Source organism: Mucilaginibacter dorajii, assembly GCF_024808255.1.
In the GTDB taxonomy this organism is placed as follows: domain Bacteria; phylum Bacteroidota; class Bacteroidia; order Sphingobacteriales; family Sphingobacteriaceae; genus Mucilaginibacter; species Mucilaginibacter dorajii.
Genome location: NZ_JANTYS010000001.1, coordinates 288,358 through 519,043 on the forward strand (window position 1 = coordinate 288,358; position 230,686 = coordinate 519,043).

A 230,686-nucleotide genomic window follows, 5' to 3' on the forward strand; every position below is an offset into this window, starting at 1 on the left:
GGGGTTGCACATTTAACGAATGGATTGGTTTCGACCAACGGTTTGAATATGCTGGATGAGATAAGAAGAGAAAGGACAGTAGAGTTATTTCATGAAGGTTTTCGCTATGATGACCTGAAGCGCTGGGGTATTGCTGAAACGGCTCTAAATGGATCAACTTGTGGAGAAGTTGTCGGTGACGCTTCCTACACAACGGCCTTCAGAAATTCCGCAGGAGCAAATACATCCTTCTATGCACCTTCATCCTATGTATGGGGAGAGGAAGCGGTTTCAACGGCGGCAGGAACACTGAAATGCGTAGTCATCGACAGTAAGAGTAACCATAATTTTTCAAAGAAAAATTATTTGTGGCCGATACCTCAGGTTGAAATAAATCTCAATTCAAAATTGAGGCAAAATCCAGGGTATTAAAATGTCTGTAATGGGTGGTCTTACTGATCGGCCCGTTCTTGTCAATGTAAAATCAATTCATTTTAATCTTTTAATTATGAAACAAATATTAAAACAAAACGCCATCGTTATATTAATGGTAAGTTTTGTGATGCTGTTTATTGGTTGTGAGAAAGGACCAAATTTTGAAATGGTGACCTATCCCGCTCCTCAACCTACAGATTTCAATGCAAAATCTGGGTATCCCGGGTCTTATGTTACTATAACCGGTAAAGATTTTGGAACCCTGGCAGGTGCAGTCACCATATTATTCAACGGTATTCCATCAGATTCCATCAAATCTATCGAAGATGGGAAAATTGTGGTGAAAACGCCGGCCAATGGAACTACAGGAAAAATTACCTTAAAAATATGGAAAAACACTGTTGTATTAAACGGGGTTTTTACCTTTCTCCCGGCTCCAACTATTAAATCGGTCACATCTCTGGGCCCGCTTGGTACAGGCATAGCGGCAACGGGCGACCTGGTTGTCATCAAAGGAACTGGATTTGGGACCGATCCGTCGAAAGTTTCAGTAAGTTTTAACGGAACAACGGCTACATCGATCACAGCAGTTGCAGATACATCTATACAAGTAATAACGCCGGGAGGATACTCATCCGGAAATCTTACAGTAAAGATAAACGGATTCCCGATAACAGGACCACCTCTGCTTAATCCCGATGTGAAGGGCGATATATCAATGTTTTATTTAAAAAATTATAAACAACCGTTTAGCACCATTGTCGCCAACGATGCTTCGCGTTGGAGAACCCCTTCTGACTGGACGGTAACCACGCCAATAATGAATCATACTGGTGCCAATAATGCACCTGCCGGAGGCCTGGACAATAATCATCCGCCACTTGTAATAGCATTTGAATCAGGTTGGGGCGGTGCATCATACATTGTAAATGGTAAAATGTACCAAACTGTAACGCTACCTGCTGGAAATTATACTTATTCGGTTGGAATGTCAAATAATGATTGGCCTGGAAGTGACCCAATTTATATTGCCGCATCGGCAGGCACTACCTTACCGGATGCAGCCAATATTAGTACAGCCTTGGGATATTTTAAAATGATCCCGGATGGTCAATATTATAGCGGAGGTTTAGGGAAAACTTATAGTTGCAATTTTAGTTTAACGCAGCCTACAAAGGTATCTCTGGGCTTTGTAGTTAATATGACCGGAAACTCATACTTGAATTTGATATGGGTGAAATTGGTTCTGAATTAAATGATAAACGGGAGTTGGTTTTGAGGACTGACTCCCATTTATTGTTTAGTTGTAGTTTAATTTAGGTTTTGGGAATTGAGCAGAAGCATCTGTTTAAAAACAACATTAAATGTTTTATGCTGGTGTCGTTTTAAATTGGAATAACCTAGTTGCGATTCTTTTAACTAAAAAATTAGTGCAATAGCTCATTTGTTTGAAGTTAATTAAAATGTTCTTATAAAGAAAATATCATGAAATATCTGAATTTTGGACTTGTTTCCACAGTTTTGTGCGGTTTGGTACTGGTATCCTGTTCAAAAAAAAGCAATAGTCCGGTAACAAAAGTTGATACAACAGTATCTACAACAATAAAATATATCGATACCCTTTCTGACAATGTTCCTATGGTACATCCCGGAGGATTACATACAGCTGCAGATTTTTCCCGAATTAAAGCGATGGTGACGTCGGGAACCGAGCCCTGGAATTCCGGCTGGAATAAATTAATTGCAAATTCACATGCCCAATTAAATTACCAGCCTAGCCCAACAGTAAAATTGATTCGGGGGGGCAACACAGTCTGGGAATCTGATCCGGACAATTATTCTCATGCTTATAACGATGTTGCTGCAGCTTACCAGACCGCCATCCGGTGGAAGGTAAGCGGCGACACGGCTTATGCTAATAAATCAATACAAATATTAAACGCCTGGGCCGCCACTTGTATCAGTATAAATGGCGATCCTAACGCCGCATTGGCTGCTGGAATTTATGGATTCCAATTTGCAGTCGCTGGTGAATTGATGCGCGATTATAAAGGCTGGAAGCCTGGCGATTTTACAACATATCAGCAATGGATGCTTAGAGTCTTTTATTCGCAAAACCACGATTTTTTAATAAGGCATCAAAGCAGTTGTCCTGAACATTACTGGTCCAACTGGGATTTGTGTAATCTTGCCTCAGCCATGGCTATAGGTATTTTGGCGGATAAACGTTCGGCATATAATTATGCCATGAACTATATTATGCATAGCCCGAATGGTAATGGGAATATTCAAAAAGCCATCAACTATGTATTTACAGGGAGCGACGCAGGGTTGGCACAATTACAGGAAAGCGGCCGCGACCAGGGGCATGCTACGCTTGTAATCGCTTTACTCGGTCCAATATGTCAGATGGCATGGAATCAGGGGGATGATCTGTATGGATTTAACGACAATATGTTTTTGAAAGCCTGTGAGTATACAGCCAAATACAACGTCGCAAACCTCAATGTCCCGTTTCACAGTTATACTTATTATGATTGCAATACAACTACAACGCTAACTCAAATAAGTTCAGACTCAAGGGGGGCATCACGGCCGATGTGGGCATTGGTTTACAACCATTACGCGAAACTCAAAGGTTTGTCGGCTACCTATTCTAAATTAGGTGTTCAGGTAACTCAACCGGAAGGGGGAGGTGGAGATTACGGACCTGATAGCGGCGGATTTGACCAATTGGGTTTTGGTACATTGATGTATACATTACCATAAGAATTAGACCTGTTTTGTCTTGAAAGTGACTGATTATCAGCGGCGGAAATATTCGTGTCTTTTTTAAAAAGAAGTTTTGTGTATGTTGTTTATAAATGATATTTTGAACGATAATTGTTAAATTTGATCATCATATAAACCAATTAACTGGCTTCATAGTTTTTGATTTCACTTAAGCATAACCGGTAAAATGTCAAGAGACGCGACCCGGCTATTATGACGTGTCGTGATTAGTCTGGAGTCTTGTCACATTTATATATTACTTAAAATGAGAAGTCGTAAATTTCGAATCTTGTTGCTTGTTGTTTTTGCTCTTATAAATGGGGGAAATGTTTTAGCTCAGAATTTTTCCTATCTGGGTATTGAACAGGGTTTGTCAAATAACACGGTAACTACAATTTATAAAGATAGACTGGGCTTTATGTGGTTCGGAACTCTCGACGGTTTAAACCGTTTTGACGGATACAATTTTAAAGTTTTCAGAAATAAATTTAATGACTTCCATTCGCTGCCCAATGATATAATAAACTGTATTAACGAAGATAATAACGGGAATTTATGGGTGGGGACCCCAAAAGGAGTAGGGAAATTAGATAGCAGGACACAGGAGTTTTTAAGGCTTAACTATAAGGATAACTTAAATAGAAGTAAATCTTTTGATAATTGGATTTATGATATTAAAGCGGATGGTCGGGGAAATATGTATATAGGTGCTGCTGATCTTGGATTGTCAGTTTATTCAATACAAACAGGGAGGTTAAACCGGATTCCGATAGTTGACGGTCATGGCAACATCATTCATAAATATACGGCCAATGCGGTAGCTATTTTGAATGCTGCTGAGGTTTTATTCACAGTAGAGGATTTTGGATTGTTTGTTTATAATTCAAATTCCCAAAGAGCTACCGTTTTAGCTGGCAGTCTTCCGGTAGCAAGTGCTATCCGTATCGATAACAGAAAAGGTAAAGCCTGGATAGGTACCAGAAATGGACTTTTTATTTATAGCCTGGGGGCACATGTTATACAAAAAAGAAGATTTGATGACAAGGGCTTGAATAATAGCTGGGTCACAGATCTTTTAATCGACAAAAACGATGTCATCTGGGCAACTACAGATGGACGGGGAATTGTTAAAATTAAAGAAAATCAAGCTGATGTTTTAATTAAACAGGAAAATCCCGGCACACTCTCAAGTAATGCTGTTTATGCAATTTATGAAGATGAACTATCTAAGTTGTGGATCGGAACGCTACGCGGTGGAATAGACGTTATTGATGCAAAGAAAAATCAATTCAAAACCTATGTACATAAGCCGTATACTAACAATAGCCTGGTAAATGATTTTACGTTTTCTTTTTGTGAGGACAAAGATAAAAGGGTGTGGATAGGAACTGACGGAGGAGGAATTAGTTTATGGGACAGAACCTCTAACTCGTTTGAAAATAATCCATACAAAATTTCTGATGGAGGGCAAACTTCAAATTTTCATGTAGCTTCCATTATAAAAGATGCGCAACAGAGCATCTGGATCGCTGCTTTTGCCGGTGGAGTTTATAGATTTAACTCGTCCAATAAGCAATTTGACCCTATTGCAACAAAAAATAATCAAGCGTTAAACGCGGTATGGAAACTTTATTGTGACCGGGATCAGGATATATGGGCGACCTGTTTATTAGGACTAACTAATTCTGATAAAAATAGTAGGATATTCAAATTTGATCATAAACTAAACAAGTTTATATCTGCTTCTTTTCCTATAGCTGAAGATATTCTTTCAATTGTTGATGATGGAGGAAATGGTTTATGGATGGGCAGTTTTACTAATCTGATACACGTAAACAAAAAAAATGGAGTAGATGAAAAATTCAATTTAAGAACGGCTGTACGTGCATTATTTAAAAGCCGGTCGGGCAAATTATGGATCGGGACATATGGACGGGGCCTGATGAGTTTTGACCAGAGGTCTGGTAAGTTTGTTAGTTATACCGAAGAAAATGGATTGTGCAATAACAAGGTGCTTAATATAGAAGAGGATGGTAGAAATGATATATGGGTAAGCACCTATAATGGTATAGCGAAGCTGGTTCCCTCGACTGGTCATATTGAGAATTTTTACGTGGCGGACGGGCTTCAGTCTAATCAGTTTTACTATAATGCTTCTGCTAAACTAACTGATGGCGAGATCCTTTTTGGAGGCATAAAAGGCTATAATAGTTTTAACCCGGATAGCATTAAACAATTTCATGACTTTCCGAAACTATTGATTACTGGTTTACGTGTTGACAACGCTTTGGTGAATGGTAACAATAGCTTTGTTAAGGACAATAAAAATACACTTGAAACAGAGCATATAGAGTTACCTTATGATAAAGCCGTATTATCTATAGATTATGCGGCCTTGGAATATTCCAAGCCTGAGAAAATACAATATGCGTATATAATTGAGGGTAGGGATAAAAAGTGGAATTTTGTTAATAATACCCGTACTATCAACTATTCGCGGCTGAATGAGGGGAGTTATCTGTTGAAGATTAAATCAACCAACGCTTCCGGGATATGGAACACCAATGAGAGAGTAATTCATATTATTGTTTTGCCTCCCTGGTATCGTACATGGTGGGCTTATTGTTTTTACTTAGGACTGATTTCACTGTCTATCTGCGGGTTCCTTTTCTATCAGCGTAAGCAAACACGATTAGAATATGAGATGAAATTGACCAAAGAACTTAACGAAAAGAAAATCTCATTTTTTACCAATATTTCGCATGAACTCAGAACCCCTTTAACGTTGATCGTTAATCCGATAAAAGATCTTCTCCAAAGTAACGGGTCTAACACTGATCTTATTGATATTAGTTCCGTTTACAGGAATTCAAGGCGTTTGTTAAGTTTGGTTGATCAGTTGTTATTGTTCCGTACTTCTGAAAATGAAATAGCCGATTTACAACAACAATGGATCAATCTGAAAGATGTGTGCTACGAAGTTTTTCTATGTTTTAATAACCAGGTCACAGCTAAAAAACTTGACTATCATTTTGAGTGTAACGATCACGAAATTAAAGTATTTGCGGATCGTGAAAAGTTAGAGATAGTGCTTTTTAATTTGTTATCGAATGCTATAAAATATACTCCTGAGCAAGGCCGTGTAGTTTTGGAACTAAACAAAGATGAGCGTTTCGTTACAGTCTTTGTAAAAGATACCGGACAGGGTATCCCCGAGGGTACCGGCGAAAAATTATTTGAGAAATTTTACCGCATCCCATTTGAAAACCAGACAACAGAACAAGGTGGATTTGGGATTGGGTTATTTCTTGCTAAAAGGTACATGGAAATACAACATGGCAGTTTGACCTATTCGAGTGTTTTTGGTAAGGGAACAACATTTCAATTACAACTGCCCGTCTTTAGCGACAATGAAGTGGGTCATAAACAAGAAGCCAGAAATGGTTCTTCTTTTCCCCTTTTGCAAGAACTTATCGCTGATACATCCGAAATTGAACGTACTGCCAAACCCAGCTCCAGTTGTAACGATTATGTTGAAGAAATTTTAGGAGATATTGTTAATGAAAGACCTGTTATTTTATTAATTGATGATGATAGGGCGATCAGAAATTATATAAAACAATTATTAGTCAATAACTATACGGTTTATGAGGCTGATAATACTGAAAATGGATTTGAAATCGTATTAGAGAACGAACCGGACATCATTGTTTGTGATGTGATCATGAACGGAACAACAGGTGTGGAGTTTTGTGCAAAGATGAAAGAGTCTCCTTCATTTAGTCATATCCCCATTATATTATTAACCGGTACTTCTTCTCCGGAGGTAAAACTCAAGGGGATTGAGTGCGGTGCCGATGACTATATTACCAAACCCTTTGAAAGCGACCTACTAGTGGCGCGGATAAAAAGTTTGCTCAAAGGAAGAGATACGCTTAAGGATTATTTTTTTAATGAGATAACCCTTAAAAACAATAGCCTTAAAATACCAGTTGAATACAGTGATTTTCTGTCAACGTGTATCAGGATAGTTGAAAGTCACTTGGATGATGATGATTTTTCTATCAAGGTGCTTAGCGAAGAAGTTGGTATGAGCAGATCGACACTTTTTAGAAAAATAAAATCAATTTCGGGGCTGTCAAATATGGAATTTATCAGGTACATCAGGATGAGAAAGGCCGCTGAACTGATGATCCAGACGGATTTACAGATAAAAGAAATTGCTTTTCAAATTGGATTCCAGGACATCAGGTACTTTCGCGAACAGTTTCATAAGTTGTTTGAAATGAATCCATCAGATTTCGTTCGGAAATACAGAAAAAACTTTAATGTAAACCGGAGTCTCAATAATAGCTTTGTCAACCAGAAAAAAGAAAAATAAGCATTAGTTTTCGGATACCGCAATAAGTAAATCTTAGTATTGTTTGTCAAGAATAGTTGAATTCACAATTCTTGATCAGGTAGATCTATGCATGTCATTTTTGTTGAATTTGATTGGTCAGGCACAATAATCCCCCCTTTGTTTGACCAGCTACCCCCCTTAGCAAGCAGTTTTTTCATTCGATTTTTATAATATCTTCTCAAGCAATCATTATAAACCAGATTCCTGAATCAGCCTAACAGAGTGGAGCTGAAGGAAAATCAATGTAAAAGAGGCTGGGATCGAAGATCTGTGCTGATGTCAGTAATACTCAGCAAATCTTAACATTTATTTATTTTTCATGAAAAAAAGGATCATTAAGCTATTTTTATTATTTCTGTGTTTCAGCACTGGTGTAAATGCGCAACTCGTTACCTGGGATGCCCCGGTTGGAGCAGCATTAAATACCGATTTTAGAGTAAAAGTGAGGCAGAAGGGCGGGGACTGGAAAAACTTGCCAACATATAAGGCTACCATTACCAACGTAGTAAATACCAAAAGTCAGTATCAATCTACCTCTTTCGCCTACTTTGATTTTTCGGGTGTTGTTGAAGTTACTGTTACCTATAATCTGGGACCAGTCGAACGCGCAAAAATCAGACCCCTAAGCTTTGGCATAATTCCCAATGTTCAGTCCAATACGGTCTCATTTTTTTTGGATAAACCCAGAAAACTATCGATTGAGATCAATGGAGATATTTTCCACAATCTTCAATTATTTGCAAACCCAATGGAAACTTTCCGTCCATCTCCTGCAGATACTAATGTAACTTATTTCGGCCCGGGTATCCATCAGATAGATGTCCTGAGAGCTCATTCCAATCAGGTTATTTATTTGGCCGGGGGCGCTGTGGTTCAAGGTCAGATACTCATAGATAAGGCGGAGAACGTGCGCGTACTTGGACGTGGAATTTTAACACAATTGCCTGTTTTGAATGAAGGGAATATTAAAAGCCCCGGACCAGCTTCTCTGAATTCCCGCAACGATCAGTTAACCATCGCTTATTCAAAAAAAATTGAAGTCGAAGGAATCATTGTTCTACCCCATAAATATAGCGTGCTAATTGGTCAGTCTGAAGATGTCAGGATCAGTAATTTTAAATCCTTTAGTTTTGAGGGTAACGCTGATGGCATAGATGTATTCTGCAGTTCTGATATTGCCATTAATGATATTTTTATGCGAAACTCGGATGATTGTATCGCTATTTATGGCCACCGGTGGAATTATTATGGGAATACAAAAAAGATATCCGTATCCAATGCCATTCTTTGGGCAGATGTAGCTCATCCTGTTCTCATTGGCACCCATGGCGATACAGACAGACCGGATACCCTTGGACATATTACTTTTAAAAACCTTGATATTTTGGAGCAGCATGAGCATCAAATAGATTATCAGGGCTGTATCGCCCTCAACGCCGGTGATAATAATTTATTGGACCAACTTCGTTTTGAAGACATACACGTTGAAGACTTTAGGGAAGGACAACTTTTTAACATCAGGGTGATGTTTAATCACCTTTACAATACATCTGCGGGAAGAGGAATACAAAATGTTTATTTTAAAAATGTAGACTTCAATGGCCGACGTTCCAATATTTCCATCATTACGGGTTATGATAATGAACGTAACATAAAAAATATCGTATTCGAAAACTTAAAAATCAATGGTGTAAATATAGCAGATAACATGCCCGGTAAGCCGAGCTATTACAAAACAGGAGATATGGCGAATATTTCGGTTGGCGAGCATGTTAACGGAATTAGTTTTATTTCCTCAAAGGATTAAATAGGAACTACGGTTAATGATTTAATGTGTTGTGCATCAATGTATTAAATTGGGGTTCTGAAATGCTGTTTTAAACTTTTACCCCCTGTGATTGCCCAGCAAACCCCCTCGGGTTTGATTTTATCAAGACGATATTTGGCTATTGATTTGTAAATCAGTAGCCAATAAATCTTACAGGCCACCGTCAGCAGGTAGCACTGGATTGTGGACAAACAATAATTATAGCTTGAAAAGCAAGGCTGGGACAACTATCAAAGTTGTGTTTGATTCGCCCTGGCAAGCGATGGCTGACTTTGTTGCAAAAGCATATAAGAATTGAGGTTATTGGCCTTCATTTTTTAAAATCTATAAGACAAACCCAAATAACCTGAAATGATATGAAAAGACACCTTACCTTTTTTTTACTGATAGTGGCAATCCTATTTTTAACCTCGGTCATGGGAGGACGAGTCAACGCTCAGCCTTTTATCCATCCCGGTGGTTTACATACGAAAGCGGATCTTGACCGTATGAAAGCAAAAGTAGCTGCTGGTGAACATCCATGGATTGATGGTTGGAATACTTTGATCGCTGACTCGAAAGCGCAAAATACCTACACTGCTGGCCCATATACTAATATTGGGGGCTCTGGAAATCGCCAGCGGGCATCACTGGATGCTCATGCGGCTTATCTCAATACGCTACGATGGTATATCTCCGGGGATACGACCTACGCCGAATGTGCTGTCAGGATTTGCAACGCCTGGTCAAATACTGTCAATGAAGTTGCGAGTGGCGAACTGTTTCAACTTCCCATTAACAATTTTATGCAGGTCGCGGAACTTTTGCGAACCTATCCAGGTTGGAAGGCTGCCGATATCGCAAAATTTAAAAACATGGCCCTTACCTATTTTTACCCCGGTTGCCATGATTTTCTTGGTTCCTGCTCCAGGCCGTCCAGTTGGGATGCCCCTGCTGCAGCATCTATTATGGGTATTGGGGTGTTTTGCGATGATACGGCCAAATATAATGAAGCTGTAAACTATTTTAAAACCGGCATTGGTAACGGGAGCCTGTTAAATACATTCTGGCAACCAACAGGACAAATAGCAGAGATGGGGCGTGACCAACCACATGCTAGTTTGGGCCCGGCTGCGCTGGCAGAGATGTGCCAGACAGCCTGGAACCAGGGGCTAGACCTTTATAGCTATTCCGACAATCGTTTGATGACGGGTTTTGAGTATTACTGTAAATACAATCTTAATCACTCGGTTCCATGGGTACCCTGGAATAATTGCATAAATGACAATTTGCTCTACGTTGCCCCAAGCGGTGCAAATCGTATCCGACAATCTCCGGTCTATGAAATGCTATACAATCATTATTATGTTTTGCAAGGCCTCAATACACCATATATCAAAGCTATGGCTAACCTGGCCCGGCCGGAGCAGGCCGGTGATGCTGATTTTTTTGGCTGTGGTACCCTGGCTTATACACTTAATGCTGCGGCGTCTCCTTTCCCTGCTTATCCAATTCCCGTGGTGCCGACAGGTTTAACAGCGACGGCCGGGGTCTCACAGGTGACACTGAATTGGACGGGGCCGGCGGGGGATGTAGCTCAGGGCTATAATATATTGCGCTCTACAAGCAGTGGCGGCAGCTACATCACAATTGCTTCCTGGAGTGACAATACGAGTACAACATATACCGATTGGACCGCGGTTAACGGTACAACTTACTATTATGTAGTATCGGCTATTAATCAATCAGGTACAAGCGGCAATTCAACTGAGGTCAGTGCCAAACCAATCAGCGCAGGATCAGTTTTACCCAACGGTTGGGCAAGAAAAGATATTGGAAATGTCGGCGTTGCAGGCAACGCCGCTTATGCTAATGTGAGCAATAATACTTACATAGTCAGCGGTTCGGGAGCTGATATTGGGGGTAATACCGACTCTTTCAGTTACGCATATAGTATTGTCAGCGGAGATTTTACAATAACTGCAAGATTATTGACGGTCAATTGGAATGCGGTAACAGGAGGCGAAAAAGTGGGCATCGTGATGCGGGAGACGCTCGACCCGAACGCCAAGATGCTTACAGCTAGTCTTGGCGAGTTGGGTAATAGGTATGCCCGTCTCGGTACAAGATCTTCTACCGGCGGATCCACCAGCTGGATTGAAGGAAATCATTTCAGTGCAGCTCCAGTTTGGTTCAGGATGCAGCGATCCGGTAATACGTTTACGATGTCAGAGTCGGGCGATGGTTTGACTTGGTCTGTTGTCGGGTCAAGCACCGTAACTATGGCCAGTACCTATTATGTAGGGTTGTCCGCTTGTGCGGGAACGACGGGAACACTTGTTACAACTGCTACTTTTGACAATGTAACTACCGTTGGCGGGGGAAATATTCCCGCTGCTCCAACAAGCCTGACGGCTACAGCCCTAACTGGCAGCAAGATCAAATTGGTATGGACTTCTTCGTCAGGCGCATCGGCTTATAACATAAAGCACTCTCTGAGCAGTGGCGGTCCATATAGTACGATCGCTATAGGAGTGACCGACACGACTTTTATAGACTCGGGCCTGGTTGCTGCTACTAATTATTATTATTCTGTTAAAGCAGCTAATGGCAAAGGTGAGAGTGCTGATTCTGTGAAGGCCAATGCGCAAACAATGGCACTTAGTTTACCGCCAGCACCTACCGGACTTAATGCAATAGCTGGCAATTCTAGTGTCGCATTAACCTGGAATACAACTGAAGGTGCACCTTCCAGCTATAAAGTTAAACGTTCCATTAGCTTGGGTGGGCCGTATACCCTTGTTAAGTCTTCCGCGACAACAGCATGCATTGATTCTACCGCTGTTAATGGCTCAATGTACTTTTATACTATAAGCGCTGTTAACTCTCTTGGGGAAGGGCCTGCCTCTGTCCCCGATAGTGTTTTTCTTGGAATGAAACTCAAGGGTACATTAATAGGTACGCCTGGTTCCTGGAACAATGATCCCACAACAACTATCGCTGCGGCAGTAGATAGCAATTTAACTACCTATTTCGATGCCAATCAATTGGATGGAGCATGGGTGGGTTACGATTTTGGTCTTGGCAAAAGTGCTTTAGTAACACGGATTAGCTTTGCACCACGAAGTAGTACTCCAGGCCGTATGGTTGGAGGAATTTTTCAGGGAGCCAACGCTTCTGATTTTAGCGATGCTGTCGCCCTTTTTACTGTTTCTACTCAACCGCCAGTTGGGGTATATACAGAGCAACTCATTTCTAATCAGGGGACATATCGTTACCTTCGTTATCTATCGCCCGCGGGCGGCAATGGTAATATTGCCGATGTCCAGTTTTGGGGTAAGCTACAAACTGCGGTTGTAACCACTGTTCCAGGGGCGACAACCGGACTCACAACAACTCCAGGCGATGCGCAAGCCACGTTGAGTTGGAATTCTGCGGTCGGAGCTTCCAGCTATAAGATTAAACGAGCTACGGCCAAAAGCGGCCCCTTCGCCAACATTGCAACAGTTGGGGCGACAACTTTTACAGATACACAGTTGACCAATGGTTTAACTTATTACTATACTGTTACAGGGATAAATACTATAGGAGAAGGCCCCGAATCTGCTCCGGACAGTGTTTACCTTACTCCCAAAATAACTGGTACCATCATCGGTACATCCGGCTCATGGAATAATAATGCGTCTGTGACTAAAAAGGCAGCGATGGATGGTAATTTGAATACATATTTTGATGCGAGTCAAACAGATGGTGATTGGGTAGGATTGGATCTGGGGTCAGACAGCAGTGCTATGGTTACAAAGCTGAGTTTCGCACCGCGGAGCACTTTTCCGCAGCGCATGATTGGGGGGATTTTCCAGGGCGCCAATACGCCCGATTTTAGTGATGCGGTTACGCTCTACACGGTTACAGCTTCACCGGCTGTAGGCGTACTTACATTTCAAAACATTTCGAACGGTACTTATTTCAGATACCTCCGTTATCTGTCCCCCAATGGCGGAAGTGGCAATGTTGCAGAAGTTAACTTTTATGGCAATATACAGATAGGCCGCAGCATTCCGGCTGCCCCCACAGGGCTTTCGGCTCTTCAGGGTGATGCAAAGGTTACATTGAATTGGACACCTACTCCTGATGCGGTAAGCTACAATGTCAGACGGGCTGTGATAAGCGGCGGCCCATATACCACAATTGCTTCGAACGATACCTTTACATCTTATGTTGATGCTACTGTGAATACCGGTTCGACATATTTCTATATAGTTACCGCAATCAATAGGAAAGGAGAAGGTCCCGCATCCTCGCCCGTGAATATTTTTGTCGGGAAAAAACTCACTGGTACAATTACCGGTACATCCGGCTCATGGAACAATGATCCATCCACTACCAAAACAGCCGCAATGGATGGTAATTTGAATACTTATTTTGATGCTAACCAGACAGATGGTGCATGGACAGGACTCGACCTCGGCCCGGACAACATCGCAAAAGTAACGCAGGTGAGTTTCGCACCAAGAAGTACTTTTCCACAACGCATGATCGGAGGTGTTTTTCAGGGAGCTAATAAGCCGGATTTTACTGATGCAATTGCGCTTTATACGGTTGCCAGTCAACCGCCTGTAGGTCTATATACATCGCAGGCAATTTCGAACACCACATATTTCAGGTATATGCGTTACTTGTCACCTAACGGAGGAAGTGGCAATATCGCTGAAGTTAATTTTTACGGGCAAACAAAACGAACTCAAATTGTAACTTTTAGTCCTATTGGTAAAAAATGGATCGGTGACGCTGATATGGTTCTTACGGCAACCGCAAGTTCTGGCTTGCCCGTAAACTTTACAAGTTCGGATACTACGGTAGCGACAGTGGTAAATGGAAAAATCCATATCAAGGGAACAGGTACAAGCATCATTACCTCGTCGCAGGTGGGCGATGACAGCTATGCTGCTGCCGCGGCGGTTAGCCAAATATTGACGGTTATTCCGCTTAATCTCCAAGTACAATACCAGGATGGCGATACTGGACAGTTAACCAATAATATTGCCCGCCCTTACCTGAAAGTGGTGAATGCCGATTCGGTTGGCGTAGCCTACAGCGAATTAACCATGCGTTACTGGTTCACTGCCGAAAATTATGCAGGCATCAATACCTGGATAGACTATGCCCAATTGGGGAACAGCAATGTGAAAATGAAATATGTTGCCCTGGATCAGCCGCGGAACGGCGCCCTGGGTTACATCGAATATAGTTTTGCCGTAACAGGTAATCTTGGCGCTAACAGTAGTACAGGGCAAATCCAATCGCGGTTGGCCAACCAGGACTGGGGATTGCTGAACGAGGCGGATGATTACTCGTACCAAAGTAATACCGGCAGCTATGCCAATAACAACCACATTACGCTTTACCGTAACGGGATGCTGATATGGGGAACCGAACCGGCCGCCGTTATCCCGCTTACCAGCCTCAACGTGTTTTACCAGAACCAAAACACCGGAACAAGCGGCAATGCCATCAGCACTTACCTGTCTGTTAATAATACCGGCAACGTACCGGTGTCCTTTGGAGATATCACAGCCCGTTACTGGTTTACCAAAGACGGTACCCAGAACCTGAACTATTGGATAGATTACGCTAAAAAAGGCAGTGGTAACATCAGCGGTAATTTTGTACCGTTAACTACCGCGCTTACCGGAGCTGATACTTATTTGGAGCTCGCGGTAAACTCCTCAGCTGGCACTCTTTATCCTTTAAGTTCATCGGGCAATATCCAGTACCGTATTACAAAAGCAGACTGGTCGAACTTTAATGAGCAAAATGATTATTCGTACATGGCCAAAGACGTCATGAAAGAGAATAACCACATTACCGTTTACTATAAAGGACAGCTCATTTACGGAACAGAACCTCCGTCAGGCTCGATGTCATTTAAGAGTGCACCTGTGGCAGTAGCTCCGCCGCAGCGCGACATCAGCAATGAAGGAATTGTAGTACACCAGGGGCTTTCTCCAAACGGGGATGGTATTAATGATGTGCTGATCATAGATGGCTTAACAGCTTACCCCGATAATAAATTAACGATCATGAACCGCAGCGGTGTGAAAATATTTGAAGCAAAAGGCTATGATAACAGCTCCAATGTGTTTGACGGGCACTCCAGCATCAGCGGTACCATGCAGCAACCCGGCACGTATTTTTACACGCTGGAGTACAAGAAAGGCGAAGAAAATAAACATAAAACCGGTTTCATTATCATTAAGTACTAATAGCACGTCAAAATCCCCTGGTATGAATATAATTTATAATAGCAAGAAATCCCTTCTTGTTACATTAAACCTGTGCCTGTTACTCATAGTAACAGGCAACAGAGTTGTTGCGCAGCAACAAGCGTTCAATTATACACAGTACATGAATAACCTAACTCCTTTTAACCCAGCCTATTCGGTATTGGATAAAGCTGGATCGATCAATACCTTAGCACGAAGGCAGTGGGTAGGAGTAGACGGGGCACCAGTGACTTATTTGATCAATGGCAATCTGCCTATCGAATCGATTGGGGGTGCGGCAGGCCTGATCATATTTAATGACCAGGTTGCTATAGAACGGCAAACCGAAGTTAATGCCTATTTCGCAAAAGGTATTCAGTTAAATTCAGAGAGTTATTTAGCAGTGTCGCTCAATGCGGGTGTACGGAGTTATACTGCCAATTATTCTACATTGGATTCCAACGACCCAATCTTCAGGAATGATGTAAGAGGAACCAAGCCCAATATCGGATTTGGGGTAATCTATTATACCGGCTGGTATTACGTGGGGATATCGGCCCCCGAGCTTACTATAACTAGTTTGGGAACTGCTTCTATACAAAACAATTCCAATTTCAGGAGCCATTATTACTTTTCGGGAGCATTGCTGACCGATATCAACGAGGATATTAAATTTAAACCAGCAACATTGGTTGCCTACGCCAAAGGAACACCCCTTGTTGCGGACGTATCTGGTACCATGTGTATAAAAGAAACATTGGGGCTTGGAATCAACTATCGTACGGATAAGACAATGGCGGGGATATTTACTTTAAATATTAATGTATTTCATGTAGGCTACAGCTACCAGTTTGGCACTTCATCAGCCAATTTAGGGGGCTTTAATAACGCCACACATGAAATAACCCTCAGCTATCGGTTTGGTAGTAGTGCAGTTAGTCCAAGGCTGTTGTAGGATTAAGTTACATTTATCACAATCTGTTTAATTAATTCGATATGCGTTGAATAATTTACATTGATTAAATTCTTTGCCGCTTTATTTTGCTACGGAGCATTTCGTCTCCTTTGACGGTAGAGATACCCTCGAGAAAAAGAAGGAAAAATTCTTTTTGAACATCTTGCTGATTAAATTTATTTACCGGAAATATAACGGGGTCAAAAGCAAACCGCAATGTCTCCAGCAGAAACCTGACACGAATGGATATATTTACATCGGCCTTGTATACGCCTTCTTTGATTCCCCTTTCAATATTGTGCTTAATCAGTTGATAGAGAAAGTCATTTTTAAACACAATTAACCGCTCAAAAACCTGATTATAATATATTTTTAGGTCATGAAATACCCCTGGTTTTAATATCCAGCTTATTTCAGCCAGTTGGTTTCCGATTAAGAATAATTCGACTACTGCATTCTCATATGCCTGATTGGCTTTACGGTCATCAATAGTTTTTTGGGTTGTCGCAATATCAATAACAGCTTCGATCAGGGCACCTTTATCAGCAAAAAAACGGTAAATTGTTTTTTTGCTGATCCCGCCATGGCTTGCTATGTCGTCCATGGTTATACTACGGATACCATAGCTCAAAAAAAGCCCTCGGGCCACAGCTACAATCCTGTTTTTAGTTTCTAATGTCATATAATCGCATCCAGTGATCAATTTTAAAAAATGATTGGAGAAACAACCATTTTTTAAAATCTACTTCGAAATATTCTCCTATAAATTTCATGCTACCTTTCAGCTTTTATTTATTAATCCCCTGACCTAATGCTCTTTTTAAATTGGCCTCGTTAATTTTATACTCCACTTTAGCATCTATCAAGTCACTGTAAGCCTGTTGCCATATGGTTTGTGCTTCCAGCACATCCTTACCTATAATAGTTCCTGCTTTAAAACGGTCATTACTCAATCTCAGGTTTTCTTCTGCCTGTTGCAAGGATATACCAGAAAGCCCGATCCGTTTTACACTTTGGTTTAATTGCAAGTAAGCCTGTTGTACTTCCAAGGAAACCTGTTCCGTTCTTTCCTTTAACTGATATCCCTTGGCGGCAGTTTTATATCGCTGCTCTTTTACCGTTTGCCGCTTTCTGCCCCAATCAAAAATGGGGATGTTCACGTTAAGCATACTATAGTAAGTAGCCATAAAATTATTGTTGTTGGTTGGGTTAATGCCTTTTTTACCAAATGCCGTTACTCCGTTCACCCCCAAGCTCACAACTGGTTTTAAATCGGCTATTAAAAGCTTCTCCTGCATCTTGTCAGATAGTATGGATTTTTGCAGTATCTTTATTTCTGAGCGATTAATAAGAGCCTTTTCCAGCTCTGCATTGTTTTGTGTAGCATTGAATGAGCCCCTTACTGAGTCGGTTATTATAAAATTGGTACTATCGCCCAATCCGGTTATTTGGGCAAGGTTTAGTTTGGCCAACGTTAAATTGTCATGTGCCCTGGTGAGGTTCAATTCATTTTCATTCTGTTGAACTTTGGCTCGCAGCACATCGTTTTTATAGGTGGTGCCGGCGGTATACTGGTTATTCAGATCGGTGTATAAAGCAGCTAACTGCTTTTTACTTTGCTCGGCCAATTTGATCTGTTCAGTAGCTGAAACCACTTGCCAATAAGCCCTTTCGGTATTATACAACACATCTGATGTAGCTAACACCTTCTGTTCTTCCTGTATTTCCACACCATTAGCCGCGATCGCTTTGTTCAGCTTTACCTTACCGCCCGAATAAATGGGTTGTGTGATCCCCAGGCCCGGACTTATGCCATATTGAGGCAAAACAGAACTGAGAGGTTTTCCAAAATAAAAACCGGTTACTGTCCCATCAACCGTGGGTTTACCTCCGGCATCCTGCTGCGCTTTTTGTGCTTTGGCAGCATTAATGTTTTCCTGTGCTTCTTTTAAGTTATTATTCCGCTCCAAGGCAAGCTGTCGGCATTGTTCTAATGTTAATGTTTGCTGTGCCGATGCTGTTTTATGGACCAGAGTACCTGCAATAAGCAGCATGAGAGAGAGCAATATCTTTTTGATAATACGAGTCATTTTTTAATTTTTTAATTTTTCATGTGAAGGCTTGTACTGAATGTGCTCATCCATATCCGGTTGTGCTAACCCTTCTTTTGCTGCATGAGGTTTGATAAATTTGTAATACAGTACGGGGACAACAAATAAGGTCATCACCATAGATACAATTAGCCCAACAGCTAGTACGCTACCCAGTGGGGCCCATAAAGGTGATTTGCCCAATATCATGGGTACCACACCAATAGCGGCGGCGGCGGATGTCAGGAAAATAGGGCGCATCCTCCGTTTAGCGGAAGCCAGTGCGGCGGCCTTTATGGTATAACCATGCTCAAGGATCAGTTCGTCGGCATAATCTACCAGGATAATACCATTGCGCACTACAATCCCCATTAAACTGATGATGCCCATGAAAGCGGTAAAACCGAAGGGATTACCGGTAATGATCAACCCCAGCATAGCCCCCAGTAAGCTTAGCGGGAAAGTGGAAAGCACGATCAGTACTTTACCGATATTTTTAAACTGGAATAAAAGGGTAAGGAAGATAAGGACAATACTGATCAGTAACGATTTGGCCATATTAGGTCCGGTTTCGTTGGTGGCTTCTTCCTCGCCGCCGTAACTTATGGAAATACCTGGTGGCAGTTGCAGCTTAGCTATTTGCGGTTTTATAGCTGCCATAATAGCCGCGGCCTTTACGTCCATTTGAGCCTCTGATTGAACAGTCAATGTGCGAAGCCCGTTACGGTGTGCAATAACCCCCGTGTGCCAGGAAGGCTGAAAGTTTACCACTTCTTTTAGCGGTACTTTGGTATTGTACTGCGTTGTTACATAAATATTTTGCAGTTCATTAAAGTCTGACCGGTTCTTTACATCCAAACGAAGCAGAATATCAACAGGTTTATCACCCTCCCATAAGGTAGAAACGGAGTAACCTTTTATTTCGCCGCCCAGGGTTTGGGTAATGATGGAATTGGTTACGCCCAGCCGGGTAGCCACATCCTCTTTTGTGACCGCTTTGATGCCAAAATAATCATCCTGGTAATCGGTCCGTACCCAGTTGGTGCCTTTGGTTTTTTCCAATATGGCCGCCACCTTTGCAGCTACTCTTTTTTGATCGTTCAGGTCATCACCGGTTATTCTTATTTCTACCGGCGCGGGCGATTGCTTTAGTGACAGTTGACGTACCCTCACGTAGCCATTGGGTAAAAAGTCCCGGAATTTGGCCAGATATTCTTCGGCCAATTCAGTAGTGGCTTCATTGCTGGTAGTGTTAATAAAGATCTGGGCAAAGTTTTCTCTTGGCGTTTCAGGCGCATAGGTCGAATGGAAACGCGGCGAACTGGTACCAATAAAACTTGCAGTAGTTACAATACGCTTATCACCTTTTATAGCGTCCTCTACTTTTTTTACAGCCTTTGCGGTTTCATGTATATCTGTACCGTTCTGCATCCATAACTCAATATTAAACTGGCTGCGCTCTGCAATGGGAAATAACTCCTGATCGGCTTTTGTACCCAGGAACATCGCGAGTACTATAGATAGTACCCCTGCTGTTAATGTTGACTTTGGCCAGCGGAAACAAAACTCTACCGCTTTGTTATAACCGTCTTGTAAATAGTCTAACATTTTTTTCTTTGGTGGGCGATCACTGATTTGGTGCTTCAATCCTTTTTTCAAAAAGATGAAACATAGATAGGGGGTAAGCAGCAGCGCTACCAAAAAAGAAGCGAACAGGGCTACAGATACAGCAACCGGTAGTGCCTGTATAAACTCTTTAGTCAAACCATTGAGTACAAATGCCAGGGGCACAAACGCAAAGATAATGGCTGCTGTAGCTGTAAAAACGGGCACCATGAGCTGGGTGGCACTTTGCCAGGCTGCTGTCCAGTTAGGTATTCCTTCGTCAAGTTTTTCAATATAATTATCTACAATCACAATGGCATCATCTACCACCATCCCCAATACGATGATCATGGCAGCAAGGGTAACCTGATGAATTTCAATTCCTATCATGTTCAACACCCCAAAAGCAACCGCGATAGATACCGGCGCAGCGATAGCAGATATGGAAGCTATACGTAATGGAAGCAGGAGCATCACCACAATGATTACTGATGCAATAGCAATAGCAAACTCCACCATGAAATGGCTCACTCGTTCCTTCACCACTTCAGGCTGATCAACAATAACGTTTACACTTACATCAGACGGCAAACCGCGTTTTACTTCCTTAATTTTTTTAGCCAGATCCTTGCCCAGGTTTACAATATTGTTACCGGGCTGCATCTGCACGGTAAGCATCATAACATTGCTGTTGCCTACTTTTATATAGCTGTTTAACTCTTCATAGCGGCGTTCTATACGTGCCACATCTTTTAAGCGCACTACCTTACCGGCTGGCGCACTGTAAATGATCTGGTTGCCGATGGAAGCTTCATCCTGGTAACGGCTTTTGGCAAAAATGGGGATGTTACTTGCTGCCATAGTAATATCTCCGGTAGCATTGGTTACGTTCTGTGCTTGCAATACGACAGCTAAGGCCGAAAAATCAAAACCATACTGTCGCAGTTTTTCATCTTGCACCGTTACATAGATTTGTTGTCTTTGCCCGCCATAACGGTTTATCTTGGAAACTTCGGGAATAGTTTTAATCCCGTCTTCCAGCTTGTCTACATATTTTTCTATTTCGGCATAACTGCGGCCAGAGGCACTTACGGTTATCATTTGTGCTACTACATCGCCAAAATCGCTGTTCACGATCGGGCCTTGCACACCTTGTGGCAAATTGGAGCGCAAAACCGTATTAAGACCATGCTGTAAAGTGCTCCAGAATTTTTTGGGGTCCTTTACGTCCTCATTTAATTCGGCGGTAATTACGGTAAGCCCTTCTTTTGTTTCCGATTTTGTTTTTGCCTTTCTTATTTCTTCAAAACTAAACAGGTATTGCTCTATTTTATTCGTCACCTGCTTTTCCATCTGTAACTCGTCTGCACCGGGATATTGGGCAATAACAAGCCCCTGCCTTACTGTAATGCGGGGATCTTCACTACGTGGCATGGTAAGCAAGGCAATAATACCCACCACTACCAGGATCACGGTAATAACAATCGTGATCTGGTGATACTTCATGGATGCCTCTACTATATTTATTCTTCGTTTTTTCATTACTGCGATTGAGTGATTTGAGTGTTTTTGTTGCGTTGCTGCATTATTTAAGATCAGAGCGAAACAGCTTGCCCGTCTTTCAATTTATTTTGCCCGGCTATAATTACTTTATCACCTGCTTGCAACCCGTTTGTGATAACCACCTCATTGATAAGTAAGCCACCAGTGGCCACTCTTTTGCGGATAGCTTTATGGTCATCATTAACAACAAATACATAGGTTATATCATCGGCGTCCCGCACTACTGCTTCGGCAGGTATGGCAATGGCATCCACTGTTTTCCCCGTTGATATTTTAATATCGCTCATCATGCCAGGCAATAATTTACCACTGGCATTCCCTATCCTTATTTTAACATTGAAGGTTTTGCTGGCAGCATCAGCCTGCGGATTAATAATGGTTATTTTACCCTCCAGGCTTTCGCTTAAAACAGGGATGGATATGATAGCATTTTTGCCGATGGTCAATTTGCTTATCTCGCTTTCCGCAACAGAAGCCTGTGCATATACTTGATTGGTTTTTAACAAGGTAAAAGCTGATACACCTGGGGCAGCAGTAGCGCCCTTTTCAACTGATTTGGCCGAAACAATACCTGCAAAGGGAGCGTACAACCTGGTATCGCTCAATCTTTTTAATGCAGTGCTTTTATTTACCTCGGCCTGCGTAAGTGAAACTTTGGTCGTTATAAAATCCCTTTCTGGCAGGCTGCCTTTAGTATGTAGTTCATTTAATCTTTTAAAATTATCGGCTGCCTGATCCAGACCGGCCTGTGCAAGCCGCACCGCATTTTGGTATTCAATCGTTTCAATAGTGGCCAGTAACTGCCCGGCGTTTACATGCTGTCCTTCCTGCACATTTACGGAAGTAACCCTGCCGGAAACAGAGAATCCCAGTGATACCGTATTATCAGCCTCAATAGTACCACTGTAAGAAAATACTTCGGGCTGCCCGGTGGGAATTATTTGTTTGGTAATAACTTTTATTGGAGCCTCAGCCTGTTTTGACTGCTCTTCCCCACTACCGCAACCGGCTATGACCGTTACCAGTATAGAAAAAAATGCAACTGTTTTAAGTGTTTCTTTCATTGTCCTATTTTGTTTTTATGATGTTATGCTGATATAATTTGGAATGTGTTTTCAGGATGCTTTACTTCGTTCTTATAAAGTTGGATGATATACCGGGCAACATGATGACCGTCCTCCTGAGCGGGATCAGTGAAAACATGATAATACTTTATGCCATAGAGTTTTACCTCTGCCGCAAATAGTTTTGAAAGTTCTGCCTGCATACAGCCGGCGATAGCGGCTAACGACGAAAGGTTGCCATGGGCCGGCGAGGGCGTATTACTTATGGTAATGTACATGCCATGTGTTTGGCGCTTCATTGACTGGAGTATTATTTTTCCGGCTATGAAACAAGCGGATATACTGTCATGCACCATTCTCTCCCATTCGGTATAGGAAACTTCCGTGAGCGGGTTATCTGGACAGTCATTGTCAAATACCAGCACAATCAAATCTATATTTCCGAAACAAGCTTTAATATCTTCCAGAAAGCCTGCTGCTTTATTATAGTCTGATAGATCGGTTAGCAGGGTAACCAATTCTCCTGTTGTAACAGGGGCGGTGACCTCTTTAAGCAATTGCAATTCATCGTAACTTTTTACAGGAACAATAACAGTGGCATTGTTACTTAACAGGCCGCTTATGATTTTTAACCAAGCATCCCCGGCACCTGCTACAATGGAAATAAACTCTCTGGAAAAACTGCCCATACCTTGATATCTGATGGCGGATTTGCCGAAACAAATCCACGGCACAAAGGTGAATCTTATCGGGACGGGGTAGAATGTGCAAAAGGCGGTAGCAGATGTGTAAAAGGCGGTAAATGTACTTTATACTTGGTTCCTATAATCGGATGGTGACACACCTGTACGTTTTTTGAAGTACTGGCTGAAGAAGAATTGATCATTAAAGTGAAGAGAGTCCGCGACCTGAACAATACTGAGTTGGGAGTTTTTGAGCAATACTTTTGCTTCCAATACCACCATATCCTCAATTAATTCACCAGCTGTTTTTCCTGAAATTTCTTTAATGGTTTCCGATAAATACTTAGCGGTTACATGCAACTGATCTGCATAAAAGCTAACGCTCCGCTGTTCTCTGAAGTGCAGCGCAAGCATGTAATGAAAGCGCTGATTTAATTCGTCTTTTCTCGAAAATTTCCCTTGAATTAAAGCGGCCTCTGGTTGGTAAATCGCATCTACTTCGTATAAGAATGATTCGATCTGATTACGGATGATCTTTTTCCGGTGCGGATGTTCTTTCTTCTCAGCTAATTGTTCAATGATCGAAAAATAATGCAGCAAATTATCTATCTGATTGCTTGCGATGGCTACTTTAGGCAAAGCATTGGCATCAAGAAAACGGAACTTTTGTAAAAACTGGCTGTCGGCAAGGCTTTCGGTAAGGAACTCTTTACGAAACAAGAGACCGCTGATATTAAAATCGTCGCTTTGTGTTGTCATACCGCTAGATAACATGGTAGGGGTGAGTATCACCAGTGTGTTTTTTACAGCTTCATATTCCTGTAAATTCACGGAAAAATACATCGAACCTTCAGTTATAATGGCAATCGCATAATCGTTAAACCGAAAGGGGTACTGAATGAGGTAACGTGGCGGTAATTGATCATGCAGTACAAAAAAATCATCTTCGTCCCAGCCCGAAATACCCATTTCAGAAAGAAATTGGGCAGACGTTAATTGTGGGATGATTCTGGACATATTAATGCAAATAATGATTTACTGCTTGTACTGGCCAAAACTAAATAAAACGGCCTGATTATTGATGCCTTATTTCAGATTTTGGTCATCAACAATGGTACTGTTAAAAAGACCCTGTCAAAAAGAGAATTTGGGCGTCCATTGCCTCCTCAATTTGGGTGAAACAAAATATAAAATAGGCGGCAAAACAATTTCTTCCAAAGGGAAGGGTAGTATAGTTGCAATTTTTACAATACTGGACCAGGCAAGCTTCTATTCAAATGATTGTGGATTTTTGCAATAAATTACCAATATTAAACTGATCCACTAGAGCTGCTAAAGTCAATATTGATATAATCTGAAGAGTTAAATATACGTCCGCTCTCGCCTATTATGCTTCGTCAAATTCTAAAAACGTTAAACAAATTCAATCGTGTAGACGATTTTGAATAATATTGAGCATTATTCCCCCCTGTGTTTGATTTAATTACCCCTCACGCCTGATCAGCGGGAAGTCTATCTTCGACTTTATTTTATAAACCATTATAACGCCAGAATCGTCTCTGACTACCATCTTTGAATTGATTATAGAACGCGTGACTGGCTTAAGGTCATGGCTTTCTGTAGTGATGTTTCGCAATCCTGAAAGGGGCGCGCTGCATAACTACCTAGGCAGCCTGTTTACTTGTGAGGGATGCCGCGCGAAAGGTGGTATATGCAGTCTGAATTCTGGTTGACCATTAAACTTAAGCATATGAAATAGCAATTTCAGGTCATTTAAGGAATAATCAGGTCAGAAGCTGATCAACTATGGTGATTGGCCTAAACTGCAAACAGCAATACCCGTAACGCAATCTTTTTTTATAGAAAAATAACTTCGATGCTTAAAATATTAACTATGGTTGTGCTTTTATTAATTAACTCCATATGTATCACTTAAATCAAATGTTAATGAAATAAAATAAAAATCACTTAAAACCAATAATTGATTCGGGGATGGATCAATTATATCCCGTGTGGTATAAAAAGCTCTCATTATACCCGGAAAATTGATTGCCAATTATCAGTTAAAATCAATGTTTTTATAAAAATGTTTTACGGTGCTGAATCATCGCGACAGGTATTCTATTGCCTGAAGTGAAGGAAATGCTATCGGAAAATTGGCACTTCTTAAACCATACTAAATTATAATTCATCAATTAAATTTTACAAATTATGAGAAAAGCTTTGTTTTATGCGAGTATTATTATGCTTGCGGTATCTACCGGTTGCTCTAAGGAAAAAAAAGGTCCGATAGTGGCAAAAGTCCCCGGCGAATCTGAAAATCGCAATGTGAAAACTTCGGCGATTGATTTTATACACCCCGGAACGGTATTGACCAAGCCGCAAATGCAGTATGCCTACGCCCAGGCAATAGCTAATGTGGAGCCCTACAAAACAACCTTTGCTAATTTTCAAAGCAATTATGCTACATTTTTATCCAGCAGCTATGCGCCTCATGCGCATACCCAGGTGGGTAGGAATTTATATAAGAGCGATTACGAAAATGATGCGATGGCCATGTTTGTGAACGGTGTAATGTGGAATATGACCGGGCAAACAAGATATGCCGACAAGGTTATTCAATTGCTTGATGCGTGGGCTTCAACCTGCACATCTATTCAATATCCTGATAACGACTGGCAGTTGTGTAATGGCTACGGATTACACTTTATGATTTATGGGGCAGATATGGTTTACAACTATTCCGGCCTTACTTCAACAAAGAAGACCAACTATAAAAACCTGTTCAAAATATTTTATAACTATTATGCAGCCTATGCCGCCACTTATAGCAAAACAGCCCCCTTTGTGGTTGATGGCTGGCCATCGTGGGGCTCAAGTGCCGGTAAGTTTATAATGGCATATGGTATATTCTGCGAAAGCCAGACGGCCTATAATTTATCGCTGGAATATTTTAACAGAACTGCGGCAAATGGAGCCGACAACGGTACGAACGTAACCGCATTTTTGTCTACTGGACAGCCGATTGAAGGGGGCCGTGACCAATACTATACCCAACTTTGTTTAGCCAGCTTCCTGGAATGGGCCCAGATGGCATACAACCAGGGCAACAAATCGCTTTATGATGCGCGCAGCGGGGTGATCGGCAAGGCTATGGAATATACGGCTAAATATAACCTTGGAAATAACGTGACGTGGGATCCTGTTACCCCTGCTACGTCAATTTGGCAGGTAACTCCTCCAATTGCTGCTATCTCATCGTCTAACCGTGGTAATTACCGCCCAATCTGGTATATGGCTTACAACTATTATCACCGTTATCGTGGTTTAAGTATGCCTTATACCGAACAGGTTGTGGCAAGTCACGTAAATGAAGGTGCGACAGCCACAATCACCGATGAAGTTGGATGGGGGAGTTTATTCTATTGTAATACTTCACAGGCGGTCGTTTCCCCGTCGTACACATGGTCAGGAATCTATTAATGTTTCATTATACAGAGGCCGCATCATATTAGAGTTGGTGCGGCTTTTATATTGATCACTATGTTGATAGGGGATTTAAGGTGTTTATAGTCACATTATGTTTTGACTTTGTGCGATTGGTCTAAAACTTCAATTCGAGTTTCCAATTATCAGCGAGGTGTTGGGCCTCTTTTCGGGTAACTTGTATAACGGCGCCATGTTTCGGAGACGAAAAATTTGTAGATTTCATTACACCTTCATTAAAATGTCCGAGGTCTTTAAAACTCTTAAAATCAGTGGTCTCACTGAACCCGAAATTATGTGGATTTATTCCGAAAATGTCGTAAACAAGAATCCATTTATTTTGACCTATCAGCTTGTAAACCGTGGGAGCTTCACAAGCGCCTGGCTCCGGATCATACCATTTATCGTCATAACGGTAACCCGTATTTATAGTATTTGAAACCGCCTGCTTAATTCCCGAACCACCGTCATGAGATACGTAAAACAAATGGTACTTGCCATTTACTTTGGTGATATCCCCATCAATGAAAGATACATCTTTTGGGTACTGAAATAATAATTGAGGCTTTGTTTCCATACCTGTGAAATCTTTGTTCATGTAGGCATAATAAAGTTTATTGTTCCCGTTCCCAAAACGCATCGTAAAGTAGATCATCATTTTCTGTAACTTTTCATCGTATATCAACTCAGGTGCCCAAGCGCAACCAATGTCAATAAGTTCAGGGAATGCCTGATCAATGCGCAGTACTTGGTGAGTCCAATGTATGAGATCCCTTGATTTCATCAGTACCAGGCCCCGGTTATTACCCCATCCGTATTGCTTGCCGTCACGTTCCCATTCTGTATTACGGTATCCTGCTTTCATGCCATAAATGTGTAAGTCAGTTAGGGCGAGATAAAACAGACCATCGGGGCCACGGGTAATATAGGGATCTCTTATTCCCTTTTGTTCGGCAATGGTGTCTCCGGCAATAATTGGATTTTCATTGTTGACGTCAGTAAAACAATGGCCATCCTTACTTAAGGCCATATATAAACCATGCGTATTATCCTTAAAATAAACCATTAGATATGCTGTCATATCTTTTTCTTTTGGGATTTTTAATTGCTGGGCTGATCCAATAGCGGCAAAAAAAAGGAAGAAACAAAATAAAGCGGTACGGTAGCGTTGAAACATGTCCTGTTGTAATTGGTTGATCAAAAGTAACAATAATTGTTGTTTATACAATTATTGTTATGATTAATTAATATTAGCTTTTTGTAATCGGAATCCGATACAAGCAGGATGTCTTAATCCTTTACCAATCTGATTGATATTTATTCTGAGCTTAATGGCACCGATTCCGGTTTAAATACTTTACTTAGGGGCATAGCATAGACTATTTTTTTAATTCTTATTATGTTCCGAAATGTTATTAACGATATGTTGTATGTTGAAATGTTAGTTTTTAATTCGTCCTTCGAGACATGCATTTGCCGTCTTTTTGCAAAACCATTTTTATTTCTTGTATATTTGGTGTGTAAATAACAATTATAAATGACATGTCTTTATTTTTCAATTGATGCAGCTGAATGTTGTTAGTGGGCATTTTTGATGATAAGGCTGTTGCCGGAAAAGTCGTTAACTAGCAGGGGGGATTGCGGGGAATTATTTGTTAAACCTTCGCTACAATTTGTAAACGTTACACCATCAAACATACATGAAACAAGTACTTAGGTTATCTTTTATGGGATTATTCCTGTTGGCAAGTCAAATCGTATTTTGTCAGACTAAACAGCCAGGTTTCCCTGCTAGGAATAAAAAAACAGATCGCGCAAAAGTCGCTGAGGATGCAGGTGCACTGAGGATACCGAATGGCTATGCCGATAATTTACATTGGGATATCCCATTGGATACTCTGGGACAAAATGGATCTATTATTCACTGGAAATCGGGAGATGAGAGCTATGTCACCAGTCTTGGAAAATTACTCAAGCGATCTCCACGAAACGGAAAAAAAGTCAGCGTTACTATGAAAGCTATTATTTCCTTAGGAAATGCGGTACGAACCAAGAGCTTTAATATTTACATTGCCTATGAAGAGTTACCCTATAGCGGCTATTTATTTGCTTATTTCGAAGGTTCGGGCGAAGCGGCTCAGCAGGAGCAGCTTCGGTTCGGCGTTAGCGCGGACGCTTTTAACTGGAACGCGCTAAACGGAAACCGTCCGGTATTGTCATCAACAGAGATTTCACAAACCGGGGGGATCCGAGATCCCCACATCCTGCGCGGCGAGGAGGAAAATAGTTTCTATATGGTAGCCACCGATATGTCTGCCATTAAAAATGGTTGGGGACATAACCCCGGTATCGACATGCTCAAATCCGGCAACCTCATTGACTGGAGCCATAGCATCATTGACCTGGCAAAGACATACCCCGAAAATTTTTCAGATGTGAAATGGGTCTGGGCACCCCAAACGATCTATGATCCGGCTGCCGGGAAGTATCTCGTTTATTTCACCGTTCGTTTCCAAAACGATCCCAGACTCGATTTTTATTCAGCTTATGCTAATAAGGATTTTACGGGTTTTGAACATGAACCGGCATTGATGTTCAGAGCGAAATATGGTGCAATAGACGGCGACATTATTTATAAAGATGGCGTTTATCATTTTTTCTTTAAGGGAAACACCAAGGATGAGAATGGGAAGGAAGTTCAGAATGGTATCCAACAGGCCATAGGACATAGCTTACAAGGTCCCTGGGCGGAGAATTTTAAATACCTGGATGCCTATTCGACCAAACACATTGTTGTAGAAGGGTCGGGTATATTCAAACTCAATAATTCAGAAACCTACGTTTTGATGTATGACCTTTACACCAGACTGAGGTACGAGTATCAGAAAAGCTCAGATCTGTATCATTTTACAGAAAATCCCGAATCATTTACCAAAAATTTCAATCCGCGACATGGCACGGTTATCAGCATAACCAGAGAAGAAGCCAAACGGCTAAACGAAAGATGGGGCGGAGTTCCTCCTGAATTATTGAAATAAAACATTTAGGGAAGATAATTGGGGAATCTCAAAGGAAAATAAAGATTAGTATTATTAAATAATGCATCATCGGATGATAAAACCGTACATTATAACAGTTACTTTCTTTCTTGCGCTTACTTACGAGGTAAGGGCGCAAGTCGACAGTCTTTACCATTTCGAAAGCACAGGAAATCCTGTCATAACACATAAATTCACCGCGGATCCTTCTGCTTTTGTCGAGAGAGATACCCTTTGGTTATTTACGGGCCATGATTTTGCAGGCAATCAAAAAGGATATCAAATGAAAGACTGGTGTGTATTTTCTACAACTGACCTTATCCATTGGACAGAATATCCTACACCTTTGAAAATAACTGACTTTGCCTGGGATCGGACAGGTGCAGCGTATGCTGCCCAGACGATCAAGCGGAACGGGAAGTATTATTGGTATATGAGTACAAACGGTTCCGGTATTGGTGTAGCTGTCGCTGACCGGCCCGAGGGCCCATACAAAGATGCACTCGGGAAGCCACTTTTAACGAATGCCGATTGTTTTGCTTCCAAGCATTACTGGACTTGCATCGACCCGACGGTGATCATAGACAACGGACAAGCATGGTTGTTTTGGGGAAACGGGGTTTGTTACTATGCCAAATTGAAAGCGAATATGATCGAAATCGACGGCGAAATCAAGAAAATAGATTTCGATCACCTGAAATTTACCGAGGCGCCCTGGATCCACAAACGAAAAGGAAAATACTATCTTTCCTATGCTACAGGTTTCCCTGAAAAAATTGCTTACGCGATGGCAAATCACATTCAGGGACCCTATCATTATAAAGGTATACTAAATGAAATTGCAGGGAACAGTAATACCAATCACCAGGCAATAATTGAATTCAAGGGGCAATCGTATTTCATTTACCACAATGGAGCTGTTCAGCCCAACGGGGGCAGTTATAGCCGGTCGGTCTGTATAGATAAAATTTATTATAATAAGGATGGATCAATGAAACGAGTATCTATGACCACTGAAGGGGTACAATCAGGGACGGGCCGAAAATGAACGAGCCTCTGTGCCAGGCTGCCTGTGTTGTAACTGTTTCAAAAAATGAATAAAAGACGTCTTTGTATCTTTAAAATCTCGTTTTGTCCTGTTATTCAATAGTGCATGGATTATAGCCACTACTTTTTAATGTATCCAGCTTAAGATATTATGATAGGGGAGAAGGGTTTCTTGAATGATTAGATATTTATGATTTAATAAATTGCGAGCCAGAGGAGGAGGTCAGGTTCAATCCTACCTTGTGATCCATGATTTATATCATTGTTGTCAAACAGTGCGTGCCTGAAATGAAATATAACAATTTGAAGGAATATCGAATAAAATACGGACATTCGGTAGCCAATTAATTTGAACAGTGCTTTTTCAATAGAGCAGAACTAATGAAAGAAAATTCTCCGCTTTCAGATGATGAACTTATAAGTTTGATGCACAGCGACCAGCTTACTGCGTTTAAAGCAATCTATGACAGATATTGGTATAAATTATATGTTTTTACCAATAAAAGGCTGCGAGACAGGGAATCGTCTGAAGAAATAGTACAGATTTTTTTTACCAGGTTCTGGGAAAAGATAGAGACCATTCAGATCAACCAATCTTTAAAATCTTATCTTTTTTCTTCGGTTAGCTATCTAACGATCAGTCATCTTAGAAAGGAGGCACAAAAAAATCAATATCTCTTTTTACCCTATGCCATAGTTGAAGAAGAATTGGATTATTCAATTGAAGATACGATTCATTTAAAGGACCTGCAGTTGATCATTGATAACGAACTGGCGAAACTTCCCCCACGGTGTCGCTCTGTTTTTGAACTTAGCCGAAAAAGCAATAAATCTAACAAGGAAATCGCCCGTATCTTGGATATTTCTGAAAAAACTGTGGAAAATCATATCACTAATGCCACCCGCTTTCTCCGCACACATTTGAAAGATTGGTTAATGCTTGCCATTTTTATATACAAAGGCTATTTATAAACATTGGTCGGTATCTTTTATATTCCTGAAAATCTCATTACTAAATTACGACCCAATAATTTGCTTTGTTGTTTCATAAAGCAGTCCTTATCGCAGGGTGGTTCTATGGCAGATTGACCATGGTGGCTTACTTTTAGTATGATAAACAGTTTGTTTTGAAATTCTAAGCTGTTTTAAAAAAGACCGGAAACGTCAAAAATTCAACTAAATGACTTTTTTTTAAATTTATTTGGGGGGTAGGGTGATTTTTTTCGACTTCACTTATATAAACCAATAGTAATTCTTATTTAAATTCTTTTAATGAAACAAAACATTTCAGCGGAGGTGATTGACAGGTATTTGGCTGGCGATTGTACGGCGGACGAAATTGCCGAAGTACACCAATGGTTCAGCTCATTTGATCACATTCCAGAACATCTCGTCGGCCTTCCGGAAGATGAGCAGGATTTATTAAAGGAAAAGCTATTGGGGCAGATCATAGGCGAAAAACATCAAATCAAACAAATATTCAATAGCTCCGACAGCGTGAAACCACAAGATCTTGAAATAAGAGAGAATTCACAACAAGGAGAAACTAGAATTTTCCGTCTGTGGCCAAAGATCGCTGTAGCAGTATCTATGAGCCTGATTATTGGTGTTTTATTTTACTCAGTCCGCAATAGCCATAAAAAAGCTGTGAATCAAAATGCCGAAATCCAGCAAAAAGATATTAGCCCGGGAGGGAATAATGCGGTGCTGACACTTGCTGACGGTTCTGAAATTGTTCTAAATCAAGCTAAAAAAGGATTATTGACCAAGCAAGGCAACGTAAAAATATCTAAAACGAGCGAAGGGAAGTTGGTTTACAATACCAGCAACTCCGGTACTGAAGCCTCGAACGCCGTCTCCTTTAATATGGTAAGGACTCCTAAGGGCGGGCAGTATGAAGTTGTATTACCGGACGGGACCAAAGTATGGCTGAATGCCTTATCCTACTTGAAGTTTCCGACTGCCTTCAATGGTAAAACAAGACTAGTGGAAGTCAGTGGAGAGGCTTATTTCGAAGTAACCAAAAACATGGTCAAACCATTTGTCGTCAAATCAGCCCGGGCTGAGGTAACCGTCCTGGGGACCCATTTCAATGTAAATGATTACGCTGATGAAACTTCCTCCAGGACAACTTTACTCGAAGGATCAGTAAGCATAAAAGGCAGGAACACAAAAGCTATGCTAAGACCTGGTGATCAGGCTGTATTAAATGAAAACGATGTCATGAAAATTGCTGAGCATGTAGATACAGAGGAAGCGGTGGCGTGGAAAAATGGAATTTTTGAATTTAACGGAACTGATATTACAACCATTATGAGGCAGGTCGCCCGGTGGTATGACATCAATGTTACTTACACTGGAAACCCCGACCATGGCTTATATAACGGTACGATATCGCGCAATGTCAACCTATCTGAAATGCTGACCATGATCAGGTATATGGGAGTTAATTATACGCTCGATGGGAAAAACCTGATTATAAAAAACTGACCTGCGGTACGCATATGTTATGCAGACTTAAACCAATAGACCAATACAAATTAATAACAACCAAATGTTTAACCTAAAATGAGAATGATATGAGAAAAGAAATACAAACGTAGTCCAGGCCTTCAAAGGTTCGCATCCAATACATCAATTATTGATCTATAAAAAAGCCGAAAAGTGTTAGTGGCACTTTCCGGCAGCATTCGGGTGCCCCAACAAATTCACATTATTGCTTACCCAAACATTACAAAAATATGAAATTAAATCATAAGGCAATGCCTGTGGCATGGCCTGATTGTACCTCAATAATATTAACAATGAAACTCACCGCTGTTTTCATGATTACCGCATTTTTACAGGTGAGTGCCAGGAGCTTCAGCCAGCAAGTTACTGTCCATGAAAAGAATATTTCCATAGAGAAAGTTCTGAAACTGATTAAAAAACAAAGTAGTTATCATTTCCTTTATAAAATTGATGAATTGTCTTCCGCCAATAATGTAGACCTTGATTTTACGAATGCCTCTATCGAATCGGTACTGGATAAGTGTTTTAAAAACACGCCTTTCACTTACAAGATTGTTAACCGGACAATTTTGGTTAAAAAGAACCCCGATGCGACTGCTTCTATAAGTACTAGTACTATCGTATTGCAAAAGGTCGAAGGTGTTGTCACGGATGAAAAGGGTATTCCTCTTCCCGGCGTAACGGTCAAGCTCAAAGGTACGGGCTCGGGAGCAGTCACCGACCTTAACGGTAAGTTCACGATAGATGTTCCCAATGCCAACGGAATATTAATTTTTAGTATGATCGGTTTTACCACTCAGGAGGTGACCGTTAGTGCCAAGCAAATGCTTAATATCCGCTTGAAAGAAGCGCCTAAGGACCTGAGTGAGGTTGTTGTTGTGGGTTATGGCACTCAAAAAAAGGTAAACCTTACCGGAGCCGTTGGAAACGTTCGAATGGACGATATGGAGACTCGACCCATAACGAGTGCTTCTTTGGCATTACAGGGTACAGTTGCCGGTGTATTTGCCCTGCAAAATTCAGGTAAGCCGGGAGGTGATGACGCGACTATCAATATCAGGGGAGTAGGTACATTAAATAACAGTAATCCCCTGGTACTCATCGACGGCTTTCCTGGAAATATGTCTGATGTCAGCGCGAATGATATTCAATCAATATCCGTGTTGAAAGATGCGGCCTCTGCTGCCATCTATGGTAACCGGGCCGCCAACGGCGTAATTCTGATTACCACAAAAAGAGGAACGACTGGCAAAATGACTGTTACTTACAATGGCTACGGCGGCGTTCAGAGTGCAACTTCATTACCCAAGATGCTCAATTCAACTGAATGGGTGACACTATATAACGAAGCGCTGGCAAATCAGGGTTCCGCCCCCAAGTACACCCCGCAGGATATTCAAAAATACGCTGCACATAACGACCCGATGTACCCGGATGTGGATTACTTCGGGGTTTACTACGGGAAAGCACAAATTCAAAACCATCGTATAAATATTTTAGGGGGGACGGAGAATTTAAAATACGCCTTCATGCTGGGACATCTTAACCAGGATGGCATCCTAATCAATACGAACTACAAAAAGACCGACTTCAGATCTAACATAGATGCATTTTTCCTGAAAGACAAAAAGCTGCGGTTTTCAGCCCGGATTTCGGGAAACGCGGGCAAAATGAATGAACCAACCGACCTGTTCTATGTCGAGCGTTCTTCAACTATAGCACCGATCTGGCCTTTAAAAAATGCAGCAGGTCAATGGGTTGCTGTAATAGGTGAAACTAATTATTACGGACAAACAAAAGAGGGCAGCACCAGAGTAAATAACCGCTATACGGCTAATACGCAATTTGAAGCCGAATATCAGTTCTTAAATGGTTTTAGCGCACAGCTAACTTATGGCTATAATGTCGCTACGCAAGATGTCAACGCTTTTCACGCCAACGTTACATTGGCGAATACAGATGGCAGTACCCGGAATCTGACTTCCGACTTGACAGAAACAAATAACCTTGATACGCAAACACTGCTGACATCCTTACTTAAATATCAAAAGAAACTCGGTAAAAGTGAATTTAACTTATTGGGAGGATATTCTGAGGAAAGCTTCAACTGGAAATGGAACAGTGGCTTCCGTTCAAAATTTATCAATAATACTCAACGGATCTTAAATCTTGGTGATCCCTCTACACAACAAAATAATGCCGCGAATTATGCGCTTGGATTGCGCTCGCTTTTCGGGCGTATAAATTACATTTATGGAAGTAAATACCTTTTCGAGGCAAATATTCGCCGCGATGGGTCATCGCGTTTTGCCAATGACCAACGATGGGGGACTTTTCCGTCGTTATCTGCAGGTTGGATCATTTCGGAAGAAAGCTTTATGAAGAACGTAAGTTGGTTGAATATGCTCAAACTCCGTGGCTCCTGGGGACGCTTAGGTAACCAAAATATCAACTCTTACTACGCAGCGAGCGATTTTTTAACCGTAGGCGAAAATTATTCTTTAGGCGGAAGTCTTTATCCCGGAGTAGCCACAACCAGCCTGTCCAACAAAAAGACAACATGGGAGACCTCTGAGCAAACGGATATCGGTATCGATATGAGTATTGCAAATTCTATTGATTTGACTTTCGATTATTTCAATAAAAAGACCAGTAATATTTTAATGCAGATTCCTGTTCCCGTTACCCTGGGCAATTTAGTTGCCCCCTACCAGAACGTTGGTGCGGTGAATAACAAGGGGTTGGAGATGACTGCGACCTATCGGAAAACATTTTCCAACGGCTTGAAATTCAGCAGTACGATCAGCCTGTCGCACATTGTTAATAAGATCACCGATTTGCATGGAAGAAGCCCTATCATAAATGGGTCAACAGCATTGGTGGAAGGTTCTGCCATTAATTCGTTTTACGGCTATAAAACAGATGGTATTTACCAGGTTAACGACTTCACCTGGCAAAACAACAGCGATCCCTCAATCCCGCAAGCCAGCCGCACATATGTTTTAAAACCAGGCGTTGTTTCCGTAAGTAACTTTAATGCAACCCCAGGCGACATCAAATACAAGGATCTTAACGGAGATGGCCTAGTTACGATGGATAAAGATAGAACGGTTATCGGGAAACAATATCCGGATTTATCGTATTCGCTGCAGCTTCATGCGGACTGGAAGCAATTTGATCTGGGTGTGTTCTTCCAGGGAGTTCAGGGTATCCAGGGCTATACGGGATGGAATATTTCCACCGCCACCAACATTCCTAATTGGTGGCTCGGTCGATGGACGCCCGAAAGCCCTTCAAATACTCTCCCTAAAATGTCCCTGGATGCAGGCAGGACTGGTGTGTCATCTGAATTTTATATGGGAAATGCTTCTTATCTGCGCTTGAAGAATGTCGAACTCGGGTATACCTTCAATAAAGGAAAACTACTCGGCATCAGTTCAGTGAGGATTTACGGCAACGTCCAGAACGCTTTCACAATTACCAAATTTAAAGGACTTGACCCTGAACAGATCGTCGGCCAGACCGGTGTGGAGGCCTATCCGCAGGTTCGCATACTCACAGCAGGATTAATCGCTAATTTTTAAAGAAAACATGATGAAAAAGATATATAGAATTGTAAATGCAATCATTTTTGCTTGCCTTATGATGGGTTGTACCAAGAACTTGTTGGATAAGACACCTTTAGACAGCTTGTCTCCAGAGACGTTCTACAGCAACGAAACACAAGCCAAAGCCGGGTTAATGGGCGTTTATAACGATCTTATACCCTCACAGCCAATCCAATGGTATCAATTCGATTTTATGTCGGATAACAATTACTGTCAGGATGCCTGGCAGGGCTCAAACGAGTTCGGTGCCTGGCTGCAAAACTCAAGCAGCGGGACTGCGCAAACCAAATGGGCGAAAGATTATAGCCTCATCGTTCGGGCAAATTCTTTTCTTGCAAATGTTGACAGGGCAGTTATGGCAGACGCAGTGAAAACACAAATGAAAGCGGAGGCAACCTTTCTCAGGGCTTATAGCTATGCTGATCTGATCAGTTATTTCGGTGATGTCCCGCTGATCCTTAAAGTGCAAACATTAGCCGAGGCAAAGGTTTCAAGAACACCGAAAAGTGAAGTCCTGGCCGCAATTATAACCGATTTGGATAATGCGGCTGCAAACCTCCCGGTCAGTTATGCGGGTACGGATGTAGGCCGCGCTACAAAGGGGGCAGCCCTGGCATTTAAGGCGAAAATATTGCTGTATAATGAAAAGTGGCCTGAGGCTGCAGCAGCAGCAAAGTCGGTAATTGATCTGCAGACCTATGGGTTATTCAGTGATTATGCGAATCTATTCTCGGAGGACTTTGAGAACAACAAGGAAGTGATTTTTGACATTCAGTATATCAAGAATCTGCTACCTCAGCCATGGCCGAGTTCCGCATTGTCATTTGCAGAGTGGCCAACTCCGAGTGTGACTACTGACCTCATAAATGCATACTACATGACAAACGGGCTACCCATTTCTGATCCGGCTTCGGGTTACAAAGATCAGGATCCTTATAAGAACCGTGATCCCAGACTGGCGGCATCCGTTGTTTTACCTGGATCCCTGAAGGGACAAACTATTTTCATACCTAAAAATGATGATGTGGTTTGTGGGGCAAGGCCGAGAAAATACGCTGACCTTAACAATCCGGACCGAAATAACTGTTCCATTAACACGATTCTGATGCGGTACGCAGATATTTTGTTAATGCGTGCCGAAGCGCTGATAGAATCAGGGAATACCAGTCAGGAGATTTACGACCTGATCGATCAGGTCCGGGCAAGGGTAAATATGCCCAAGATAGAAAACGTAGAAGGGGCAGGGTTAAGTCAGGAACAACTCCGGCAGATTTTAAGGCATGAGCGGCGTGTTGAGTTTTTTGTTGAAGGCACCCGTTATGCAGATATGCTGAGGTGGAAGGATAAATCGCTGGTGCACAATGTTTATGGTTACGACAGGTTGACACTGTCGGACCCATCAAGCCCGTCAACCTGGAAATTTAATCAGATTTATAAAGCCGCCAGAGTATTCGATCCGGCCAAAGGATGGCTATGGCCGATTCCGCAGGTGGACTTGCAAAACAATTCAAACCTTAAACAAAACCCGGGATATTAGGGCCGCTGAAGGTCCCGAACTACGGGCAGGGTTCAGCAGTTTTACGGCCTTCGCGGGTAAGTGTTAAGCAACGATTTTAATACCCCAAACTAAGCACGATTGTTTGCTTGCCTTTTGTTTGTATTCAGATTGCAGCAAAGGGGGGCAAACAATCAATGTGCACTTGATCGAAGCAGGAATGTTAAATAATAAAACTTGCAACAATCCTGCCAATGATAAAATCAAAGGATAACGACAATTAATAATTAGGGCGTATGAAACGGCTTAAGCATTTTGAATGAGATGATCACAACCATATCATATGGCCTGAATTGATTCAAAAAGCTGCTTTAAAGACAGGTGAATTGTCGCTATGTTATGCATTGATTCAATTATAGATATTGTTAACGTGGACGATTCCCAGTTTCAGGTCGCTGTTTTAAAGATAATTTTAATTGAACTTTAATAAATTGGAATTATTGTTACCTGTAATAAATAAATATGTAGACATGCCGAAAATTCTTAGTAAGTTTAGCTTTGGGATAAATTATCATGTCTGCGTACAGCATATATACAGATCAGGAACTGATTACCTTTTTAGCGCAAGGAGACGACTCTGCATATACGGAAATATATAATCGTCACTGGAAGTTTCTTTTTCAGGCAGCCTATAGGGCCAATCGTAACAAGGAGGACAGCTATGATATTTGCCAGGGTGTATTTCTTTGGATTTGGGAAAACAGAGCCCAAATCAGGCCGGCAACTAATCTGAAAGGTTATCTATATACAGCCGCTAAATATAAGATCGCAAACATGATTAGGAATGGAAAATATAGAGAGAGCCTGTTTGAGGATCTTGAAATATTCGACAAACGCAGCTATGAGGTTAATGAATTGGAGATAAAGGAACTTAAAAATTTTATCGCACAGTTAATTGATGAATTGCCTGATAAATGCAGAGAGGTATTTTTACTTAGCAGAAAAGAGCATCTTAGCCATAAACAAATAGCCGAACGGTTAGATATCGGCGAAAAAACTGTTGATTCGCACATTGCCCGGGCTCTTCAAAAATTAAGAGCACCGTTGAATAGGCTGGCTTCTATTTTTTTGATGATCTGATGCTATGCTAAATAAGATCCGGTCATTCCACATGAATTTAGGGTTGGTCAATTTACAGACATGACAAGGCAATAATCTTGTCATTTAAACCTGTTTTTAATGTGACCTATTGTTTTTAAACGAAGCCATTATTTTCTTAAAATATTCGGATGATCCTGTTTTCGTTTATTCGTTATTGTTCGCAAATCCTTTTTGTTTTTTAAGGAGTCTTAATTATATATTCAAAAGATTAGCTGGCGAAACATTCGCTTAACGCAAAGCATTTCTTGTCTTTTGTCTCGTTGCACTCGCAAAGCCGGCTCTCGGTCAACTTATTTTAGGACGAGTCACGGTTGTTGAGATGACGATTGTCTTGGGTCATGGTGTCAAGGATTTCAGGAAGCTTTAATTTTCTTCTTTGTAAAAAAAAATTAATTTACTGATTTACAAATACTTAAATATTTTTTAACAAAATAATAACATTTAATGTAGGTGTACCAGCCTTTTTATGTGCTATACATTATATAAGGCACAGAAAGATGAATCAGGAGGAACTGAACAATTTAATTGACAAAGTAAACGAAGGCGCCGCTTCTGAAGATGAGCTTTACTTGTATACTACTTATCTCAATCAAATTACTTCGGGTGAGGAAGCATGGAAAGTAGAGGAGCTGGGTACCGAAGAGAGTGTTAAAATTGAACTGGAAAACCGCATTGAGGGCATTAGAAAGCCTAATGAGGTTAAAAAAATTAGATTGTGGCCACGTGTAGCGGTAGCCGCCGCTGTTGTAGCAGCAATCGGGTTTGGAGTTTGGTTCTATACAAATGAGATTGCTTCGTCGCAAAATACTTCTCACAATGATGTATTAGTGAATGACATTGAGCCAGGAAAAAATACGGCGACACTTACACTGGCAGATGGAACTGCAATTCCATTGAGCGATACAAAGACAGGTGTTGTCGTGGGTGCTAAATTGAAATATAGTGACGGTACTAGTATCAACTCCCCTTCTGCGGGTAAAGCCAGTTATTTCGGTAGTGGCAAAAACGGTAAAAAAACCGATAAACTCGCTGAAGGAGACGGTTCTCCCCAGGGGGGCAGGAGGAGCACGATGCTCATTGCTAGTACACCAAAAGGTGGTACCTACCAGGTTATTCTTCCTGATGGTACTCATGTTTGGTTGAATGCTGATTCAAAAATTTCGTTTCCGGTGGAATTCTCCGGAGGTATTCGCAAAATCATGTTGAGTGGGGAGGCCTATTTCGAGGTGGAGAAGGATAGAAAACATCCGTTTGTAGTGCAAACAGATAAACAAGAGGTAACGGTTTTGGGTACGCATTTTAATATTAATGCCTATAAGGATGAAAGCAGTACCAAAACTACACTTTTAGAGGGTTCTGTGCGTGTCGTCGCTCTTGCCGCACCGGGAAGAGAGCTGGCTTTACGACAGAGAGATGTAAATGAGGTAATCCTTAAACCTCAACAGCAATCTATAATTGATGTAAACAAAATGGAAGTTATTCAAGCGAATATCGAAGAGGTGATTTCATGGAAAAAGAATTATTTCCGTTTTAATGACGAAAAGTTATATAGCGTTATGAGGAAGCTTGCACGCTGGTATAACGTGGAAGTTGGCTACGAAGATAATGTAACCAATGATGGCTTTACCGGAACAATAGCCCGGGATAAGAATATAAGTCAGGTATTAAGTATGCTGGAAAAAACCAAGGGGATACATTTTAAAATAGAAGGAAAAAAAATAACGGTAATGAAATAAATGAATCATCAATGTCGGGGCCAAAACGGTTCTGTAACCAACTTAAGTATCCGCTAATCTAACAGGCGAAGCCAGCCAGAGGACAAAAGCTCAATAAAGTTAACAGAAAAAACACCTTAGAAAATGAAAGTATGCTACAGTAATGACCCCTAACGTGAAAAGCTTTAACATAAGCCGATAGCGCTTAAACACTACCGGCTTTATTAAGCTTATTCATTAAAACCCTAATGGGTATCGTAAATAATTGATTAATGAACAATTGTGAAATGCTTTATACTTTCGACGGCTTAAACACTTCACATGCTAACAACTCAAATGTATGAATTTTTACAATGTGACACGACATCTTCTAAAAGATCTCGGAAAGAAGGCTTTTAAAGTGACGAAGGAGGGCCCCCCGCGTGCATTAACAGATAATGCGCGTAACCCACTTACCGGTGTTATATCCCGAAAGGCTATAGTGCAGCACCAGTAAGAAAAGACGGAAAAAATATCCGTCAGGTAAGTAACAGGGAGCTGTACCAAAGTGGACGCTATACTGGAGTATCGATAACTTAACGACTCTATCAGAACCAATAGATTGTAAGGATCTGGGATGAGTACAGGAAAAATAAACTGATATGGTATTGGTATGCATTGATAGTCGATACAAAAAGACTGAAACCTGTTACGGGCGCTTTTAAAAAACGTGTGAACTCAATGACAAGACCGCTAAGGAGGTAAGTACAGGCTGTAAAAAGCTGAACAAATACCAGGTTAGCACATTGGGGGCGGATCAGATCGTTGTTGTGTTGGAATTGACGTAGTGGTAATGAAACGAGGGGTTCAAACAAGTTAGTGGATTATAATCTAACAACTGTAAAATGGAAGAATGATTACTATGAAACAAAGGCGCATCCAATCACAAAGAAAATTGTATTGTTAGTGTGCTAACAGATTAGGATGAATGTCAAGACAAATCGAATAGATGCGATTAGTTTTTTTAGGACTACGACGCTAAGCAACAGGGAAATCGTTATAAACTTTGGACTCGCCTCATGTAAGGGAACTGCTTTCTCCGGGAGAAGAACATACCCAAAAATGGTTGACCAACCAGAAGTATAAGGGTTGCCAAAATAGAAGACAGACCTGTTTTACAAGTGGTCAGGGCTTATAGATAACTGCATTTCATGATAACAATTACCTATAAAGGCGAGGCAAATATGCGCTCAGGCCTGTTAGAGTAACAATTCCGAAGGCTTTGTCAATAACCGTGTAATCAATTTAGGCAAGGCATCAAAGAATAAGTGTGAGAAACAAGCTAAGTACCTGAAAAGCCCACGTCGGCAAATGGATCCGGTACTCCAAACGTTACCGAGTGAGACGAAGATCGGTATAGGTCATTGTAAAACACAGGAGAACAGGGAGGATGTAAACGATCCGCATGGGAGATCCGGCTTTTTAGGTTTACCCGGAAGCCAGAATTGGTTACGGACAAGAGCAAAAGATTGCTCTTGTTGGCCCTGCCGTGTGGGTGTAAAGCCCAAGAATAATGTAGCCGTGGACATCAGAAGCCGGAAGGTTTACCGTAAAGATGAAAGTTTGCCGCAATATTGAAGTTCGCCATTGAAAAGGCCAGGAGATGGATATTGCGATCATTTTAAAGCTCAGACAACGCGTAGTCTATGATTAATGATCAACTGCTGAGTACTGAAATAGGTCAGCATGGAACGCCGTTGGCATCATCGAAGTGCTATAAGATGGCTGAAGACGAGGTGCCAAGGGCAACCTAATCTGTTTGCACATAGGGTGATAGCCCACCATAGAGATAATTAACTGAATTGTGATTGGTTACTAAATCAGAAAACAAATTATGAAAACCTTAAGAACAAATAATAATGTTTACAATGTTTACAAAACTTGTTGCTTATCTGATAAGCGACCCAATCTATACGAGCATAGACAATGCGAGCCAGTTGCCTCCGGTTCTTAGAGAATCCGGCGGTGCAACCCCTCCCTTGCCTGCTCGACTTAAACGCCTATGCCCGCCACGAAGGGCGATGGGTAAAATATTGCTGCTGATGAAGTTAATAACAGTATTGCTAACGACTGCAATCTTACAAGTAAGTGCAAGCTCTTTTGCGCAGAAAATTACTTTGTCTGAAAAAAACAAGCCTTTGGCTGAAGTGCTTGAACAGATCAGAACACAGACAGGGTATGATTTCCTTTTTAAAACAGAAAGCCTTAAACAAGTAAAGAATGTCACGATCTCTGTTAAGAACGCGGAGTTAAGAGATGTATTGGATCAATTGCTTAATGATCAACATCTTGAATATGTAATTGATGACAAATCCGTTATTATTTCAAGGAAAACGCCTTCTTTTCTGGAGCGCCTGGTTGATCGCATTGTCGCATTTGATATCAGGGGTAGGGTCATGGATTCGGAAGGAAATCCATTGTCGGGCGCAACTGTAAGAGTGAAAAACACCAGCCAGGTCGCAACTACGGATGTAAAGGGCGATTTTTATTTAAAGGGCGTTACAAAAGATGATATTCTGGTGATCTCTTTTGTGGGTTTTAGCCAGAAAGAAGTGAAAGTAACTACCAATCAAAATTTAATAAAATTGGATGTCGCTACTTCTAAGCTGGACGAGGTACAAGTATTGGCTTACGGCGGTGCCACCAGCCGGAGGCTTAGCACCGGCTCTGTTTCAAGAATAACGTCGGAGGATATCGCAAAGAATCCTGTGACTAACGTATTACAGGCGCTTGCTGGCAGAACGACAGGTATGAGCATCAGTCAGGCCAATGGCTTGGCAGGTGGGGATGTTTTCTTCCAGGTGCGGGGACAAAACTCCATCAACGCCAGCGATTATACCAGTGCACCACTTGTGGTCATTGATGGGGTTCCTTATCCAAGTGCACCCGTTAACCTTCCCGATAACACGGGCGGGGACAATAGTATAATTGCCCCTTTTGGTTATGGAAGCTCGCTGTACAACCTCAACCCGGGGGATATTGAAAGTATTGACATATTAAAAGATGCAGATGCCACTGCCATTTATGGTTCCCGAGCAGCCAACGGTGTAATGCTCATTACCACCAAAAAAGGAAAGGTGGGTAAAACCAAAATAGACGTAAATATATATACCGGCATTGCTATGGATACAAGGAAAGTTGGCTTGTTAAGTACACCCGAATACCTGGCTTTGCGCAGGGAAGCTTTTAAAAACGACGGCACAACGCCTACAGCGACCAGTGCACCAGATTTGTTTACATGGGATAGTAACAGGAATACCGACTGGCAGAAAGAATTATTAGGCAATACTGCCCGGGCCACTGATGCAAATGTTACTATGTCTGGCGGCGCAGGCAGTACTTCATTCCTGATTTCCGGAAACTATCATCAGGAAAATACGATATATCCCGACAGGCGTGGTTCAAACAAAGGAGGTGCCCATTTTTCTTTGAATCATTTATCCAATTCCGGTAAGCTTAATATTATGTTATCCGGTATTGTTAACACAACTAGTACAAAATTACCAGACGGTCCTTATGGTAATTTTGCATATATCCTGCCTCCCAACTTTCAGCCTTATGATTCTGCGGGAAATTTAAAATGGGACTGGCCAACCGGTAATCCGTACGGAACCATGAAAACATCCTCTTTCAATAAATCATTTAGTCTCACCTCCAACCTGCTGCTTGGTTATAAACTATTGCAAGGTTTGGATGCCAAAATTTCTATTGGATATACGCGGGTGGAGGGCGAACAGCAGTTGATTTACCCGAAATCATCCGTTGATCCGGCAAATAATTTGTTCCAGTCTTCCAACAGTTTCAACACTACCCGCAACCAAACACAGAATGTTGAGCCGCAATTGCAATATACGGGCAATATTGCAAAGGGTAAATTGAGTGTGATGGCGGGTGGTACGATCATGAAAACCATTGGAGAGATGCCCTACTATGTCAATGCTTCCGGCTTTTCTTCCGATGCCTATATCAACAACATAGCGCTGGCCAGTACTATTACGACTAGTACTGGATACAGTGCATATCAGTATGCCTCTTTGTTTGGCCGTGCCAATTATAATTGGGATAACAAATACATTATCAATGGTTCCTTTCGTCGAGATGGATCTTCCCGTTTTGGGCCAGATCGCCGCTTTGGGAATTTTGGAGCCATTGGTGCAGCTTGGTTATTTTCCAATGAACTGTTCGCTAAAAATCTTTCTTTCTTAAGCTTTGGTAAATTAAGGGGGAGTATGGGATGGGTCGGCTCAGATAATGTCCCCAATTATAGGTACATCTCCACCTATAATGCCACTGCCTATCCGTATGGAGCTTCGCCTGGATTAGTGCCTGCCCAGTTAGAAAACCCAGATTTTGGATGGGAAACAACCAGCAAGCTGGAAGGTGCTATGGAATTGGGCTTTTTAAAAGACAGGGTACTGCTTTCTGCGTCCTGGTATCGTAACCGTACCGGCAATCAGTTGGTAAACTATCCTGTGAGTACACAATCCGGTTTTCCAGCTTACACAACCAATCTCAACAGCGCCGTGGTTCAAAACACGGGATTGGAATTTGAGCTTAACACCATCAACGTTCAAAATCAAAACTTTAAGTGGACTACTGCTTTCAATATGACTGTTCCCCGAAACAAGTTGTTGAAATTCGATGGCATTGAAAAGACAGGCTATGCCGGAAGTATGGTGGTTGGTAAACCCCTTACCGCGATTTATGCGGTCCATTTTACCGGAGTTGATCCGACAGGTAAGCCAACCTATGAAGACCTGAACAAGAATGGCATAATCGATTATTTTGGCGGATTGGCGGCTTATGGTAAAGGCGACCGGGGATATGTTGGAAATGCTCAGGCGAATGCCTTTGGTGGATTAAGCAACAGTATATCCTATAAAAGCTTTCAACTCGATTTCATGTTTCAATATACGCTTGGTTTAAAGAAGCAAAGTTTCCTGGCTAGCGCTTCTCAGCCGGGAAATTTTGGTAATCTTCCCCGTAAGGTACTGGAGGAATATCGTAACAGTGGACTGGATAAAACCTTTATAAGCCAATCCTTTTCATCCGACTGGTTTTATTATACATATACCAGCGATGCCGTTTACATGAATGCATCCTTCATTAGACTCAACAATGTAGCCCTGTCATATAGCCTGACGGCTGATGTCCTAAGGAAATTGAACCTGGCTGGCGCGAGATTGTACCTGCAAGCCCAGAACGTTTTTGTTATCAGTAACTATGATGGTTTTGATCCCGAATCGGGAGCGACGGCTGTTCCGCCATTGTTCAGAATTGTATTAGGTGTCCAATGTTCATTCTAAATACTAAAATTATGCAAACAAAATATTGTAAACGAACCATAATATATGGCTGCCTCATATTAGCCACGATGGCTTTGAGCACCGGGTGTAAAAAATTTCTGGAGCCAGACTATAAGACTAATGTAACTGCCGAAGTGGTATTCAGTAGTGACGACAATGCACAGGCTGCTATCAACGGATTGTATTCCACGCTGTTTGTCAACTCCTCCTCTAATGGTGAAATAACCCGCTCCATAGGTATGGCTGCAGATGAATTGACTTATTATACATCCAACGTTACCTATGACCAGTTTCAAAAAAACCAGGTATTGCCTAATAACGCCAACATAACTTCGTTCTGGACTACCTATTACAATGTCATTTACCAATGCAATGCCATTATTGAAAATGCAACAGCTTCTACCGGTATGTCTCAGGCGTATAAAATACAGATCATAGGCGAAGCAAAATTTTTTAGGGCATTCTGTCATTTTTATTTAGTGAATCTTTTTGGGCCTGTGCCTTTAATGACTACTACTGCCAAGGAAAAAACAATATTCGCGCCACGCAGCAGTGTGCAGGATGTGTATACACAAATAAAAACTGACTTAACCGAAGCAATGAATACTTTGCCTGCCGACTATTCGGTCTCTGACGGTAGGCGTATTCGCGCCAACAAATGGGCCGCTGCTGCGCTGCTGGCAAGAGTGTTTCTGTATACTAAAGACTGGGCTAATGCTGAAGCCATAGCAAATACTGTTTTAGCTAATACGAGTTTATATGCATTACAAACTTCCGCCAACATCAATAGCGCTTTTGTTAATAATAATAGTGAATCCATTTTAGAGCTCGACCGGTCTGCCTCGGATAATTACACCAACGAAGGATACTCATTTCTGGGCTATCTGAATTTCTCTACACTGCTGCGATTCCCGTTGCCTGCCGATCTTTTAAACAGCTTTGAAACTGGTGATCTAAGAAAAATAAACTGGATAATAACGGTAGCCGGTGTAAGTACTCCTTATAAGTATAAATTGTATTCAATACCCACCAATGCTGCCACTTTTGAGAATTATCTGTTGCTTAGGCTAGCTGAGCAATACCTTATTCGTGCCGAAGCCAGGGCGCAGCAAAATAATATCAGCGGAGCACAATCAGATATCAATGTGATCCGTAATCGTGCAGGGCTCCCCAATAATGTTACTATGGTAGATAAAGAAACAGCGATGGCAGCAATTGAAAATGAAAGAAGGCATGAGCTGTTTTGTGAGTGGGGACATCGCTGGTTCGATTTGAAAAGATGGGACAGCCTTATATTACCGGCTACCAAAACAAGGTCAGATGATGTACTAGGTGCTTCGAAAACAACTTGGAAATCCACTTCTATATTATTCCCTTTACCGCAATCGGCAAGAGATAACAACCCCAATCTTACACAGAATGAGGGATACTAATCAAAAAAACAAATCGTAATAACAGAACATGAAAAGACTAATGATGGCTGCAGCATTGCTGTTGGCTATGGAGGGTTATGCCCAGAAGAAAACAACCAAACTGGACGGCCCTACTGCAATTGTAAAGGCAGATACCGCAAAATCAGTTCCCGTCAAGCCATACAACCAGGTGATTACAGCAAAAGCGGTAACCATGCAGGGGATGATCACTGTACACAGACTCGAAAGTAAGTTTTATTTGGAAATACCCGATAGTTTGCTTGGCAGGGAACTATTGTTAGTTGACCGTATTGCGAAATCGCCCGTTGACGGACCAATTAATCCAGATGGCTATTATGCCGGGGATCAAATTGGAGAAAGGGTCATCATTTTTGAGAAAAGTGCCGGTGATAAAATATTTGTCCGGGGAGTTTCTTATATGATGCATGCTGCTGATTCGACCGGCAACGGTATGTACCGGTCCGTACTGAACTCCAATTTACAACCGATATTGGCCACTTTTCCTGTAAAGGCCTATCATAGCCCGCAGGGCTCCTCTGTGATTGATGTCACCGACGCCGTTGGTGAGGACAACGGAATTTTTTCTTTTCCGGCGGGTCGAAAAGCGGCCTTCCTGATAGGTGCCCAATTACGGGACCGTTCCTATACAAAGTATATTAAAGCTTTTTCGGGCAATGTGGAAATAAGAACAGTGAAAACATTTTCTTCTTCACAGCCCGGGGGGGATCCGCTGACTTTCGAATTGAATAATTCACTGGTACTGTTACCCAAAATACCCATGCTGGCGCGTATTGCAGATCAAAGGGTGGGCTACTTTTCAACCGGCTATGTGGACTTCGACGCTGACCCCCAGGGGGTGACTAGGACGGAAATGATTACCCGCTGGCGCCTGGAACCAAAGGACCAGGACAGGGAAAAATACTTTCGTGGTGAGCAGGTTGAACCTAAGAAGCCAATTATATTCTATATTGATCCTGCTACACCCAAAAAATGGGTGCCTTATCTTATTCAGGGTGTGAATGACTGGCAGGTGGCGTTTGAACAGGCTGGCTTCAAAAACGCTATCTATGCCAGGGAAGCGCCGGTTAACGACAGTACCTGGAGCATTGAAGATGCCTCACACTCGGCTATTGTGTACAAGCCATCCACAATAGCTAATGCAATGGGGCCACACATCCATGATCCCCGTAGTGGCGAGATACTCGAAGCGCATGTCAGTTGGTACCATAATGTTATGAGTTTGCTACACGACTGGTATATGATTCAGGCAGGTGCGATCGATAAGAGGGCACGTAAAATGGAATTCGACGAAGAGCTGATGGGACAGTTGATACGCTTTGTGTCCTCTCACGAGATAGGGCATACGCTGGGATTAATGCACAATATGGGTGCTTCTTCTACAGTTCCGGTTGATAGTCTGCGTAATAAAACATGGGTGGAAAAACATGGGCATACACCTTCGATAATGGACTACGCCCGTTTTAATTATGTGGCTCAGCCTGAGGATAGTATCGGGGTAAAAGGAATTTATCCACGCATAAATGATTATGATAAATGGGCTGTTGAATGGGGCTACAAGCGATTTCCAGGCATCCAGTTGCCGAAAGATGAAAAGACTCTGCTGAATAAATGGATCATTGACAGCCTTAGTGGGAACCATCGCTTGTGGTATGGTCCCCAGCAATTATTCCTTTCAACTGATCCCAGAAGTACAAATGAAGATCTTGGCGATGATGCCATGAAGGCAGGCAGCTATGGAATTAAAAACCTGAAACGCATTTTGCCAAAGCTACCCGAGTGGACGCATCGGCCAGACGAAGGATACGATGATCTGACAAAAATGTACCAGGAATTATTGAGCCAATATACAAGGTACGCAGGGCATGTGATCAATAATGTTGGCGGAATCTACCTCGAATATAAAAGCGTAGAAGAAAAGGGCGATTTGTATACCCCCGTACCTCCTGAAAAACAAAAACGTGCGGTAGCCTGGTTAAATCAGGAAGTTTTTAAAACGCCTGAGTGGTTGTTATATACACCGGTGACAGAAAAAACTGAAAGTTATTATGGTGCCTCTTATGTAACTAAGGCTGGGACAAAATTGCTTGGTGAACTTTTAAACGGAAGCCGTTTGGCATCGCTTATAAATGTTGCTGAACGCTATCGCTGTAAAAATACCTACAGCTGCAATGCCTTCCTTAATGACCTGGATAATGGGCTATGGTCTGAATTGCATACCCATGCCCGCATTCGTCCTTATCGCAGAGCTTTACAGAATAATTATATCGAATTGCTTGGCAGAATAATATTACCTCCAGTCCAGGTCGGTACCAGCGTTGCAGCCGGGCCGCCACAATCCACGGAACTGCTGATCGTTTTAAAGCCTCATTTAAGACTATTACAAAAAGCCATTTTGGCTGCTATCCCTGCTTCGACTGATGCAGCAAGTAAAGCACATTTACAGTTATGCAGTGAAAAGATAGAAAATGTATTACATCCCAAAAAATAGGAAGTAGTCGAACCTGAAAAAAAATGGGGACTTTGGAGACTATAGTCATTCAGCGACCTGCCGACACCTATCCTTGGACGGGCAAGGAAGATTGGATAGCTAATGACTGGACAGAAATTTTGTGCCTATTCAAACTTTGGGTATAAGGTAAAGTATAGTTTTCCAAATGTCCCCAAATAAACAGCTGTAAAGTGGACGCCGTAAAGTAGATACTATGTACACATATTAAAATGGTTGCTTATTTATATTTAGACATAATTGTATTCGTTTGCAGTGTTATATCGTCGATTAGTGCAGCCATAATGGTACTCAATTGTTCCTACCGCATCATCTTCATAGCGGTTAATAATGAAGATCAGTAATAGTAAGCACCTCCCAGTGAGTGGTAGGGAGGTGCATTTTTAGGCACTTCTTTTGACCCATAGCCTCATGCCTCGGGCAGTTTACCTTGGAACCCAACTATAGAATTAAAATACGGAGCTAAATACAAAACGGACCTAATATTTCCCGCTGGAGACCTCCTGAAAGCAGGTGGGCACAGCTGCCTAATTTCATACCTGGGCGAGGAATGGGTTTCGTTTGCCTTCCCTCTCATAATTCCAAGGAGCAGGCAAATAAGCAGGGCACCAATGCCCACTTAATGGCACCAAAGTTGGGCTCGCTTTGAAATCGTGATTAAAGGCACAGCGTCATTTTAATTTGGTCGCAAGGTCGCCTGTCTTCATCGCTGTTGAAATACACTCTCCACCTCTGAAATGGGCTGCTCCGGCCATATTATTGGTATTCCAACCCGAGCTGGGTTTGCTTTCATCATAACTATGATTCAAACGCATGGTTGGGCCACCTGCCTTTTCGGGATTTAGATTTTCCCAGGTTGAGGTTTTCTCCCATTTTTTACATCCCCCAAGGCCAATACCTGGAAAAACCATTTTGATTGCCCCCTCTTCGCCAATTTCGTCCGCATTCCTAACTACTTGGTTACTTTGATATCAAGTGGTCAAAGTTAAATAGGCCGAGCGGGGGCAATAGGTTATGGTTTATCCAAGCATGCCGATACTGCGCATACCGGGCATCGAGATCGAGGCCGTTGCCAAAGCAATGAACCCTGTCCTGCAAGGTTGGATCAACTATTACGGAAATTCTACAAGACTAAACTGAAAGAGTTTATGTTCAGAATTAACGCGAAGCTGGTTAACTGGGCAACACGAAAATACAAAGGGCTAAGAACCAGTTTGACCAGAGCGATGAAATGGGTAAGTAGCCTTTGCAGGCATAAACCTGACTTGTTCGCTCATTGGACATTTGGTGCAAAGCCTAATGGCTTACAGATAATGGGAGCCGTATGCGCTGAGAGGTGCACGTACGGTTCTGAGAGAATCTCAGGCTGAAATGCTTGGGTTTACTTACTAGGGATGCTGAGGGATCCGAACTACGAGCAGGGTTCAGCAGTTTTACGGTCTTCGCGGGTAAGTGTTAAGCAACGATTTTAATACCCCAGACTAAGCACGATTGTTTGCTCGCCTTTTGTTTGTATTCAGATTACAGTAAAGGGGGTGTAACAATCAATGTGCATTTGATCGAAGCAGGAATGTTAAATGATAAACACACATTCCTGCTTTGCAACAATCCTACCAATGATAAAATCTAAGGATAACGGCAATTTAATAATTAGGGCATATAAAACGGGTTATGCTTCCGCCGTTTGGGAAAACAGGGTCCAAATCAGGCGGTAATCAATCTGAAAGGTTATCTGTATATTATAGGTTTAATCAAAAGTAAATAGGATGCGCTTTATTTACTACACATAAAATTGTCGTCTCTCAAATATTGGCAAAATGTAAAAGTCAGATATGAGCCATTTTGCATTAATGTAAATCATATGTGAAAATTTGTTTATCATTCTGATAAATAAAAACCTCTTCTTCAGTTCCTCTTGTTTCATCATGAAGCCAGAGTAGTGCGTTGTTGGGAACTTTGTTAAATATAAGATATCCGGAGGTGCTTTCCTGGCGTCCTATTAATTTCCATCCCTTATTAGTCTGATAGAATAGACTATATGTTTCCCCCCTTCTAACGAAGTTATCATCGTTCCTTGGTGAAAATGTTATAGTTTTTGTTATGTTTCCAATTCCAATATCAAAAAGTAGTTTCTCACCTTTATTGGAAGACATGTAAAAACTAACAGGATCATTGTCATTTATCAAGCTAAGTATTGATTGATGGAGTGAATCAATTGAATTTAAAGGGGAGATTTTTGTGGGAATTTCTTTATTCTGACTTGTATCCTTATAAAAATGTAATTCTGCCAGTTGTATTGATTGATTTAAAGGAGCTGTGTACCTAAAATATCTATAACGTTCCCCCTTTGGCAAATTAATGACGAATTTATTTATTGATGGTGTGTCTGCGACAATAAAGATTTGTTGCGGATGTCTAAATTTTATATCTCTAGAAGCGTCTATTTTTACCCCAACTGATGTGCCCAAATTTTGTTTAAGTGTAGTCATAAAAGGATATTTTCGACTAACGTGAATTTTCTGAAATGAAGTTGTGTCGGGCACTAAATAATGAGGCGCTCCGGCCTTTAGTATAAATGGAAAATTGATAGGCGTGTTTTTAGCCTCATCAGCTATCACCTGATAAATTATATTTTCCTCCAGGTTTTTAAATGTCACCCTTTCTTCCTGTACTTCTCCTATATCAATAGCTTTCCAGTTCAGTCCGTCAAAAACGCCCAAATAGACATATTTTTCTTTACTACCGTTGACAGGTATGGTAACTTCATTTTTAAAATACTGTTCAGAAACATCTTTCAAATAGGGATCCCTGAAAACGACAGGTATATTTTTATCATTATATATACCTTTATATCGTTCTTCATTAGAACCAAAGGTTTCACGATAAATCTTGCCTTTCTTTCTCTGATCGAATTTATTTCGAACGATTTCGTCCTCATTGTATAAAAAAGGAACAGCCTTTTTAGTAGTGTCAACAATAACGTTCCAGAAATGTTGACTTTTGTAAGCGGGAGAAAGGAGGTATTTATCTACAGCCACAGGAATGCCTAATGATCTCATTACATATAAGCTAATGTCACAGGTTTCCCTGCATCTACCGGACCTGGTTTTATATAAAAATATGGCTCCCAGATTAGGGTAATCCATATCTTGGGTTTTTGTGAAACCTTCTTTTTTTAATTGTTTGGCCACGATCCTTGCGGCCTCGATCACATCATTCCCTTTGTAAGCTGAGTCCAATATCTTGCTATATTTATTAAAATAAAGGGCTCTCCAATTTTCCAGAGGCTCATTACCAACTCTATAAGGGAGTATATATTCACAAAAATCATTAAAAGAATAATTTTTAGACCACTTTCTGGAGCGCCATACTTTGAAAGAAAAATCGATATTTTCAATTAAATATTGAGCTTTTATTACTTTAGCATCATATATAAGAGGCATCCTATCTTTAAGGGACTCGTTCCAGGCGGCGACTGTGCTGTCAGTGAATCGTCCACCAATCGGCAAGGCCGCAGCTGTTTTTCTGATGGTGTCAATCAATGGACTATTAACACTGTAATAATGGGGCATATTAATAATCAGATATTTTGCAGCTTGTAGCTTTTGTTCGTCTTTATCCTCATTTTCATAATGTTTGATCATTTTCACCAGTTCTTCCCGGTTTTCTGCTGCAAAACTAAACGCTTGATCTAAATCATTATTTGTTTTGCAACACGGGATACTAATTACAAAGAGACCGATTCCTATAAATGAGAAAATGTTTTTTATTTTCATTTTGACTTTAATTTATAGTGTAGAGACGTTCAGAGCTAACGAATCGTTTTCTATACACGGCCTTGAAAATTGCGGAGATGATCTTTTTAATTTGTACATAGGTATATTTAATCATGAGGGCTCGTCTAATTATTTAACGAGGTTTATTTAGGGATTTGTTGGAAGCCAAAAGTTGTAAAATTCAATGTAGAATCACTATTAGTTCTATTCTGAATATTTAAACCCTCCTTTGATACAAATGCATTAGAAGACCAATACCTGTTTTTTTCCAATAGCTTTTCTCCTAAGTATTTAAAATCCTTATCAAATACGATCAATGAAATATTTTTAGTTGGCGGATTTTTTTGTTCGTAATTGACATTTCGTTCTTTAACCGGCAATAGCGCCAGTCTATAATACACGTCTCTATATTTATCATAAAATATTGAGCCATATGTCGGCGTTGTCATGAAATATTCACCAACTGGCTCTGAAACCGCATCTTTATATTGGTCTTCATCATATAAAGTAAAATCATTGATAAACTGACTTTCCGCTAAGACATTGACAATATTATTTTTGAACAAGTTGCTTAAGATTACTTTTTTGTGCGCAGGGAAACTATACACTGCAATATTAAATTTAGGATTATAGCAAACGGAATAAATATCATAATGTAATCCGCCGTAATTTTTGTTCTGGTACGCATCCGGAAAACAAACTTTGCCAATGCTATCTCTTCCTGTCTTCAAATCTAAAATCATCTGAACCTTTCTGGATTCTCCGGATTTTACATCGCCAACAACGATTGAGTTAATAAATAGCCGGTTTTCGAATAGATAAGGCTGGATGCTCGTGGAAACATAAAACCCTCTAAAGAACAGTTTATTTCCTTCGCCTTTTTCTTTGGGTAAACTATATATCCGAAGAATCTTACCTCGATCATTGATCATAGTAACTTTGGGCGTGTATGAGAATAAAAATATGGTATCCTTGTTATGGTAATACAACCCTTGAAAAGCCTTTTTATACTTTTTTAAATCTGCACCCTGTATTTGAATCTTTTTTATGATTTTTTTTGTTTGAAAATCATTCAGATATATAGACCCTGTTTCATCATTCAGATAGGCAAAAAATCTTTGATCTCCTTGCTGAACTTCCTGCATGGAAAAGACTACTGGAGAAGTTACCGAATCCAGTTCGAATTTTATTGAATCTTTTTTTATAAAGGAAATTTTTTGAGCCCAATGCCGGTTTATAAAAACATAGGGATTTTTGCTGCTATGGTTTTTACATGATATAAATATCGCTATAAAAAATACAGGCGTCAGATAGTGAAAGAAAATCTTCATTTTAATTTATCTTTTTAGGTAACTATATACTTCTGTTTTCATTTCTATTGTTGCAGCCGACTCTATTTTGATCGGCATAGTCAATATTTCTCTGGCCAGTAGCTTACTTTTAATAGCTTGTTGGCTTTTGAGGTACATTTTGAACAATAGATATTTGGGATACATCCTGTTAGGCATCAAATCGATTGAGTTCTTAAATGCCTTTTCGCCCTCACTGTAGTTATCTAAATTAGCGTAGGCTTCGCCTAAATTACTTGACAAAAAAGGATCGGATATATATTGTTGAGCTTGCGTTAGTATCTGGATACTTTCATTGTAATTACCTTTTAAAAGATAGCTTTTACCAAGTTCCAATAATATGACTTTTTCGTAAGGAGCATATTGTTGAGCCTTCTTATAATTATAAATAGCATCATCATAGTCTTCGTTTGCGAAAGAATCTCTTGCAGACATTATTGAATTCTTGGCGTTCATGATATTTCGTTGCATTAAAATGGAGTAAACGCAGATAATGATCCCTACTAACCCCAAAAAAGCGCTCGACACACTATTTACTTTCAGGCAAACTTTTTGTTGACTGTGAACAGAGAGAATCAAAATGAAAAACATAAATAAGTTCCAGATCGAAACGATCTCAAAAGGGTAAGAAGAACACGCGGTAAATAAAATAAATAGTATGCTGAAAAATGACGCTTTTATATAAGCGTTTTTTTCAGTGTGAGTAGTGTAGGATTTAATGATAACAAATAAGAGTGCCGAAAATAATGCTAATCCAATTAATCCACCCTCAGCTGTAATTTGCAAATAGTCATTTAAAACGTAATCATTTTTATCTGAAAACCTCTCCGCATCAAGTGGATTTGATTTGAAGTATTTTGCTTGATAATCTGGGAATTTATTTTGAAACTTATTAAAACCAACACCCGATAATAAATTAGATTTTACAACCAGTAACGTTGATTTCCAGATAACCATCCGGCCATCTGCCGAGTTTTTTTTATATCTGTATGAAAATAGCAACAGCACCGGAATTAATATAAAAGCGAGAACAATTGGAATGAGCTTCTTATATTTAAAAATTGTTTTTACGAAATGGTACTTATCCTCAATGATTAATAAGCTAACGAACGCGATTGCAATAAGAGAAGTCCTGGATTGGGTAGAGGGCAATAAAACGACCACCAAAAGCAGATAAAATATTATTAGGTTTCTGATTATCTTATCCCACAATGTTTCGGTTTTATAAGAACAATACCAATGGAAGAAATAGACGAAACAACTGCCCAAATAAATAGACAATACACCTGGATTATTAAATGATCCTGTTAATGTTTGAATACTTTTATTGAACATCATATCATAAAATTGAATGAATACCACTATGATTTCTACAATTGATGTCAATAGCAGCATAAGCGACAGGGAAAAAAGTATACCTGCCTTATTTTGCTGACAAATAATTAATTGCCTGGCAACCAGATAAAGTAAAGCCGAGAGGATAATTGAGGTTTGATAATTATTGTATAATCGACTGTGCCACAATTCATTGATGGATAGGTAGCCAACGAAAACAAGAACAAGGATATCAATAAGGTTCAAAATTATTTGTTTGTTCAATAATAATCTGATAAAAAGGACTATGCATAGGATACTACTGGATAAATTAAAGTAAATAACTTTATCATCCAGCTCGTTGTAACCAACAACATAATTATTGAAAAACACCGTACAAAAAACAACGCCAAACCCTAAAACACAAATTGTCGTCCAAAATTTGCTCATCAATTTAAAAGCTTAATAAATATTATATGTTAATTAGCTGTGTGTAAATCTGAATTCTGAATACTTTTTTCCTTGTTAAAGGTTCGATTTCCATTGTTCCTGCCTTTTAGAGAAATCCTGAAATTGATTATTGCGATGCTGTTTGTCCTTAAACCGTCTTTCCTGTAAATTAATTCGGGACTGTTGATTATATAATAAGATCTATAACCATTTATCAAATTGGGGTTAGTTAAGGTAAGGCTGAGGGAGGCTGGTAATCTTTTACTGATGTCAAAATAATAACCATAATTAATATCCGCCTTGATGTAACCTAAACTTTGTTCTTTTCCCTGTGGTAGCAAATTGGGAGAATATTTAGTTAAGTTAATACCCACCATGCTTTTTTTATTTATTTGATAATAAAGTCTTTCGGATAGATATCCGCTCCATTGATTTATTGAATTTAAACCTGTTTTTTCGTATAAATAGCTTAGACTACTGTTATGCGAAACCCTGATTTTTTTAAAAAGTTGAAAATCAGCACTTATACCCAATGTGTATCCATGATAAGTGTCCACATTAATTGGCGTGGATTGGACTACGTTATTTGAATCTACTGAAGATATTTCACGCAGTAATCCTGTTATATCCACATATCGAAAGTTGATACCAATCCTTGCGAAATGATAGTTGCCATAATAGGCGAGTCCCCAATTATTGGTTAATTCGTTTTTAAGATTTTGATTTCCTGAAACAACTTCATATGAATCGGTAGCTGCGCCAACCGGGGTGTATTGATATAACCCTGGCCTCGTCAATGTTCTGCCGTAAGTAAGAAGAAATACATTGCTTCGATTTAAATTATAGGTTAAGGAGATATTGGGTATGAAGCTTAAAAAATCCTGAATTATCGCGTTAGGCAAGATGAAATTGTTGTGATTGTAGTCTAGCTTTATGGCAGTATGAATAACAAATGTCTTAATTATCAAATCCGCATCGACATACGTCGTATTGACGATCTGGGTCATCTTAAAGGGAGTAAAAGTGTTAGTGCTGTCTGTTTTTAAGGTGATTTCATTACTGTTGTTCCGTGCTATTAATTTACTGCCAAGCGTATATTTGAATTTTTTATCTGCATTTTGCTGAAGAATAGCTTCAACGGTTTCTTCACTAATCTGACCAGAATTGGCATAATGCTGATTACTTAAACCAATAATGTCACCTTGGGTAGTTAGAAAATAGGATTGCTTGGGATTGGAGTGGACGAAATTTGTTAATAAATAAAACACATTTCCGTCTTTGACTGACTTTTTAGTGTAGTTCAAACTTACATTTACTGCGTAATTTGAATTGTCTTGACTAAAACTACTCTTACCTGAAAGATAGGTGTCTTTAACCCTAACCAGATTAGAAGCTATTTGATCTGTATTGATCTTTGAGGGGGACAAGCTTAATTGCAAATCAAAACTGTTTAGGTTATTTAAGTTATAGAATGCAGATAAGTAGATATCGCCGTTATATTTCGTTGACTCTGATTTGGACTTTGATTGCAGTTCGCTGCTATCCTGCAAATTATTTATTGATGCAGTACTTGTATTCTTACCAATGCTCTGATTATAGTTTATGGAAGCATCAAATCCATATTTTTTATGCCAATAGGTCATACTTGCTCTGGATGATGCACTCAAGGCACTCGCGTTTGCTTCTACACTTCCGTTAAACCCAAGAAAATAATCCCTTTTCAATATGATATTTAATATTTTTCCCCCGTTACCCCTCGCTGTTGGTACAAGTGTTAATTCTACTTTGGCTATCGCCTGCGGAGGGAGGGTTTTCAAACCATTAAGTGTGCTATATATAGCATTAGTCCGCCCATCGATGAGTATTGATATAGGCTCATTCATCATCTTAAGCTGGTTATCATCAACCTGTAAAAAGGGTAAATGGTCAAGAATTTCAACCGTGTTCAGATAGTCTGCATTAGGTATCTGTGAAATGTCATACTCCATTTTATTGCCAATAATTTTAAACGGGCTATAATTTGATTTAATCGTAACGGTTTTCAATTGTTGAACAGCCTGCTTTAATAAAATTGGGTTACCAAGTGAGTTTAACGGAAAAATTTGCTTAATAAACCCAATAGCAGATACGGATACAAAATTGCCAGTGTCTTTAGGTGTTTGAATTGAAAATTTCCCCTTAGTATTTGTTGAACCTTGTTGTAAAATACGATTGGATTTATTATTGATAACAACGATGGTAGCACCAGCTACCGGTGAATGCGCTATTGATTCCAGCACGGTAATTTCTTGTGAATAGCCATTCAGGCAAAAGAACAAAACGATGAGAAATGTGAAACTCCAGTTTTTCATTTCTTCCTTTGCTCATACTCCATAATATCTCCTATGCCATTTTCAGATGGAGAGCATTGACTAACTTTATAGAGCTTTTGTTCAGTATTAAAAAAATATATCGTTGGGTAAATTGATTTAAGGCTATTGTTGCCCGCAAAAACACTGTTTTTATCAATGATTAACATATTGCTCTTGTAATATTCTCCATATCGGGCTCTTAAAAGTTTTTCAGAATCGAAGTTTGTAAGAATAAATCTTATAAAATTATACTTCTTAGGCTGTTGGAGACATTGGATCATATAAACCTCTGCCGTGGAAATACATCCACCACAACCGGCTCTTGGTATAACCATGTATAAAGTGGCTTGTAGTTGTTTTGACTTTGTGACACTCTCCAAACTATTTTTAAATTGTTTGTCTAAAGTGTTATAAACGGAATTTTTATTACTGCACCCCAAGGTAATAATGGACAAAAAAGTGATTGCAATAAATAGAGAGTTCAGGTTTTTCATAAAAAGTTGACACTATCCCATTATTCAAAAAATGGGGGATATCATATTGGTTAATTCCAATAAAAGAAGCTATATGACAATTAATGGCAAGTTTCAGCTTCCGCCATTACCCGCCATTAATTATCTTAATAATCAGTTTGTTAATGTAGCACGCAATTATGTGTATTACTGACTACATTTAAACACTCCGCATTAGGTCTGTCCATAGCTGCTGTGCAGACGCCTGCATTAAATTCACCTGCAAACATCGCTTCGTTGCAGTATGCAGTTGAAGTGGTGCCGAGCATCAGCTTTGAAACTGTTATTTTAACCCCGGCTACCTTATGGGTATTACTGGTGTAAGAAAAACCCAGGTAAGACATGCTAAATATGCTGGCAATAGCCATTGCTTTAAAGATTTTCATTTTTTTCATGATAGATAGAAAGTTTGTCCAAACAAATGTTTATTAAGGTTGTGATGATCTTATCATTTATTATTCAATGATACAAGCCGTTCCTGACGCTGAAGCGGTGCATCTGGATTCTGGGAAGGATGCAGTGCCACTACATTTGCCATTGTTTGATTCATTTTTATACCGTGCTTCGTTACAATAGGCCTGGGCTTGATTTCCTACCGTTAATAAGGATACTGATATTCTTTCATTTGCAACTTTTTGGGTTTTATTAACGACTGTTACGCCTAAATAAGAAACGGTGAAAACTAACGCAACCAATAACAATTTTAGATTTTTCTTTAGTTTCATAACTTTTAATGTTTAATAGAAAATTAAATGAGTACACTTCGTTGGCAAGGATAACAGTTGCTATGGCTTGACATGAGCACCTGTGCAATTTTCACCGCTGGTTGCAATAAAGCATCGCGATTCAGCCTCAAACGATTGTCCTGAACACTTGCCATTGTTGACCTCGCCAGGGTACATCGCTTCATTGCAATACGCCTGGGCCTGATTCCCAAGAGAAATTGTACTGATCGTGATTTTTTTACCTGCCAATTTCATTTCCTTGCTGGAATAATTAATTCCTAAAAACGAGATAGTAAATGCCGCTACTATCAAACCGGTTCTGAATAACGCTGTTGCTTTCATATAAGACAGTTTTCAATGATTATAATTTACATTCTGATTTGCTAGGATCAAGCGGTTCAAGGCATCTTGTAGTAGGGTCTTCAAAATGCCCGGTGCAAAGGCCATTATTGTGATCACCCTTTCCAGCTTCATTACAATAGGCTTGAGCGGTAGAACTTAAGGAGATTAAAGAAACATTCACTTTTTCACCGGCAACTTTTTGAACTTGATTTGTAATCGTAAAGCCGAAATAGGAAACTCCGAAGACTGTAGCTACTAAGGCAGTTTTAAATAGTTGTTGAATTTTCATAAATGGTATGGTTAAAATATTTAATAGTATAGTAATTAGGTATTCTGCGATTAACAAAGCAAATCATGCTTAAAATATTTCAATGTCTATATATTTCCTTATTAATGGCCTACAGGCAGATTAAAGTATAAGCAGTTTATATCGTTTGTATACGACCTCTAAAATCAATTAAAATTAAGGAAGCCAGAGGGGGTAGGCAGGTCAATTTGGGGGGTGAAGCTGACCAAAATATAAATATTATAAGCTTGTTTTTCATAATAATAACATATTGTGCAATGAATACTAAAAAGATGTTATTTCTTTTTGATTATTAATAGAGAGGCCTGTAACGGTAGCATGGGATTCCTTCTTTCGTGATAGTTTTTTTGAGGGGGGCATTTTTCCTTGTAATAATGAAAAGAAATTTTTTGCTGCTTTTGTAACCTTTGGCAGAATTAGAGATATTACTTATAAAATCGCTGAGAATGACGGATGAGTCTTTAATGGTACTTGTTAAAAATGATGATTTGGAAAAAGCATCGATCTTATACCAACGATACAAAAAGAAGCTTTACCATTTCTATTTATTTAGAAACTGTAATGACCAGGAAGCGTCTGAAGATTGTGTTCAGCAGGTATTTTATAGAATGATCAAGTATCGTAAATCATATATTGAAGGCAACAATTTCGGTATATGGATATACAAAATAGCTCAAAATGTGCTCTATCAGGATTTGAAAAATCAGGCTAAGATGAATAGTATACAAAATGGATTTAGAATTAATGAAATGTATACCGCTGAGCCCGACGAATATTCAACTATCAGACAGGCAATACAATTATTACCTGAACCTTATCGTGAGGTACTCATAATGAGCAAATTTATGGAGTTAAAGTATGAAGAAATCGCTCAAATCAGCAATTGCTCAGTTGGAGTTATAAAAACGAGGGTATTCAGGGCAATCAGTCAATTAAAGGAAAAATATAATAGCATAGCTTAGTATGAAAAGTGAAAAGATTGAACATCTTCTTATACAATATATCAATGGCGAAATATCATCTGCGGATAAAGCTATGCTTGAAAATCTATTTGAGCAGGACTCGATGCTTAAAGAGAAAGCAGCTGAGTTAGCTACGCTATGGCTATCGCTTGATGAAGTGAAGACTAAATCAGAGCCCAGCCCGGCAATGGACGCGGATTTTTATGATATGCTTCAAAATGTTGAAGTAAATCAAAAGCATAAAAATTCTCTTTTATTGCACAATAATCTGAAATCATGGTTGAAAATTGCCGCGACTGTTATTATGTGTTTAACAGCGTTTACTGTCGGGCGTTATACCGCTTCAAACAACCCCGTCTACAAATACAAAACGGTTTTTATAAAGCAACCGATACCAGATTCATCCTTTAATCCTCACGGAGATTCTAAAAGGAGGCAGGAAGCTTTAGCTTCGGCCAAGCCAGCACCGCATCGTATTTCAAAAAATAAGCTTAGTAACAGACACCCGAAGTTGTTTCAACAATTACGGTCGCTGTATGCTTCTGATCGCATAATGACCATACTGAAACTTAAGGAGAAAACGCACCTGAACACGGGTGAACTACGAGCTTTGGAACTTGTGCTTAACGAGGATCCCAATGAAGGCATACGTTTAACAGCACTGTACACCCTAAAGCCTATGGTCAGTCAGCCTGAAGTTCAACAAATTCTTATTGCTGCTTTGGGGCATCAGGATGATGAAGCCATTCAAACATCGATAGTCGACCTGCTTATCGCGGCTAAATCAAAGCAGGCTATACCAACAATGCTTGCTATGCTGGATAAAAAAAGCGTCAATACCATAACCCAGGAAAAAATTAAAACCAGCATAGAGGCTTTTTTAAACTAAATAATCAACAAAACAACTATGAAAAAAATAATCACACTATTTGCATTATTGAGTTTCAATATATGCATTGCGCATGGGCAGGACCAGCCAAAAAAGTTAAAAATAAATATTGATAAGCAGAAAAACCTGGTAGTTTTTACGGGGGATGTATCTGTCGATTTTGAAGAATATGCAGGAGATGACCTGCTGGTCGAACCTGTAAAAGACATTTCCATAAAAGATGGTCATGCCGAAGGGCTAACCCCGATAAAACTAAATAATCAGCCAGGTGACAGCTTAAATTATAAACTGTCTTATGGCAACAATAATGACCTCCGGATAAGAATTACCGGTAATTGTAAACACCTGCATATAAAAGTGCCTAATAATTTGTTTTTGCTTACAATTGAGGCAACTAGTTTTTTACCTAACTCTGAATTGTCAGTCCAAAATATTAAAAGCCAATTTATTATTCATGCTTTGATGAAAGTGATTCGCGTTAGTCATGTATCGGGGCCATTTTCAATTCATTCAGATTCCGGCAAGATCATATTGAATGATATCTTATGGGGAGCGAATGTTAGCTGGAACCTGCATCCGACACCACCCCAGCTTGACTATCCTTATATGATCAGTTCCAATAAGTCAGATGTAGACATTTCTTTTCCTAAAAATCAAGAACTCAACATTGTGTCCAAAGCTGCAAATGGCAAGGTTTATTCCGATTTAGACCCCAAAAATACCAAACAAACCGAAGGTAAGCCGGAGGTATACTTATCAAGTGATTTTGGGAATATTTATTTAAGGCAACAACGTTAATAAAGTCATTCAAGCAAGGTTTTGATCATCCTTTTGAAATAAGCACCTATGAAAATCGCCATTATCAGTTTATTTGCATTTTTTTGCTTTCAAATATGCCTGGGGCAATCATCTTCAGACAGGATCGATATTTCTTTAAAGAACAAGAAGAGCAAATTCGTTAAAATTTCTATCCAGGATGCCCAATCTCTTGACGTAGAAGGCTACGATGGAGAAGCGTTGATTATACGGCCGGTAAATACCCCAGCAGAGCCGACTGATTCAGCCGCAACGGGGCTGAAAGAAATCATGCCATCAATCCCATCGCCCCAATCAAAGCTTATCGCGCCCCAAATCCTGGAGAACAGCCAGACAATTGATATTAAATGCTGGTATGTCCCCAATGAAAAGCGACATCTATTGATTAGGGTGCCGCGAAATACGCACCTTGCATTAGCGCTAAATACTTTTTTAGGAAATTCGAAAATGTCCGTTAAAAACTTTGATGGGGAACTGGAAATTAGGGGCTCAGCGTCCAATTTTGAAATTAATAATATAACAGGGCCTTTGGTTTTAAACTTAACCGATATGACTACCGATCCGGGCAAAGTATCTATCTCACATATCAACTGGCAAAAAATATATGCCCAAAAAAAGAAATTGCCTTTTTATATTTTATCCAACTATCACGATGTGAATTTCTCATTTCCTGAAAATATAAAAGTCAATGTAAACGTCACCTGTGTCAGGGGGAAACTATTTTCCAATTTAAACATAATTAACTCGCAAACGGATTCAAATACGAAAGACTCCTTTTCAGGGAGACTTAACGGTGGAGGTATTCCGATTTATATTCACAATGAGAACGGTAATGTTTATTTACGAAAGGAAAATTAAATGTAACGGAAAGCGACTCTCATCGTACCCGGAACGGCATCTGCCCGTTCATCTCTATTTACGTCTCTGAGCCCAATGCGCTGTAAAGTGTCTTTTACCAGCTTTATAGTGCCCATCTTAGAGCATCGATAATGACTTTTGTTGTAATTTGGGTAGGATAACGATAGCAATCTCCGTAAAACACGCGGTTACACTTGCTTAATTCCAAACCAGGGCGAAGAGTGGGTTCCGTTTTGCTTCCTCCTCATAATCCAACTATACCATAAAGCAGTTAACATTCATATTCTCCGAGTAAACAAATGTCGGATTGCGTATTCTTACATCCCCTTCAAATGTTTGATGAAATTGTGCAATGATATATTAAATATAATATTTAATGTTAAAACTTATTTTAGTTCAACAGTTCCCATTATACCTATCCGGTCTCCTGCTTTACCTTCAAACAAGACCGAAATTTGTTTGACAAGTTGGGCTTGTTCAATCTCAATACTGATGTCGGCAGGCTCCTGATCGATTTTTTGATAGGCTAAATGGCCATCAATATACACTTTAGCCTTACCTGCAGCTTTTTTTAACAATAAATGCGCCTTTTCGACATTTGCTAAAGGTTTGCTAAGACTGCTACGGAATATCACATATTGGGCAGTTAAAGTGGTGAGTTTACCTGTAGAAGTGGGTTGCCAGCTGTTCATATCATTTTCGGCAATTACCTGATCGGGGTCTGGTTTCTGATCGGTCATTGGCGACATAAGCCATTTGTCAATTAAAAGAGTAGATGAAATAACGGGAGCATACAACAATGGTCTGCCTGCTTTTACCGGAATTTTCAATACGAATGGCTTTAAGCCTTTGGCTATCGCATGAAGTGTTACTTGGGTATCCTTATTAACCTCATTACTCTGAATTATTACCTGGGCCAATCCATTAAAAAGGCTCCGCTGATCACCTTTTTCCGGTTCATGAGAATTAGGGTCTCCGTTACCCAATCCAATGATCCGTGCAGGACCTGTAAGTGTGAATTTGATGTGATCGCTTGCATTTGGCACATGTCGTCCTTTGGTATCCAGCGCTTCAACTGTTATAGGCAAAGCATCTAAGCCGTCTCCGTTAATAAAGAGCCGATCAGTCGAGATTCTCACACTTACAGCATCTCCCGTAGTCGCAACCAGATCAGTGGCTATTTGTTTGTTTTTTGCGAACCCTACCGCTTTTAGCGTACCGGGTTGATAAGGAATCATCCACGTGTTCATTTCATACGGATCAACTTTTTGCTCACCGAGTAATTGCCCGTTCAGATACAGCTTGACACTTTCAACATTACTTAATACCATTACTTTTATTTTTTTACCAATGCTGTCCGCGGGCCAGTTCCAATGGGGAATGAGATGCAATACAGGTTTATCTTTGATCCACTGTGCCTGATGTAGATAATAAGCCATTTTAGGAAATCCGCAAAGGTCCATAAGACCAAAGAATGAACTTGCCGAAGGCCAGCCGAATGGTGATGGTTCGCCGTGATAATCAAAACCGGACCATATAAAATTACCGGCAATGAACGGACGTTCCGCTATCAATTTCCACCCTTTGCGCTGTGAAGTTCCCCACATGGCATATTGGGTATCATAGCTATCAAGAATATGTTTTGCTTTGTTCGTTGTAAATGCACCACGGGTCATAAAGCCAGATACATCTTCTGAACTGGTCAGGGCCGTTGTAGGATTTTCTTTATGAAAGCGATCATAGGCATAACTTTGGTAATTAAAGCCGACCACATCGACTGCCTGCGATACATTGACCGGGTCAAAAAGCCCGCCATTCATAGCTGCTGTTACCGGTCGTGTCGTATCCAGTTCCTTTACGGTATGACTCATCCGTCTTACCATCTGGTAACCGATCTCGGATCCTTGCATAGGCTCCTCATTAAATACAGACCATAAAATAACCGAGGGATGATTGCGGTCACGTCTTACCATCCATTGTAGTTGTCTCACATATTCAGGGGAGGAATTGAAATTTCGGTTCTCATCCATGACCATAATACCCATTTCGTCGCACAGATTCAGAAATTGGACTGAAGGCGGATTATGAGCGCAACGATAAGCATTTACACCCATTTCTTTCAGCTTTCGTAATCTAAAGGCAACGATGCTGTCAGGAACGGCTACTCCGACGCCAGCATGATCCTGGTGGTTGCAAACGCCCTGCAATTTAAGCCGCTGATTGTTAAGGTAAAAGCCAGAATCCGCATCAAACTTTATAGTTCGGAACCCACATTTTGTTATTAATGAGTCTACTATTTGGCTATCAATCTTGATTATTGTCTTGACGTAATAAAGTGTCGGTATACTTACAGACCATAACCGCGGATCGGAGTAATTTAATGTGATGTTTGAAGCTTTTTTGCACAGCGGCTTAATATCGATCGACGAATGTCCGGTGGTAAGCAGCTTGAGATCGGGTGTATACAAACTCATCTCTAAATCTACCTGTCTTGTGTCATTACCTGAGTTTTCAATAGTTATCTCACCTGGAATAGTCCAGGTCGTGGCTCCGGTTTTTACTGGATTGGCATATACCCCATCTGTAATGATGTGCACCGACTCACGTTTTATTAACCATGTATTTCGATAAATACCTGCCCCCTCATACCACCAACCTTCCTGCGCATTGGCATCTACCCGTATTGCAATGGTATTAACCTGATCACCATATTTGGCAAAAGGCGTAATATCTATGTAAGATGAAGTGTAGCCGCACCAGTTTCTATGAACTAACAATCCGTTCACCCAAATAGTGGCATAAGTAGCAATACCCTCAAATTGTAATTCAAGGTACTTACCGCGGTCAGTGCTATCAAGCTTGAATTGTCGCCGGTACCAGCCAAAACCTCTGTTCCGGTAACCCTGGGATAGATTGGCAGTAGAATCAAAAGGCTGTTCCGATGCCCAATCGTGCGGTAGTGTTAGTGTTCGCCAGTTATGATCATCATAGTCCGGCGCCGCAGCGCCCCATGCGGTGCCGGCTTTTGCATTTGCATAACTCATATAATGGCCTCTTACAACAGGAAACTCCACATCGCCCAGGTGGAATTTCCAACCTTTATTGAGCGAAAACTTTTTTGGTAATGCAGTATTGCTACTCGTCTGCGCCTTAATGGAGAATGGCTTTAACAAAAAGAGAATAGCAAACATGGTTAGTATATACTGGAGAAGGGATTTCTTAAACATCTATTATTGAATTATAACGGAATTTTTAAAAGGGTGTATTACATTCTAATTCGAAGCAGTTTGATCAAACACAGTTGACAGGGATGCTATCTTGAATTATATTGAGTTGATTATCAGTGCTTATTCTTGGCGATAATCTATAGTTAATTTTCTTTAAGGATTATTATTATTTGATTATGCATTATTAATTTATACGTTTTTAAATTATAAGATCTCGAAGAAATAATATCAGAGTTCCTCTTAATGCGGTTCAAGCTTGTTATCCCTATGTAAGCAGATGACTTGATAACAGAAATTATAGTTAATGTTATAGCTTTAAGAATCCCTCCGTATCCCCCAAATTGGTACTAATCTTTGCCTAATTCCAAACCTGTGCGAAGAATGCGTTTCGCTTGGCTTCCTCCTCATAATTCCACGGCGCCGGCAAGCAATCCGGGCACCAATGCCCACCCAGTAAAACCAGAGTCGGGCTTGCTTCGAAATCATGATTAAAGGCACAGCGCCATTTTAATTTAGTCGCAAGATCACCTGTCTTCATCGTCGTTGAAATACACTCGCCGCCTCTGAAATGAGCTGCGCCGGTCATATCATTGATATTCCAATCCGAGCTGGGTTTGTTTTCATCATAGCCATGATTCAAACGCATTGCTGGGCCGTTTATCTTTTCGGGATTTAGATTTTCCCAGGCCGGGATTTTCTCCCATTTTTCCATAGATCCAAAAAAGGCCGATATCCTGTCCTTTATGTTGTTTATTATCCAGTACATGGTGCCGTGTTCTGAATAGGCGATAGGCTTCATCACATATTTTTTAATAAAAGAAGCTGGTATATATTTGCTTAACCGCAATTTTAAGGGCAAATTCAACTTAAACTCGTTCAAAAAATCAATTACCGATCCGCTTCTGTAGTGCAGGTAATTTTCAAGTATGTCCGAATCCTCATACCACTGCCCATGGAAATTCCTTGTAGCGAACCAATTTGCTTCTGTAACTTTTCGAATATCGGTTACACCTAAAACCTCAAAAGTCATATCCATAAATTCAAGGTTCGTGGTCCTGTATTTCTCACCGCCACCGATATTATAAATTCTTCTCCAAAACTCCTCCGGAACATCTTCCTCACATGCATTGGCCAGCAGCCTTCCCGAATCTTTTGCAGTTACCCATTCAAATACGCCATTTAACGGTTCATGGAACATGATTGGGTCCAGCATATTGAATATACCGTGGTAAAGTATACCGGTCTGCCGCAATGACACCCAGTATTTTAACCCTGACTCAATCACTTCACGTTCGGCGATGGTCTTGGTAATAGCGTAGTTGTCGTAAACGCTTATTTTTATCGGGTCGCCCGTCCGGCCCCAGTGAATAGGAGGGTTTCTGTCGCCTGTTTGCGCTACTGTACCGATATAGATCAGTTTCACAGCATCGGGGTCAGGTTGCGCCCGAATGGCGGCAATGATATTTCTGATAGAACCGAGGTTGACTTTGGTGGTCAATTCAGGATGGTAATCTGCCATTGGTGAAACCATCCCGCCGACGTGCAATACATAGTCCGAACCAATTACGCAGGTCAGAACATCCGCATAATTGGTAAGGTCACCCCAAACGATTTTTACGCCAGGCAGATGTTCAAAAGCTGATATGATCTTTTTATCTTTCTTTGTTGGTAATACCAGGGCTGTTATGTCAAATCTATCCTGTCTGTCAAGAAATTGTTTGAACACTTCAAGCCCCATATTGCCGGATGCCCCGGTTAAAAAGATCGTTTTTTTATTTTTCAAGTTGATGATTCCTCTCTCTTATTTTAATTGTTAGTTCCGGTTATCTTGAATTCAGCAATTTTATGGTCACCGGCCCGACCAATCCGGCAGGCATCAATGTTTTCTCCTGCCCTTTATACTGAGCATATTTTGAATTTCCTTTCATGGCTTCCCCGATAAATTCGTTGCGGCTGGTTGGTGTAATGCGCACTTCTATTTTGTTGTTCCCGGTTTTTAGGAACGATGTAATGTCAAGCTGGTAAGGTGCCCACAAACGTTTTCCTGCCGGTTTTCCGTTGATCATAATCTCTGCAGTGAAACAAACTGCGCCCAGGTCAAGGACATATTTTTTTCCTGTTTTTAGCGGCAGTTTAAATGTGGAAGTATAAATGCCTGCACCTGACCGGTATTGGAGTGCCCGGTTATTTTTCCAGTCAAACAGGCCCGAATGATATAAAACGGTATCCCCAATTTTAATATCCCAGGTATCCAGTTTCAATAAATCAGTTGCATGTTGAAATGATGGGGGTTCAGATGAAAGCATGTTTTCCGGTATGGAACTTTGTGTCGTATAAAGGAAGATAGAACCGTATGGCGGTAGAAGATAACTGATGGAATTGCCGTTATTTTTTGTGATTGTGCCGTTTTCAGCATTTATCCAATAGGGTTTTTCGTAACCTGCACCGGCCATCAGTGATATTGTTTGCCAATGGTCGCTTTCATTCCAAATAAACTTAATGCGGCTGCCATCATTCATTAAGCGCTCTGTCGCTCTGGTAAAATCGGCAGGCTTACTGAATCTTAGCACAGCCGGCAATTGGGCGATCCAGCCATCCAGGCTTTCTTCATTCTTAATCTGTTTTGTATTGGGCTGACTTAACGCGACTTGAATGAACTGTGCCGTCTTTGCATCATTCTCCTTAAAGTTTAAGTAGGACGGTTGCTTTGTGGGGGCGTTTCCAAAAATTAACAGGCGGGCTTTCCCTTTTGATAATCGGTTCACATTTTCAGCAGTTAACATCTGCATATAAGGCAAATTGCTTAAGACCAGTGAACTATATTTGTTGTTATTGATGACTATTTCACCTTGTTGTAAAGTAGCTTTCTGAAGGGCGTCGTCGTTTACAAAGTCCCAGGTAATGCCTGCTGCTTCCAGCTTGTTGATAAGCGGCCACAAATCAGTAAACCATTGTTTTGTTTGATCGATCTTTCCTGATTCTTTTGCAGAAGGAAACCCTGGTGAACCTTCCGGCTCAACGCCCTTGAAGCGACCGCTTACCAAAATCTCTTTTGGGTTAGCGCTGACTTGTTCGGGATAAAAATCGATGAACGGAAAATAGATCAGCACATCGGCATGTGGCCTTCCGGCTTGTAAAAGATATTGCGAACGGGTAATATACTTGTTAATGGTTTTAATGTCTTTCCAAAAAGGTGAACTTTCATTGAAATTGGAAGAGAAGTTATTGCCAGGCTTGAATGGACTGGAGAAAGTATTCCAGCCTTCTTTACCAAATTCGCCGGTTTGGTATTTGTAGGGGCTCCCATGATAAATAATTTGGTTTACCCCGGCAGCAAATGATTTATCGGCCAGCAGTTTTATTTTCTGCAGTGTTGTCATTTCGGCCAATCCCCTAAATACAAAAGACTCTTGCGTGATAATGGGTTTGTTGTTTAAATGGGCGCCGGAAGCAATAAGTTTTAGAAAACCTTCTGAATTGTTTCCCGCTAATTGCTCGGTTTCCGGAATATCTGCTTCCCCGCTGTTTCCGATAACATCCATCCGCGCACCGTAAGCCTGGGTGCGATGTAATAGCCCTTTTTGATGCAGCCATTGATTACTGAATTGAATGAACTGCGTTTTAAGCAATTCACTTACTGTTAGATCATAATCGTATCGGAGCCGCCAGTCGTCATCGCCATAAACAAATGGAAAGGGCAGGTCGGCCGTATATGGCAGAATATAGGCGTTGTTATAAAACTTCCTGATGTTGGGCGCAAAAAACGGCACCATGTCATATCCCCGCTGCTGTTTGAAAAAGCTTAGGAAACTATCTGCGTAATGTCTGTCGGTCATAAATTCATAGCTGTCGTTAAATATGGCGCGTAAAGGGTTTCCATAGTAAGTTTCTAAACCGTTGGCTGGCCCGAAAAGGTGATTGTAACGGACACGGAGCTTTTCAGCATTAAAAAAATCAGCCACAAAACCCATTGGACGGGAAGCAATGGCTTTGGGGAGTTCGCCATCAGGCATAGACCAAAAAGAAATCACCTTCCAGTTTCCTTCAGGCACCTGCCAGGAAAGCTGGTTGTTTGTAACTTTTGATGTAAGGTTTTTTACAGTATTAGGATCAAGGAAGGTTTGCCCGTTTTCCTGTTTTACCACTTTAGCAACAACCAGTCCCTGTAATTTGGCGTAGTCGACAGAAACCGTTTGATAAAATTGAAGTGGACTTTTGGAGTTAATGGTGAAGCCTGCCTGTTTTAAACGGGGAATTTGAATCGAAATTTGTCGTGCTCCGGTCACAAGCGTGTCCGCGTAAGTGAGTGTCATTATACTGGAATCAGGTGTTACTTGCGGACCACCAATTGGCCATCCGCTTCCCGCATTCATATCAACAATCATCCCCGCTTTTCTGGCTGCCTGCATCACAACGCGTATATGTTCATAAAAAGAGGGTGTGTCCCAGCTTAACTGCTTTTGCAGTCGATCTGTATTTCCCTTTTCATTCAATCCTTCGAACAATGGCTGCACTTCGACACCCGCAAAACCATTTTCAGCGAACATATTGATCTCCCGTTTCAGTTCCGAATCAGTCACATCGTTTCCCGGCCACCACCACCTGGTTAACGGACCAAAAGCACGAGGTGCTTTACGGAAAGTCGCCGGATTAAAGTCATAATAACTGAAAAATTCCTTTTTCTGATTTTTAACCAGGGCAGGATGGGTATACAAAGTAAATCCACATATACATGCCGTTCCTGTTATGCCAGCTGACAGTGCCAATAAATATTTTCTGATCTTCATGGGTTCTGTAATTTTAAAAGCAAATGATACAGCTGATTACAGCTGTATCATTCCGGAACGGCCAGTGCTAAAATTTATAGGCTAATGTTAAAAAATAAGCCCTTGGTGGAATTGCAATAGTTGAATAAGGAGTGTTGTTTTTTACATCAGCTTCATATTGGGCTTTGGTATAACCCTGCCTGTCCAGTGCGGTTAAGAATGTTCCGGGTCTGGACCAGCTCATTACACCGTATTTGTTCAGAATATTATTAATGTTAAAGCTCAGCTGTAATGCCTTGGTCACATGATACCCGGATCCGAAATTGAACTGACTGAAACCAGGCAGCTCAAAAGCGTTTGCCGCATTCGCCTGCCGCGCGCCGAGGTAAGACCAGGTAATGAATGAATAAAATTTGCCGATGTCATAAGTAGGCGTGATGTTCAGGATGAGGTTGGCGCTATTATCCGTTTTATTTCCTGAATAATCCATAATAGCGTCGTCAGCCGGTCCGTTGTTGTTAGCGATCCACACTTTATAATCAACCGCCTTGGAGCTTTGAAGCGTACCTGTACCACGAACACTCCAGTTGGGACTTAAATAGACATTCGCTTCCAGCTCGACGCCAATTGTACGTATCTTTTCATACAGGACAGGAGGTGAGTAGGAAGTAAGACCATCGGCCAGTGTAAATGTCTGAACATTGGGTACATGACTCAGGACGCTGTAGAATGGCGTTACAAATAACGTAAGATTTTTGTCGCGAAATTTAAAGCCCATTTCTGCCTGGTCAACTTTCTGCGCCTGGGGATTAAGCATGCTGTTGGCAAACGCGGTGTTGGCGGCAAAATAAGTGCTTAGATCCGGGGCCTTGTTGCCTTCAGAAAAACGCCCGTAAACGGAAGTTTTCTCATCGATTTTATAATTAAGTCCTGCTGAGTAGGAAAAGGTTCTTACGGTTTTATTAAATGGGAGTGGGGCTCCTGCGGTTCCGCCTGCGTTGTCGTAAACGGTTAAAGGATTTCCGTCCGCTCCGCCATAGGTAGGGTCTGAACTTTTGGGATTTGCCTGGTTGGGCCTTACGGAACCTTTAATGTTCATCGATTCATACCTGATCCCATAATCCAGGTTCAGGCGGCGATTGATCTGCCAGTTATGACCAAAAAAGAACGCAAGCTGATTCTGGGTGGCCTGGCTGATCGTTAATCCAGACCCTCCGATTCCCCCTAATCCATTTGCATTGGTCATCTGGTAAACTTTACCGGTAGGATCGGTCAGCGTTACGTTTACTAAATCCGGGTGGTTCTGAATGGTGCCCACACCGATAGCGGCCGCTCCCGTTGATTGATTGACATTGCTGTATCCATAAAAACCACCCAGAGTAAAGCTCATATCTTTCAACCTCTTGGAAAAAGAAAACTGATCGATCAGTTCTTTTACTTTATTATCGGTAAATAGGAGAGGTTCAAAAAAAACGGAGGTCGGAGCAATCGCTGTTCCAGGGAGATTATTGCTGGTCACCGTGTAATCATAGCCGCTTTGGGAAAAGATTGTGGCCAGTGGGGCACCTGTTCTGGCGTTGGTCAAATGGGTTGTTCCCGGTCTGCCGATGTACCCTAAAATAGATGCGGTAACAAAATCATTTAAGGCGAGCGGATAAACTACACCTGTGGCGTTCCACTTGCCTTCCTTGCTGGAATATCTGACCGCATTATTAAAGGTTAACGAGGTGTCAATGCGTTGGGTCCAGTTAGCGCCAATGGCACGATCCGTTGAATGCACCAGGCTCTTGGTATTGAATGTGTCAAAACCATTGTCGTTTAACGGAAACACCTGTGATACACCAGGCACGAGTACGGAGGATGTAGGGGAGAAGCCCGCGGCAGGCTTGGGGTTGGTAAAACTAACCGTTGGTGTAAATTCGAACCAACCGTTATGATCGTTCAGATACTTTCCATAGATCTTAATGGAGCCGGTCCTGTATTTCTTGACCACATTACCTTTCACCTGGCCGCCTTTATTGAGGGCGTATCCGGGATCTTTAGCACCGGTACTGTACCTGTAAAATCCACCAATATTGTAAGTTAAGCTCCCATCTTTGCTCAATGGTCCGCCAAAATCCAGGTCGCCCCGGTAGTAAGGATTGGAGCCATTGCCTTCAAGACCTAATTTCACCCGTGCTTCTCCTTCAAATTTTTCCCCGCCCTGTTTTGAAATATAGTTAAATATACCGCCGGGCGCATTATTGCCCAGGATAGAAGCTGTACCTCCGCGTACGGCTTCCAGTTTATCCAGTGTCGCGTCGGGCCTGTAAAAATAATCGGGACCATAATTATTAAATGTAGCATTGGTAACCGGCAAACCGTCTTCCTGCATGGAAACATAATAATATCCGGAAGCGCCGTCGTTTGAACCAACCGAAACACCGCGTGAATAAACCGTATTTCTAATCTCACCGAGCGAAGAGTTGACATAAACACCAGGTATACTCTTCAGCAGGTCGGCCGCACTTACCGGGGCCTGTTTTGATATCTGGACAGCACTCAGCGACGAAATAGCGATTGATGCATTTATGGCCTTTCGTTTATCAAAAACACCGGTTACCACAACTTCACTTAGGTTGCTTGATTCGGGTTGTAAGGAGATCGTCAAATTATTTCTGCCATTTATAGCGACCTCTTTATTGGTGAATCCGACAAAACGGAAAAGTAGTGTACCGTTTAAAGGCGCGGAAATGATGAATTTCCCTCCCTGATCTGTGCTCACAGCAGTAGATGTGCCTTTAAGCAAAACGGTTACCCCGGGAAGGGTTCCGCCTTTTTCATCCTTTACTATGCCGGAAATCCTGGCCGACTGTGCAAATGAATGTAAAGTGATGAATGAAACCAGTATGACCAGCATGACAGGTACCCGGTTTCGAAAAATAAGTTTGTAAATTTTTCTCATAATAAAAGCGTTTTAAATAATTAAGCAAATTTTTAATGCTCTGTAATGGGTTGATATTGGGTTAATTGGTTATGTCCGGAGCTATTGTGATTATGCTCAACGTTAGACCGAATGTAGCTATGTCAGGTGGAATAACCTGCCTCAACCTGCCCCTTCCTGCCTCAACCTACATGGCTTTGAAAAAAAGATATGTTGTTATTTAATGTTCTTATATTAAGTGCGTTATGAGAATTTGAATAGGTCGCATAGTATCGGTAATTTATTCCTGTCAGACATGGGAAGGGTAAGATTCCCTTCATTAATAAAAGTATCGGGCTTTTATAATGAATTTCGCATGGTCACACCAAATGGGATCGCAATGTGTTGTGTTGAATTAGTTAATACCATCTCGGCGGCTTTTTCTCCCATCATTTTGAAATCTGTAGAAATTGTTGTTATACCGTTTAGCAGTATCTTTTTTAAAGGCGTTTCATTATAGGAAATTACGCCTACGTCGGTGCCTACACTCAATCCGTCTAACATTATTTTTTCCAGTAATTCGACGAGATGGTCTTCCATCAGGTTGATATAAACCGTACCGGGTTTGATGGTTTCATTCACGAGCGAAGGCAGGACTTCGTAATCAAAGGTGTACTGTGAGCAAAAGTTAAGAAAGCCGGTTAAGATGCCCTTCGAATAGTAAGATTGTTCCGGGAACAGTATTTTAATGGTTTGGTACTTGCTTAATTTATCAAGCAATTGTTTCAGGGCGCCGTAAATATCATTTTCAAAATCTTCGTAAACAGCCCCGAAATCACCTGTTACACCGGAGTCAATTTTATCCATCAGAATTAATTTCTCTTTTGGAATTGTATTGATCACGGTATAATCTGAATCCGGATAATCGATAAAATGAGGTATCACAACAAACTTTGAATAGCTGTCTATTTTTTCAAGAACAAGCTTTTTGAAAAAGCCAAAATCATTGTTATAGATATAAAAATCGATTGCGGCATTGTTCCCTAAAGTGGCTGCAAAAGCATCATATATGATCTTCTTATGGCTGCTTAATTTGTTAAAGAGCAGCAAGACTTTAATGGGTTGATTGAAATTGGTATCCGAGATAAAATAGCCTTTTCCTGTGACCGAGTTAACCACATTTAGCTTCTTCAGCTCTTTATATGCGCGTTCAATGGTGTTCCGTGATGTTTCCAGGGCAATGCTGAAATCATAAACCGAAGGTAATATGTCATTTTTTACGATTTTTCCACTTTCAACTCCTCTTAAAATTGAATTGATAACCTGTACATATTTAGGTGTAATGGAATTCTCATTTATTTCGACAAGCTTTAAATAGTTTTTCATCTCAAAAAATATAAACGAGGTTATCAATCATTAAATTCAGGAATGATCTGTTAAAGGGACCTCTCCATCAATGGGTATTATTATTTTTTATTTCTGATATGGAAATTTGAGGAGCTAACACCTTGGCTGTTCTGGTTACAGTGATATCCCTGGGTAAAGTAAATGCAGCTACCTGCCGGTGATCAATACTCGACGCGCCAATTTTTACCTGATACCGGCCGGCGTCAGCTATCCAGGATGAACTGTTACTATTGAAAGAACATAGCTGGCCCGCATCAATGGTAAATGAAATGATCTGTGTTTCTCCCGGTTGAAGCAACCTGGTTTTGGCAAAACCTTTAAGTTCCTGTTTGGGTTTGTCCAGTTGATTAACCGGGGCACTGATATACATTTGCACGATTTCCTTGCCGGCGACTTTTCCGGTGTTCGTAATGGGTAGCCTGACTGTGATACGATGCTGAAACGTAGAAGAGCTTAGCTTAACTGCACCGTACCTGAAAGACGTATAGGATAACCCGTAACCAAATTCATAGGCGGTTTTAACATTAAACGTATCGAAATAACGATAACCGACATAAATACCTTCTTCATAGGTTACGTTCAATGGTTTTTCCACTGGGGTACCGGGGAAGTTTTTTGATGAGGGTTCATCATTATAGGTTAAGGGGAATGTCGTGGCAAGTTTACCAGAAGGGTTTACCTGTCCGCTGACAATATTGGCAATAGCATGACCGCCTTCCATACCCGGCTGCCAGGCAAGCAAAATAGCGTCTGTATACCGCTGCCAGCTTGTTGTTTCAATGACGTTATCAATATTAAGGACCACGACCACTTTTTTACCTTTTGCATGAAATGCCGATGAGACTCTTTTCAACAGATCCATTTCCACGTCCTGTAGCTTAAAGTCTTCGTCGAGTTTTCTGTCTCTGCCTTCTCCCGCATTCCTTCCGATAGTGATTGCCGCTATATCCTCCCTGGCCGCCAGATCCTGAATTGCATCATCGGTTAAGCCGATTTCATCAATTGGCTTAATTTGTGCCAGAACGTTTTTGGATACCGGGTGGTTAACCTGATAATCAGCCATATGTTTGGTGTACAGGTCGGATAGTGTTTTATTCATAATAAAGCCTGCATCACGAAGTCCCTTTTCTATAGATACGATGTATGGTTTATTGACAGCACCACTCCCCGTGCCGCCCGCGATCAGCGAATAGGAATTACTGCCGAAAAGGGCCACCGAAGTACCGGACTTTAATGGCAGTGTTTGAGTATCATTTTTGAGCAAAACCATACTTTCTTCAGCTGCCTGGCGGGATATAAGCGCATGCATTTTCAGGTCCGGCGTATTCGAGAAGTTATAATGTTTGAACGCCGGGGTTTTCAGGATGATGCTTAGTATGTTTTTTACATTTTTATCCAGGATCGCCATTTTAAGCGAGCCGTTGTTAACTGCATCTGTAATAGCAGTCACCTGGCGCGGTGTTCCGGGCATTAGCAAATCATTTCCGGCGTTCATTTGCGCGATCGGATCTTTCCCTCCGAACCAATCGGTCATTACATAACCCTGATAATGCCACTCATTTCTAAGAATTGTAGTTAACAGGTCGTGACTTTCGGATGTATAGGTTCCGTTAATCTTATTGTAAGAGCTCATCACAGTCCATGGATGGGCATCCTGGATAGCAATTTCAAAACCCCTGAGGTAAATTTCTCTTAATGCTCTTTCACTTAGGATCGCGTTGATATTGTTCCTGTTGACCTCCTGGTTATTGGCGGCGAAATGTTTGATGGAGGTGCCTACACCATTGGATTGAATCCCCTTGATCATTGCTGCTGCCATACGTCCTGCAACCACAGGATCTTCCGAGTAATATTCGAAATTTCTGCCGCCAAGCGGGTTGCGATGGATATTAAGAGCGGGGGCAAGGATGATGTCAATACCATATTCCCGCACTTCGTTACCAAAAGCAACGCCAACCTTTCTGACCAATGCCGTATCCCAGGATGACGCTAACAACGTTGCTACCGGAAAAGCCGTTGCATAATAGGTTTTGGAACTGTCCTTGTATCTGATAGGATCTATCCTGACACCGGCAGGGCCATCAGCTAAAATAGTTGTCGGGATATTTAACCGGGGAATACCAAAGGTAGCCCCGGCTGCGCCAATGACTTTAACTTCAGTCCGTCCGGCTACAGGCTCATGGTTAAAGGTAGAATTAAATCCAAGCCCGGTTACCAGCCTGGCTTTTTCTTCCAGCGTCATGGCATCAATAACCTTTTCCAGCGGGGCTTTTCCTAATTGTGGAAGTTTGCTTGCGTCCCTGACCTGTGCGCTTAAAAGGTTTGATAAAAACAGGAAAAAACAAAGTGGAAGATACTTCATAATTGGCGGGGTTATTTTATACGGGAACCTGTAACATCAAACTGTTCCATCATGGAGCCCTTAAAATTGTCATCATCCTGTTTTTTCAAAGAAAGGCTAACTTCAAAGCCCTGGGCCGTAAACGTGGTGGTTAATACGCCATCTTTTACGGTAACTGTATCAAATTTTGTAGTCTTGTTTTCTTTAGGATCAATCATAGAACCTGTTAGTTTTCCATCAATTTTTTCAAATACAAAGGTCGTTTCCGTATCGCCCTGTGGAATTCCTTTTATCATGCTTTTCCATTTGCCGACGAAAAAATCGGGTGTCGCATGGGTTGTTGCAGGCGCTGCGGTTGCAGGTGTTGGTGCCGGTGTGCTGGTTTGTGCGTTAACATTGCCGGCGAAAACAAACATTGCAAATGCAACAGACAGGATCATACTTAGCTTTTTCATGATTTTTAATTTAAATTGTTTTATTGTTTGAATTGATTTTTATTTATGGTTGAGAACACTGTAAATGGTAACCGGACCGGCTAAGCCGGCTGACATCAGGCGATTTTCCTGTCCTTTAAATTGCTTGTAGAATTTATCACCACTGGTGGCTAATCCTATGAAATGGTTCAATTGAGTAGTGGTAACCGTGATTACGATATGGTTTTCACCCTGAACGATAAATGACGTGATATCCATCCGGTAGGGCGCATATAATAATGATCCTGCAGCTTTCCCATTTATCCTCATATCTGCGGTAAAATAGACCTTGCCCAGGTCGATATAATATTTTGTCCCGTTTTGTTTATTTAATTTGAAACTGCTGGTATAAACTCCTTTGGTCCCCTGGAACTTAAATTGGGAGTTGTCTTTCCAGTCAAACAGTTCACTATGACTTACAGTCACCGAATCTGCATTGATATTCCAATTGTTTACTGTTAAAATGGGACTGGTGCTTACCTCCATTGTTTTCGGGGTCGAGAGGAGGCCTTTTGATATCACCTTTTTCGTATTGGCGTATAATAGCCTTGAACAATAGGGGGGCAGCATGTATGAAATTTGACGCGAGTGATTTTGTGTGATACTCCCGTCCTCGGCATTTAACCAATAGCTGTCTGTAAAAGACGGATCAAGATCAATAGAAATTTTTTGCCAGCGGTCGCTTTTGTTCCAGATAAACTGGATCCGGCTTCCGTCAGTCATGTCGCGCTGATGAGTGCGGACAAAATCGTAAGGTCTGGCATATTTTACCTTCATTGATAATCCAGAAATTGCCTTGTTAAATCCGTCCGAAGAATCGACATGCAGGCTATTTTTAGTATTGGCTGCTTCGGCGATTAAAACTTTTGTGGTCTTGTCGTTTTCCCGGAAATTTAGGAAGCCGGGCTGCTTTTCAGGCAAGGTCCCAACAGTAAGCAATTTCATGCCTTTTTTACTCAATGCATTAATCTGTGCTGCACTTTTAAGCTGAATAAAAGGGGCGTCAGCAAGTAAAAGGGTTTGGTAAACATTGCCTCTGATCTCAATTTGCTTGTTGGCGTTCAATTCAGCCTCCTGAATGGAAGCATCGTTGACCCATTCCCACGATACACCGGATGCTTCCAGTTTGTTGGTGAGCTTGCTCACTTTTTCGTACCAGATCTGCTGCGGTGTACGTTTGTTGATCTTTGTAGGGGCTACCGGCAGTGTTGGCTCAATCCCTTTTAGATACCCTTCTGTTAAAATCTCTTCGGGATTGACAGCACCATCATCAAAATTCAGAAAAGGATAATAGATCAGTACATCAGCGTGCGGCTTCCCGGTTCTGAGTGCGTATTGCGTCCGGGCTATATATTGGTTGATGTCGGTTTGATATTTCCAGAACGGATCACTTTCGCTGATGTTTGAAGAAAAGTTGATACCGGTTATCACGTTGTTGGTCCAGGGATACCAGCCTTCCTTAACATAACCTTCAGGGTGATAGGTATAGCTGGTTCCGTGAAAGATCATTTGGTTAACGCCCACTGCGAATAATTTGTCGGCAACCATGCGTAATTTTTGCGGCGTGGTCATAAAGGCCCGATTGATGAATACAGCGCTTTCAGCAGACGTAACCGGTTTATTATACAGGTGTGCACCCGAGGTGATTAATTTCATCGCCCCTTCGGAACCTGAACCCTCCATCATGGTTTCTGTTTCCGGTATAGAAGCAAGGCCTGCCGATGCGATCATGTCCATATTAAACCCGTAGGTTTGCGTCCGGTGCAGTAACCCCCTGCTTTCTGTCCAGTGCCTGCTGGCATCTAAGAAATTTTTTCCCAGCAGTTCACTCAGCGTAAGGTCATAGTCATACCGGAGCCGCCAGTCTTCATCCGAAAAAACGATGTCAAACGGTGCGTCTGGCGCACTCATCCGGGCATACATATTATTATAGCCCAGCTGCATATTGGCACCCAGCCATTTCCGGGCATCGTATCCCCGTTTTTCCTTAAAGTAATTCAGGAAGTCCCATGAATAATTACGGTTGGCCCTGAATTCATAGCTGTCGTCAAATATGGCCCGGAGCGGACGCCCGAAATAAGATGCCAGTCCTGTCCGGTCGCCAAACAGGTAATCGTAGTTTTTAAGTACTTTGGTTGAGTCCCAATGGTTCATCACATATCCTGCATCTTTTTTTGCAATGATGCTTGGCTTTTCTCCGTCCGGAATCCCCCAAAAAGCAACAACTTTCCAGTTTCCGGCCGGGGCATCCCAGTTTAATTTATTGTCCTGAACAAAAGCGGTAAGATCAATCGCTGATAAAGAATCGAGGTAGAGGCTTTCTTTGGGTTGGTCCGCATTGTCTTTTAATGTCTTCGCAGCCATAACGACCTGTAATCTTGCTGTCGGCCTATCTCCTCTCACCGGACGTGGAATAGCTACACTGACAGCTTTGCCCCCCGTTAAATTTGCGGTTCCAAATTCCAGGGTAAGGTTATTGTCTTCTTCCGTCAGATGCGGGCCGCCTGCAGGCCAGCCGCTGCCATCGGTAAGATCTACCGTAAGTCCTTTTTTAATGGCTTCGTCTAATACGGTTCTCAGGTTATCATAATATTCGGGGCTATCATAGCCGGTAATACGATCCTGCTGTGCTTTGCCACCTTTAACCGGGATTATAAGCGCAAAAGGCTGAATTTCTACCCCTCCAAAATGATGATCTGCCAATAAATCAACTTCTCTTGTTAATTCTTCTTTGGTAACGTCATTCCCGGGCCACCACCACCTGGTAAAAGGAGCATATTTAAGAGGCGGGTGTTTAAATAATGAAGGATCAAAGTCTCCCGATTTTAATGCGGTAGCCTTAGCGATTTTAAAAGGTACCTGAAAAGCAGCGGATAATAAAAAAATACATACGGTAATGCCAAAAAGTATGACATACACAATGGAACCATTTAGTCTTTTCATCTCGTTAATACCAGGTGTATCCTGTTGGGTTAATTGATAATCGGTTATAGAAGATAGTTACGGTAAATTAGCTTTACGTAAATCTTACGCAAAGCTAATTATATTTTTAACATTACGTATATTTTACGCAAAGTTTTTTTTCTTTTGTATTATGGATAAAAAGGAAAATAGCGAAACGATTAACCCCCTAATCGATGGGCATTTACATTACCTGCATAATGTGTCCGTTGATAACGTGATTTTCGGATATCATGAGAAAGAATTGAAAGTTTTACTCCAGCGTCCTCAGGGTATGGCCAAATGGCAGTTACCGGGAGGGTATATCAAAAGAACAGAAACCATCGGTGAAGCTGCCCGAAGAATAGCCGAAGCCAGGACAGGCCTGACTGAACTATATCTCGAGCAGTTCAGGTCCTTTGGTACGCCGCGGAGAACGGAGGACGAAGACTTTACACCGGAGCTGCTTTCCAAAGTAAGCGGGTTTAAAGTTCCGGCTGACTTTTGGATGTTTGACTATTTCGTTTCTGTGGGTTTTTATACTTTAACCGAATTTTCAAGGGTTAAACCCAATGGCGATTTCTACATGGAGGAATGTGAATGGTGGCCGGTGTCCGAATTACCCGAAATGGTTTTTGATCATTTGGAAATGATTAAGGAAGCCCTGAAAACGTTAAGGGTGCATATTTATCATCATCCGATCGGCTATGAATTACTGCCCGAGAAATTTACCTTACAGGATATACATGCATTGTATGAGACCATTTTAGATAGAAAACTGGACAGCCGGAATTTCACTAAGAAGCTGCTCACTACAGGGATCATTATAAAACTTGGGGAACAAAAAAAGATGAAAGGACATCGTTACCCGTTTCTTTATATGTTTGATAAGGACAAATATGAAAACGCATTGAAGGAAATGATGGTGTTGGTGGTTTAAAGGTTTTTATCATGCTGCAATTTCTTATGACATGCCAGCTGAATTTTGTTTGTCAATTTATATGATAATGGGTTGTTGAAGACACTTACCATATATTTCGGTTTATGTAAATCTTAAGTAAAGCGATTATATTTTTACCTTTACGTAAAATTTACAAAAAGGTTTTTCTGTATTAACGGTTGGATCGGCCGGATGATTTGCTGACTTAATGATTGGAGTAGAGGGGAGACAGAATACAGCGTGGCGTTGAGGCCATAAGTCAAATAGGAATTAAAACGGTCCAAATCGATTTTTTTGCAATTACCGGAACACGGGCCAATAATTTTTATAAATATTTTGGAGAAATAAATGCTTTTTTAAGGTCAGATTGAACCACAATTTCCTCAAAAGTCACTTGAGTGTTTAAATGGCTGCACTTTTTCGTGATTCGGAATAAACGGTCAAATAGCGGAGCGAGGGAATGAAAAATAAAGACGACAGCAAACAAAAAATCATTAATGCGGTAGGTAAAATTTTCAGAACTGAAGGACCGGCTGGCCTGTATTACACCCGTATTGCCCGGGAAGCTGGTGTAGATAGGGCACTGGTATCAGTATTTTGGCAGAAATAAAAAGAAGTTGATTGAAGAGTATATTGTGCAAACAGATTATTGGCTAACTTTTTTTGAAAAAATTAACCAAGAAGTTGGCAAGAATAAGCACGATACCAGCAAGGAACTTATTATCGATGTTTTACAAAAACAGTGGGAATACCTCTTATCAGAAACAGAGATGCAACATCTGATCTTATGGGAGCTCTCCGGTGATAGTGAGTTAATGAAGAGTATTCATCATACCAGGGAAATGTTGGCTGATATTAGCTGAGCAGCAATTCAAGGGGACTATAGTAAAAATCACGCCCATTATTGTTTTATTATTAAGCGGTATATATTATGCTAATATTCATACCGTTCACAATGGCAGCATTATCTGCGGAATAGATGTCAGATCAGTTGAAGGGCAGGTCGCATTATTAAAAGCTATTCAACAAATTATTGAATGGGCGTACGAACATACTGAATAAACAGGTATAAACCATTGGGAGCAGCTATTACAAAAGCAATTTTTATAGTTTGCTTACTTTACCCGCGAACAACAAGCCAAACCGGCTGCTCTAGTCCTTGATGCTGTGGCAGGAGCCCATTTCCGAACATCAGCCACCTCATGGTGAGGAGCTGCTGATGAGTGTTTTAATGCTGTTTATGACCAGCAGATTTTTTTTGAAAGTTTATTTATTTTCAATAAATTCGATTAACCTAAAACGAAACACTAAATGCCTGAACTTTCAAAACTTAACTACATTAATGTCGGCCCCGGAGGGACCTTCAAGCCATCCGGTATTGCCGCTTACGATACGACTCCGCAGGATGTGGACGCCATCTTCAGCCAGCTTGGCGACAATCAAAAACATATTTTGCTGTATTTTCATGGCGGCCTGGTCAACGAGCAAAGCGGTATGAACACCGCGGAAACCGTTACCCCTTTACTGGTAGCCGCTAGGGTGCACCCGGTTTCCTTCATATGGGAAACGGGTTTTTTCGAAACGATTGAACAGAACCTGGGATCGATTTGGGGAACAACCTTCTTCAAAAAAATACTGGAAAAGGTGATCAAGGTTGCCGGCAGCAAACTCGGTATCGAGTTGCCCTCAATTGCCGGCTCCCGCGGCGTGGGCACGCTCAGCTATGATGATATTCAGCGTGAATTGCAAAACGAGGCGCCTTTTCAGGATTATGTTGTTCAAACGGGTAGCCGCTCTGTAAACGTCATCAGCGGAAACGATCGCCTGTTGAGCGATGAGATCGAGGTTGACGTGGAACAGGAACTGCTTGCCGATCCTTATTTTCAGAGCAACCCTCTTGATCAGCTCGATGACCACTCGCTTGCCATGATCAAAAAGGATCACCTCATCAATGTCCCTGATGCGGGAAGCCGTGGCATTCTCTCTATCGCGGGCCTGATCAAAGCTGCAGTGACCATCATTTTCAAGGTTGTTAAGCGATTTATCGCTAAACGTGACCATGATTTCTATCCGACCATCGTAGAGGAGATTCTGCGGGAAGTATATCTTGCTGATTTTGGCACATGGCTCTGGAGCGATATGAAAAATAAAGCGGAAGCGATGTGGGAAACGGATAATACCGTTACCGATCCGCTTGCACAGCATGCGGGCGGCTATTTTTTAAAACAGCTGAAAATCTTTGCCGCCACACACGAAAAGGTCACGATCGATCTGGTTGGCCATTCAGCCGGTGCTATCGTCATCTGTCATTTTATAGAGGCATTTAACCGGTTAGGTATCCGGGCAGAGATCCGGAATACGGTCTTTTTGGCCCCGGCCTGCCGTTCCGATCTTTTTTATGAGAAGGTGATCAAAAGCGGTGCGAACATAGGCCGTTTTCGCATGTTCACTATGAACGATCATTATGAGTGCCTGGATTACTGTGTGAAATATGTTTACACGCATTCATTGCTGTATCTTATTTCCGGTATCCTCGAACCGAATGAATATGATGCCTATATCTTGGGCATGCAGCGCTATCTCAGCGGAACAACGCCTTATGATCAGGATGATACGCTCAAGGCTGTCCTGGAATATATGGCTGGTGGCACCGACCGTACCGTCTTTGCGAAGACAATGGGCGGAGCGGCTGCCGGCTTGCAGTGTATTGCGGAGCATCATGGTGGATTCGCAGATCCCGCCGTGCTGGCTATTGGTAGTATTGCTTATTTATTAGAGAACTAACGGAAATGCCCAATACCGGTGATTTTGCAATAATTATAGGGGTTGACGAATACCTTAACCTCCCTGCCTTACAGGGACCAATCAATGATGCGGATGAGTTTCACAACTGGCTGCTGGATACCCGGGGCGGAGATGTGCCTGCAGGTAACTGCTACCTGATTCCCAATACCCGTGATCCGGCACGTCCTTTACAGGATGACATCGATGATGCGCTCGTACTGATCGTCGCAAGGCAGGATGTCGTTTTCCGGCGCTTTTATTTCTTTTTTGCAGGGCATGGCATGGGCGTCACCTGGGATATGAACGGATTGTGTTTACCCAAATGGAGCCCTATACAACGCAATTATGCGCTATCCTCTAAAGGATACCTGAATTACCTGGTCGAATCTTCCCTGTTCCCGGAGGTTTATTTCTTTATGGACTGCTGCCGCTCACGGGAGATCAATGTGGTGCCGTCCAACACCCGGCTCAACGCTATACGGCCCCGTGGTGGCGAAGTGGCCAGTGTCGTGGTTTATGCGACGCCCTTTGAGAATACGGCGGGTGAAGCGCCGGTAGGCGGGGCCGATAATTCGCTGGTGCGCGGTTTTTTTTCCCGCTCGTTGGTAGAAGCACTTGGGGGAGCAGCAGCTGATTACAACAATACTGTCACGGCGAAAAGTCTGATCGATTATTGCCGGAGGCGCACCGAGGAACTGGCGCGCGAAAATAACCGGGTCCAGATCATTCAGACAGTGATCAATGATGGCGGCAGGCCTTTGGAGGAACTGGTGATCTGCGGTGCACAGCCGAAAGCTGGTGTGCCTGTGACGGTCAGTTTTGCGACGGCGGGGGATTTTCGCCTGCTGGGGCCGGACCTTTACCAAATCGCTGCCTGGACAGTCGCAGCAGGAGCAGAAGAAGGGCCAATACCGCTGCTACCCGGCATTTACTGTATAGTGAATACACAAACCAATGTTAAACAATTTTTTGTGATCGATGGCAACGCAAACCCTTTCCGTTTCAGCGCCAACTGAGCGCTATACGCTTTCCGCTTACGCTAGCGGCCCTATGGCGGAATTTGCGCGCCTGACACTTTATGATGGACGTATGCAGGTTCTGGCGGATAGCTACGTCACAATTTATTGTCAGGCCCCTAAAGGCTTGTATAAATTAACGCTCAAACTGAACGAAGCCTATACGGAGCAATACATCGTACTGGACCAGGACCGCCATGAAAACATTCGCACGCCCGAGACGGCATCGGCGGCCCTGGCTACGGGATTTAATACGATGCATGAATATTACAGTAATGATGCTGAAGCTATTAGCCGCGAGCCTACGACGGTCTTGCCTGTAGGGCAGGGCAACGGTGCCTTGTTCCTTTTTTTTCGATACCCGGATGAACCGACATTCGGTAATTTTCACATACCAGGACAGAGGCTGACCGATCACTTTAAATTGCTGGACGCTGATCGCCGCATCATTTGTGATTTTACAGAAAATGATGTCCGGGAAGAGCTGGTCAGGTGGGGATGGACCGGTTTCCATGCCAGCCTGCGCCCAGGTGTTTACTATTTATACTACGGAGGCCGTAAAGCTGAAAAGCTATGGAAGGAAAAACAGGGGCAGCACGCGAGGGAAATGCCCATCTATGTTTTCGAGGGATGGCAGACGCAAGGCTTTATGACTTTTCGCAACGGGCCGGTATTTACTTCGCTGATCTTCTCATTGGCTAAACTGGACCATAGGGAGCGTTTAGGTCTCCGGATACAGGACGAACTGACCTTGCTGGAGGGGGTATTGCGCAAATTCGCAAACGGCATTTACTACCTGCCCCAGGGTATGCTGGCTAACCTGGCTGACGGAAAATTTGAAAATCCCTTTCTCGGGCTGGTTGCCGCCTATTCTTATTTCAAAAGTCAGGGAAGCGGGCAGGAGCAATTCTTTCAGACGGTTGTTCGTAACCTGAGTCAGCTCCTCGGCGCGGAAACTCCGGATATCACGGCGCTTAATGCACTGGCTGCTGAGCATTTCAATACTCCTGTAGGAATACCCGGCACATTGCGTATTCCCGCTATGTTTGCGCCTGGGTTTTCCTTACTGCTTCGTCAGCAGAGCAGTAGTTTTTACCCTAGCGTACTGCCAGGCAGTATAGCCGAAAAGTGTATTGCGAATTTGTTCCACGACCTGGTATGGACGTCATACAAACCGTTGGGTAAGCCTAAAGAGCTATATGAACGGGAAACGGTTCGCATCCGCAGGTCAGACCAATTGTTGGAAAGTGCCCGCAATTTAGATCCGGACTACGAGATACGTTCCGGCGATCCGGCCCCGGCGAAAAGTGTTGCGCCGTGGAAACCCCGTAAACCGGCCATTTTAAATTCATGGGTCGCCAACAGCCTCGTTTATGCTTTACAAAATAACGAAGGGTTACAAATGGTCAATCTGCCACAGCTGGCTGCGCAGCTCCAGGTCACCCCAAACATGCTGATGGACACGGCCCAAAAGCTTTCGCGTGAAAGCGGCAAGATCAGGGCTTATCTGTCCGTGCAACAGGAATCGGAGCTGTCCCAGACCTTCAGCGGGGAGAACCTCGATAAAGTCGCGCAGTTGGCGGGAACTTACCTTCCGCCGACCGCCGGCTGATCAGGCGATTGGCGCATGGTCAGGACCATCCCAAGAGGTCAATATAGGCTTGAACATCCTTTAATACGCTTACATCTGAAACATCAAGGCCGCCGCTATTTTCCTTTTCGGTCAATAGGATGTTGAAACATTGCAGCTTCAGATATCCCTGGCTTTCCAAATGGAAATCCGCCAGTAGCTTCTTGTTGTCAATTGTTGACAGATATGATGATGATCGCCAATGGTGTAGCGTATTGCCGCTTTCACCCTTACTTCAATAGGATATCTATCGTCTTTTAAATAGACTATCGATCAAATTTGCCAGTTTCTAAATAAGTTCGGCCGTTGAATGATATAGAATTTAATCAGCTATGTGGGGCGGTAAACTCGCCTGTTTTTGATAATGTAAGATGATCCGGTGTACGATCGCGATCAACCATATCAAAATGCACCAGATCACAAGAATGAATTTGGCGCCTGCAAACCAGCGGGAAGGAAAATAACAGTCAGGGGTGCTATAGTGCTCGACATTATAAAGGATAATGAAGTTTTCTGTAATATCCAGCAGCCCGGCGATGACCGCAAGGAACAGGTTCATCCTGAGTAGCTCATTGAGTGAGTAATAAGGCTCAAATTGTCTGAAGGAGGTCGACTCTATAATGATCAGGCCGATATAAATAACAATGAACAGGAAATCCCAACACGTATCCTTACGGGCCAGGTCCAGCACGGTCCCACATTTATATTTAATGTCCGACCACGTTTTAATGATCTTTATACCATCATCTTTTCCCGCCAGTTCAATTTTAATAATGGAATTATCGGAACCCGCAAGACAGGTTATCCGCGATGAGATCCTGCCGATGAATACTACCGCCAGGATAAAGGCTATCCACAATAATGCTCTCATGGGAATATTGATTTAACTACATACACATTGCCGTATGTCACCGCCTCACCATTAATACATTTAACAAAACAATGTCCCGTATTCATAAAGTGGTTCGGTTTTGGGTGCAATTCATCTGTCCATCCGTCTTTTCCGAGTGAATCTCTCGAATCGATATGGAATACCCTCCCTTTGATCTTGTCATCCTCCTCGAAAATCGTCCCCATCTCGATCATCATTTCGTTAAAAAGATAGATCATGGCGTAAACCACGTTTTCCTGAGTCTCGGGTTTATTAATTCCCCGGATCTGCAAGGGAGTTTTAAGCCAGGTGCCATGACCGGCAAAACTCCGGATCAGGGGCACATACCAAAGCCAGGGCTTGATGCCCCAACGCTTGTCATAGGATGGAATTGCAAAGTCATATCCCTGTGTGATGATGCGGATACCGGGAAATTTTGGTTCTCCATCCTTTACACCGCCGGTCAATATGCCCCTGATCAGGAAATAATACTGAAGGTGAAAGAACATCAGCAATGCAAAGAAATCCCTGGAAAGGTATTTTAAGCCGTCTCTGAATTTTTCAGGATCTAATGGCACTATATTTTTCTCTGCTTTGGTGATCAGTTTTTGGGCCCATAAGTTATTTTGATAGGCAATTGATGCTCCGGTTGGGTCAACAATAGCTGCAAGCCTTCTTGAACCGACCAAGTCATTTCCGCCGGCGCTGATCAGGAAAACATCAGGGCGGATCACCGACAACTGTTCCACATAATTCCTGGCATTCAGCATATTCAGCAGCCAGTCCCCTCCGGATGCCAGGCTGTAAACAGCCATGTTCTTCTCCATACATATCCTGTCGATCACATCCGTCAGTATAACCGGATAATTGAACCAGGAATCGCCTTCCGCTAAAATTACCATGTTTTTGCCGTTTCGGAATCCACCCTCCATCTTTTTCGTGAAACGGGCGTTCCTTCGCGCATTTTTCAGGTCATCTAATTTTTTTAGAAAACCATCCAGTAAGGCGACCTTGAATATCTCTGTTTCATTCAGATCATAGATTCTGGTGATGATTACGGAAAGATCGGCAGCGTTCACAGTCTGCCGGAGGTCCCGGAGATTGGGAATTGAAATGTTGTTTGCCAGCAGCCTATTTATAAGGCCGACTTTCCGCTCCGGTGAAATTTCGGTTTTATTGACCATAGCGATAAGAGATAAAGGTTCATAAATATAAGCATATGTTTTCTAAAACAACAAAATACTACGCTGGTTATTAGTGATTTATATGGGGAATATATCGCTTTTAATGTTTTTTGAGACCTTGAAATAATATAGCCCTATTTGTTACCCGCATTCGTAAAAGATTCCTTTGATTTTACCTGCTAGAACTCCTCTGTGACAAGCCGGATCAGGCTCCTTTTCATTTGTCCGCAGGAACAGGTATCGCCTCCGGCTCCAATGGCATTTTTTTATTTAATCCATTTTATTTTTAGTCGAAACGGGTAAAAAGCGCAGCTAAAATCAAGCCCGGTGCTGTCGTTGGGTTTGCAAAAGACTACGGCATAAACGGCTGCCTCCCCAGAGGGTCCCCTCCAATTATTCCGTTTCCTTTTGCCCGCTGCCGGGCTTTACGATTTGCTTTCTTTTTTCCCTTTTTCTTTTAAAAATAATCCACCAGGACGGGGCGACAAGAGAAGAACAGTAAACAAATTAATTCACATTAACAGTTAAACGTATGTTATTCACAGGAAGACTAACCGGGGACGCAGCAGTAAAAACAGTCAACGGCGACAAACAACTCATCAACTTCACCGTGGCCATCAACCAAAGATGGAAAGACAAAGCGGGCGAAAAAAAGGAAAAAGCTGCCTTTATTGATTGCACCTACTGGCGGCATACCGGGCTTGCCGAATACCTCAGCAAAGGCGCAGTAGTGGAGATTTTAGGATGGGTGGAAGCGGAGGCTTATCAAAGTACGACACGGGGGTTGCAGTCAAGACTGACCTGCACCTGCGACACCATTAAGCTGTTCACCATGACAGCCAAATCAAACGACCCTGCAAACAGCACAGAAAAAACAGCCGTCACCGCAGGCGCAAAGGCAGCGGGCGACGACGACCTGCCATTCTAAATCCATTCAGCTATTCATTTAAAAAAATCAAAAACATTAAAAATTACCATCATGGCGCACAATATCAATTTCAACGAGCAAACAGGACAACACAGTTTCTTTAGCGTAAAGCAAAAGGCATGGCACGGATTAGGGCAGATTGTCGAAGATTATCCAACCAGTAAGGAAGCATTGCAATTCGCAGGACTTGATTACGAGGTGGTCAAATCACCCCTGTTTACCCAAAGTCATGGGATAACCACAGGCAGCGAAGGCGAGCTGATAGCAGGTATGGACATTGCCGTTCCTAATTACTACGCCACCATGCGAACCGATAACAATTCCATATTGGGGGTAGTGGGCAGGGACTACAGCATCGTACAGAACCGGGACGCATTCAGCTTTTTTGATGCCATTGTAGGCGGGGACGGGATGCAGTATGAAACCGCAGGGGCTTTAGGTAACGGTGAACGCATTTTTATTACCGCCAAACTCCCCGGCTATATTAAAGTTGGACACGACGATTACATTGAAAAATACCTTTTCCTGACCACTTCGCACGATGGCTCGGGCAGTATCACCGCAGCATTTACCCCCGTGAGGATCGTCTGCCAGAATACTTTAGGCGCAGCACTCCGTAACAGCTCCAATACGATTAAGATACGCCATACCGCCAACGCAGAGGACAGGCTGAAGGAAGCACACAAGGTCATGGGCATTTCTAATAAAATGGCCGATGAACTGGACGGCATCTTCAACCAGTGGACAAAGGTGCGCATCACCGATAAGGACGTTATGAAACTCATTCAGCAGGCAATGGCGCCAAGCAAGGAGGTATTGAAAAGCCTGAAAACAGGGGAGGAATTGTCCACCGTCTTTAAAAACATCTGTGACAATGCCTTTATGTACGCCATGGCAAGCCCGACCCAACAGACCGAAACCACCAAAGGTACTTTGTTCGGGGCTTTCAACGCCATCACCGGTTATTTCCAAAATGTGAAGGAATACAAAGACGACGAGGCCAAAGTAAAATCCATTATCGGCGGTACAGGGCAGTTACGCACACAGGCTGCATTTGACCTGTGTCTTGGCTATGCCCAAAACGGTGCGGAAATTTTAAGCTTCAATTAATCATCACCGGGGGAGCAATCCCCCGCATTTTAAAAACATAGCAGATGGAAACCAACAGCAATCTACCCAAATGGGTAATCAGGGAAGCTGTAACAGACTGTATGGACGTGTACGAGTTTGCTCATAAATACCGCAAGCCCGACAGGTTTACCGGACGGGGAAAGGAACACGAGCAGGCATTGATGCAAAGCCATATAGACGACATCGCAAGGCGCGGCTATACGACCATTTCACACCATGATAACATCACGGGCAGAATAGTAGCATTTATACCCGAAACGACATAGAATGAACCTGCGGGGCAGCCCCGCTTTTAATCATCAAAAAATAAACATCATGCAAGCATTACACACATTCAATAACGTGCAGAAAGCAAAGCTTTTACATGCGCTCTTTATACACGAGATACCAGGCTTTTTAATCTATGCCCAACAACTGTCAGCCTACATCAGGGATAATCCTGATGAGGTGCGCAAGGTTTGGAAAAACCAACTGTTCGGGGTGGATTTTTGGTTTCAGTTGTCCGAAGCAGCCGACCGCAAAATCAAACAATACGGCAGGCTACTCGAAAAAAGCAGCAACGTGTTTGCCGACCAGTTATTTGACGGTTACAGCGCATTATACCTGCATCATTGCCTGACCACCTATACCGATAAAGGCAGGCACAAAGACCCCAAATTCAAATTAGCTGTTGAACTGATTTTTAATCCCTGATTATGAAAACAATAGAACTCCATATTTACCTCTTCCCTGAACTGAGCGAAGAAGCACAGGAAAGGGCGTTGGACGACCAGCGTTTCACCAACGTGGACAGCTTTTGGTGGGATAACATTTATGAAGATGCACGGCAAATCGGGCTGAAAATAAAAGGCTTCGAACTGGAAAACGGGTATTACTGCAATGGGGAATTTACAGAAAATGCCTGTTTTTGCGCCGGGAAAATACTGGACAGTCATGGCGAAAGCACCGAAACCTACCAAATCGCCCTGTCTTTTCGGACAGAACGGGACAGGATTATAGCCGACTGGCCGAAAGATGAACATGGTGAATTAGCATCTACCGGGGACTTGGATAGCGAACTCGACAGGGTGGAGGATGATTTTCTGACAGCCATCCGGTGGGCATACCACAGCCTGCTCATACAGGAGTATAATTTCCTGACAGGTGACAAAGCCATTACCGAAACCTTTGAAGCACAGGACTGCCATTTTACGGCAGATGGCAGGATAGCCACACGCCTTGAAAAATTAGCCAATGTACCAGCGCAAAATCAGGAACAGCCATGAGCAACTTATCAAATAAAACGGAAAGAAAGGCACTCAAAGCCCTTTCCAAAACCCTGCGCTTTTTCGATGAACTGCGGGATTTGGATATGACCGCCTGTGATGATTATGATGCCAGTTCGGCGCAAATCCTGATACATGGCATACTTCAGGCAAACGGCTATATGGCTGTCCATGAGCCGGGCAAAGGGACACGCCTGATGAAACAGGCCGATTACGATAGATGGTTAAACACAAAAAAACAACAACATGAAAACGAACTTCTTTGAAAATATAACTGCCCTAAACGTTCCCGGTAAATGGAACTTAGCTATTCACACAGATGAACAGGGACAGTTTACCGTGTCGGCATTATTCACCGCCCTGCACAATGCGGACAATGCCACCAAAGGCATACCGCCCCTGCTCCTGAAAGGGACAGCGCCCGAACTGGACGAGGGCTTTTTTGAAACCATTACACAGCCAGTACAGCAAACCGCAGGGCTGTATAACAACCTTAATGCCTATTACAAGGAACTGGAAAAGGCACGTTTGGCCTCCAAAATTGAACAGGATAAGAAGCATAAGAACAACCCTAAACCGAAACCCGCCACAGGCGCAGCGGGGGACAGCGACATCGAAATAGGAGAACCACAGCCCAACAAGGAGGAAAAACGCAAGGCCTATGTTCAGGCCATGATCAAAATCAATGAACTGAATGCAGCCTGTAAGTACGAGGAAGCATTAGCTCTGCTGCCATCAGCCACAGATTACCCCGAAAAGGAAGCCGAACTGAAAATCAAATTGGCCGACCTGACCCGCAAACGGGATCAGATGGCACAGGCACTATCATTATTTAATTCTTAAACCGGAGAAAGCCATGCTAGCGACAACCACATTACAGCGAGTGTTTTTACACAAAGAAAATAATATAGAAATCGTATTGACAGACCCCGGTGAGGCTTTTGCGCCCGAAGCGGTGATGACCTTTTATTCGGCAACTTATCCCATTCTGACCAACGCCAAAATTGTCGGCCCCGAAATCAAAAACGATCAGATACAGTACCGCTTTGAAAGTACGATGGGGACGAAAGGATAAAGACGATGAAAGAACAGCAAATTAAACGGAGGATACCCATCAATAAAGAAAACGACCAATGGCAACTGCATCAGCGATTCAGAAATTTCACGCAGCAACTCGACAAACTGCCGGACGCAGGAGAAGTACGGCGCAACCCGCAAAGGAGCGCACCGCAGGGCATCGTATCCATGGTTTTCTGAAATCCCGTTTTCTGCCCTTTTGGGCGATACAGGCAAGAAACTACAGGCAGGTGGAAGCGGAGTTTTTCCGCTCCCTTGCCAACCTGTGTACGGTCTATGATTTGCCTGTGCCGGATGTTTCGGACATCGCTTTTCCGCAGAATGTGACCATAGCCTATATGCAGGTAAAGGAAGCCCTGAAGCTAAAGGATAAAAGTGCGGATTGCATCATCATCAAAGACAGTGCCCACAGCGCAACACTGGCGGTACTCAAAAGCTTTGATACCGGGCATTGCCTGTATTATATCCCGGTCAGGCCATTGTGGAACTTGGTGCGAACCGCACGGCAGCAGCCTTTGGCGGAAATGCTCCTGTCCGTTTATGCTTACCTGTACCAAATCGCCAGGCTGCCATACTATACCGAAAGTGACAGCTATCTGTCCGGTGAGTATGCCATGTTACAGCAATGGATAGATGAGGCCGATGACGAAGGTGACGAAGAACAGCAGTACCGGGAGGAACAAACCGAAGCGATGGATTTGCTCAACTATGCGGGTGACCGCCTCGTAACCCTTATCCGGGATAATAACTACCTGCTCAAATGGGAAGCGAACATTCAGGCCTACAGGCAGAGCGGGGATTGGGACTTGGAAACCGAAAGTCTGGCAGACCAGTTCCTGACCCTGTTTAAGGAATATCCCCACCGTACCCTTTTTGATAATATACATGATGAACTGATAGCACCCGAAGAAACCGAAAGGGTCAGGATGGAGCAATATGTCAGTTTTTACTGGAGCAGCAACGACTGCTTTTATGATATGCTTTTCGATACGATCAATAATGAGTTTCAGGAATGCGGGGTAACGGATGAGCCAACAGCCGTACAGCTACTTGATACGCCACAGCCAAGGATATTGAATAGCCTCGATTTTGAAAAGCGGCTTTTTGACCTGATTGACAAACTATGCGGAATACTAAATCAATACGACCATGAATAACGTAACCAACGAGTTTAACGATAAATATATACCCTATAAAGCCTTGTTGATTTACAATTGCGAAAGGGAAAATGACAGCAATATCAACACTGATGAAGCCAATTCCGTTTATGTGGAAAGCTATGATATTGGTTTATTGGGCAACCCCATCAACGCCCATCCCTTATCCCTGAAGGAAAGCATCGCCTTAGCGGAATTACTGCAAAGCGGTGCCGATATGCAGAACGGGTATCTGAAACCAAAGGGCGTGCTGCCGAATAACCTGCTTTACTTGAAATCAGACAGCTCGGGCTATGCCGTATGGTACACCCCACCACAGCAAAGGAATTTGTTTTTTGTGGGAAGTCTGGGCATCCCCTGCGGTAAGGCCTATGTTCCGGCAATGGTATGGAAAGCCACAAGGGACGGTCTTTCGGTTTTTGCCGTCAAAGGCAAGTCCAAGCCGACAGCCAAAACAGCTTTGCATTATGCGCCCTATTTTAATATCTATTCCGATGGACGGGTTTGTATGGGTGATGTGAACATCAGCATTGACAGGGGTACATACCTTGAAAACTTTATGATGCAGTGGGAAGCCTATTTTTTTGGCAGCTATTTCAGTCATACCATTAGCGGGGGAAGCCGGATAAACGGCAACATTGTTCAATTATGGCAGCAACAGGTAAGCACCGGAAACAGGTTTAACGAACTGCTATTGGTCAAAAATGGTTTAACCCTTAACCAGCTTATCCGATGAAAAAACTCAAAATAAAACAGCCCCTTACTGCCGTTCATATCGTGGAAAAAGAATGGCTCAATCCCTATAACCCGATTGTGGTTAACCTGATCGGGGCGGGTGGTACAGGCAGCCAGGTGCTTACCGCTTTGGCGAGGATGAACCATGCGCTCATTGAATTGAACCATCCCGGCCTGTTTGTGCGCCTGTTTGATGATGATAAAGTGGAACGTGCCAACTTGGGCAGGCAGCTATTCGCCACCGCCGAACTCAAACAATATAAGGCGGTCGCCCTCATTAACCGGGTGAACCTGTTTTTTGGAACAAACTGGAAAGCGTTAACCACCCGGTACGATAAAGCGGGTTTGAAAGCGCAGAACGAACTGGCACAGGCCGGGCTGACTATATCCTGCGTGGACACCGTACAGGCACGGTTGGAAATTGCGGATATTTTGAAAGCCGTGTATAAACGTACTAATGGTTATGGCCGGAACAAGCCTGTTTACTATATGGACTTTGGCAACAGCCGTTTTAGCGGGCAGGTGATACTTTCCACTATTGGCAAAGTACCGCAGCCGGAAATGAAAAAGTACCAAACTGTGGAAACTCTGCCGATGGTGACCGATGAGTTTAAAGATTTGCTGATGGCCTCGGAAAGTGCCGATAAAACCCCAAGCTGTTCTTTAGCCGAAGCCCTTACCAAGCAGGACTTATTTATCAACTCGGCTTTAGCTAATGTAGGCGCATCCCTGTTATGGCAGCTGTTCCGGGAGGGGGTGTTATTCAACCGGGGCTTTTTCCTCAACCTTAAAGAGTTCAGGATGCAGCCTTTGAAGGTCAGCGCTCCGGTTGCGAAAATCGTACCGATGAAGCCCAAAAGAACTAAACGGAAGGTTGCATAAAAAATGAATACCATGAAAATTATTGATTTAGACGGCAAAGAAATGACCGTCACCGATTTGGAGCTGGCCATTATGCAGGCCGATGATTACCGCCATTACAGGCATACCGACCCTTCATTCAAATTACTGGATGAGGGCTTGCAGGCATATTGGGAAGATGTATACCAAAAGCTGCTGATGCTGAAAAACGAATAAATCGCGCGCCATCCTGCCACTTGCCGCTTTCATCCGCAACAGGCAGTCTGGCGTGTTGGGTCGCCTGAGTTTCAAAAAATCAAAGCCCGCCTCCCGGCCACCATTGCTTTTTTGAAACACAGGCATATTTCAATTATCAAAGATATGGTAAAGATCAAAGAGGGGTATATGATGTCTGCCTCTGAAAAGGCGGAATATGAGCGGGTTAATGCTTTACCCCGCAAGTTATCGGGACGGGTGGATTTCTATTACAAACCCCAAACCAAATACCCACCCCGCATTTATATGTATATGCACGCTGAAATATGGTGCGACCGCAACCGGAGGCCGATGGGCTTGTTTTATGCGGTGCCGTTTTTGTCGAGGCCGATGAACAGGGAGGAAATAGAATACCATCATTTTGATAACCGTTTGTGTTATCACCAGTACGAGGATTGGGATAAACTGATCTATGCCGAAGAACAGGAAGCAGATCAGTTGGATCAGGAAATCCCCGGTTCCGGTGCTGCGTTCCTGGAGAAACTCAAAGGTTTCCGGGAAATGTATGCTATCGGAGGGCAACCCCCAAAGAAAGTTGCCGGCGTAAACCAACAACCCGAAAGTGAAGTAACCCCGCTTTTGCAGGAGCTGATCGCTAACGGGCATCAATATACGGTTCAACAAATAGGGGACTTGCTGGATCAGGAGCAGCGGGGTGAAAAGCGGTTGGCCGTCCTGATCCTTTTGAGGGAACTCTATAAAAGTATGGCTACAGGTGTGGGTAGTGATCTGAATATTACCCCGGAGATCATAGAACGTAAAGCCTTTCTTTCGCAGGAACGAACCCGGCGGAATTTTGTGAGGCGGGTTTACCAAAAGAACCCATTGTTTGCACTGGAAGAAATCCGTATCAGGTTTCCCGGATATACGGAAGTCATGTTAATGACCGACCTTGCTGTTAAAAAGCAAAAAAAGCGAAAGAAAAAACACAAACCTGTTTTAGACCTCCGCCGCTGCCAGCTCGAAAAATTGGCACACAGGCTGCAATCAGAGAACCTGATAGAAAAAGATTACCAAAGTACCTGCTGCCGGATGGTTATGCTTCAGAATGCCCACGATCATCGTTTGCCCATCCCTTTAATGGTGACTTTGAACAAGGAAACCCTTGTTTACTCTTTTCACTGGCGTACCAGGGAAAAAGTGGTGAAGTCGTTTGTGGAATTGGCCAATATCAAAGGGACTACCCATCAGGAACTCGGGCAGCGGTATAAAGACATAAAAGGCAGCAGCTATAGCTATTGAAAATGCCCGGCAGCTCCGGCATAGCCGGAGCGGTTGCCAATTGTTCTATTTGCCCGTTAGGGTTTCCGCTATGGTAAAGCCTGGATAATCAGGTCAAGCGTTGCTTCAATTTTTTTTTGTTCGGCTTCCGAATCCGGCAGGGCGGCTGCCCTGAACGGAAGGGCGGCATAGTCCTTTCCCCTTGCTTTATTCAGGGTGTTGTTTACCCGGAATGCCCAGCGGCTTAGGGTTTCCCGGATCAGGTCTTCTTTAGTTAATATATAGCTGCGGCGAACCCCGTTTGTCGTGGTATTATAAATCTCATCAATAGCCAGTGCCAGGCATTCATCATTGAACTGGTCAAGAACGAGTGTTTTCAGCGTTTCCTGGTTCTTCAGGTATTATAGGAAGACGTTTTTGTTTTTGAGGATAGTAGCGCGGCCAGCCAGGCGCAACGGAAGATTGGGCAGGGCGATCCAATGGCTTATTTCCGGAAAAGTTTTGTTTTTGCTGTCAAAGTAACTGCTGTTGATGCCCTTATATGTGATCTCACCCGTTGCAGTGTCGGCTAAAAGAAAATGGTTATAGGCTGGTTTAACCGGGCCGTTTCCTGTGTTCCACTCCTGGTCAATAATCGCTGGTTCCAGAGCAATAGGATCACCCGGCAAAAAAGCCCAGGCATCAATGGCATCAAAAGCTTCTCCCGATTCCTGGTCGTACCATTTATCATCGCTGCCATGCTTACCTGTATGATAGCCGGTGCTGTCACAGAATACCATTGGCAGAGGTTCCTGACTTTGATAATTAGCAGGCTTATTTGCAGGTAAGTGCCATTCCATAGGTGTTCTATTTATACCGTAAAGATAACCAGGAGCGGAAATAAAACACTTGCCTTTATCAACTAAATTTAAATAGGGATCTTATATGGCAAAGATTTTTAATACCAGCGCATGAAAACCACTCACAAGGAACGTATTGCTTTTGGACACAACTACTGGCAATACATGCATAAATTGGAACTGATCAATAACGATGATTTTATGATTGACTATGTTTGTTAGGTTTGATTTATAGACAAGAGTTTACTATGATTCAAATTTTCTTTATGCACAAAAACAGCAGGTCGGATTCCTTCATGGAATCATCGTGTTCGATAAGTCGCTCTATCCTAAAACCGGTATTTTTCAAAAGTTGATAATACGTTTCCAGGGTGCGGTGGTAATAGGAGATTTTCGACATATGAGGGTGACCATTTCTGATCTTGAAACTGACCTTATATAATTTTTCAGGTCTGTTATTCGGATTTTTGTAGGAAATAAAGTTAAAGCGCCGGTACCAGAAACAGGGGTGAGGAATGCAAATGATGCTCTGACCATTAGGCACCAGCAAACGGTTGATATAACGAAACTGCTTATCCAGGTTAAAACTATTGTGCAGGAACATGATCGCCAGACAAAGCCTGTAGGAGTTTTTATGGCTGGCACTATAGCTCTTCAGGTCGGTACTGATAAAGCTGACATCCTGAAATTTAGCACTGGCATAAGCTACAGAGCGTGAAGAGATGTCTATGCCTTTAATATCGTAACCTGTCTTTTTGATTTCATGGGTCAAATAACCCAGCCCACAGCCGATGTCAAGGGTCTTCCCATCCTTAATTGGAATATTGCTGATCAACTCAAGAGTTTTCGGAATGATCTGCTGAAAGTAACTCGTATCTCTTTTTGTTTCCAACTCAGCCGCACGTTCGTGGACGTTAATGTCCCATTCGCTGGCAATCCGTTTCAAAAAGAGTTTTGTCATGTCAATTTTTAATACAGTAATCTAATAAATCTTTAGCCAAAGTGATTACATGCGGATCCTTATCGGAATTTGTCTCGATAAATTTAATACCTTGTTTCTTGCTTTTGTCACGCGTACGGATGATGATTTTTTCTTTACCTTGGTACTCCATAATTGAAAACCTAAATTTACAATTGACATCCTTATTTACAGCAAATATTTTCACTTTCCTATCCATCAATTCCTGTACATACGGGCTATTCATATCTTTTAAATAAACAGCGGCTTTACGTCCTTTTGTTTTAAGTGCAGTAGCGATTCTTTGAGATTTCTCATCCTCCATCCATGCCAAATCGCTGCAAAATATGGAAAGTCTTCCTGGCTGCTGGTACCAGGTATAAAAGAAGTCATAAAAATCATCCTTCCCTTCTATGAAATGATGTTGTTCTTCGCGTTCTATCCATCTTAATAAAAATAAAATGCCGACCAGGCTCAATATCAGCAACAAAGCCTTGATGATCCAGGGAAGGTCGATGCCCAGCGAGCCGAGCAGGTTGTGAAAATTTACAACAAAAGCTACGTAAATGCCAATGATCCAGGCTCTGGTATTAAAAATATATTTCATAAACTATTAATGGTTGCTAAAGGGATCGGTTGCGTAGGACGCAGCCGCCTCTTTGCTCAAATCAGGATAAAGGTGTTCAAAATAAGGGATATCTCTTTTCTTTTGGTTCAACAGGTATATTCCGCCAACATTATCCACACCGGTTACTAACTGAATATAATGACGATTAAAAACCTTCCCTATCGATTTGGCAAAATCAAACCTGTAGCTGACTCTATTTGTGATAAAATCATAGATTATCACAGCTGTATTATTAGTGTCCAGATTGTCAACATAAGCCAGCGAGTTTCCATCTTCACTAAATCGGATCAAGTCATCCAGGTTATAAATACTGGCATAATTGGAATTTAGGTTGGTGATCAGTTGAGGAGCGGGCTGTGCAAAAATACGGTTGTGGTCCACATCGACTACCACCAGCTTTCCGGAAGTATTGATATACGCGCACTTACGGCCGTCAGGTGACAGCACATAGTCGTGGCCGTCGGTCGTAAAAAAAGAATTGAGATTACGGCTATAGGTAAATAAGAAATAAGATTGTCCTTGATCAGCTACGGCTATTTGGTAAACAATGCCTTTGTCGTTTCTAAAAGAAAAACGGTCTCCGGCAAGATTCCACCGAACAATACTGGCAAATTTGGGGATGTTGTTGCCAAGGATGAACCGCTGTTTATTCTTCTTTTTCTGTCTTGCCGGGGGAGTTTTACTTTTATAGTGGGCCGTCAGTTTTTTTAGAATGGCGTCACCGTTCACACGGGCATTCACGCTGCGTTTAATAAAGTCATAAACAACCAGGCTGCTATTGTTCACCAATAAGAGCGCTTTGGAGCGGTCTGGTGAAAGCAAGAGGTCATTTACCCCTGATTTGATGAGCCTTGAGCCGGCTATAGCCCTTTCAGAAAAAGGTGCGATGAACAAATCATTGTTCTTTGCTTTACAGATCAAAGAATCACCGTTACTCGACGAAAATACCTGGTCAATGTGGTTAAAGGTCAACACATGTCTTGACCTTTCATGATCACCGATATCCCAGATACTCAGGGAATCTGCCCCGGGAATGCGCACCATCATATAACGCTGGTTGGTTGATATGAGGAACATGTTCCTGATATCGCCGTTCTGGTAATGCAGTCGGTGGTTGGAGAGTGGTAATTTGACTTGTTGCCTGGTCGCCAGGTTATACAAAACTATATTGCCTGACGTAGCGATAAAGGCTATAAAATTGTTGTTTTTCAAAAACTCCATTTTGTAGTCATCGATGTTGGCATCCCGGAACGGCTTTCGTCCTGAAGTAATATTTAGTCTGGACTCTTCGATCATTAGTGGTTTTCCTGCCTGATCATCATATACATGAATCTTACTGTCGCTGGTACTACGGTAAGCGATATAGCGGCGGTTATCGGACACCAGCATATTGATGGCCGATTTTAATTCGTGCCTGTTATTGTCCAATAAGGGCAAGTAATTAAGTCGCTGGTAATTATCGTCTGCCCACCAGATGGCAATAGCATTATCCTTATAATGCACAACGAACCTATTATGATTGAGTTGTTTTATGTTATCCCCGCCGGCAATATCAAAAAACATTTTCGATTGTAAAATCGCCTTGATACTGTCTTTTTTCCCAGCAAAAAATACCTTATTCTGATAGGTGTTCCAAAGATGAAAGGCTAGAAAATGGTTGTTTTGGTTATAGGCTAAGTCCGCCTGGTAGTATAAATTATTGTTTTTGGCGGTACTGGTGGTAAAATACAGATAATAGAAAAATAAGGCCAGCACTCCGCACAGGACTAAAAAAGTAAGGTAGCCTCGTTTCCAGAATTCTGCTTTTTTCTGGGCTTTGACAGCAATTTCACGATTGATGTCTGCGTGGCGATTTGCAAGTTCGGCCTTTTCGCGTTCGCGCTGGGCTTCTTTCCTGAGTGCGGATTCTCGTTCCAACTCCCTTTTTTGTTGAGCTATCTTTTCCGCCTGTTTTCTTGCCTCCTCTACAAGTGCTGCCCGTTGCTTTTGGGCCTCTTTTTCAATAAATTCTCTTTGCTGGCGGAGTTTCCGGGACTTTTCAACAGGTATGATCAGCTTATCATGACTGAGCTCATAAGTAGGTCCCCTTGGCGTCTCTTCGATCCTGATGATCCTGTATTTTAATAAAAGGCTGATCAGTTCATCATCATTTTTAAGCCGGCGCTTAAGTTGATTGGGCAAAAAGCTGGCACGTACGCCGTCACTTACGAGGTGTTCCTCTATCACTTTTTTGGCCAGTTCCCTTGAAGCTACATCCGTTATCTTCTTCATCTGGTCATCATAGAATTTATCAAGAATAGTTGCGATACTTATTTCCTTATAATCTTCTATTTTAAAAGCTACCGGATCAATAATATTTAGTTTTTGTTTTTTTACAATAGCTTTTATCCTGACTTCAATGTAAAAACAAACGATTTGTAAAAATGAACCTTCAATTTGTCCCAGAGGGTTACTCAGTTCGTCCAGCATCTTCGTGACAACTGCTGGCTCGATTGCAATAGGTGGTGTACTAAAAAAAAGGTTTTTGTTATCCAATTCAGCGGGACGCTCAATTGCCAGGCGGGCGTTCCCGCGGTTAAACAGTTTGAGTTCAAGCCTGTTTTGTAGTAGTTTAGGGATATAGCTGACCAGGTCGTTCAGTAAGGCAAGCTTATCGGAGCGGATGGAGAAAATAACGCGGACTTTGGGTTGCTTATACCAGTTCATTATTTCGTCGCTGCGGGCATTGTCATCCAGCTGATTGATCCAGTTCAGGATGCGAATGGGGGGCGCTTCGTGACAGATTTCAGCTAATTGCTGGCAAAAGTCCTCCCGATATGGATCGAAATTGAAAAAAAATTCCTCAAACTGATCAAAAATGAGTGTCAATGTCTGAGGAGAAGGCTGTTCACGTAGTGTTGTTTCGGCATATTTAACGTACTCCCATAATTTGGGGGCAACGCTATCAAATAACAGTTCCGGCTCTTCCCTGATGTCGAGTTTTTCAAAAATGCGATTTCTTACGATCTGTAATAAAGGTGATACCTCCGTATTTAAATTCTCATCGAGTTGGCTTTGGGTAATCCTGATTTTTACCGGCAGGTAAGCGCTCAGTTTATCACCTTTATTAAAGGCGACATTCAATAGTGAACTTTTTCCAACCCCGGAAGAGCCAAAAATAATATTGACCCTATTATTGCCTAACTGGCTGGCCAACTGTTGAAGCTCATTCTCGCGCCCAAAAAACACCTGCGCGTCACCTTCTTCAAATGAACGCAGACCCGGATATCGGTCTTTCGTAAGGACAGGTGGGTTTTCTTCCTTAATCATATCGCTAAGATTTCTTCCAGCATCGCCTCGACATCATTTTTGATGAAGCTCATGTGATAGTGCCGCTCATAATATTCGATTTGTTGCTCTTTTACTTGAGTATTTATATCGTAAAAAGCGAAATTTTGTGGTTGTTTTTGCAAATCGAGCACGTCAAATAGTATTTTGAAATGCCAGTCGTTGAAATTAAAGCCGATGAAAATGCAATAACTTGACCGCACTAAATCTTTGATCTGAAAAGGGATCGAGGTCTCAGGATCGTAAACGTTGCGTGTAAATTCTACCGCTTTTTTTTCAGTAAACAAGATTGAAGGTGGATTTTGGAACGATCCAAAAATATTGTACACTAACGTCTTTTGTTCGTTTAGACCAGGAAACGGTGTGGGGGCAATATTGGTAATATCATAAGTTGCCAGTTCGCACTGATCCGGATATTCATCCGATAATACAGTGTCTGGATTGGTATTGATGATCAGTGGCAACTTGAACCCAGGTAAGTGTCTATAGTAATCACGGATCATGCCGGGACTTTTATAAATCGTATGGGCCAGTTGCTCCGTATCACCGGCGACAAATTTTCTTTTGGTCTCAAAGCGGTGGATCATGTAACTCAGGTCGTCCTTGTGGATTTCTTCATAATCAATATCCAAATCCTTTAATTTTTGCATCAATTTTAAATTGAAGTATCGGTTGAACGAATAGATTTCTCTTTGGACACGCCAGTTCAAAAATTCCGGGCCGAGAAACAAGACGCAGTCAGCCCTTTCTCGCAGGATAGATTTCAACAAAGGGAACATTTTGTCAATAGAGGCTCGTTCGATTTCTTCTCTTAGTTTGACCAGGTCTTCAACACCATCGTTAACTTCGATGAATACATTCAGGAACTGTTCCACGAGCTCGTGTGCGTACAAATATTCTACCGTGTTCAACCAGGCTTCGTCCTGGGACACATTGTCCAGGGTGATTGGTCCATAAGGAATACCGGCATCAGTTAACATGGTTCTAATATTGCCAATATTCAATATTAAAGGCTTTCCTAAATTATAAAGTCTGGTCTTGTGTTTTCGCGCAATACTCATCAGCTGATTCCTTCGATAATGCGGTTTATAGAAATACCTTCATTGCGCAGCATTTTCCGTTTCAGGCCGGGTTCCAGTAACATGCCTCCCGTATGGTGCAGAGCCACAACTTCCCAATTGGAATTAAAAACAGGAGATCCGGACGAACCTGGTTCAGTGTCCGTCAGATACTGGACAATATCATCATTAGCGAAAGTTACAACATTGTGGTAAAGGCCTATTTGCTTAAATCGACCACCGGGATGTTGTATGATATTGACGAAATCCCCTGACTTTACCTGGGTTCGTTTTAAGGACAAACTGCCAAACTTCGCATTGGCGTCTCCCGCAATTTTAACGGCAGTAAAGTCATCGGGCCCGCTTGTTTTAAAATAGGCACTGGGGTCCAACCGGAATGGGGTCGGCAGTACGGGAAGACCGCTGACCGACTCCTCATAATTAAATTCTATCGTTGCTTTTGCAGCAACGGCCGGATCAGATAGCACATGATTATTGGTGATAAAAAGATTATGTTCTGTTAAAAATCCCGAGCCGACCTCGATGAAGCCCTCACCCGGTATAGTTACTCTTGCAACGGATTTAGCGGCGGTCAGGCCGAGTGCAAGGAAGCGTATGGGCAATAGCGTGCTGGCCATCCCGGTTATCTTTTCCTGAGTTCGGACATCGACATCATCATTCCACGCTATTTTTTTGATATCCGGTCCCAAATTATAGTCCTGAAGTACCTCCTCCTTGTATGCCATTAAATAAGGATTATCCGGATGTTGAACCAGGATCGCGTCTACCAGCTGGTCTGTTTTTTGATTATTCATCACATACCGCAGGATATTGGTCCACATCGTTAGCGGCCCCCCCTCGAAGTTGATCATCCCATACTTTATACCGGCATCCTGGAGGAACATCAAGGCGGTATTTGGAAATGGTATCAGCAGCGCCAGGGCGTCCCGGAGTTGCATTATTTTTTTATCCCATTGCATATTTGGTCGTTTGATGGTGTCTAAAATCATACGAAATCAAAAAGGATTAGATTAATTTGTTATGTGAAGTCGGCTCTTATTTTCAAAGTAAAAAAGGGGCAAAAGTTGTGCTACTGCAGGCGTTCGGCCGACGGGTCTTCGGAGCGCAGCCAGATTCAGGGGGTGACGGTGATATTTCAAGACATTACGGTTTAGTTGGAACAATATAATCATATTATTTTAACCATAATTAAATTTTAGAAAATTAAATGATAAATGGAATTGGAAAGATGAGATAAGCTAAATTCCTTCCTATATTAACGACCAGGCATAAAAATTGAGCTTGTTTTTATTAATAATATGCAGATATTAACAAGTAATTATTGTGTTTAAACAGGATGCTTTACTGTGTAAACGACTGCAAATATTTGAGGTAATCCATTATATGGATATTCCAGGAGGTTTGGCCTGTTTATTTCATGCCCTTTAAAGTAATGAAGCTTGTGAGTAATTAAGAAATGAAAGTAATCTGCGAATTAATATGAGCAGATTATTTCAGAACCAGGCAGTCAGTGACCCAGAAATGGCCGGTTTAAAAGTCCCGTAAAAAGATTTTTGCTTTGAATTTAGATTGTGATTTTAAAACGCTAATTTGATGCATTCATAACTTAACTTTGTGATACTTATGGTAGAGGAAGCAAATCTGATGTGCTCATTTTCGAGGCTGGGAGCAGATAAGTTATTTATCCAGCAGGCCGCCTGTTTAGGGTTATATAACCTTAATGATATTATGAACGTGAAACTTTCAAAGCTAAAAAAGCACAAGGATTTTACGTTCACATGGTACGCTTCCATGTTGAACTTGCTAAAGGAGCAGGGTTTGCTCAGACGGTTCCAGGAGAATCAGTTATAATTCGATAGATTGTAATTGGTGTTTAACCAGTTCAGCATCCCTATTACGTGACCTTTCATTTTTTTGGCCGTTGAAAATTCTACATCGGTAGATTTCTTCTGTAAGCTTTCTGCAGAGATATATGGTGTATTGGCGGTATAGAAGTAAGTTGCGAAGAAGGAGAATATTTCGCCAATATTCTCTTTGGCCAGGATGCCCTTTTCGATCTGCATCCGTATAAATAAACCAAATTGAGGCACGGGTAAATTGATCAGGAAACGATTTCCAGCTTTGGCTTTTTCCATATCCCGAGTCGCCTCACGGCGCAACTTTACCAGTTGGGTTACAAAATTATACTTTTCATTTAAAAAGTCGTTGAGATCATGGTACAATACCCCATGTCTGGAAGTTGCGTCTTTTTTACTTTTCAAAAGCATATCGAATAACTTGTGCTTTTCCTTTAGTAGCATTTCCCTTTGTTCGTGCAGGCCAGGGATATCTGCGAGGTAGTTTTCCCATCGGTTCACACAGTAAAGGAAAAACTCCGGTTGGTTAAAATCGTTGATGATCATGAGGTTCAGAAGGGTTTCCGTTTCGATCCCTGTCGCATTCATCACCAGGTTGGTGAAATCAATAACATATTGTTCCACAGCTCTGGTTAGATTCTTTTTGTTAATGAGTTGGGTAATGCCGTTCAGCAGCAAATCGCTAAGTTCATGATCGACTGTGCCGCGCTGAATAATATAGTTGCTCAATGCTGCCTGTTTCTGTTTCAACTCCATTTTTACCTGCGCAAGGCCAAAATGTGTGATCCTGGCTTTCTTAGATTCTGCCGGGAAATAACGCTTTAAAGTCGATAGTAGTTCCTCAAAAAGACTGCAAGTAAACAAATAATGCACCCTGATCTGCTGTGCCTGCGGATGACAGTTCCAAACAGGAGAATTTTTAACAATATATTTCTCAACGGTATTGCTCAATGTAATTACCTGCGAAATCAGGCCGGTAATTACATTGCTTCTTTTGTCTTGGTGCGTAAACGAATAGTTTTGGACCAGGAGCCTGATCGTGGCTTCCTCCGCGAGCAGGAATGACTTCCACTTGGCAAATTCCTCCGCTGATATTTTTTGACCAACTAATTTCAGCGGGTTAATCGAATCCCTCACGAAAAGCGGAAGTTGTATTGATATAAAATTCATAGACGCCTCCAGATTTCTTCCTGTTATTTATGATATATTGATTGTTCATATATGTTTTTTGGATATATGTAACTGTTTGTCCACTTCCTCAAACGAATTGAGCACTTTATCGAGGTGTTCCCGCGTGTGGGTTGCCATGACGTTCATCCTGATCCGTGCGTTTTTCCTGGATACCGCCGGATACATAATTGGATTCGTATAAACCCCGAATTTTAACAGCAGCCTTCCCGCTTCAAGTGTTTTGAAGATATCACCGACCTTTACCGGGATGACTGCTGATGCCGATGTCCCAATGTCAAATCCTAGTGCAATCAGCCCATTTTTGAGGTAATTGATATTATTCCATAGTTCTGCTCTCCGTTCAGGTTCTTCATCGATAAGGTCGATAGCTTTTAGAATACCCATGATGGCCGGTGTGGCTGTAGTGGAAAAAAGGTGCTGCTTTGATTGATATTTTAAATAGGTGATGATTTCGGGTCTGGCGATGACATAGCCACCAATATTGCCGAGTGCCTTGCTGAACGTTCCTGTAATGATATCCACATGGTCAAATGCGTCATATAATTCTATAACACCTCTGCCGGTTTTGCCAACTACGCCAATTCCGTGTGCATCATCCACCACCAGATAAGCCCCGTATTGATGGGTTAAATCAGCGATTTTGTCCAGATAAGCCATGTCGCCGTCCTGGCTGTACACCCCGTCAATAATTACCATCCGGGTGCGATATTTATCCTGTGCATTTCTCAAGACCGTTTCCAGCATTTCCAGGTTATTATGGAGAAAGGTTTTAATATTGGTGGTCAGGCAGCCTTCATAAACGCTGGCATGTACAGCCATATCCAATATGGCCAGATCTTCCTTATGCAGCAGGCACTGGAGTGTGGCACTATTTGCGGTGTAGCCGGTCGTATATAAGATCGCATCTTTCTTTTTATAGAATTGTGCGATTTTTTTTTCCAATTCCCTGTGATACACAAAATGTCCGCCGATCGCAGGAGATGCCCCCGACCCGGTGCCAAATTGCTGAATGCCACGGATCACCGCTTCTTTGATCTTAGGGTGCTGGCTAAAGCCGAGGTAATCATTGGATACCAGGCAGACTGACCAGGTGGGGCGATCATAGGCGGGCAGCATAAGGTTCATTTCCGGCCCGACCGGACTTAGCGATTCAATGCGGTAATTAAGGTGGCCATTGGCCTTCAGGAAGTTTAGATATTCATCAAATTGTGATGCAGTTGTAAAGGCATCCTGCCCTGCAATATTTTCAAAATCTTTGAAACTTGCTTTTTCGAAATGTATCGGCATAGTATAAGATTAAAGTTCAATCCCTAAAATACCGCACAAAAACATTCAAAAACGTGAGTTGTGAATTTTGAGTTAATTTTTTATTAATTAAAACGCAAATAATAGAGCAACTCACGTTTTCGCATTAAAATGTAGGCTTATTTTGCAGATTAAACTTGGTGGAGTGGGAATCTGCACCAATAATTGAATTGTACATAGACCTATCACATTGTGGTATCAACTGGACACACCTAAACCTTATAATGGACCGGGTTATCAGTGTAAGTGTATTTCAGCTCGACGATTTGTGAGGGTGGAAATATTAGTATTATGGATAATTCGAATTCAGACGGACTGCTTAAACTTTGAATAGAAAATTCGCTAATATTCATCGGAATCTCCAGTGAAGAATTGTATTGATTTTTTTAGGGTATTGTCCATTTCATCCGTTTCGATCCAAGTGACTCCTGTGTCAATTTCGAACCGGAAATGATAATCTTCAGAAACTCTTTCCGAAACTGACCATTTGGATTGCTGTCTGAAAATACGGAGCCTTATGGCTTTAAACAGGTAGTTTTTAACAGAAGTGGTATCATTGATCCGGATACGCCTTTTCCACAGTTCCATAAAACATCCTGCAAAAAATCTTTAATTAAGTCTTTATCCGGGACGATTCGGTAACCATAGTCAAACAGCACCCCTGAATACGCATCCACCAGTTTTGTATATGCCAAAGAATCGCCTTCTCTGAAAAGCTTCCAAAGTTCCGAATCATTTGCTGCATTCTTCATACGTCCGGAGGACGTTTTAAATTGGTTTTATTAAGACAGAATAAGGACAATCAGCGAATTAATAATCTTTAAATAAATAGTTAACTAATGCCTCTATTCAACGATAAAGATGATTTGCAAGGCCGACCTTGGCTTAGCCTATTAATCGACGTCGTGCGTGGATCCTTTATCCCTTATAAATCGTTAATATTTCTAGTTTTTTTACTACTTAAAGTAATCATCTAGCTACGATGGCTTTCATTGCTTTTATCCGTTTTCGTAAACAACCAATATGATAGCTTTATTCCCTAAAGCTTAAAATTTACATAATCTTAATTTTTGAAGCATATTTTTTCAGGGATTCATGATCTGGTTCCAAATCAGTTACCATATATTTAATATCACTTAAACCGCACACTTTCATTTTCTGAAATGAATCAAGTTTCTCGGCAATACTTAAAATAACTGTTTCAGTTGCCGATTTTATCATCGCTTTTTTAACCTGGACCACCTCCCAGTCAGAATCAGTAATGCCATTTTTAACGGAAACACTGTTAGTGCCTAAAAAACATAGGTCAACATGAATTTCCGCAAGTTGATGAATAACCTGTGACCCAACTAGGATTTGTGAATTAGAGGAAAGCTTGCCTGCAACCATGTGTACTTCAAGATTGGGATTTTCGGCGAGTTCCAGTGCCACTAAGGGGCTTATCGTAAAGAAAGTGCAATGTAACTTCTCCGGGATTAACCTGGCTAACTCAATCATGGTAGTACCACCACCAACCAATATGATCATACCATCTTCTATTAATTCGATAGCCTTTCTTGCTATTTCTTTTTTTTCATCCTTTTTATAAATACCTTTTTCTGAAAAAGGGTAGTGGAATGATTTGGAGATAGCCCCACCATGTACTTTTATAATTTGACCACTTTCTGCAAGCTCCGCCAGGTCCCTTCTAACCGTATCTTCAGAAACACTCAGTTGCGTACTTAAATCAGCTGATAATACTTTGTTATGAATATTGACTTGATTGATAATGTGGTTCAGGCGTTCTTCTTTAAGCATAAACGATTTATATTTTAAAAATTGCTGGTACAAATTAACTTATTATTGCATTCTAAAACTCAAACAAATTTTATGTAACGCTATAACATTTATTGTTGAAAATACGTAATCAGAGATTCCGTCTCGATGGGCCGCTTGGGAATAATTTGACAACTTTCTATACAAGTTTTGGCTCATTAATCTTAACATTACTTTTCATCAATATAAAGGTAATTTTAATTAAAAGATACAAACTAACTATAGTTTGCCTTCAACTGTCGAACGTGGATTCGTTACTTTTCTCCGAATTTAAATCTTTCATTTATTAAACATTTTCTTTACACGATATAAACCATCCGTTGCGTGCAAAAATTTATCCCTTAGTTCAGAATTATATTTGGACCGGTTTCAAAATTACTCACTCCCACATACGCTTCTTTGGCTCCACAAATTTTGAGCACTGCTGTCGTACGTCCACTGATGGAAAATATCCTTTTTCCGGCGGTCGTATATATGTCAGCATAACAGAAGGAATAGAAAATGACGTTATTCATATAGCCAGACCGCATCTAAATCATCAAAAGAGATATCCGGCATCAAACCGATAATTAACCGGGATGATTGTATAAGGAATAATAAAAAGCACTCTCTATCTCATACTAAAAAACATTCTAAATATAGAAACAAAAAATAAAAAACGCACAAAAACGCAATGTATTATTACTAATATTGTACAATGGCGCAAATTAAGAACTAAGAAAGTTTTACCTTTTTTAACAACGGGCTTTAAAATACAACCTTAAATAATCATAAAGTCCTATTAAGCAGTAACTTAAATTTAAAACGCCTCGAAAATCAGCAAACTAACGTCCAAGCATTAATTTAATCCGTCTTTTAAATCCGGCAAATAAACGCATAAAAGCGCAAGTAGAAATTCACATGAACACATCCAACTCCACGTTACCCTTTTTCATTTTTGCAACTCTTTGGATCTTGACGACTCAGAATGTATCAGGCCAAAGAAGAACTTTTATTTCGCAAATTGACAAACCTAATGCCTGGGTCGATTCGCTTATGACCAAAATGACGATAAAAGAAAAAATAGGACAAGTTTTTATGATCCGTGTCTATACCGACAGGGATTCTGTATATCAGGATTCTGTCACTAAAATCATCACTGATGAAAACATAGGGGGGATCGTTTATTTTCATGGTAGTCCGACCAAACAGGCACTGCTTACCAATCAGTTGCAGCGTGCATCCAAAACCCCGTTGCTTGTTGCCATGGATGGGGAATGGGGTTTAGGAATGCGGCTGGATTCCGTTAATCCCTATCCTTTTCAGCTGACATTAGGGGCTATTCAGGATAACCGGCTTATTTATGCAATGGGAAAAGCTGTTGCCGTTGATTTCCTTAGAACAGGCATGCAAATGAATTTTGCGCCAGATATAGACATTAATAATAATCCTAACAACCCAGTGATCAATTACCGATCTTTTGGCGATAACAGGCGAAATGTAACTTTAAAAGGTATCGCCTATATGAAGGGCATGCAGGATGCAGGACTACTGACAACAATAAAACATTTTCCGGGGCATGGAGACACCGATGTGGATTCACATCTGAATCTGCCCAGCTTGAATTTCGATAAGGCAAGGCTAGATTCACTGGAGGAATTTCCTTTTAAGAAAGCTATAAAAGCGGGCGCAGGCGGCGTTTTAATTGCCCATCTGAATGTTCCGGCGCTGGACACTACAACAAATTTGCCTTCTACATTGTCCAGGCCAATTATCACCTCCCTCTTGAAGGAGCAATTAGGGTTTAAAGGACTAATCGTATCTGACGCGATGAATATGAAAGGGGTTGTTAAGTTTTTCCCAGACGGCGAAGCCGACTTGAAAGCTTTTATAGCTGGTAATGATATCCTGGAATTATCGGAAAATTCCAATCGTGCGGCTAATATGATTTTAGCAGCGATTCAACAGGGTAAGATCCCGCAAACAGAACTGGATTCGAAAGTGCGAAAAATACTCATGGCTAAATACTTTACTGGTCTTGATCATTTGACAGCGGTTCAAATAGCAAACTTAACAGCTGACTTAAACAATTCTTACAACCAAAGATTGAAGCAGATACTCAGTGATAAAAGTTTAACTGTACTTAAGGGTAAAGCGGTGCTCAAATCTTTAAATCCGGACTTAAAAACATTGATTATCCATATAGGCACTAAAGCTGCAACCGTTTTTGACCACGACTTAAGGGCCTGTTTTCATAACTGTAGCAGTATTTACCTTGACAATACCTCCACAGAAACGGAAATTGATATGCTACTAAAGAACCTGCGTAATTTTCGACAGGTTATTGCAGGCATTTATGATCCTCGCGCCCGTCCCAAAAGCACGCTGGAACTAAATCTGTCGCTTTATAATTTAATTTCGAAACTGGCATATGGTAACAAAACTATCATCAATGTTTTTGCTAATCCTTACACCCTGGCGACATTTAAAGATATAGAAAAAAGCAAGGCATTACTGGCCTGCTACCAGATGAGCAATGAAACCCAGCATGCCGCAGCTCGGGTTTTGGAAGGAAAACTTAAAGCTTCTGGTAGATTACCGATAAAAATCAATAGCTACTTTCCTTACGGCTCGGGCCAATAGGGGATATTCCGAAAAGTTTGATCATACCATTCCGTGCTATAAAGTCCGTTCAGTTGGGTTTAACACCCTGATTTTACTTTGTAAAAGCTGTATCGGGACAGATGTCTGGCTTTGATTTAAAGAAATTATGCGTTTTTTCTTGTATTTATATTTTATAACCGCATAAAAACGCATATTTGATTAAAATTTTAGTAATTTGGCCTAATTCATTAATCAAACATATTATGCCTCCACTTGTACTCTTATCGTTCATCATTGGTTATTTCGCCTTGCTTATAGGCATCTCCTACCTTACCTCCAAAGGAACTTCCGATAATTCTACTTTTTTTATTGCTAATAGAAATTCAACATGGTATTTAGTGGCTTTTGGAATGATTGGAACAGCACTCAGCGGGGTAACTTTTATTTCTGTTCCTGGTAAAGTGGGAGCTCCTACTGGTGATGCCTTTTCCTATTTTCAATTTGTGCTCGGTAACGCCGCTGGTTTTGTAATTATCGCTACGGTCCTGCTCCCCCTCTATTACCGTTTAAAATTAACTTCAATTTACAGCTATATCGAAGAAGCTTTAGGGGTATGGAGCTATAAAACGGCTGCCGCTATTTTTTTAATTAGCCGCACCATTGGCTCAGCTTTCAGGTTGTATTTAGTGGTCATCGTTTTGCAAAAGTTCATTTTTGACTTTTATCATATACCGTTTGGCATTACTGTATTTATATGCCTATTACTGATATGGGCCTATACCCATAAAGGCGGATTAAAAACCATTATTATAACGGATAGCTTACAAACCTTGTTCCTGGTATCATCAGTATTTTTGTCTATATTTTTCATCTGCCGCAGCCTGCATTTCGATATTTTTCAAGCTGCAGATGCTATAAAACAAAGCAGTTATTCTCAAATCTTTTTCTTTAATAACTTTATAGGCAACCGGTTTCATTTTGGCAAACAGTTTCTTGGTGGCTTATTTATTACTATAGCCATGGTAGGGCTGGATCAGGACCTGATGCAGAAAAATCTCAGCTGCAAAAACATTAGGGAAGCTCAAAAAAACATGTTTAGTTTCATATCGGTATTTGTGGTCATCAATATCTTTTTTTTAAGCGTTGGTGCACTCTTATATATATATGCCTCCCGTAATGGTATAGTTGTAGCCAAAACTGACTATTTATACCCAACCATTGCTTTAAATTATTTAGGGCTTGTGCCTGCAGTAGTATTTATGCTAGGCTTAACAGCAGCAACGTTTGCCACAACAGATTCGGCATTAACCGCTTTAACCACTTCATTTTGTGTTGATTTTCTAAATTTTAATAAAAGCGAAAACGTTAACAGCAGAAAAATGGTGAGGGCGAGGCAGTACGTACATATTTTCTTTTCCGGGTTAATCTTTTTGACAATAATTATTTTTAACACTATTAATAATGATGCTGTGGTAAACGCCATTTTTAAAGTAGCATCTTATACTTACGGCCCCTTACTAGGCTTATATTCCTTTGGGCTTTTTGTTAAACGCAGAAAAGTAAACGACAAATTAGTGCCAGTCATTTGTGTAATTTCACCTGTCATATGTTACTTTTTAAGTATAAATTCTGTGCGCCTGCTCAATGATTATGTATTCGATAATGAGCTCATTTTGGTTAACGGATTAATAACTTTCTTTTTATTACTAGTTAACAGTCGTTTTAAAGAAAAGCTCCTTACTAAATCAAACAACGCAACTGCGCCTGCATTACAATAATAAATACCACACGGTAATTAAAAAATAAAAATGAACCCGATCAAATTTGATTTTCAGGAGCTTACTAAGTATTTTTCAGGAGAACTATTTTATGATGAATCTATTACCCATCGGGCTGTAATCTCGGTATATGCAACAGATGCATCTGTTTACCAGGAACAGCCTGTTGCAGTGGCCATGCCCCGGGATATGGAAGATATTAAGCACCTTATTATATTTGCCAATAAACACAAACTAACCCTCATTCCACGTGCAGCCGGCACATCATTAGCAGGGCAAGTAGTAGGGCATGGCCTGGTGATTGATATCTCTAAACATATGACTGCTGTATTAGAGGTGAATGAAGAGGAAAAATGGGTGAGGGTACAACCAGGGGTGATCCGCGATGACCTGAACGCTTTTTTGAAGCCGTATGGCCTAATGTTTGGCCCTGAAACGTCCACATCCAGCCGGGCTATGATTGGTGGCATGATCGGCAATAACTCTTGTGGCCTGCATTCGATGATATGGGGAGCCACCCGCGATAATTTACTGGAAGTTACCGCCCTGCTTGCTGACGCCAGCGAAGTAGTTTTTTCAGAAATAAGCCTTGAGCAACTATATAGTAAAAGAAACGAAGCGAACTTAGAAGGCAGAATATATAATAAAATACTGAGGCTGGTTGAGCAACCCGAAAATCAATCTGCCATTATTAATGGCTTTCCCCGGCCCGAAGTAGCCCGACGAAACAGCGGCTATGCATTGGATAGCCTGGTAAATATGCTGGTGCAGCAGAAGCCATTTAACCTTAGTACATTAATAGCCGGTTCAGAAGGAACCTTATGTTTTATAACGGAAGCTAAACTAAAGCTGTTGCCCTTGCCTCCAAAGGTGGCGGGCATGGTAGCCGTTCATTGCTCTTCCCTGCATGAGGCATTGCTTGCCAACCTGATCGCGGTAAAATCGGGCTGTGCAGCCTCTGAACTGGTTGATCATGTAATTTTAGAACAAGCCATTAAAAATCCGGGGCAGTTGGTTAACCGGTTCTTTTTAGAGGGCAAGCCCAATGCTATACTAATGGTAGAGTTTTTTGATGATAGCCATAATAGGGTAGTGGAAAAATGTAAGGTACTTATCCAAAATTTAGAAGAAGCAACACTGGGATATGCCTACCCTGTACTCACCGGTGAAGAAACCAAAAAAGCCTGGGAGCTCCGGAAAGCAGGCCTTGGCCTGCTCCGCAATTTAAAAGGGGATGTACAGCCCGTAAATTTAATTGAAGATTGTGCCGTGTCTGTTGAAGATTTACCGGCTTATATACATGACCTGGACCTCTTATTGAAAAAGCATAACACCCCTTATTCGGCCTACGCACATGCCGGTGCTGGTGAATTGCATGTGGAACCTATGATTAGCCTGAAAACGGAAGATGGCAGGCAGTTATTTAAACAGATATTGGCTGAAACCGCCATCCTGGTAAAGAAATACCGGGGCTCTCTTTCGGGCGAACACGGCGACGGGCGTTTACGCGGCGAGTACATCAGTTATGTAATGGGAACCCGGGTCTACGATCTGTTTAAAGAGGTAAAATACATATTTGATCCGGCGGGTATATTCAACCAGGGCAAAATTACCAATACCCCTTCTATGCTGGCCAACTTACGCTATGAAGGAGAATCTGTAAAAAAAGTAAATGAAACACTATTTGATTTTAGTCAGGATGATGGCATGCTGCGGCTTACTGAAAAATGCAGCGGCTCGGGCGATTGTCGTAAAACGGAAATAACGGGCGGTACCATGTGCCCCAGTTATATGGCTACCCGTAACGAAAAGGACACTACCCGTGCCCGTGCCAATATGTTGAGGCAATACCTGAACGAAGAACCGGCAATACTGGGTAATGGCAAAACCGCAGATATGGTCAAAGATGTACTGGATCTGTGCCTGGCCTGCAAAGGGTGTAAAATTGAATGCCCGTCGTCGGTAGATATGACCAAACTTCGGGCCGAATTCTTGTATCATTACCAGCAGCAGCATGGTATACCTTTCCGCTCCAGGCTGGTCGGTCATTTTAGCAACAGTATGAAACTGGCCTCAAAAGTGTCTATGCTTTATAATGCGGCTATTCATAATAAGCAATTTCGCAAAATAATCAACAATCTTTCGGGTTTTCACCCTGCACGATCATTGCCTGCTGTGTCCGCCCAAACCTTAAAAGCCTGGTACAAATCAAGATCGAAGCTCAGCAGTAACAACACAAAAGGGCCTGTTTATTTTTTTTGCGATGAGTTTACCAATTATAATGATGTGGAAGTTGGCAAAAAAGCCATTCTGTTATTAGAAAAGCTAGGCTACCAGGTAATCATACCAGTACATGTTGATAGTGGCAGGTCCTTCCTTTCTAAAGGTATGCTCCAGCAGGCTAAGCAATGCGCAGAGCAAAATATTGATAAGCTCCACGGGAAGATAAGCGCCCAAACACCCCTTATTGGTATTGAGCCATCTGCCATTCTTTCCTTTCGGGATGAGTATCCATCCCTGGTAAGCACTGATTTGAAAGAAAAGGCCTTTGAGGTAGGAAAATACGCTTATCTTTTTGAAGAATGGCTTTACCGTGAAGTAGAGGCAGGCCATATCAATAAAGACGCCTTTTCGGAAATGCCTAAAAAGGTTGTATTACATGGCCATTGCCATCAAAAAGCACTTTCTGATATGAACATGGCCAGCGCTGTTTTGAGCCTGCCCCGTAATTATAAGGTTGAGATGATACCTTCGGGCTGTTGCGGTATGGCCGGCTCATTTGGCTACGAAAAAGAGCACTATGATGTTTCCATGAAAATTGGTGGACTTGTGCTTTTTCCGGCTGTCAATAAACAACCCGAAACTACCCTCATTGCTGCTGCTGGTACAAGCTGCAGGCATCAGATCAAAGACGGTACCCAAAGAATAGCCTTGCACCCGGCAGAAATATTATATGATGCCCTATTTTGATGATGAACCGATGCAATCCTGGCACATACATCTACCAGGATTGCATTGATCGAACGGATGGGACATGAAAGATTAAGTCTTTTGTACGCCGATACCGGGCAGGGCATTCAGGGTTACTTTACCATTAACAATTTCTGTTCCTTTATAAACGTCATTGCTAATAAGTAAGGCACCATCCAGATCGGCCCAATCGGCCATCGGGGCTAATTGCGCTGCTGCAGAAATAGCGCATGAGGTTTCTGTCATACAACCAATCATCACTTTCATTTTTAAAGCTTTGGCTAACGTAAGCATTTTATGCGCTTCGCGCATCCCGGTAGATTTCATGAGCTTGATGTTGATCCCACTGTACACATGATAGGCTTTTAGCACATCATCCAACCGTTGGACAGCCTCATCTCCCATGGTTGGCAACGGACTATTTTGGGTTAGCCATGCCATATCATCTATTTGTTCTTTAGGCATAGGTTGCTCAAGAAATACAACATTTCGTTCGTGCAGCCAATGGGCCATATCCAAGGCAAAGTTCCTGTCTTTCCAGCCCTGGTTTACATCTACGCAGATTGGTTTATCAGTTACTTCACGAATGGTACTGATCATTAATTTATCAGTATCGCGCCCCAACTTCACTTTCAAAATTTTGTATGGGGCAGCTTCCTTAACTTTTTGTCTTACCACTTCGGGCGTATCTATACCGATGGTGTATGACGTGTTTGGTGTTTCAGATGGATCCAACCCCCATATCTTATACCATGGCTGCTTCATGATTTTGCCTACCAGATCATGCAAGGCAATATCAATAGAAGCTTTAGCCGCGCGGTTATCTGGCGCGATCTGATCTACATAGGCCAAAATATTTTCCAGTTCGAACGGATCGTCAAATCCAGACAGATCCACCTTCGACAAAAACCTTGTCACTGTTTCGTGCGACTCGCCCAGGTATGGCGGCATGGAAGCTTCACCATAACCAATAATACCATTATATTCAATTTGGGTAAGCATAACCGGCGTAGTAGAGCGCGAACTGGTAGATATAGTAAAAACATGCTTTAACTGTAACGTGTACGGCTTAAAAGTTAATTTCAATTTACCTTTACCAGAATACACATCACGACCAGTTGCAAATACCTGCGATGTATGCGAACCTAAGCCCGCAGTAAGTGTGGCTGCAATCGCCGACTCTTTAATAAACTGTCTTCTATTTTTCATGCTTTGTAGGGTGTGAAATAATAATGCTGCGCTATAAATTTGCTGCACTGCTCCTGTAAATATTTTATTGGGATTCGTTATGATTAATGGCATCTATAGCCTGCCTTACACTCCCATATTTTGCTAACAAATCGGTGGCGGTTTTCTGATCGGCTCCGGTTTCCTGCATAATGATACCTATTCCCCGCTTATGTAATTTGCTATTGGTTAACTGCATATCCACCATTTTATTTCCCTTTACTTTGCCAAGCGCAATCATTACAGAGGTGGTAAGCATGTTAAGTACGAGTTTTTGTGCTGTACCGGCCTTCATCCGGGTCGAGCCAGTCAAAAACTCCGGACCTACAATAACAACAACAGGAAATTGTGCTTCAAGGGCAATGGGGCTCCCATTATTACAAACCACACATCCCGTAATAATACCGGCAGCGTTAGCGGCTTTAAGACCTTCCAACACATAAGGCGTAATGCCAGATGCCGCAAGGCCAACAACGACATCATTACTGTTAATATCATAATTTAATAAATCTTTCCACGCCTGGTCTATGTTATCCTCTGCATTTTCAACTGCTTTTCGGATAGCGATATCTCCACCGGCTATAATGCCGATCACCAGCTCGTGGGTTACGCCAAATGTTGGCGGAACTTCTGACGCATCCAACACCCCTAAGCGGCCGCTGGTTCCTGCTCCGATGTAAAAAAGACGTCCACCTTGTTTCATTTTTTCGACAGTGGCTGCAGCTAATGCTTCTATCTGGGTGAGGCTCTGCTTAACCGCCCTGGGAACTGTCTGATCTTCTGTGTTTATGTTCTCTAATATATCGTAAAGCGATAGTTCATGAAGATTTTTGTAGTTTGAATCCTTTTCTGTGGTTAATTCCATAGAGTTATAAATATTTAAGTTATGATAAAATGTGCATTTTTGTGCAGTATTAAATTTGTAACCGCACAAAAACGCACAAACTTACATAAATTGTTTAATTTCCTAATGAGGATTATCACATGTTTACTTTAAAAAAGACTGGCCTGCGCTTTTTAACACGGCCTTGTAAAACACATCAAGCACTTCTGCACGAATATTCACTTTTGATTTACCATATGTTTTCCCATCATCAGGATAAACGCGATTGGTTAAACAGATATAAACCATGTTGTATTTAGGATCTACCCATACATAAGTACCTGTATAACCACTATGCCCGAAAGCCTGTTGAGACGGATACGTTTCTGACAATTGCTTTTCATTGAGCCGGTCGTACCCCAGGCCACGTTGCGATGTTTTGGATTGCCGTGAAGTAAATAAATTAACTGTAGCAGCATCAAAATATTTTTGCCCGCCATAAGAACCCTGGTTTAATAACATCTGATAAAAAATCGCCATATCATTAGCATTTGCAAATAATCCCGCATGGCCTTCAACACCACCGGCCATCGCCGATCCGGGATCATTTACATAACCTTGTACCAGCATATTCCTGAACCAGTTATCATTTTCTGTTGTTGGCACTATTCTCGATCTATTGAAGCGGTTACGTGGTAAAAAGCCCGTAGCCTGCATACCTAATGGCAAATAAAACTCGTTCAAAACATAGTCGTTCAGTTTTTGATGCGTCACTTCCTCCACTACTTCTTTCATCATATACATACTGATATCGCTGTACACAAACTTACCACGGGTGTCGACCTTTGACCTCAGCGTAACAGGCCACATCACCTCATTAAAATAATTGGCTCTCAGATAATAATGATCTGCCACTTTAGTCGGATAAACCGCAGATGAATCTGCGCTCAGATCCGTCGGTTTGAGTTGCTCGTAAAACTTAATATAGGGGGTATAGCCGGCTTCGTGCAGCAAAGCTTCTTTAATTTGCTGATCTCTTTTATCCGGAATATTCCGCGTTACCGCTACATATTTACTGATGGGATCATCTAAAGCAATCAGTTTTTTTTCATACAAACGCATAACAGATGGTACCGTAGCAGTAACTTTTGTTACCGACGCCATATCAAAGATATCATCAGGCTTGGTTATATCATTACCGTTATAGGTATGCTTTCCGTAGGCTTTACTAAAGATCACCTGACCATCCTTAGCCATCAATACCACTGCAGCGGGTGCCGCATGTGTTGCAATACCCGCATTTAATATCGAATCAACGTTTTCCAGCAGATCGCTGTTAACGAATACCGATTCAGGCACTGAATAACCAAGACGAGTTTTTTGTGTCACAAAACCAGCCCCTTTTGTAAAAATGCCACTATAATTATTGTCCAAACGGTTACTTGCCGCTACTCCGCCAAAAACCAATTGTGCGGCAACAGAAGCGCCATCGTTAGTATCATTTTTGTACCAGATTACGGGAGACTTAACTTTATCAAATTGTGCCAGGTTTTTACCGTTACCAGCCATAACCAGCACGACGGTGCGGCCATTTTCCAAATCGGCGATAAAGCTTTGCAGCAATGGTGTAAATCTTGTTGACGCGGATAACTCAATAAGTACCGTGTTATAGAATTTCAACATATCGTGCAATTCAATAAAACCTTTCATATATTGAACAGTATCAGCATCAAAGCCTGCAACAACATGATATTTATTGGCAATACTATCAAATACAGCATGTTGATTATAGTTGAAATGTACGCTGGCTATGCTGGCACTTTTAATGTCAGTTAAAGGAACAATACTTAACGCATTATTGAGCAATACAACATTTTTTCCGGCCTCAAGGAGCTGGGCCGCCTTTTTAAGGTTAACTGCGTGATTTTGCGCATACGTTGCAGTAGTAAAAACAACAAGCAAAACAGCGAATAGCTTTTTCATCATCGGGTTAAATAATAATGGGAAGCTAGAATACTCCCCATTAATGTTTGTGTAAAATTATATTGCCGGATCTGCCGGAGTGTTTGGATTATTAGTCCGCTCCTGGTCAGGGAATGGATAAAATACACGATTACGCTCGCTAACATCTGCCGGTGGCGCAGGACGACTAAAACGGCGGGTATCTTCCCATTTTAAACCGCTCATATAAAGTTCGGCACAACGCTGCTTATAAACTTCCAATAACAAATCGGCATTGGTAACTGCCCCGCTGTATGCAGGTAAACCAGCATTAACGCCAAACGGGTCGCCGGAGGTTTGGGTACGCACCGCGTTAATTAAGGCTAAAGCATCAGTTAATGAACCATTAAGCCGCAATGTAGCTTCAGCCTTGATGAGTTTTATTTCATCAGTTAAATATAACGGAATAGCGGTAGTTTGTGTTGTTGAGAAACCGGTTAGCGATGTAACCACATCACCGCTAACCGTTGCATTAGGCGCAGCAAAATAAAAACTCAGACGTTGGTCTGCTGCATCAAACAAACCAGCCGGCAAGCCGAAATTTGCGCGCGGACGGTATGACTTGGTAATTTGAAAAAGGGTATACAGCGGGTTAGCACTAAGTGTGGTATAAGTAAATTTTGATGTTTTTGATAAATCTACCAGGTTAGCATTATCCAAGGCCTTTTGATAATTACCCGCCATAAGGTTAATACGGGCGTTATAGGCGTAAAGTGTATTCTTCAGATCAAAATCTGTACCGGCAACCAAGGTAGTAAATGATCCCGATGCTGCATTAGCATTTAGCGTAGCAATACCCAGATCGAGCAACCTGATGGCTTCTGTAAAAACCTGTGCACGCGGCACAAATGTTACCGGAGCGGCAGTATTGGTGCGCAGGTTTGCCTCAGGAAATGCCATTGCCAGTTCGGCCAGGCTGGTGGCTTCAAATAAATATGCCTGTGCCATGATACCACTAAGCAAACCAGGTTCAAGAGTAGTAATCTTGGGAGCATTGTCAATTACATTTTCGCACATGGCCATCTCCCGCTGCATAGCCGACCAATAGCCCAGAACACCAGCATTAGCAGTTGGTAAAGCTGTTCCTCCATTTTCCAGCTCAATAGTAGTGGTAAAAGTGGCAATGCCTTTTGTTTCACGACTGGTTACGGATGGCATCAGCAAAGTATTGCTTAAACCGGTTGTTGAATAAAATTGACGCAAACCAATACTAAGGGCGATGATCCCATCCCGGGTTGTTAACGCATTCTGATCCGTTGCGCTGTTTGGATTTACCTGATCCAGTTTACAGGACGAAGCTATCAGCGTAAAAACAACAATTAAATATTTATAATTAAGTCTTCTTTTCATGATGTAAAAAATTGAGTAATTAAAGGGTGTAGTTAAGTCCTAAAGCAATAGTCCTCGGAATCGGAACCTCTACAAAATCAAAGCCGCGTACAGCAGTACTTTGACCGGCAGCATTCGTTTCAGGATCATACCCACTATATTTATCAATAGAAAACAAGTTCCTGCCTGACAAGCTGATACGTAATGGCTTATTGTTTAAAGCACGGATCCTTAGGTCATAAGAAACCGAAAGCTCTCGCAATTTCACATACGAACCGTCTTCAATCCAGTTTTCCATAATCGAGTATAACGCTGCGGAAGTTCCTTTAGGTACTTGTCCTTTTAATTCCGCCTCGTAGCCTGCCAGTCCACCATACAGATCCCTGTTGCCTACCCTTTTGGTAAAATTAAATACCTTGCCGCCGATAGATGCATCCCATTGCGCGCGGAAAGACCAGTTTTTTCCAACAGAGAGTTCGTTAGTCCATGATCCGGTCCATTTTGGATTCGGATCTCCAATTACTTTTAATTTGGTTGCACCAATTGGCTGGCCATTCGCATCACGACCAACTTTTTCTGTTTGCGGCAAACCTGCAGCAGTTAATAGCAGTGATCCATCCGGTTTTCGGGCAAAGTAAGTAGCATAAAATGCGCCTAATGAATAGCCGTTGACCGCGGCTACCTGACCAAAACCACCAGGGAAGGTTACGACACCACCTGGTATATTAAACACCTTGTTTTTATTTTGAGAGAAGATAATGGTAGAGGTCCACTTAAAATTGGAGTTTTGAATAGGGGTGCCTCTTACCAATAACTCGATACCTTTATTGGTCATATCGCCAATATTTTGATATTGGGTCAGGTAACCACTTGATGGCCTAAGTGTAACCGGCAATAAAAGATCTTTTACGCCCTTGTTATAATATGAAAATTCAAATCCTAAACGATCATTCAGGAATGATGCATCGATACCGATTTCCTTCTCCGTCTGGCGCTCCGGCTTAACATCAGCATTGCCTAACTGCGATGGTGCAGTTATACCAGGTAAACCGGCCAGCGACACGGAAGTGTAGTTGCTGAAACGGTCATAGGCACCGATAGCAGTTAAGTTACCCGACTGCCCATATGAGGCCCTGATCTTCAAGGTAGGAATAACCGAAGCCAGTGAAGATTTTTTCCAGAAATCTTCTTCAGACAGCAAGTAACTTGCGCTTAATTTAGGATAATACTGCCACCTGTTGTTAACTCCAAAAGACGACGAAACGTCGTTACGAATAGCGCCGGTAATAAATAAACGGTCTTTGAAACCTAAAGTTTCCTGTAAATAGAAACCAAGTATATTTAAGGTAGAGCGGCTTTCAAGTGAAGCAATAGTGGCAGCAGCAGATGCCACCTGGCTTACTGGGCTCAACTGTGTACCGGTAATGGATGATGAATTTACACGCTCTGTTTGTGCCGTAGCGCCCAAACCGGTTGCGGATGTCAGCCATGAACCAATTTTAGCCTTATAAGCAATATTCAGATCATTATTCAATAACAGATCAATTCTGTCAGCCCTTCTGGAATAACCTGTATTGTAGGTTGGTGTTGTATTATTCACCGGGATAAAACCAAGTGCCAGTTGAGTAGAATTATCATAGCCCAAAGTATAATTGATAGACAGATTATTTGTCGGTGTCATATTCAACTGAAAATCGCCGATTACGCGACTTGTTTTCTGGCTAAAATTAAACCTGTTGATAGCTTCTAATGGATTGGTACGCAACAAAATGCTGGTTGGTGCAACAGAGGGATAAATGCCAGTAACAGGATCTGCAGCCGGATTGATATAGTTATTGGCAAAAATAAAGCCTGTTAAAGCTCCGTAGGCCTCATTGATACCTCCGTTAGGGATTTCCTGACTGCCGCTTAATACATAGTTTAAACCAAAGCTGGCTTTAATCCAGTTGTTAAAACGTTGGTCAACCCTTATACGTGCGCCACCTCTTTTAAAATCGCTGTTTTGAATAATACCCTGATTGGTTAAATACGAACCGCTCATGTAATATTGGGTATTATCTGTTCCGCCGGAAACAGAGATATTATTTTCAGATCCGATACCATTTCTGAAAATCATTTTCTGCAAGTCATAACGCTCTACAGGTACCTGGGTTAGGTCCGTTGCTATGGTATTAGCAAAACGGAATGGATAGGTGTTATAATCTAATTTTTTACGCAAGGAGTTATCACGAAACTGGGTTGAAAAAGCAATCACCGGTTTACCAGATTTTCCTTTTTTTGTAAAAATCTGAACAACACCATTACTTGCCCTTGAACCATAAATAGCGGATGCGGCGGCACCTTTGATAATTTCAATCCGGTCTATGTCGGCAGGGTTAATGTCCACCAGTCGGTTTTGCGAGTAGCCCCCTAAATCAACCAGCTGATCTGAACTGTTATTTACAATAACGCCGTCGACAATATAAAGCGGGTCGCTTGAACCAGATATCGTACTGTTACCTCGCAGTCTTACGCTGATGCCCCCAGCGGGATTACCAGAGTTTTGAGAGATCTGCGCGCCTGAAACCTTACCAGCCATGGCCTGATCTATTGAGGTCGCCGCTCCGTTTTGCAGATCCTTACCGGATACGGTTGATATGGCATTCCCCAGTTGTTTTTTACTGGTAGCAACCGCTGTGCCGGTAACAACAACCTCGTTAAGGCTAAGTGCATCTTCAGATAAACTGACATTTAAATTAACTGCATTCTGATTTAAAGTTACCGTTTGAGTATAAGGCTTATACCCGGTAAACGTGACCATAACGGTGTAAGTGCCATCCTTAACATTCAGATTAAGGGTGTAGGCACCGTTAATGTCGGTCGCCGTTCCGTAGGTTGTGCCCACTAATCTTACCACAACACCAGGCATGGGTTCTTTATTACGGGCATCCACAATAACGCCCTTAATTGTTTGTTTGGAGTTCTGTGCCCAGGAAAACTGCCCGAAACACAACAGAACGAGCATCGCTAACAGATACCGCCCTTTTTTAAAGGTTTGTAACACTTTTTTCATACAACGCGTTTTAAATTAATTATTAGTTTTAGTTTAGTTAATTAGGAAAGCTGATCTTTCCCATAGATACAGATGGTAAATTCTTGATATTGCCATAGTTTGTTTTTCCGCCTGCTAAAGCCTCATTGGCAAGCATGGCAAACAATACAGCTTCTTTGGCATCGGGATCAATACCCAATTCGGTTGTTGATTTAAGCTTGCAACCAAAATGATCTTCAATATATTTGACCAGCAAAGGATTGTACATTCCGCCGCCGCTTAAATAAATGTCGTAAGGACCCTGGCCGGCTATACATTTAGAGATCGCTTGTATGATACCCTGGGCAGAGAATAGCGCCAGAGTTGCCATCACATCAAAATCATTAATACCGTCCTGTCCCGAAACCTTGATGGCATTTTGCAGGTAAGCCATACTAAACAACTCAGGTCCGGTAGTTTTAGGGAAATCGGCTGCAAAAAAAGGATGTTCAAGCAGGGCAGTAAGCAATGACTCATTGACAGTACCGGCTGATGACATCTCCGCATTTTTATCATAATACCTCCCCGGAAATTTCAACTGTATGTACTGATCCATCAAGGTATTGCCCGGACCGACATCGGTAGAAAAGCAGCCGCTTCCATAACCCACCGGTAAAAAGGTAAAATTGGCAATACCTCCTATATTCAACATGATCCGGTTTTCAACAGGGCTGGAGAAGATCAGGTAATCGCCATACAAAGCTAATGGTGCGCCTTCGCCACCGGCGGCAATATGTTTCTGACGAAAATCACTTAGGGTAATGATACCGGTTTGAACCGCCAGGTGATCTGCATCTCCTATTTGCAAGGTTGCGTTACCGTAATTTTCAATACCATGCAAATGTCTGGGTGCATGAAATATAGTTTGTCCGTGGCTTGCTATTGCATCCACATCACCAACCGATACATTCCACTCTTCGAGGCATTGCAAGATCAGTTCGCCGTAGTAAAAACCTATAAAAGCATTCAATAAGGTAATCCGTTCCAGATCTGTTGTTCTTTTAGCAAAAACAGATTTCAACTCTTCTTTAAAACCAGTTGTATAATCTTTAGTAACAAAGTGAAGAACTTTCACCTTCGTATTGATACCATGGCCGCTGAACTGGCACAGTGCAACATCCAAGCCATCGAAAGATGTCCCTGACATCAACCCGATAATGTTTCTTACCGGCTTACCTGAAATTTGGTAAAGCTTTTCAATATTCTGATTCATAAATCAAACATTAAAACTGTGATAATTAAAATACGCAACAAAACGCAATGGTAACTCGCTCATTTACCGTTTAGTAATGTGTAATTATACGTATTTTTTTTTTAATTACAATTTTATTTGCTGTTTTTTAAATAAAAAACGCAAGAAACCGCATTTTCGGGCAAAAACACCGACTATAGAAGTCAATAACTTCTAACTTCGCTTAAAAAATCCCCCTTTTTTCGTTTGCGTCTTCCGTTTTGACATTCATGACCCGAAAAAAATTTATGCATGTCACACTTTTGGATAAAAATAACGCCGAGATTAAGCAGCTTATTTAATACTTAATTAAATGAGCTATTGAAATATTAAAATTATTTATGATTAAATACTTCTAAGGCAGACTCCCGATACGGATAGGAGGCAGCCAGATTTTTAGCAAGCCTATGAAAAACCCTATCATCTTATATTTTTCTTCTCTAGTTATTTCCCGGAGCCCAATTCGTCAAAAAATGCCAGGGTACAGTCGTTACCCGGTAAACTATACCGATGCTGAGCTGATCCGGCTGGAAGGGGGTACTTTACTCCGCCAGTATCATAGCCATTATCTGTTTTATATTGAATTGTATGAATTTAACCTGGACAAGGAGTTGTCTATGAGTTACCAAGTAGAGGGACCAACCCTGTTTCTTTTTTTCATGCTGGAGGGACGCATCCGTTTTTCCACTCCCGATGGCAACCTCATTACTGAAGCAGAAAAGGGCACATGCTATGCCACGTTCAATAATCCAGGCGACTATATCGGAAACCTACAGCCCGGTATTCACCGTATCTTTTACATTGCTCCAAGAATGGAGTGGCTGAAAAAAGATATCGGCCAATATCCCAAACTGAAAGCATTTGTTTTTGACCTCGATAACGGAAGTTCCTTATATGGACATATGCCCCGATGCCCGATAGCAGGACCGATCTACCGGACATTGCTCCAGTTATACGAGCTGAATGATCATAAGGCAGCTGATATTGAAGCAGAGCTGCTCCGGTTCTTCAAACAATTGCTGGCCCAATACGACGAAATGGTTTCGATCAAATTGGAACAACCGGTATACCGCGTTAAAAACTTTATGGAAAAAAACTATACAGACTCCGAACTCAGCAACCAAACACTGATTCGGACTTTTCATATCACGGAGAAAACACTGATCGAAAATTTCAAAGAAGAATTCGGCACCACACCACATGCGTTCCTGATCAACCTCCGTTTACAAAAGGCAAAACAATTGTTTGCAGCGGGGCAGCTATCCACCAATGAAGTATATAGTCAAATAGGATATAAGGATGTACAAAGCTTCCGTATACAGTTCAAGAAATTTTTTGGATACCCGCCTTCTGATAGTCTTTAAGGCTTGCTTTATCGTCATTCTCAACTTTTTATCAAAGACATACATAAAAAACTTACCTCTTTTAGTGTTTTTCCATGCTCATTATCTCTGTTTTTTTATGCTTCAGGGGAAAACAGATGCCGAGATTTACTAAACGCAATGATCAATACAGTTGCAAAGATATGTGAGGGGAGTACCGGGAGCCGAGCCGCCATTTCCTGGCGGTAAAGCATCAGCAACATGATAGCAGCCCCTGAAGTAAAAACTATCAATGGGATATCCGGCTGGTACTGGTAAGATGGCTCCGGATGCTGACGCAGGGAACGCGGGTACAGCGATAAAGTGCACAACCCCAAGACAGGTGACGCCAAGGCTGCGCCGCTGGTGATAAGCGTATTATAAGAAAAAATGTAGAGGATGAAAACGATTGATGTAACAACGATCAGGGATAGGACAGAGGATTACGCCTCAAAGGCCATGCTGGCCGCTATGGCAGCGCTTTGCATCCGTTTTATCCTGAGGTACATGGCGGCATGTCTGTGGTTTTACATCATCACTATCCGGCCTCTTTTTAATCATGCTTACGTCCGAAAGAGAGTTACCCACACCAGTACCCACGACCGTAAAGAGGCTGTATTCACGAAAAACCCGAATAGCCGTGCCGGGCTATTCGGGCAAATGGAAACAGCAGTACCATGGGTACAAAAGTTTCCGGTGAGGTCTACCTGAAGGCAAAACGTCACATAACTATACGAATGTAAAGTTTTTGGAGCCCTTTTTTGCTATTATAAAAAGTTCATACCTGTGAAAAAAATCACATTGAAAAATAAAAAAGTATGGCTGGGAGCTATGCTTTCATTCGCCTTCGTGGCAATTATAGGCGTAGCTTTTGCCTTTAAACCGGAGGTGAGAAAAGCAGTTCCGGTTAATACCACAAAGGCAGCAGCCCTGTATTGGTATCATGTAGATGCAAGTACCAATGAAACAACAGGGGCCTACTCTTACAACGATACAAAAGCAAATGTTATTAATGCTCAAAGTTGTAAGGACAATGCAAATCAGCCTATTTGTTTGTTTGGGTCCACAAACGCTTCATTACCGGTAGGCACCGATGTAGGGACGCCGGCTCCCGATAACAGGATACTGCAAAAGAATTAAGATACAGTTTCCGGTATATTTTTACTGACAGCGGAGTTGGCCTATTGCCAATTCCGCTGTTTTTTTAGTGTCAAAACCTTAATTTTCTTTTAGAGAAAGAACAGTTAAATCAACATCTTTTTCAACCAGATCAAGATCATAAATTTTCAAGGCACTACGCAGATTTCCTAAAGCAATCCCGTCTAATGCATCTGCTTTGAATTGAATATCTATATTGCCAGTGTACCCCGTTTGATCTACAAAAGGTTTTTTAAGCCCGTATTCAATTAATCCAGTCAGCCGTTTAGAGAATTTGCTGAATGGCTGATTAATTAAAGAACGCGTTGGGCCATAGTCTTTACCTATCCTGTCTGCGTGGAAAAACGAATCAACGGGTTTATGCCCCAAGGTTTTAATTTTATCTATATCACTTGTTCTGACCAGGACAAGGCATCTTACCGGTCTTTTTTCAATGCCGGCATTTAAGTGAAAAGCGCGGTTTAAATCCTCCTTCATTAGCTCATAAGGATTATACGGTTTGTCACTGGGAATGGAAGATTGGTACCAATAAAGATTATTCTTCTGCCATACCTGTTCATCATAGCCTTGAAGGTTCTTAGGCTTGATGTATCTGCTCGAATCTTTGGTTTGAATAACCGTTCTGCCTGGCCTGAAAAAACCATACTTCCCGCTTGTTAATCCTTCCCATGTCCTTTGATACAAAAACACAATGGTTCCGCCTTCAGAAAAACTTTGACCAATTTTAGATTTCTCTAACTTAAGGCCCATATCCGTGCCCTTATAGATGTAGGATGAATATACCATATCATCGCTCCAGCGTTTATCAAACAAGGATTCAACGTAATTATTCTTTACAGCTTCGGGGACTTTCATTGTTTTATTGGAAAGAACGGCCTCAATATTTGGTTGTGTAATAGGCACATCATCCAATAGCATCTTCCCATGTTTTCCTATCCAAACGATGTAAGGATTACCCCGGTGAGGGAAGACCTTTTGCAGTATGGTATCGCCTGTTATAAACGGCAAGGAAGGCAGGTAAACTTTTGGATGGCTTTTGAAAAATCGCCTGATAGAATCCCTATCTAAAGGGTTAACCGGAATTATTTGAATTTCACTGCTGAATATTTTTTGAAGTGAATCCAATTTTGGAAATTCCTCAATGCATGGAATGCAAAACACGCCCCAAAAATCCAGTATGACCAGCTTACCGCGCAAGTCCGATAGTTTGATTTCTGTATTGCTGCTGTTAAATATGTTTTTGAATGTAAGATCGGGCACTTCGTCACCTACTGTTAACGGTTTATTTTGTGCTTTCAGACGGGTGTTATTTAATAAAACGATCAGGGTTACTAAATGTAATAGGACAATTAACTTTCTCATATTGTTGAGCTATGGTTGATGTTATTAATAACCGGTGTTTTGTGTCAGTTTAACATTGTAGGTTAGCTGATCTAAAGGAAGGGGAAATAAGGCTGCATAAGGTTTCCAGTCAGGTTTTTCAGTCCCAAGAACGCCATCTATGGTTCCCCATCTTTTCAAATCAAACCAGCGGTTACCCCACTCTGTAAAAAGCTCTAAATGCCTTTCCTTTTGTATCGCCAATACGCAATCTGCCTGTGACATGGAAGTGGGATAGGCAGACAAGCCAGCCCTGGTATGAATCATATTCAAATCATTAACCGCTCCTGGCAAATTGGTATTTTGCTGTGCCCTTGCTTCTGCGCGGATTAAATATTGTTCAGCAAGCCTGAAAACCACATTGTATTCAGTAATAGAAGTTGTGCTGCTATTTTTTAATTTATTGGGATAATAATAAGTCGCACTGCCGATAGTGTTGCTACCCAACCAAGCGGTTTTGCGCTTATCATTGGCATCAAACAAATTGAGTAAATAGGAATTTATTGCAAATGTCGGCTCAACATCAGATGATTCGGGGATAAAAGCGCTGGCTTCAGCCGAATTTGCGGCATTGTTTGCCGGTGCGATCTCCCAAATGGTTTCCCCACTGTTGATCAGGAAAACAGCATTTAGATCAGGCAGAATACTATAAGTATTTGAATTGATGATAGCTGAAGACTGCGCCTCTGCATTAGCCCAATCTTTTTTAAATAAATATATCCGTGCCAGTAATGCAGTGGCCGTTAGTTTATTGGGCCTTAGCTTACCTGTGCTTGGATATGTATTAGTAAGCAGCCCCTGCGCATCGGTCAGGTCAATGATCATCTGCTGATAAACCTGTGAAGTCGGCGCTCTTTCGGCAGTGCCATTTTGCGCATAATCAGGTGAGGTAATCAATGGAACATCGCCATACAGGTTAACCAAATAAAAATATATCAGCGCCCTGATCACTTTCATTTCCCCTTTTAACTGATCCTTAACTGACGAAGTAAGGCCGTTGCTTTTATCCAGTCCCTGCAGAATAGCATTAGTGCGGTATATGGTGTTATAGGCTGTAGACCAGAAATCACTGATATTCCCATCGTTTGACAGGATATTATTATTGTAATATGGATCGTAAGTCGAGCTTGATGAGGTATTGTAAATCTCATCGGCAGTAAGCCCCGCGTAAATACCAATACCACCATTGGCAAAAGAGGGGTTGCCTGACCGCATCTGAACATAAACGCCGCTTACCGCGGAAAGGGCCGTATTGTCATTTGAAAAAATTGCATCTGTAGCGATTAGCTGTGGTGAGGGGGCAATGTCGACAAACTTTTTACAGGCTGACATAGTCATGCCCAGCAATAAAATGAGCAGCAGCTTTTTATATAGGATTTTCATGTTGTAATGTTTAAAGGGTTAGTTGAATACCTGCGGTAATTGTTCTTAATGGAGGCAGTACAAAAAGGCTTTGGTTTTCAGGGTCGGCTCCGATGTAATTGGTCATCGTCAGAAGGTTCTGTCCCTGTAAATAGAACCTGCAATTAGCCACATGCAGCTTTTTCAGTAAGGGTTGCGGAATACTATAAGACAGCGCCACGTTTTTAAGGCGTATATAAGAAGCATCTGAATAGATCGCATTGGAACTTCGCAGGTAAAGATTAGAGGCTGTTAAAGCGGGGCCGCCGGCACTGGTAAACTTTTGTATGTCGGCAATATCTCCGGGATTTTGCCAGCGGGATAAGACGATCACAGGTTGATTATAATATTTATATCCCGGAACGGTTCCGGCAAGGTTCGACAGGTAATTAACGCCGTTTTGTTTTTTAAACTCGAAAAATATATCCAGCTGAAAATTTTGATAACTTACACTGTTCTGAAAGCCACCATAAAATTTGGGGTCGGTGTTAACAAGTGTGTTCCTGTCCGCCTTATTATATTTTCCATCATTATTTACATCCTGAAACTGATAAACGCCCGTTTGCGGATCAACCCCTAAATAATGATAAACCAACCTGCTCGAAACGGATTGGCCAATAATATAGGTACCGGCATAAGTTGAATTTTCTAATCCAGGAAAAGCAAGAAGCTGATTTTTAGGTATCGTTAAATTAAATGAACTATTCCAGGTAAAGGCGTGTGAATTGATGTTTTTACTGCTTAACTGAAACTCCCAGCCTTTATTGACAATAGTGGCATTGAGATTCTCTAATATGGATGTAAAACCGGTTTGTGTCGGTAAAGTATAGTTAACAAGCTGGTTCTTTGAACGCGATCTGAAATAAGCGGCAGACAATAATATCCGGTTATTTAAAAAACCTAAATCCAATGCAAGTTCAGTCTTTTTATTTTTCTCCCACTGAAAAGACGGATTATACAGCGAAGTCGGATTTAAACTGCTTACGCTTTGATAGGTGTCTGGCACCGGTGTCCAGGTATCGAGGTATTGATAATCGCCGATCTGGTCATTACCCGTAATACCATAGCTTCCCCTTAGTTTTCCAAAACTGACGATGTTACTAAGTGTGCTTTTTATAAATTTTTCTTCCGAAAAAATCCAGGCAGCCCCTAACGCTGCAAAATTGCTGAACCTACTTTGTGGACCAAACCGGCTCGACCCATCTCTTCTGCCACTTATATTTACGATATATTTATCCTGTAAGTTATAATTGATCCTCCCATAGACTCCTTCATACCGGTACTGGCTATAAGTATTGTTGCTCTGTATAATACCTGCCGCTGCAATGGAATTTAACAACAAATCATTATTGTAATTTGTGGCGGCTACGGTCAGGCCGTTGCTTGATTGATCTTGCCAAGTTCCCCCGATCAGGACGTCCAATTTTCCAATACCGACTATTTTTGTGTACTGGGCTTGTGGTTCAATAATCCAGCTTTGGAATGTCCTGTTTGCAAAATTACTGTAAGGTAGTTGCAACGAATAGGGATTAATGGATGTACTTGGAAAAGTAGCGACCTCGTTGCTATTTACGGCATTATACCCCATGCTTACCTTTAGAAGAAGATCAGGCATGATATGATATCCGATCATTAAATTGCTATTCAGGTTATTAAACTTTCCTGTATAGGCCTGATACTGAAAAGCAAGTGGGTTGGGGTTCAGGATACCGAGACTTGAATAGGCTTTGCCTCCTTCTGCCCAGTTTAACTTCCCGTCAGGCGTGTATAATTGCAGCATTGGGTTCGAGTTGATATAGCTGCTCAGGTCCGTCGTTGTGAGGTTGTTTTTATTGGTGGAATAACCTGCTGTGAATGCAATGTTCAATTTATTATCAGTTGAATGATGATTTAGGCTCAAGTGAAGGGAGCCACGAGTATCACCCAAATCAGTTGGGAACACGGTTGTTTCATGATGATAGCCCCCTCCGATAATAAATTGGGTGTTTACATTACCTCCTGATAAGGAAAGCTGTGCATCAGTCGTATGGGCAGTACCACCGATCAATAGCTTTTTAAAGTCTGTATACCGGGTGGTATCCCAAAGCAGCAGATCGGGAGCATTTGTTGTCGTTGGTGTAAGCCCGCTATTTTTGAATCCTTCCCTTCGCATTTGCAAATACTGCTGCGTATTCAGCATATCCATTGTCCGTGACACTTTGCTCACACCGGAATAGGTGTTGAAATTCACTTTAACAGATCCTGGCTTACCTTTTTTTGTGGTTATTAAGATTACTCCGTTAGCGCCCCTGCTGCCGTAGATAGCTGTTGCATCGGCATCTTTCAATACCTCGATACTTTCTATATCAGAAGGGTTAATTAATTGAAAAGGGCTCATGCCGGTGCCGCTTGAAGAAGAACCCGCAGCAGATGAAATCTGGTTTAAAGCAGAATTGCCGGTAACAAATGGAACACCATCAATAATGTAAAAAGGTTCTGAACCCTGTAAAAGGGAGCTTTGTCCGCGAATCTGAACCTTAAATCCTGCTCCGCTAACGCCGCTGCTTTGCGTGACAGATAATCCGGGTACGCGTCCTTCCAATGCGGCCAAGGGGTTGGATACGGGTTGTTTTTCAATATCGGCCGCTTTGACAGAAGACACATCACCTGTGCTTAGTCTTTTAGTCGTGGTTCCATAAGCGATTATTTGTACTTCATCCAATACTCCTGTATTGTTCTTTAAACGGATGTTGAATTGTTGTTTTTGAAGTTCGGATAATGTTATTTCTACCTGTTGATAGCCTATAAAACTAATGACGAGTATATCATTTGTAGAAATAGGCCCAATCGAATAAGCTCCGTCTATGGCTGTATTTACAGCAATAGGGCTTCCTTTTAATCTGACGGTTGCACCGGGAAGTGGATGCATTTGTTCGTCTGTTACTTTACCTATGATATTTGATATTGGAGGAGTGGGACTGTTTTGGGCGGAAAGCTTAAAAAAAAGGCAAAGCGTTGCCAGTACTATGAATAGTATCGTTTTTTTCATTAAATCTGTAAGTTGAGTGCGTTAAAAGATTAACTTAATTTCTTTTACGTAAAGAAAATGGCAGCCCCAAAAGCATTAACTATTAACCGATCAGCTGCCATTTCTCACGATTCAATCTGGACGCTTGATAATATTTTTAAAAAGGTTTTTGAGGTTCGGACAGTTATTGGAAATACAAAGAGAGTACCAGTCTGTTTCTGTTGATTGAACAGTTAAGGGAGTTTTACAGATTGTTATTTTACTTTTTTGTGGCTTCATTACTTGCTTCAAAAACAAGTCCTGCCTAGATGCTCCCTATATAAAAGAGTGTGGGGTGGGCTGCATCCCGTGACCACATAAAAGTTCTGACGCCTTACATACCACGGGTTAACAGCAGCGCACCCCACACTCATCAAATATGCCAAAGATAGCATTAAATTTAAAAGTGTTGGGGGCATTAACCTGCTGCCTTGCGGTACGACGTCAGAAATTGGTCGCAAGACTTTTGATAAATACTTAATAAATAAAATATCAGTTTCTCTTCGTAATCTTTTCTTGTTGAAAAACTTCGATAAAACAAATGTAATAAATCACCTCATAAAAAGCAAATACTTATTAAAAATGTCACGATTTGATATTGTCCATTTGTTTTATGGACAATACAAGTTTGATAATTAGTACGAATGTTATAGAGTTACGGGATGCATTAGGACTCTCACAAAAAGATTTTGCGCTCTTAGCACATATTTCCCCGTCGACTTTGGTTAATATCGAATCTGGAAGAAAATCTTTCAGAATTAAATCGTTAGATGGAATTATAAATTTCACAACGATTAAATTAGAGGATTTAAGCAAAAGGAATTTTGCACCTCCAAAGAATTTACGAGAAATACTAACACAAAAATATAAAGCTGTACCAGCTATTCACGTCATTTTAAGCCGAGAGCCTTCAATCCCATATTGTATTAAGTATAAAATGTTACCAACCAATTTTCTTAATACACCTAGGGAAACCAATGAAATTAAGCGCTTCTTTTCAGATATTGGGTGGAATTTTAAAAGCAATTCACTTCATACCGCATTGAAACGAATGCCAAAGGTAATTGAAATTAAAAGGCACGAAACAAAGGGCAACACCAATTTCTATCAAAAAAGAAAAGGTTAATTGAATTCTATAAATCGATCTGAATATACAGATGCCTTAAAAAGTAGTTGCGAAATATTCATGATTTTTTGTAATTGCCTAAATGGTGAAGAATTATTGCAATATTAATCTCTATTAGGTGATTGTAAACCTCTAATAAATTAATACTTTCTTAAATTTTGTAGATACTTTAATACTTATTACCTAAGTCAAATTTTGTTTGGCTGCTTTTGTAGATAATTACAATGCCAGCGTAAAGCAATCATCGGTATGTCTGCGAATTTTGTAGATTAATTCGTTAAATTTGTGTGTTAAAACAGCCACCGGAAGATTGTACCATGAAAGAAGTAACCATAAAGTATAAAAACAGTAAAACGCTGGATGCTTTAAAAGATTTAGGAAAGTATCTGGGCTTCTCTGTTTCCGAACAACAACCTGCTGCCAGGAAGAAACAGGAATTCTATATAAACGGAGTTACTGTGATACCGGGTGACGAATCTATAGACGTTTCGGAACTGGGAGAGGTTTTTACCGGCAAAGGAATAGATGCGACTGAATTAAGAAAATCCGGATGGCAGCGGAAAAGGTAATTTGCGACACTGACGTTATCATTGACTATTTTGATGCCTGCCAAAATCGTCATGAAGAAACCAGGGTTATACTTGAACAAACAATAGGTTTCCAGAATATTTTAATATCCTCTATTACCAAAATGGAGCTTATTTTGGGGGCTACCAATAAGGTCGATCTTCAGAAAATCAGCAAGAACCTCAACAGGTTTAGCGTACTTTTGATTAATCCTGAAATAAATTTAAGGGCTATAGACCTCGTGCAGTCTTACAGGTTAAGTCACGGCCTTGCGTTAGCAGATGCTATGATCGCCGCTACTGCAATTCAGACCGAATTAAAGTTGTTTACTTATAATAATAAAGATTTTAAGTTTATATCAAAATTATCTTTATTCAAGGCATAAGTATTATTTTGTATCTTTAAATATCTGCCATTATTGTATATGAAAATCAAAGTCAAACTCACCATCCTAACCTTATTCTCTTTTGTTTCAACAATTGCTGCCGCTCAACAGGTTAAAAAAAAGCTATCGGTCCCTATCACGGATGATGGTTACCACACTGTTCCCAATACCAGCCAATCAAAGATCTTTAATGACTTGCTAAAAGCGGAGCAAAAATTAGTAGATGAAAAAAAAAGCATTATCCTTTTGGCGGACAGCACAAAAGGCATCTTAAATATTAAAAGGATCGCTCATTGCAGCTACTTGGCTGATACGGCCTTTAATGGCAAGACCTTAAAAAATGCGGCCACAAAAGATGTTTCATATGAATACATTGCTAACTTCAAAGTTGGCGATAACATCTTTACCTATAAGATTATTGGATTTTCGACTACATCCGGGCAGGCAATAATGAAAAATGATTTAAAGAACGCTAAATTAAGCTCTTGCGCTCAAAGCGAGATCTGGAGCTTTAAGGATCGGCTTACAGCCCAGGCGGTGCTAATGGGTATGCGGAAATTTTGATATTACTTATCTCTATTAGGACATGGTTAAATTATTTGTTGTAGGTTTTCCCGCGACATGGAAAAAACTGAATTAGTTGATTTTTCTTAGTGTCTATGGACAGGTTAGTTCAGTAACTATCGTAACTGATAAAGAAACCGGTATAAGCCAGGGATATGGATCCTGACCATAATTGACCAGGATAGTGCAGATCGGGCAATAGCAGCGTTAGATGAGGCTACTATTGATGACCGGTTAACTAGTGTAAGAATAGCTGAGGATATAAAGTCTGCAACTCCCGAAATTTTTACTGCTTTGCAAGATAAAAAGCCGGATGAACCCAGCGAGAAACTGGCGACATTAACAAAAAGAAAAGGCCAAGGATACAAAGCTGATTACTTTCGGGTTTAGCTAATCCCTAATATATTTTCGGTCAAGTAATACTGTACTTAAATTAAGAAGAACTTTCTATCTTTAACCGCAGTATGAGCCTCCCACTGCGAATCACATTTAACGACACTGACTATACCTATACAGTATTGACAAGAAGTATTAATAAAGAAACCACAGCTATTAAGATCAGTCTGTTGGGAGAAGAGTTCACAATTGTCCGTAATCAGCAACATCAATGGTATGCCATGGAAACTTCCATTGGAGATAAAGATGATTTACTTTGCGCTATAGCTAAAAATGTTGCCTTACGTTACCGGCTTTGAAATATAACCGGATCAACTACTGATTTTTATTCCTTCACGACAAGTTTTTCATCGTTGAATATATAGACTGATAATATGATGTAAGGAAGCTGAATAGCTAATAATTAAGGATAACTACCCAACATCCATACATCTGAGGCAGGTGGTTAACGTGTGGTATAACCACCGTTGGCGAAAATAGTCTGGCCAGTAATCCACCAACCATCTGTTACTAAAAATTCCACAAGCGGAGCAATATCTTTAATATTTGTTAACCCACCCAGTGCCGATGCCGATTTATGATAGTCAACCGCTTCCGGGCTTTCCTGTCCATAGAAAAATGGGGTATCCATAGGGCCGGGAGCCACCGCTGTGACAGAAATGCCTCGGCTGCCAAATTCTTTTGATGCCGCTCTTGTAAAGTGCTCAACCGGAGCTTTTGCGCCTGCATACGTCGAATATAGACCTGTATAAGCTGCTAACAATGAAGTCACAATGGAACAGATCTTACCATTGTCATTTAGTTTTTTACCGGCTTCCTGTAAAAAGAAGTACGCTGATTTCGAGTTGATCCCAAACATGGTGTCGTATTCCGCTTCGGTAGTTTCGGCAAAAGGCTTTTTCAACACCATACCCACAGTATTAATTGCTATATCAATACCTCCAAATTTGGCAACGGCTTCATCGAAAAATTTGGTTACGTTTTCCACTTTGGTCAGGTCTCCCTGAAATAAGAAAGCCTCTGCTCCCAAAGCCTGCACCTCGGCTAATGTTTTTTCAGCGTCCGTTTTGGAACTCTCACTATTATAGTGTATCGCTAATTTTGCACCCTCTGCTGCAAAACTCCTGCTCAATAACCCGCCCAGGTTTTTGCCTCCACCTGCTATCAATACTACCTTTCCATTTAAATCATTTCGTGCCATAATTATTGTTTTTAAATTATCAATATAGCAAAGGTCGGTTGCCGCGGTAAGTATATCGTGGTGAACTTTTCGGAACTTTAGGTTGTTATTGATTTTTATGCTGTTTTCGAAATTCTCCAGGCGTTTGCCCCGTGAATTTTTTGAAAAACTTTGAAAAATTGGACGGATCGTAAGTTAGTTTTTTTGCAATTTCAGCTATGGAGTAGTCCGTGTCAGTGATTAGCTTTTTCGCTTGATCACTGATTTTTAAATCATAAAAATGACAAGGGTGATGCCCCATCGTATTTTGGATAGTATCTGTTAAATGACTATGTGAAAGAAATAATGCATCTGCTATTTGGCTCAATTGCATCATTTCAGTGGCTTTTCCACTTATAATATCAGCCAGATGATCATCCAAATATTCAAAATATGCTTTAGTAATTTCTTCACTTCGTTTTATAACCCCATTTTTATTGTCACACATAGCACATATATTTTATACAAAGGTACCTTTATCCTGATTTACTCATCCTTCAGATTGATTTTTTCCAGCGCACTCTTTCGCCTTGAAACGGCTTTGCTTTCAGATCATTAAAAGTCAAATAAAGTGATGCCGGTAATAGAGACTGGTTGTATCCTCACCGTTCCGTTTAAGATTCCTATCAAGGTTGCTGTTTTTGATTAAATGTGCAAATCGTTCCTAATATCAATCGAAAGGTAATACCTCACTGCATTATTGGACGCCTGATAGTTCTTGATGAAATATATTTTTAACTAATTATTTCCTTGGGTTTTTCATTCTGTATTTTAGTGTTTAAAATCCAGGATATATATATAAGTATTTAATAATGAGTTAATTAATGATTTTAATTTTAAAAAATATCGCTCTAAACTTAAGGGGGTGAAAGATTTCTTTCACCCCCTTTCACTGTTTCGACATATCCCTAAATCCGTGCTTTGTTCCCATGAAGCAATCGGGTTTACATCATATGCTATACAACATTGCCAATGCAGGCGTTTCAAAAGCCGCTGTAGGAATCAATGGCTTGCCTGATCAAGAAGACATACTTTCTCTTTGCGATCATAGCAAGAATAACATCTTGATTTCAGAAACACTTTCCACCCGGGCCATTTTTCATGGCCATGCTTCCAAAAAGATTAATGACAGAATTAAGCCGTTATGGGTCATCCCATCCGGCAACAATATGACCTTTCCGCAAATGGCGGAAAGATCATGGTAGGCAATTGCTTATCAAGCTCTTTGACGTATAGGAACAAAGCATTATCCTGTTTAGCCACAGGAAATATTGCGAAGCTGAGATCATATCAATATTGCGAAAACGCATAGGCAGGCGAGAGCCCGAACTGTAGAGTTCGACGTGGGTAGTTCCGAAAAAAATACCGGCAGAAGTGAATTTAACGGGATCGTTACCCGCTGCCGGTACATAGCCATCAAAGGGCTTATTAAATTATTACGCGTATTAGCCATTGGTTTATTTATTTTTTGATAGCTCAGAAACAGCTAAAACTAAGCAGGTCATTTCCCCTGTATTTCATTTAAGTTCAAATCCCTATCATTTATGTCAAATCTATTAACTGCCAGGGAGCTCAAAGAGCAGGGCTCTCTTGTTGACCTATTGAGCCGGTTGGGGTACCAACCTGTTCCGAAACGCGGTCGTGAAAGAATGTATTACAGTATGCTCCGGGACAACGGTACCCAGCCGTCCTTTTGTGTAAATGATGATCTTGGTGTATGGTTTGACCATGGGGCGGGCAAAGGAGGTAACATTATCGACTTTGGCTTAGCCTATTGGAAGAATTTGGGTTTTAATGAAGTGGTCAAGAAAATTCAGGACGTTTGTTCTGTTGCCCCGGCTGCCCCCAGGGTACTAAGGCCCCGCAAACCTGTTAAGGTCTACCATGTTGTCGAGAAAGTTAAGCCTTTAGGTGCACATCCAGCGATAACGGAATACCTGAAAAGTCGAGGCGTATTTGACGTGGCAAAATTTTACCTGAGCGAAGTTTATTATTATGTAGAAGATGATAACGATACACGAAAGCATTATTTCGCTGCTGGTTGGCTAAATGAAAACAATTCATGGGAAGTTCGCAACCGGTATTTTAAAGGTTGTATGGGACACAAAGGCATAACTTTCATACCTGGGCATCCCAAACAGGCAGCCATTTTTGAAGGCTTTATAGACTTTCTAAGTTGGCGTTTTGAAAATCCCGATGCCGAACATAGTATCATCGTGTTAAATACGCTAACATTGTTACACCAGGCAATTAATAAAGCCAAGGCATTTTCTTGCCTTGATATTTATTTTGATCGAGATAAAGCGGGTGTTTTGGCGACCAGGGACTTTATTAAAGCCCTTCCATATGCTACTGACAGGTCAAAAGTATACCAAGGGTTTAACGATTATAATGATAAAATTAAAGCACAGCTGAAACCATTTGTTGTTGCACGAGAAGAGAAAAACAATTTCTTTTCAAAAGTACAGGTGCCATTTGAAAGGTAGGAGCCAACCGTCTTTTAGCTTCAAACTTTCGAATTCATAATCCAAAACTCCGTTGTTTCTGCAACGGCAAGATGTCTTTTTGTTACACAAAAAGTCTCTTGCCCTTCCAGGGGGGGATTTAAAAAATTTCGCGACTCAATTTTTCTATGGTTGACTTTAAGAAGCTAAACGGACGACCGAAATTAGAGAAGGGTAGGCGCAGCAAATTCATTAATGTCAGATTCACCGATGATGAATATAAGGAGATCGCTGATTTAGAACGGCAGTTGGGTATCTCGAAGACAGAACTGATCAGGATGCGGGTTTTAACCGATGTGAAAGAAACAGTGATAAACGCCAAAGAACTAATTAAACACCTGGACGCTTTAGGAGCTGAAATGGGGCGGATTGGCAATAACATCAACCAACTGGCCAGACATGCCAATGTACTTAAATTAAAGGGTGCCCTTAATGCAATGATCGTTGAAAAGTTTAACCGGCTTTTCGGGGATTATATCCAGGTTCAACAGATGCTCGAAGCGTCCCTTCGGAAGATCATCCGGACTATGGGAAATTAAAGCTTTTTCCAGCCTTTAATTTTAAGGTATAGGGGCCGGACGAACCTTTTTTACATTTCATCCAATCAATCTCCATCTAATGATCATTTTTGAGCACGTACGTTGTCCGCTGCACCGGTACACCTTTTCTGTGAAACCGATTCGGGATTGGGTAGAGCGCTCATGCGAAGGAACTGTTTTGAACCTATTTGCTGGTACAACCATATTACAGGTTAATGAGCTTCGTAACGATCTTGACCCTGAAATGCCCGCTGATTTTCATATGGACGCACTGGAATTCCTGCGGAGCTGGAAAGGCCCCCGTTTCCAAACGATTTTGCTTGATCCCCCTTATGCCTATAGAAAAAGCATGGAACTCTATAAGGGCATGGTTTGTAGTCCATTCAGGCAACTCAAAGATGTTGTTGAGCTTTGCCTGGAGCCGGGTGGCATTGTGATCACATTTGGTTACCATTCAATTGTAATGGGAAAGGGCAGGAGATTTGAACTTGAAAGGCTTGCACTCTTTAGCCATGGCGGAGCTATCCATGATACCATTGCCAGTATCGAAAGATTTTCTCCTTCGATAACCCCAGGAAGCATTTAGTAGAAAGTGGTTATATTGATGCCCTGATACTAAGATATACCGGTAGGTAGATAAGCAGTTATCAGAATATACAGATCACCAAGTATCCCGTTCAAACGATAGCAAGTTATACAGATATTACTTTATACAGATACCCGGATCTCAAGTTATTTCAATACCCTGATACGAACGCAGACCGATATACCGATAGCCCGTTATTAAGATATACAGATCATCAGGTATCCTGATCAAAGGATACACAGACACACCGTTATTATTTTACACGATTACAGATGTCATCCGTTAGCCCGTTACGACTTTATACAGATCGGCAGTTGTAATGATGATTGGATAGGCGTTTACAGGCCATACTGATGGTCGGGTAGATTGATATACGGTTACGGTGTTACTTCCTTTCCTCCACTCTGTCAATCTATGATCGCCCACATCCTTGAAAAACCTTCCAGGACTTTTGCCGGCGTAAAGTACAATACCAATAAGGTTGACCGGAATACAGGAGAGCTGATGCTGATCGCCAATTTTGGCGCCATACAGGCGCTCAGTAACCCACGGCCACAGGACCTGGTCAATTATCTCCTCATGCTGTCCGCTCAAAATAAGAGCATTAAAAAAAACACACAGTTTCACGCGGTCATTTCAGCGCGCGGGCGAAACTATAGCAAACAGGAATTAACAAAAGCTGCAGTGATGTGGCTAAAAGAAATGAAATATGGCGACCAGCCGTACCTGATCGTTTTCCATAAAGACACCGATAATCATCACGTCCATATTGTTAGTTCACGGGTAGGCAAAGATGGTAAACAAATCGACCGCGATTATGAACAGGTGAGGGCGGTCAGAAGCATAGACAAGGTTCTGGGTTACTCCTTCGCCATGCAATACCACTTTAGTACCCAGGCGCAGTTCTATATGATTCTGGAGAATCAGGGTTTCCTGGGGCGTGACTATATCAATGAAAAAAAGCTGCAGCAAAAAATAGATTCCTATGTGCCTGATAAGGCAAGGATAGCTGAACTCAAAGCGTTGTTTATTGCTCAAAAAACTTCGCCCGACTTCGTGCAGCAGCTGAAAAGACAATACCTGATCGACCTGGTATTTCATTCCTCAGAAGGGAAAAAACCTTATGGTTATACAGTTATTGACCATGCTACCAAACAGGTCTTTAAGGGCAGTGAAATACTAAGCCTGAAGTATCTACTTGACGACAGTATCAATTTTGAACCAGTAAATCAACAACCCGGCATCGATCTACATGATTATTTGGACAAAGAAGCCATTACCTATTATTCTGAATATGTGCCGGAAGGGGCGTATATCAGGCCTGTCATGATCTCCGACGACGTGGATGATCAGCAGGTACTGGGCATGAAACGGCGCAGGCAAAAGAAAGCAAGAACTAATACCCGCTAAGGGATAAACCCATGAAAACTTATGATCTGTTTATTTGGCAACCAAAAGGGTGGCGTAGGAAAAAGTACGCTCACCGTCCTATCAGGGAACTACCTGAGCCTGGCTAAAGACTGGCCGGTAACCATTATTGATATGGATTATCAGCAATCAATCTCCCAGAAATTTGAAAAGGCGAAAGTGCTGGAGAATGATGAGCCATATGATGTAATGGCGGCAACGCTGGAAACTTTTCCGGTATTGAGCAACGTGCTCACTAAAAGCAAAAGGGATGCGATACTGATCGATTTGCCGGGTAAACTGGATGACGATGGGTTAATACCTGTTTTTAAATGCGCTGACCTGGTCATCTGTCCTTTTTCCTATGATGAATTTACATTTGAATCGACCGTTTTATTTGCCGTTGTGCTTAAAAAGGTCAACCCGAAAGTACAGGTAGTTTTTATCCCTAACCGGATCAAAGCGAATGTCAAGTTCGAGATCATGAGCGAGGTAAATGAACAACTATCCAAATTCGGTAAGATAACGGCAGCCATACCTGACCGTATCGACTTCCAAAGGATCACCACCTTTCAAACGCCCTTATCGCTTTACAGTGTAATTACACCAGTATTCGAAGAAATATTCGCTGACCAACTATGGAAAAAATGAAATCATTAGCTGACCAGCTACGTGAAAAAATGGTTAAGCCGGGTGGCGGCTACCAGGGAGCCGGGGACGAAGTCCATAAAAAGGTCCCGAAAAAGGCGGACAAAATCATGGAATCCACTATACTCAAAGCCTTGATCGCCTATGATAACAGCGATAACAAAAACATGGTGCATGTCCGCTTCGATAAGCAGACCGCGGATATCATGAATAAATTTAAAATGGCCACAGGAGTAGACGTGACCAAATTCGTTGCCTTTGCTGTAAAACATTTATTCGACACCTACCCCGAATTGAAAACCATTATTAAACAGTTTATACAAAACACAGACTTATGACCTGGATAAAATTTACGCTATGGCTGCTCGGTATCTATACCAGCTACTATGCAGCCCTGATCATTTGGGATTACCTGCGCAACAATCGTGGGGATACCGGAAACGATCAACATGAACTCACTTTTGTGGAAGATATTGAGCCGGTTAGATCATACGCAGACGAATCTATTCCAAATGGAAAAGAATCATCAGTTGTTTTTTCAGGAGGTGTCAGCCTCAAGCAGATGTTCAACCTCGCCCGTGAAGAGTCGGTCGAGTACACCAAAGCCGTTAGTTTTTAACATATGAAATTTTTCCTGACAGCCTGGTGCAGCCTGCTCACGATGATAGCGGTAGCACAGCCCGGTATAACTGATGGTTCATTGGCGCAGGCCAAACAAGACCTTTCTTCATCGTTTTTTTCAGCCTTTGATTTTGCGCTAACGCTCGCCCTTTTATTTGGCCTCATTGGCGCACTTAAAATATACCAGAATTGGCAAATGGGTAAGGATCGGATAGATTCAGCCGTTGCCGCCTGGTTTTTCGCTGCTTTTTTTATGATCCTTTCGGGTCCTTTTTTACGGGCATTGTTCGGAATCTGAATGCCTGTTGTATTTAATGATGCTTCTTCCCAGGAAGCAATAAAAGATTCCTGTCTATATTATCTTCAACAATAACCTGCTATAGGTTTAACAGAGCAGTTAATACTGCCATTCCCTTTGGGTGAATTTTTAGGGGCGCTGTTCGTGATCTGAACGCTCTTTTACCATACATGGCCATCTCCCGGGTGGCCTTAAAAGATCTCCGCCTTTATTTTTTTCTCCCTTTTAATGTTTACAAAAACAAAAAAGTTATGGGCCTCAGCCGTATTGCTGGCCCTGTCTGTACCTGTGTTTGCGCAAAGCGGCGTTAACGGCCTCAACACAGCGACCTCTACCTTAAAAACCTATGTAGCCCCGGTAACAAACATCACCCTGGTGATCGGCGGTATTGTCGGTATCGTTGGTGCCATCCGTGTTTACTCGAAGTGGAATTCGGGTGATCAAGACATCAACAAAGAGCTTATGGGATGGGGCGGCAGTTGTGTCTTTCTCGTGGTTTCCGCATTGGTGATCAAAGCTTTCTTCGGTTTATAATGGCCAGGAAGTATCCCGTTTATAAGGGGCTGCAACGGCCCCTTATATTCAAAGGCTTCAAAGGCAAGTTCATTTATTGGGGTATAGCCTCACTTTTAGCAGGACTTGTATTTGGGGCTTTAACCATGTCACTGGTCAATATGTGGCTCGGAGCCATGGTTCTCATCGGCTTTATTGTTGGCGGTTTATTATTTACTGCCGGCAAGCAAAAAGGCGGCCTTCATTCCAAAAGCCGCGCTTCAAACATTTACATTCTTAATCGTTATGGGCGTAAAAACCTTGTTTAACATTCCCTATGCGGGAGTGGATAAAGACGGTGAATACGATTTACTCATAGGCCTGAATGGCGAATGCTCTGTCGTTATCGAATTAGTCAACCCCGTCATCCGCTATTCCGCTTATCCGGCAGGATATGAAGAGTTTCACCATCTGCTCATTAATGTCGTTAAAATATTAGGCGATGGTTATCTCCTGCAAAAGCAGGATATCATCAGCCGTTCACGCTATAAGGGCCAACCCGCCAGTGAATACCTACAAAAACAGTATAACGCGCATTTTGACGGGCGGGAATGTCTGAAGGTCACTACTTATTTAACCATAACGCGCCGGGTCAAAAAGGGCGCGTTTTATGTTTATGATGCCCGTGTTCTGCGGGATTTCAGGCAGGCTATAGGCAAAGTATTGGACGTGCTGCCCTCTTCAAAGGCCTTGAATGAAGGCTGGTTGAACCAGCTGGTTTTACAACTGCTCAGTATGGACTTTGGCGGGGCCAACATCGTACTGGATAATCTTGCTCCCTCGGAAACCGAGATCAGGATGGGCGAAAGATCAGTACGCAGTATCAGCCTGGTCAATATCGATAACATCGATCTGCCGCCTGAGGTTTCCACGCACATCGAACTCAACGATAAGGAAAGCATGCGCGGGTTTCCGGTGGATTTCCTGTCATTCCTGTTCAAAGTGCCCGGTGTCGATGTGATCGTTTATAACCAGGTCATTGAAATACCCAACCAGGTCGCAACGCTCCGAAAGCTGGAGCAAAAAAGGAAAAGGCATGCCGGTATCCCTGATCCAGCCAATCAACTATGTGTAGAAGATATCGACCTCCTGTTAAACGATGTCGCCCGAGAAAACCAATTACTGGTCAATTGCCATTTTAATATCCTCGTGGCAGCGCAAGCCAACGCCATTCAAAAGGCGGTCAATTTTGTGGAGAACTCGCTCTTCCAGTTAGGGATTATCCCCAGCAAAAACGCTTACAACCAACTGGAGCTTTTTCGCACGGTACTGCCCGGGAACGGCGTGGAGCTAAAGGAGTATGATTGGTTTCTCACTACCTGTGATGCGGCTGTTTGCTTCTTCTTTAAGGAATCACTGCCCAAAGATGAACTTTCCGATTTCCTGATCAGGTTTACCGACCGGCAGGGTATTCCGGTGGCCATTGATCCCTCTGACCTCCCTATGCGGACAGGGCGGATCAATTCAAGAAACCGCTTCATTTTAGGCCCCTCAGGTTCCGGTAAGAGCTTTCTGACTTGTTCACTGATAGAAAATTACATGCTCTACAATATGGACATGGTGATTGTCGATACAGGCCATTCCTATTCAGGGCTATGTAAATATTATCAGGGCAAATACATCACCTACACAGATAAGAAGCCTATTACCATGAATCCCTTTCAGATCACTGAAGCGGAGTACAATATTGAAAAAAAGGATTTCCTGTGTACACTGATTGCTGTTGCCTGGAAAGGTGCAGAAGGAACGTTCTCCCCGGTAGAGCGTGACGTAATCGCCAATGTGATCTCAGCTTACTATGGTAAATTCTTTGCCACCGGCGGGAAATTGAACTTCAATACTTTTTATGAGTTCGCGCTGGAAAAAATACCCGAGATAAAAAAGGAAGAGAAAATTCCTTTTGACTTTGACGAGTTCCGCTATGTCCTTAAGAAATTCTACAATGGCGGCGAGTTTGCAGCTATTCTAAACAACGAAACGGATAAATCCCTGTTTACCGAACGCTTTATTGTCTTCGAAATTGACAGTATAAAGGAGCACAAGATTCTCTTTCCACTCGTCACGCTCATCATCATGGATGTATTCATCCAAAAGATGAGGTACCGTTCCGACCGGCGTAAAACCTTGATTATTGAAGAGGCCTGGAAAGCTATCGCGAGCCCGCTCATGGCCGGCTATATTTTGTACCTCTACAAAACGGTACGCAAGTTTTGGGGGGAGGCTATAGTTGTCACGCAGGAATTGGGAGACATCATTGGCAACGCCGTTGTTAAAGACAGTATTATCAATAATTCAGATACTATCTTTTTGCTTGACCAGACTAAGTTTAAAGATAATTATGACCAGATCGCCTCCCTTCTTTCCATTAATGAAACTGAAAGGCGCAAGATTTTTACCATCAATCAGCTTGATAATACAGAAAACCGGGGCCGGTTTAAAGAGGTATATATTCGTCGCGGTGCCGTTGGAGAAGTATATGGTGTAGAGGTATCGCTTCACCAATACCTTACTTACACCACAGAAAAACCGGAAAAGTCGGCGGTAGAAAGCTATACCAACCGCTTCGGTTCTTACCCGGATGGCCTTGATGCCTTCGTCAGGGATTTCAAAGACAGCGGTAAATCCTTATCGGCTTTCATTTCACAGGTTAATCAAAATCAACAATCATGAAGAATTATTTTGTTAAATGGACATTATTAGCCATAGTTTTTTTAGCATCTCATTATTATATGTATGCACAGACATTGACCGTAGATCCTGCCGTTTCAGCGGCAATCGCCATAAATGCAGGTGTTATTAACAGCCAATTGAAAACGACCAATGACAAGTTAAATCTCATCCAGAAGGAACAGCTGGCGGTCAGTGGGCAGCTGGTTATTGTCAACAACCTGCAAAACAAGATCTACCAGGGTTTGAGCCAGATAGCATCAGTAATTAATAACCTGTCGACCATAAAAGAAATAGCAGCATGTGGCTCAGATATTATCAGAGATGTGGAATCATCAGTCAAACTGGCCAAGTCCGATCCGGTATTACTGCTGTTTGCAGAACAGGGAACCAGGGACTTTGAAACAAGGGCCACTATCCTTGCCGCGGATGTCAGCGCATTCGTGCTGAAAGGCGGAAAAGATAATCTCATGGATTCCGGCGAAAGGGGAAAATTGCTCAATCATATTGCCGATGAAATGCGCATCCTTCGCGGTATCGCCTACGGCATGAGCCGGGCGATGTACTGGGCAAAGATCAACGGCATTTTTCGCTCGCTTAACCCCTGGGCCGAATGGCAAAATCAGGATGTTAGAATAGCCAATGATGTTTTAACGAATGCCAAATACCTGAAGCAATGAAACACGAAGTCATTATGATCTGCCCGCTGTGGAAACAATACCGTATTTACAGAAGATCGCATAGGATACAGACTGATAATATATCCCCAAAAATGCTGAAAGCCATGCAGGCCTTCCAATTCCTGGGGGATTGCCTCGAATATCTGACCTCACCGGATCATATCGTTTTTATCTGGGTTACCGAAAAATTCACAGAGGAATGCAAGGATTACATGAAGCGTTTGGGCTATGAATATCATCAGTATCTGATATGGCACAGGCCAAAGTGGAAAAGGGGAGTCTCAAAAGAGGTCTTTGAATACCTCATGATTTATTATAAAGGTACTTTGTTTTCATCGGCAATAACTTTTCCAGATCCCCTAAAGTCGCCATTTACGGGCAGGGTTAAAAACCGGAAACGCAAACCGGCGGATGCCTATGCTTTAATAGAGAGTTTATTCCCAAACAGATCAAAACTCCAGGTTTTGGGTTCCACAAGCCGTCCCGGCTGGAATGTGTTCCACCACAATAACAATAAATGAAACTATTTATGAAAGCCATATTAATGATCCTGGCTATCCTGATAGCCTTTGGCGAAAAAGTCTTTGCACAGCAAAAAATACTGGATATTCCCGCCCTTCACCAACTGGTGGATGAATCTGAATCGGAAAATAAGCTGCAGGTAAAGGCAAAGAACCAGCAGGCTTTAACAACAGCAAATGAACAGGCCAACCTGACCTTACTGGGTAAAACGAAAGCCATGTACCGGACTTTACAACAGCGGTATAATACCCTCGGCACCGCGATAAATATTGCAGATATCGGCATATACGCTTCACCGATGGTCAGCCGGATCATCAGCAACCAGGCCCAAATCGTACAATTGGTACAAAAAAATCCGGCCTTAATTGCTATCGGGTACCAATCTGCGTTGCAGTTTACTTCACAGGCCAGGAGCCTGGTGGCCTACGTTACAGGCCTTTCTTTATCGCTTGGTAATGTTAACCAAATGAAGGCATCCGACCGGAAGATGCTTTTTGATTACGTGATCTCTGAACTAAGCAATATTCAGGATTTGTCCGGCAATATGCTTAACATGATGCAATACTCCAGCCTCGCCGCACTGTTAAGGGCGGCCAATCCATTTCAGAATTTTATTGATGCGGATAAGTCCATCGGGCAGGACATTATTCAAAACGCCAAATACCTGAAACAATGAAAAAAAGAATCCCTGGGCTCCTTACACTTTTCGCCCTTTACCTTTCGCCTCCCTTAATGGCGCAGGAATACGTCATCGACTACCAGCACCTGGTTGCGGTCTCTCAAAATGCTGCTGTAAGGAGCGGTGCGGAGGCGACACATGAGCAATACCTCAGTAAGATCAATAATAATATCAATGACCTCAACACCAATGTTGGTTCAGTGGTGCTTGCCCAGACCATGATCTACGAAGGGCTTTCCAATGTCAACTCTGCCTTAAAAGATGGTCTTGCGGTCAAAAACATCGCAGTCATCATTGCCGATATGACCGGTTATATCAATCAAGCCCTGGCGATGGCCAAAAGTGAACCTTACCTTTTGGCATTCGCAGGCAATATTGCTGCTGAAATGCGAACAAGATCACTGACGCTGGTTAGCGATGTTTCCGGTTATATCCTTAAAGAAGGCAATAACGTACTGGCTGATTATAATTCCCGAGACCAATTGCTGCGCAAAGTAATTACACAACTCCAAATACTGGACGGCTTAGCTTATGGTGCCTGGAAGTCTATGTACTGGGCGAGGCAGCGTGGTCTTATCGCGTCAGCAACACCATTTGCAGGCTGGGTTAGCCAGGATAAAACCTATGTCAGCCAGATCATTCAAAACGCTAAATACTTGCACCAATGACCATCATTCGACATAGTCCGATGATAGCTTGAATGCCTTTTAAAAACAATTAAATCATGGAAAAATTTTTAATTCCTATAACATTTATGCTGCTAGCATTCATTAGCAGCTGTTTCGGCCAGTCGGAGGTGAATGACCAAAGCGTCCGCTACCAGGAGCAACGCATGGTTTACCTGCAATGGGACCAGAATAAGTTCACGCCAAAGGCGGGATTTCTCAGCCTCAACCCGTATTACTGGCTGACCTGGGGTTTATTTCACCCCAGTTATCACAAAAAGGATCTGCGGCCGCTGAGCGCGACGGGGCCGCAAACCCAGCGGCTCGCACTGGTGGGTGCCATGAACAGCACCGATAATAAATACAAACTACAATCAGATACCGTGCGCAAAACCGCGCTTTCTGAAATAGCTAACCAGTCCGGTTTAACTTCAGATTTTGACCCTTTGTGGCAATTGTATTATAGTAATGAGCTTAAACCTGTGCTGAATAATTCGACGGCTTCCATATTAGGTGGGCTTTCGCCGCAGGTCAGCGCTAAACTGCTTTCCGAAGGTTTATATGACTGGTATAAAAATGAACTGGATATGCTCAAAGAAAGAATCCAGGCGGCACATTCCACGATAATGGATAGGGGAGCCCGGATACTGGCCTACCACCGCTACCTGATGGAATACCGCAGGCTTGCCGGGATATGGGCTATCCGGACCTCATCGGCGCAAGCCACTATCAATATGACCGCACAACAGCATAAGCTGAAAACCAACCAGGTGACGGTCAGCGAATGGACACCACAGACAGATATCCGGATCGCCAAACAAGTTTTACAACATTTGCAATGAAGAAGAAAATATTTCTATTAATACTCCTATGCTTTGATATCACAGCAGTATTTGCCCAAACGGCAAGCACGCCCGACAATGGCAAGACTTTGCAGTTCTTACAGGGTGACGGTGTTTACGAGGAAGGTGTCATGGTGTTTTTGAAAGGCCTCAAAGATTCCGTGTGGGCGCATTTTGATATGTTTATCACCGATGCCAAAGCACTTTCTGCTATTTTTATGATCATCTTTTTTGCTATTAAATCCTATGAGATGATGGCAGGCGATAAGCAGTTAGAGATCATGCCATTATTAAGGCCCTTTGGTTTGGCCATGGTCATCTTATGGTGGGGGCCATTCACCCGGATAATCGCTTTTCCGACAGATATTGTTGCCAGTCAGACAGAACAAATGTTTAGCAGCGAACAAACCATTGTCAACAACCTGCGGCTTAACCGCTCCAGCCTGATGCTGGCAGTAGCCAATTCCCTGTACACCTACCAGGCACAAACCGAAGTTGCTGAGAAAGAAAGCGATACCTGGTATGGCCAGGCCTGGGATTCCGTAACAAGTACTGTTAAAGAGGGGATCAGCAGCGTAGTTTCACCATTGCTGGAATTAAAAAACAGGCTCACCGTTGGGATGCAGCTACTCTTTACGCAGTTATTGGAACTGTTAGGAATATGGATACTGCGTTTAGCGGTGTACATTATCTTTATGATTCAGATCATTTACTCCTCCATTCTGATCATGCTCGGCCCCTTTGCTGTAGCCGTCAGTATATTGCCGGCTTTTCGCGATAGTTTCAGCACCTGGATAGCCCGTTTTATTTCGGTGAACCTGTATAGCGGTATTGCATACCTGATCATGTACATCTGCGGGCTGATGCAGGAATATGCGCTGAAATCAGAAATTAGCAAATACACGGAACTGGTCGGCGCAGATGGAACGAACACGAACCTTCAAAAAATGGCCTGGTTTGCCGGCAATGGCATCCTGTCCTTCGGCACCGTGATCATTGTATTTTTAATCGGCGCGATCTGTATGTTCACTGTGCCCAGTATCTCTACCTGGATCATCTCTACGTCCGGCATCAGCTCGGCCACTTCAACCTTTGCCCGCAGTGCGGGTACGGTAACCAGTATGGCGAGGAAAGCTGCCGGCAGCTTCTTTTAATTCTTTTTTTTCGTTCTCTTTTTGATGTCAGGGCTGACCCGCTAACGCGGGCCGGCCTTTTTTATTTAACACCATTTTTATGATCATAAAAAATATCGAAGCCAAGGTAAGGTTGGCGACTTTCATCGCGGTCGGCAGCCTGCTGACCTCCCTGATCATTGTCGCTATGAATAGCCTGTATGCCTTTAAACTGGTATCCAATGCGCAAAAAAGCATTTATATACTGGATAACAATATCCCCATATTGGCGCGGCAGACGGATGTACAGATGAACAGGCCAGCGGAATACCGGGCTGATGTGGACTTGTTTCATTCGCTCTTCTTTTCCCTGACCCCGGATGATAATTACATGGAGTACCAGATGAAAAAGGCCATGTACCTCGTGGACGAATCCGGGATGCAGCAATACAATAATTTGAAGGAGAATGGTTTTTTTAACTCGATCCTTTCTTCCAGCTCTGTGTTGACCCTGCAAACGGATTCGATTGCTGTAGATATGCCCCGGCGCTATTTCCGCTATTACGGAAAACTGAAAATTGACCGGCGCAGCTCTACTGTTGTGCGTTCGCTGATCACTGAAGGCAACCTGAAGGATATACCCCGAAGCGACAATAACCCCCACGGTGTACTCATTACGAACTGGAAAACCCTGGAAAATAAAGACCTTCAAGATGTGGAAAAAAATACATTCTAACAGGGATCCCAGGGATACACTGTATAGCGAGATACAAAAGGAATTTGCCCCTTATTTTACCATGGTTAGCAATGTAGGGAAACGCCTGGCAGCGTCTTATCCAAAAATCATGTTTGGGGCCATGATCTTCCTGATGGCGCTGTCGCTCGTATTATCATTTACGGTTTTTAGTCATCCGGATAAAGTAAAAACAAATACCCTCAAAAAAGTCAACCCGGTAGAGGATGGCTTTGATCAGATTATGCGGGCAACCGGCAATATCCGGGAAACGCTGCACCTCAAAAAAATGGTGGACAGTATTTCTGCCAAAAAGCAATTGACAGGTGCAGACAGCACCCTACTGGATAGCACCCTTGACCGCCTTTCCAAAATTCACCAATCCCTCCCATAAAATGTTATGAAAATCGATTTTAAACAGCCCAAGTATGTGCTGCCGGTCATCTTATTGCCTTTTCTATGCCTGTTCTTTTATGCCTGGCAAAGCGGTTTTTCCAAACCAAAGCAGGCGGTGAAAGAAACTGTCGACTTGAACGGATCAGTCGGCGCGGTATCAGCTGATGTGCGTAAGAAACAACTGGCAGATAAGCTTTATGCCTACAGGAACACCTACAAGGAAGCCGATGGCCTGACCGCGGTAAATGTGATCCCCAAAGAAAATTCCAGTAATCCAACCTATAATAATGACTATTCAGAGCAACAGAAAAGAAAGCTGGATTCCATCCGGCAGGCCATGAAACTGAAGTTCAGCTCGGCTAATAATTCCAATTCCGGCCAGCCAACTGAAACTGATATTACACATGACCGGCAGGTCGCCAGAGCCGTGGAAGAAATGAGCCGCCGTCAGGCAAACCAGGCCCATGAAAAGGAAAGCACCCCAAAGGAAAAAGATCCTATGGATGTTTTCAGGCAGCAAATGGCCATCATGGATAGTATCAACAAGCAGAATGATCCTGCCTACAAAGATGAGCTGAAAAAAAAAGAGGCTGCCGATAAAGCTGCAAAGCAAAAGGAAAACCAACTCAAGCTGACCGTTGAAAAGGCTGATGCGGTGTCCGGTGACTTTAATACGGTTATGCCGGAAAAGGAACCGGCATTTATCAGCGCCGTCATTGATGAAAATATAACCGGGTATGCCGGCTCACGTTTGCGGATCAAACTGCTGGAAGATATCAAAGCCGGCAACAACCTGATCAAAAAAGGCACTTTTCTATATGCTTTGATCAATGGATTTTCAGAGCAGCGGGTTACGCTTTCCATTACATCTATCCTATATGATGGTAAGATACTGCCGGTCAAACTAGACGTTTACGATATGGACGGGTTACCGGGCCTGTATGTACCCTCATCCGCATTCCGTGACTTTACCAAAGACCTGGGCAGCAATTCCGTGCAAGGCGTTACCGTAGATGGAGGTTCGGGAAACACCCAGTTTGTGATGAGTTCGCTCAGTAAAATGTTTCAGTCCACTTCCTCGGCTATAGCCGATCTGATCCGCAAGAATAAGGCAAAGCTTAAATACAACTCTTACCTCTATATCATCGACCCGGATGCCTTGCAAAGCGCACAGAAACAGGAAAGCCTCAGCACGGGTGACCAACGATAACACTTACAAAAACTCACATGAAAAAGATATTATTATTCATTGCATTGCTGCTTATGGCACCTGCTATTTATGCGCAGGATCAACTGCCGGTAATTTACTTGCCGGAAAACCTGACCATTCATTTTATATCACCGGAAGCGATCCAGTACGTGGATATTTCCACCAAAGAGCTAATTGGTGACCTGCCGCTCAAAAACGTATTGCGTTTAAAACTGCGGGATTCACTCAAATCATTTGTTGGCTCGGTCATCACGATTGCCGGGGAAAAATTCATTGCACAGTACCGGTTATTGCCCGGTTATCCCGGTGTCCCAAGCGAAATAGAAATAACACCAGCAGCGATGCGGCCCCTGGATATTTCCGGGATCGGGCTTTCACAAAACCAATTGAGGAGCTTGGCGCTCAGCCTGGTTGCCAAAAGCCCGGGTAAACGCGTAGAAAAAGTGAAAGCTTTCGGCATTCAGGGACAATTGAACCATGTCTACACGGTGGGCGATTATATTTTCCTGGATATTTCCTATCACAATAAAACCAACCTGAAATATGATATCGCAGATTTTCGGTTTAAGGTAGACGATAAAAAGGTAACCAAGGCAGCCAATAACCAATCCGTGGAGATCAAACCGGAGTTTGTGTTGTTTAGTCCGCCCACTTTTTCAAGGAACTACCGGAACGTATTTGTCTTTAAGAAAATGTCCTTCCCCGGAAATAAAGTGCTCCGTGCAGAACTCAGCGAAAAGCAGCTTTCCGGCCGTATCGTGACGCTGAGCATATCCTACCAGGATATCCTTGATGCAGATATGCTGCCTAACTAACCTTATATCTTTTCTTATGACAGATCCCGTAGCCTACGATTATGTAAAGCTCGTACTGGAAGAAGAATTTCTGGCGACCTATCTGCGCTTCTCCAACCAGGGGATACTCCATTACGAGCTTACCAATATCCTCGAAGTATGCGCCCCCCTGATCAGGGGCCTGGACGAGGACGACCGCTTCTTAAAATATGAAGTGATCGGAACCATAGCAGATTATTTACAGGAGGTTTAGTATGGCATTTAATCCGGTAAGGAAGATGGCAGATAATATCGCTGCCATCCGGATCGCGCTGGACTTCACCGGCCAGCAGCTCTCTGAAACAGAACTGGAAACCTTAAAAAGTTATGCCGGATTCGGCGGCCTCAAAGCTGTATTGTTTCCGCCCGGCGAATTATCTCAGTGGCCCAGGTTAGGTGCTTCAAAAGCCGATCTGAAACTTTATCCCCAGGTCATGGAATTGCACGGCCTGCTTCAGGAGAAATTAACGGACAAGGAATATAAGGTAGCCATGGATGCATTAAAAAGCAGTTCCTCAACCGCCTATTATACGCCGGATTATATCCCGGAGGTCATTTATGACGCGATGGCCGAATGTAATATTCTACCGAAACGTATCTACGAGCCAAGTGCGGGGGCCGGGGTTTTTATCGGAGAAGCCATAAAAACCTTTGCTGATATAGAGCAAATAACCGCGGTTGAGAAAGATATCCTGACGGGTAAAGTGCTCAAAGCGATTTGTTCTACCTATGATATTCCGGTAGATGTACAGATCAAAAAACTGGAAGAAACGGCGGCGACCGAAAAGTCGCAATCGGATATTGTGATCAGCAATATTCCATTTGGCAAGATCGCGGTGCATGACCCTGCCTATAACAAAAGCGGCATCTCCGCCAAAGTACATACCTACTTCTTTGCTAAAGGGCTGGATAAGCTCAAAGACGGCGGTATTTTAGCTTATATTGTTACCGATGCTTTCCTGAATAATCCTTCCAATGCTGCTGCGAGGAAATACCTGTTTACCTCTGCCGACCTGTTAACCGTTGCCGTACTACCAGCCAATTTAATGAAGGAAAATGCCAATGTGGAAGTAGGCATGCACCTGATCCTGGTACAGAAAAACGATACCAAAGAAACGCTTACAGAAGCGGAAAGCCAGCTGATCGATACCGTGGAGCGTGAAAATACTTATGGTAAGTATTACCTGAATGCCTGGTTAGCCGACAAAAATGAACTGGTATATGCCGATGAGATCATCGAGGGCACCAATGCAAGGGGCAAAGCCTCCCGGCTCGCCTGGCAGAACGGCGAGATGCAGGATATTCTGCCCCTGCTCAAAAAACAGCTGATCGCCGGCTTTAATCATTTTGACCGTGCCAAATGGAAAACGATCTCTTTTGACAAAAAGCAGGGCCAGCTTAACCAATTTACCTTTTTACCTGTTCCCGAGCAGGAGAAAAAAGAGGATAAGCCGAAATTGAGTTTTGGCCAGCTGGGTTTGTTTGATGCGCCTGCAAAAATTGATGAGGATAACAAAGCGCTGGCTTACCTTGACGACCTTGATCGTCAATTTATTGACGCGGGCACGGCACGGCTGATCAGTACGATCCGTACAACAGCAAAGCCGTTGCATGACAGCATTGTATTGCTGACCGCCCGGGCAAAAGCCAATAGCCGCTATATCTATAAGCTATACAGTAACCTTTCGGAAATCTCCTTTCCCGGGAAGTGGCTATCAGGCGTAAACCTCGGTCATGAACTCGATGTGCTTTCGGCGAAGCTGAAGCATTTTGGTTATGATTACCGGTATGAGGGCGATACCTCGTTAGAACCCGCTTTTAAATTACTACCCGATAAGCCAAAAGCTTTTACGGACCTGAAGCCTTTTTATACAAAAGATACGCTGGTCATTTTTAACAGTAAGCTTGGTCTGATCGGGGAGCCCCACAATTTTGAGGCGAAATTTGAGCCCCTTGATCCGCAACCGGAACTGGCTTTTTATGAGGATTACCTGGTGCTGCGGGATATTTACCTGGAGCTTTCCGGTTTGGAGAATGAGCACAACATCCAGTTCCCCGAACTGCGCAAATCCCTGAATTTTTATTATGAGGCTTTTGTAGGCAAATACGGGGAGCTCAATAAAAATGTCAACCGTAACCGCATTTTTAATGATGTTGCTTTAGGCTTTAAGATCATATCCTCCCTTGAAATAAAAGACCAGGATAAATTTGTCCGTTCAGATATATTTTACGGGCCGCTTTTTCAGCAAAAAGAGCTGCTGAAAACGGACGACCCCGCTGAAGCGTTAGCACGCAGCCTGAATGATACAGGGCGGGTTGACCTTCCCATGATCTCCCAGATCACCGGTTTAACCGAAGATGAAGTCATCCTTCAACTGGATAAGCAAATTATCCTAAATCCTCAAACACTTAAATGGGAAACAACCGACAACTATTTGTCAGGTAATGTGGTGGAAAAGTTAAAGACCGCCGAGAAACTGGCGATGGCTGAACCTGAAAACCTGCAATTTGCAAGGAGCCTTGCCGCTATCCGGCGCGTACAGCCCGAAAAGATTCCCTTTGAACTGCTGGACTTTAACCTTGGGGAACGATGGGTGCCCGTTGAATATTACCAGCGTTTTGCCACAGACCTGTTTAAGCTGGATACCAGGGTTGACTTTTATAACTCCATAGATACCTATAAGGTAAGCTATGCTAAAAAAGGCAATACCATTACCAATGAAGAGTTTTCGGTAACACCAAAAGAAAGCAACAAGATCACCGGCCGTACCTTACTGGAATACGCGCTGCTGAATACCACACCGTATTTTACTTACCCGGTAGAGCAGTACGGCAAAGTTGTACGGATACCCGATACCGAAGCCATCCAGAATGCGCACCGGAAAATTGATAACATCCGTTCACGCTACCTGCTTTGGCTGTTGGAATTGCCGAATGAGGATAAACAGCATTTAGAAAAGCTATACAACGACACCTATAATTGTTACACCCTACGGGAGTTTGACGGCAGCCACCTGAATTTCCCGGGGCTTGATCTGAAAGCGCTGCGTATTCCGGGTCCCTATTCCTCTCAAAGCAACGCAGCCTGGCGGATCATTCAAAATAATGGCGGATTAATTGACCACGAGGTGGGTTTAGGCAAAACCCTGACCATGATCCTGGCTGCCATGGAAATGAAGCGGCTGGGTATTGTTCATAAGCCCATGATTTTGGCCTTAAAGGCTAATGTGCAGCAAATCACCGATACTTTCCGGCTGGCTTATCCCAAAGCGAAACTCCTGGCGCCTGGTGAAAATGATTTTGAACCGGCCAAGCGCAAAAGGATCTTTCACGAGATCAAAAACAACAACTGGGACTGCATCATCCTGACACATGACCAGTTTGGTAAAATTCCGCAATCACCGGAAATTCAACGGCAGATCCTGGAAATTGAACTGGACAATACCGAACAGGATTTGTTGAGCTGTCAGGATGCCGGCGAGGAAATTACCCGCGAGATGCTGAAAGGCCTGGAGATCCGTAAGGAAAATCTCGAAGCTAAGCTGAAAGGTATCATGGATGCCATTGAACAGCGAAAGGATACCGGTATTAATTTCAGCGAGCTGAATGTAGATCATTTGTTCATTGATGAATCCCATAAGTTCAAGAACCTGACGTTCACCACCAGGCATACCAAAGTTGCAGGTCTGGGGAACATGGCCGGCAGTCAGAAAGCGCTCAATATGCTCTTCGCGATCCGCACCCTGCAGGAGAAGAATGACTCAGACCTTTGTGCCACATTTCTTTCAGGAACGCCGATTTCCAATAGCCTGACGGAAATGTACCTGATTTTCAAATACCTCCGGCCGCGGGAGTTGGAAAGACAGCGTATCTCCAATTTTGATGCCTGGGCGGCAGTATATGCACGAAAAACGGTTGATTTTGAATTTACCGTTACCAACGAGATCAGGGCCAAAGAACGTTTCCGTCATTTTATCAAAGTACCTGAACTGGCGCTGTTTTATAACCAGATCACCGATTATAAAACCGCCAAGCATATCAATCTTGATAAGCCGGAAATCGATGAAACCCTCGTCAATATTAAACCGACACCGGATCAGCAGGAGTTTATTAAACGGCTGATGCAATTCGCCAAAACAGGGGATGCCACGCTGATCGGCAGGCGGCCGCTGACCAAAGATGAGGATAAAGGCCGGATGCTGATTGCTACTAACTATGCCAAAAAAATGGCGGTAGATATGCGGCTGGTCAATCCCGAAAAATATGGCGACCATCCCGGTAATAAGGTCAATGTCTGTGCCCGGAACGTAGCGGAGATCTACCACGAAAGTACCCCGCATAAAGGGACGCAGATCATTTTCAGTGACATTGGTACGCCTAAAACCAGTGAATTCAATGTGTATGATGCCTTACGGGATAAGCTGGTAACTGATTTCAATATCCCGGCAAACCAGATCACCTTTATTCATAACTGGGCAACGGATAAACAGCGTAAAGAGCTGTTCAAGAAAATGAATGCCGGAGAGATCCGGATTTTGATCGGCAGTACCGAGAAAGCAGGTACCGGTTTAAATGTGCAGGAGCGGATCGTTGCCATGCACCACCTGGATATTCCCTGGAAACCCTCGGAACTGGAGCAGCGCGATGGCCGTGGCGCAAGACAGGGCAACTGGCTCGCCAAGAAGTTCTATAACAACAAGGTGCGGAACTTTATATATGCCGTGGAGCAATCATTGGATAACTATAAGTTCAACCTGCTCAAGAACAAACAGATCTTTATTAGCCAGATGAAGAATAATGAACTGGCTGTGCGTACCCTGGACGAAGGTGCAATGGATGAGCAAAGCGGTATGAGCTTCTCGGAGTACATTGCGATATTATCAGGTGATACCTCTTTATTGGAAAAGACCCGCATCGAAAAGAAGGTAGCTGAACTCGAGGGCTATAAAGCTGCCCATTTTAAAGAAGTTGCCCGCAGCAGGTACTTGCTGGAAGACCTCGAAAAGAAAAGCAGGGATACCCAGGTTACACTCGATATGGTGCGTGCCGATGAAATAGCCTACAAACAGGTGCTGAAATATGATGCTGACGGTGCGAAAATTAACCCCTTGCAGTTGATTGATATGTTTCAGGTGGATCCAGTAGCCATCGGTCAGAAACTGATAGACCTGTACAAAAACTGGCAGCCCAAAGATTTCAACAAGCCCGATTTGCATTTGGGCGAGCTCTATGGTTTTGATCTGTACATCAGGCGGAAGCTGCAAACGGTGGAGACAGAATTTAGCAGTAGGATCGACCATGTTACTTCCCTTTATGCGGAAAGCCGTACGACCGGCATTAAATATATGCAGAATGGGGGAGCTCCGAATATCGACAATCCCAAACTGGCAGCCAGGTATTTTTTAGACGCAATTAATAGGGTAGTTGGTATGGCGGAACGCTATGAGAAAGAACTTTCCGGCATCAATAAACAGATCCCGGAAATCCAGGAGCTCACACAGCGACCATTTGAACAGGAGTATGAGCTTGCTTCATTAAAACGGGAACTGGACAGGCTGGAACTGGAGATCAGTCAAAAAATCGCGGAAAGTGACAAGCAGGCCCAGTCGGAGCAATTGTTACCTAAAGAAGAAACAGCCGTCAATATAGAGACGCCGGTATTTATACAACGCTGATAATCCAACAACATGAAAAAAACAGATGACTATAATGGCCCCTTTCCGGTGGTTGAACTGGAAGGGGTTCCATTTTATGTGAACGGGTACCTGATGGCGCTCGTAGAAGTTGCGAATCCCGACAACCAGATCACGATGTATGACCTCATGTGCCTGGATGACCATGTAGAACTCTGGTATGATCCCCTTACTAAAAATGCTTTTGACGGCCCTCTGGTTGGATCACTGCCCGACAGGGTGAAATTATTTTGGCTTTACCCCTTTGATGCCCTCGATCCCTTGGGCAAGAATGCCTGGATGGATGAGTTCCGCCCCGGTTGGCGGGAGCATTACCCTGTTGACTTACCTGTTGTTCAAATTGCAGGGAAAGATTTCTTTATTGACGAAAAGCGCAATGCCTTTCGGGATACCAAAAACTATTGGAACCAGATCAAATTTGCAGATGTATTTAAGCATAATGGGAAAACCGGTGTTTATATCGATACCAATGTGCTCCAGGTGCCGTTTCCGCATGAATTGAATCCCTATGCCCCGCCGGCTGTGCTCCCTGAGCATATCATTTTCGCAGAAGTTCCTGACGGGCGCCATACAGCGTTTTTATTAGAAACATATAACAGTGCTCACCATACCCGGGACCCCGCGCCTCAAAAAGGGCCTGACGGCACACAGGGAATGAGCCGCTAAGTCAATTCATTTGACTATAAGCCACCCGCAAAACCCGGTGGCTTTTTAATTTTTAATCCGTTTTCAGCATGGAGGAAACGCGTGAACAGCAAAAACTTCACGGTTTTTTGCAATGTGCCATTTACATATCCATAGGCCTGGAAGCCGCCATTTTTATTTATCACGATGCCTCTTTTTGGGGCATTTTTTTTACCCCGCTGGATAAGATCAGTCACCTGGTTATTTACTCGAAACTGGTCTATAGTAAGCTGGCGACATTGGGCATTATTTGTCTGGTGAGTATCGGTACGCTGGCGAAAAAGGAAACAGACCTTGACCCTAAAAAGCACATAGCCTATCCGCTTACACTCGGCCTGTTTTTGTTCTTCGGCAGCCTGGTCTTTCAGGGGCGCGCCTCCCCGGTCGCATTCATCTATACGACCTGGTACGGTCTGTTGTACATGATATGCTCTTTTTTGGGCGCCTTGCTCGTGAGTATATCGATGGACAACATCTCCAAGATGATCAGCTCCGGTTTAGGCAAGGATATCTGGAATACCGAAGCCGAAAGCTTTATGCAGCCGGTGAAAAGGGTAGAAACCCCGTATTCGGTGAACATTCCCATGCTTTTTTACTATAAGGGCAGGGTACGGAAGGGCTGGATCAATATCTGCAACGTTTTCCGGGGTACAATGGTGATCGGTACCCCTGGCTCCGGGAAGAGCTTTTCGATTGTAAACCCGTTCATCAGGCAATTGATTGCCAAGGAGTTTGCGGTTTGCCTGTACGATTTCAAGTTTCCGGATCTCGGGCATATCGCTTATTACCATTACCTATTAGCAAAACAACACGGGAAATTGAAAGACTATGCTTTCCATGTCATTAATCTGAACGACATGGCGAAAAGCCGGCGTATCAATCCCTGGCGGGCCGATTATATTAAATCCCTGGCTGACGCCGCCGAAACCGCTGAGGCATTGGTGGAAGCACTAAAAAAGGGTGACCGGTCTGGGGGCAGTGACCAGTTCTTTACGCAGTCCGCAATTAACTTTTTGGCCTCCTGTATTTATTTTATGAGTAAATACAAAGGCGGAATATACTCAAGCTTCCCGCACGTTTTGGCGCTGCTCAATCGCTCTTACGAGGAAATATTCAACGCCTTAACCTCTGAGCCTGAATTGCGCTCATTGTTATCACCATTCATGACAGCATTCGACGCCAAGGCATTTAACCAGTTGGAAGGGCAGATCGGTACGCTCAAGATCTTTATCAGCCGTTTGGCGACCAAAGAAACGTTTTGGGTCTTTTCGGGCAATGACTTCGATCTGAAAATATCGGACAGGGCAAACCCAGGCATGCTGGTATTGGCCAATGACCCGAATACTCAAAATATCAATTCGGCCTGCTATTCGATCATCATCAACAGGCTCACCAAGCTTATTAACACCAAGGGGAACCTGCCCTCTGCATTGATCGTGGATGAGGTACCCACCTTATTCGTTCACCGCGTGGAAAATTTAATTGCAACTGCCCGGTCAAATAAGGTAGCTGTACTGATGGGATTGCAGGAATTGCCGCAATTCAATCAACAGTACGGCAAGGACACAGCCGCAACAATTACCTCAGTCGTTGGTACCGTGCTGTCAGGCTCCGTCCGGAACAAGGAAACACTCGAATGGCTGGAGCGGCTCTTTGGCAAATCCAAGCAAATTGGTGAGGGGCTGTCCATTGACCGTAATAAAACTTCTACTTCCCTGAATGAAAAACTGGAAGTATTGATCCCCGCGGGAAAAATCGCCTCGCTCAATTCAGGGGAGTTAGTCGGGATGGTCGCTGCCGACGCGCAGGAAAAGTTTACCGGAAAATTTGAAACATCAGCGGTTAATTGCCGGGTTAACCTCGACATGGAAGAGATCAGGCGGGAAGAAAAGGGCTATAAACCTTTGCCCACCTTTTATGATTTCGGCGGGCAAATGGATGAAAAGCTTCGCCAGAATTTTAACCACATCAGCCGGGAAATCCAGGAAATGGTAATGGCATTCAAACCGCCTGCATTACCGGTACCGGCTAAAATAAGTCTGAAAAATGATAGATGAACAAAATTTAAAAGGAACAGTGGTCATGCTGCATCCCGAAATGTGGGAAGCGCATGCTGACAAGGAGGGGGTGATAGGAGAGATCGTCAAAGCTGACCTGGTCCGTGATGATTTTTATGTTAAATACGGTGGCAGGGCCGAATCTCGCCTCCACAGTGCCGACGCCCTGATGGTACTGAAGGAGCCGGATGAGATCTATGAATACCTGCAGAATCATGCGGCAGATATCTCCCCTTACGATTTTAAAGACTTGAAGACCATTGCCCGTTTAACGGATCGGGGTACGGTTAAACAAATGCGAACCGCGATGGAACTGGTGGAGAAGAATGAAAATATCCGGGAGGCCAGCGTAACCCCGCTTGACAAAATTATCGGCCTTCAGCAAAGCAAAGGGCTGGATAGATAGGCGCAGCGAAAGAGGCTTTTAGCGGCAATCAGCAGAATGAATATTTCAACGAAAATTTAGCGATACAATGATGAAACAGCATAATGCCATTGGCTCAATGGTCATGGTTAGCCCGGTACTCTGGTCATCTGATTACATGGGCAGGATCGGTACCATTGAAACTAAGGACTTTATAACGGACAAAATTGGGATAAGGTTTGAGGATGAGGAAATGGATTGGTTTAGCGCTAAGAACTTGTTTGTACTGAGACCGGTTGGGGAACTCATTGAATTGGCAGAAACTAAAAGGTCAGTGTTATGGCCGCCAATCCCCGAAAACCTGCGAACCCTGGCCCGGTTACAAGCCTCCGGATCGGGTAAAAAATTAAAGCAGGCCTTTGAAATGGTGCGGGACGATCCCGAACTCCATCGCTGGGCCACAATTCGCCTGAATGAGGTACTCAACCTCGCCGCCCGGGGAAAAAGCCGCCAGATAGAATCTCAAACATTAAATACTATGGAAAAGGAAAATTTAAACGGAACCCTTGTCCTGGTCTTGCCGGATCTGGAAAATGATCCCGCGACCAAACATGGACAGATCGGGGTAGTGACCTATGCCAGGTCAGCATCTGAAAACTATGTACGTTTCCCGGAAGGAAACGAAGCTATTTATCCCGCTGAACAGGTGATGAAGCTTAAAGACAAACAGCAGGTTTTAGACGACCTGACAAAAAATGGCTCATCGATGCCGCTTGACGATTTTAAAGCTATGTATAAGATCATGTTGCTACAGGACAGGGGTACATCCCAGGCCTCATTTTCAGCACTTGCAATCGCAAAAGATAATCCCGGTGTGCGGGACAGTGTGCTGGAATCCATTAACCCGGCACAAAAGCAGGAACTGGCCCAATCCCGCGGCCGATGAAAATATTGATCAGCATTTGCCTGGTCTGCCTGCCCCTCAAACATCTTACAATAAATTCTGATTTCGGTTACCGGATCCACCCGCTTATCGGCAAATACGCCCTGCACGCAGGTGTTGATTTTAAGGCCAGGCATGATACTGTATATGCCATCCTTGACGGCCTGGTTAAATCAACCGGCTACGATGATGGACTCGGTATCAATATCAGACTGGATCATGGTGAGATTACATCCATCTATGGCCACCTGAGTCAGGTTTTAATCGGCCCACAGGACACGGTAACAGCCGGCGAACCCATAGGTATTACTGGCGCGACAGGTCGTGTAACCGGCGAGCATCTGCATTTTAGCATCTGCTACAGGCACAAATACATCAATCCAATTAAATTTTTATATGAACTGCTAATTAAACAAGAAAATGAGCAAAAATTTCAAAGCACTTCCCATTCAGCTTTCAGACAAGCTGATAGCGGAAATTAAAGAGGGTAATTCCTTATTTCAAAAACCGGTAAAAGAAAACGGGATGCCCGCTTTCGTAAAACCCATTAACCCGACCACGGGAAAAGGCTATAGCGCGATGAATGCACTGGCCCTTGGGATGCAGCGGCGTGACGACCCACGCTGGATGTCGGCAGATGCCGCCCGTTATGCCGGCAACTGGGTAAAAGAGGGTGAAAAGGGTACGCTGATTGAGTTTCCAAAAACAAGCGATATACAGGCCATCCGAACCGCCGAAGGTAAAACCATAAAAGACGACAAGGGGGTTACCCAAACCAAAACGGTTGAATTTGAAAAGCCGCAACAGGGAAAAGCTTTCCTGTTCAATGCGGAACAAATGAAGGATGTCATGCCTTTACAAGAGTTTTTGGCGAAACAGGAAGAAGGTCAAACTTTATCGCCGGTTGAACGCGCGGAGAAACTGATCGAAGACAGCAAAGCAGTTATCATTCATGGTGGTCAAGAAGCTTATTATGATAAAAAGCGTGACGCCATCTTTTTACCTGAAAAAGAAACATTCGAGAATGAAACCAAATACTACCTGGCCGCCATTCATCAGCTCGCGCATTGGTCAGGTCATGAAAGCCGGCTGAACCGCCCAATGGAAGGGAAATTCGGCTCGCAGGATTATGCTCGGGAAGAAATGCGGGCAGCAATTGCCGGTATCCTGATCGGTGGCGAACTGAAGATCGGCCATAACTTCGGACAGAAGGACGCCTATATGAGCAGTTTTTCCAGGATCTTAAAGGATGAGCCTTTTGAGATCGCGAAAGCTTCCCGCGACGCGCAAAAAATCGCCAACCTCTTATTGGGTATTGACCTAAAGCGTGAACAAAAACAAAGTACGGATATTGGTTTCAAGAAAGGCGATGAGATCGCTTACCTCGATACTACTTACAAAGTACTGGAAACCCATAAAAATAAAAGTATCAAAGTAGAAGATGCCGACGGCACCCGTAAAGTTTTGAAGCCGGAGTATGGTCTTTATAAATCCCTGTTGGAAGCGAAAGCTAATCCAAGAGAGCCGGAAATGGAATTGGATGAGGGTAGAGGTCAATCAGAGGAACAAAACTATCAAATGGAAAGATAAATGAATCCGGTAAAGTATAATGAAGCTGATCTCCCAATCGAGGATTTGGGGACCATAGGGCTGGCCGCAGGCGGTCAGCTCCTGTTAAATGTCGATGATCTTAAAGCCTTGCTTTCAGGTCGCCGCACAAGCTTACTGGAACTGCATGATCTGGAAGCCGGCAACGTCAAGATAAAATCTATCAATGCCAAGATATCTCTGAAGCCCAATGAAAAAGGCCAGGTGGACCTGTTGATTCACCCAATCTACCGGAATGCGGAAATTCCCGACCTGTTGACCGATACCGAAGCCCGGCAACTGCAAACGGGTGAAATAGGAAGCTTGCTGAGAATTACCCTCGATAATCAGGGCAAAAAAAAGGAAATGCTGGTAGAATATGACCCGGAAACAAAAGAGTTTATCGTTTCAGACACCGACAAGATCCTGGCGCCGGACATGGTCAACAACGAATTCCTGACGCCCGCGCAAAAAGAAAATTATCGCAAAGGCAGGGAAGTGGAAATAGCCGACGGCACCAGGTTCAATTATTCCGGCACAGACAGACAAGGCATCCGTTCCAATAAACTGGCGCTGGTAGCCTCCGTTTTAATTGACGGGGGACTTTCCTATTTAGTTAGCAGAGGATTGAACGCGCTCTTTAATCAGAAACGAGATCAAAAAGCCGCCGAGAAACTGAGCCCTGGCTATTATCAGGCGCTCAAAGACATGGAAAACCAGCATGGATTTAAACGGCACCAGTTTGAACAATACCAGGCCGGTAGGGGAAGGTAACGGCGATGAACGCCCTCTTAACAAGGCTTGGAGTTTCTGTAGAAATCCAGGCCTTTTTTTGTGCCACCGGGGACCTTTTATTTGATTATGGCGGTCAGCAGGAACATTATGGATCAGGTTTTCACAAAATCCCGACAACCCCCAATCTGTGGGTAGCCGGAAATGAAACTGCGAATGAGGTCATTGTGTCCTATTCGGCAATGGAAGCCATGGCCTTTATCGCGATCAACCGTGCACGTTATGCTAACCTGCAACAATTGTCGTTTGTCGCCATCGGTAACCAATTACAGCAGGGGCAGGTAGACTGGTTAAGGAAAACATTTCCTAAGCGAAGATTTACATTGCTGTTCGGTAAAGATGAGTTAGGCCACCTGACCGATATCAAAGTGGCGGCCGGCATCCGGAATACGCCGATTCATATTTATCATACCGGCCAGAGCCATCAGCTAATTATAGATCATAAAGGTAAGCTCGTTATTTTTAAATACGGAGAGATTAGCCTGAATCGCTATAAACAAGCCTTCCATATCCGCGACCGCATCCGCACCCGTAAGCCAATCCTATCATTAACATTTTTAGATCAATTGAAATATGACGCAGAACGATGATATTGTATTAAAGCCAGCGGTAGTGTTTACCTTTTTTAAAGTCCTGCCCCTGATTTTACTGGCCCTCACTTTTCTTTTACTGGCATGGTGGTTGTCGCCATACTTCATTTTATTTAGCCTCGTTGTATGCGGTGCCGTATGGTACCGCATACTTTATATCCGCAGTTTCCGGTACTTAATTACCGCAGAATATATCCGTATAACCCGCGGAATTTTCTTTAAACAAATCGATCAAACAGAGATGTTCAGGGTGAAAGATTTCATTATTACTCAATCTTTCGTATTGCAGTTATTCAAATTGATGAACCTGACACTGATAAGCACGGATCAATCCAATCAGGTCATTTATCTACAGGGTATTCCGGAATCTGATATCGTTGATATTATTCGCGATAGGGTGCAGGAGGCTCGCCGCCACAACAATATCTATGAGTTAAATTAAAAACCGCTTGGTGTGTACTAATTAAATTAGTAATTTTATAGATAGAAATCAATATGAAAGCTATAGTCAGAAATATTTTGCTCGCCTGTCTAATTTCCACTTTTGCTTTCTTTGGAGCATTGGGAGGGAAGCAAACTAAACCATCTGTAGCGATTGGCAAGGCAACAAAGCAAAACAAGGAATTTATTACCGAACGGCAAAAGGAAACATTTACTTGTTTGTCTGTAGCTTTTTTAGCCTGGGCATTATGTTTTTGGAGATGTTCAGTTATTAACCGCAGGCTCAATGAAGAAAGGGAGTATCAACGCAGGTTTAATGAATATATGCGCAATTCTTCGTTTAACCGTCATTATTGACAATTAAACATTAATTATTAATTTGCATCATCTTAAATTGGGTTATCTGCCCACAATTGTAATAGGGTTCCTCTAAAAATAAAAAATGTACGTTGTTAAGTTTCGATTTTAAACTGTGGGCATAATTGCACTATTTTCTAATCAATCTCTTGGGGCATTGAAGCCACTTCATATTTTAAATTCCATTCTTTTATGTTTTCTAGAATCGGCAAAAACGCTAAGCCTTTTTCAGACAATTTATATTCTACCCTTGGCGGTAATTCCTTATAGGCCAATCTTTCCAATAGCCCATCTTCTTCCAACTCTTTTAGTTGTTCGGTTAGTACTTTCCTTGAAATGAGTGGTATTATGGAATCCAGCTGACCAAAACGAATGGTACGGGTGCCAATTACATTTATAATTATCGGCTTCCATTTATTACCAATAGTGCCAATAGCTCTCGTAAACGGGCAATTCGAATTGCAAAATCTCTCGTCTCTCATATTTTAAAAAATTTGTAGTTACCTAATAGTAACCAGAATAAACTATAATGGTTACAAATATAAACTATTGAGGCTACCTTTGTGGAACAGATTTAAAAAAGAAATTATGAGTAAATTAAAAAATAAGGTTGCCGTGATCACAGGCGGCAATAGCGGTATCGGGTTTGGTATTGCTGAAGCGTTTAAAAATGAAGGCGCTAAAGGAGTTATTGTCGGCAGAAATCAAAATACATTAGAGAGTGCTGCGGCTCAACTTGGAGAAAATTTTATAGCCATAAATGCTGATGTAACCAATGTTGCCGACCTGGAAAGGGTGTTTAGAGAGACATCTGAAAAATTTGGTAAAATAGACGTGGTTGTAGCCAATGCGGGTGCCGGAGCAGTAGGAACTGTGGCAACTTTTGACGAAGCCGCGTTTGACCAGGCCATTGACCTGAACCTGAAAAGCGTTTATTTCACGGTTCAAAAAGCACTACCTCATATGAATGATGGTGGTTCTGTTATTTTGATCGGCTCAAATGCTGCACATCGGGCATATGCGAATTTTACGCTTTATGGTGCTGCAAAAGCCGCCGTTATCTATTTAGCCAAAGGGTTTTCAAGCGACCTTTTAGATAGAAAGATCAGGGCAAATGTGATCACACCAGGCACAACAGATACACCCGCATTTGACAAGTTTGTTCCCGCAGAACAAATGGAAGCGGTAAAAAAGCACTTTGCAGATCAAATGCCGATAGGCAGGATTGGGCAACCAGCCGACATTGGTAAAACAGCGATTTTCCTGGCCTCTGACGATTCTTCGTTTATGCTTGGTGCCGAACTCCTCGTTGATGGCGGCATGACCTATTTAGCTAAATAATTGACCTCACACCGGCGCGGGTTTGTAAACCTGCCATTAAATAATTAAAAAAAATCAAAATGAGTAAATCAGAAAACAAAGCAGCGAGCTACGCAATTATCGGCTTCGGCAAGATCGGCCAGGCCCTGACCAGGGCGTTTGCCCGCAAAGGCATCGAAGTATCCGTTGCCACCACGCGCGACCCGGAAAGCTTTGCATCCGATGCGGCCGCAATAGGCCCCAAAATCATTCCCACAACACTGGCGGAAGCCGTCAAGGCGGACGTCATCTTTTTGGCTGTGCATTTTGAATCGCACCCGGATGTTGCGAAGGTGCTGCCCAACTGGCAGGGCAAAACCATCGTAGATGTGACCAATGCCTATGGTGTGCCCCCTGAAAAACTGGGCGGACTGCCTTCTGGTAAGTTAGTGGCGGAGGCCTTCACCGGTGGAAAACTGGTTAAAGGCTTCAACCATTTAGGTGCTGCCATTCTTGACCGGGACCCGGCCGTACATGGTGGCAGGAGAGTTGTGTTCCTGGCAAGCGACGATGACGGCGCAGCAGCAGAAATCGGTAAGGTTGCTGAAGACCTCGGTTTCGCGCCGGTCAAACTTGGCGGACTTTCGGAAGGTGGGCTGCTTGTACAGGCGCACGGAAATACCTGGGGGAACTCATCTTTCAGGACTTAATCAAGTTCGGTTGATGAATCATGATCGCAAATTTTGATGCGATCCTGCCTCGTAAACAAAGGGAGCCATAGTTTGATTATAAGTTTCTTTTAAATCCCCGCCTCTTCAGGAAGCAGGGATTTTTTGCTGAGCATGAACTTGCAGCAAATTCCACATCCGTTAGTTTTTTAGCCTTTTATCAGGCAGCTTGAGTAAATTGCGAATAATTATATACTTGAACGATGTCTAATTTTGAAGCGTTTTTCGATTACATTCAGGAAATATCAGGCAAACCGCTTTCAGAGGATGATGAGCAATTGTTGATGGCACATTTCAAACCCAAAAAATTTCGAAAACGGCAATACTTTTTACAGGAAGGAGACGTATGCAAATATATCGGGTTTATTGTAAAAGGATCTGCCAGGACCTATACCGTAGATGACAAAGGGCATGAACATATCCTGAAATTATCTTTGGAAAACTGGTGGCTGGCCGATTTTGAAAGCTTTTACAAGTTAACTCCAAGTCGCTTTAATATTGAAGCGCTTGAGAACCTGGAGGTTCTGCAATCAACCAATGCTCAAATTGAGGAATTTTTGAAGGATATACCTGCCTTTTCAGCGATGGCGAACGTAATCAGTCAAAATAACACCATTGCAACCCAGAAAAGAATGCAGACCGCAATGAGCTATACGGCTGAAGAACGTTACGAGGATTTGATCAGCAATTATCCGCAATTTCTACAGCGGTTCCCGCAAAACATGATCGCTTCTTACCTGGGTTTATCCCCGGAAACTTTGAGCAGGCTGAAGAAAAACTCCTCTAAATAGAACCCCATCAATATATCTTCCCGGATGCAAAAAAGCGGTTAACAATGGAATATACGCCGTTGTAACCGGTCCGGCTTTCTGCTGCTTTGGCGTTTCATCCCTACCCTAAGTTGCTATTTTACAATTGCTTATCAGGTTAATGTGATATAGGTCATCACTTTGAATTGACCTATATCAAGCGTATTTAATGATTCATGTCAATCCGCAGTTCGTTACAACATAGCATCTTTGGGTATGATTCAGAACGGAAAAACCGGGATGAATTTGAATATATTAACATATAAAAATGATGAGTAAATTAAAAAATAAAGTAGCGGTAGTTACCGGTGCTTCAAAAGGAATAGGCGCATCTATTGCCAAACACTTCGCGGCAGCAGGCGCGAAGGTGGTTGTAAACTATGCCTCAAGCAAAGAAGGTGCGGATAAAGTAGTTAAGGAGATAACCGATAATGGAGGCATAGCCATTGCGGTACAGGCCGATGTATCTAAAGAAGCCGATGTAACCAGGTTGTTTAAAGAAACTGAGCATGCTTTCGGCACGTTGGATATTTTAGTAAATAACGCGGTATCTCAGGGATATGCGCCCATTGAACAAATTTCGGTAGAAGATTTCCACCAAAGTTTCAACGTGAATGTGTTAGGGCCAATATTGACCATCCAGTCAGCTTTGAAACTTTTCGGCGATAAGGGTGGAAACATTATCAATATCAGTTCGGGCGCAAGTAAATACCCTCTTCAAAATGCCTCATTGTACTCATCAACTAAAGCGGCATTGGATGCCTTCACAATAGCTCTATCGAAGGAGTTGGGTATTAAAAACGTTCGTATCAATTCTATTTTGCCAGGCGCTACAGCAACAGAAGGCGCGGCCAGCGCGGGCGTTACCGCCGGGAGTGAGTATGAAAAGATGTTTGTCGAGAAAACACCACTTGGACGTAGAGGCCAGCCCGAAGACATTGCGAAAGCTGCCGTTTTCCTTGCATCCGATGATGCAGCCTGGATTACGGGCGAGCAAATTTCCGTTTCGGGTGGTATGTATGGTTTTTAAATTCATAAACTCAAAAAAATGAAAGGCAATGACAGAATTATTGGTTGATGGTGGTGTCACCTTTTCATTAGATAAAGTCTACTATCTTGTCCTTATACATATCAAGGCCACAGGCTCTGTCTAATTGATACATAATGTTTCCATCTGCTAGTGCTTGCTTTTTCATAATAAACCTTCTTGATTATCAACGAAACACATTTTTATAAGCCTGGGCGTTTTTCTAAATCATAATACTTAGGTTGAAAGTCCCTTGCAGCGAGTGTTTAGGGACTTTCCTTTTTACTTACTTTTGAAGGCTAAAACATCCGTTTCATTAAATGCCTAACTTATGACAGGTGAATTTTATCTTTTTGTAGAAAATGAGCTGCAGAGATCGCTGCCCGCCAATTGGCAACGGATTTCTGCAGACAAACTCCTGGGCGATGAGCCTTGTAAAATAAGCCATGCTTTTTTGGCTAATATTAGAGGCGAACAAAAACTGGTCAACATCTTAATTTTACCCTTTTCTTTAAATCTGGACTCAGTGCAAGAAAACGCATTGCTCAAGCTAAGAGACTATATATTATCCAAAAGTTGTCTGTTGATTGTTATTAATGAAGAAGCTGCCGTCAAGCAATTAGGTAACACCGGGGTTTTTATTTCCGAAAATCTACAAGTGCACAGTCCGCATTTTATTTGGATGACCTGTTATAGAGATAAAAAAAATCAGACAACGTTTGACGGCAGTAATTATGAAAGTTTGCACCTGGGTTTCGCAAGCTTTTGGGATGGTACCCTCAGTTACATGGGGCCTAAAGAAGGATTTCAACAGTTGAACCTTGAAATTATGCGTGATCATTGCTGGAAATGCAAACAGGAGATCAAAACGGTAACCGGTATTGTTTTTCCCGACAGGCAATTAGACAATTGGGATAGCACAGAATGGCGATATTATAATGGCCTGCTATCGTTGAACCAAATTAAAGGCGATCATGCGGAATTGATCCGCAATTTCGTCGGGCTCCTTAGAAAAAACGATACAGCAATTACACCCGTCAACGTCAAATTCAGTCACACCATTCAAACAAGTTATTTTGCTGCATCCTGTCCGTATTGTGATTCTTTACAGGGCAGTTTTTATGTTAATGACGATCGAATCGACCTCTTGCATTCCTTACAAAGCCGCATAGACGGCAGTATGACTTATCATTCCATCGAATTGAATGTTGACCAAGATTTAATTAATTGCCTTTATGATGGTTGCGAAATTTGCGATCATTCCATACCTGGTGGATGGGGAAGGCACAACTTAGTGTAATACTCAGGATTGCCCCTGTTTTAACTCAGACTAGGCTGTGGTACTTTTCTAATTCGAAACACTAACAGGTTGCCGAATATACTAATCCTCAAAACGTCCTATGCTCCTTTATATATCACCTGTTATTATAACATGTTGGATTACTGGCTGAAAATACATACTTACCAAAAGTATCGTTGGTTAGCCACTACAAACCAATAGGATAGTTCCGCTCGGAGCACCCTGTTGGTTATTATGTGCGAATCTCTATAAGATAGGTTCGTTTCGAATTCTTTTTTCATGATGCATTTCTATGGCTATCGAGCTTATTACCAAAGAGGACCTGGAAGTATTTCGCAGGCTCTTACTTAATGATATCAAACTTTTGCTTTCCGAAAAAATCGAAGATAATAAGACCTGGCTCAGGTGTAGCGATGTGCGTCGAATGCTTAAAATCTCCACTGGAACGCTCCAAAATTTACGGATCAGCGGCAAGTTAAAATCTCAGAAAGTAGGAGGGATTCATTTTTACAGACTTACTGATATTGAAAATATGATCAGTGGTAAATCCTGATAGTCTATGTTACCAGAAGCATCAACACTCTCACGGCTATACTTAAAAATAGCCGATGATCCGCGGGTAACGGTATGGCACATTAGTTTATATACCAGTATGTTAAACTTGTGGGAGCAAAGCGGCTTTCAAAAACAAGTAAAGATTTCTCGAAAACTACTTATGGCAAGAGCTCATTTTGGCAGCATAACGACCTATCATAAATGTATCTGTCAGTTAATGGAACTTGGCTATATCTTGTATACGCCTACTTATGACTCGTATAGGGGAAGCGTTATCGAAATTGTTTTATAATTTTAGATTTAAACAATCTGATGTCCCTATTATCCGCTTTTCTCTTCTACAATGGGCATATTCATCTTTTAATTTTAATCCTTTGTTTTTTGGTATAGTCACTTTGTAGTCTTTGTGATTTGGACGGTCGCTATATTAATTCATCATGCCCGACGTTAAGGCCGGGCATGATGATGATACCGTGTTAATCTCAGAAATATTAAAGACAGCCGGGATTTTATCATCGCTCATGACGCAGCCATTATATAAACCGACATACCCGTGGAAATGCTATTGCATCCTCCAAAAAAGGAGTTATATAAACAAAAGTAACGGTTTTATTTATGAAGATAAAGCACATCTGATTGACCCCTGTTCGTCAATTTTATTTAGTGTTTCGGTTCAAATTCCAGATTGGCAATCGATCAAATATCTTCATGCCTATATTAAAACACTTATTATTATTTCTGATCCCTTGCTGCCGCTATAATCAATTACCGTTATTAATCTCCTCGATTCTTCGTTTCATCTCTTTAAGTAAAATGGGGAAACCAGGTGCAGACATAGTTCCGTGGTCAAAGCCTTGAAACTCATACAGTGTTGTTCTTTTATGGCCGGCAAGTTTCATCATACGAGCCAGGTAAGCATTTTCCTCATAACGTCCCAATAATTCCATTTCCCTATCACCGGTCATCAATAAAAGCGGCGGTGCATCTTTTCTTACCCAATAAAGCGGTGCCATTTCATCAATTACAGGTTGTGTATTTTTCATGCCGCGCTCCTGTCTAATGGTGAAATGCGTGATGGCTTGCCCGCTAAATGGCAAGGTTTCAGCAATGTCATTTGCGTCGATATTGTATTTCGCCAGGTACTGTTTATCTAATGTGCACATCAGTACCAAGTATCCTCCAGCGGAGTGTCCGGATAGAAAGATCAGCTTATTACTTCCGCCGTATTCCTTCACATGCTTAAATACCCAGGCAATTGCTGCTGCTGCATCTTCAACATAGGCGGGTGATTTCACCTTTGGAGATAACCGGTAGCCGACACCAACTACGATATACCCTTTGTTCATAAGCGCTGAAGGAAGTTGCTTTTCACCCTGGATAATGCCACCACCATGAAACCAGATTACTGTTCCTGCATTTTTTGCGGCCTTCGGATAGTAAATATCAAGCCGACACCGCTCTTTCGTGTAAGCATCCTGAGAAGCTGAATCCGGATAATACAAGATATTTTTTTTTGTAATGTATCCTTCCTGTGCTTTAGCGTGAGAAAAGCTGATCAGGATAAGAAGGAATAATATAGATCTTTTCATTTTTTTGAGGTTTGAATAGTCAGTGCAATTAAAGAGATAGCAATTTTTTATAGTCCGAGGTAACATCTTTGGCCATGATCTCATGGTCCTCAATGCTCGGGTGACCGGTACATCCGCGCGGCGTAATGATGTTATGGAAATAGATCAGCGCAACAGGTTTATCATTCGGAAACTTCTGGTCTACGCCAGCCTTTACTCTTGATAAACAAGTTTCCAGTGTTTGCTTCTTCTCACCTTTCATCATTGGGCTGTTTAATAAGGCGATCTTTACCCCGGGATGCATCTGCTTTAATCGGGATATAAAATTGATGTAGGTTTCAACGAATTTATCGTTATCAAACGCGCCGCGTGGCACTTTCCCATCACCGTTACTCAGGTCGTTAGTCCCAAGTGCAATGCTGATAACGTCAGGCTTGACTGATGAAAAATCCCAGGGTGTTCTTTCGTTTATATTTAATGTCAATCTATCATACACCTGCGGCATGGTCGGTCCATCAGAATTCCAGTTGCGGTAACAGCCGATACCGCTCACACTATTGACGATAAACTCGCAGTTCAAGGCTCTCGCCACCCGCGGACCGTACGCAAAATAGGAATTATGATGATCACCATAGACTCCGGTACCACAAGGACCTTCTGAAACGTCTGATGCAGCCCCGCAAGTGATGCTGTTGCCGATAAACTCAATGAATGATTTCCGCCTCGGCATGAACGATTGTACATCCGGCGCCTGTATTTTCAATACCAGTATCCCGCCTGTGGTCGCTTCAGTAGTTTTATAAATGGTCAATGTATGTCTGCCTTCGGACACGGCTGTGATATCGACTTCTTTGGCTGCACCTTTTTCGACTTTTATACGTTCTCCATACCTGCCATCCAATTCGTACTGAATATAGCCGACACCAACATTTTTGGCCAAAGCAAAAGTGGCTTTACAGGTGCTGCCTGTGAACTGAACCGAAAAGTGGGCGGCAGTTGAGATCAATTCCAGGCCGTCATCTCCAAGACGTGTTCTACCGACGGGCTGTAAAGCTTTCGGTCCAAGTTCAGCCGATCTTTGGTGTGGTAACGGCGTTGCCGGTCCTGACGCTTGTTTTTTATTTAAAAAACAAGCATTGAACAGTAGTGAAGTGGTTAGTATGCCGAGTGTCGACGCAAGCCGCAACGATTTGCGATTTAAAGATCGGCTCTGTAAATATTTCATTCTCATATATTGGTTATTGTTTAATGGTATCAATCGGCCAGTCGTCGGTCCTGAACAGGTTCACCGGCAGGCCCTTTTTACTGAAAAGCGTCGCCGTTGCATCTCCTGAAAAAGCATATCGCACCGCTTTTGGGTGCTTAATATCATCATTCCACACGACGACGCTATTCCCTTTGATCTCCGCATTCGCGGGAACAAATGTTTTATCTTTTCCGGAAATATAGAAGCCCCGAATATTTTTCTCCTGGCTGCTTAACCCATTTTCCGTATGCTTAAATGACAAGGTCATTTTGTTGCCGTCTATTCTGAAACTGTCATATTGCGGGACCATGTAAGTCAGTCCCCTGATCCCGTAATGGTCTCCTAAAGCAAGGTCGCCTAATCTCAAACCTACCTCTTTTTTTCTTTTTGGGTGGAGATCCGTGATGTCGTCTACCAGGTCCATAGTGAGTACCATTCCCGTTTTTTGTACCGACAGCACTTTCGATTGATCTTCCCGGATCAATGCGCCGGACAATTTTTTTCCATAGCCTGACCACGGCGCGATCTGGACATAATAAAAAGGCATGTCCTCATTCCACAGTTCCCGCCAGGACCTGATGAGTGTTGTGAGCAACCTTTTATAGGTATGCTGTCCGACATTCGCCTCACCCTGGTACCAAAGGATACCGGTGACTGGTAGATCCTTAAGGGGATAGATCATGGCGTTGAAGACCTCGCCCGGTTCTGTTGATGCATATTTATTAGGGCGGAGTTTGTTTGCTGCATTGTTCAATGCAGTGTCGGTTCTGATCGCTTCCCCCGGCAAAAATGGTTCGCCGGCGGATCCGCCCCAACTGGCATTGATGATGCCAACAGGTACGTGTAATTGTTTCTGTAATCTGACGGCAAAAAAGTATCCCACGGCACTGAAGGATCTGATCACCTTTGGCGTAGCTTTTTCCCATTTGGCATTGATACTTTCGGCAGGAAAGGAAGCGGTCAGTTTGGGCACCTGCAGGAGCCGGACAGAATCATTGTCGGTTTTGGGGATGTCATCATCATATTTTAACCCCCAGTTCATGGACATGTCCATATTGCTTTGGCCGCTGCAGATCCATACTTCTCCAATAAGAATGTCTTTCAGTATGATCGTATTCCTCCCGTCGATCCTGATCGTATACGGGCCGCCTGCCGCGGGCGTATGTATCGTAAATGACCATTTACCGTTACCCTTTACAACAGCTGTATCTTTGGCAGTTTCCCAGGAAGGCTGGATATTCACCTTTTCCGTTGGATTGCCCCAGCCCCAGATCCTAACGGCAGACCTTTGCCGGAGTACCATTCCGTCTGACAGCACAGAAGGTAAGGAAATGTCGGCCATGGCCAGCCTGCTTATGAGGACAAGGAGTATTGTCAGCGAGATCCGCAAAGTATTATGAGGTTTTCTCATAAAATTTAGTTTTAAAGTTGCTCCTCTTTTCATTTTATTCCATTTGTTTGTCAATGATTAAAAAAGAACCTTAACTATTCAACAAGTTTTGAACCCTTTTTATGATCTCCAGACAGGCGCGGCTGTTATGATAAGGACATTTCCAGATCCCTACCTTATCCTCGCCGGGCATAATGCATCCGTCCTCCAGTGCCCCCCAAAACCATTCACCGCGTTCCTTATCGATGATATGAGCTTTGGTATATTCCCAGGACTTCAGGGAAAGGGAGAGGTCCCCGGGTTCTCCGCTCAACTGATACGCATTAAAGAATCCGACCATTGCCTCGGCCTGTACCCACCAATGCCGCTCACTGATCAACTCATGCTTTGAAGGTTCAAACTCGTAGCTCAGGCTTCCATCCCCGGCCAGGCCTTCAGCCGCCGCCCGTGCCAGCCGCTGTGCTATCATCTCAAACTCAGGGATCAATTGCTCATCTTGAATGATCTCTGCGGCTTCCAGCAACAGCCAGGCCGCTTCAATATCATGTCCATAAGAAACTGTATCTGATTTCGCGACCCAATTTTCATCGAAGAACAAAATGAGGTGGCCTGATTCAGGGCTGATGATATGATCGCGGAAAATTTCCAGCAACAGCCGTATCTGCTGACGCAGTTCTTCGTTGGGCCAGCTGATATAAAGGGTGGCATAGGCCTCCAGGACATGGAGGTGGGTATTCATTGTTTTCTTCTCGTTCGCATCCTTCGGACTCAAACGGAGATCATTCAACTCCTTCCAGTCGCGCTGATAGGCTTCGAAATAACCAAGTCTGCCTCTGTCGAAAGTCCGCTCGATCAGTAAGTGATAAAGCTGTTTTGAAAGTTCCAGTGCCCGGGGCTCATCAAATGCCTGATGGTACTCACTTAAACCATAAATGGTAAATGCAATAGCATAAACCTGCTTTTTCATATCAAGGGGAACACCGTTCACATCGACGGTCCAATAAACACCACCATACTCCTGGTCGATAAAACGCAGCAGCATATAATCATAGGCGCGTTTGGCAGTTTGATGATACCTGGGATCTCGTCGCAGTTTATAAGCGGCGGAAAATGTCCACAGTATCCTGGCATTCAATACCGCGCCTTTCGGCGCTGTCGCATCGTGTTCATTGTTACCATCGATCCGGCCGATAAATCCGCCGTGTACGGAATCACAGGTTTCCGACATCCAGAAATCAAGTATATCATCTAAGGCCTGAGACACTTCATGCTTATAGTTTGTTAAAGCGGCTGCGAATGTTATTGCTGAATTGCTGATCATTTTACCTTGGTTTATATGGGCAGATTTATTGGACTAATACCAGTTTGTTCGCGTCGATGATATGACAGATCGACTGGACAGATCCGGCAGACCTGAGCTGGTCTTCCGGTGTATTCATCACATAGTCCAGTAAGCAATCTACTGAACTCAAAGCCACGTGCTGCCTGGTGTCAGAAGATGCATAATAGATGAGAACCGATCCGTCCTCATTTTTGATCCACCCGTTGCTGAACACTACATTAGAGACATCACCAACACGTTCTTCACCCTCGGGCGCGATAAAGTAACCGTTAGGCTTATGGATTACTTTCGTAATGTCATTGAGATCGGTTAGGAACATATAGAGCACATAACGGAGACCTGCCGCAGTGTTCCGTACGCCGTGGGCGAGGTGAAGCCAGCCGAATCCTGTTTTTATCGGCGCGGGGCCCAGACCATTCTTTGCTTCATATACCGTATGATATTGCTTCCGGTCGATCACCAGTTCTTCAGCTATCATGGCATTTTCCATCGAACTGCTCAAACCGAAACCAATACCTCCGCCTTTTCCGGCTTCTATAAAACTGTCCTGTGGTCTGGTATAAAAACCGTATCTCCCGTCAACGAACTCCGGATGCAAGACAACATTCCGTTGCTGCGGAGAGGGGGTTTTGAGATCTGGCAAACGATCCCAGGTAACCAGGTCCTTGGTCCTTACGATACCACATTGTGCTACAGCCGAGCTTTGATCACCTTCCGGAGCATCGGGCGCGCGGCGTTCTGTACAAAAGAGGCCATAGATCCAGCCATCTTCGTGGGCAACCAGGCGCATATCGTAGATATTTGTGTCAGGTGTTTCGTTTTCAGGGATCAGGCATGGACGCTCCCAGAACCGAAAATTATCGATTCCGTTATCGCTTTCTGCAACCGCAAAGAACGACTTCCTGTCAGCCCCCTCAACGCGGACCACCAACAGATACTTACCATTAAGTTTGATCGCCCCTGAATTGAATGTCGCATTGATCCCGAACCTTTCCATCAGATTCGGGTTGGTTTCCGGGTTAAGGTCATAGCGCCATTCAACAGGTACATGCCTGGGGGTAATTACTGGATTTTTATACCTGGTATATATCCCGTTACTTTCATCCTGGCGGGCATTTGTCTTCGTGATCAATGCTTCCTGTGCAGCTTTTAATTCGGTGTAACGCTGTTGAAATGTTGTTGTAGAGTTCATGAATTGATGATTTAATAGAGCGCCGGCCTTGCCGGTCGATATGGCCATAATTTTGTGATTTTAGTTTTCCAGTTTGTCCCACCAGTTCCGTTTAAGTATATAGGCTACGATTGCCAGTATGACCAAAGTGATGACAAGTGGCGTTTGCATTGACAGGATAAAGTACATAGGTAATATGGTGAGGCAGAGTTGCGCGATGATCCCCACCACCACATTTACCATATCGCGGCCGAACTCCTTATTTTCTTTAAAGGCAGGGTTGTCGATAAGTACGAGTGTTTTGACCGGCGCCCAAAAGCCCCAGGGCCGTACGGTTGCGTAAAAGTTTTTTAAAACATTGATATCCGTAGGCCGGGCAGAATAGGTACCGATCACGGAACCTGCGAGTGAGATCAAAAAAAGCAATGGCCAAAGGTATAGTGGTAATGTATCCGGAAAGATAAACGGAAATGTCAATGCCGCCGCGATACCAGCCAGCATCCCCCAGAAAAATCCTGCGGCATTAAATCGCCACCAATGCCATTTGAGCACGTTCGCAGCAATATAGCCTCCGTACAAGGCACCGACGATCCATTGCAATATGCTGTTGACATCCTTTACGAAGAAACCAAGGATCACACCTATGGCGACTACTAAAATACCCACGAGGTAGTTCGTTGCAATGATCTTCCGGTTAGATGCCTGAGGATCGATATATTTTAGATAAATATCATTGATAATATAGGCTTGCGCCGCATTCAGTGTGCCGGAAAAAGTGCCCATGAACGCACCCAGCAGACCGGTCAGGACAATACCCAGAACACCCGCGGGAAGAAAAGCATCCATCGCACCCGGAAGCAGCCTTTCGAAATCATAGACTCCGGTCTCTGTTACGATATTCAGCTTGTTGAAATATAGCAATGACAGGACCGTCAATCCGATGACCAGTGAATAGCGTATGGGCAATAGAACGATCGAAACGAAGCCTGTCATTTTGGACGCATCCTTAGGGGATTGAGTTGACAGTACTTTTTGCATATCGTAATTTGGCGCAGGGCCAGCCAAGCTGGCCAGAATACCTTTGAAAGACATCATCATGAAAAAGATGCCGAACAATGAGAACCCGTCATCACTGATCTTTTTATTCGCAGCAGGTATAATGTTCCGCCAATCCAGGTCGTCAAGTTTCCAGTGGAAGAATGGGGTGAACCAGCCGGGGGGCGCGACGATATGTTGATGCTGTAAATTAATGGCAGCAATGATCGCGACAGCGATACATCCAACTGTCATGATCGCATACTTGATCACGTCCCCCATGACAATACTGTGCATTCCGCCCAGTATCGAATAAAACATGGCGAACGCGGTAAAGATGATCCCATAAAAATGTGCAACATACTGCGGTGGAATGGATACAGGTACGTAGGGTTGTACATATCGCCAGGGAACAAATATCTCAATGAATTTTCCGAGACCTACAAATCCATACACGAGGAAGCCAAGGCAGCCGATCAGCGCAAATGCAACCACGATATTATGCGAGGCCTTTACGCCCGGGCCGCTTAATCCAAATCTAGTTGCCAGCCATCCCGCCCCTGTATCAGCGTTCGATCGCCTTAACCATTTCGCCAGATATACCATGTTAAATACCTGGTTGAACACCGGCCATAACCAGGGTATCCAGATACTTTTCAGTCCATAAACGAAACACAAGGATACCATCCACATCGTGCCGCTGATATCGAACATATCTGAAGCGTCGCTCAATCCGAGCATATACCAGGGCAACGACCTTCCGCCCATCAAGTAGCTGTCCTTATTTTCCCTTGACTTGTTCTTATAGTACCAACCTAAACCGATCATCATAATGAGGTAGGAGAGGATGATGGTAATATCAATAAATTGTAATCGCATATTATTTGTTTGTAGTCTGCTGACCTGTTTCCTGCACCGCGGACTACTTCTGATTTAAATTAGCTCGTTTTTTAAAGCTGGTGTATAATGAGGTTGATGAACTGTACGAAGTCTTTGCTTTTAGCTTTCCGGAGGTAACCGGGATCAAGTAATATATCCCTTTCCACGATCCTCGTTAGGGTATGCATAATTTTACCTGACCAGGTTTCGGGCAATCCTGTCGGGAAACGAATTTCATCCGGCTTTGTGATGGGCCGGATAATCCTAATACGTGAAAAGATACCGGCAATATCCTTACGAAGGCGCCCGGAATATTCGGCGCTACAGGTATAAGCCTGGCAAGATTGTTCAAAAGATGTAAAAGTCATTGTGACCATTATATGGTTATTAAGTTGGTTCAGTCATTTGAGCCGGGCGCCTTCCTTTAACATTACACGTATCCTATCCCGATCACGGGCTGCCCCAAAAAAAGTGAATGGTCAAAAATGATAAGAACTATGTCCTCGTTTGCTTAAAAAATATGGCTGATTTGTTTACCTGGTATGACCCGGTGGTAAGCAATACTGAATATACAAGCAGTTATTTTGCATCATCAGCAGTTACCGATAATGAAGATTTTTCGCGGGGAAACCGGCCTGAATGTTTTGAAATAGCCTGAATAATACGATTTAAAAACAGCCTGATCGCTTGTGTCTCGGGGAAATGATAACAGCTATCGCAATTAATCAGCCCCGGGGGGAGGATCAGCCTGGTCTTTTTAAAACACTCACGATATTATGGGGTGATCTTAACATTTGGGACCGTACTTCCGAAGATTTGCGACCCCTTCATTGTCCAAATTTGCCGATACCATAGATCAATTAGCAAACCTGTAGTAGCATAAACCTGAATCAGCGTCTCGGAACATACGCTGCAATTTGCCGCCCGGTCGGGCATCGCTGACCGGTGATGCATTTTGAAGAAAGCGGGCCGACTGAAAAATGTGCGGAGCAAGATGAGGGAAGTTCGACAGGAACAAAGGTTGCTTGGTGCGCGGGGGGAAAATACATTTAAATCATAGTAATCATGAATTACAAAAGCGGGAAGAATTATATGAACGGAAATCTGAAGATCATTACGGTTATCACCTTTTTGTTGATCTTTAATAGCAGCACGGGGTATGGTCAGCATGCCAGGCTAGCAGATAAAAAAGCATCCGGAGCAACGGTGGCCCTGGGTGATAACCTTTATTACCTTGCACAGAATTTTATTCTTTTCGGACATCAGCATGCCATGGAATACGGTCACGGCTGGAGTGGCGACGCGGAACGTTCCGATGTGAAGTCGGTTACCGGTTCCAACCCTGCTGTCGTTGGGATTGATATTTCCGAAATCACCAATGTGCCGGCACTCCAAAGTTCGTACAATCAGGAAAAACTGCGTAAGGAGGTCGTTGAAACCAATAAACGAGGCGGCATAACGACCATTGCCTGGCATTTTTCCAACCCGGTTTCACCCGGCGGCTTTTACTGGAATGATTCCCTGTCAGTTCCTGCCGTTAAATACATCATTCCCGGTGGGCTATACCATGAAAAGTATAAGGAAATCCTTCGGATGATCGGCCGTTGGGCCATTTCGTTAAAGGATAGTTCGGGGAATGATATTCCTGTCATATTTCGTCCTTTCCATGAAATGGACGGAGACTGGTTCTGGTGGGGAAAAGCGCATTGTTCGAAAGCGGAGTTCAAAAAGCTTTGGCAATTCACCGTTCGGTACCTTAAAAAAGATTGTGCGGTACACAATTTTATCTATGCCTTTTCCCCCGACTGCAAATTTGAGAATACGGCAGATTACCTGGACCGGTACCCCGGGGACAGGTGGGTTGATCTTTTGGGCATGGATGATTATGCCGATCTGGGCCGGGACGGCTATCATCTTGATAATGCAGTAAAGAAACTAAAAATTGTTTCAGACTATGCAGTTAAAGCAAAGAAGTTGGCAGCCTTTACAGAAACGGGTCTGGAATCGATACCCAATGCCACCTGGTGGACACAGGTTCTTTTAAGAGCAATCAAGGGACAAGGACTCAAATTGTCCTATGTCCTTGTATGGAGAAATGATATGCATAGCCCGACACATTTTTATGCACCATTCCCAGGTCAGGTCAGCAGTGACGATTTTATCAGATTTTATCATGATCCTTATACTTTATTCGAATCGGACATAAAAACACTGGGGATTTCCTCGGTTGCCGGGAACCAATACACCGGATCTCAACCCTGATCAATTACCACTTTACCAATTACTACACCTGAAATTTAACTTTTTGATCTGGTTATGAAGCATAAACACCTCGTCCTTTTGGTTTTCCTTCTGAAAACTTCATTTGCTTTCACACAGACTGACCGGCCAACTGATAAAGAGAGTACACCAGAGGCTGTCCATCTGTATAAAAAACTGAAAAGCCTGAACGGAAAATACCTCGTCGGTCATCAGGACGCGCTGGCTTATGGTGTCAACTGGAAGTATGTTGACAGCGCATCGGATATCAAAAATCTGGTCGGCGATTATCCCGCGTTATACGGATGGGAGCTTGGAGGCATAGAACAAGGGGCACCGAAAAACCTTGATGGCGTGCCGTTTGACGCGATGCGGCAATTTATCAAGGATGGCTATAGACGCGGAGGCGTCATTACGATCAGCTGGCACGCCCGCAACCCGGTAAACGACAGTACAGCCTGGGATACCACCAGGCATTCTGTTGCCAATATCCTTCCGGGACAGCGGTATCATAAGAAATTTGTACGGAATCTTAACCGTGTCGCGGTGTTTCTGAGTTCACTAAAAGATGACACCGGCAAACCGATACCCATACTATTCCGGCCTTTTCATGAATGTACAGGAAACTGGTTTTGGTGGGGCGTTACCGGGGGCAACCCGTCAGAGTTCAAACAGCTTTTCAGATTCACTGTCGGTTATCTTCGTGAAAAAATGAAATTACATAACTTGCTGATCGTCTATAATACAGGTACAGAATATGATAATGAAGACGAATTTTTAAGGCTCTATCCCGGCGATGATATTGCTGACGTCGTATCCTTTGATACCTATGAGCGCGGAGACCCTGAACTTAGCTATGATTTCGCAGAAAAATTGGACAGTAAACTGGGTATTGCAGAACGGATGGCTGCCAGACACGATAAGATCGGAGCAATAGCGGAGATCGGATACAACGGAATTCCGTTGAGCCGGTGGTTCACAAAGATCATTGAACCCGTATTTAAAAAACATAAGTTTGCATATATGCTACTTTGGCGGAATGCAGGCTATCATTTAAAAAGCGGCAAAATGGAATATTATGCGCCTTTTGCAGGACATCCCTCGGCAAGTGATTTTTTAGATTTCTATAAGGCCCCGGAAACGATCTTTGGTCAGGAAGCGAAGGAACTAAGTTTTTACACCCCATAAAGGATGCGTTAATATTGAAAATATTGCCGTTTAAACTATGAATTAATATATTCAATCTGGCTTTGCTGATGGCTATAAAACCTAATTACGAAATGTCCCTGAGAAACTCATATAAGGTGTTGTTCAGTTTTGCGTTGATATTATCAGCTATAGCAGGATATGCTCAACGCGCGCCGGATCAGTTTTCGCATTTATCGGTCAGGGACGGACTGCCGCATAATCAGGTCAATTGCATTTACAAAGATTCAAAGGGTTTTATTTGGTTCGGCACACTCTCAGGCCTTGCAAAGTACAACGGCTTTGATTTCAAAGTATATAAACACTCGGTAAGTGATAGCACGACACTGGATGATAACGACATCCGGAGCATCAGTGAAGGACCGGACGGGTTACTTTGGGTACAAAGCCGTAAAGGGTTTTCTTTGTATGATGAACGGTTAGATCGTTTTCAGCGAAAAGCAGCCGCTAATCTCCGAAAATTTTCTATTACGGAAAACAAGATACGGGCACTCAAGAAATTTGGGAACACCAGATATCTTTATATTTCGATGATCTCGGGGTTTTACCATTATAATTCACAAACCAAGAAGCTGGACCATATAAACCATGTCATCGGAAAAACAAATACTATTAATGCTGTTCCCATTGTCGATATTGGAATTTGTCAGAACGGTGACCTTTGGGTGCTGCATGCTGATCTCGCCCTTGAGCGCCTCGATCATGCTGACTATTCTGTAAAAAAACGTATCGTAACATTTTCAAATATGTTCCCGGGCGAGAACGCCACCTATAAGGTATTTGTTGACCGGCAGGACGGTATTTGGATATATGATCTTTCTAACCCGATCGGAGCCTTTTATATTGACCCTGTATCCTACGCGATCCAGAAATTAAACAGGAGTTCTGAGCCAGTCAGGTTGAACTCAAATGTTATATCCGGTATTGTACAAGCTGCCGATGATAAGATATGGATAGCGACCGATCATGGTGGCATTAATATTCTCGATAAGAAAACCAATCAGATCACGTATGCATTAAATTCTGAAAATGATCCCAAAAGTTTGGGACAAAACAATTTAACGACCATCTACTGCGATGACTTAGGTACGATCTGGGCAGGAACCTATCGGCGGGGTGTCAGCTATTTCCATCCGGGGGGGATTAAATTTCAGATCACCAGGATCGACGGCGTCAGGAACAGCCTTGAATATAACGATATCAATGCGGTCACCGATGCCGGAAAGGGCAGGCTATGGATCGGTACCAACGGTAAAGGGCTGTGTTATTATGACCGGACATCGAAGCTCCTGAAAAACTTGCAGCATGACCCGGAAAACCCTAACTCCATATCCAATGATGCCATTGTCTCCATCACCAAGGGCAAGGGGTCTGAACTTTGGATCGGCACTTACGGCGGGGGACTTGACCTTTTCGATGGCAGTAATTTCAGACATTTCAGTACAAAATCTACCGGCGGGCGTCTAAGCAATGACAGGGTCTCAGGAGTACTGAAGGATTCATTCGGGCGATTTTGGGTGACCACTATGGGCGGTGGGATCAATCTTTTAGACGAAAGAAGTCAACAATTCAAGGTTTTCCTGCGCAGCCCCGGCCATTTGGAATCCAACTATATCTTCAATGTGCTGGAAGACGATCTGGGCAATATCTGGTTTGCAACAGGTTACGGTCTAAGCGTTTTGAAAAGAAATAAGAGTGAACTTGAGACCATATTAAGCAAGGATAACGGGGGAAATGAGTTGATCAATAATTCGGTGAACATTCTGAGGAAGGATAACAGGGGAAATTTATGGATAGGGACACGCGAGGGCCTCAGTATTTACAATATCGCTTCAAATCATTTTTACAATTTTACGGTGAAGGACGGTTTGCCGAGCAATAATATACAAAGCATCGAGCCGGCAGGCAGCCATGAATTCTGGATCAGCACATCAAATGGTCTATCTAAAGCCATTGTAGCAGATGAACAGCGCCACAAAATTCGGTTCATCAATTTTGACGAATATGACGGCCTTCAGGGAAAGGAATTTAACAGGAGCGCTTCCTGCCGGCTATCTTCCGGGGAATTGGCTTTTGCCGGTGCAGATGGCCTCAATATCTTTCAGCCGGCCGGGATCCGTAATCTGAATAGTAAAAGCGCATTGGTTTTTACCGATCTCTTTCTTTTTAATCAACCGGTAAAAGTTGATGAGAAAGCTGAAGGTTCAGTGGTCTTAAGGAATTCCATCAATGAAACCGGCAGTATCACGCTTAATAGCCATCAGAACGTATTTACGATAGCCTTCGCCTCCCTCAATTATCTTGAGCCGCATAAGGTGAAATATCAATACATGCTGTCCGGCTTCGATAAAAACTGGATAACTCCGGACGATCTTTCGAGAAAGGCCACTTATACCAATCTGGATGCCGGCAATTACAAATTCCTGGTGAGGGCGTCAGATCCGGATGGGGTTTGGGACGCTGATCTTAAACAACTGGAGATCCATATACTGCCGCCTTTTTATAAATCCACCTTAGCTTACATCCTATATATCATAAGCTTTGGGATCGTACTTTATCTTGTCCGACGCAGAGGGATACAGAAACTGCGTTCTCAGTTCAGTGCCGAGCAGGAAAAGAGAGAACTGCAGATCAGCCTTGAACAGGAAAGACAGGCCGCCTTGCAAATGGTGGAGCAAGAACGTGTCGAGGCTTTGCGCATAAGGGAACTGGATGCGTCCAAGATCAAATTCATTACCAATATCAGTCATGAATTCAGAACACCGCTTTCTCTCATCCTTGCCCCGGTAGAAAAGATCTTACATACCAAAGATCTGCATGGGCATCTTCAGGAACAATTTGTTGTTATTCAGAATAATGCGGCCCGGCTGCTCAACCTCGTGAACCAGCTCCTTGATTTTCGCAAGATGGAAGCGAAACAATTGATGCTTCAAAAAAGCAACGGTGAATTTGTTTCCTTTGTAAAAGAAATAGTGCTCTCCTTTAAAGATCTGGCAGATAAAAAGAACGTTGATCTAAGTTTCAATTCCATGATCGGAGAATATACATTTCCGTTCGATCGCGAAAAAATTGAACGGGTATTGTTGAATATTTTGTCAAACTCGTTCAAATTTACGCTGGAAAATGGTAAAGTAGCCGTATTCCTCCAGACCAGCGAGCATCAAGATTCGATAGAGGTTAAGATCAGGGATACCGGCATAGGTATTGCCCAAGATCAGCAGGAAAAGATCTTTGGTTCTTTTTACCAAATTGAGATGCCGGATTCCATAGTCAATCAGGGCAGTGGGATAGGGCTTTCCATCGCCAAAGAATTTGCCGAATTGCATGGCGGGCATATCGAGATTGAAAGCGAACCTGGCTTTGGGAGCTGTTTTACATTAATTTTGCCTATACCTGCCGGAGAGGATCTTAAGGATGATGCTAAAGCTCCTGTAGAGGCCCCCTGCAAAGCAGAACAACTTCCAGGCCAGGGAGAAGTTACGCCAAGAGAGCAGAAACAGAAGAAAGCCACCATTCTCCTGGTAGAGGACGACGCGGATCTGCGTCACTATTTGAAGAACAGTTTAGGTGAGCGCTATTTGGTCATAGAAGCGAACAATGGAAAGGATGGCTGGCAAAAAACCTTGTTCCATCACCCTGCCGCAGTCGTAACTGACATAACGATGCCGGAAATGAACGGTGTAGAGCTCTGTAAAAAGATAAAATCCGATGAGCGTACCCGGCATCTGCCTGTTATTTTGCTGACTGCGGTAAATGGGCTGGAGCAACAGCTGTACGGACTTGAATCCGGTGCAAACGACTACATTACGAAACCCTTCAGTGTTGAGATCCTGCAGGCTAAGTTATCCAACGTATTATCCCAGCAGGAATCTTTTAAAAAAACCTATCAAAAAAGACTGGAGATAAAGCCGCCGGAGGTGGAGGTTGAGACCCCTGATGAAAAGTTCTTACAGGAACTGATCGATTATCTCGAAAAAAATATCGCTAACAGCAATTTTTCTGTTGACGAGTTGAGCAACCTGGTATTGGTAAGCCGCGTTACCTTATACAAAAGGATCGTTGCCCTGACAGGAAAGACCCCGCTTGAATTTATCAAATCATTCCGTTTACAAAGAGCTGCGCAGCTTCTGGAAAAAGGGAATTTCACGGTTTCGCAGATCACCTACAAAGTAGGCTTCAAGACTACCAAAAACTTTGTAAGATCATTTAAAAACGAGTTTGGGATGATACCTACAAAGTATTTGGATTCAAGGACCGCGCGCCATGAGCCTGCTGAGTAGCAGCAACCGGAGGTTCCGGGTCGTGGCCTGAAAGGTGTTATGGTCATGCAAGTATGTTGAACGGTTACTATTTTGCCGGGAGTAACGCCAGTCATTATCTACCGGTATTAAAAAATTAAACCAGCGGCCGGTTCGTACCGCGGTATCTCGTCAGTCAGGCCATTGCCCTGTTCCCGAACAACTGACCTGGCACAGATATCCTCCTTCCATCAACTCAAATGTTAGCTCTGGCGGCTATGATCTGCTTCTATACGTTGTTTTCCCGGGATCCAGGTACCTGCAGTGTTTGTTCCCGGGATTAACCGCTGATCTGATCTTAAAATAAACATTGTGCGGGCAGACTAAACACTTCGATCATTGACTTATTCAGTGCTTTAACAGTTTCGGGATGCATATCAAAATAGTTCGGGTACGGCCAAGGATCCGGATTTCGTCGTTAATAATCCTGGTGTCTTACATCATTGGCAGGATTCAGCTGTTTTAGCCATTTTACTTAACATATGATGCCCTATTTATTCCGATACCGGTCTTTATCAGCCGCTATTTTTAATGACCAATAGGACAGCGGGCCCCCGGATTAACTGATGGTTACCTATGATCCCCGTTTTAGAACACATGTTAAACCATATGATGAAAACATCGCTATTTGAAGAAATTATACCGTTTGCTACAGGTGAGTGTATCAATGTCACCATGCGCGGAAAGGATAGGTTCAATTCTGCTGTTCACTTTCACGAAGAGATCGAGATCAATTTGATCATCGGCGCCGCGCAATCACAAAGGATCATCGGTGATCACATTGGAGCATCTCAGGATATTGAACTTGTTCTCGTCGGTTCAAATTTACCCCATACCCGGCTACTTCACAATTGTGCCAACGATGCTGTTAAAGAGATCAGTTTACATTTTCCAAAGGACCTTTTAAGCGACAAAATGCTCAGCAGGAACCAATTTTTCCCTGTTCGGAAAATGCTTGAACAATCACCGCGGGGAATTTTATTTTCAGAAACCGTTGCGCATGGATTGTCGGCGCGCATCAACGCGATGTCAGCAAAGAAAGGGTTTGGAGGAATTATCGAATTGTTTTCCATATTGTTTACTATGGCCACGTCTACAGGAATGGAACTGCTCGCAAGTTATGATCTCGGACATCGCATATTAAGATCCCATAAATGTGCCAGAATTGGAGACGTTAACTATTACCTGAAGAACAATTTCGATAAGGACATACCGCTAAAGACTTTGGCTGAAATTGCCCAAATGAGCGAGAGCGGCTTCAGCCGTTTTTTTAAAGGAGGTACCGGCGTTACTTTTAAAGAACGACTGACCGAGATCCGAGTAGGCCATGCTACGCGGATACTGGCGGACACGAACGACAGTATCTCAGAGATCGCCTATCAATGCGGGTTTAACAACCTTTCGAATTTTAACCGGGTCTTCAAACAATGCCGGGGGTGCACCCCAACTGAATTCCGAAGCACCATCCTAAAAACCGTAAGCCTGGAATAAAATCTTTCTAAATGCTATTTCTTAACAACATGCGCCCCGATATGCACGCTTTTGCCTCAGCACTTCTGACTGCAGGTGTTTGTTGCCAGAAACAAAGATGATAGTAGATATTCACTGTTGTTTTAGCGTGGCTTTACATTAGCGCCCCTCTTTTTGATCAAAGCAAGTTTGGCGACAACTTAGTTTTATGCAACCAATTATCCTTCAGCGTGGTTCCGGAAACGCCCCTGACTGGATATGCAGGACTGATCACAGCTTTCGCAGGAAGCTGTGATCAATTACGTTGTTGAAAACCACCAATCTATAAACCATAAATCTAACTGAAATGAGAACAGATCAACTAAGAGTCAAAGGCCCGTTTACAGCCTTTTTATTTATTCTTGTATTTATTACAGCTTGTAAAAAGCAAGATAATGAACACAATACACCGGTAATACCAACTGCGACGAATTCCTCGGGCAGAGTGCAAACCTTATCCGTGCAATCAGGCCCCAAGCTTGAAGCAGAATCGGGAACTTTGTCCGGCGGCGCGGTCAGCGTAGCTGATACCGGCAGGTCGGGGGGATATTTTGTGGAACAGAATGCAGGCAATATTTCGTATCAGGTTTCTATTCCTGCTAATGCTTATTATAACATTTATATCAGCGCGGCTTCTCCTTATGCAACGAAAACCAATATCCTCAGCATAGATGGCAGTGATTATAATTTCACGATCGCACAAAATGCTGCTTTTGCAGAATACAAGATCGCCAGCACTTACTTTCTTGCAGCCGGTACACGGACAATAGCCATCAATAAATCCTATGGTTATCTCCAGATCGATTACGTCAGGATAGAGATCCTGATCAATCCCTCGCTGGTAACACCTGGAGCAAGTCCCGAGGCCAATAATGTATACCAGTTCCTAAGAAATAATTACGGCACCAAGATCATTTCGGGGGTAATGACCCTAAGTAGCTTCGACGAAACGAACTGGTTAAAAACAAATACCGGAAAGGAGCCTGTGATTATGGGGGTAGACTTCATGAATTCCAACCGCGGTTACACCTGGTATAACAATCTGACGCCTACTAACAATGCAAAAACATGGTGGGACAAGAACGGTATACCTGTTATGAATTGGCATTGGCGTGACCCTTCCAGGGCAACTGAGTCTTTTAATTATCTGAGCACAGCTTTCCCGAATGGCGCAACTTTTGATGTGACGAGTATTCTGACGCCTGGTTCGACAGGCTATAACCAGATGATCGCTGATATTGATTATGTTTCGAATTTGCTGGTCACCTTACAAAGTCAGCATGTACCAGTGTTATGGCGGCCGCTTCATGAGGCTTCGGGCGGCTGGTTCTGGTGGGGAGCAAAGGGATCGACAGCCTACAAAAAACTTTGGCAGGTGATGTACGACCGAATGGTGAACTACCACGGGCTGAAAAATCTGATATGGGTATGGACCAGTTTGCCCGGTGACTATTCGTGGTATCCCGGTGATGCGTATGTGGATATAGTTGGCGATGATATTTATGTCACAGGTGATCACTCATCGCGTATATCGATCTACAACTCGATGCGGGCTACTTACAATTATCAGAAAATGGTGACCATATCAGAATGCGGATCTATGCCCGACCCCGACAACCTGGTGGCCGACGGCGCAAAATGGTCTTGGTTTATGCCCTGGTATGGTAAATTTACTGAATCGAGCACTTATAATTCGCTGGCTTTATGGCAAAAAACCATGGACCATGCTTATGTGATTACGCTGGATGAAATGCCATCCCTGCATTAAATCCTTTGTTGTCAGTTGATTTTGGTGGTTATTCAACTGTAACTCTTGCAAAGCACATCGTGCGCAAAGCAGCGGGCGATGTGCCTTTTCAATTTAAACTTAACATTCGGGTCATGTTTTTTTAGCAATCCTGCCCGTAAATCGACAAACAATAAAAAACAATGGACGGCAGAAAATTTATTAAAGCTAATGCAGGCATGGCCGCAGCATTGGCTTTACCTGCCGTTTTCGGAGATCAGTATCAAAAAGCAGCCCATAGCATATTGAAACAGGAGGTTTTTATTTGTAATTCATTGATTTGCAGTATTTTTTAATCTTGATTAACATTTCGGCACCTTTTTTTGACTATTTGGAATGGCCTTCCTGTTTAGTTTTGGGCCTAACCAATTAGCTCCTTTCCCCTTTCTTGGCGTTTTGTGCACGAACAAAAAAAAGATTACGGGAGTTTGTTGAACCCAATTTTTAACGCATGAACACCCGAAATGAACACCAATTTTAAACCCTAATTAAAAATGAGAAAAAGTAATACCACACTGATGCAATTCTTTTTGGCTGTGCTGATGTTATGCTACTGCTCGGCATTATCTGCGCAAACCTCCCTCACCGTGAAGGGGACAGTAACTGACGACTCCGGCAGTATCGTTGCCGGGGCAACGGTTACCGTTAAAGGTACAACTTCTGCTGTCAGTACTGACCAGAATGGTGCCTACAGCATAAAGGTTCCCAATAATTCAGCCATTCTTGTATTCAGCTTTATCAGTATGAAAGCCCAGGAGATCGCGGTCAATGGGAGAACGACCATTAACGCGAAGCTGATATCAACGACCACCGCTTTGTCGGATGTAGTGGTTGTGGGCGTCGGCTATGGCAGTCAGAGAAAAACTGACGTGACCGGCGCTGTTCAAAGAGTCACCAGAGAGGAGTTGATCAAGGAATCTCCTACCAATGTGCTTCAAGCCATGCAGGGGAAACTGGCAGGTGTAGATGTCACTCAAAGTGAAGGCGCTCCGGGTGCAAGTATCCAGATCAAGGTTCGCGGAACAAGCACTTTTTACGGCAGTTCGGAACCATTGTATGTTATTGACGGTATCCCGTTCAATGGATCGGCCAGTTCGCAGCCTTCTTCGATCAACAGCGCGGAAAGAAGTTCTGTGAATGCGTTGCAGTTCCTTAATCCCAACGATATTGAATCGATAGACGTATTAAAAGATGCTTCAGCGACTGCCATCTACGGATCACGCGGCGCCAATGGTGTTGTGCTTATCACAACACGTCGCGGCAAATCCGGTAAGGATCGTATCGAGTTCAATTTTACCAGTGGTGTTTCCCAGGTAGCAAAAAAATTAAGGGTACTGAATGCTCAGGAATATGCTACTTATCGTAACGAAGGGTCGGACAATTCCAATAAATATACCGGTACGACCTATACTCAGCCTTATCCCGGGACAACTGTCGGCGGTGTATATGTCAACGGCCCTCAGGATTACGCCGGGAATAATTTTTCGTGGCAGGATCAAATATTCCGTACAGCCAGGTACAATAACTATTCAATGAATATTTCCGGCGGTTCTGACGCGGGCACTCATAGCCTGTCGTTCAACTACACAAGCCAGGAAGGAACGATCATACACTCCGATTTCACCAAATTCGGCATGAACGTTAACCTGAACAGGAATGTAGGTAAGATATTTACAATAGGCACAAGTACTACTATCGGCAGGTCTGTTAGTAATGGTGTGACCACAAATGTCCAGCGTACCGATGGCGCCGACGCAGGCGTTACCCGTTCCGCACTGACATTTCCGCCAACCAACGAATCCGTAACTGACTTTTCTTCCACTCGTACTGGAGAAGCATTTTTTACAACCAACCCTGTCATTTATGCTTCAGATATCCTGAACAAGTTGACCAATTTGAGCATATTTTCGTCGAACTACTTCGAAGTAAAAATTATCGATGGATTGAAATTCCGTCAGAACATAGGCCTGAATTCAACACAAACTGATCGCGACCAATTTTATCCGGTAACAACTTACGAAGGTTATTCGGCTAACGGTTCGGCTTTAAAAGGCACCAGCGGGTTTAATAATGCAGCATTTGAAAGTCTCCTGAATTACAACAAGACCTTCGGTAAGCTGCATACGATCACCGCTATTTTAGGCGGAACTTATGAGGTGACGAACACGAGCTATCGTAATCAGGCTGCGACAAACTTCCCTACGGCGACTTTAAAGAACGAGAATCTTGCGCTTGCGCTGAATCAGGTAACACCGGCAATGGGGGCGACTAATCAAAAATTACAATCATTCTTAGCCAGAGTAAACTATACCTATAGTGACCGGTACGTACTAACGGCATCTTTAAGAAGAGATGGATCAAGTAAATTTCAGGAGAATCCGTTCGCCTACTTCCCTTCAGGTGCTATCGCGTGGAGAGTGAGCAACGAAAATTTCCTTAAAAATAAACTGAGCTACTTGTCTGATCTTAAGTTAAGGTTCAGCTACGGACAAACCGGTAACCAGGGTATAGCTCCTTATTCAACTTACGATAAGCTGATCAGCGAACCTTATATTTTCAACGGAGCGCAGCAGGTGGGTATAGGGCCTGACTATTACTCGGGTCCGGGCAATGCCAAATTGAAATGGGAAACTACAGCATCCTACAACCTGGGTATGGATCTGAGCTTGTTCAGCAGCCGTTTGAATTTAACGATCGACGCGTATAAAAAGAATATCCATGACCTCTTGCAATCTGTCACGGTACCGGCTTCAACAGGCTTTCCTACCCAACTGGTGAATGCGGGTAATGTAGTTAATAAAGGTTTAGAAATCGCTATAGCAGCCACGCCTGTAGTAACAACAAATTTTACCTGGAACACCAATTTTAATATTGCATTTAACCGGAATAAAATCACCAGTTTAGGTAATGGCGCCCTTCGGAATTTTGCGCCTGCTATCTCAACGAATGACCAGCCTTTTATTCAGGCGCCAGGTCATCCCATCGGTGCCATTTACGGCTATGTAGAAGACGGTTACTATAATAGTATTGCAGAAGTAAGGGCAAATCCCGCCAATGCGGGCATCAGTGACGCTGCGGCTTTGAGGCTAGTGGGGGAGATCAGGTATAAAGACCTTGACGGCAAACCTAATGCATTAACGGCGGCTGACCGTACGTACATCGGCGATGTAAATCCAAAATTCACGGCGGGCCTGACCAACAGCTTTAGGTACAAGGATTTTGATGCCAGCATCCTCGTTACATCCGTCTATGGAAATGACATTATCAACATGAATACCCGATTCTTCGCATTACCCGGCGGGTCAAAAAATACTTTGTTATCCATATATCAGGGAGCCTGGAGAGATGGTGCTGATAATAGCAATGCAACCGCTCCCAAAGTTGTTCTTGATTACGGCCGTCAGACCGCGCTCTTTACCCGCAGATTTATCGAGGATGGTTCTTATGTACGTTTAAAGAACATCACTTTCGGTTATACTGTAAAAACAAAATTTGCAGGGTTAAGGCTGCTGAAAGTTTCTGTAATGGCCAACAACCTGCTGACCCTAACCAAATACAAAGGATATGATCCGGAGGTCAACGGATATGGCAATGATGCCGCGCGCCAGGGTGTCGATCTGGGCGGGTACCCTAATATCCGTTCCTATAATATTAATATAAGAGCTTCATTTTAAACTATAAGAGTGATGAAAAGAATTTACAAAAAAGTTTTGACCATAGTGGTGGGTCTGCTGACGCTCAGCAATCTGAGTTGCAAAAAAATGCTGGAAGAAAAAATGATCAGTTCCATTGGTGCAGGTAACTTTTACAAGACGCAGGCTGATGCAGTGGCTGCTATCAATTCTGTATACAATGAGCTATATACCTATGACCTTTATACCCAGCCGATGTGGAATATTCCGGTACTGGATGATGACCACGTATCAGGAGCCTCCTGGTATTTGGGTGGCACCGGTGCAGGTAACCCTCAAAACTATTTCGGTGTAGACGGCCCATGGGTAGGCTTTTACAAAGTCATCGCCCGTGCAAATGTGGTATTGGAAAAAGTTGGGCCAATGACGGGCATTAACACTACCATACAAAACCGGATCTTAGGTGAGGCCTATTTTTTGCGTGGTTGGTCTTATTTTATGTTGGTTCAATTTTACGGACCTGTTCCGATACGCTTAAAGTCTCTTTCAGTTGACCCAAACGCAGATGTGCCGAGATCACCGGTTTTGGATGTATACAACCAGATATTCAGCGATCTTAAACTGGCCAGCACCAATCTGCTTCCACCGGGTGATCCTAATGGCGGCGAATCCGGCCGCGTAAACCGAGCCGTTGCAGATGCCTTCTTAGCGAAAGCCTATTTGACCATTGCAGCTTGTGCAGCCCCAACAGTGAATATTAACGTAAGAACCGGCGATGTTAACAGTAACGCAGTGTACACGCATACCAAAACGGTCGTCGCGGGTTATGAAGCGATCGATTCAAAGGCTTATTTTGAACTTGCCCGACAAAAGGCGACAGAGGTGATCAATAACTACGCCGCCAATTATCCGTTGTTCACCAGTATAAAAGATATGTGGGCAAAGGGCAACCGAAACAAGGGAGAGCACATGTGGGAACTGCAGTCACTTGATGGTTCCGCTTTCGTAAATCAGTTAAACACTTACTTTTCATGCGTCTCAACCTTTGGCCGTGGCGCTGTTTATATGACCAACACCGAGTATAATGATTATGAAGATCAGGATCTCCGTGCGCTGGAAGGTGTCGCCCATAACTATGTACAGAATACGACGACCGCAACCAAAAACTTTTATCCTTTACGTCTTGCAGCTAAATACCAGGTTGTTAACGGCGTAACCTATACTAACAACGGTACGACCGATGAAAGAGCTTATATCATCAAATTCAGCGATGTAAGCAGCCCGCTCATCGCGAGCAGTGATGCCTATTATCCATTCATGCGTTTTGCAGAAGTGTATCTGATGCTTGCGGAGGCTGAGAACGAGGTGAACGGGCCGACTGGAATTGCCTATAATGCGTTGAACATGACCCGAAACCGGGCCAAGGCATCGGTTGCCCCCGCGGGAATGACCAAAGATACTTTCCGTGATTTTGTGTTGGCAGAACGTGCCCGGGAATTTGCTTTGGAAAATGGCACCCGTCATTTCGACTTGATCCGTTGGGGCATTTACCTGAGTGTAATGAATAAAATTACCAAATCGCAGGACAATGTGGTAAAGACGAGAACGAACAGGAACCTGTTAATGCCAATCCCTGTGAGTGAATTGAATACTAACAAGTTGATAGGCAGCAACAACCCCGGATGGTAAAAAAATAGATAATAAAAAATAACTGCCAATTAAACGAAAAATGCGAGAAGGCATGACGTTTTACGTCTGCCTTTTCTTTTTAATAGAAACGATAATATAGTCTTTTTTAGAGCACGGGTTGATAAATTTTGCTCTATTCTTTTTATGAAGGTTTGTCATACCCTCGAATTGCAGAAATGATGGATCTTTCAACTAAGAATGCCTATAACTAATCTTCATTTGTTCTTAAATTAATTAAAAGCGCTGTGTGAAGTCGGTGCGTTTATGTAATTGCAATGCTATGCCTGCTGATGTTTTATAATTGTCTTGTTCAATGAAAATTACTTTTACCATTCTTGAACTTGTTGGTGGATTAATGAGGATAGGAACGACTACTAAAATGGATTTATCAAATATAAAAAGATCGGCTCCCTGGCATGTCCTAAACTTCAAAATGTTTATTTCTTATTTGGCGAAGATGCCATTTTGCAGTGGTAGTAGTAGAGCTCCGGAAAAATGAAATGATCGCGACAAATGCATAATATTTATGACATGATATGGGATGCAGCTGCCAGGGGATAAGGATATTTAGACAAAAAGATATATGAAAAACAAAGATGAAACTAAGCAAAGGATCTTCAATGCTATCGGTAGACTATTTAAGGCGGACGGTATTAATGCCTTGTACTACGCTAATATTGCCAGAGAGGCCGGCGTAGACAGATCATTGGTTTACCAATATTTTGGCCGGAATATTAAAAAATTAATTGAGGATTATATTCTTCAGAAAGATTATTGGATGAAGTTTTTCGAAAAGGTAAAAGCTGAGGTCGGTAAAAACGATCATGAGCCAGGCAAAGAACTGATTATTGAATTGCTCCAAAGGCAATGGGAATATCTCTCCGCGGATATGGAGATGCAACATTTGATTTTATGGGAGCTTACGGGGGACAGCGACTTAATGCGAAGTATTCATCATACCAGAGAGATGATGGCCGAACCCATGCTCGAATTAGCTGAGCAGAAATTTAAAGGGACGCTCGTTAAAATCACCCCGATTATAGTTTTGTTGCTCAGTGGTATTTATTATGCTAATATTCATGCTGTACATAACGGCAGTGTCATCTGTGGCATAGATGTCAGGTCAATTGAAGGTCAGGCCGATCTATTAAAAGCTATTCAGCAAATTATTGAATGGGCATATGAACACGCGGCATAAGGCATTCGGTATTTGAGTTAAAAGTCTGTTCGCATTTTTTTGGTCTACAGTCGGCTTTAATGAATAATATCAGTTGAAAACTTGCGGTAGTTTACTCATCATCGTCTTCAGCTATCTCCATTTCAAGTAAAGTATAGCTTAGGCTTTTGCCATGTGTATCAACAGGCAACGCGATGTGGTGACGCCTGCTGATTGCGCCTGTTGGTATACAAAGAGCGAAGAAGAGATATTGGACAATTCACAGCGAGTATAATCCATCGTTTTTCGTCAGATGCAGCAAAATAAATCACTAATTCTTTATCATTTTCTTTTCAAAGTACCCCAATGGTATCGCTCATACATTTAGTACAATAAAGCTTTTTTCGTTGATTTATTATTTTAGCATTAAATTGGCTGTTCCTACTTTATTACATGCAATTAAAAATAAACTACGCAAAGCCGGATCATCTCGATAGTATTTGCAAAATATGGGGTCTGAATCGGGCAACATTGGGACTTATGCCGAAAGAGGCTTTCAAAGATTGTATTACAAAAAAGTGGATTTTAGTTGCGGAAATCAACAATCAGGTGGTTGGCTATTTGCAATTTAGGTATACTGCCAAAAACCAAACGCTTTCAATTGTTCATTTGTGCGTGGATATTTCTTCAAGAGGCCAAGGGTTGGCGGATAAACTGTTAGATAAATTAGTTGAAGATTTCAAACTTAAAGCAAGAGGGATAAAATTAAGCTGTCGGAGTGATTATGCTCAGGCAATATCGTTTTGGACCCGTTATAATTTTCAGCCAAAAGGCAAATTGCCCAGTCGTGGAAATAACCCGAATGTACATTTGGTCGTCTGGTGGTTCAGTTTTGGTGGAGAAGATCTGTTTTCAATTCAAAAAAACGACAAAATCAAGGCTGTATTGGATTTTAACATTATTGCAAAATTGATGGATATGTCGGTTTCCGATAAAGTGAGAGACGAAATAGTGCAGTTACAAAGTGATTGGTTAGTAACGGAGGTTGAATATTACCAAACTTCTGAAACAACCAGCGAAATTTTCAGAGACGCAAATACCCTGCGGCGGGATAGAAGCCGCTTATTCTTGAAAGATTTTCCTGAATTAAATATAGATAAGCCAAGCATAAAGCTTGTCGAAACCGAATTACTGAAGTTTTTTCCGGGCAGTTCTGACAATGACCGTTCCGATCGAAGACAGGTGGCGGAATCTGTGCTGTCGGGTTTCCCTTATTTTGTAACGTTAGATGATGGGATATTAAAACAGGCCAAAGAGATACTAGCCTCTTATCAGCTCAAAGTCATTACCCCATCAACCCTCATATCAGAAATAGACCTTTCCATAAACGCCGAAGATTATTATCCTAATAAGTTGTCGGGAAACAATTTTACTGTGGGTAAGTTGAGGCCTGTAGATCGTAGTGAGATCGATGAAATGTTCTTGAATACCGGTGCCGGGGAAAAAAAATCGGCTTTCGGATCAATTCTTAATGATCTCGTGGCAAAACCGACCGGCTGTGTACAAGTCATAAAGGAAGCCGGGAAAACTGTAGCCTTTTACGGATACCTGGATGCCGACGATAGTTTTATGGTTCCAGTAATCCGTACTAAACAATATTCCCTCCGGCAGACAATCTTCATCCAAAATATAAACGATTTAGTTAAACTGGCATTAAGCAAGGCGAGAAATTTTATTGTAGTAAGTGATCCTTTTTTGACGGATATCGAAAAGGGAATTCTAATGGGTTCAGGTTTCTTTTTTCAAGACGATGTGTACATACGAGGTATTAAGTCTGGCTTATATGAAGGCGCACAGTTGCCGACCGAGTTATCACACATATCAACAAAAATCCCTGGACTTAAGAAACTGATCGGCGTTATTAATAAATCAACATTGGAGGCTTTAACTTTAGAGAAGCTCTTATGGCCATTGAAAATCTGCGATGCGGATATTCCATGTTTTATTATACCGATTAAACCATATTATGCAAAAGAGCTTTTTGATACGAAAGCTGCCAAATCAGAACTCTTTGGCGTTCAGCCAACGCTTATCTGGAGCAAGGAAAATGTTTATTACCGCAATGTCAATCCAAATGTCGAAAAATTTCCGGCGAGAATTTTATGGTATGCCAGTTCGGACCCTAAATCAACTCGTCAAAAGGGAATCGTATGCTCGTCATACCTGAATGAGGTGATAGTTGGGCCCGCGAAAGAGGTTTTTAAGAAACACGAAAAATTTGGGGTTTATTCATGGAAAAGGGATATCTCGAACTTGGTTAAAGGTGTATCGGATAAGCCCATTAAGGTCTTGCGATTCAGCGATTCCGAGTCATTTCCGAATGTTGTCCAACTTGCGAAAATAAAGCAGGTTCTGGCTCGGAACAACGAATCGGATAATAATTTTCAATCGCCGCTTCGTATTAAAAGCACTACCTTTATGGAATTGTATGCCATGGGAAACGGTCTAATATTATGAGCGACTTGATACTTATATCAGTAAAGGAGAAATATGTCAAAGAGATGCTCTTTGGACGTAAAACGATCGAGCTTAGAAAATCTGCGCCTAAAGCCTCCGCCGGTGACACTTTAATTATCTATACAACCCAGCCTAAAAAAGCGATTACGGCCATTGCAATAGTCAAACAGATTATCAAATGTGAACCGGAGCAAATGTGGCAAAAGTATCATGAAAAACTAGGAATCGATAAGATTGGATTTGATGAGTATTACAAAAATCATAAGAAGGCAATCGGTATAGAGATGAGTGAAGTTATCGCGTTAAACGAAGAGATTCTGCTTAGCGCCATAAAATTGATCCATCCTGAATTTACTCCCCCACAAACATTTAAGTATTTAAATAAATTTACAGCTTTGAGAGATTTCAAACATTTAATCACTTAGTTCCGGTGTTGATGGAAAGGCTGGAAACTGCTCTCTATGAAATTCACAACCTAAGCATCTTACGATTTCGATTTGTTATAAAAGAATTAATATTATTCAGAGCTGCTGAAGCCGTCGCCGTGCCAGGCAATTAATAGATGGCCGTCATAAAACTAGTACTAAAGCTCTTTATTGATGGTTGTTATGGCAAAGGGCTATACTATTAATCACACAGTTTGTATTCTTTAACCAATGCAGATGCCGGTAAGCGTAATAACTCACTAAATTTCCTGATCATTGTGAGGGACAATGGTTGCTTATAATTCAAAACCTTGCTAACAGTACCTTTATCCCCATAAACTGCGGCAAGGTCTGCCGCTTTATAGCCAAAGTCCTCCATTCGGATCTTAATCATTTCAATAGGATCAACCTCGGGTAAATCCCAATGTTTATTTTCATACGTTTCAATCAGGTGCACCAGCAGGAGTTTTTCCTGGTGATCTTCTCCCGCTGTTGCATATTTGATTGTTTCATACCTGGCAACAGCATCACTATATTGTTGCTCCGTTTCTAATAAAAACCAATGCTTTTTGGTCATATCTTAATAAGTTAACCCTAAATGGTACCCGCATCAATTTTGTCATATTCGGAATGGGTGCCGATAAACCGTATTTCAACGATTTTATCAGCATAATCTACCTCAATGATTAAACGGTATTTGTTACCGGTAATCTTGAAACGGGCCCGCTTTGCGGGTATTAGTTTAGCTTTCGGAAAATCGGCTAGAATATCGGTGCCTTTTTCCCATTTTGCTTCTTGTGCTACCTTTCTCCAGGTAGCAATACTGTTAGTGGCGTCTGCGTGTTTTTTCGCAAAATCCTGTAATTTCTTTTGATAGATGATGATCATCGTTTCTTCGTTTTTTATTACTCATCGGCGATCTCCTTATTTTCAAACTTTTTTACATTTTACGTCGCTCAACCGGGACCTTCCCGGAATGATATACCAAAGATAAACAAAAGTTGGTTTTTTGCCAACCTTTGTCTGTCTTTTTATTCTAGGTTTTATTTTCATCAATAAGTCCTTAGTTTAACTGATATTCCTTTGCGGTTGAGTACTTTCAATGCCGGAGCAACGGGATTTTTTATGAAAAATGTGGCAATTGATAAGGAGATATTGTTACCAAATCATTTAATATTAGGTGTAATTAAAGCGATCTGATTCATTAAGTATTGTAAACTTTCCTATTTACAAGTAGCTGCCGCATATCATCACTTACCTTCCTGTCGTTTAATTTAGCATAAGGCTGCGTTTGCTTAATATTAGCGTGGCCGAGCATTTTTGAAACAGTCTCCATCGGAACACCATTGTTCAGTGTGATGGTGCTTGCGAACGTATGCCGTGCTATGTGAAAAGTAAGCTCCTTGTCGATTCCGGTAATATCGGCGATCTCTTTTAAATAAGAATTCATCTTTTGATTGCTTAAGACCGGTAGCACCAAGCCGCTATTTAGACATTTTGGATTTGTTTTGTACTTTTCCAAAATGGCTGATGCATCTGGAAGGAGTGGGACTCTTGTTGATGCACCTGTTTTCTGGCGGTGGGTAAATATCCAATCGGAGTTGTCTACGCCCGTCACTATTTCACTATACTTTAATTTCTCGACGTCGGCGTATGCCAGCCCCGTATAACAACTGAACAGAAAAATGTCACGAACATGTACCAACCTCTCTGCATGAAAATTTTTCTCAGCTATCTTTTTAAGTTCGTGTTCAGTTAATGCCAGCCGTTCCACAGGTTTTTTCGTGAATTTAAAATCGGGGAATGGGTCTGCATGCAACCACCTGTTTTTAACACAGATCAAAACGATCTTTTTAAAGTTTGACAGGTATTTCATCGTCGAATTGTGGTTGCATTTTTGAACACTCTTAAACCAAAAGCAAAACTCCGTGATGAATTCATGGTCCAGTTTCCTGATATCAATGTCAGCCAGCCCAAATTTCCATCGAATGAAACTGGTGGCATGGTTGATAGTCGTTTCATACCTGTCTATTGTATTGGAGGCAAACTCAATTCCTTCCAAAGCCTTCATTTGCTGGTTGTGTTTTTTAAAAACGTCCAGTATCATTATTTTCTTCTCATCTGTACCGGTCATCATAGCTTTAATCGCCTCGACTGTAATTTCCCTGTCCGTATCGATCAATTTTCTTTTTGCCTGAAAAACCTTTTGTTCCAGTGAATCTAAATAATGATTCAGTTCTTTCACTGATTCCTTATTTCCAATAGCCCTGCCTGATTTTCCGCCCCACTGCGCCGGTTCGCATTTTCGTTTGGACGAGAGCTCCACAGCAGCACCGTCAATAGTGATTTTTAAATAGATGGGCAACGGCCCTGATTTGTAATTTTTAGGTTTTCTCATAAAGAACAATAACCCGAAGCTTTTTTCTAACATAATTGCTTAATAAAAAGGTAAAACAAATGTCGGATTCCGGCCGCTGATAATCAAGATGTTTACGAGGTGTACATGCTTGTATATCAGTCTATTGTAGCGTTTCCATTGAGTCTTTTTTTGCGTTTAGGTTACTCAATGAATCGTTCAATAGAATTATGTGTTTATATGCGAGTTTTGAGTAGGTCTTAAATGACAAAAGCCCCTAAATCATTGATTTAAGGGCTTTTGAAGCGATTTTACTCTGCTTTTGTACTCAGAGCGGGAATCGAACCCGCACTCCGTTTACGGGAACAGGATTTTAAGTCCTGCGTGTCTACCAGTTCCACCATCTGAGCATGATGATCATTGCCTGCTAACAGGCTTTCGATCTTCAAAAATAAAACCCTTCTTTTAACGGAAGGGCTTTGAGCGAAAGACGAGATTCGAACTCGCGACCCCGACCTTGGCAAGGTCGTGCTCTACCAACTGAGCTACTTTCGCATTGGTATTTTTCCTACTTGGAGTTGGTCGTGTGCCTATCTCGTTTGCGGGAGTGCAAATATAGACAGAATTGGATGTTCTGCAAGAGAAAATTTTACTTTTTTTTAAATAGTTTATAACTGGCTGGTTTTCAAAATATCAGCTATAAGGTCGGCCTCATATCCACGACCCATAGCATACTGTTGTAGCTTGTATCGGCGTTTTAGCTCATTTTTTTCGGTTAGGGTGGCTACCTTTTTCTCAATAATACGGATTAAGGTGGCGTGGTAATCGTCAAGGTCGATAGTTTGCAGGGCTTTTTTTATCAGTACATCGGGTACCCGTTTAAATTTAAGGCCTTGTTTTATCTTGATGCGTCCCCAGGCTTTTTGTGCAAATTTACCTTTGGTGTAGGCTTTGGCAAAGCGCTCTTCATTTAAAAAATTGCCTTGTATCAGTTCGCTTATTACCCGTTCAACGGCATCGGGGTAAAGCCCCCATTCGTAAAGCTTGTCGCGGGTTTCCTGTTGGGAGCGTTCCTGGTAAGCGCAAAAATGTTCGGCTTTTACAAGGGCAACTTTTTCGTCGGTGATCTTTATTTTCTTTTGGCCATCCATTTATAGCATCAAAATTCGTTAAAAATCTTTCTATTGTTAAATTAATATAAGCAATTTCGTACCATGCATAGCAACCAGTACGCCATAACCGAGGTGAAGCAGATCATTAACGCAGGTGGGCAAATTGTAAAAGAATATACTATTAATACGTTGTTCACAGATAGCCGCAGGATCAATAACCCTGCCGAGGGTTTGTTTTTTGCCTTGAGCGGCCGGCGCAATGGTCACGAGTTTGTTGCCGAAGCTTATGCGGCAGGTGTGCGTAATTTTGTGGTTGAGTATGGCCCGGAGTTCAACCTGCCCGAAGCTAACTTTTTAATTGTTGATGATCCACTGGCTGCCATGCAGGCCCTTGCCGCTTATCACCGCAGCCGTTTTGATTTGCAGGTGATAGGTATTACCGGCAGCAACGGTAAAACCATAGTAAAGGAATGGTTGTACCAATTGCTGGCTGCAGATAAAAACATTGTCCGTAATCCTAAAAGTTATAACTCACAAATTGGAGTGCCACTTTCTGTATGGCAAATAAACGGCCGTAATGATCTCGGGATTTTTGAGGCGGGAATATCAACTATTAATGAAATGGATAAGCTGGAGGCTATTATAAAGCCCCAGGTAGGAGTTTTAACCCATATAGGTACAGCGCATGACGAAGGGTTTAAAGATCGGCGTGAAAAGATGCTGGAAAAACTACAGCTGTTTAGGCATTGCGAAAAATTGATCTACAACTACGATCAGTTATTAAACTTTCAGGCGGATATTAAGGCAAGGGAAACTTTTACCTGGAGCCGCAAAATGAACCAGGCCGATCTGTACGTTTTTAGCGAAACCGTAATAGCCAAAAGCTATTATCTCCGCGCTCAATATCAAAAACGTGAGATCGAATGCCTTATCCCTTTTGCTGACGAAGCCTCTGTAGAGAATGCCATCATTTGCTGGGCAACGATGCTGGCTTTGGGCTATAGCCCGGTTGAGGCCGATAAACGGATTGAACGCCTTGCGCCGGTAAGTATGCGATTGGAGTTGAAGACTGGCGTAAACAATTGCTCGGTAATTGACGACTCTTATAATTCAGATTTGCAATCGTTAGAGATAGCGCTCAATTTTCTGGGCCAGCAAAATCAGCATCAAAAGAAAACGCTCATCCTGTCGGACATCTATCAGTCTGGCTTGCAACAGGATGAATTGTATAGGCAGGTTGCCAACCTTATCAGCAGTAAAAAGGTAGATAAATTTGTTGGGGTAGGCGAGGCGTTGATGGCTTACGAACATTTTTTTAATGTAGCCGAACAGCACTTTTTTAAAGATACCGCCGCCATGCTGCAGCAATTAAGGCAATTGAATTTTAAAGAGGAAACTATACTGATTAAAGGTTCGAGGAGTTTCGAATTTGAGCGCATCAGCCGCGCATTGGCGCAAAAAGCACATGAAACCATACTGGAAATTAACCTGAACACTTTATTGAGTAACCTCAACTTTTATAAATCAAAGATTGAGCCAGGCGTAAAGGTAATGGCCATGGTGAAGGCTTTTAGCTATGGTAGCGGCACTTTTGAGGTGGCCAACATGCTGCAATATAACAAAGTTGATTATCTGGCAGTTGCTTATATTGACGAAGGGGTATCCTTACGGCAGGCGGGTATTAATTTGCCTGTTATAGTGCTTAACCCTGAGGCTTCGGCATTTGATAAGGTCATCGAATATAAATTGGAGCCGGCGATATACAGCTTTGGTTTGTTAGATGATTTTGTGGGCTACGCGCTTGATCGTAATATTTCAAACTACCCGGTACATCTTAAAATAGATACCGGTATGCACAGGCTGGGTTTTGAAAATCACGAGATTGAAACACTATGCGATATGTTGGAACAGAACCGGTATGTGCGCATCCAGTCGGTATTTTCGCACCTTGCCGCAAGTGAGGCATCAAAACACGATGGTTTTACCCAAACACAGATCAAACGCTTTGAAAAAGCTTTTAAAGAGATAGAAAAAACGCTGGGCTATAAAGTGATCAAACATCTATGCAATACGGCAGGCATTATTCGCTGGCCATCCGCGCATTACGATATGGTGAGGCTGGGCATCGGCTTATACGGTGTAGATTCGGCTGTAAGTATTAAAGAAACCGACCTGCAGCCCATTGCCAGTTTAAAAACCAGCATAGCCCAGGTGAAAAAGATAAAAGGCGGCGATACAATTAGCTATGGCCGCAGTGGCAAGTTAAAAAAGGACGGCAAAATAGCCACTGTACGCATAGGTTATGCCGATGGCTACCTGCGTGCTTTTGGCAATGGTATTGGCAAAATGCTGGTGAAGGGAACGCTGGTACCAACCGTTGGTAATATTACTATGGATATGTGCATGCTTGACGTAAGCGGCCTGGATGTTCGCGAGGGTGATGAAGTAATTGTTTTTGATGAACAGCACCAACGCATTGAAGAGCTGGCCAGGCAAATAGGTACTATCCCGTATGAGATATTAACTAATGTTTCGCAAAGGGTAAAAAGGGTGTACTTTTACGAATAGAAATTCAAAGGGGGCTTATGAACAATTTTGCACGTGTATTATTCAGGTATTTTGCAAAGGGACTACTGGTAGTAGTGCCCATTGGCGCTGCAATATTTTTAATGTACTGGGGCGTATCAACCGTTGATAAAGCTTTGAATTTGAGTGATCTGTTGGTTGATGGCTCTGGCAAGCACATCTACATTCCAGGGTTGGGAATTTTAAATGTAGTTGTGGTGATCATGATTGCGGGTGTATTGGTAACCAACGTAGTTACCGAGCCTATCAAACGCTGGTTTAAACGTTGGTTTAACCGTTTGCCAATTTTTGCATTCCTGTATTCGTCTATAAAAGATCTTACCGAAGCATTTGTTGGCGAAGAGAAAAAGTTTAATGAGCCTGTTTTGGTAGAGGTGAATGAATTTGGGTTGAAAAAGATTGGTTTCCTGGTGCAAAAAGATCTGGCGGTATTGGGCTTACCTGGTGAGGTTGCTGTATATTTTCCTTATTCCTATTCGTTTGCAGGCCAGGTTGTTATTGTTGATGCCAGCAAAGTGAAACACATTGACAAAAGTGCCGCCGATATGATGAAATTTGTAATATCGGGTGGCGTTAGTGGGTTGGAGTAGCCGTTGGTTCAACTTGTTTCGCATCCAATGAAGGATTCTTTTTGAAACTTCGCATCGCCATAAAAGTACTCAATAGCATCAGTAAGGCACCTAATATATAAGGCGCGCCCGGAAAATAGGTTGTTGTATTTTTATGGGTGAAAAGATTAAATACCGAACTCATAAGCAATGGCCCGATAATTACAGCCAAACTACTGATGCCTGCCAGCGATCCCTGTAGTTCGCCCTGCTCTTTAGCTGATACAGTGCCTGTGATCATCCCCTGTAATGATGGCCCCGAAATACCGCCAAGGCAATAAGGGATCATAAATACGTACATCATCCAGCCCTGTGTTGCAAAAGCGATAAGTGTAAGACCAAGGGTGTAAAATAATAGCCCCGCTATAATGTTTTTCTCCTGTCCAAATTTGGGGATGGTGTACCTGATCAATCCACCCTGTATCGCTACCAAAATTATACCTATAAAAAAGCCGAGGTATCCAATACTCTTCAACTGCCAATTGAATTTTAAGGTAACATAAAACGACATTACATACTCAACGGCCTTTTGGCCTATGTAAACCAGCGAAAATGCGGTGATGAGGCTGGTTAACGCCGGGTATTTACCAAGGTTACGCAATGAACTTATCGGGTTTGATTTTTTCCATTCAAACGGGCGGCGGTTTTCTGCTGCCAGCGATTCAGGGAGTACAAAATAACCATATATTGCGTTTACAAAGGCAAATGCGGCCGCGGCCATAAAAGGCAATCGCACATTCAGTTCGCCAAGGAAACTGCCCATGGCTATGCCTACAATGAAGCCCACGCCCGAAGCCGCACCCACCAGGCCAAAATTTGCGGCCCTGTTTTTTCCGGTACTGATATCAGCAATGTAAGCTGTGGCCGTGGATGTACTGGCACCTGTAATGCCGGCTATTACCCGGCCCACAAATAACCAGGCTATAGTAGGGGCAAAGGCCATAAAAACATAATCGATACCAAAACCTAATAATGAACTTAACAGAACTGGGCGCCTGCCATAGCGGTCGCTCAGGTTGCCAACTACAGATGAGAAAAGAAATTGCATGGAAGCATACGTGAACGTTAAGTATCCGCTATACTGCGCAGCGGTACTTACATCAACATGGCCCAGGGTTTCCAGTAATTTGGGCATCACCGGAATGATAACCGCTAAACCCAACACATCAATAAACAGCGTAACAAATATAAATCCCAGCGCTGCTGAGTGCTTTTGAGGTTTTTTAGTCATTAAATTGATAAAGGTTTAAGCGATGTAAAAGTTTTGGGCCAATTATAATAAATCGGTTACAATAGTTTCTTTTGGTTCAAGTTTCTTTGTCTTTTTGAAACTCCTTATGGCGAGCAGCGCAGCTATCAACATTAATAACGCACCCAATATAAAGGGAGCGCCGGGCACGTAAAGCTTGGTTGTGTTGCGGGTAAAATAGTAAAACAAGGTGGTCATTATCCAGGGGCCAAAAATAGAGCTTAAACTCATTAAACTCGTTAAGCCGCCCTGCAACTCGCCTTGTTCATTGGCCGGAACCTGGTTTGTCATGGTACCTTGTAGCGCGGGGCCGGCTATACCACCAAGGGCATAAGGGATCATAAACGCAAACATCATCCAACTTTTGCTGGCAACGGCAAATAATATTAAACCTAAGCTGTAAAATAGCAAGCCAACCCAAATACTGCGCTCCATTCCAAATTTGGGCAATATTACGCGAATCAATCCGCCCTGTACAATGGCTATCATCAGGCCTATAAAACCTAAAGAATAACCTACAAGATCTTCGTTCCAGCCAAATTTTTGAATCGTAAAAAATGTCCATACACTTTGTACCGATTGCGCAGCAAAGTATACCAGGAAGAGTGATGCTGCCAAACCTATAACCGACGGGTATTTTTTAAGCTGCAATAAAGAACCAAGTGGGTTGGCCCGTTTCCAATCAAAAGGCCGGCGATGATCTAAAGCTAACGACTCGGGTAAAATAAAGAAACCATAAGCTGCATTTAATAGAGCCAGTCCCGCTGCGGCAAAAAATGGGTAGTGTACATTCCATTTACCCAAAATTCCACCCAAAACGGGGCCTATGATAAAACCTATACCAAAAGCAACTCCAATCATTCCAAAGTTTTGAGCCCGTTTTTCTGGTGTGCTGATATCGGCTATATAAGCAGAGGCCGTTGTAAAACTTGCACCGGTAATACCGGCAATAGTACGCCCTACAAAAAGCCAGCCTATTGAAGGTGCGAAAGCCAGGAAAAGATAATCGACCCCAAAACCTAATAAAGAGGTTAGCAAAACGGGTCTGCGTCCATATTTATCACTCAGATTACCTATCATAGGCGAGAAAATGAACTGCATTACGGAATAAGCTAATAGCATCAGTCCCGAATAAAGAGAGGCTTCACTTAATGAGCCGTGTATGAGGTGCTCTATCAGTTTAGGCATTACCGGGATGATAATACCAAAGCCGATAACATCTATAAGCAACGTAACAAAAATAAAGCCTAATGCAGCCTGTGGTTTGAGTTTGGCAGGTTGGTCCATAGCCGCAAATTAGTAAAAAGAGTCGGAAAAATAGCGTCAAGAGATTAGAATCGCAGGGAAAACGCATTTAATTGGGTTAACATAACTTAACATATTTTAGATTAAATATGTTTTAATTATTTGATAATCAGTATATTATATTTAACAAGGTTAACATTAAACTGATGTGGCGCGCAATTCAGGAAAAAGAATCGCCATCAATCTAATCTAACTTTCTAACGGGTTCTTATTTAGGTATTTTTAACATTATGAAACGTTGAATCAATATTTATATATTTATAAAATACATTACGACTGACTGAAAAATATACTTATCATGAAAAAACAGAAACTATTATTGGTTTTGCCGGCCTTATTTGCGCTGCAAAATACATTTGCCCAAAACTCACTTAAATTATCAGATGCTTTTCCCCGGCCATCGGAAACGGTTAAAATTACCTACGACGCTAAAGGAACAGCACTTGATGGTAAAAAAGACATCAGTGCCTCGGTGTTTTTTATCGATGGAAAAGATAACCCCGTTGCTGACGTTGATTTTAAACCTAATGGTGCTTTGCTAACCGGCGAATTTACCGTACCCGCTAACGCTAAGGCTTTTTTTGTTAAAATTGGAAGCGGCGAAGATGTGGATAATAATGCTGAAAAGGGTTATATCTTCCCGGTTTATAAAGATAAAAAGCCGGTTGCTGGAGCGTATGAGTCTGAGGCTTTTATACTAACCAGCGGACTTGGTACGAGGTTTGGGAAAATAAAAATGGATAGTGAGAAGGGAATAGATCTATTTAAAAAGGAAGATGAGGTAAACCCTACAACCGAAAAATTGTTCGGTATACAATATTACTCCGCATTGGCCAAAAAAAAAGACGCTGAGACCACAGCTTTGCTAAACAACAAAGTGAAAACACTGGAGAAAAGCGATAAGGAAAAAGACTTGTTGCTTGCAGCGTATATCTTGAACTGGACAAAACAATCAGCATCTGCCGATTCATTAGGTAAGGTTATTCAAACTAAATTCCCCAAAGGCGAGTCGGTTTATAATGAAACTGCAATGGCCATTTATCAGCAAAAAGATCTGGACAAAAAAGATTCGTTGTACCAGGCTTACGAGAAGGAATTCCCCTCAAAGCTGAACGAGAAAAACGGTATGCTTGATTATGCCCGTGCCGAACTGGCCACAGGCTTTTTGCAAAAAGGCGATAACGCAAAATTTAACATCTACGCGGGTAAGGTTCAAACTAAAACAAACCTGGCCGCTGCTTACAACAACTCGGCCTATGAATGGGCTAAAACCGGCGAAAAGCTGGATGCAGCAGAAAAACTGTCGAAGCAATCGTTGGATATTATGGCCGATCAGGTTAAAAATCCGCAGCCGGCTTTATATACATCGCCCAGGGCGGCCGCGAAAAATGCAAAGGCATCTTACGATATGTATGCCGATACCTACGCATTTATTTTGTATAAAGAAAAGAAGTACGACGAAGCTTTAAAATATCAAAAAGAGGTATACGCTACCAATACTTATAATGACCCCGAGATAAACGAACATTATGTGTTGATTTTAAACGCGCTTGGTAAATACGCCGAGTCAAAACCGGTAATTGAAAGCGCGTTGAAAGATGGTAAGGGAACTGAAATCTTAAAGGCCGAATTGAAAAAGGCTTATGTTGGAGTGAAGGGGAGTGAAGCAGGTTACGATGAATATCTTACATCACTTACCAATTTTGCCAAAAACAAAAAACGCGAAGAGCTAACCAAACAAATGATCAATCAACCTGCGTTGCCATTTGCATTGAAAGATTTTGAAGGTAACACCGTTTCACTGGCAAGTTTGAAAGGCAAAGTTGTTATAGTTGATTTTTGGGCAACCTGGTGCGGCCCTTGTAAAGCATCGTTCCCCGGCATGCAAACAGCGGTAAATAAATATAAGGACGATGCCGATGTGAAGTTTTTATTTGTTGACACTTGGGAAAACGGCGACAACTATACCGATGGTGTAAAGAAATTTATAGCCGATAAAAAATATACCTTTTATGTTTTACTTGATGAAAAAGGTGCTGATGGCAGGCAATCAAAGGTGGTATCGCAATTTGGGGTAAGTGGTATTCCTACCAAATTTATCATTGATAAAAGCGGTAACATTCGCTTTAAAGTAGTAGGCTTTGATGGCTCGGCCGATGGTTTGGTTGATGAGGTAAGCGCTATGATAGATCTGGCTAAAGAGCCGGCGATTGCATCGCCTGAGAAAAGCAAATAAGGTGTGTTGAATATCGGTACTTAGTAAAAATAAAAATCGTCCTTGCGAGTTTAAAAATCCGGAGGAATCTGAAGGTGTAAATGACGTAACAACTATCCTCTCCACCCTGTCATGCTGAGGCACGAAGCATCTATTAGCGAACTTTACAGGGCGAATAGGAATGGCGTAGAATAGATCCTTCACTGCGTTCAGGATGACAGATCTTTTAAAAGACGTCATGGGTAGGAGGCACGACGAAGCAATCCCCTACTTACAGAGCGAATCTGTAAATAGGGGATTACTTCGTTTCTGCCTATGACAAATATAAAAATTTATGTCATTGCGAGCGCAGCGCGGCAATCTCGTAGCCCTACAGAGCGAATATGCATGGCTACGAGATTGCTTCGTTCCTACCCATGACGTTTTTAAAAATTCGCATGAACGTTGGCCACGACTCACCCGGTCTACGCTTCGCTGGACCACCCTCTCTCCGGCTAAAGCCGCAAAGAGGGTAGGGAAAATAAAACCTTTTTAGCCCCTCTATGCGACGCAGTCGGAGAGAGGGGCAGACGGGCGTAGCCTCGTCGGGGTGAGTCGTCTGCACCCGGTTTACGTCATGCTTTCCTTCACAGTCCGCGGATTTTACTCCTCGCAATGACAAGTGGCGATGTTATCATTTTTGCCTATGGTCGGTATTTTCACCGCACCACGCCAAAGTTTTACGTATCACAACGGCGTACGTGAGTGGTGCGGTGAAAACACCGACCACAAGCTGAATAAAAACTGTGTTGTTGCAAACCCAGACTTACGAAGTTTTTAAAACTTCGTAAGTCTCTCTTCACTTTGCAGAGTCAGAGGGTTTTGTCACTCTCAATGACGATTTTTCAACCTTAAAAATTCGGTTTCAATACATATTTGTTATAGAAACGGGTAATATGATCAACCGCTTCTTCGGCGGTATCAACTACACGGTATAGGTTTAAATCGTCGGGATTGATGTTGTGCTGATCATTCAGCATTTTATCTTCAATCCAGCTAAATAAACCTTTCCAGTAATCAATACCCACAAATATGATAGGGAAGCGGGCAATTTTGCCGGTTTGGATAAGGGTCATGGCTTCAAAAGATTCGTCCATAGTGCCAAAGCCACCAGGAAGGATGATAAAGCCTTGTGAATATTTCATGAACATTACCTTGCGGATAAAGAAGTAATCAAACTCCATAATCTTATCCCGGTCAATATATTTATTGTGGAATTGCTCAAATGGCAACTCAATGTTTAAACCTACCGATTTACCGCCCGCCTCATAGGCGCCTTTATTGGCAGCCTCCATAATACCAGGGCCACCGCCAGATATTACGCCGTAGCCATGCTCAGTAAGCAGACGGGCGGTTTCTTCGGCCAGTTTGTAGTAGTTATTATCGTTGTGGGTACGTGCCGATCCAAAAATGGATACACATGGGCCTATTTTAGCCAGTTTTTCAAAGCCATCAACAAATTCGGCCATTATTTTAAAAATCTGCCAGCTATCGGTTACCTTAATTTCCTGCCAGTTTTTGTTCTCAAATGCTTGTCTTATTTTATCTTCTCCTGTCATATGTTGTGTTTTAGTCCGGAAGTCCGAGAAGTCGGGAAGTCCGGAAGATTTTTTTTTGTCCGGAAAGTCGGGAAGTCCGAAAGTCCGGAAGTGTTTAGTTTTTTAGTTTGAAGACCCGGTAAATTCCGAAACTTCGTGGTTATTAATACTTGTAAAAATTATTTATGTTTCATTATTGATGCAATTTATAAACGCTTTGCAGGTAAACTTCTAATCTTCCCGACTTTACTGACTTTCGGACTTTCCGACTTCAATTACTTTCGGACTTGAGCTTACCCATAGCCCAACAAATGTAATTAATCCGTTAACAATGATAAGCTCATTGCTAAAAACATAGCCTCCTAAAAGTATTTTTGACTCAGCGTTTAGAAAGTAGCATATTGCAGGCGACGCAACGCAAATAAAAGGTACCAGTTTATCCCTTACCTGCCGGTTACTCACAAACAAGCCAAAGGAGTACAAGCCCAGTAATGGTCCATAGGTATAGGATGCTACGGCAAATATGGCGCTTACCACGGCGTCGTTATTAATTGCGTTAAATATAATGATGGTTAAAAACATCAGTCCCGAAAAGGCGATATGTACCGCATGGCGGGTGCCAACCATTTTTTTGCTGTTGATATCGGCCTTTTTGTTGAAGCCTAAAAAGTCGACACAAAAAGAGGTGGTTAAGGCGGTTAATGCAGAATCTGTAGTGGCAAACGTGGCCGCCGTTAAACCTAACATGAAAACCATCGCGGGCATAATGCCCAGGTATTTAAGGGCGATGGTAGGGTATAGGTAGTCGGTTTTTTCCACGTGGATGCCGTATTTATTGGCATACATCCAAAGTAAGGCACCCACACTTAAAAAGAAAATGTTGATTACCACAAACACGCTTGTAAAGCTGAACATGTTTTTCTGCGCCTCTTTAATGTTCTTTAAACTCAGGTTTTTTTGCATCAGGTCCTGGTCAAGCCCCGTCATTCCTACGGTGATAAATAAACCGCCCAAAAACGCTTTGGTAAAATGGAATTTGCTGCTCAAAAAGTCATTAAAGAAAAAGATCTTGGCGTAACTGCTGTTTTTTATTGCATCGGCCGCTTCAAAAATATTCATATGCAGGCTACTGCAAATGAAGTAGATTGACAGAAAAACCGATAGCACCAGGAAAAACGTTTGCAGGCTATCGGTAATAATAATGGTTTTTAACCCGCCTTTAAACGTGTACGACCAAATGAGCAGCAAGCAAATAAGTACGGTTACTGCGAAGGGAATATGATAACTATCAAAAATAAACTTCTGTAACACGATCACCACTAAATAAAGCCTGAATGCCGAACCTATTACCCTGCTGATTAAAAAGATACCCGCCGCGGTTTTATAGCTCCAGGTACCCAAAGCACCCTCAATGTAGCTGTAAATGGAAGTGAGTTTTAGCCTGTAATAAAGCGGAAGTAAAACAGTGGCTATGATGATAAAGCCTGCAGCGTTACCCAGTACAAATTGAAAGTAGGAAAATTGGTCGCCGGATGGCGCGCCTACCTTGCCAGGTACCGAAATAAAAGTTACACCGCTAAGCGCTGTGCCAATCATGCCAAAGGCCACCAGGTACCACTTGGAGTTACGGTTGGCCACAAAAAAAGTATCGTTATCTGCCGATTTTTTTGAAGTAAGCCAGGAGATCACCAACAGCACCAAAAAATAACCGATTATAAAAGAAAGTAATACTCCAGGCGACATATACGTGTTTTTAGTCCGAAAGTCGGTGAAGTCCGAAAGTCCGGAAGGTACTTTGCAAAGTACAGAAGAAATCAAATAATCACAAACTTAATGTTAGGCAGAAATTGACACTCCTTTGCATGATTAAACCATGTCATTGCGAGGAACGAAGCAATCGCGAACTTTACAGAGCGGATTTGTACGCGCGCGATTGCTTCGTTCCTACCCATGACAAGTCCACCATGTCATTGCGAGGCACGAAGCAATCGCATGCTATACAGGGCGGATCTGCACAGTTCGCGATTGCTTCGTTCCTCGCAATGACATAGCTTTATGTTGTCATTCCACCTTCAGAATTTCGCGAAATTTTACAACTCGCAATGACATAATTTTATATTGCTTATTCAAAGTGAGATCAAAAAGCTTTCGGACTTTCCCGACTTTCCAGACTTCCCGACCTCTTTCCCCTCAAATATTCTGCGCAATCACAAAGCCGCTTGCCCAGGCCCATTGAAAGTTGTAACCGCCAAGCCAGCCGGTAACATCCACACACTCGCCGCCGAAGAACAGACCGGGCACTTTCTTTGCTTCCAGTGTTTTGGATGATAACTCATCGGTTGATACGCCACCGCGCATTACTTCGGCTTTATCGTAACCCTTATCGCCGGCAGGTTTTACTTTAAAGTTGTGGATCAGTTCACTCAGATCTTCAATTTCGGTTTTGGTGAGCGATGCCAGGTTCTTTTCAACCGGGAGCTTATCGCTCAGCGCTTCGGCAAATTTGCGGGTGTAAAGGCTTGCCAGGTAGGCCAGCAGCATCTTTTTGCCGTTGGTTTCCTTTTCCAGTTGTATCAGGTCGGCAATGTTTTGGTTGGGGAGCAGGTCTATATAAATAGATTCGCCGGGTTTCCAGTAGGAGGATATCTGCAATATAGCCGGGCCGCTCAAGCCCCAATGGGTGAACAATATATTCTCCTCAAAGCTGATCCTGTCATTCCAAACCCGGCAAAAAATACTGTTGCCGCTCAATTGCTCATACCAGGGCTGGTCTTTACCCGTAATGGTTAAAGGCACCAGGGCAGGAGCGGTATCGGCAATTTTCATGTCAAACTGCCGCGCGGTTCTCAGCCCGAAATCGGTAGCCCCCATTTTAGGGATAGGTAAACCACCGGCGGCAATCACCACGTTTGGCGCGCTGATATATTCCTGTTTGCCGTCAATTTCAACCCGAACAGTAAAACCGTCGTCAGTTTTTTCCACTATTTTAACTTCGGCGTTACACCAGATATCCTGGTCAAGATCGGCACACAGGTCGATAAAAACTTGTACCACATCTTTAGCTTTATCGCTCACCGGGAAAAGCTGACCTAAAGTTTTTTCCTTGCCCTCAATGCCGTAAGTTTCAAAAAAGCTGATGGTATCTTCCACCGTCCATTGCGAAAACGCTGATTTAGAGAAGTGCGGGTTTTGCGAAATAAACTGCTGGTCTGTAGCGTATAGGTTGGTATAATTGCACCTACCACCGCCACTGATCAGGATCTTGGCACCCACGCGGTCGGCCTTTTCCAGGATCAGGGTACGCTTACCCAAAAAGCCGGCTTGCACGGCGCACATCAGCCCGCAGGCTCCGCCACCAATAATTATTGCGTCGAAATGGGTTTGTTTTGTTAATTTTGTTGTCATGACCGAGGTTTCGCAAATATCAGAATTTGGAAAGATACTCATCTTTCTGCTCACCGGAATAATTATGGTGTGCGTGATATTTTTTTTCAACAGGTTGCTGGCACCCAATCATCCCAATCCCGAGAAGCTAACTTCCTATGAATGTGGTGAAGAGCCTACCGGTAATGCCTGGTTGCCCTTCAATTCGCGTTTTTACGTTATCGCTTTAATATTTTTGTTATTTGATGTCGAGATGGTGTTTGTGTTTCCATGGGCGACTGTTTTTGGTAATCATGAACTAATAGCTCAGGACAATCGCTGGGGATGGTTTTCGCTGGCCGAAATGTTTGTGTTTTTGGGCATCCTGATCCTTGGCCTGGTTTACGTATGGGCCAAAGGCGACCTGGAATGGATAAAAGCCAAACCAACCGTACCCACAACTGATGTAAATATCCCGGCATCGTTTTACGAACAACTTAACCTGGAACAGGGCAAGTTTGTTGTAAAACCATTTAGCATGACTAATGAACCCGTTGTGGAAGCGGTTACTGTTGATGCTCCTGTAGAAGCGCCAGCCGTAAGAAAGCCCATGTTTAAACCCACTTTTAAAAAGCCTGCAAATGAGTAGTGATATCACCAGCGAAAGCGGCGGCGTAGTAGTTACTAAAGTAGATGATCTGCTAAACTGGGCGCGTCTGTCGTCCCTTTGGCCCTTAAGTTTCGGAATTGCCTGCTGCGCGATAGAAATGATGGGGTCTATGGCATCTACATATGATCTTGACCGTTTTGGCGTATTCCCGCGTCCATCTGCCCGCCAGGCCGATGTGATCATTATAGCCGGCACCGTTACCTTCAAAATGGCCGAGCGCATTAAACGCCTGTACGAGCAAATGCCCGAGCCAAAATATGTGATCTCGATGGGTTCATGCTCCAACTGCGGCGGCCCGTATTGGCAACATGGTTATCACGTAGTAAAAGGTGTTGATAGGGTGATCCCGGTTGATGTTTACGTGCAAGGCTGCCCGCCTCGCCCTGAGGCTTTAATCGGTGCTATATTAGAGTTGCAAAAGAAGATTGAGGGTGAGAGTTTGGTGAGGGGTTAATTCATGTCAGTGTGAAAAAAGATACCCGCAAAACCTTGCTAACTCTTATCGTAATTATGGCTGTTTTTATCGGTTCATTGGAACTATATGATATCAAAAGAAATAAGGATAAGGTAATTAAGCTTGCTGAAATTCACAAAGCGCCTTTATATTTGAAAGGCCTGATCACATATTTCCATTCCTCCAAAGGACATTCAATTTCAATAAAATACAATGTTCATGGTATATCTTATGAATACAATGGTGGCTGGGATCGCAATGTACAACAGTTAAAAGCCGGCGACTCTATCTGGATAAAATGTTCTGTTAAGCAGCCCGAATTGGCGATATGCGAATTGGAAGATGGTTATTAATTTAAAGGAACAAGGGTGAAATTTGTTATTGGAATTGTCTAAATTGTAAAAAATGCAAATCGCCTTATACCGAATCATACTCTTCGGCCAAAACATTACCAAACTAAAAGATTTCTACGTCGAAAACTTTGGATTTTCACTTGTTGAAGAGACTGAAGACCAGTGGGTAGTTTTAAAAGCCGGGGCAATGGAACTCGCTTTTCATAAAATTGGCGAAGCATACCAAACTACCGAAGAATTTAAAGCGGTAAGCAATACAAAGTTAGTTTTTAAGATAGGGAGTGATCTTGCCGGTTTAAGGGAGCAATTAATAGGTAATGGTGTTTTGTTAGGAGAGATCAAATCTTTCGCGGGCATTAATGCTTTGTTTTGCGATGGCGAAGACCCGGAAGGGAACATGTTTCAATTAGAACAACGGCTTGGCTTATAGCAGAGCGGATTTTAACTGAAGTAAAACAGGAGGCACCTACGGAGCCAATTCATTGTTTATTTAGTTGCTATAAATACGTGGCTACGCTGTAGCCTGTAATTACCATTTTTTAGGTAAATGCTTTTTCAACACTCCGTAGGAGTATCGTGTTTGTAGCTAAACCCTGCCTGGCTTTTTGGCTCCGTCAGGTGCCCCCTCTCTGAAAGCGATTTTTTCTGATATGCCCAAAGCAATAATATCCCTAAATTTATCTGTCGTAAACTAAGCCATTATGAAACTGAACTGCCTCAATTTATTTATCGCCTTTATTTGTTTCTCAACCTATTCATCAGCCCAAACCGCACCGAAGCAGGATTTCTTTCCGCAAGGCACTATGGTTTACAGCGACGTGAATTACGCCGGTGATACGCTTAAAAAACATCTTTTAGATGTTTACCTGCCGCCGGTTGCCAAAACCAAATACCCGCTCATCGTGTGGATTCACGGCGGCGGCTGGCGAATGAATGATAAATATGCCGATATGGGCTACATGACCCAAACATTGAAGGGTTTTATTGATAAAGGCTACGCCATCGCATCGATAGATTACCGTTGGAGTACCACAGCACCTTTCCCTGCCCAAATTCAGGATTGTAACCAGGCGGTGGCATTTTTATGCAGCCATGCGGCCCAATATAAATTAGATATTGATAAAATAGCGTTGATCGGTTTTTCGGCAGGAGGGCACCTGGCTTCACTGATGGGGTTATCCAACAATAGCAATATTAAAGGATTTTATGTCGATGGTAAAAAGCCTTCGTTTAAGATAAAGCTGGTGCTTGATTTTTATGGACCTTCAGATTTCCTTTCGCTTGCAGGTAACTTAGATAAAGGTGCGCAGAACGCCATTACCCTACTCCTGGGTGCAAGCGCTTTTGACAGGCCGGATTTGGGTAAAATTGCCAGTCCGCTAACTTATGTAGATAAAAATGACCCGCCGTTTCTGATTGTACAGGGCGAAAAGGACGAGGCGGTAAATCCATCGCAATCGGTAGCGTTAAGTCTTAATCTTAAACTGGTTGGCGTAAAAAATGAGTTGGTCATTGTACCCAACGCCCCGCACTTCGGTGTTATGTTTGATGCTGAGGATATCAGGAGTAAGGTTTTTGCGTGTTTGGATGAGTATATGAGGTAGCAGGTATTCGCCTGGAAATGTTTTTTTATGTCATTGCGTCGTTCCTACCCACTACAAGCCCGCCATGTCATTGCGAGGCACGAAGCAATCGCATGCTTTACAGGGCGGATCTGCAAAGTTCGCGATTGCTTCGTGCCTCGCAATGACATAGCTTTATATTGTCATTTCACCTTCAAAGTCTTCCGGATTTAAAAAACAAAATGACGATTTTTTAAATGGTCATTACTTCACCGGCCTGTCAGCCAGCGCCACACCCCAATGCTCGTTAGGCTTTGGCCCCATCACAAACTCCAAGGTACCACCACTCGTTATATCCTGCTGGGTAATAAAAGTATGCGTATAAGCTTTGCCATTCAATTTTGCCGATTGGATATAGATATTATCGGCCGAACTGTTTGGTGCAAGCACCGTGAATTTTTTATTTAGCGGCAACTGCATTACCACCTTACGCATCACCGGCGTGCCTATCACGTAAACGCTGCTGGCCGGGTTAACCGGGTAAAATCCCATCGCGCTAAAAACGTACCATGCCGACATTTGCCCGCAATCCTCATTGCCTGCGTAACCCGATGACGAGGTATTGTATAACTCCCTGCAAATTTTGGCTACATAATACTGGGTTTTCCAGGGTTGGCCTGCATAGTTATACAAATAGGTAATATGATGGCTTGGTTCGTTACCATGAGCGTATTGCCCAATAAAGCCGGAGGCATTGCCGTTAACCTCGCCCGGTTTACTGTCGAGCGTAAAGAAGGTATCCAGTTTGGCGGTAAATTTGCTGTCGCCGCCTGTTAATGCGATCAGACCTTTAACATCCTGGGGTACATACCAGTAATATTGCCATGCATTGCCCTCGGTATATGGGTTGCCGCCGTTGCCACCATATTGTAGCGGGTTAAAGGGCGATAACCACTTACCATCATTATTCTTAGCCCTGAAAAAGCCGCTTTGCGTATCGTAAAGGTTTTTAAAATATTGTGAGCGCTCCATAAAATGGGCATAGTCGGCGGTTTTGTTAAGCTTTTTTGCTAATTGAGCAACGCACCAATCATCGTAAGCCATTTCCAGGGTTACCGATACTGATTGGGTTAACACGTTTTCGGGCATGTAGTGGTATTTTTCCCAGGCCTTAAACGGCGAGCCGGGATGATCTGTGGTGGACGAGTTTTTAACCGCTTCGTAAGCTTTTCGAATATCGAAACCGGGGATGCCTTTCAACGCTGCATCTACAATAACCGGGATAGCGTGATTGCCTATCATACAATAGTTTTCCTGCCCCCACAATTGCCAAATGGGTAAATATCCGTAAGCCTGGTATTGGCTAAGCATGCTGTTTACAAACCCCGCGGTGCGCTGCGGTTGTATAAGCGTGTAAAGCGGGTTAGCCGCACGGTAAGTATCCCATAAAGAAAAAGTGCTGTAAAAGCCTGCTTTGCTGTTATGCACAGTATAGTCAATAGCGGTATAGTCGCCGTTTACATCAGCATAATTATTGGGTTGAATACAGGTATGGTAAAGCGCGGTATAAAAGATCTGTTTTTGCTGCTCGGTTCCTTCAACCTTTATTTTATCCAGTTCGGTTTCCCATTTGGCGTTGGCCTGGGCAACGGTTTGGTTAAAATCCCAGCCTGGTATTTCGGTTACAAGGTTCAATTTGGCATTTTGGGTACTTACGGTAGATAGGCCCACTTTGGCCAACAGGGGTGAGCCATCGCCGGTATTAAAATTGAGTACAGCGCGTAAGTCGGTACCGTTTAGGAGTTTTTGGTCAAAATATTGGGTGCCGCCGTCAATTAGGTCGTTGCTTTTAACGGGCTTGTTAAATTCGGTATAAAAATAAACTTTGCGCAACTTGGCCCAACCGGTGATCACCCTAAAGCCCTCAATAGCATGGTCATTCACCATATGAAATTGAGCGGCAATAACATGGCAGCCAAAGTTTGGCTTTTTTGTAGAATGGTTCAGGTCAATAACCACCCGGCCCTGGCTGTTTTTAGGGAAGGTGTACTTATGGAAACCTGCGTGCTCCGTTGCGGTAAGTTCTACA

179 protein-coding genes and 2 tRNA genes (2 of these 181 running past the window's edge) are annotated in these 230,686 nt (G+C 42.5%); 113 read left to right on the forward strand and 68 right to left on the reverse strand.

From position 1 onward, the window contains the following. The 7 genes from FHS10_RS00955 to FHS10_RS00985 form a co-directional block, all read left to right on the forward strand. Window positions 1-411: the 3' portion of a RagB/SusD family nutrient uptake outer membrane protein gene (locus FHS10_RS00955; protein WP_259086756.1), read on the forward strand. It extends 1,350 nt beyond the left edge of the window; 411 of the gene's 1,761 nt are visible here — the last part of the coding sequence; its start codon lies off the left edge, out of view; its stop codon occupies window positions 409-411. 76 nt (window positions 412-487) lie between these two features. Continuing rightward, window positions 488-1,669, forward strand: coding sequence for a DUF5013 domain-containing protein (locus FHS10_RS00960; protein ID WP_259086757.1), 1,182 nt, complete (start codon window positions 488-490; stop codon window positions 1,667-1,669). A 230-nt stretch (window positions 1,670-1,899) separates the two neighbouring features. Next, the gene (locus tag FHS10_RS00965; RefSeq protein WP_259086758.1) at window positions 1,900-3,183 is read left to right on the forward strand and encodes an alginate lyase family protein; all 1,284 of its coding nucleotides are present in this window, start codon (window positions 1,900-1,902) and stop codon (window positions 3,181-3,183) included. 268 nt (window positions 3,184-3,451) lie between these two features. Next, window positions 3,452-7,567: a hybrid sensor histidine kinase/response regulator transcription factor gene (locus FHS10_RS00970; RefSeq protein ID WP_259086759.1), complete on the forward strand. Its 4,116-nt coding sequence runs from the start codon at window positions 3,452-3,454 to the stop codon at window positions 7,565-7,567. A gap of 340 nt (window positions 7,568-7,907) precedes the next feature. Further along, on the forward strand, window positions 7,908-9,395 hold the full coding sequence (locus FHS10_RS00975; protein WP_259086760.1) for a glycosyl hydrolase family 28 protein: 1,488 nt from the start codon (window positions 7,908-7,910) through the stop codon (window positions 9,393-9,395). A 377-nt stretch (window positions 9,396-9,772) separates the two neighbouring features. Then, window positions 9,773-15,658 (forward strand): cellulose binding domain-containing protein, encoded by a 5,886-nt coding sequence (locus tag FHS10_RS00980; RefSeq protein ID WP_259086762.1) that lies wholly within the window; start codon window positions 9,773-9,775, stop codon window positions 15,656-15,658. Window positions 15,659-15,680: 22 nt separating this feature from the next. Next, the gene (locus FHS10_RS00985) at window positions 15,681-16,613 is read left to right on the forward strand and encodes a PorP/SprF family type IX secretion system membrane protein (protein WP_259086764.1); all 933 of its coding nucleotides are present in this window, start codon (window positions 15,681-15,683) and stop codon (window positions 16,611-16,613) included. A 64-nt stretch (window positions 16,614-16,677) separates the two neighbouring features. Here the strand turns inward: FHS10_RS00985 and FHS10_RS00990 are convergent, their stop codons facing one another. The 6 genes from FHS10_RS00990 to FHS10_RS01015 form a co-directional block, all read right to left on the reverse strand. After that, a complete protein-coding gene (locus FHS10_RS00990; protein ID WP_259086765.1) occupies window positions 16,678-17,295 on the reverse strand; it encodes a TetR/AcrR family transcriptional regulator in 618 nt (205 codons plus the stop codon). A gap of 106 nt (window positions 17,296-17,401) precedes the next feature. Continuing rightward, on the reverse strand, window positions 17,402-18,703 hold the full coding sequence (locus FHS10_RS00995; RefSeq protein WP_259086767.1) for a TolC family protein: 1,302 nt from the start codon (window positions 18,701-18,703) through the stop codon (window positions 17,402-17,404). Between the two features lie 3 nt (window positions 18,704-18,706). Beyond that, window positions 18,707-21,850, reverse strand: a complete 3,144-nt coding sequence (locus FHS10_RS01000; protein ID WP_259086769.1) for an efflux RND transporter permease subunit — start codon at window positions 21,848-21,850, stop codon at window positions 18,707-18,709. Between the two features lie 53 nt (window positions 21,851-21,903). Beyond that, window positions 21,904-22,935, reverse strand: coding sequence for an efflux RND transporter periplasmic adaptor subunit (locus FHS10_RS01005; RefSeq protein WP_259086770.1), 1,032 nt, complete (start codon window positions 22,933-22,935; stop codon window positions 21,904-21,906). A 23-nt stretch (window positions 22,936-22,958) separates the two neighbouring features. After that, a complete protein-coding gene (locus FHS10_RS01010) occupies window positions 22,959-23,669 on the reverse strand; it encodes an SDR family NAD(P)-dependent oxidoreductase (RefSeq protein ID WP_259086772.1) in 711 nt (236 codons plus the stop codon). A 75-nt stretch (window positions 23,670-23,744) separates the two neighbouring features. Then, window positions 23,745-24,635: an AraC family transcriptional regulator gene (locus FHS10_RS01015; protein ID WP_259086773.1), complete on the reverse strand. Its 891-nt coding sequence runs from the start codon at window positions 24,633-24,635 to the stop codon at window positions 23,745-23,747. 1,194 nt (window positions 24,636-25,829) lie between these two features. On the opposite strand from FHS10_RS01015, the gene FHS10_RS01020 reads away from it, so the two are divergent. Beyond that, window positions 25,830-27,101 carry an alginate lyase family protein gene (locus FHS10_RS01020; protein ID WP_259086774.1) on the forward strand — a complete coding sequence of 424 codons (1,272 nt, stop codon included), beginning with the start codon at window positions 25,830-25,832 and terminating at the stop codon, window positions 27,099-27,101. A 121-nt stretch (window positions 27,102-27,222) separates the two neighbouring features. Here the strand turns inward: FHS10_RS01020 and FHS10_RS01025 are convergent, their stop codons facing one another. Beyond that, window positions 27,223-28,332 carry a glycoside hydrolase family 43 protein gene (locus tag FHS10_RS01025; protein ID WP_259086775.1) on the reverse strand — a complete coding sequence of 370 codons (1,110 nt, stop codon included), beginning with the start codon at window positions 28,330-28,332 and terminating at the stop codon, window positions 27,223-27,225. A 472-nt stretch (window positions 28,333-28,804) separates the two neighbouring features. Here FHS10_RS01025 and FHS10_RS01030 point away from each other — a divergent pair, with 472 nt between their 5' ends. From FHS10_RS01030 to FHS10_RS01080, 11 genes are all read left to right on the forward strand, one after another. Next, window positions 28,805-30,142: a glycoside hydrolase family 43 protein gene (locus FHS10_RS01030; RefSeq protein ID WP_259086776.1), complete on the forward strand. Its 1,338-nt coding sequence runs from the start codon at window positions 28,805-28,807 to the stop codon at window positions 30,140-30,142. Window positions 30,143-30,215: 73 nt separating this feature from the next. After that, entirely contained in the window at window positions 30,216-31,190 is a 975-nt protein-coding gene (locus FHS10_RS01035) for a glycoside hydrolase family 43 protein (RefSeq protein ID WP_259086781.1), read from the forward strand. A gap of 380 nt (window positions 31,191-31,570) precedes the next feature. Beyond that, window positions 31,571-32,161, forward strand: coding sequence for an RNA polymerase sigma-70 factor (locus FHS10_RS01040; RefSeq protein ID WP_259086783.1), 591 nt, complete (start codon window positions 31,571-31,573; stop codon window positions 32,159-32,161). A 300-nt stretch (window positions 32,162-32,461) separates the two neighbouring features. Beyond that, window positions 32,462-33,679, forward strand: a complete 1,218-nt coding sequence (locus FHS10_RS01045) for a FecR family protein (RefSeq protein WP_259086790.1) — start codon at window positions 32,462-32,464, stop codon at window positions 33,677-33,679. 314 nt (window positions 33,680-33,993) lie between these two features. Further along, window positions 33,994-37,284 (forward strand): TonB-dependent receptor, encoded by a 3,291-nt coding sequence (locus tag FHS10_RS01050; RefSeq protein WP_259086792.1) that lies wholly within the window; start codon window positions 33,994-33,996, stop codon window positions 37,282-37,284. Window positions 37,285-37,291: 7 nt separating this feature from the next. Further along, window positions 37,292-38,845, forward strand: coding sequence for a RagB/SusD family nutrient uptake outer membrane protein (locus tag FHS10_RS01055; RefSeq protein ID WP_259086793.1), 1,554 nt, complete (start codon window positions 37,292-37,294; stop codon window positions 38,843-38,845). 531 nt (window positions 38,846-39,376) lie between these two features. Continuing rightward, entirely contained in the window at window positions 39,377-39,943 is a 567-nt protein-coding gene (locus FHS10_RS01060; protein WP_259086795.1) for an RNA polymerase sigma factor, read from the forward strand. Between the two features lie 518 nt (window positions 39,944-40,461). Next, entirely contained in the window at window positions 40,462-41,700 is a 1,239-nt protein-coding gene (locus FHS10_RS01065; protein ID WP_259086798.1) for a FecR family protein, read from the forward strand. Between the two features lie 1,886 nt (window positions 41,701-43,586). Then, the gene (locus tag FHS10_RS01070) at window positions 43,587-47,024 is read left to right on the forward strand and encodes a SusC/RagA family TonB-linked outer membrane protein (RefSeq protein ID WP_259086803.1); all 3,438 of its coding nucleotides are present in this window, start codon (window positions 43,587-43,589) and stop codon (window positions 47,022-47,024) included. An 11-nt stretch (window positions 47,025-47,035) separates the two neighbouring features. Further along, on the forward strand, window positions 47,036-48,457 hold the full coding sequence (locus FHS10_RS01075; RefSeq protein WP_259086805.1) for a RagB/SusD family nutrient uptake outer membrane protein: 1,422 nt from the start codon (window positions 47,036-47,038) through the stop codon (window positions 48,455-48,457). Between the two features lie 28 nt (window positions 48,458-48,485). Next, a complete protein-coding gene (locus FHS10_RS01080; RefSeq protein ID WP_259086806.1) occupies window positions 48,486-50,966 on the forward strand; it encodes a zinc-dependent metalloprotease in 2,481 nt (826 codons plus the stop codon). A 689-nt stretch (window positions 50,967-51,655) separates the two neighbouring features. Here FHS10_RS01080 and FHS10_RS01085 read toward each other — a convergent pair. Continuing rightward, on the reverse strand, window positions 51,656-51,895 hold the full coding sequence (locus tag FHS10_RS01085; RefSeq protein ID WP_259086810.1) for a hypothetical protein: 240 nt from the start codon (window positions 51,893-51,895) through the stop codon (window positions 51,656-51,658). 118 nt (window positions 51,896-52,013) lie between these two features. Between FHS10_RS01085 and FHS10_RS29270 the strand changes: the two genes are divergently transcribed. After that, window positions 52,014-52,124: a group II intron maturase-specific domain-containing protein gene (locus FHS10_RS29270; protein ID WP_374759816.1), complete on the forward strand. Its 111-nt coding sequence runs from the start codon at window positions 52,014-52,016 to the stop codon at window positions 52,122-52,124. A 707-nt stretch (window positions 52,125-52,831) separates the two neighbouring features. On the opposite strand, the gene FHS10_RS01090 is transcribed toward FHS10_RS29270, so the two are convergent. The 9 genes from FHS10_RS01090 to FHS10_RS01130 form a co-directional block, all read right to left on the reverse strand. After that, window positions 52,832-54,760 carry a hypothetical protein gene (locus FHS10_RS01090; RefSeq protein ID WP_259086811.1) on the reverse strand — a complete coding sequence of 643 codons (1,929 nt, stop codon included), beginning with the start codon at window positions 54,758-54,760 and terminating at the stop codon, window positions 52,832-52,834. Window positions 54,761-54,903: 143 nt separating this feature from the next. Next, window positions 54,904-56,091, reverse strand: coding sequence for a DUF4221 family protein (locus FHS10_RS01095; protein ID WP_259086812.1), 1,188 nt, complete (start codon window positions 56,089-56,091; stop codon window positions 54,904-54,906). A 6-nt stretch (window positions 56,092-56,097) separates the two neighbouring features. Then, window positions 56,098-57,873, reverse strand: coding sequence for an O-antigen ligase family protein (locus tag FHS10_RS01100; RefSeq protein ID WP_259086813.1), 1,776 nt, complete (start codon window positions 57,871-57,873; stop codon window positions 56,098-56,100). Window positions 57,874-57,902: 29 nt separating this feature from the next. Next, window positions 57,903-60,224, reverse strand: a complete 2,322-nt coding sequence (locus FHS10_RS01105) for an outer membrane beta-barrel protein (protein WP_259086814.1) — start codon at window positions 60,222-60,224, stop codon at window positions 57,903-57,905. Next, the gene (locus tag FHS10_RS01110; RefSeq protein ID WP_259086816.1) at window positions 60,221-60,718 is read right to left on the reverse strand and encodes a hypothetical protein; all 498 of its coding nucleotides are present in this window, start codon (window positions 60,716-60,718) and stop codon (window positions 60,221-60,223) included. The genes FHS10_RS01105 and FHS10_RS01110 overlap by 4 nt, the downstream gene beginning before the upstream one ends. Window positions 60,719-60,858: 140 nt before the next feature. Continuing rightward, complete coding sequence (locus tag FHS10_RS01115) at window positions 60,859-61,131, reverse strand: hypothetical protein (RefSeq protein WP_259086817.1); 273 nt, start codon at window positions 61,129-61,131, stop codon at window positions 60,859-60,861. Between the two features lie 60 nt (window positions 61,132-61,191). Further along, window positions 61,192-61,461: a hypothetical protein gene (locus FHS10_RS01120; protein ID WP_259086819.1), complete on the reverse strand. Its 270-nt coding sequence runs from the start codon at window positions 61,459-61,461 to the stop codon at window positions 61,192-61,194. 60 nt (window positions 61,462-61,521) lie between these two features. Further along, window positions 61,522-61,803: a hypothetical protein gene (locus FHS10_RS01125; protein ID WP_259086824.1), complete on the reverse strand. Its 282-nt coding sequence runs from the start codon at window positions 61,801-61,803 to the stop codon at window positions 61,522-61,524. Window positions 61,804-61,822: 19 nt separating this feature from the next. Beyond that, window positions 61,823-62,092 (reverse strand): hypothetical protein, encoded by a 270-nt coding sequence (locus tag FHS10_RS01130; protein ID WP_259086826.1) that lies wholly within the window; start codon window positions 62,090-62,092, stop codon window positions 61,823-61,825. Window positions 62,093-62,517: 425 nt separating this feature from the next. Here FHS10_RS01130 and FHS10_RS01135 point away from each other — a divergent pair, with 425 nt between their 5' ends. From FHS10_RS01135 to FHS10_RS01150, 4 genes are read left to right on the forward strand one after another with little or no spacing between them, the layout of a single operon-like run. Further along, window positions 62,518-63,072 carry an RNA polymerase sigma factor gene (locus tag FHS10_RS01135; RefSeq protein WP_259086827.1) on the forward strand — a complete coding sequence of 185 codons (555 nt, stop codon included), beginning with the start codon at window positions 62,518-62,520 and terminating at the stop codon, window positions 63,070-63,072. Between the two features lies 1 nt (window position 63,073). After that, window positions 63,074-63,961, forward strand: a complete 888-nt coding sequence (locus FHS10_RS01140) for a hypothetical protein (protein WP_259086829.1) — start codon at window positions 63,074-63,076, stop codon at window positions 63,959-63,961. Window positions 63,962-63,979: 18 nt separating this feature from the next. After that, entirely contained in the window at window positions 63,980-64,759 is a 780-nt protein-coding gene (locus tag FHS10_RS01145) for a DUF4097 family beta strand repeat-containing protein (protein ID WP_259086831.1), read from the forward strand. A 48-nt stretch (window positions 64,760-64,807) separates the two neighbouring features. After that, window positions 64,808-65,635 (forward strand): DUF4097 family beta strand repeat-containing protein, encoded by an 828-nt coding sequence (locus tag FHS10_RS01150; RefSeq protein ID WP_259086832.1) that lies wholly within the window; start codon window positions 64,808-64,810, stop codon window positions 65,633-65,635. Between the two features lie 386 nt (window positions 65,636-66,021). On the opposite strand, the gene galA is transcribed toward FHS10_RS01150, so the two are convergent. From galA to FHS10_RS01190, 8 genes are all read right to left on the reverse strand, one after another. Further along, window positions 66,022-68,826 (reverse strand): beta-galactosidase GalA, encoded by a 2,805-nt coding sequence (gene galA, locus FHS10_RS01155; RefSeq protein ID WP_259086834.1) that lies wholly within the window; start codon window positions 68,824-68,826, stop codon window positions 66,022-66,024. 394 nt (window positions 68,827-69,220) lie between these two features. Then, entirely contained in the window at window positions 69,221-70,645 is a 1,425-nt protein-coding gene (locus tag FHS10_RS01160; protein ID WP_259086835.1) for an NAD-dependent epimerase/dehydratase family protein, read from the reverse strand. 40 nt (window positions 70,646-70,685) lie between these two features. Further along, window positions 70,686-73,649, reverse strand: a complete 2,964-nt coding sequence (locus FHS10_RS01165; RefSeq protein ID WP_259086836.1) for a glycosyl hydrolase — start codon at window positions 73,647-73,649, stop codon at window positions 70,686-70,688. 67 nt (window positions 73,650-73,716) lie between these two features. Next, a complete protein-coding gene (locus FHS10_RS01170) occupies window positions 73,717-76,572 on the reverse strand; it encodes a TonB-dependent receptor (RefSeq protein WP_259086837.1) in 2,856 nt (951 codons plus the stop codon). A 318-nt stretch (window positions 76,573-76,890) separates the two neighbouring features. Continuing rightward, window positions 76,891-77,916 carry a GntR family transcriptional regulator gene (locus FHS10_RS01175; protein ID WP_259086840.1) on the reverse strand — a complete coding sequence of 342 codons (1,026 nt, stop codon included), beginning with the start codon at window positions 77,914-77,916 and terminating at the stop codon, window positions 76,891-76,893. A 67-nt stretch (window positions 77,917-77,983) separates the two neighbouring features. Continuing rightward, complete coding sequence (locus FHS10_RS01180; protein ID WP_259086843.1) at window positions 77,984-80,299, reverse strand: beta-glucosidase; 2,316 nt, start codon at window positions 80,297-80,299, stop codon at window positions 77,984-77,986. Between the two features lie 11 nt (window positions 80,300-80,310). Next, on the reverse strand, window positions 80,311-80,733 hold the full coding sequence (locus FHS10_RS01185; RefSeq protein ID WP_259086844.1) for a hypothetical protein: 423 nt from the start codon (window positions 80,731-80,733) through the stop codon (window positions 80,311-80,313). A gap of 39 nt (window positions 80,734-80,772) precedes the next feature. Beyond that, entirely contained in the window at window positions 80,773-83,694 is a 2,922-nt protein-coding gene (locus FHS10_RS01190; RefSeq protein WP_259086849.1) for a glycosyl hydrolase, read from the reverse strand. Window positions 83,695-83,845: 151 nt separating this feature from the next. On the opposite strand from FHS10_RS01190, the gene FHS10_RS01195 reads away from it, so the two are divergent. The 6 genes from FHS10_RS01195 (at window position 83,846) to FHS10_RS01220 (ending at window position 90,043) form a co-directional block, all read left to right on the forward strand. Further along, window positions 83,846-84,631: an NUDIX hydrolase gene (locus tag FHS10_RS01195; RefSeq protein WP_259086851.1), complete on the forward strand. Its 786-nt coding sequence runs from the start codon at window positions 83,846-83,848 to the stop codon at window positions 84,629-84,631. A gap of 460 nt (window positions 84,632-85,091) precedes the next feature. Continuing rightward, complete coding sequence (locus FHS10_RS01200; RefSeq protein WP_259086852.1) at window positions 85,092-85,241, forward strand: TetR/AcrR family transcriptional regulator; 150 nt, start codon at window positions 85,092-85,094, stop codon at window positions 85,239-85,241. Window positions 85,242-85,248: 7 nt separating this feature from the next. After that, window positions 85,249-85,494: a hypothetical protein gene (locus FHS10_RS01205; RefSeq protein ID WP_259086854.1), complete on the forward strand. Its 246-nt coding sequence runs from the start codon at window positions 85,249-85,251 to the stop codon at window positions 85,492-85,494. Window positions 85,495-85,942: 448 nt separating this feature from the next. Further along, window positions 85,943-87,415 (forward strand): hypothetical protein, encoded by a 1,473-nt coding sequence (locus tag FHS10_RS01210; protein WP_259086855.1) that lies wholly within the window; start codon window positions 85,943-85,945, stop codon window positions 87,413-87,415. 5 nt (window positions 87,416-87,420) lie between these two features. Next, window positions 87,421-88,431: a caspase family protein gene (locus FHS10_RS01215; RefSeq protein ID WP_259086857.1), complete on the forward strand. Its 1,011-nt coding sequence runs from the start codon at window positions 87,421-87,423 to the stop codon at window positions 88,429-88,431. Beyond that, the gene (locus FHS10_RS01220) at window positions 88,394-90,043 is read left to right on the forward strand and encodes a hypothetical protein (protein WP_259086858.1); all 1,650 of its coding nucleotides are present in this window, start codon (window positions 88,394-88,396) and stop codon (window positions 90,041-90,043) included. The genes FHS10_RS01215 and FHS10_RS01220 overlap by 38 nt, the downstream gene beginning before the upstream one ends. A gap of 340 nt (window positions 90,044-90,383) precedes the next feature. On the opposite strand, the gene FHS10_RS01225 is transcribed toward FHS10_RS01220, so the two are convergent. Next, window positions 90,384-90,932 (reverse strand): hypothetical protein, encoded by a 549-nt coding sequence (locus FHS10_RS01225; RefSeq protein ID WP_259086860.1) that lies wholly within the window; start codon window positions 90,930-90,932, stop codon window positions 90,384-90,386. Then, complete coding sequence (locus tag FHS10_RS01230; protein WP_259086862.1) at window positions 90,929-92,116, reverse strand: hypothetical protein; 1,188 nt, start codon at window positions 92,114-92,116, stop codon at window positions 90,929-90,931. The genes FHS10_RS01225 and FHS10_RS01230 overlap by 4 nt, the downstream gene beginning before the upstream one ends. A 532-nt stretch (window positions 92,117-92,648) precedes the next feature. On the opposite strand from FHS10_RS01230, the gene FHS10_RS01235 reads away from it, so the two are divergent. The 13 genes from FHS10_RS01235 (at window position 92,649) to FHS10_RS01295 (ending at window position 100,767) form a co-directional block, all read left to right on the forward strand. After that, window positions 92,649-93,044, forward strand: a complete 396-nt coding sequence (locus FHS10_RS01235; RefSeq protein ID WP_259086868.1) for a single-stranded DNA-binding protein — start codon at window positions 92,649-92,651, stop codon at window positions 93,042-93,044. 51 nt (window positions 93,045-93,095) lie between these two features. Then, complete coding sequence (locus tag FHS10_RS01240) at window positions 93,096-94,154, forward strand: DUF932 domain-containing protein (RefSeq protein ID WP_259086870.1); 1,059 nt, start codon at window positions 93,096-93,098, stop codon at window positions 94,152-94,154. 44 nt (window positions 94,155-94,198) lie between these two features. Further along, complete coding sequence (locus tag FHS10_RS01245; protein ID WP_259086871.1) at window positions 94,199-94,441, forward strand: hypothetical protein; 243 nt, start codon at window positions 94,199-94,201, stop codon at window positions 94,439-94,441. A gap of 49 nt (window positions 94,442-94,490) precedes the next feature. Continuing rightward, window positions 94,491-94,868: a hypothetical protein gene (locus FHS10_RS01250; protein WP_259086873.1), complete on the forward strand. Its 378-nt coding sequence runs from the start codon at window positions 94,491-94,493 to the stop codon at window positions 94,866-94,868. A 2-nt stretch (window positions 94,869-94,870) separates the two neighbouring features. Next, the gene (locus FHS10_RS01255; RefSeq protein WP_259086874.1) at window positions 94,871-95,440 is read left to right on the forward strand and encodes a hypothetical protein; all 570 of its coding nucleotides are present in this window, start codon (window positions 94,871-94,873) and stop codon (window positions 95,438-95,440) included. Next, entirely contained in the window at window positions 95,437-95,706 is a 270-nt protein-coding gene (locus FHS10_RS01260) for a hypothetical protein (protein WP_259086876.1), read from the forward strand. Before FHS10_RS01255 ends, FHS10_RS01260 begins: the two co-directional genes overlap by 4 nt. Next, window positions 95,687-96,283: a hypothetical protein gene (locus FHS10_RS01265; RefSeq protein ID WP_259086882.1), complete on the forward strand. Its 597-nt coding sequence runs from the start codon at window positions 95,687-95,689 to the stop codon at window positions 96,281-96,283. Before FHS10_RS01260 ends, FHS10_RS01265 begins: the two co-directional genes overlap by 20 nt. A 13-nt stretch (window positions 96,284-96,296) precedes the next feature. Continuing rightward, window positions 96,297-96,515 (forward strand): PRTRC system protein C, encoded by a 219-nt coding sequence (locus FHS10_RS01270; protein WP_259086884.1) that lies wholly within the window; start codon window positions 96,297-96,299, stop codon window positions 96,513-96,515. A 58-nt stretch (window positions 96,516-96,573) separates the two neighbouring features. Continuing rightward, complete coding sequence (locus FHS10_RS01275) at window positions 96,574-97,674, forward strand: hypothetical protein (protein ID WP_259086885.1); 1,101 nt, start codon at window positions 96,574-96,576, stop codon at window positions 97,672-97,674. After that, complete coding sequence (locus tag FHS10_RS01280; protein ID WP_259086887.1) at window positions 97,667-98,410, forward strand: prokaryotic E2 ligase family D protein; 744 nt, start codon at window positions 97,667-97,669, stop codon at window positions 98,408-98,410. Before FHS10_RS01275 ends, FHS10_RS01280 begins: the two co-directional genes overlap by 8 nt. After that, window positions 98,407-99,291 carry a PRTRC system ThiF family protein gene (locus FHS10_RS01285; RefSeq protein ID WP_259086888.1) on the forward strand — a complete coding sequence of 295 codons (885 nt, stop codon included), beginning with the start codon at window positions 98,407-98,409 and terminating at the stop codon, window positions 99,289-99,291. Before FHS10_RS01280 ends, FHS10_RS01285 begins: the two co-directional genes overlap by 4 nt. A 12-nt stretch (window positions 99,292-99,303) precedes the next feature. Continuing rightward, window positions 99,304-99,486 carry a hypothetical protein gene (locus FHS10_RS01290; RefSeq protein WP_259086890.1) on the forward strand — a complete coding sequence of 61 codons (183 nt, stop codon included), beginning with the start codon at window positions 99,304-99,306 and terminating at the stop codon, window positions 99,484-99,486. Between the two features lie 144 nt (window positions 99,487-99,630). Beyond that, window positions 99,631-100,767 (forward strand): hypothetical protein, encoded by a 1,137-nt coding sequence (locus FHS10_RS01295; RefSeq protein WP_259086893.1) that lies wholly within the window; start codon window positions 99,631-99,633, stop codon window positions 100,765-100,767. Between the two features lie 380 nt (window positions 100,768-101,147). On the opposite strand, the gene FHS10_RS01300 is transcribed toward FHS10_RS01295, so the two are convergent. The 10 genes from FHS10_RS01300 to FHS10_RS01345 all read right to left on the reverse strand — a co-directional run bounded on the left by FHS10_RS01300 (window position 101,148) and on the right by FHS10_RS01345 (window position 113,726). After that, the gene (locus tag FHS10_RS01300; RefSeq protein WP_259086895.1) at window positions 101,148-101,585 is read right to left on the reverse strand and encodes a hypothetical protein; all 438 of its coding nucleotides are present in this window, start codon (window positions 101,583-101,585) and stop codon (window positions 101,148-101,150) included. Window positions 101,586-101,838: 253 nt separating this feature from the next. After that, window positions 101,839-102,546, reverse strand: coding sequence for a class I SAM-dependent methyltransferase (locus tag FHS10_RS01305; protein WP_259086896.1), 708 nt, complete (start codon window positions 102,544-102,546; stop codon window positions 101,839-101,841). 1 nt (window position 102,547) lies between these two features. Continuing rightward, window positions 102,548-103,150, reverse strand: a complete 603-nt coding sequence (locus FHS10_RS01310; RefSeq protein ID WP_259086897.1) for a hypothetical protein — start codon at window positions 103,148-103,150, stop codon at window positions 102,548-102,550. Window positions 103,151-103,156: 6 nt separating this feature from the next. Then, on the reverse strand, window positions 103,157-106,480 hold the full coding sequence (locus FHS10_RS01315) for an nSTAND1 domain-containing NTPase (RefSeq protein WP_259086899.1): 3,324 nt from the start codon (window positions 106,478-106,480) through the stop codon (window positions 103,157-103,159). Further along, window positions 106,477-107,478, reverse strand: a complete 1,002-nt coding sequence (locus tag FHS10_RS01320; protein ID WP_259086900.1) for an SIR2 family protein — start codon at window positions 107,476-107,478, stop codon at window positions 106,477-106,479. The genes FHS10_RS01315 and FHS10_RS01320 overlap by 4 nt, the downstream gene beginning before the upstream one ends. 80 nt (window positions 107,479-107,558) lie before the next feature. After that, window positions 107,559-108,566: a trypsin-like peptidase domain-containing protein gene (locus FHS10_RS01325; RefSeq protein ID WP_259086902.1), complete on the reverse strand. Its 1,008-nt coding sequence runs from the start codon at window positions 108,564-108,566 to the stop codon at window positions 107,559-107,561. An 852-nt stretch (window positions 108,567-109,418) separates the two neighbouring features. Next, window positions 109,419-110,603, reverse strand: coding sequence for a hypothetical protein (locus tag FHS10_RS01330; RefSeq protein WP_259086905.1), 1,185 nt, complete (start codon window positions 110,601-110,603; stop codon window positions 109,419-109,421). A gap of 45 nt (window positions 110,604-110,648) precedes the next feature. Then, window positions 110,649-111,911 (reverse strand): aminotransferase class I/II-fold pyridoxal phosphate-dependent enzyme, encoded by a 1,263-nt coding sequence (locus FHS10_RS01335; protein WP_259086906.1) that lies wholly within the window; start codon window positions 111,909-111,911, stop codon window positions 110,649-110,651. Window positions 111,912-112,444: 533 nt separating this feature from the next. Next, a complete protein-coding gene (locus FHS10_RS01340; protein ID WP_259086908.1) occupies window positions 112,445-112,681 on the reverse strand; it encodes an RNA polymerase sigma factor in 237 nt (78 codons plus the stop codon). Between the two features lie 301 nt (window positions 112,682-112,982). Next, entirely contained in the window at window positions 112,983-113,726 is a 744-nt protein-coding gene (locus FHS10_RS01345; protein WP_259086909.1) for a DeoR/GlpR family DNA-binding transcription regulator, read from the reverse strand. Between the two features lie 918 nt (window positions 113,727-114,644). On the opposite strand from FHS10_RS01345, the gene FHS10_RS01350 reads away from it, so the two are divergent. From FHS10_RS01350 to FHS10_RS01360, 3 genes are all read left to right on the forward strand, one after another. Beyond that, complete coding sequence (locus FHS10_RS01350) at window positions 114,645-116,366, forward strand: glycoside hydrolase family 3 protein (protein WP_259086910.1); 1,722 nt, start codon at window positions 114,645-114,647, stop codon at window positions 116,364-116,366. Window positions 116,367-116,590: 224 nt separating this feature from the next. After that, entirely contained in the window at window positions 116,591-118,105 is a 1,515-nt protein-coding gene (locus FHS10_RS01355; protein ID WP_259086912.1) for a sodium:solute symporter, read from the forward strand. 30 nt (window positions 118,106-118,135) lie between these two features. Then, window positions 118,136-121,075, forward strand: a complete 2,940-nt coding sequence (locus tag FHS10_RS01360; RefSeq protein ID WP_259086917.1) for an FAD-binding and (Fe-S)-binding domain-containing protein — start codon at window positions 118,136-118,138, stop codon at window positions 121,073-121,075. Window positions 121,076-121,147: 72 nt separating this feature from the next. On the opposite strand, the gene FHS10_RS01365 is transcribed toward FHS10_RS01360, so the two are convergent. The 6 genes from FHS10_RS01365 to FHS10_RS01390 all read right to left on the reverse strand — a co-directional run bounded on the left by FHS10_RS01365 (window position 121,148) and on the right by FHS10_RS01390 (window position 130,738). Then, window positions 121,148-122,284 (reverse strand): dipeptide epimerase, encoded by a 1,137-nt coding sequence (locus FHS10_RS01365; protein WP_259086919.1) that lies wholly within the window; start codon window positions 122,282-122,284, stop codon window positions 121,148-121,150. A 64-nt stretch (window positions 122,285-122,348) separates the two neighbouring features. Then, window positions 122,349-123,167, reverse strand: a complete 819-nt coding sequence (gene murQ / locus FHS10_RS01370; protein ID WP_259086924.1) for an N-acetylmuramic acid 6-phosphate etherase — start codon at window positions 123,165-123,167, stop codon at window positions 122,349-122,351. A 123-nt stretch (window positions 123,168-123,290) separates the two neighbouring features. Continuing rightward, window positions 123,291-125,111, reverse strand: coding sequence for a serine hydrolase domain-containing protein (locus FHS10_RS01375; protein WP_259086925.1), 1,821 nt, complete (start codon window positions 125,109-125,111; stop codon window positions 123,291-123,293). Between the two features lie 54 nt (window positions 125,112-125,165). Next, window positions 125,166-126,476 carry a RagB/SusD family nutrient uptake outer membrane protein gene (locus FHS10_RS01380; RefSeq protein WP_259086926.1) on the reverse strand — a complete coding sequence of 437 codons (1,311 nt, stop codon included), beginning with the start codon at window positions 126,474-126,476 and terminating at the stop codon, window positions 125,166-125,168. Between the two features lie 19 nt (window positions 126,477-126,495). After that, window positions 126,496-129,507 carry a SusC/RagA family TonB-linked outer membrane protein gene (locus FHS10_RS01385; protein WP_259086933.1) on the reverse strand — a complete coding sequence of 1,004 codons (3,012 nt, stop codon included), beginning with the start codon at window positions 129,505-129,507 and terminating at the stop codon, window positions 126,496-126,498. Between the two features lie 37 nt (window positions 129,508-129,544). Further along, complete coding sequence (locus FHS10_RS01390; protein ID WP_259086935.1) at window positions 129,545-130,738, reverse strand: anhydro-N-acetylmuramic acid kinase; 1,194 nt, start codon at window positions 130,736-130,738, stop codon at window positions 129,545-129,547. Between the two features lie 425 nt (window positions 130,739-131,163). On the opposite strand from FHS10_RS01390, the gene FHS10_RS01395 reads away from it, so the two are divergent. From FHS10_RS01395 to FHS10_RS01405, 3 genes are all read left to right on the forward strand, one after another. Further along, a complete protein-coding gene (locus FHS10_RS01395) occupies window positions 131,164-132,120 on the forward strand; it encodes a helix-turn-helix domain-containing protein (protein ID WP_259086941.1) in 957 nt (318 codons plus the stop codon). 396 nt (window positions 132,121-132,516) lie between these two features. Further along, entirely contained in the window at window positions 132,517-132,828 is a 312-nt protein-coding gene (locus FHS10_RS01400) for a hypothetical protein (protein WP_259086942.1), read from the forward strand. Between the two features lie 75 nt (window positions 132,829-132,903). Next, on the forward strand, window positions 132,904-133,257 hold the full coding sequence (locus tag FHS10_RS01405; protein WP_259086943.1) for a hypothetical protein: 354 nt from the start codon (window positions 132,904-132,906) through the stop codon (window positions 133,255-133,257). Between the two features lie 78 nt (window positions 133,258-133,335). On the opposite strand, the gene FHS10_RS01410 is transcribed toward FHS10_RS01405, so the two are convergent. From FHS10_RS01410 to FHS10_RS01420, 3 genes are read right to left on the reverse strand one after another with little or no spacing between them, the layout of a single operon-like run. After that, window positions 133,336-134,637 (reverse strand): TlpA family protein disulfide reductase, encoded by a 1,302-nt coding sequence (locus FHS10_RS01410; RefSeq protein ID WP_259086944.1) that lies wholly within the window; start codon window positions 134,635-134,637, stop codon window positions 133,336-133,338. 24 nt (window positions 134,638-134,661) lie between these two features. Further along, on the reverse strand, window positions 134,662-136,038 hold the full coding sequence (locus FHS10_RS01415) for a RagB/SusD family nutrient uptake outer membrane protein (RefSeq protein WP_259086945.1): 1,377 nt from the start codon (window positions 136,036-136,038) through the stop codon (window positions 134,662-134,664). A gap of 10 nt (window positions 136,039-136,048) precedes the next feature. Then, window positions 136,049-139,084 carry a SusC/RagA family TonB-linked outer membrane protein gene (locus tag FHS10_RS01420; RefSeq protein WP_259086947.1) on the reverse strand — a complete coding sequence of 1,012 codons (3,036 nt, stop codon included), beginning with the start codon at window positions 139,082-139,084 and terminating at the stop codon, window positions 136,049-136,051. A gap of 631 nt (window positions 139,085-139,715) precedes the next feature. Between FHS10_RS01420 and FHS10_RS01425 the strand changes: the two genes are divergently transcribed. The 5 genes from FHS10_RS01425 to FHS10_RS01445 all read left to right on the forward strand — a co-directional run bounded on the left by FHS10_RS01425 (window position 139,716) and on the right by FHS10_RS01445 (window position 142,439). Beyond that, the gene (locus FHS10_RS01425) at window positions 139,716-140,228 is read left to right on the forward strand and encodes a helix-turn-helix domain-containing protein (RefSeq protein ID WP_259086949.1); all 513 of its coding nucleotides are present in this window, start codon (window positions 139,716-139,718) and stop codon (window positions 140,226-140,228) included. 317 nt (window positions 140,229-140,545) lie between these two features. Beyond that, window positions 140,546-140,797 (forward strand): hypothetical protein, encoded by a 252-nt coding sequence (locus FHS10_RS01430; protein ID WP_259086950.1) that lies wholly within the window; start codon window positions 140,546-140,548, stop codon window positions 140,795-140,797. Continuing rightward, window positions 140,779-141,180 (forward strand): type II toxin-antitoxin system VapC family toxin, encoded by a 402-nt coding sequence (locus FHS10_RS01435; RefSeq protein WP_259086952.1) that lies wholly within the window; start codon window positions 140,779-140,781, stop codon window positions 141,178-141,180. The genes FHS10_RS01430 and FHS10_RS01435 overlap by 19 nt, the downstream gene beginning before the upstream one ends. A 33-nt stretch (window positions 141,181-141,213) precedes the next feature. Then, window positions 141,214-141,744, forward strand: coding sequence for a hypothetical protein (locus tag FHS10_RS01440; RefSeq protein ID WP_259086953.1), 531 nt, complete (start codon window positions 141,214-141,216; stop codon window positions 141,742-141,744). Window positions 141,745-142,208: 464 nt separating this feature from the next. After that, entirely contained in the window at window positions 142,209-142,439 is a 231-nt protein-coding gene (locus tag FHS10_RS01445) for a hypothetical protein (RefSeq protein ID WP_259086955.1), read from the forward strand. A gap of 146 nt (window positions 142,440-142,585) precedes the next feature. Here the strand turns inward: FHS10_RS01445 and FHS10_RS01450 are convergent, their stop codons facing one another. Together FHS10_RS01450 and FHS10_RS01455 are read right to left on the reverse strand one after the other, a co-directional pair. After that, complete coding sequence (locus FHS10_RS01450; protein ID WP_259086956.1) at window positions 142,586-143,341, reverse strand: SDR family oxidoreductase; 756 nt, start codon at window positions 143,339-143,341, stop codon at window positions 142,586-142,588. Window positions 143,342-143,426: 85 nt separating this feature from the next. Further along, window positions 143,427-143,807 carry a helix-turn-helix domain-containing protein gene (locus tag FHS10_RS01455; RefSeq protein ID WP_259086958.1) on the reverse strand — a complete coding sequence of 127 codons (381 nt, stop codon included), beginning with the start codon at window positions 143,805-143,807 and terminating at the stop codon, window positions 143,427-143,429. Between the two features lie 505 nt (window positions 143,808-144,312). Between FHS10_RS01455 and FHS10_RS01460 the strand changes: the two genes are divergently transcribed. From FHS10_RS01460 to FHS10_RS01625, 34 genes are all read left to right on the forward strand, one after another. Continuing rightward, window positions 144,313-144,564, forward strand: coding sequence for a hypothetical protein (locus FHS10_RS01460; RefSeq protein WP_259086959.1), 252 nt, complete (start codon window positions 144,313-144,315; stop codon window positions 144,562-144,564). A 339-nt stretch (window positions 144,565-144,903) separates the two neighbouring features. Then, window positions 144,904-145,845 carry a DUF8464 domain-containing protein gene (locus FHS10_RS01465; RefSeq protein ID WP_259086961.1) on the forward strand — a complete coding sequence of 314 codons (942 nt, stop codon included), beginning with the start codon at window positions 144,904-144,906 and terminating at the stop codon, window positions 145,843-145,845. 146 nt (window positions 145,846-145,991) lie between these two features. After that, window positions 145,992-146,402: a plasmid mobilization protein gene (locus FHS10_RS01470; protein ID WP_259086963.1), complete on the forward strand. Its 411-nt coding sequence runs from the start codon at window positions 145,992-145,994 to the stop codon at window positions 146,400-146,402. Window positions 146,403-146,481: 79 nt separating this feature from the next. Beyond that, window positions 146,482-146,988, forward strand: a complete 507-nt coding sequence (locus FHS10_RS01475) for an RsmD family RNA methyltransferase (RefSeq protein ID WP_259086964.1) — start codon at window positions 146,482-146,484, stop codon at window positions 146,986-146,988. Between the two features lie 414 nt (window positions 146,989-147,402). Continuing rightward, on the forward strand, window positions 147,403-148,398 hold the full coding sequence (locus FHS10_RS01480) for a relaxase/mobilization nuclease domain-containing protein (protein WP_259086966.1): 996 nt from the start codon (window positions 147,403-147,405) through the stop codon (window positions 148,396-148,398). 21 nt (window positions 148,399-148,419) lie between these two features. Then, window positions 148,420-149,046: a ParA family protein gene (locus FHS10_RS01485; protein WP_259086967.1), complete on the forward strand. Its 627-nt coding sequence runs from the start codon at window positions 148,420-148,422 to the stop codon at window positions 149,044-149,046. Next, on the forward strand, window positions 149,034-149,381 hold the full coding sequence (locus tag FHS10_RS01490) for a hypothetical protein (protein ID WP_259086969.1): 348 nt from the start codon (window positions 149,034-149,036) through the stop codon (window positions 149,379-149,381). Before FHS10_RS01485 ends, FHS10_RS01490 begins: the two co-directional genes overlap by 13 nt. Next, window positions 149,378-149,662: a hypothetical protein gene (locus FHS10_RS01495; RefSeq protein WP_259086970.1), complete on the forward strand. Its 285-nt coding sequence runs from the start codon at window positions 149,378-149,380 to the stop codon at window positions 149,660-149,662. Before FHS10_RS01490 ends, FHS10_RS01495 begins: the two co-directional genes overlap by 4 nt. A 3-nt stretch (window positions 149,663-149,665) precedes the next feature. Then, entirely contained in the window at window positions 149,666-149,962 is a 297-nt protein-coding gene (locus FHS10_RS01500) for a DUF4134 family protein (RefSeq protein WP_259086972.1), read from the forward strand. Window positions 149,963-150,190: 228 nt separating this feature from the next. Further along, window positions 150,191-150,496 (forward strand): DUF4134 domain-containing protein, encoded by a 306-nt coding sequence (locus FHS10_RS01505; RefSeq protein ID WP_091169525.1) that lies wholly within the window; start codon window positions 150,191-150,193, stop codon window positions 150,494-150,496. Next, on the forward strand, window positions 150,496-150,783 hold the full coding sequence (locus tag FHS10_RS01510; protein WP_259086976.1) for a plasmid transfer protein: 288 nt from the start codon (window positions 150,496-150,498) through the stop codon (window positions 150,781-150,783). The genes FHS10_RS01505 and FHS10_RS01510 overlap by 1 nt, the downstream gene beginning before the upstream one ends. Next, on the forward strand, window positions 150,761-153,184 hold the full coding sequence (locus FHS10_RS01515) for a TraG family conjugative transposon ATPase (RefSeq protein WP_259086978.1): 2,424 nt from the start codon (window positions 150,761-150,763) through the stop codon (window positions 153,182-153,184). The genes FHS10_RS01510 and FHS10_RS01515 overlap by 23 nt, the downstream gene beginning before the upstream one ends. After that, window positions 153,181-153,861 carry a hypothetical protein gene (locus tag FHS10_RS01520; protein WP_259086980.1) on the forward strand — a complete coding sequence of 227 codons (681 nt, stop codon included), beginning with the start codon at window positions 153,181-153,183 and terminating at the stop codon, window positions 153,859-153,861. Before FHS10_RS01515 ends, FHS10_RS01520 begins: the two co-directional genes overlap by 4 nt. Further along, window positions 153,858-154,382: an MT-A70 family methyltransferase gene (locus FHS10_RS01525; protein ID WP_259086982.1), complete on the forward strand. Its 525-nt coding sequence runs from the start codon at window positions 153,858-153,860 to the stop codon at window positions 154,380-154,382. The genes FHS10_RS01520 and FHS10_RS01525 overlap by 4 nt, the downstream gene beginning before the upstream one ends. An 8-nt stretch (window positions 154,383-154,390) precedes the next feature. Next, window positions 154,391-155,059, forward strand: a complete 669-nt coding sequence (locus FHS10_RS01530) for a hypothetical protein (protein WP_259086983.1) — start codon at window positions 154,391-154,393, stop codon at window positions 155,057-155,059. Next, complete coding sequence (locus FHS10_RS01535; protein WP_259086985.1) at window positions 155,056-155,730, forward strand: hypothetical protein; 675 nt, start codon at window positions 155,056-155,058, stop codon at window positions 155,728-155,730. Before FHS10_RS01530 ends, FHS10_RS01535 begins: the two co-directional genes overlap by 4 nt. 56 nt (window positions 155,731-155,786) lie before the next feature. Further along, window positions 155,787-156,569 (forward strand): hypothetical protein, encoded by a 783-nt coding sequence (locus FHS10_RS01540; protein ID WP_259086987.1) that lies wholly within the window; start codon window positions 155,787-155,789, stop codon window positions 156,567-156,569. Next, window positions 156,566-157,723 (forward strand): TraJ family protein, encoded by a 1,158-nt coding sequence (locus FHS10_RS01545; RefSeq protein ID WP_259086988.1) that lies wholly within the window; start codon window positions 156,566-156,568, stop codon window positions 157,721-157,723. The genes FHS10_RS01540 and FHS10_RS01545 overlap by 4 nt, the downstream gene beginning before the upstream one ends. 79 nt (window positions 157,724-157,802) lie before the next feature. Then, window positions 157,803-158,417, forward strand: coding sequence for a conjugative transposon protein TraK (traK, locus tag FHS10_RS01550; RefSeq protein WP_259086990.1), 615 nt, complete (start codon window positions 157,803-157,805; stop codon window positions 158,415-158,417). Continuing rightward, window positions 158,395-158,808, forward strand: a complete 414-nt coding sequence (locus FHS10_RS01555; RefSeq protein WP_259086991.1) for a hypothetical protein — start codon at window positions 158,395-158,397, stop codon at window positions 158,806-158,808. The genes traK and FHS10_RS01555 overlap by 23 nt, the downstream gene beginning before the upstream one ends. Before the next feature lie 6 nt (window positions 158,809-158,814). Next, window positions 158,815-160,020 (forward strand): conjugative transposon protein TraM, encoded by a 1,206-nt coding sequence (traM, locus tag FHS10_RS01560; protein WP_259086993.1) that lies wholly within the window; start codon window positions 158,815-158,817, stop codon window positions 160,018-160,020. Window positions 160,021-160,037: 17 nt separating this feature from the next. Then, window positions 160,038-160,835, forward strand: a complete 798-nt coding sequence (locus tag FHS10_RS01565) for a DUF4138 domain-containing protein (protein WP_259086995.1) — start codon at window positions 160,038-160,040, stop codon at window positions 160,833-160,835. Between the two features lie 16 nt (window positions 160,836-160,851). Continuing rightward, window positions 160,852-161,067 (forward strand): hypothetical protein, encoded by a 216-nt coding sequence (locus FHS10_RS01570; protein WP_259086997.1) that lies wholly within the window; start codon window positions 160,852-160,854, stop codon window positions 161,065-161,067. Between the two features lie 25 nt (window positions 161,068-161,092). Continuing rightward, the gene (locus FHS10_RS01575; RefSeq protein WP_259086998.1) at window positions 161,093-166,528 is read left to right on the forward strand and encodes a helicase-like domain-containing protein; all 5,436 of its coding nucleotides are present in this window, start codon (window positions 161,093-161,095) and stop codon (window positions 166,526-166,528) included. Between the two features lie 12 nt (window positions 166,529-166,540). Beyond that, complete coding sequence (locus FHS10_RS01580) at window positions 166,541-167,212, forward strand: hypothetical protein (RefSeq protein WP_259086999.1); 672 nt, start codon at window positions 166,541-166,543, stop codon at window positions 167,210-167,212. Between the two features lie 68 nt (window positions 167,213-167,280). Further along, the gene (locus tag FHS10_RS01585; protein WP_259087002.1) at window positions 167,281-169,287 is read left to right on the forward strand and encodes a type IV secretion system DNA-binding domain-containing protein; all 2,007 of its coding nucleotides are present in this window, start codon (window positions 167,281-167,283) and stop codon (window positions 169,285-169,287) included. Further along, window positions 169,277-169,693: a hypothetical protein gene (locus FHS10_RS01590; protein WP_259087003.1), complete on the forward strand. Its 417-nt coding sequence runs from the start codon at window positions 169,277-169,279 to the stop codon at window positions 169,691-169,693. Before FHS10_RS01585 ends, FHS10_RS01590 begins: the two co-directional genes overlap by 11 nt. Before the next feature lie 67 nt (window positions 169,694-169,760). Next, window positions 169,761-170,597, forward strand: a complete 837-nt coding sequence (locus tag FHS10_RS01595) for an RNA-binding protein (RefSeq protein WP_259087005.1) — start codon at window positions 169,761-169,763, stop codon at window positions 170,595-170,597. After that, window positions 170,594-171,076 (forward strand): M23 family metallopeptidase, encoded by a 483-nt coding sequence (locus FHS10_RS01600; protein WP_259087011.1) that lies wholly within the window; start codon window positions 170,594-170,596, stop codon window positions 171,074-171,076. Before FHS10_RS01595 ends, FHS10_RS01600 begins: the two co-directional genes overlap by 4 nt. After that, window positions 171,015-172,184 carry a zincin-like metallopeptidase domain-containing protein gene (locus tag FHS10_RS01605; protein ID WP_259087016.1) on the forward strand — a complete coding sequence of 390 codons (1,170 nt, stop codon included), beginning with the start codon at window positions 171,015-171,017 and terminating at the stop codon, window positions 172,182-172,184. The genes FHS10_RS01600 and FHS10_RS01605 overlap by 62 nt, the downstream gene beginning before the upstream one ends. Further along, entirely contained in the window at window positions 172,185-172,955 is a 771-nt protein-coding gene (locus FHS10_RS01610; RefSeq protein ID WP_259087017.1) for a DUF4099 domain-containing protein, read from the forward strand. A gap of 5 nt (window positions 172,956-172,960) precedes the next feature. Further along, window positions 172,961-173,563 carry a hypothetical protein gene (locus tag FHS10_RS01615; protein ID WP_259087019.1) on the forward strand — a complete coding sequence of 201 codons (603 nt, stop codon included), beginning with the start codon at window positions 172,961-172,963 and terminating at the stop codon, window positions 173,561-173,563. After that, window positions 173,547-174,005, forward strand: a complete 459-nt coding sequence (locus FHS10_RS01620; RefSeq protein ID WP_259087022.1) for a PH domain-containing protein — start codon at window positions 173,547-173,549, stop codon at window positions 174,003-174,005. Before FHS10_RS01615 ends, FHS10_RS01620 begins: the two co-directional genes overlap by 17 nt. A gap of 53 nt (window positions 174,006-174,058) precedes the next feature. Further along, entirely contained in the window at window positions 174,059-174,361 is a 303-nt protein-coding gene (locus FHS10_RS01625) for a hypothetical protein (RefSeq protein ID WP_259087023.1), read from the forward strand. Between the two features lie 137 nt (window positions 174,362-174,498). On the opposite strand, the gene FHS10_RS01630 is transcribed toward FHS10_RS01625, so the two are convergent. Next, window positions 174,499-174,843 (reverse strand): winged helix-turn-helix transcriptional regulator, encoded by a 345-nt coding sequence (locus FHS10_RS01630; RefSeq protein ID WP_259087025.1) that lies wholly within the window; start codon window positions 174,841-174,843, stop codon window positions 174,499-174,501. A gap of 106 nt (window positions 174,844-174,949) precedes the next feature. Between FHS10_RS01630 and FHS10_RS01635 the strand changes: the two genes are divergently transcribed. The 5 genes from FHS10_RS01635 (at window position 174,950) to FHS10_RS01655 (ending at window position 179,524) form a co-directional block, all read left to right on the forward strand. Beyond that, the gene (locus FHS10_RS01635) at window positions 174,950-175,702 is read left to right on the forward strand and encodes an SDR family NAD(P)-dependent oxidoreductase (protein ID WP_259087027.1); all 753 of its coding nucleotides are present in this window, start codon (window positions 174,950-174,952) and stop codon (window positions 175,700-175,702) included. A 59-nt stretch (window positions 175,703-175,761) separates the two neighbouring features. Then, a complete protein-coding gene (locus FHS10_RS01640) occupies window positions 175,762-176,370 on the forward strand; it encodes an NADPH-dependent F420 reductase (protein WP_259087029.1) in 609 nt (202 codons plus the stop codon). Window positions 176,371-176,591: 221 nt separating this feature from the next. After that, entirely contained in the window at window positions 176,592-177,179 is a 588-nt protein-coding gene (locus tag FHS10_RS01645) for a Crp/Fnr family transcriptional regulator (RefSeq protein WP_259087031.1), read from the forward strand. A gap of 286 nt (window positions 177,180-177,465) precedes the next feature. Next, complete coding sequence (locus tag FHS10_RS01650) at window positions 177,466-178,227, forward strand: SDR family NAD(P)-dependent oxidoreductase (protein WP_259087032.1); 762 nt, start codon at window positions 177,466-177,468, stop codon at window positions 178,225-178,227. A 328-nt stretch (window positions 178,228-178,555) separates the two neighbouring features. Beyond that, entirely contained in the window at window positions 178,556-179,524 is a 969-nt protein-coding gene (locus FHS10_RS01655; RefSeq protein ID WP_259087033.1) for a hypothetical protein, read from the forward strand. A gap of 1,316 nt (window positions 179,525-180,840) precedes the next feature. Here the strand turns inward: FHS10_RS01655 and FHS10_RS01660 are convergent. The 7 genes from FHS10_RS01660 to FHS10_RS01690 form a co-directional block, all read right to left on the reverse strand. After that, window positions 180,841-181,668 carry an alpha/beta hydrolase gene (locus FHS10_RS01660; RefSeq protein WP_259087034.1) on the reverse strand — a complete coding sequence of 276 codons (828 nt, stop codon included), beginning with the start codon at window positions 181,666-181,668 and terminating at the stop codon, window positions 180,841-180,843. A gap of 28 nt (window positions 181,669-181,696) precedes the next feature. Beyond that, window positions 181,697-182,872 carry an SGNH/GDSL hydrolase family protein gene (locus FHS10_RS01665; RefSeq protein WP_259087037.1) on the reverse strand — a complete coding sequence of 392 codons (1,176 nt, stop codon included), beginning with the start codon at window positions 182,870-182,872 and terminating at the stop codon, window positions 181,697-181,699. Window positions 182,873-182,885: 13 nt separating this feature from the next. Next, window positions 182,886-184,304 carry a sialate O-acetylesterase gene (locus FHS10_RS01670; RefSeq protein ID WP_259087039.1) on the reverse strand — a complete coding sequence of 473 codons (1,419 nt, stop codon included), beginning with the start codon at window positions 184,302-184,304 and terminating at the stop codon, window positions 182,886-182,888. A gap of 70 nt (window positions 184,305-184,374) precedes the next feature. Continuing rightward, window positions 184,375-185,604 carry an AGE family epimerase/isomerase gene (locus FHS10_RS01675; RefSeq protein WP_259087041.1) on the reverse strand — a complete coding sequence of 410 codons (1,230 nt, stop codon included), beginning with the start codon at window positions 185,602-185,604 and terminating at the stop codon, window positions 184,375-184,377. A gap of 25 nt (window positions 185,605-185,629) precedes the next feature. Further along, window positions 185,630-186,817 (reverse strand): glycoside hydrolase family 130 protein, encoded by a 1,188-nt coding sequence (locus tag FHS10_RS01680; RefSeq protein WP_259087189.1) that lies wholly within the window; start codon window positions 186,815-186,817, stop codon window positions 185,630-185,632. 60 nt (window positions 186,818-186,877) lie between these two features. After that, a complete protein-coding gene (locus FHS10_RS01685) occupies window positions 186,878-188,710 on the reverse strand; it encodes a sodium:solute symporter family protein (protein WP_259087043.1) in 1,833 nt (610 codons plus the stop codon). A gap of 71 nt (window positions 188,711-188,781) precedes the next feature. Then, window positions 188,782-189,078 carry a hypothetical protein gene (locus FHS10_RS01690; RefSeq protein WP_259087044.1) on the reverse strand — a complete coding sequence of 99 codons (297 nt, stop codon included), beginning with the start codon at window positions 189,076-189,078 and terminating at the stop codon, window positions 188,782-188,784. A 152-nt stretch (window positions 189,079-189,230) separates the two neighbouring features. Between FHS10_RS01690 and FHS10_RS01695 the strand changes: the two genes are divergently transcribed. From FHS10_RS01695 to FHS10_RS01750, 12 genes are all read left to right on the forward strand, one after another. Further along, on the forward strand, window positions 189,231-189,368 hold the full coding sequence (locus FHS10_RS01695; RefSeq protein ID WP_259087045.1) for a hypothetical protein: 138 nt from the start codon (window positions 189,231-189,233) through the stop codon (window positions 189,366-189,368). A gap of 407 nt (window positions 189,369-189,775) precedes the next feature. Beyond that, complete coding sequence (locus tag FHS10_RS01700; protein WP_259087047.1) at window positions 189,776-190,972, forward strand: glycoside hydrolase family 26 protein; 1,197 nt, start codon at window positions 189,776-189,778, stop codon at window positions 190,970-190,972. Window positions 190,973-191,026: 54 nt separating this feature from the next. Further along, on the forward strand, window positions 191,027-192,157 hold the full coding sequence (locus tag FHS10_RS01705) for a glycoside hydrolase family 26 protein (RefSeq protein WP_259087048.1): 1,131 nt from the start codon (window positions 191,027-191,029) through the stop codon (window positions 192,155-192,157). Window positions 192,158-192,225: 68 nt separating this feature from the next. Beyond that, window positions 192,226-196,455 (forward strand): hybrid sensor histidine kinase/response regulator transcription factor, encoded by a 4,230-nt coding sequence (locus tag FHS10_RS01710; protein WP_259087052.1) that lies wholly within the window; start codon window positions 192,226-192,228, stop codon window positions 196,453-196,455. Window positions 196,456-197,082: 627 nt separating this feature from the next. After that, a complete protein-coding gene (locus FHS10_RS01715) occupies window positions 197,083-197,964 on the forward strand; it encodes an AraC family transcriptional regulator (protein WP_259087053.1) in 882 nt (293 codons plus the stop codon). Between the two features lie 325 nt (window positions 197,965-198,289). Beyond that, a complete protein-coding gene (locus FHS10_RS01720; RefSeq protein ID WP_259087055.1) occupies window positions 198,290-199,750 on the forward strand; it encodes a glycosyl hydrolase in 1,461 nt (486 codons plus the stop codon). 161 nt (window positions 199,751-199,911) lie between these two features. Next, window positions 199,912-200,064 (forward strand): hypothetical protein, encoded by a 153-nt coding sequence (locus tag FHS10_RS01725; protein WP_259087056.1) that lies wholly within the window; start codon window positions 199,912-199,914, stop codon window positions 200,062-200,064. A 198-nt stretch (window positions 200,065-200,262) separates the two neighbouring features. Beyond that, a complete protein-coding gene (locus tag FHS10_RS01730) occupies window positions 200,263-203,442 on the forward strand; it encodes a SusC/RagA family TonB-linked outer membrane protein (RefSeq protein WP_259087058.1) in 3,180 nt (1,059 codons plus the stop codon). 12 nt (window positions 203,443-203,454) lie between these two features. Then, on the forward strand, window positions 203,455-205,089 hold the full coding sequence (locus tag FHS10_RS01735; protein ID WP_259087059.1) for a RagB/SusD family nutrient uptake outer membrane protein: 1,635 nt from the start codon (window positions 203,455-203,457) through the stop codon (window positions 205,087-205,089). A 583-nt stretch (window positions 205,090-205,672) separates the two neighbouring features. After that, window positions 205,673-206,287 (forward strand): TetR/AcrR family transcriptional regulator, encoded by a 615-nt coding sequence (locus FHS10_RS01740; RefSeq protein ID WP_259087060.1) that lies wholly within the window; start codon window positions 205,673-205,675, stop codon window positions 206,285-206,287. 411 nt (window positions 206,288-206,698) lie between these two features. Next, a complete protein-coding gene (locus FHS10_RS01745) occupies window positions 206,699-208,762 on the forward strand; it encodes a GNAT family N-acetyltransferase (protein WP_259087062.1) in 2,064 nt (687 codons plus the stop codon). Then, on the forward strand, window positions 208,759-209,187 hold the full coding sequence (locus FHS10_RS01750; RefSeq protein WP_259087063.1) for an ASCH domain-containing protein: 429 nt from the start codon (window positions 208,759-208,761) through the stop codon (window positions 209,185-209,187). Before FHS10_RS01745 ends, FHS10_RS01750 begins: the two co-directional genes overlap by 4 nt. A 202-nt stretch (window positions 209,188-209,389) precedes the next feature. Here FHS10_RS01750 and FHS10_RS01755 read toward each other — a convergent pair whose 3' ends face one another. From FHS10_RS01755 to FHS10_RS01780, 6 genes are all read right to left on the reverse strand, one after another. Next, window positions 209,390-209,764 carry a helix-turn-helix domain-containing protein gene (locus FHS10_RS01755; protein WP_259087065.1) on the reverse strand — a complete coding sequence of 125 codons (375 nt, stop codon included), beginning with the start codon at window positions 209,762-209,764 and terminating at the stop codon, window positions 209,390-209,392. A gap of 17 nt (window positions 209,765-209,781) precedes the next feature. Next, complete coding sequence (locus FHS10_RS01760; RefSeq protein WP_259087066.1) at window positions 209,782-210,075, reverse strand: type II toxin-antitoxin system HigB family toxin; 294 nt, start codon at window positions 210,073-210,075, stop codon at window positions 209,782-209,784. A gap of 316 nt (window positions 210,076-210,391) precedes the next feature. After that, window positions 210,392-211,618, reverse strand: coding sequence for a site-specific integrase (locus FHS10_RS01765; RefSeq protein ID WP_259087067.1), 1,227 nt, complete (start codon window positions 211,616-211,618; stop codon window positions 210,392-210,394). 250 nt (window positions 211,619-211,868) lie between these two features. After that, window positions 211,869-211,953, reverse strand: a tRNA-Leu gene (locus FHS10_RS01770). Window positions 211,954-212,025: 72 nt separating this feature from the next. Beyond that, window positions 212,026-212,098 (reverse strand) — tRNA-Gly (locus FHS10_RS01775). Between the two features lie 113 nt (window positions 212,099-212,211). Then, window positions 212,212-212,694: a regulatory protein RecX gene (locus tag FHS10_RS01780; protein WP_259087069.1), complete on the reverse strand. Its 483-nt coding sequence runs from the start codon at window positions 212,692-212,694 to the stop codon at window positions 212,212-212,214. A 63-nt stretch (window positions 212,695-212,757) separates the two neighbouring features. Between FHS10_RS01780 and FHS10_RS01785 the strand changes: the two genes are divergently transcribed. Together FHS10_RS01785 and FHS10_RS01790 are read left to right on the forward strand one after the other, a co-directional pair. Next, the gene (locus tag FHS10_RS01785; RefSeq protein WP_259087071.1) at window positions 212,758-215,223 is read left to right on the forward strand and encodes a bifunctional UDP-N-acetylmuramoyl-tripeptide:D-alanyl-D-alanine ligase/alanine racemase; all 2,466 of its coding nucleotides are present in this window, start codon (window positions 212,758-212,760) and stop codon (window positions 215,221-215,223) included. Between the two features lie 17 nt (window positions 215,224-215,240). After that, on the forward strand, window positions 215,241-215,831 hold the full coding sequence (locus FHS10_RS01790) for a DUF502 domain-containing protein (RefSeq protein ID WP_259087072.1): 591 nt from the start codon (window positions 215,241-215,243) through the stop codon (window positions 215,829-215,831). Here the strand turns inward: FHS10_RS01790 and FHS10_RS01795 are convergent. Next, entirely contained in the window at window positions 215,815-217,080 is a 1,266-nt protein-coding gene (locus FHS10_RS01795; protein ID WP_259087073.1) for a TCR/Tet family MFS transporter, read from the reverse strand. The two genes, FHS10_RS01790 and FHS10_RS01795, sit on opposite strands and share 17 nt — an antisense overlap. Before the next feature lie 42 nt (window positions 217,081-217,122). Then, complete coding sequence (locus FHS10_RS01800) at window positions 217,123-218,385, reverse strand: TCR/Tet family MFS transporter (RefSeq protein ID WP_259087074.1); 1,263 nt, start codon at window positions 218,383-218,385, stop codon at window positions 217,123-217,125. A 316-nt stretch (window positions 218,386-218,701) separates the two neighbouring features. On the opposite strand from FHS10_RS01800, the gene FHS10_RS01805 reads away from it, so the two are divergent. Then, a complete protein-coding gene (locus FHS10_RS01805) occupies window positions 218,702-220,639 on the forward strand; it encodes a redoxin domain-containing protein (RefSeq protein ID WP_259087077.1) in 1,938 nt (645 codons plus the stop codon). Window positions 220,640-221,508: 869 nt separating this feature from the next. Here FHS10_RS01805 and FHS10_RS01810 read toward each other — a convergent pair. The 3 genes from FHS10_RS01810 to FHS10_RS01820 form a co-directional block, all read right to left on the reverse strand. Continuing rightward, the gene (locus FHS10_RS01810) at window positions 221,509-222,216 is read right to left on the reverse strand and encodes an LOG family protein (RefSeq protein WP_259087082.1); all 708 of its coding nucleotides are present in this window, start codon (window positions 222,214-222,216) and stop codon (window positions 221,509-221,511) included. A 225-nt stretch (window positions 222,217-222,441) separates the two neighbouring features. Beyond that, on the reverse strand, window positions 222,442-223,938 hold the full coding sequence (locus FHS10_RS01815) for a sodium:solute symporter (protein WP_259087083.1): 1,497 nt from the start codon (window positions 223,936-223,938) through the stop codon (window positions 222,442-222,444). 447 nt (window positions 223,939-224,385) lie between these two features. After that, window positions 224,386-225,600 carry a BaiN/RdsA family NAD(P)/FAD-dependent oxidoreductase gene (locus FHS10_RS01820; RefSeq protein ID WP_259087084.1) on the reverse strand — a complete coding sequence of 405 codons (1,215 nt, stop codon included), beginning with the start codon at window positions 225,598-225,600 and terminating at the stop codon, window positions 224,386-224,388. Between FHS10_RS01820 and FHS10_RS01825 the strand changes: the two genes are divergently transcribed. The 5 genes from FHS10_RS01825 (at window position 225,599) to FHS10_RS01845 (ending at window position 228,639) form a co-directional block, all read left to right on the forward strand. Continuing rightward, on the forward strand, window positions 225,599-226,207 hold the full coding sequence (locus FHS10_RS01825) for an NADH-quinone oxidoreductase subunit A (RefSeq protein WP_259087085.1): 609 nt from the start codon (window positions 225,599-225,601) through the stop codon (window positions 226,205-226,207). The two genes, FHS10_RS01820 and FHS10_RS01825, sit on opposite strands and share 2 nt — an antisense overlap. Further along, window positions 226,200-226,682 (forward strand): NADH-quinone oxidoreductase subunit B, encoded by a 483-nt coding sequence (locus FHS10_RS01830; RefSeq protein WP_259087086.1) that lies wholly within the window; start codon window positions 226,200-226,202, stop codon window positions 226,680-226,682. The genes FHS10_RS01825 and FHS10_RS01830 overlap by 8 nt, the downstream gene beginning before the upstream one ends. A gap of 11 nt (window positions 226,683-226,693) precedes the next feature. Beyond that, window positions 226,694-227,035, forward strand: a complete 342-nt coding sequence (locus tag FHS10_RS01835; protein ID WP_259087087.1) for a hypothetical protein — start codon at window positions 226,694-226,696, stop codon at window positions 227,033-227,035. Between the two features lie 52 nt (window positions 227,036-227,087). Then, window positions 227,088-227,465 (forward strand): VOC family protein, encoded by a 378-nt coding sequence (locus tag FHS10_RS01840; protein ID WP_259087088.1) that lies wholly within the window; start codon window positions 227,088-227,090, stop codon window positions 227,463-227,465. A gap of 271 nt (window positions 227,466-227,736) precedes the next feature. Beyond that, a complete protein-coding gene (locus FHS10_RS01845) occupies window positions 227,737-228,639 on the forward strand; it encodes an alpha/beta hydrolase (RefSeq protein WP_259087089.1) in 903 nt (300 codons plus the stop codon). Between the two features lie 222 nt (window positions 228,640-228,861). Here the strand turns inward: FHS10_RS01845 and FHS10_RS01850 are convergent, their stop codons facing one another. Then, window positions 228,862-230,686, reverse strand: partial view of a GH92 family glycosyl hydrolase gene (locus FHS10_RS01850; protein WP_259087090.1) — the 3' portion only. Its footprint extends 461 nt past the window's final position; only the last 1,825 of its 2,286 coding nucleotides appear in the window; the start codon falls outside the window, past its right edge; its stop codon occupies window positions 228,862-228,864.

Coding starts and splice junctions, on each gene's coding strand:
- FHS10_RS01615 (WP_259087019.1), top strand. CDS start 172,961: ATGAACGCCCTCTTAACAAGGCTTGGAGTTTCTGTAGAAATCCAGGCC.
- FHS10_RS01055 (WP_259086793.1), top strand. CDS start 37,292: ATGATGAAAAAGATATATAGAATTGTAAATGCAATCATTTTTGCTTGC.
- galA (WP_259086834.1), bottom strand. CDS start 68,826: ATGTTTGCTATTCTCTTTTTGTTAAAGCCATTCTCCATTAAGGCGCAG.
- FHS10_RS01085 (WP_259086810.1), bottom strand. CDS start 51,895: ATGGTTTTTCCAGGTATTGGCCTTGGGGGATGTAAAAAATGGGAGAAA.
- FHS10_RS01000 (WP_259086769.1), bottom strand. CDS start 21,850: ATGAAAAAACGAAGAATAAATATAGTAGAGGCATCCATGAAGTATCAC.
- FHS10_RS01785 (WP_259087071.1), top strand. CDS start 212,758: ATGCATAGCAACCAGTACGCCATAACCGAGGTGAAGCAGATCATTAAC.
- FHS10_RS01725 (WP_259087056.1), top strand. CDS start 199,912: ATGGACGGCAGAAAATTTATTAAAGCTAATGCAGGCATGGCCGCAGCA.
- FHS10_RS01395 (WP_259086941.1), top strand. CDS start 131,164: ATGAAAAACCCTATCATCTTATATTTTTCTTCTCTAGTTATTTCCCGG.
- traM (WP_259086993.1), top strand. CDS start 158,815: ATGAAAATCGATTTTAAACAGCCCAAGTATGTGCTGCCGGTCATCTTA.
- FHS10_RS01475 (WP_259086964.1), top strand. CDS start 146,482: ATGATCATTTTTGAGCACGTACGTTGTCCGCTGCACCGGTACACCTTT.
- FHS10_RS01100 (WP_259086813.1), bottom strand. CDS start 57,873: ATGAGCAAATTTTGGACGACAATTTGTGTTTTAGGGTTTGGCGTTGTT.
- FHS10_RS01415 (WP_259086945.1), bottom strand. CDS start 136,038: ATGAAAATCCTATATAAAAAGCTGCTGCTCATTTTATTGCTGGGCATG.
- FHS10_RS01675 (WP_259087041.1), bottom strand. CDS start 185,604: ATGATCAGCAATTCAGCAATAACATTCGCAGCCGCTTTAACAAACTAT.
- FHS10_RS01840 (WP_259087088.1), top strand. CDS start 227,088: ATGCAAATCGCCTTATACCGAATCATACTCTTCGGCCAAAACATTACC.
- FHS10_RS01655 (WP_259087033.1), top strand. CDS start 178,556: ATGACAGGTGAATTTTATCTTTTTGTAGAAAATGAGCTGCAGAGATCG.
- FHS10_RS01375 (WP_259086925.1), bottom strand. CDS start 125,111: ATGATGAAAAAGCTATTCGCTGTTTTGCTTGTTGTTTTTACTACTGCA.
- FHS10_RS01635 (WP_259087027.1), top strand. CDS start 174,950: ATGAGTAAATTAAAAAATAAGGTTGCCGTGATCACAGGCGGCAATAGC.
- FHS10_RS01520 (WP_259086980.1), top strand. CDS start 153,181: ATGAAGAATTATTTTGTTAAATGGACATTATTAGCCATAGTTTTTTTA.
- FHS10_RS01300 (WP_259086895.1), bottom strand. CDS start 101,585: ATGGAATGGCACTTACCTGCAAATAAGCCTGCTAATTATCAAAGTCAG.
- FHS10_RS01570 (WP_259086997.1), top strand. CDS start 160,852: ATGACAGATCCCGTAGCCTACGATTATGTAAAGCTCGTACTGGAAGAA.
- FHS10_RS00965 (WP_259086758.1), top strand. CDS start 1,900: ATGAAATATCTGAATTTTGGACTTGTTTCCACAGTTTTGTGCGGTTTG.
- FHS10_RS01170 (WP_259086837.1), bottom strand. CDS start 76,572: ATGAGAAAAATTTACAAACTTATTTTTCGAAACCGGGTACCTGTCATG.
- FHS10_RS01820 (WP_259087084.1), bottom strand. CDS start 225,600: ATGACAACAAAATTAACAAAACAAACCCATTTCGACGCAATAATTATT.
- FHS10_RS01540 (WP_259086987.1), top strand. CDS start 155,787: ATGGAAAAATTTTTAATTCCTATAACATTTATGCTGCTAGCATTCATT.
- FHS10_RS01460 (WP_259086959.1), top strand. CDS start 144,313: ATGCTATACAACATTGCCAATGCAGGCGTTTCAAAAGCCGCTGTAGGA.
- FHS10_RS01330 (WP_259086905.1), bottom strand. CDS start 110,603: ATGAATTTTATATCAATACAACTTCCGCTTTTCGTGAGGGATTCGATT.
- FHS10_RS01665 (WP_259087037.1), bottom strand. CDS start 182,872: ATGAAATATTTACAGAGCCGATCTTTAAATCGCAAATCGTTGCGGCTT.
- FHS10_RS01290 (WP_259086890.1), top strand. CDS start 99,304: ATGAAAATTATTGATTTAGACGGCAAAGAAATGACCGTCACCGATTTG.
- FHS10_RS01060 (WP_259086795.1), top strand. CDS start 39,377: ATGTCTGCGTACAGCATATATACAGATCAGGAACTGATTACCTTTTTA.
- FHS10_RS00995 (WP_259086767.1), bottom strand. CDS start 18,703: ATGACTCGTATTATCAAAAAGATATTGCTCTCTCTCATGCTGCTTATT.
- FHS10_RS01045 (WP_259086790.1), top strand. CDS start 32,462: ATGAAACAAAACATTTCAGCGGAGGTGATTGACAGGTATTTGGCTGGC.
- FHS10_RS01090 (WP_259086811.1), bottom strand. CDS start 54,760: ATGAAAATAAAAAACATTTTCTCATTTATAGGAATCGGTCTCTTTGTA.
- FHS10_RS01380 (WP_259086926.1), bottom strand. CDS start 126,476: ATGAAAAGAAGACTTAATTATAAATATTTAATTGTTGTTTTTACGCTG.
- FHS10_RS01295 (WP_259086893.1), top strand. CDS start 99,631: ATGGTAAAGATCAAAGAGGGGTATATGATGTCTGCCTCTGAAAAGGCG.
- FHS10_RS01210 (WP_259086855.1), top strand. CDS start 85,943: ATGCCTGAACTTTCAAAACTTAACTACATTAATGTCGGCCCCGGAGGG.
- FHS10_RS01195 (WP_259086851.1), top strand. CDS start 83,846: ATGGATAAAAAGGAAAATAGCGAAACGATTAACCCCCTAATCGATGGG.
- FHS10_RS01345 (WP_259086909.1), bottom strand. CDS start 113,726: ATGCTTAAAGAAGAACGCCTGAACCACATTATCAATCAAGTCAATATT.
- FHS10_RS01535 (WP_259086985.1), top strand. CDS start 155,056: ATGAAAAAAAGAATCCCTGGGCTCCTTACACTTTTCGCCCTTTACCTT.
- FHS10_RS01495 (WP_259086970.1), top strand. CDS start 149,378: ATGACCTGGATAAAATTTACGCTATGGCTGCTCGGTATCTATACCAGC.
- FHS10_RS01260 (WP_259086876.1), top strand. CDS start 95,437: ATGAGCAACTTATCAAATAAAACGGAAAGAAAGGCACTCAAAGCCCTT.
- FHS10_RS01740 (WP_259087060.1), top strand. CDS start 205,673: ATGAAAAACAAAGATGAAACTAAGCAAAGGATCTTCAATGCTATCGGT.
- FHS10_RS01630 (WP_259087025.1), bottom strand. CDS start 174,843: ATGAGAGACGAGAGATTTTGCAATTCGAATTGCCCGTTTACGAGAGCT.
- FHS10_RS01425 (WP_259086949.1), top strand. CDS start 139,716: ATGGACAATACAAGTTTGATAATTAGTACGAATGTTATAGAGTTACGG.
- FHS10_RS01430 (WP_259086950.1), top strand. CDS start 140,546: ATGAAAGAAGTAACCATAAAGTATAAAAACAGTAAAACGCTGGATGCT.
- FHS10_RS01150 (WP_259086832.1), top strand. CDS start 64,808: ATGAAAATCGCCATTATCAGTTTATTTGCATTTTTTTGCTTTCAAATA.
- FHS10_RS01465 (WP_259086961.1), top strand. CDS start 144,904: ATGTCAAATCTATTAACTGCCAGGGAGCTCAAAGAGCAGGGCTCTCTT.
- FHS10_RS01105 (WP_259086814.1), bottom strand. CDS start 60,224: ATGAAAAACTGGAGTTTCACATTTCTCATCGTTTTGTTCTTTTGCCTG.
- FHS10_RS00990 (WP_259086765.1), bottom strand. CDS start 17,295: ATGACATTAGAAACTAAAAACAGGATTGTAGCTGTGGCCCGAGGGCTT.
- FHS10_RS01620 (WP_259087022.1), top strand. CDS start 173,547: ATGACGCAGAACGATGATATTGTATTAAAGCCAGCGGTAGTGTTTACC.
- FHS10_RS01745 (WP_259087062.1), top strand. CDS start 206,699: ATGCAATTAAAAATAAACTACGCAAAGCCGGATCATCTCGATAGTATT.
- FHS10_RS01765 (WP_259087067.1), bottom strand. CDS start 211,618: ATGTTAGAAAAAAGCTTCGGGTTATTGTTCTTTATGAGAAAACCTAAA.
- FHS10_RS01455 (WP_259086958.1), bottom strand. CDS start 143,807: ATGTGTGACAATAAAAATGGGGTTATAAAACGAAGTGAAGAAATTACT.
- FHS10_RS01555 (WP_259086991.1), top strand. CDS start 158,395: ATGTGGAAAAAAATACATTCTAACAGGGATCCCAGGGATACACTGTAT.
- FHS10_RS01220 (WP_259086858.1), top strand. CDS start 88,394: ATGGCAACGCAAACCCTTTCCGTTTCAGCGCCAACTGAGCGCTATACG.
- FHS10_RS01145 (WP_259086831.1), top strand. CDS start 63,980: ATGAAAAAAATAATCACACTATTTGCATTATTGAGTTTCAATATATGC.
- FHS10_RS01125 (WP_259086824.1), bottom strand. CDS start 61,803: ATGAAAGCAACAGCGTTATTCAGAACCGGTTTGATAGTAGCGGCATTT.
- FHS10_RS01070 (WP_259086803.1), top strand. CDS start 43,587: ATGTTTACAAAACTTGTTGCTTATCTGATAAGCGACCCAATCTATACG.
- FHS10_RS01735 (WP_259087059.1), top strand. CDS start 203,455: ATGAAAAGAATTTACAAAAAAGTTTTGACCATAGTGGTGGGTCTGCTG.
- FHS10_RS01810 (WP_259087082.1), bottom strand. CDS start 222,216: ATGACAGGAGAAGATAAAATAAGACAAGCATTTGAGAACAAAAACTGG.
- FHS10_RS01175 (WP_259086840.1), bottom strand. CDS start 77,916: ATGAAAAACTATTTAAAGCTTGTCGAAATAAATGAGAATTCCATTACA.
- FHS10_RS01610 (WP_259087017.1), top strand. CDS start 172,185: ATGAATCCGGTAAAGTATAATGAAGCTGATCTCCCAATCGAGGATTTG.
- FHS10_RS01320 (WP_259086900.1), bottom strand. CDS start 107,478: ATGTTAACTGATGCCGGTATTCCTTATGGACCAATCACCCTGGACAAT.
- FHS10_RS01760 (WP_259087066.1), bottom strand. CDS start 210,075: ATGATCATCATCTATCAAAAGAAATTACAGGATTTTGCGAAAAAACAC.
- FHS10_RS01140 (WP_259086829.1), top strand. CDS start 63,074: ATGAAAAGTGAAAAGATTGAACATCTTCTTATACAATATATCAATGGC.
- FHS10_RS01545 (WP_259086988.1), top strand. CDS start 156,566: ATGAAGAAGAAAATATTTCTATTAATACTCCTATGCTTTGATATCACA.
- FHS10_RS01225 (WP_259086860.1), bottom strand. CDS start 90,932: ATGAGAGCATTATTGTGGATAGCCTTTATCCTGGCGGTAGTATTCATC.
- FHS10_RS01595 (WP_259087005.1), top strand. CDS start 169,761: ATGATGAAACAGCATAATGCCATTGGCTCAATGGTCATGGTTAGCCCG.
- FHS10_RS01845 (WP_259087089.1), top strand. CDS start 227,737: ATGAAACTGAACTGCCTCAATTTATTTATCGCCTTTATTTGTTTCTCA.
- FHS10_RS01795 (WP_259087073.1), bottom strand. CDS start 217,080: ATGACTAAAAAACCTCAAAAGCACTCAGCAGCGCTGGGATTTATATTT.
- FHS10_RS01410 (WP_259086944.1), bottom strand. CDS start 134,637: ATGAGAAAGTTAATTGTCCTATTACATTTAGTAACCCTGATCGTTTTA.
- FHS10_RS01645 (WP_259087031.1), top strand. CDS start 176,592: ATGTCTAATTTTGAAGCGTTTTTCGATTACATTCAGGAAATATCAGGC.
- FHS10_RS01715 (WP_259087053.1), top strand. CDS start 197,083: ATGATGAAAACATCGCTATTTGAAGAAATTATACCGTTTGCTACAGGT.
- FHS10_RS01250 (WP_259086873.1), top strand. CDS start 94,491: ATGCAAGCATTACACACATTCAATAACGTGCAGAAAGCAAAGCTTTTA.
- FHS10_RS01450 (WP_259086956.1), bottom strand. CDS start 143,341: ATGGCACGAAATGATTTAAATGGAAAGGTAGTATTGATAGCAGGTGGA.
- FHS10_RS01485 (WP_259086967.1), top strand. CDS start 148,420: ATGATCTGTTTATTTGGCAACCAAAAGGGTGGCGTAGGAAAAAGTACG.
- FHS10_RS01035 (WP_259086781.1), top strand. CDS start 30,216: ATGATAAAACCGTACATTATAACAGTTACTTTCTTTCTTGCGCTTACT.
- FHS10_RS01335 (WP_259086906.1), bottom strand. CDS start 111,911: ATGCCGATACATTTCGAAAAAGCAAGTTTCAAAGATTTTGAAAATATT.
- FHS10_RS01605 (WP_259087016.1), top strand. CDS start 171,015: ATGAGCAAAAATTTCAAAGCACTTCCCATTCAGCTTTCAGACAAGCTG.
- FHS10_RS01705 (WP_259087048.1), top strand. CDS start 191,027: ATGAAGCATAAACACCTCGTCCTTTTGGTTTTCCTTCTGAAAACTTCA.
- FHS10_RS01565 (WP_259086995.1), top strand. CDS start 160,038: ATGAAAAAGATATTATTATTCATTGCATTGCTGCTTATGGCACCTGCT.
- FHS10_RS01720 (WP_259087055.1), top strand. CDS start 198,290: ATGAGAACAGATCAACTAAGAGTCAAAGGCCCGTTTACAGCCTTTTTA.
- FHS10_RS01315 (WP_259086899.1), bottom strand. CDS start 106,480: ATGATTAAGGAAGAAAACCCACCTGTCCTTACGAAAGACCGATATCCG.
- FHS10_RS29270 (WP_374759816.1), top strand. CDS start 52,014: ATGCCGATACTGCGCATACCGGGCATCGAGATCGAGGCCGTTGCCAAA.
- FHS10_RS01780 (WP_259087069.1), bottom strand. CDS start 212,694: ATGGATGGCCAAAAGAAAATAAAGATCACCGACGAAAAAGTTGCCCTT.
- FHS10_RS01275 (WP_259086885.1), top strand. CDS start 96,574: ATGGCAACTGCATCAGCGATTCAGAAATTTCACGCAGCAACTCGACAA.
- FHS10_RS01680 (WP_259087189.1), bottom strand. CDS start 186,817: ATGAACTCTACAACAACATTTCAACAGCGTTACACCGAATTAAAAGCT.
- FHS10_RS01185 (WP_259086844.1), bottom strand. CDS start 80,733: ATGAAAAAGCTAAGTATGATCCTGTCTGTTGCATTTGCAATGTTTGTT.
- FHS10_RS01530 (WP_259086983.1), top strand. CDS start 154,391: ATGAAAGCCATATTAATGATCCTGGCTATCCTGATAGCCTTTGGCGAA.
- FHS10_RS01245 (WP_259086871.1), top strand. CDS start 94,199: ATGGAAACCAACAGCAATCTACCCAAATGGGTAATCAGGGAAGCTGTA.
- FHS10_RS01435 (WP_259086952.1), top strand. CDS start 140,779: ATGGCAGCGGAAAAGGTAATTTGCGACACTGACGTTATCATTGACTAT.
- FHS10_RS01080 (WP_259086806.1), top strand. CDS start 48,486: ATGAAAAGACTAATGATGGCTGCAGCATTGCTGTTGGCTATGGAGGGT.
- murQ (WP_259086924.1), bottom strand. CDS start 123,167: ATGGAATTAACCACAGAAAAGGATTCAAACTACAAAAATCTTCATGAA.
- FHS10_RS01730 (WP_259087058.1), top strand. CDS start 200,263: ATGAGAAAAAGTAATACCACACTGATGCAATTCTTTTTGGCTGTGCTG.
- FHS10_RS01350 (WP_259086910.1), top strand. CDS start 114,645: ATGAACACATCCAACTCCACGTTACCCTTTTTCATTTTTGCAACTCTT.
- FHS10_RS01525 (WP_259086982.1), top strand. CDS start 153,858: ATGAAACACGAAGTCATTATGATCTGCCCGCTGTGGAAACAATACCGT.
- FHS10_RS01015 (WP_259086773.1), bottom strand. CDS start 24,635: ATGTCCAGAATCATCCCACAATTAACGTCTGCCCAATTTCTTTCTGAA.
- FHS10_RS01365 (WP_259086919.1), bottom strand. CDS start 122,284: ATGAAAAATAGAAGACAGTTTATTAAAGAGTCGGCGATTGCAGCCACA.
- traK (WP_259086990.1), top strand. CDS start 157,803: ATGATCATAAAAAATATCGAAGCCAAGGTAAGGTTGGCGACTTTCATC.
- FHS10_RS01050 (WP_259086792.1), top strand. CDS start 33,994: ATGAAACTCACCGCTGTTTTCATGATTACCGCATTTTTACAGGTGAGT.
- FHS10_RS01445 (WP_259086955.1), top strand. CDS start 142,209: ATGAGCCTCCCACTGCGAATCACATTTAACGACACTGACTATACCTAT.
- FHS10_RS01235 (WP_259086868.1), top strand. CDS start 92,649: ATGTTATTCACAGGAAGACTAACCGGGGACGCAGCAGTAAAAACAGTC.
- FHS10_RS01470 (WP_259086963.1), top strand. CDS start 145,992: ATGGTTGACTTTAAGAAGCTAAACGGACGACCGAAATTAGAGAAGGGT.
- FHS10_RS01180 (WP_259086843.1), bottom strand. CDS start 80,299: ATGAAGTATCTTCCACTTTGTTTTTTCCTGTTTTTATCAAACCTTTTA.
- FHS10_RS01625 (WP_259087023.1), top strand. CDS start 174,059: ATGAAAGCTATAGTCAGAAATATTTTGCTCGCCTGTCTAATTTCCACT.
- FHS10_RS01815 (WP_259087083.1), bottom strand. CDS start 223,938: ATGTCGCCTGGAGTATTACTTTCTTTTATAATCGGTTATTTTTTGGTG.
- FHS10_RS01165 (WP_259086836.1), bottom strand. CDS start 73,649: ATGAAGATCAGAAAATATTTATTGGCACTGTCAGCTGGCATAACAGGA.
- FHS10_RS01805 (WP_259087077.1), top strand. CDS start 218,702: ATGAAAAAACAGAAACTATTATTGGTTTTGCCGGCCTTATTTGCGCTG.
- FHS10_RS01580 (WP_259086999.1), top strand. CDS start 166,541: ATGAAAAAAACAGATGACTATAATGGCCCCTTTCCGGTGGTTGAACTG.
- FHS10_RS01075 (WP_259086805.1), top strand. CDS start 47,036: ATGCAAACAAAATATTGTAAACGAACCATAATATATGGCTGCCTCATA.
- FHS10_RS01255 (WP_259086874.1), top strand. CDS start 94,871: ATGAAAACAATAGAACTCCATATTTACCTCTTCCCTGAACTGAGCGAA.
- FHS10_RS01600 (WP_259087011.1), top strand. CDS start 170,594: ATGAAAATATTGATCAGCATTTGCCTGGTCTGCCTGCCCCTCAAACAT.
- FHS10_RS01360 (WP_259086917.1), top strand. CDS start 118,136: ATGAACCCGATCAAATTTGATTTTCAGGAGCTTACTAAGTATTTTTCA.
- FHS10_RS00960 (WP_259086757.1), top strand. CDS start 488: ATGAAACAAATATTAAAACAAAACGCCATCGTTATATTAATGGTAAGT.
- FHS10_RS01640 (WP_259087029.1), top strand. CDS start 175,762: ATGAGTAAATCAGAAAACAAAGCAGCGAGCTACGCAATTATCGGCTTC.
- FHS10_RS01265 (WP_259086882.1), top strand. CDS start 95,687: ATGAAAACGAACTTCTTTGAAAATATAACTGCCCTAAACGTTCCCGGT.
- FHS10_RS01710 (WP_259087052.1), top strand. CDS start 192,226: ATGGCTATAAAACCTAATTACGAAATGTCCCTGAGAAACTCATATAAG.
- FHS10_RS01420 (WP_259086947.1), bottom strand. CDS start 139,084: ATGAAAAAAACGATACTATTCATAGTACTGGCAACGCTTTGCCTTTTT.
- FHS10_RS01690 (WP_259087044.1), bottom strand. CDS start 189,078: ATGACTTTTACATCTTTTGAACAATCTTGCCAGGCTTATACCTGTAGC.
- FHS10_RS01575 (WP_259086998.1), top strand. CDS start 161,093: ATGGCAGATAATATCGCTGCCATCCGGATCGCGCTGGACTTCACCGGC.
- FHS10_RS00970 (WP_259086759.1), top strand. CDS start 3,452: ATGAGAAGTCGTAAATTTCGAATCTTGTTGCTTGTTGTTTTTGCTCTT.
- FHS10_RS01490 (WP_259086969.1), top strand. CDS start 149,034: ATGGAAAAAATGAAATCATTAGCTGACCAGCTACGTGAAAAAATGGTT.
- FHS10_RS01040 (WP_259086783.1), top strand. CDS start 31,571: ATGAAAGAAAATTCTCCGCTTTCAGATGATGAACTTATAAGTTTGATG.
- FHS10_RS00985 (WP_259086764.1), top strand. CDS start 15,681: ATGAATATAATTTATAATAGCAAGAAATCCCTTCTTGTTACATTAAAC.
- FHS10_RS01790 (WP_259087072.1), top strand. CDS start 215,241: ATGAACAATTTTGCACGTGTATTATTCAGGTATTTTGCAAAGGGACTA.
- FHS10_RS01650 (WP_259087032.1), top strand. CDS start 177,466: ATGATGAGTAAATTAAAAAATAAAGTAGCGGTAGTTACCGGTGCTTCA.
- FHS10_RS01750 (WP_259087063.1), top strand. CDS start 208,759: ATGAGCGACTTGATACTTATATCAGTAAAGGAGAAATATGTCAAAGAG.
- FHS10_RS01500 (WP_259086972.1), top strand. CDS start 149,666: ATGAAATTTTTCCTGACAGCCTGGTGCAGCCTGCTCACGATGATAGCG.
- FHS10_RS01240 (WP_259086870.1), top strand. CDS start 93,096: ATGGCGCACAATATCAATTTCAACGAGCAAACAGGACAACACAGTTTC.
- FHS10_RS01065 (WP_259086798.1), top strand. CDS start 40,462: ATGAATCAGGAGGAACTGAACAATTTAATTGACAAAGTAAACGAAGGC.
- FHS10_RS01755 (WP_259087065.1), bottom strand. CDS start 209,764: ATGACCAAAAAGCATTGGTTTTTATTAGAAACGGAGCAACAATATAGT.
- FHS10_RS01685 (WP_259087043.1), bottom strand. CDS start 188,710: ATGCGATTACAATTTATTGATATTACCATCATCCTCTCCTACCTCATT.
- FHS10_RS01700 (WP_259087047.1), top strand. CDS start 189,776: ATGAATTACAAAAGCGGGAAGAATTATATGAACGGAAATCTGAAGATC.
- FHS10_RS01325 (WP_259086902.1), bottom strand. CDS start 108,566: ATGATTTTAGACACCATCAAACGACCAAATATGCAATGGGATAAAAAA.
- FHS10_RS01130 (WP_259086826.1), bottom strand. CDS start 62,092: ATGAAAATTCAACAACTATTTAAAACTGCCTTAGTAGCTACAGTCTTC.
- FHS10_RS01830 (WP_259087086.1), top strand. CDS start 226,200: ATGAGTAGTGATATCACCAGCGAAAGCGGCGGCGTAGTAGTTACTAAA.
- FHS10_RS01590 (WP_259087003.1), top strand. CDS start 169,277: ATGATAGATGAACAAAATTTAAAAGGAACAGTGGTCATGCTGCATCCC.
- FHS10_RS01695 (WP_259087045.1), top strand. CDS start 189,231: ATGGCTGATTTGTTTACCTGGTATGACCCGGTGGTAAGCAATACTGAA.
- FHS10_RS01285 (WP_259086888.1), top strand. CDS start 98,407: ATGAAAAAACTCAAAATAAAACAGCCCCTTACTGCCGTTCATATCGTG.
- FHS10_RS01385 (WP_259086933.1), bottom strand. CDS start 129,507: ATGAAAAAAGTGTTACAAACCTTTAAAAAAGGGCGGTATCTGTTAGCG.
- FHS10_RS01215 (WP_259086857.1), top strand. CDS start 87,421: ATGCCCAATACCGGTGATTTTGCAATAATTATAGGGGTTGACGAATAC.
- FHS10_RS01355 (WP_259086912.1), top strand. CDS start 116,591: ATGCCTCCACTTGTACTCTTATCGTTCATCATTGGTTATTTCGCCTTG.
- FHS10_RS01670 (WP_259087039.1), bottom strand. CDS start 184,304: ATGAGAAAACCTCATAATACTTTGCGGATCTCGCTGACAATACTCCTT.
- FHS10_RS01480 (WP_259086966.1), top strand. CDS start 147,403: ATGATCGCCCACATCCTTGAAAAACCTTCCAGGACTTTTGCCGGCGTA.
- FHS10_RS00980 (WP_259086762.1), top strand. CDS start 9,773: ATGAAAAGACACCTTACCTTTTTTTTACTGATAGTGGCAATCCTATTT.
- FHS10_RS01005 (WP_259086770.1), bottom strand. CDS start 22,935: ATGAAAGAAACACTTAAAACAGTTGCATTTTTTTCTATACTGGTAACG.
- FHS10_RS01510 (WP_259086976.1), top strand. CDS start 150,496: ATGGCCAGGAAGTATCCCGTTTATAAGGGGCTGCAACGGCCCCTTATA.
- FHS10_RS01190 (WP_259086849.1), bottom strand. CDS start 83,694: ATGAAAAGACTAAATGGTTCCATTGTGTATGTCATACTTTTTGGCATT.
- FHS10_RS00975 (WP_259086760.1), top strand. CDS start 7,908: ATGAAAAAAAGGATCATTAAGCTATTTTTATTATTTCTGTGTTTCAGC.
- FHS10_RS01825 (WP_259087085.1), top strand. CDS start 225,599: ATGACCGAGGTTTCGCAAATATCAGAATTTGGAAAGATACTCATCTTT.
- FHS10_RS01305 (WP_259086896.1), bottom strand. CDS start 102,546: ATGACAAAACTCTTTTTGAAACGGATTGCCAGCGAATGGGACATTAAC.
- FHS10_RS01115 (WP_259086817.1), bottom strand. CDS start 61,131: ATGAAAAAAATGAAAATCTTTAAAGCAATGGCTATTGCCAGCATATTT.
- FHS10_RS01400 (WP_259086942.1), top strand. CDS start 132,517: ATGAAAACGATTGATGTAACAACGATCAGGGATAGGACAGAGGATTAC.
- FHS10_RS01340 (WP_259086908.1), bottom strand. CDS start 112,681: ATGAAGAATGCAGCAAATGATTCGGAACTTTGGAAGCTTTTCAGAGAA.
- FHS10_RS01110 (WP_259086816.1), bottom strand. CDS start 60,718: ATGAAAAACCTGAACTCTCTATTTATTGCAATCACTTTTTTGTCCATT.
- FHS10_RS01120 (WP_259086819.1), bottom strand. CDS start 61,461: ATGAAACTAAAGAAAAATCTAAAATTGTTATTGGTTGCGTTAGTTTTC.
- FHS10_RS01505 (WP_091169525.1), top strand. CDS start 150,191: ATGTTTACAAAAACAAAAAAGTTATGGGCCTCAGCCGTATTGCTGGCC.
- FHS10_RS01310 (WP_259086897.1), bottom strand. CDS start 103,150: ATGAAATATATTTTTAATACCAGAGCCTGGATCATTGGCATTTACGTA.
- FHS10_RS01660 (WP_259087034.1), bottom strand. CDS start 181,668: ATGAAAAGATCTATATTATTCCTTCTTATCCTGATCAGCTTTTCTCAC.
- FHS10_RS01390 (WP_259086935.1), bottom strand. CDS start 130,738: ATGAATCAGAATATTGAAAAGCTTTACCAAATTTCAGGTAAGCCGGTA.
- FHS10_RS01800 (WP_259087074.1), bottom strand. CDS start 218,385: ATGGACCAACCTGCCAAACTCAAACCACAGGCTGCATTAGGCTTTATT.
- FHS10_RS01030 (WP_259086776.1), top strand. CDS start 28,805: ATGAAACAAGTACTTAGGTTATCTTTTATGGGATTATTCCTGTTGGCA.
- FHS10_RS01095 (WP_259086812.1), bottom strand. CDS start 56,091: ATGAAGATTTTCTTTCACTATCTGACGCCTGTATTTTTTATAGCGATA.
- FHS10_RS01280 (WP_259086887.1), top strand. CDS start 97,667: ATGAATAACGTAACCAACGAGTTTAACGATAAATATATACCCTATAAA.
- FHS10_RS01200 (WP_259086852.1), top strand. CDS start 85,092: ATGAAAAATAAAGACGACAGCAAACAAAAAATCATTAATGCGGTAGGT.
- FHS10_RS01020 (WP_259086774.1), top strand. CDS start 25,830: ATGAGAAAAGCTTTGTTTTATGCGAGTATTATTATGCTTGCGGTATCT.
- FHS10_RS01515 (WP_259086978.1), top strand. CDS start 150,761: ATGGGCGTAAAAACCTTGTTTAACATTCCCTATGCGGGAGTGGATAAA.
- FHS10_RS01230 (WP_259086862.1), bottom strand. CDS start 92,116: ATGGTCAATAAAACCGAAATTTCACCGGAGCGGAAAGTCGGCCTTATA.
- FHS10_RS01270 (WP_259086884.1), top strand. CDS start 96,297: ATGCTAGCGACAACCACATTACAGCGAGTGTTTTTACACAAAGAAAAT.
- FHS10_RS01585 (WP_259087002.1), top strand. CDS start 167,281: ATGGAGGAAACGCGTGAACAGCAAAAACTTCACGGTTTTTTGCAATGT.